188 protein-coding genes and 8 pseudogenes (1 of these 196 cut by a window edge) are annotated in these 230,686 nt (G+C 63.5%); 126 read left to right on the plus strand and 70 right to left on the minus strand.

All coding sequences use genetic code 11. The annotated features are described in order from the left end of the window. From FAZ69_RS15135 to FAZ69_RS15150, 4 genes are all read right to left on the minus strand, one after another. A partial coding sequence (locus tag FAZ69_RS15135) for an SDR family NAD(P)-dependent oxidoreductase (RefSeq protein ID WP_136895890.1) occupies positions 1-173 on the minus strand: 173 nt, incomplete at its 3' end. A 49-nt stretch (positions 174-222) separates the two neighbouring features. Further along, positions 223-963: an acetoacetate decarboxylase gene (locus FAZ69_RS15140; RefSeq protein ID WP_136895892.1), complete on the minus strand. Its 741-nt coding sequence runs from the start codon at positions 961-963 to the stop codon at positions 223-225. A gap of 534 nt (positions 964-1,497) precedes the next feature. After that, positions 1,498-1,725, minus strand: a complete 228-nt coding sequence (locus FAZ69_RS15145; protein WP_136895894.1) for a hypothetical protein — start codon at positions 1,723-1,725, stop codon at positions 1,498-1,500. A gap of 276 nt (positions 1,726-2,001) precedes the next feature. Further along, positions 2,002-2,982 (minus strand): beta-1,6-N-acetylglucosaminyltransferase, encoded by a 981-nt coding sequence (locus FAZ69_RS15150; protein WP_136895896.1) that lies wholly within the window; start codon positions 2,980-2,982, stop codon positions 2,002-2,004. A 177-nt stretch (positions 2,983-3,159) separates the two neighbouring features. On the opposite strand from FAZ69_RS15150, the pseudogene FAZ69_RS34570 reads away from it, so the two are divergent. From FAZ69_RS34570 to FAZ69_RS15185, 7 genes and pseudogenes are all read left to right on the plus strand, one after another. After that, positions 3,160-3,294 (plus strand): annotated as a pseudogene (locus FAZ69_RS34570) (IS4 family transposase); the annotation flags it as partial. Positions 3,295-3,544: 250 nt separating this feature from the next. Continuing rightward, the gene (locus tag FAZ69_RS15160; RefSeq protein WP_136895898.1) at positions 3,545-5,632 is read left to right on the plus strand and encodes a two-partner secretion domain-containing protein; all 2,088 of its coding nucleotides are present in this window, start codon (positions 3,545-3,547) and stop codon (positions 5,630-5,632) included. A 56-nt stretch (positions 5,633-5,688) separates the two neighbouring features. Beyond that, positions 5,689-7,506, plus strand: coding sequence for a ShlB/FhaC/HecB family hemolysin secretion/activation protein (locus FAZ69_RS15165; RefSeq protein WP_240702244.1), 1,818 nt, complete (start codon positions 5,689-5,691; stop codon positions 7,504-7,506). A 12-nt stretch (positions 7,507-7,518) separates the two neighbouring features. Then, the gene (locus FAZ69_RS15170; RefSeq protein WP_136895901.1) at positions 7,519-8,427 is read left to right on the plus strand and encodes a peptidylprolyl isomerase; all 909 of its coding nucleotides are present in this window, start codon (positions 7,519-7,521) and stop codon (positions 8,425-8,427) included. Positions 8,428-8,538: 111 nt separating this feature from the next. Further along, positions 8,539-19,344: a two-partner secretion domain-containing protein gene (locus FAZ69_RS15175; RefSeq protein ID WP_136895902.1), complete on the plus strand. Its 10,806-nt coding sequence runs from the start codon at positions 8,539-8,541 to the stop codon at positions 19,342-19,344. A 5-nt stretch (positions 19,345-19,349) separates the two neighbouring features. Beyond that, on the plus strand, positions 19,350-19,562 hold the full coding sequence (locus tag FAZ69_RS15180) for a hypothetical protein (protein WP_240702246.1): 213 nt from the start codon (positions 19,350-19,352) through the stop codon (positions 19,560-19,562). Positions 19,563-19,898: 336 nt separating this feature from the next. Further along, positions 19,899-20,939 carry a hypothetical protein gene (locus FAZ69_RS15185; protein ID WP_136895904.1) on the plus strand — a complete coding sequence of 347 codons (1,041 nt, stop codon included), beginning with the start codon at positions 19,899-19,901 and terminating at the stop codon, positions 20,937-20,939. Positions 20,940-21,399: 460 nt separating this feature from the next. Here FAZ69_RS15185 and FAZ69_RS15195 read toward each other — a convergent pair. Continuing rightward, a pseudogene (locus tag FAZ69_RS15195) lies at positions 21,400-21,879 on the minus strand (L-lactate permease); the annotation flags it as partial. A 493-nt stretch (positions 21,880-22,372) separates the two neighbouring features. Here FAZ69_RS15195 and FAZ69_RS15200 point away from each other — a divergent pair. Next, complete coding sequence (locus tag FAZ69_RS15200) at positions 22,373-23,101, plus strand: OmpW/AlkL family protein (RefSeq protein WP_136895906.1); 729 nt, start codon at positions 22,373-22,375, stop codon at positions 23,099-23,101. Positions 23,102-23,168: 67 nt separating this feature from the next. Here FAZ69_RS15200 and FAZ69_RS33270 read toward each other — a convergent pair whose 3' ends face one another. Next, positions 23,169-23,807 carry a TetR/AcrR family transcriptional regulator gene (locus FAZ69_RS33270; RefSeq protein ID WP_169708656.1) on the minus strand — a complete coding sequence of 213 codons (639 nt, stop codon included), beginning with the start codon at positions 23,805-23,807 and terminating at the stop codon, positions 23,169-23,171. Between the two features lie 205 nt (positions 23,808-24,012). On the opposite strand from FAZ69_RS33270, the gene FAZ69_RS15210 reads away from it, so the two are divergent. The 5 genes and pseudogenes from FAZ69_RS15210 to FAZ69_RS33905 form a co-directional block, all read left to right on the plus strand. Beyond that, a complete protein-coding gene (locus tag FAZ69_RS15210) occupies positions 24,013-25,596 on the plus strand; it encodes an aldehyde dehydrogenase family protein (protein ID WP_169708657.1) in 1,584 nt (527 codons plus the stop codon). A gap of 43 nt (positions 25,597-25,639) precedes the next feature. Next, positions 25,640-26,950 carry an oxygenase MpaB family protein gene (locus tag FAZ69_RS15215; protein WP_240702248.1) on the plus strand — a complete coding sequence of 437 codons (1,311 nt, stop codon included), beginning with the start codon at positions 25,640-25,642 and terminating at the stop codon, positions 26,948-26,950. Between the two features lie 86 nt (positions 26,951-27,036). Continuing rightward, complete coding sequence (locus FAZ69_RS15220; protein WP_136895909.1) at positions 27,037-28,149, plus strand: NAD(P)/FAD-dependent oxidoreductase; 1,113 nt, start codon at positions 27,037-27,039, stop codon at positions 28,147-28,149. Positions 28,150-28,232: 83 nt separating this feature from the next. Continuing rightward, positions 28,233-28,495 (plus strand): annotated as a pseudogene (locus FAZ69_RS15225) (transposase); the annotation flags it as partial. Beyond that, positions 28,496-28,750, plus strand: a pseudogene (locus FAZ69_RS33905) (transposase); the annotation flags it as partial. Between the two features lie 186 nt (positions 28,751-28,936). Here the strand turns inward: FAZ69_RS33905 and FAZ69_RS15230 are convergent. The 4 genes and pseudogenes from FAZ69_RS15230 to FAZ69_RS15245 form a co-directional block, all read right to left on the minus strand. After that, positions 28,937-29,068, minus strand: a pseudogene (locus tag FAZ69_RS15230) (L-lactate permease); the annotation flags it as partial. Between the two features lie 25 nt (positions 29,069-29,093). Further along, positions 29,094-30,539, minus strand: coding sequence for a LutB/LldF family L-lactate oxidation iron-sulfur protein (locus FAZ69_RS15235; RefSeq protein WP_136895910.1), 1,446 nt, complete (start codon positions 30,537-30,539; stop codon positions 29,094-29,096). Continuing rightward, positions 30,536-31,243 (minus strand): LutC/YkgG family protein, encoded by a 708-nt coding sequence (locus FAZ69_RS15240; RefSeq protein WP_136895911.1) that lies wholly within the window; start codon positions 31,241-31,243, stop codon positions 30,536-30,538. The genes FAZ69_RS15235 and FAZ69_RS15240 overlap by 4 nt, the downstream gene beginning before the upstream one ends. Next, positions 31,240-32,040, minus strand: coding sequence for a (Fe-S)-binding protein (locus FAZ69_RS15245; RefSeq protein ID WP_169708658.1), 801 nt, complete (start codon positions 32,038-32,040; stop codon positions 31,240-31,242). Before FAZ69_RS15245 ends, FAZ69_RS15240 begins: the two co-directional genes overlap by 4 nt. Positions 32,041-32,179: 139 nt before the next feature. Between FAZ69_RS15245 and FAZ69_RS15250 the strand changes: the two genes are divergently transcribed. Further along, positions 32,180-32,902 (plus strand): FadR/GntR family transcriptional regulator, encoded by a 723-nt coding sequence (locus tag FAZ69_RS15250; RefSeq protein ID WP_136895913.1) that lies wholly within the window; start codon positions 32,180-32,182, stop codon positions 32,900-32,902. A 3-nt stretch (positions 32,903-32,905) separates the two neighbouring features. On the opposite strand, the gene FAZ69_RS15255 is transcribed toward FAZ69_RS15250, so the two are convergent. Next, the gene (locus tag FAZ69_RS15255) at positions 32,906-34,423 is read right to left on the minus strand and encodes a peptide MFS transporter (RefSeq protein ID WP_136895914.1); all 1,518 of its coding nucleotides are present in this window, start codon (positions 34,421-34,423) and stop codon (positions 32,906-32,908) included. Between the two features lie 759 nt (positions 34,424-35,182). On the opposite strand from FAZ69_RS15255, the gene FAZ69_RS15260 reads away from it, so the two are divergent. Together FAZ69_RS15260 and FAZ69_RS15265 are read left to right on the plus strand one after the other, a co-directional pair. Continuing rightward, positions 35,183-35,755, plus strand: coding sequence for a cupin domain-containing protein (locus tag FAZ69_RS15260; RefSeq protein ID WP_136895915.1), 573 nt, complete (start codon positions 35,183-35,185; stop codon positions 35,753-35,755). A 395-nt stretch (positions 35,756-36,150) separates the two neighbouring features. Further along, entirely contained in the window at positions 36,151-37,584 is a 1,434-nt protein-coding gene (locus FAZ69_RS15265) for an OprD family outer membrane porin (protein ID WP_136895916.1), read from the plus strand. On the opposite strand, the gene FAZ69_RS15270 is transcribed toward FAZ69_RS15265, so the two are convergent. The 4 genes from FAZ69_RS15270 to FAZ69_RS15285 all read right to left on the minus strand — a co-directional run bounded on the left by FAZ69_RS15270 (position 37,585) and on the right by FAZ69_RS15285 (position 41,743). Beyond that, on the minus strand, positions 37,585-39,306 hold the full coding sequence (locus FAZ69_RS15270) for an FAD-dependent oxidoreductase (RefSeq protein WP_136895917.1): 1,722 nt from the start codon (positions 39,304-39,306) through the stop codon (positions 37,585-37,587). It abuts the gene before it with no gap. Between the two features lie 113 nt (positions 39,307-39,419). Continuing rightward, positions 39,420-40,415: a DedA family protein/thiosulfate sulfurtransferase GlpE gene (locus FAZ69_RS15275; RefSeq protein ID WP_136895918.1), complete on the minus strand. Its 996-nt coding sequence runs from the start codon at positions 40,413-40,415 to the stop codon at positions 39,420-39,422. 291 nt (positions 40,416-40,706) lie between these two features. Then, positions 40,707-40,952 carry a hypothetical protein gene (locus FAZ69_RS15280; protein ID WP_136895919.1) on the minus strand — a complete coding sequence of 82 codons (246 nt, stop codon included), beginning with the start codon at positions 40,950-40,952 and terminating at the stop codon, positions 40,707-40,709. Positions 40,953-41,173: 221 nt separating this feature from the next. Next, on the minus strand, positions 41,174-41,743 hold the full coding sequence (locus FAZ69_RS15285) for a TetR/AcrR family transcriptional regulator (protein WP_136895920.1): 570 nt from the start codon (positions 41,741-41,743) through the stop codon (positions 41,174-41,176). Positions 41,744-42,428: 685 nt separating this feature from the next. Between FAZ69_RS15285 and FAZ69_RS15290 the strand changes: the two genes are divergently transcribed. The 6 genes from FAZ69_RS15290 to FAZ69_RS15315 all read left to right on the plus strand — a co-directional run bounded on the left by FAZ69_RS15290 (position 42,429) and on the right by FAZ69_RS15315 (position 51,004). Continuing rightward, complete coding sequence (locus tag FAZ69_RS15290; protein ID WP_136895921.1) at positions 42,429-43,556, plus strand: porin; 1,128 nt, start codon at positions 42,429-42,431, stop codon at positions 43,554-43,556. 10 nt (positions 43,557-43,566) lie between these two features. Then, on the plus strand, positions 43,567-44,004 hold the full coding sequence (locus FAZ69_RS15295; protein WP_206171206.1) for a type 2 periplasmic-binding domain-containing protein: 438 nt from the start codon (positions 43,567-43,569) through the stop codon (positions 44,002-44,004). A gap of 17 nt (positions 44,005-44,021) precedes the next feature. Then, positions 44,022-47,237 (plus strand): bifunctional diguanylate cyclase/phosphodiesterase, encoded by a 3,216-nt coding sequence (locus FAZ69_RS15300; RefSeq protein ID WP_136895922.1) that lies wholly within the window; start codon positions 44,022-44,024, stop codon positions 47,235-47,237. A 39-nt stretch (positions 47,238-47,276) separates the two neighbouring features. Next, positions 47,277-48,074 (plus strand): hypothetical protein, encoded by a 798-nt coding sequence (locus tag FAZ69_RS15305; protein WP_136895923.1) that lies wholly within the window; start codon positions 47,277-47,279, stop codon positions 48,072-48,074. A 14-nt stretch (positions 48,075-48,088) separates the two neighbouring features. Beyond that, positions 48,089-48,949 (plus strand): hypothetical protein, encoded by an 861-nt coding sequence (locus FAZ69_RS15310; protein WP_136895924.1) that lies wholly within the window; start codon positions 48,089-48,091, stop codon positions 48,947-48,949. Positions 48,950-49,333: 384 nt separating this feature from the next. Continuing rightward, positions 49,334-51,004 carry an alkaline phosphatase family protein gene (locus tag FAZ69_RS15315; RefSeq protein WP_240702250.1) on the plus strand — a complete coding sequence of 557 codons (1,671 nt, stop codon included), beginning with the start codon at positions 49,334-49,336 and terminating at the stop codon, positions 51,002-51,004. Positions 51,005-51,203: 199 nt separating this feature from the next. Here the strand turns inward: FAZ69_RS15315 and FAZ69_RS15320 are convergent, their stop codons facing one another. Both FAZ69_RS15320 and FAZ69_RS15325 read right to left on the minus strand, forming a co-directional pair. After that, on the minus strand, positions 51,204-51,749 hold the full coding sequence (locus FAZ69_RS15320; RefSeq protein WP_136895926.1) for an ureidoglycolate lyase: 546 nt from the start codon (positions 51,747-51,749) through the stop codon (positions 51,204-51,206). Positions 51,750-51,780: 31 nt separating this feature from the next. Next, positions 51,781-52,725 (minus strand): LysR family transcriptional regulator, encoded by a 945-nt coding sequence (locus FAZ69_RS15325; protein ID WP_136895927.1) that lies wholly within the window; start codon positions 52,723-52,725, stop codon positions 51,781-51,783. 212 nt (positions 52,726-52,937) lie between these two features. On the opposite strand from FAZ69_RS15325, the gene FAZ69_RS15330 reads away from it, so the two are divergent. From FAZ69_RS15330 to FAZ69_RS15360, 7 genes are all read left to right on the plus strand, one after another. Continuing rightward, complete coding sequence (locus FAZ69_RS15330; RefSeq protein ID WP_136895928.1) at positions 52,938-53,621, plus strand: DUF2848 domain-containing protein; 684 nt, start codon at positions 52,938-52,940, stop codon at positions 53,619-53,621. A gap of 5 nt (positions 53,622-53,626) precedes the next feature. Then, positions 53,627-54,982 (plus strand): amidase, encoded by a 1,356-nt coding sequence (locus FAZ69_RS15335; protein WP_136895929.1) that lies wholly within the window; start codon positions 53,627-53,629, stop codon positions 54,980-54,982. A gap of 168 nt (positions 54,983-55,150) precedes the next feature. After that, a complete protein-coding gene (locus FAZ69_RS15340) occupies positions 55,151-56,257 on the plus strand; it encodes a branched-chain amino acid ABC transporter substrate-binding protein (RefSeq protein ID WP_240702291.1) in 1,107 nt (368 codons plus the stop codon). A 214-nt stretch (positions 56,258-56,471) separates the two neighbouring features. Continuing rightward, complete coding sequence (locus FAZ69_RS15345) at positions 56,472-58,184, plus strand: thiamine pyrophosphate-dependent enzyme (RefSeq protein ID WP_136895930.1); 1,713 nt, start codon at positions 56,472-56,474, stop codon at positions 58,182-58,184. Between the two features lie 120 nt (positions 58,185-58,304). Beyond that, the gene (locus FAZ69_RS15350) at positions 58,305-58,982 is read left to right on the plus strand and encodes a heavy metal response regulator transcription factor (protein ID WP_136895931.1); all 678 of its coding nucleotides are present in this window, start codon (positions 58,305-58,307) and stop codon (positions 58,980-58,982) included. Further along, positions 58,982-60,397 (plus strand): heavy metal sensor histidine kinase, encoded by a 1,416-nt coding sequence (locus FAZ69_RS15355; protein ID WP_136895932.1) that lies wholly within the window; start codon positions 58,982-58,984, stop codon positions 60,395-60,397. The genes FAZ69_RS15350 and FAZ69_RS15355 overlap by 1 nt, the downstream gene beginning before the upstream one ends. A 103-nt stretch (positions 60,398-60,500) precedes the next feature. Beyond that, entirely contained in the window at positions 60,501-60,695 is a 195-nt protein-coding gene (locus FAZ69_RS15360; protein WP_136895933.1) for a hypothetical protein, read from the plus strand. Here FAZ69_RS15360 and FAZ69_RS15365 read toward each other — a convergent pair. The 3 genes from FAZ69_RS15365 to FAZ69_RS15375 form a co-directional block, all read right to left on the minus strand. Beyond that, positions 60,652-62,148: an efflux transporter outer membrane subunit gene (locus tag FAZ69_RS15365; protein ID WP_136895934.1), complete on the minus strand. Its 1,497-nt coding sequence runs from the start codon at positions 62,146-62,148 to the stop codon at positions 60,652-60,654. The two genes, FAZ69_RS15360 and FAZ69_RS15365, sit on opposite strands and share 44 nt — an antisense overlap. Positions 62,149-62,169: 21 nt before the next feature. Next, positions 62,170-63,321, minus strand: a complete 1,152-nt coding sequence (locus FAZ69_RS15370; RefSeq protein WP_240702292.1) for an efflux RND transporter periplasmic adaptor subunit — start codon at positions 63,319-63,321, stop codon at positions 62,170-62,172. Between the two features lie 64 nt (positions 63,322-63,385). Further along, on the minus strand, positions 63,386-66,589 hold the full coding sequence (locus tag FAZ69_RS15375; protein WP_136895936.1) for an efflux RND transporter permease subunit: 3,204 nt from the start codon (positions 66,587-66,589) through the stop codon (positions 63,386-63,388). 251 nt (positions 66,590-66,840) lie between these two features. On the opposite strand from FAZ69_RS15375, the gene FAZ69_RS15380 reads away from it, so the two are divergent. Further along, positions 66,841-67,167, plus strand: coding sequence for a DUF4148 domain-containing protein (locus FAZ69_RS15380; protein ID WP_136895937.1), 327 nt, complete (start codon positions 66,841-66,843; stop codon positions 67,165-67,167). Positions 67,168-67,297: 130 nt separating this feature from the next. Here the strand turns inward: FAZ69_RS15380 and FAZ69_RS15385 are convergent, their stop codons facing one another. The 8 genes from FAZ69_RS15385 to FAZ69_RS15420 all read right to left on the minus strand — a co-directional run bounded on the left by FAZ69_RS15385 (position 67,298) and on the right by FAZ69_RS15420 (position 75,283). Then, on the minus strand, positions 67,298-67,924 hold the full coding sequence (locus tag FAZ69_RS15385; RefSeq protein ID WP_136895938.1) for a hypothetical protein: 627 nt from the start codon (positions 67,922-67,924) through the stop codon (positions 67,298-67,300). Beyond that, positions 67,921-69,156: a trans-sulfuration enzyme family protein gene (locus FAZ69_RS15390; RefSeq protein WP_169708660.1), complete on the minus strand. Its 1,236-nt coding sequence runs from the start codon at positions 69,154-69,156 to the stop codon at positions 67,921-67,923. The genes FAZ69_RS15385 and FAZ69_RS15390 overlap by 4 nt, the downstream gene beginning before the upstream one ends. Before the next feature lie 2 nt (positions 69,157-69,158). Further along, complete coding sequence (locus tag FAZ69_RS15395) at positions 69,159-70,574, minus strand: aldehyde dehydrogenase family protein (RefSeq protein WP_136895939.1); 1,416 nt, start codon at positions 70,572-70,574, stop codon at positions 69,159-69,161. Next, positions 70,571-71,629 (minus strand): homoserine dehydrogenase, encoded by a 1,059-nt coding sequence (locus FAZ69_RS15400; RefSeq protein WP_136895940.1) that lies wholly within the window; start codon positions 71,627-71,629, stop codon positions 70,571-70,573. The genes FAZ69_RS15395 and FAZ69_RS15400 overlap by 4 nt, the downstream gene beginning before the upstream one ends. Positions 71,630-71,745: 116 nt before the next feature. Next, on the minus strand, positions 71,746-72,219 hold the full coding sequence (locus FAZ69_RS15405; protein ID WP_136895941.1) for an Lrp/AsnC family transcriptional regulator: 474 nt from the start codon (positions 72,217-72,219) through the stop codon (positions 71,746-71,748). Positions 72,220-72,263: 44 nt separating this feature from the next. Next, a complete protein-coding gene (locus FAZ69_RS15410; RefSeq protein ID WP_136895942.1) occupies positions 72,264-73,139 on the minus strand; it encodes a PhzF family phenazine biosynthesis protein in 876 nt (291 codons plus the stop codon). 156 nt (positions 73,140-73,295) lie between these two features. Further along, complete coding sequence (locus FAZ69_RS15415; protein WP_136896319.1) at positions 73,296-74,018, minus strand: transporter substrate-binding domain-containing protein; 723 nt, start codon at positions 74,016-74,018, stop codon at positions 73,296-73,298. 92 nt (positions 74,019-74,110) lie between these two features. After that, positions 74,111-75,283 (minus strand): pyridoxal phosphate-dependent aminotransferase, encoded by a 1,173-nt coding sequence (locus FAZ69_RS15420; protein WP_136895943.1) that lies wholly within the window; start codon positions 75,281-75,283, stop codon positions 74,111-74,113. Between the two features lie 157 nt (positions 75,284-75,440). On the opposite strand from FAZ69_RS15420, the gene FAZ69_RS15425 reads away from it, so the two are divergent. The 3 genes from FAZ69_RS15425 to FAZ69_RS15435 all read left to right on the plus strand — a co-directional run bounded on the left by FAZ69_RS15425 (position 75,441) and on the right by FAZ69_RS15435 (position 78,924). Beyond that, positions 75,441-76,874: an aminotransferase-like domain-containing protein gene (locus FAZ69_RS15425; RefSeq protein WP_136895944.1), complete on the plus strand. Its 1,434-nt coding sequence runs from the start codon at positions 75,441-75,443 to the stop codon at positions 76,872-76,874. A gap of 107 nt (positions 76,875-76,981) precedes the next feature. Beyond that, positions 76,982-77,689, plus strand: a complete 708-nt coding sequence (locus FAZ69_RS15430; RefSeq protein WP_136895945.1) for a hypothetical protein — start codon at positions 76,982-76,984, stop codon at positions 77,687-77,689. Between the two features lie 71 nt (positions 77,690-77,760). Continuing rightward, the gene (locus tag FAZ69_RS15435; RefSeq protein ID WP_136895946.1) at positions 77,761-78,924 is read left to right on the plus strand and encodes an SET domain-containing protein; all 1,164 of its coding nucleotides are present in this window, start codon (positions 77,761-77,763) and stop codon (positions 78,922-78,924) included. 207 nt (positions 78,925-79,131) lie between these two features. Here FAZ69_RS15435 and FAZ69_RS15440 read toward each other — a convergent pair whose 3' ends face one another. Together FAZ69_RS15440 and FAZ69_RS15445 are read right to left on the minus strand one after the other, a co-directional pair. Continuing rightward, positions 79,132-79,425: a DUF1330 domain-containing protein gene (locus FAZ69_RS15440; protein WP_136895947.1), complete on the minus strand. Its 294-nt coding sequence runs from the start codon at positions 79,423-79,425 to the stop codon at positions 79,132-79,134. A gap of 145 nt (positions 79,426-79,570) precedes the next feature. Next, positions 79,571-80,704, minus strand: a complete 1,134-nt coding sequence (locus FAZ69_RS15445) for an MBL fold metallo-hydrolase (protein ID WP_136895948.1) — start codon at positions 80,702-80,704, stop codon at positions 79,571-79,573. An 83-nt stretch (positions 80,705-80,787) separates the two neighbouring features. Here FAZ69_RS15445 and FAZ69_RS15450 point away from each other — a divergent pair, with 83 nt between their 5' ends. Further along, positions 80,788-81,402 carry a TetR/AcrR family transcriptional regulator gene (locus tag FAZ69_RS15450; RefSeq protein WP_136895949.1) on the plus strand — a complete coding sequence of 205 codons (615 nt, stop codon included), beginning with the start codon at positions 80,788-80,790 and terminating at the stop codon, positions 81,400-81,402. Between the two features lie 24 nt (positions 81,403-81,426). On the opposite strand, the pseudogene FAZ69_RS15455 reads toward FAZ69_RS15450, so the two are convergent. The 7 genes and pseudogenes from FAZ69_RS15455 to FAZ69_RS15485 form a co-directional block, all read right to left on the minus strand. Then, a pseudogene (locus tag FAZ69_RS15455) lies at positions 81,427-82,461 on the minus strand (alpha/beta fold hydrolase). A gap of 127 nt (positions 82,462-82,588) precedes the next feature. Further along, a complete protein-coding gene (locus FAZ69_RS15460) occupies positions 82,589-83,242 on the minus strand; it encodes a glutathione S-transferase family protein (RefSeq protein ID WP_136895950.1) in 654 nt (217 codons plus the stop codon). Between the two features lie 119 nt (positions 83,243-83,361). Next, complete coding sequence (locus FAZ69_RS15465) at positions 83,362-84,057, minus strand: alkylmercury lyase family protein (protein ID WP_136895951.1); 696 nt, start codon at positions 84,055-84,057, stop codon at positions 83,362-83,364. After that, a complete protein-coding gene (locus FAZ69_RS15470) occupies positions 84,054-85,079 on the minus strand; it encodes a threonine ammonia-lyase (protein ID WP_136895952.1) in 1,026 nt (341 codons plus the stop codon). Before FAZ69_RS15470 ends, FAZ69_RS15465 begins: the two co-directional genes overlap by 4 nt. A gap of 47 nt (positions 85,080-85,126) precedes the next feature. After that, positions 85,127-85,411, minus strand: a complete 285-nt coding sequence (locus FAZ69_RS15475) for a DUF3303 domain-containing protein (protein WP_136895953.1) — start codon at positions 85,409-85,411, stop codon at positions 85,127-85,129. Between the two features lie 145 nt (positions 85,412-85,556). Beyond that, positions 85,557-85,985 (minus strand): lytic transglycosylase domain-containing protein, encoded by a 429-nt coding sequence (locus FAZ69_RS33275; protein ID WP_169708661.1) that lies wholly within the window; start codon positions 85,983-85,985, stop codon positions 85,557-85,559. A gap of 472 nt (positions 85,986-86,457) precedes the next feature. Next, entirely contained in the window at positions 86,458-87,624 is a 1,167-nt protein-coding gene (locus tag FAZ69_RS15485) for a phytanoyl-CoA dioxygenase family protein (RefSeq protein WP_136895955.1), read from the minus strand. 93 nt (positions 87,625-87,717) lie between these two features. Between FAZ69_RS15485 and FAZ69_RS15490 the strand changes: the two genes are divergently transcribed. Next, positions 87,718-88,758, plus strand: a complete 1,041-nt coding sequence (locus tag FAZ69_RS15490; protein ID WP_136895956.1) for a LacI family DNA-binding transcriptional regulator — start codon at positions 87,718-87,720, stop codon at positions 88,756-88,758. Between the two features lie 112 nt (positions 88,759-88,870). Here the strand turns inward: FAZ69_RS15490 and FAZ69_RS15495 are convergent, their stop codons facing one another. After that, on the minus strand, positions 88,871-89,251 hold the full coding sequence (locus FAZ69_RS15495; RefSeq protein ID WP_136895957.1) for a hypothetical protein: 381 nt from the start codon (positions 89,249-89,251) through the stop codon (positions 88,871-88,873). Between the two features lie 218 nt (positions 89,252-89,469). Here FAZ69_RS15495 and FAZ69_RS15500 point away from each other — a divergent pair, with 218 nt between their 5' ends. The 6 genes from FAZ69_RS15500 to FAZ69_RS15525 all read left to right on the plus strand — a co-directional run bounded on the left by FAZ69_RS15500 (position 89,470) and on the right by FAZ69_RS15525 (position 95,474). Further along, a complete protein-coding gene (locus tag FAZ69_RS15500) occupies positions 89,470-89,907 on the plus strand; it encodes a MarR family winged helix-turn-helix transcriptional regulator (protein WP_136895958.1) in 438 nt (145 codons plus the stop codon). Between the two features lie 70 nt (positions 89,908-89,977). Beyond that, on the plus strand, positions 89,978-91,540 hold the full coding sequence (locus FAZ69_RS15505) for a DHA2 family efflux MFS transporter permease subunit (RefSeq protein WP_136895959.1): 1,563 nt from the start codon (positions 89,978-89,980) through the stop codon (positions 91,538-91,540). Positions 91,541-91,626: 86 nt separating this feature from the next. Next, on the plus strand, positions 91,627-92,064 hold the full coding sequence (locus FAZ69_RS15510; protein ID WP_136895960.1) for a MarR family winged helix-turn-helix transcriptional regulator: 438 nt from the start codon (positions 91,627-91,629) through the stop codon (positions 92,062-92,064). Positions 92,065-92,124: 60 nt separating this feature from the next. Further along, a complete protein-coding gene (locus FAZ69_RS15515) occupies positions 92,125-93,651 on the plus strand; it encodes an efflux transporter outer membrane subunit (RefSeq protein ID WP_136895961.1) in 1,527 nt (508 codons plus the stop codon). 80 nt (positions 93,652-93,731) lie between these two features. Next, complete coding sequence (locus FAZ69_RS15520; RefSeq protein WP_136895962.1) at positions 93,732-95,033, plus strand: HlyD family secretion protein; 1,302 nt, start codon at positions 93,732-93,734, stop codon at positions 95,031-95,033. 144 nt (positions 95,034-95,177) lie between these two features. Beyond that, positions 95,178-95,474 carry a hypothetical protein gene (locus FAZ69_RS15525; RefSeq protein ID WP_136895963.1) on the plus strand — a complete coding sequence of 99 codons (297 nt, stop codon included), beginning with the start codon at positions 95,178-95,180 and terminating at the stop codon, positions 95,472-95,474. Positions 95,475-95,736: 262 nt separating this feature from the next. Here FAZ69_RS15525 and FAZ69_RS15530 read toward each other — a convergent pair whose 3' ends face one another. Next, complete coding sequence (locus FAZ69_RS15530) at positions 95,737-96,033, minus strand: hypothetical protein (RefSeq protein WP_136895964.1); 297 nt, start codon at positions 96,031-96,033, stop codon at positions 95,737-95,739. A gap of 212 nt (positions 96,034-96,245) precedes the next feature. Next, positions 96,246-97,166, minus strand: coding sequence for a LysR family transcriptional regulator (locus FAZ69_RS15535; protein ID WP_136896320.1), 921 nt, complete (start codon positions 97,164-97,166; stop codon positions 96,246-96,248). Between the two features lie 175 nt (positions 97,167-97,341). Here FAZ69_RS15535 and FAZ69_RS15540 point away from each other — a divergent pair, with 175 nt between their 5' ends. From FAZ69_RS15540 to FAZ69_RS15570, 7 genes are all read left to right on the plus strand, one after another. Next, entirely contained in the window at positions 97,342-98,097 is a 756-nt protein-coding gene (locus FAZ69_RS15540; protein ID WP_136895965.1) for an SDR family oxidoreductase, read from the plus strand. A 71-nt stretch (positions 98,098-98,168) separates the two neighbouring features. After that, the gene (locus tag FAZ69_RS15545; protein WP_240702252.1) at positions 98,169-98,807 is read left to right on the plus strand and encodes a glutathione S-transferase family protein; all 639 of its coding nucleotides are present in this window, start codon (positions 98,169-98,171) and stop codon (positions 98,805-98,807) included. 11 nt (positions 98,808-98,818) lie between these two features. Then, positions 98,819-99,184: a nuclear transport factor 2 family protein gene (locus FAZ69_RS15550; protein WP_136895966.1), complete on the plus strand. Its 366-nt coding sequence runs from the start codon at positions 98,819-98,821 to the stop codon at positions 99,182-99,184. A 77-nt stretch (positions 99,185-99,261) separates the two neighbouring features. Beyond that, positions 99,262-99,861, plus strand: coding sequence for an NAD(P)H:quinone oxidoreductase (wrbA, locus tag FAZ69_RS15555; protein WP_136895967.1), 600 nt, complete (start codon positions 99,262-99,264; stop codon positions 99,859-99,861). Positions 99,862-99,957: 96 nt separating this feature from the next. After that, positions 99,958-100,518: a cytochrome b gene (locus FAZ69_RS15560; RefSeq protein ID WP_136895968.1), complete on the plus strand. Its 561-nt coding sequence runs from the start codon at positions 99,958-99,960 to the stop codon at positions 100,516-100,518. 8 nt (positions 100,519-100,526) lie between these two features. Further along, the gene (locus tag FAZ69_RS15565; protein ID WP_136895969.1) at positions 100,527-101,087 is read left to right on the plus strand and encodes a YceI family protein; all 561 of its coding nucleotides are present in this window, start codon (positions 100,527-100,529) and stop codon (positions 101,085-101,087) included. Positions 101,088-101,154: 67 nt separating this feature from the next. After that, a complete protein-coding gene (locus tag FAZ69_RS15570) occupies positions 101,155-101,733 on the plus strand; it encodes a YceI family protein (protein ID WP_136895970.1) in 579 nt (192 codons plus the stop codon). 88 nt (positions 101,734-101,821) lie between these two features. Here the strand turns inward: FAZ69_RS15570 and FAZ69_RS15575 are convergent, their stop codons facing one another. Then, a complete protein-coding gene (locus FAZ69_RS15575) occupies positions 101,822-102,739 on the minus strand; it encodes a LysR family transcriptional regulator (RefSeq protein WP_136895971.1) in 918 nt (305 codons plus the stop codon). A 113-nt stretch (positions 102,740-102,852) separates the two neighbouring features. Here FAZ69_RS15575 and FAZ69_RS15580 point away from each other — a divergent pair, with 113 nt between their 5' ends. The 28 genes from FAZ69_RS15580 to FAZ69_RS15715 all read left to right on the plus strand — a co-directional run bounded on the left by FAZ69_RS15580 (position 102,853) and on the right by FAZ69_RS15715 (position 137,207). Continuing rightward, positions 102,853-103,935: a tartrate dehydrogenase gene (locus FAZ69_RS15580; RefSeq protein ID WP_136895972.1), complete on the plus strand. Its 1,083-nt coding sequence runs from the start codon at positions 102,853-102,855 to the stop codon at positions 103,933-103,935. Positions 103,936-104,018: 83 nt separating this feature from the next. Then, positions 104,019-105,329, plus strand: coding sequence for an MFS transporter (locus tag FAZ69_RS15585; RefSeq protein ID WP_136895973.1), 1,311 nt, complete (start codon positions 104,019-104,021; stop codon positions 105,327-105,329). Positions 105,330-105,490: 161 nt separating this feature from the next. Beyond that, the gene (locus FAZ69_RS15590; RefSeq protein WP_136895974.1) at positions 105,491-106,723 is read left to right on the plus strand and encodes an MFS transporter; all 1,233 of its coding nucleotides are present in this window, start codon (positions 105,491-105,493) and stop codon (positions 106,721-106,723) included. A 275-nt stretch (positions 106,724-106,998) separates the two neighbouring features. Then, complete coding sequence (locus FAZ69_RS15595; protein ID WP_136895975.1) at positions 106,999-107,283, plus strand: hypothetical protein; 285 nt, start codon at positions 106,999-107,001, stop codon at positions 107,281-107,283. Positions 107,284-107,322: 39 nt separating this feature from the next. Continuing rightward, a complete protein-coding gene (tssB, locus tag FAZ69_RS15600; protein WP_136895976.1) occupies positions 107,323-107,859 on the plus strand; it encodes a type VI secretion system contractile sheath small subunit in 537 nt (178 codons plus the stop codon). Between the two features lie 51 nt (positions 107,860-107,910). Continuing rightward, positions 107,911-109,407: a type VI secretion system contractile sheath large subunit gene (gene tssC, locus FAZ69_RS15605; RefSeq protein ID WP_136895977.1), complete on the plus strand. Its 1,497-nt coding sequence runs from the start codon at positions 107,911-107,913 to the stop codon at positions 109,405-109,407. A gap of 67 nt (positions 109,408-109,474) precedes the next feature. Continuing rightward, the gene (locus tag FAZ69_RS15610) at positions 109,475-109,966 is read left to right on the plus strand and encodes an Hcp family type VI secretion system effector (RefSeq protein WP_136895978.1); all 492 of its coding nucleotides are present in this window, start codon (positions 109,475-109,477) and stop codon (positions 109,964-109,966) included. Positions 109,967-109,998: 32 nt separating this feature from the next. Beyond that, positions 109,999-110,484 carry a type VI secretion system baseplate subunit TssE gene (gene tssE / locus FAZ69_RS15615; protein ID WP_240702253.1) on the plus strand — a complete coding sequence of 162 codons (486 nt, stop codon included), beginning with the start codon at positions 109,999-110,001 and terminating at the stop codon, positions 110,482-110,484. A 1-nt stretch (position 110,485) separates the two neighbouring features. After that, entirely contained in the window at positions 110,486-112,246 is a 1,761-nt protein-coding gene (tssF, locus tag FAZ69_RS15620) for a type VI secretion system baseplate subunit TssF (protein WP_136895979.1), read from the plus strand. Further along, a complete protein-coding gene (gene tssG, locus FAZ69_RS15625) occupies positions 112,243-113,298 on the plus strand; it encodes a type VI secretion system baseplate subunit TssG (RefSeq protein ID WP_369407747.1) in 1,056 nt (351 codons plus the stop codon). The genes tssF and tssG overlap by 4 nt, the downstream gene beginning before the upstream one ends. 24 nt (positions 113,299-113,322) lie before the next feature. Then, complete coding sequence (gene tssH, locus FAZ69_RS15630) at positions 113,323-116,025, plus strand: type VI secretion system ATPase TssH (RefSeq protein ID WP_136895981.1); 2,703 nt, start codon at positions 113,323-113,325, stop codon at positions 116,023-116,025. Position 116,026: 1 nt separating this feature from the next. Beyond that, the gene (locus tag FAZ69_RS15635; RefSeq protein ID WP_136895982.1) at positions 116,027-117,928 is read left to right on the plus strand and encodes a type VI secretion system Vgr family protein; all 1,902 of its coding nucleotides are present in this window, start codon (positions 116,027-116,029) and stop codon (positions 117,926-117,928) included. 8 nt (positions 117,929-117,936) lie between these two features. Further along, positions 117,937-118,674: a toxin-antitoxin system YwqK family antitoxin gene (locus FAZ69_RS15640; protein WP_136895983.1), complete on the plus strand. Its 738-nt coding sequence runs from the start codon at positions 117,937-117,939 to the stop codon at positions 118,672-118,674. Next, complete coding sequence (locus FAZ69_RS15645; protein ID WP_136895984.1) at positions 118,659-119,063, plus strand: DUF4280 domain-containing protein; 405 nt, start codon at positions 118,659-118,661, stop codon at positions 119,061-119,063. The genes FAZ69_RS15640 and FAZ69_RS15645 overlap by 16 nt, the downstream gene beginning before the upstream one ends. 12 nt (positions 119,064-119,075) lie before the next feature. After that, the gene (locus FAZ69_RS15650) at positions 119,076-119,345 is read left to right on the plus strand and encodes a hypothetical protein (protein WP_136895985.1); all 270 of its coding nucleotides are present in this window, start codon (positions 119,076-119,078) and stop codon (positions 119,343-119,345) included. Positions 119,346-119,359: 14 nt separating this feature from the next. Beyond that, positions 119,360-120,328, plus strand: a complete 969-nt coding sequence (locus tag FAZ69_RS15655; protein WP_136896323.1) for a substrate-binding periplasmic protein — start codon at positions 119,360-119,362, stop codon at positions 120,326-120,328. Between the two features lie 23 nt (positions 120,329-120,351). Further along, on the plus strand, positions 120,352-121,626 hold the full coding sequence (locus FAZ69_RS15660) for a dicarboxylate/amino acid:cation symporter (RefSeq protein ID WP_136895986.1): 1,275 nt from the start codon (positions 120,352-120,354) through the stop codon (positions 121,624-121,626). A gap of 9 nt (positions 121,627-121,635) precedes the next feature. After that, a complete protein-coding gene (gene cuyB, locus FAZ69_RS15665; protein WP_136895987.1) occupies positions 121,636-122,346 on the plus strand; it encodes a cysteate racemase in 711 nt (236 codons plus the stop codon). Continuing rightward, on the plus strand, positions 122,343-123,761 hold the full coding sequence (locus tag FAZ69_RS15670; protein WP_136895988.1) for a dicarboxylate/amino acid:cation symporter: 1,419 nt from the start codon (positions 122,343-122,345) through the stop codon (positions 123,759-123,761). The genes cuyB and FAZ69_RS15670 overlap by 4 nt, the downstream gene beginning before the upstream one ends. Continuing rightward, complete coding sequence (locus FAZ69_RS15675) at positions 123,758-124,315, plus strand: hypothetical protein (RefSeq protein ID WP_369407748.1); 558 nt, start codon at positions 123,758-123,760, stop codon at positions 124,313-124,315. The genes FAZ69_RS15670 and FAZ69_RS15675 overlap by 4 nt, the downstream gene beginning before the upstream one ends. A 102-nt stretch (positions 124,316-124,417) precedes the next feature. Next, complete coding sequence (tssK, locus tag FAZ69_RS15680; protein ID WP_136895989.1) at positions 124,418-125,749, plus strand: type VI secretion system baseplate subunit TssK; 1,332 nt, start codon at positions 124,418-124,420, stop codon at positions 125,747-125,749. A gap of 24 nt (positions 125,750-125,773) precedes the next feature. Further along, positions 125,774-126,526, plus strand: coding sequence for a DotU family type IV/VI secretion system protein (locus FAZ69_RS15685; protein WP_136895990.1), 753 nt, complete (start codon positions 125,774-125,776; stop codon positions 126,524-126,526). 37 nt (positions 126,527-126,563) lie between these two features. Further along, a complete protein-coding gene (locus FAZ69_RS15690; protein WP_136895991.1) occupies positions 126,564-130,787 on the plus strand; it encodes a type VI secretion system protein in 4,224 nt (1,407 codons plus the stop codon). Then, on the plus strand, positions 130,784-131,920 hold the full coding sequence (tssA, locus tag FAZ69_RS15695) for a type VI secretion system protein TssA (RefSeq protein WP_136895992.1): 1,137 nt from the start codon (positions 130,784-130,786) through the stop codon (positions 131,918-131,920). The genes FAZ69_RS15690 and tssA overlap by 4 nt, the downstream gene beginning before the upstream one ends. An 88-nt stretch (positions 131,921-132,008) precedes the next feature. Then, positions 132,009-133,799 carry a hypothetical protein gene (locus FAZ69_RS15700; RefSeq protein WP_136895993.1) on the plus strand — a complete coding sequence of 597 codons (1,791 nt, stop codon included), beginning with the start codon at positions 132,009-132,011 and terminating at the stop codon, positions 133,797-133,799. Between the two features lie 48 nt (positions 133,800-133,847). Next, positions 133,848-135,095, plus strand: a complete 1,248-nt coding sequence (locus tag FAZ69_RS15705; protein ID WP_136895994.1) for a M35 family metallo-endopeptidase — start codon at positions 133,848-133,850, stop codon at positions 135,093-135,095. Positions 135,096-135,246: 151 nt separating this feature from the next. Beyond that, on the plus strand, positions 135,247-136,488 hold the full coding sequence (locus tag FAZ69_RS15710; protein ID WP_136895995.1) for an IQM protein middle domain-containing protein: 1,242 nt from the start codon (positions 135,247-135,249) through the stop codon (positions 136,486-136,488). A 110-nt stretch (positions 136,489-136,598) separates the two neighbouring features. Then, entirely contained in the window at positions 136,599-137,207 is a 609-nt protein-coding gene (locus FAZ69_RS15715; RefSeq protein WP_136895996.1) for a hypothetical protein, read from the plus strand. Positions 137,208-137,280: 73 nt separating this feature from the next. Here the strand turns inward: FAZ69_RS15715 and FAZ69_RS15720 are convergent, their stop codons facing one another. After that, entirely contained in the window at positions 137,281-137,502 is a 222-nt protein-coding gene (locus FAZ69_RS15720; protein ID WP_136895997.1) for a hypothetical protein, read from the minus strand. Here FAZ69_RS15720 and FAZ69_RS15725 point away from each other — a divergent pair. Continuing rightward, entirely contained in the window at positions 137,501-138,649 is a 1,149-nt protein-coding gene (locus FAZ69_RS15725) for a M35 family metalloendopeptidase (protein WP_136895998.1), read from the plus strand. The two genes, FAZ69_RS15720 and FAZ69_RS15725, sit on opposite strands and share 2 nt — an antisense overlap. A 177-nt stretch (positions 138,650-138,826) precedes the next feature. Here FAZ69_RS15725 and FAZ69_RS15730 read toward each other — a convergent pair whose 3' ends face one another. Beyond that, positions 138,827-140,131 (minus strand): M35 family metalloendopeptidase, encoded by a 1,305-nt coding sequence (locus FAZ69_RS15730; protein WP_136895999.1) that lies wholly within the window; start codon positions 140,129-140,131, stop codon positions 138,827-138,829. 749 nt (positions 140,132-140,880) lie between these two features. Next, positions 140,881-141,177, minus strand: a pseudogene (locus tag FAZ69_RS33280) (sensor histidine kinase); the annotation flags it as partial. A 319-nt stretch (positions 141,178-141,496) separates the two neighbouring features. On the opposite strand from FAZ69_RS33280, the gene FAZ69_RS15745 reads away from it, so the two are divergent. Next, positions 141,497-142,891 carry a carbon-nitrogen hydrolase family protein gene (locus tag FAZ69_RS15745; RefSeq protein ID WP_136896001.1) on the plus strand — a complete coding sequence of 465 codons (1,395 nt, stop codon included), beginning with the start codon at positions 141,497-141,499 and terminating at the stop codon, positions 142,889-142,891. A gap of 239 nt (positions 142,892-143,130) precedes the next feature. Here the strand turns inward: FAZ69_RS15745 and FAZ69_RS15750 are convergent, their stop codons facing one another. Further along, entirely contained in the window at positions 143,131-145,089 is a 1,959-nt protein-coding gene (locus tag FAZ69_RS15750; RefSeq protein ID WP_439654771.1) for a sensor histidine kinase, read from the minus strand. A 62-nt stretch (positions 145,090-145,151) separates the two neighbouring features. Then, positions 145,152-145,838: a LuxR C-terminal-related transcriptional regulator gene (locus FAZ69_RS15755; RefSeq protein ID WP_136896002.1), complete on the minus strand. Its 687-nt coding sequence runs from the start codon at positions 145,836-145,838 to the stop codon at positions 145,152-145,154. Between the two features lie 405 nt (positions 145,839-146,243). Between FAZ69_RS15755 and FAZ69_RS33910 the strand changes: the two genes are divergently transcribed. Next, positions 146,244-146,549, plus strand: a complete 306-nt coding sequence (locus tag FAZ69_RS33910) for a helix-turn-helix domain-containing protein (protein WP_136896003.1) — start codon at positions 146,244-146,246, stop codon at positions 146,547-146,549. Here FAZ69_RS33910 and FAZ69_RS15765 read toward each other — a convergent pair. Continuing rightward, positions 146,546-147,232, minus strand: a complete 687-nt coding sequence (locus FAZ69_RS15765) for a LuxR C-terminal-related transcriptional regulator (RefSeq protein ID WP_136896004.1) — start codon at positions 147,230-147,232, stop codon at positions 146,546-146,548. The two genes, FAZ69_RS33910 and FAZ69_RS15765, sit on opposite strands and share 4 nt — an antisense overlap. Positions 147,233-147,797: 565 nt before the next feature. Between FAZ69_RS15765 and FAZ69_RS15770 the strand changes: the two genes are divergently transcribed. Beyond that, positions 147,798-149,732, plus strand: a complete 1,935-nt coding sequence (locus FAZ69_RS15770; RefSeq protein WP_136896005.1) for a sensor histidine kinase — start codon at positions 147,798-147,800, stop codon at positions 149,730-149,732. A 30-nt stretch (positions 149,733-149,762) separates the two neighbouring features. Here FAZ69_RS15770 and FAZ69_RS15775 read toward each other — a convergent pair whose 3' ends face one another. Next, positions 149,763-150,299, minus strand: coding sequence for a hypothetical protein (locus FAZ69_RS15775; RefSeq protein ID WP_136896006.1), 537 nt, complete (start codon positions 150,297-150,299; stop codon positions 149,763-149,765). Positions 150,300-150,543: 244 nt separating this feature from the next. Between FAZ69_RS15775 and FAZ69_RS15780 the strand changes: the two genes are divergently transcribed. From FAZ69_RS15780 to FAZ69_RS15825, 10 genes are all read left to right on the plus strand, one after another. Continuing rightward, positions 150,544-154,704: a beta strand repeat-containing protein gene (locus tag FAZ69_RS15780; RefSeq protein WP_136896007.1), complete on the plus strand. Its 4,161-nt coding sequence runs from the start codon at positions 150,544-150,546 to the stop codon at positions 154,702-154,704. Further along, on the plus strand, positions 154,674-156,428 hold the full coding sequence (locus tag FAZ69_RS15785; protein ID WP_136896008.1) for a ShlB/FhaC/HecB family hemolysin secretion/activation protein: 1,755 nt from the start codon (positions 154,674-154,676) through the stop codon (positions 156,426-156,428). Before FAZ69_RS15780 ends, FAZ69_RS15785 begins: the two co-directional genes overlap by 31 nt. An 11-nt stretch (positions 156,429-156,439) precedes the next feature. Then, on the plus strand, positions 156,440-157,108 hold the full coding sequence (locus tag FAZ69_RS15790; protein WP_169708663.1) for a FecR family protein: 669 nt from the start codon (positions 156,440-156,442) through the stop codon (positions 157,106-157,108). Between the two features lie 5 nt (positions 157,109-157,113). After that, positions 157,114-159,357, plus strand: a complete 2,244-nt coding sequence (locus FAZ69_RS15795; RefSeq protein WP_136896010.1) for a SulP family inorganic anion transporter — start codon at positions 157,114-157,116, stop codon at positions 159,355-159,357. An 8-nt stretch (positions 159,358-159,365) separates the two neighbouring features. After that, the gene (locus tag FAZ69_RS15800) at positions 159,366-161,597 is read left to right on the plus strand and encodes a CHASE2 domain-containing protein (RefSeq protein ID WP_136896011.1); all 2,232 of its coding nucleotides are present in this window, start codon (positions 159,366-159,368) and stop codon (positions 161,595-161,597) included. 23 nt (positions 161,598-161,620) lie between these two features. Further along, positions 161,621-162,388: a 3',5'-cyclic-nucleotide phosphodiesterase gene (locus tag FAZ69_RS15805; protein ID WP_136896326.1), complete on the plus strand. Its 768-nt coding sequence runs from the start codon at positions 161,621-161,623 to the stop codon at positions 162,386-162,388. 212 nt (positions 162,389-162,600) lie between these two features. Then, positions 162,601-163,476 carry an alpha/beta hydrolase family protein gene (locus FAZ69_RS15810; RefSeq protein ID WP_136896327.1) on the plus strand — a complete coding sequence of 292 codons (876 nt, stop codon included), beginning with the start codon at positions 162,601-162,603 and terminating at the stop codon, positions 163,474-163,476. A 220-nt stretch (positions 163,477-163,696) separates the two neighbouring features. Continuing rightward, a complete protein-coding gene (locus FAZ69_RS15815; protein WP_136896012.1) occupies positions 163,697-165,040 on the plus strand; it encodes an MFS transporter in 1,344 nt (447 codons plus the stop codon). A 184-nt stretch (positions 165,041-165,224) separates the two neighbouring features. Next, on the plus strand, positions 165,225-166,301 hold the full coding sequence (locus tag FAZ69_RS15820; protein WP_240702255.1) for a lactonase family protein: 1,077 nt from the start codon (positions 165,225-165,227) through the stop codon (positions 166,299-166,301). A gap of 24 nt (positions 166,302-166,325) precedes the next feature. Further along, positions 166,326-167,882 (plus strand): methyl-accepting chemotaxis protein, encoded by a 1,557-nt coding sequence (locus tag FAZ69_RS15825; protein ID WP_136896013.1) that lies wholly within the window; start codon positions 166,326-166,328, stop codon positions 167,880-167,882. Between the two features lie 60 nt (positions 167,883-167,942). On the opposite strand, the gene FAZ69_RS15830 is transcribed toward FAZ69_RS15825, so the two are convergent. The 5 genes from FAZ69_RS15830 to FAZ69_RS15850 all read right to left on the minus strand — a co-directional run bounded on the left by FAZ69_RS15830 (position 167,943) and on the right by FAZ69_RS15850 (position 171,928). Continuing rightward, on the minus strand, positions 167,943-168,209 hold the full coding sequence (locus tag FAZ69_RS15830) for a hypothetical protein (RefSeq protein ID WP_136896014.1): 267 nt from the start codon (positions 168,207-168,209) through the stop codon (positions 167,943-167,945). An 83-nt stretch (positions 168,210-168,292) separates the two neighbouring features. After that, positions 168,293-169,555, minus strand: a complete 1,263-nt coding sequence (locus tag FAZ69_RS15835; RefSeq protein WP_136896015.1) for a hypothetical protein — start codon at positions 169,553-169,555, stop codon at positions 168,293-168,295. A 255-nt stretch (positions 169,556-169,810) separates the two neighbouring features. Next, positions 169,811-170,116, minus strand: coding sequence for a panthothenate synthetase (locus FAZ69_RS15840; RefSeq protein WP_136896016.1), 306 nt, complete (start codon positions 170,114-170,116; stop codon positions 169,811-169,813). Between the two features lie 175 nt (positions 170,117-170,291). Next, positions 170,292-171,560, minus strand: coding sequence for an RNA polymerase sigma factor (locus FAZ69_RS15845; protein WP_136896017.1), 1,269 nt, complete (start codon positions 171,558-171,560; stop codon positions 170,292-170,294). Continuing rightward, positions 171,557-171,928, minus strand: coding sequence for a YciI family protein (locus tag FAZ69_RS15850; RefSeq protein WP_136896018.1), 372 nt, complete (start codon positions 171,926-171,928; stop codon positions 171,557-171,559). Before FAZ69_RS15850 ends, FAZ69_RS15845 begins: the two co-directional genes overlap by 4 nt. 420 nt (positions 171,929-172,348) lie before the next feature. Between FAZ69_RS15850 and FAZ69_RS15855 the strand changes: the two genes are divergently transcribed. Then, a complete protein-coding gene (locus FAZ69_RS15855; RefSeq protein WP_136896019.1) occupies positions 172,349-176,590 on the plus strand; it encodes a bifunctional nitrate reductase/sulfite reductase flavoprotein subunit alpha in 4,242 nt (1,413 codons plus the stop codon). 454 nt (positions 176,591-177,044) lie between these two features. Continuing rightward, positions 177,045-179,054: an Ig-like domain-containing protein gene (locus tag FAZ69_RS15860; RefSeq protein ID WP_136896020.1), complete on the plus strand. Its 2,010-nt coding sequence runs from the start codon at positions 177,045-177,047 to the stop codon at positions 179,052-179,054. A 199-nt stretch (positions 179,055-179,253) separates the two neighbouring features. On the opposite strand, the gene FAZ69_RS15865 is transcribed toward FAZ69_RS15860, so the two are convergent. Then, positions 179,254-179,982, minus strand: a complete 729-nt coding sequence (locus tag FAZ69_RS15865; RefSeq protein ID WP_136896021.1) for a cytochrome c biogenesis CcdA family protein — start codon at positions 179,980-179,982, stop codon at positions 179,254-179,256. Then, positions 179,982-180,368, minus strand: a complete 387-nt coding sequence (locus FAZ69_RS15870; RefSeq protein WP_136896022.1) for a thioredoxin family protein — start codon at positions 180,366-180,368, stop codon at positions 179,982-179,984. The genes FAZ69_RS15865 and FAZ69_RS15870 overlap by 1 nt, the downstream gene beginning before the upstream one ends. 137 nt (positions 180,369-180,505) lie before the next feature. On the opposite strand from FAZ69_RS15870, the gene FAZ69_RS15875 reads away from it, so the two are divergent. Together FAZ69_RS15875 and FAZ69_RS15880 are read left to right on the plus strand one after the other, a co-directional pair. Next, positions 180,506-181,138: a J domain-containing protein gene (locus tag FAZ69_RS15875; protein ID WP_136896023.1), complete on the plus strand. Its 633-nt coding sequence runs from the start codon at positions 180,506-180,508 to the stop codon at positions 181,136-181,138. Positions 181,139-181,306: 168 nt separating this feature from the next. Next, positions 181,307-182,485 carry a GGDEF domain-containing protein gene (locus tag FAZ69_RS15880; RefSeq protein WP_136896024.1) on the plus strand — a complete coding sequence of 393 codons (1,179 nt, stop codon included), beginning with the start codon at positions 181,307-181,309 and terminating at the stop codon, positions 182,483-182,485. Here the strand turns inward: FAZ69_RS15880 and FAZ69_RS15885 are convergent. After that, a complete protein-coding gene (locus tag FAZ69_RS15885; RefSeq protein ID WP_240702256.1) occupies positions 182,482-183,921 on the minus strand; it encodes an aminotransferase-like domain-containing protein in 1,440 nt (479 codons plus the stop codon). The two genes, FAZ69_RS15880 and FAZ69_RS15885, sit on opposite strands and share 4 nt — an antisense overlap. Before the next feature lie 481 nt (positions 183,922-184,402). Between FAZ69_RS15885 and FAZ69_RS15890 the strand changes: the two genes are divergently transcribed. The 9 genes from FAZ69_RS15890 (at position 184,403) to yfcF (ending at position 192,868) form a co-directional block, all read left to right on the plus strand. Beyond that, entirely contained in the window at positions 184,403-185,764 is a 1,362-nt protein-coding gene (locus tag FAZ69_RS15890; protein WP_136896026.1) for a KamA family radical SAM protein, read from the plus strand. A gap of 4 nt (positions 185,765-185,768) precedes the next feature. Next, entirely contained in the window at positions 185,769-186,842 is a 1,074-nt protein-coding gene (locus tag FAZ69_RS15895) for an Ldh family oxidoreductase (RefSeq protein WP_136896027.1), read from the plus strand. Next, the gene (locus FAZ69_RS15900) at positions 186,839-187,741 is read left to right on the plus strand and encodes a branched-chain amino acid aminotransferase (protein ID WP_136896028.1); all 903 of its coding nucleotides are present in this window, start codon (positions 186,839-186,841) and stop codon (positions 187,739-187,741) included. The genes FAZ69_RS15895 and FAZ69_RS15900 overlap by 4 nt, the downstream gene beginning before the upstream one ends. Beyond that, positions 187,734-188,498 (plus strand): TauD/TfdA family dioxygenase, encoded by a 765-nt coding sequence (locus FAZ69_RS15905; protein ID WP_136896029.1) that lies wholly within the window; start codon positions 187,734-187,736, stop codon positions 188,496-188,498. Before FAZ69_RS15900 ends, FAZ69_RS15905 begins: the two co-directional genes overlap by 8 nt. An 11-nt stretch (positions 188,499-188,509) precedes the next feature. Beyond that, positions 188,510-189,445, plus strand: coding sequence for a diiron oxygenase (locus FAZ69_RS15910; RefSeq protein WP_136896030.1), 936 nt, complete (start codon positions 188,510-188,512; stop codon positions 189,443-189,445). 47 nt (positions 189,446-189,492) lie between these two features. Then, positions 189,493-190,338, plus strand: a complete 846-nt coding sequence (locus FAZ69_RS15915) for an N-acyl homoserine lactonase family protein (RefSeq protein ID WP_136896031.1) — start codon at positions 189,493-189,495, stop codon at positions 190,336-190,338. A gap of 1 nt (position 190,339) precedes the next feature. Then, positions 190,340-190,882, plus strand: a complete 543-nt coding sequence (locus FAZ69_RS15920; protein WP_136896032.1) for a cupin domain-containing protein — start codon at positions 190,340-190,342, stop codon at positions 190,880-190,882. Then, positions 190,879-192,135, plus strand: coding sequence for an MFS transporter (locus FAZ69_RS15925; protein WP_136896033.1), 1,257 nt, complete (start codon positions 190,879-190,881; stop codon positions 192,133-192,135). Before FAZ69_RS15920 ends, FAZ69_RS15925 begins: the two co-directional genes overlap by 4 nt. Before the next feature lie 97 nt (positions 192,136-192,232). Continuing rightward, the gene (gene yfcF, locus FAZ69_RS15930; RefSeq protein ID WP_136896034.1) at positions 192,233-192,868 is read left to right on the plus strand and encodes a glutathione transferase; all 636 of its coding nucleotides are present in this window, start codon (positions 192,233-192,235) and stop codon (positions 192,866-192,868) included. A 13-nt stretch (positions 192,869-192,881) separates the two neighbouring features. On the opposite strand, the gene FAZ69_RS15935 is transcribed toward yfcF, so the two are convergent. Next, positions 192,882-193,262 (minus strand): hypothetical protein, encoded by a 381-nt coding sequence (locus FAZ69_RS15935; protein ID WP_136896035.1) that lies wholly within the window; start codon positions 193,260-193,262, stop codon positions 192,882-192,884. A gap of 485 nt (positions 193,263-193,747) precedes the next feature. Here FAZ69_RS15935 and FAZ69_RS15940 point away from each other — a divergent pair, with 485 nt between their 5' ends. Next, the gene (locus FAZ69_RS15940; protein ID WP_136896036.1) at positions 193,748-194,017 is read left to right on the plus strand and encodes a hypothetical protein; all 270 of its coding nucleotides are present in this window, start codon (positions 193,748-193,750) and stop codon (positions 194,015-194,017) included. A gap of 41 nt (positions 194,018-194,058) precedes the next feature. Here the strand turns inward: FAZ69_RS15940 and FAZ69_RS15945 are convergent, their stop codons facing one another. After that, positions 194,059-195,633, minus strand: coding sequence for a diguanylate cyclase domain-containing protein (locus FAZ69_RS15945; RefSeq protein WP_136896037.1), 1,575 nt, complete (start codon positions 195,631-195,633; stop codon positions 194,059-194,061). 112 nt (positions 195,634-195,745) lie between these two features. Further along, complete coding sequence (locus FAZ69_RS15950) at positions 195,746-196,435, minus strand: HD domain-containing protein (protein WP_136896038.1); 690 nt, start codon at positions 196,433-196,435, stop codon at positions 195,746-195,748. Positions 196,436-196,692: 257 nt separating this feature from the next. Between FAZ69_RS15950 and FAZ69_RS15955 the strand changes: the two genes are divergently transcribed. Continuing rightward, complete coding sequence (locus FAZ69_RS15955) at positions 196,693-197,673, plus strand: GlxA family transcriptional regulator (RefSeq protein WP_136896039.1); 981 nt, start codon at positions 196,693-196,695, stop codon at positions 197,671-197,673. Positions 197,674-197,683: 10 nt separating this feature from the next. Here FAZ69_RS15955 and FAZ69_RS33915 read toward each other — a convergent pair whose 3' ends face one another. Continuing rightward, positions 197,684-198,046, minus strand: coding sequence for a hypothetical protein (locus tag FAZ69_RS33915; RefSeq protein ID WP_240702257.1), 363 nt, complete (start codon positions 198,044-198,046; stop codon positions 197,684-197,686). A gap of 383 nt (positions 198,047-198,429) precedes the next feature. Between FAZ69_RS33915 and FAZ69_RS15965 the strand changes: the two genes are divergently transcribed. Next, positions 198,430-198,756, plus strand: a complete 327-nt coding sequence (locus tag FAZ69_RS15965; protein WP_206171208.1) for a hypothetical protein — start codon at positions 198,430-198,432, stop codon at positions 198,754-198,756. Here FAZ69_RS15965 and FAZ69_RS34575 read toward each other — a convergent pair. Continuing rightward, complete coding sequence (locus tag FAZ69_RS34575) at positions 198,675-199,028, minus strand: hypothetical protein (RefSeq protein ID WP_439654773.1); 354 nt, start codon at positions 199,026-199,028, stop codon at positions 198,675-198,677. The two genes, FAZ69_RS15965 and FAZ69_RS34575, sit on opposite strands and share 82 nt — an antisense overlap. Positions 199,029-199,334: 306 nt before the next feature. Here FAZ69_RS34575 and FAZ69_RS15975 point away from each other — a divergent pair, with 306 nt between their 5' ends. Continuing rightward, the gene (locus tag FAZ69_RS15975) at positions 199,335-199,667 is read left to right on the plus strand and encodes a hypothetical protein (protein WP_136896040.1); all 333 of its coding nucleotides are present in this window, start codon (positions 199,335-199,337) and stop codon (positions 199,665-199,667) included. A gap of 439 nt (positions 199,668-200,106) precedes the next feature. Here FAZ69_RS15975 and FAZ69_RS15980 read toward each other — a convergent pair whose 3' ends face one another. Beyond that, complete coding sequence (locus tag FAZ69_RS15980; protein WP_136896041.1) at positions 200,107-200,352, minus strand: hypothetical protein; 246 nt, start codon at positions 200,350-200,352, stop codon at positions 200,107-200,109. A gap of 370 nt (positions 200,353-200,722) precedes the next feature. On the opposite strand from FAZ69_RS15980, the gene FAZ69_RS15985 reads away from it, so the two are divergent. Continuing rightward, entirely contained in the window at positions 200,723-201,526 is an 804-nt protein-coding gene (locus FAZ69_RS15985; RefSeq protein WP_136896042.1) for a response regulator transcription factor, read from the plus strand. Here the strand turns inward: FAZ69_RS15985 and FAZ69_RS15990 are convergent. The 3 genes from FAZ69_RS15990 to FAZ69_RS16000 form a co-directional block, all read right to left on the minus strand. Then, positions 201,437-202,318: a patatin-like phospholipase family protein gene (locus FAZ69_RS15990; protein ID WP_136896043.1), complete on the minus strand. Its 882-nt coding sequence runs from the start codon at positions 202,316-202,318 to the stop codon at positions 201,437-201,439. The genes FAZ69_RS15985 and FAZ69_RS15990 overlap by 90 nt on opposite strands. Before the next feature lie 150 nt (positions 202,319-202,468). Then, on the minus strand, positions 202,469-203,653 hold the full coding sequence (locus tag FAZ69_RS15995; RefSeq protein WP_136896044.1) for an alkane 1-monooxygenase: 1,185 nt from the start codon (positions 203,651-203,653) through the stop codon (positions 202,469-202,471). Continuing rightward, positions 203,654-204,751 (minus strand): 2Fe-2S iron-sulfur cluster binding domain-containing protein, encoded by a 1,098-nt coding sequence (locus FAZ69_RS16000; protein ID WP_169708665.1) that lies wholly within the window; start codon positions 204,749-204,751, stop codon positions 203,654-203,656. Between the two features lie 364 nt (positions 204,752-205,115). On the opposite strand from FAZ69_RS16000, the gene FAZ69_RS16005 reads away from it, so the two are divergent. The 14 genes and pseudogenes from FAZ69_RS16005 to FAZ69_RS16070 all read left to right on the plus strand — a co-directional run. Continuing rightward, the gene (locus FAZ69_RS16005) at positions 205,116-205,397 is read left to right on the plus strand and encodes a MoaD/ThiS family protein (protein ID WP_136896046.1); all 282 of its coding nucleotides are present in this window, start codon (positions 205,116-205,118) and stop codon (positions 205,395-205,397) included. Then, positions 205,306-206,556, plus strand: coding sequence for a molybdopterin-synthase adenylyltransferase MoeB (gene moeB, locus FAZ69_RS16010; RefSeq protein WP_206171209.1), 1,251 nt, complete (start codon positions 205,306-205,308; stop codon positions 206,554-206,556). Before FAZ69_RS16005 ends, moeB begins: the two co-directional genes overlap by 92 nt. Continuing rightward, entirely contained in the window at positions 206,544-209,729 is a 3,186-nt protein-coding gene (locus FAZ69_RS16015) for an aminotransferase class III-fold pyridoxal phosphate-dependent enzyme (RefSeq protein WP_136896047.1), read from the plus strand. The genes moeB and FAZ69_RS16015 overlap by 13 nt, the downstream gene beginning before the upstream one ends. Beyond that, on the plus strand, positions 209,726-210,472 hold the full coding sequence (locus FAZ69_RS16020) for a hypothetical protein (RefSeq protein WP_136896048.1): 747 nt from the start codon (positions 209,726-209,728) through the stop codon (positions 210,470-210,472). Before FAZ69_RS16015 ends, FAZ69_RS16020 begins: the two co-directional genes overlap by 4 nt. A gap of 17 nt (positions 210,473-210,489) precedes the next feature. Then, complete coding sequence (locus tag FAZ69_RS16025) at positions 210,490-210,840, plus strand: hypothetical protein (RefSeq protein ID WP_136896049.1); 351 nt, start codon at positions 210,490-210,492, stop codon at positions 210,838-210,840. Further along, positions 210,837-212,123, plus strand: coding sequence for an APC family permease (locus FAZ69_RS16030; protein ID WP_169708666.1), 1,287 nt, complete (start codon positions 210,837-210,839; stop codon positions 212,121-212,123). The genes FAZ69_RS16025 and FAZ69_RS16030 overlap by 4 nt, the downstream gene beginning before the upstream one ends. Further along, positions 212,120-213,058, plus strand: a complete 939-nt coding sequence (locus FAZ69_RS16035; protein WP_136896051.1) for a ferritin-like domain-containing protein — start codon at positions 212,120-212,122, stop codon at positions 213,056-213,058. Before FAZ69_RS16030 ends, FAZ69_RS16035 begins: the two co-directional genes overlap by 4 nt. A 17-nt stretch (positions 213,059-213,075) precedes the next feature. After that, positions 213,076-214,119, plus strand: a complete 1,044-nt coding sequence (locus FAZ69_RS16040) for an alkane 1-monooxygenase (protein ID WP_136896052.1) — start codon at positions 213,076-213,078, stop codon at positions 214,117-214,119. Beyond that, complete coding sequence (locus FAZ69_RS16045) at positions 214,116-214,991, plus strand: metal-dependent hydrolase (protein WP_169708667.1); 876 nt, start codon at positions 214,116-214,118, stop codon at positions 214,989-214,991. The genes FAZ69_RS16040 and FAZ69_RS16045 overlap by 4 nt, the downstream gene beginning before the upstream one ends. Positions 214,992-215,028: 37 nt before the next feature. Next, complete coding sequence (locus FAZ69_RS16050) at positions 215,029-215,649, plus strand: TetR/AcrR family transcriptional regulator (protein WP_136896054.1); 621 nt, start codon at positions 215,029-215,031, stop codon at positions 215,647-215,649. A 177-nt stretch (positions 215,650-215,826) separates the two neighbouring features. Continuing rightward, positions 215,827-216,993, plus strand: a complete 1,167-nt coding sequence (locus tag FAZ69_RS16055; RefSeq protein ID WP_136896055.1) for an HlyD family secretion protein — start codon at positions 215,827-215,829, stop codon at positions 216,991-216,993. Positions 216,994-217,003: 10 nt separating this feature from the next. Further along, positions 217,004-218,614 (plus strand): DHA2 family efflux MFS transporter permease subunit, encoded by a 1,611-nt coding sequence (locus FAZ69_RS16060; RefSeq protein WP_136896056.1) that lies wholly within the window; start codon positions 217,004-217,006, stop codon positions 218,612-218,614. Between the two features lie 78 nt (positions 218,615-218,692). Beyond that, on the plus strand, positions 218,693-220,168 hold the full coding sequence (locus tag FAZ69_RS16065) for an efflux transporter outer membrane subunit (protein ID WP_136896057.1): 1,476 nt from the start codon (positions 218,693-218,695) through the stop codon (positions 220,166-220,168). A 78-nt stretch (positions 220,169-220,246) separates the two neighbouring features. Further along, positions 220,247-220,648: pseudogene (locus FAZ69_RS16070) on the plus strand (TetR/AcrR family transcriptional regulator); the annotation flags it as partial. A gap of 40 nt (positions 220,649-220,688) precedes the next feature. Here the strand turns inward: FAZ69_RS16070 and FAZ69_RS16075 are convergent. Both FAZ69_RS16075 and FAZ69_RS16080 read right to left on the minus strand, forming a co-directional pair. Beyond that, positions 220,689-222,095, minus strand: coding sequence for a sensor histidine kinase (locus tag FAZ69_RS16075; RefSeq protein WP_136896059.1), 1,407 nt, complete (start codon positions 222,093-222,095; stop codon positions 220,689-220,691). Then, positions 222,082-222,747 (minus strand): response regulator transcription factor, encoded by a 666-nt coding sequence (locus tag FAZ69_RS16080; RefSeq protein WP_136896060.1) that lies wholly within the window; start codon positions 222,745-222,747, stop codon positions 222,082-222,084. Before FAZ69_RS16080 ends, FAZ69_RS16075 begins: the two co-directional genes overlap by 14 nt. A gap of 142 nt (positions 222,748-222,889) precedes the next feature. Between FAZ69_RS16080 and FAZ69_RS16085 the strand changes: the two genes are divergently transcribed. The 3 genes from FAZ69_RS16085 (at position 222,890) to FAZ69_RS34355 (ending at position 226,910) form a co-directional block, all read left to right on the plus strand. After that, positions 222,890-223,933, plus strand: a complete 1,044-nt coding sequence (locus FAZ69_RS16085; RefSeq protein WP_136896061.1) for an ABC transporter substrate-binding protein — start codon at positions 222,890-222,892, stop codon at positions 223,931-223,933. A 78-nt stretch (positions 223,934-224,011) separates the two neighbouring features. Then, entirely contained in the window at positions 224,012-225,271 is a 1,260-nt protein-coding gene (locus tag FAZ69_RS16090) for an MFS transporter (RefSeq protein ID WP_136896330.1), read from the plus strand. Between the two features lie 31 nt (positions 225,272-225,302). Next, positions 225,303-226,910 carry a methyl-accepting chemotaxis protein gene (locus FAZ69_RS34355; RefSeq protein WP_304571717.1) on the plus strand — a complete coding sequence of 536 codons (1,608 nt, stop codon included), beginning with the start codon at positions 225,303-225,305 and terminating at the stop codon, positions 226,908-226,910. Here FAZ69_RS34355 and FAZ69_RS16100 read toward each other — a convergent pair. From FAZ69_RS16100 to FAZ69_RS16110, 3 genes are all read right to left on the minus strand, one after another. Next, on the minus strand, positions 226,889-228,292 hold the full coding sequence (locus FAZ69_RS16100) for a GntP family permease (RefSeq protein ID WP_136896063.1): 1,404 nt from the start codon (positions 228,290-228,292) through the stop codon (positions 226,889-226,891). The genes FAZ69_RS34355 and FAZ69_RS16100 overlap by 22 nt on opposite strands. 129 nt (positions 228,293-228,421) lie before the next feature. Then, positions 228,422-229,969: a sensor domain-containing diguanylate cyclase gene (locus FAZ69_RS16105; protein WP_240702258.1), complete on the minus strand. Its 1,548-nt coding sequence runs from the start codon at positions 229,967-229,969 to the stop codon at positions 228,422-228,424. Between the two features lie 168 nt (positions 229,970-230,137). Continuing rightward, on the minus strand, positions 230,138-230,374 hold the full coding sequence (locus tag FAZ69_RS16110) for a hypothetical protein (protein ID WP_136896064.1): 237 nt from the start codon (positions 230,372-230,374) through the stop codon (positions 230,138-230,140). A gap of 119 nt (positions 230,375-230,493) precedes the next feature. Here FAZ69_RS16110 and FAZ69_RS16115 point away from each other — a divergent pair, with 119 nt between their 5' ends. Next, positions 230,494-230,686, plus strand: partial view of a hypothetical protein gene (locus tag FAZ69_RS16115; RefSeq protein ID WP_240702260.1) — the 5' portion only. The gene runs 83 nt beyond the window's last position; only the first 193 of its 276 coding nucleotides appear in the window; it begins with the start codon at positions 230,494-230,496; the stop codon falls past the right edge of the window.

Consider the following 230,686-nt stretch of genomic DNA (forward strand, 5'->3'; position numbering starts at 1 on the left):
ATGGCCTTGCCGCCGGCCTGCTTGATCTCGTCGGCCACCGCCTGCGCGCCCGCGAGGTTCAAGTCGGCGATCGCCACCGCGGCGCCCGCCTTCGAGAGCGTGAATGCGATTTCCTTGCCGATGCCGCTTGCGGCGCCGGTTACGACTGCTGTTTTGCCGTTGAGTGTCGTCATGATTGGTTGTCCTGGATGATGAGTGTGTCTGGGTTTGGCTTGATCTGGCTTAGCGGTCGAGGTAGTCGTGCACGACGGTGCCGAGGCCGAGCGTCAGGTCGGCGATGATGTGGCGCGCTTCGACGATTTCGAGCACGGGCAAGTCCGCCACGGGGGCGAGCGCATGCGGCTCGAGCTCCAGCGATGCCGGGCCGGTCCAGGCGCCCTTCATCTTGATGTCTTCCATGTAGTAGCGCACGAGCTCGCACACGCGCGGCGTGCCGTCGACGTGGGGAATGATCTTCAGCAGATAGTTCGGCCCGGCAAGGCGCTGCTTCTGCTGCTCGATATCGAGCTCTTTGTGCTTGTAGCCCATCGTGCCGGTGGCGACGCGCACCGAACCGTAGTTCAGCGTGCCGAGCAGGTGGTCCGTATTGACCTCGAGCTTCGGCGAAGCGAGCTTCTTCGGGAAGCCCCACAGCTCGCGGCCGCCGGCGATCGGCGGATGGTCGTCGAGATACATCGCGAGCGTGTAGCTGCCCGGCTTGCCTTCGTACGCGACCGGAATCACCTGGCCGCTTTCGGTGTAGTCGCCGAAGCCGGTCGAATCGGCCATGCGGATGAATTCGTAGTGAACGTACGGATCGGTGACTTGAAGCGGCTCGGGGACGATCTCGCGCAGAAGGTCGAGATCGGTGCGGTAGGTGATGATGAGGAATTCGCGGTCGTAGAACTTGTACGGGCCCATCGGGAACGCCGGGCTCGTGAGCGGCATGGCAAAGGCTTTCGATCGCACGCGGTCGGGACTCATAGGTACTCCTTCAGGAAGCGTTGAGCGGGAAAGACGTGGCGATATCCTATATGGAGGTCGTGTCTTTCGCGAGACGGCAGTGAGGAACAGATTGTTGCGATTTCTGCCCGGAATCGTCCAGCATAACGAGATGATTCCGTCTCATTTTCAAGCCTATGCGAAGAATCTGAGACGAGAATTAGCGCTGCTGCATTCGGCGTATCGACGCAGTGCAGCAACACGTATGGGAGAGTGACACAACCGCCGTTTTGATGCGTCGAAGTTGGGGGGAGCGAAGGTGCGATGCCGCGCCACGGCAAAGGTGAGGTTATTCGGGAGGGGGCGCCGGATGCCGAAACAAGGTGGGCTCGAACGCGCGGAAATTGTCCCCTGCGAGAAGCCGGTACACGCAAAAGTCCCTTTTTTTCAGGGGCTAAACGATTTGGATCGAAGCCCATCGGTGAGCGGCGAGCGCACCGCGCCTCACCGTCGGAGCGGGCGCACCCTCGCAAGGGTGAGCGTTTTCGGGAGCCTGGATTCTAGCAAGCGAGCCGGTCAGCCCGCGTAGATGCTCAGGTCGAAGTCCCCATGTGCCTCGGCCGTGCATTCCCGGCTGCCCTGGGGCGGCGGGTCTTGCGGGGCGGAAGGCGGCTCGGGTTCGCTATCCTCGGCTGCCAGCGCCGCCAGCTCGGCGGCCTGCCGGGCGGCGCGCAGCGCGGTGCATCGCTGGGCGCGCCGGATATCGGAGAGTGTGCGAACCAGACGGAGCGTCTTTTTCGACATGGCCTTCCCCTTTCGTTGCAGCGGTAACTTGACAAAGCACTTTAAGTTTACTTCGAGGGCGGCTGATAGATAACGAGATTCGTGGGAATGGCAACAGTTTGGGCGAGATTTTTTTGGGGGGCGTTGGCGGGGCGGGGAAGGCGGGTCGATCCGGCGACCTGGCAGTGTGCGGGGATGATTCGAGTCAGAGAATGCGGCGGGCACTTGTAGTCCCAAATATTGATCTTCGACAGTCTGGGATATCAGCAGGTAAGCAACAAGCATTCGCAAAAAATGCTACGAAAAACCAAGAACTCCATGATCTGCACGAAGTTTCACGTCAATCATATCCAGAATCGCGTCGCAAATATCGATGTCGAATTTTCTTGCAAATAAAATATTTCCTGATTCGGCTGCTGTTGCCAAGTCTTGGATATTACTCTTTGTCAACACTTCGGGCCCCGAGCTGTTCTTCGACCAGTTGGCGTACGTAATACAGGGCTTCGTTGCAATCGATGCGTCATCTTTCATGATGGCATTCACAATCGAGCCAAAAAAGATTTCATCTGGAACGTGGGTGTGCTTGTGAAATTCCAGATATTCGGGATGTTCTTGGCAGTACCTGGAGATCTTTGTTATCGTGGGGTGAGTCAATGCGAACCATTGCGTTCCTCCAACCAAATCGATTCGAGGTTTCGCTCTCGGTTTTGAAACCGCTTTTGCGATAGCGTAGATCTCGGGAAGCGGGGGGCGAACCTTGATGAGTTTTTTTACTACGGAAAAAAGAAGCAGTGGGTTGTAGAATTGCTTCGATCCAATATAGGGGATCCTTACGTAATCGCCGCGATTTTTGGAAAGGGTGAAGCGGTAGTATTCTGTTCTCTGTTTGAAATCGTTTGGCCATTTGATGTGGATCGGAGTGCGCTCGATGAAATCGATGTTGATGTTCTCCTCAAGAAAGCGATTTATATAAGCGTTCGAGACGATCGGGTAGTCCTGTCCGCTCAGTAATATAGTATGCCCGACGTGCCCGGAAAGGAGGACCTGCCTAATGCAGTTCAACGTCGTCTGCACCAAGCTGAAATCTCCCCATGCGCATCTTACCGCTGGCTCTACGAGTCGTACGTTTTTCATGTGACGCAGGTCTTTGAATTCTTCAATTGGACGATTCTTGTCTATGTGGACAAAGAATTTAGACTCGCCATCGCATAAGATTCTAATAAGCCTGTCAAGCTGATTTTGATTGCGGTGAGCCAGGATGACATAGTTCTTATGCATAATGATCCTCCTCCTTGAGCGATTGAAATTTTCGAGGGGAATGCTGATGATAAGACGTAGTGGATAACCCCCCGATATATTATGACTGCGACATTTGCATTTCAATATGGTTTTTACAGAACGGCGCAACCTGAGATCAGGGCCTCAGCTTGCCTTTGGCCTCGCGGGGGCTAACGCATCGGCTTATATCGGGCACGCTGGGAAATCGAAATCTTGCTCAACGTGCTGAAGAACGGTTGCCGCGTAGAGGCGCTGCCGTTGAGCGCGATCGAGCGGCTCGAGCGCCCCTTGGCGCTGTTCTTGGTGGCGGCTTCGGCGCGAAAGCCATCTGGCTTGGACTTGCAGGCATTACACGCCGGCGATAGTGCCGAGGAATTATGTGTAAGCCGATGGGCTGTAGGTAGTTAGAAAGTAATTGGAAAGGAAAAAATCCCCGTAAAAACCCTAAAGAATCCGCCCCAGCGGTCGAAAACGTCATAACAAAGCGCGGGTGCATAGGCATTCGCCCAAGACCAACAAGACCAATCGAGAACCACGGCGCAACCGGCGCCAGGCAGAACCAATGACAAACCGGTATCGAGGGCGGCGTCCATACAGCGGGGTATGGGGCGCTGCGAAGCTTATTGCTGTTTCGTTCGCGGCCTTGCCCATGGCGGCCTCTGCCGCCGGCATCGTCACCGACGGCGCAACGTCCACCACCGTCACCACGGCCGCCAACGGCCGGCAAACCGTCACTATCGCGCCGGCTGTCGGAGGCGTATCGCAGAACACCTATAGCTCGTTCAGCGTCGGCGCGGCAGGAGCGACGCTGGTCAACACCGGCATCAACGCCCGGACCATCGTCAATCAGGTCACCAGCACCAATCCGAGCCTGATCGAAGGGCAGCTCAGCGTGACCGGCCCGACGGCGAATGTCGTGCTCGCCAATCCGAACGGCATTACCGTGAACGGCGGCTCGTTTCTCAACATCGGCCACCTCGCTTTGTCTACCGGCCAGGTCAGCTTCAACGACGTGCAGGTCGGCAGCGTCACCCAGCGCAACGTCGTGCTCGATACGAGCACGGGCACGATCGTCGTGGGTCCGCAGGGGCTCTCGGGCGCGCTCGTCGGCATCGACCTGATCGCCAAGACCATTCTCGTCAACGGTCCGGTGACCAACACCTTCACGTCGTCCACGGCCTATGTGCGCGCCGTGGCGGGGACCGAGACGGCGACGCTCGACACCGGCCTCTCGCCGACCGACAACGCCAACGATTGGCTCACCGTCCAGGCGCCGTCGACGCTCGCCACGGCGAGCTCGTTCGCCGTCGACATCACCGCGGCCGGCAGCCTCACGAGCGGCAAGGTCCAGCTGATCGTGACGGACCGCGGCCCGGGCGTGAGAAGCGCCGGCCCGCTGAATGCGACACTCGGCGATTTCACGCTGACCTCGAACGGCAGCGTGCAGATCTCGGATGCGGCGATCTCGGTGGCGGGGAGCGCCACCCTGCAAGCACAGGATGCGATCACCTTCACCGGCAGCAGCCTGATCGCGAACGGCGAAGTGAAGCTGACGGGCGTGGGCATCACGCTGCAGCCCGACAGCAGCCAGACGGGCTCGGTCGTGTCGTCGTCGGGCTCGGGCGTGGTGCTGACGAGCACCGGCGACATCACCAACATCGGCTCGCTCGTGCAGGGTCAGACGCGGGCCACGAGCGACACGGCGTCGCTTGGCGCCGTCACGCTCAACGCGACGGGCAGCGTGCTGAACCAGTCGCTGCCGAGCACAGGGCTGGGCATCCTCTACGGCGTCAACGACGACGTCTCGGTGACCGCCGGCGGCAGCGTGACCAACGAGAACGCGCGCATTCTCTCGAACCAGAACGTCTCGGTCGTGGCGGGCGGCGACATGAACAACATCGTCGATCACACGAGCGGCGTCGACAACGGCGCGAGGACGAGCTATTCGAACACCGGCTGGAGCCTGCTGTTCTTCACGCATCGCTACGACGGCTTCGCGATCGACTACGGCGAGCTCGCCGATCCGAGCAAGCTGTCGTACATCACCGCCGATTCGGGCAGCGTGACGATCCGCGGCAACAATGTCGCGAACGTGGGCGGCTCGATTCTTTCGAACGGCGGCAGCATCGCGATCACTGCGAGCAACGCGCTCCTCAACCAGGCGGTCTTCACGGGCCAGGCGCACTTCGACCAGACCTGCTTCTTCCTCTGCCGCTCGAGCGCGTCGAGCACCGTGCAGGCCTACGGCGGCGCGATCGAAGCCAACGCGAACATCGCGCTCAAGGCGGGCACGCAGATCTCGAACATCGGCGGCGAGGTGCTCGCGCTCGGCTCGCTGACGCTCGATGCGCCGAAGACGCTCGCGAAGGCCGTGCTCGGCTACAGCGCGGTCAATCGCAACAACGACCTCAAGGCGTGGTTCGGCAGCAGCTGGTCGGCGATCTACGCGACCGATACGGGCGGCATCTTCTCGGCCGGCACGGGGCAGGTGGCGCTGACGGGCGAGGCCGACATCGACGGCGGCGCGTACAACGCGCCCGGCGGCGTGAATGCCGCGCTCGGCGTGGTGACGATCAGCAAGCCGTACACGCAGCCGGTGACGATCGGCGCGCACAACCACCTCGGGCTTGTTTCATGGTTCGGTCTGTGAAGGGGGCTGTGAAGCGGCCTATGAAGGGGCCTCTGAAGGGGCCTCTGAGTCGCCGCATGCCCCGCGTGGCGAAATGCGCGCTCGCGCTCCTGGCCGGCGCGGCGGCGGCGCGCGCCTATGCGCAGACGCCGCCCGGCGGCCCTCCGCCCGGCGCGGCCGGGCTACCGCCGGGCGGGTCGTCGCTGCGGCCCGAGCAGGACCCGGGGCAACGGCTTCTGCAGGAGCAGCGCGACCAGCAGCGCAACCAGCAGCTGCAGCAGGCGCCCGCGCAGATCGCCGTGCCGGAGCAGCCCCCATTGCCGAACCTGCCGGAAGGCGCGGACGTCGAGACGCTGCCCGACGTCGAGCCGACGTTCAAGATCGAGCACGTCGACTTCGCCGGTCTCATTGGCAACAGCGTGCTCAAACCGCGCGAACTCGATGCAATCACGCAGCCCTTCATCGGCAAGCATCTCGGCCGCAACCGCATCAACCTGCTGCTCAGGCGCCTGACCGAGGCGTTCATCGCGCGCGGCTACATCACGACGCGCGCTTACCTGGGTCCGCAGAATCTGTCGTCCGGCACGCTGAAGATCAACATCGTGGCGGGCCGCGTCGCCGCCTTCACGCTGAACGGCAAGCCGCTGCGGCCGCGCGATCCGGACTCGAAGCCGTTCGAAACCTACGGCGGCGGCCTGCTGACCGACAACGGCACCGCCTGGGCATTCGGCGAAAGCCAGGGCGACGTGCTGCGCCTGCCGGACCTCGAGCAGGGCGTCGAGCAGATCAACCGCCTGCGGCGCAATCAGGCCGAAATCCAGATCATGCCGGGGCAGGCGCCGGGCGATTCGGTCGTCGCGATCGCGAACCACTACGGCGACCGCTTCTACTACGACCTCGGCGTCGACAACTACGGCAGCTCGCAGACCGGCACGCTGCGCTATCGCGCCGACGTCGAAGCGGACAACCTGATCGGCCTGCAGGAATCGCTGTCGCTCAACTACGTGGGCTCCCAGGACACCAACGCGCTCGTGTTCTCGGCGGCGGTGCCGTTCGGCTACCAGACCGTGAGCTACACGACGTCGATCTCCGAATACCAGCAGACGATCGGCGACACCGCCTTGCTCGAAGGGCGCACCTTCAGCCAGATGCTCGGCTGGAACGACGTGCTCACGCGCTCGCACAGCGGCAACGTGAGCCTCGACGTGACGCTGAACAAGATGCGCATCGAGCGCAGCGTCAACGGTTTTTATCTGTCGCCGCAGGACTTGACGGTGCTGCGCGTCGGCGTGAACGGGCTGTATCGCTACGTGATGCACGATCAGGCCGCGGCGGCGACCTGGGACGTCGGCATCTCGCAGGGCCTGCCGTGGCTCGCGGCGAGCCACGATGCCTCCGGCATCGGCAATAGCGACGCCCACGCGCAATTCACGAAGGCCGACGCGAGCGGCACGCTGCAGTTCGCGCTCGGCACGCTCGCCAAGACCGCGTGGACCTATCGCGGCACGCTGCGCGGCCAGTTCAGCCCGGTCGCGATGTTCGGCAACGAGCAGATCTTCCTCGGCGGCATGGACTCCGTGCGCGGCTTCACCGAAGGCGGCATCAGCGGCGACAGCGGCCTCTATCTGCGCAATGAAGCTGCTTGGGAAAACGCGCCCGCATGGCATGACGCGCGCCTCGAGCCGTACGTGTTCGTCGACGGCGGCAAGGCGCACCTGGTCGCGCAAGGCGGCTGGCCGACGCTGATGGGCGCGGGCGTCGGCACGCGCCTGCAATGGCGCATCGGCAAACAAACGATGTCGAGCGAGGTGCTGCTCGGGCAGGCCCTGATTCAACCGGCCGCGCTCGGCAAGAAAGCCACCGTAGTGCTCGCCACGCTCAACTGGTCCGAATAAAGGAGAACCAAGATGAACGATCGACTGAACCCGTCTCTGACTAAAGTCGCCGTGCGCGCGAATGCGCTGTGTCTCGCGCTGGCGGCGGCGTTGATGCCTGCTGCTCACGCGGCGAATGCGCCTTCGAAGAGCGAGAAGGCTGCGGCTGCGCAGAGCGCATCGGCGGCGCTGCCCGCCAACGCCGTCGCGCGCGTGAACAACGTGACGATCACGCAGGACGAGCTCGATCAGGCCGTGCGCGCGAGCAACGCGCCGGACACGCCCGCCTTGCGCACCGCGCTGAAGAATCAGCTGATCGCGCGCGAGCTGTTCCGCCAGGCCGCGGCCAAGGCGCACTACGACACGCGAGCGCAAGTGGTCGCCGCCGTCGAGCAGGCGAAGACGATTGCGATGACGCAGGCCTACCTACGCGACCAGGTGAAGCCCGCACCCGTCACCGATGCCGACGTGAAGGCGAAGTACGACGCGATCGTCGCCACGCTTGGCGAGAACGAGTACAAGCCGAGCGTGATTGTCGTGAAGGACGCCGACACCGCCAACAAGGTTCTCGACCAGCTGAAGAAGGGCGCCGACTTCGCGCAGCTCGCGAAGCAGTACAGCCAGGGGCCTGACGCCGCGCAAGGCGGCGCGCTGAACTGGATCTCGTTCAAGACGCCGATCCAGCCGGGCAACACGCAGAACTGGCCGCAGCCGCTCGCCGAGGCGCTCGTGCAGCTGCCGCAAGGAGCGGTGTCGAGCGCGCCGGTGCAGGTGGGGGATGCGTACTGGATTCTGCGTGTGGACCAGAAGCGCCCGACGCAAGTGCCGCAGTTCGATCAGGCGAAGGACGCGCTGCGCAAGCAGCTTGAGCAGATCGCGCTGGAGAAGGCGACGGCGCAGGTGGTGACCGATCTCGTGAAGAACGCGCAGATCCAGCAGTAACGCAGCACGACGCAAAACAAGCAGCAAGACCAGCCGCAGCGAGCGGCTGGCTGACCGGCGAGCGATCGCACAAAACGTAGCGAATAAGAAAGCAGCACGATCGAGAACGATATGAAGCCATCAACGCGGGGTAGTTTGCGGCAACTCGAGCACGCACAAACGGCGCGCGAGGATGCATTGGATGAGGCGCTGGAGCAGGCGCGCGAGGCGGATCATGCTGCGTCGCGTTTGATTGCTCCTGTAAGCGCACAGCCACGCGCTTACCGCTGGTGGCAACGCACGATCAGCGCGCTGGTCGCGATGGCGCTCTTCGTCGGCCCGATCACCGTGACGGTCGAGCAGGGCCGCCAGGCCGCCGGCATCCTCGCCGCAGGCAGCCAGCGCCTCGATGACGACGCCTGGCAAGTCATTCAGGACCTCGCGTCGCTGCCGTCGTTGCGTTTGCGCTTCGCGATGCAAGCGGCGCAGGCCGCCCCGATTACCGACCCCACCGCGCCGATCTCCTTCCAGCCCAAGATCACGCAAAGCACGGGCGCCAACGGCGGCGTGCCGGTGGTGAACATCACCGCGCCGAACAGCGCGGGCATTTCGCTCAACCAATATCAGAGCTTCAACGTCGACCCGGTCGGCCTGATCCTGAACAACAGCCTGATCTCGGGCACCACGCTCACGGGCGGCAACGTCGCGGCCAACGCGAACCTGAACGGGCGCACGGCGAGCGTGATCGTCAACCAGGTCACCTCGACCGGCACCGCGTTCGCGAGCCTCTTGAACGGCCCGCTCGAAGTGTTCGGCTCACCGGCGACGGTGATCATCGCCAACCCGAACGGCATCATCACGCAGGGCGCGGGTTTCACCAACACGATCGGTGTGACGCTCACGACGGGCGTGCCGCAGTTCCTGACAGGCGTCGGGGGCACGGCGACGAGCTTCGCGAACGCGCAAGCGCTCGGCTACAGCGTGACGGGCGGGCACATCCAGATCGAGGGCAACGCGGGGGTGAACGGCCCGGGCTCGGGGATCGAAGGGACGGTGGGCACGATCGACCTGATCGGCGAGACGATCGGGATCAATGCGCCGCTGTACGCGGGCAACCGCATCAACGTGATCGCGGGGCGGCAGTTCGTGACGCCGCAAGCGGTCGACAGCAACGGCACGACGACCTACGCGACCTCAACCAACGGCGCGACCAACACGGCTGCGGCGATCAACGCGAACAACGGCTACGCGATCGATGCGACCGCCTACGGCGCGATGACGGCGGGCCAGATCCAGGTGATCGGCACGGCGGCGGGCATGGGGGTGCGCACCGACGCGCAGCTGGCGGCGAATGCGGGGGACCTGTCGCTGTCGGCCAACGGCGACGTGCAGATGGCGGGCAGCATCGCGCAGAAGCAGGTGAACGTGCAGTCGAGCGGCAACGTGATCTTGACCGGCTCGCACGTGGGGATCGGCGGCTACACGATCAACGCCAACGGGGACGTGACCTCGGCGGGTACGTTGCAGTCGGGCGGCGACGTGAGCCTCACCGCAGGCGGCAATATCACGACCAGCGGCAACGTGAACCTGGACGGGAACCTGACGCTCTCCTCCGGGCAGACCACCACGATCTCGGCGCAGACGACCGCCAAGCAAACGGTGACGGTGACAGCGGGACAGGCCATCGCGGTCACAGGGTCGCTCGCGAGCGGCACGGCGCTGACAGCGAACGCACAAGGCGCGTTCAGCGCGGCGGGCTCGGTGCTGATCGGCACGGACGCGACGATCCACGGCGGCAGCATCGACGTGGCAGGCGTGCTGATCGCGCAGAACAACGGGACACTGAACGCGCAAGGCGACCTCACCGGCAGCGGCTCGATTGCGATCGGGCAGAGCGGCACGCTGACCACCGGCAATGACGTGTCGCTGACGGGCAAGCTGCTCGCCAACGGTCTGACCGTGACGGCAGGCAACAGCGCCACGTTCGCCCAGGTGCAGGCGGGCGGGGCGTTCGGCGTCGTCGCGAACGGCGCCTCAGGTGGCACAACCGGTGCGGGCGACGTCACGTTCAATGGCAATGCGGCGGTGGTCGGCGCAACGACCGTGCAGGCCGCACGCGATGTGATCGTGAATGGGACGCTGGCGGGCGGTGCGCAGGTCGGGCTCACCGCGTCGCGCAACGTGATGGTGAATGCGGGCGGCACGCTGCAGTCGGTGGGGGATATGTCAGCCACCGCCACCACTGGCAGCGTCACCTCGACGGGCACGATCAGCAGCGGCGGGGTGCTCGCGGCGCAGGCGGGGCAGGATGTGTCGCTCGGGGGCACGACGAGCGCGACGGGCGACACCACGCTCACCGCAGGCCACGACGTGACGATCGGCGGCTCGCTCGCGGGCAAGGGCAATGTGACGTTGAGCGCCGGCAACTCGGCGACGCTGAACAACGTCCAGGCCAGCGCGACGCTCTCCGTGACGACCCAAGGCACGGCTGGCGGCGGCGACATCACGGTGAACGGCCTGGTCGCCTCGCTGACGAGCGGCACGCTGAACGCCGCGCAGAACGTGACCGTGAACGGCACGCTGCAGACGGCCTCGACGCTGGGCATCACGGCGGGGGCGAACACGTCTGTGGCGGGCACGGTGCAGTCGAACGGCGACCTCACGTTCACCAATCACAGCGGCGCGCTGACCAGCACGGGCAACATCACGTCCGGCGGGAATCTCACGGCCAACGTGCAGTCGCTCGATCTGGGCGCGTCAAGCAGCACCTCCGCACTCGGCGACATCACGCTCACCGCTGGCCAGAACCTCCAGATGGATGGCAGCGTGGTCGGCCAGGGCAACGGCACGCTGAACGCTGGCGGCACGATCACGGGCGCCGCGAGCGCGGCGTTCGGTGCGGCCGCGAACCTCACCTCGGGCGGCGACACGAACCTGACCGGCTCGCTGCGTGCGGCGACGATTCAGACCAGCGCGAGCGGCAACGCAACCTTCCACAACGTGCAGGCGGCGTCCACGCTCTCGCTGAACGCCCAGAACACGCTGAACGTGACGGGGGCGGTGGCGGGCGGCTCGACGGTCGCGCTCAACGCGGGACAGGACATCGCTATCAGCGGCTCGCTGCAGTCGACGAGCGACACCAACCTGACGGCGCTATTCGGCAGCGTGGGTCTGGCAAACCTAGCCTCCATCGCCAGCAGCGGCGCGCTGAACGTGCTGGCGGGCACCGACATCAACCTGGGCGGCACGACCACCGTCGCGCTCGACACGCAGCTGAACGCCGCCCGCGACGTGAACGTGACGGGCGCGATCAGCGGCCAGGGCAATGGTCTGCTGACCTCCGGCCGCGACATCGGCGGGGCGGGCTCGATCAGCTTCACGCAGGCGGCGACGCTTGCAGCGGGCCGCAACATCGTCCAAGGCGGCCTGATCCAGGGCAGCACGGTGCAGGTGACGGCGGCGAACGATGCGACGGTGAACAACGTCGAGTCGGCGACGACGATCGCGCTCACGTCGGGCAAGTCAGGCACGGGCAGCCTCACGGTGACCGGCGGCGCGGCGTCCACCGGCGCGATCACGGCGAGCTCGGCGGGCGACGTGACGATCACGGGCACGGGAAAACTGGCAAGCGGCACGACGGCCACCGTGACGGCGGCCAACACCCTCAACGTGGCCGGGGCGATCGAATCGAACGGCGACGCGGTGCTCACCGCTCAGCAAGGCAGCCTGAACGCGACGGGCGGGATCAACAGCGGCGGCAAGCTGACCGTGACGACGGGGCTGGACCTGTCGCTGGGCACGAGCACGAGCGCGGTGGGGGACGTCACGCTGACGGCGGGCCGTGATGCGGTGCTCAACGGCACGCTGGTGGGGCAGGCGAACGGCACCGTGAGCGCGGGGCAGGACATCGACGGCCCGGGCACGCAAGGGTTCACCGACGCCGCGCTGTACACCGCCGCGCGCGACATCACGCTCACGGGTTCCCTCTCGGGCGGCACCACGGTGACGCTGACCGGCCAGCGCAACGTGATGGCGAGCGGCACCGTGTTGTCCGTGGGCGACCTCAATGTGACAGCGACGACCGGCAGCGCGGCGCTGACCGGCACCACGACCGCCAACGGCGCGCTGAACGTCACCTCCGGCTTGGACACGCAGTTGGGCGGGACGATCAACGCGACGAAGCCGGTCACGGCGAACGCAGGCCGCAACCTCCTGCTGAGCGGCGCGCTCGCCGGCCAGGCGGGCGGCACGCTCACGGCCACGCAGGACATCAGCGGCGCGGGCTCGGCGGCGTTCGCGCAAGCGGTGAGCGTGAGCGCGGGGCACGACGTGGCGCTGACGGGCTCGCTGCAGGGCTCGGCGGTTACCGTGACGGGCCAGAACAACGCGGGACTGGGCAGCGCGCAGGCGACGGGCGGCGACCTGAGCGTGACCGCCAAGGGCACCGCGGGTGGCGGCAACATCGCGTTCGGCAGCACGGCGACGGCCTCCGGCAACCTGACGCTGACCGCGGCGAACACCGTCAACGCGGCGGGCGCGCTCAACGCGGGCGGCACGACGAAGATCACCGCGCCGGGCAGCGTGACGCTCGCGAGCGTGAACTCGACGGGCGACCTGACGATCACGGCGGGCGCGGGGCTCGCGGCGAGCGGCAGCGTGACGACCAACGGCAACCTGCTGGCGACGGCGGGCAACGACCTGTCGCTGGGCGCGGCGCTCGCGAGCGGTACCGTGAACCTGCAGGCCAAGGGGCTGAACGGCGCGGGCGACGTCGGCGTGACGGGCACGCTCGGCTCGGGGGGCGCGACGAGCGTCACCGCGGCGCGCGACGCGAGCGTGGGCGGCGACGTCTCGAGCGGCGACGCGGTGACGATCACGGCGGCGCGCAACCTCACCGTCGGCGGCAATGTCGGCACGGGCGCGGATACGGTGCTGACCGCAACGGCGGGCAACCTGAGCGTGACGGGCACGACGACGGGCACCGGCAATCTGAATGCGACGGCCGGCGGCACGCTGGCCTTGGGCGGCGAACTGGTCAACGGCGACACGACGCTGACCTCGACCGGCACGGCGACGCTGACGGGCGCGTTCTACGGCCTGGGCGCGGCCACCGTCAACGCCGGCGCGATCGCGGGCGGCGGGGCGCTCACGTTCGGCAAGGACATCAATCTCACGGCCAGCACGGGCGGCATTACGCTGGGCGCGATTCAGGGCGCGGGACAGCTGCTCGCCACGTCGAGCGGCGACATGGCGTTTGGCGCGAGCACCGCGGTCGGCAACGTCACCGCGACCTCGAAAAACGGCAGCGTGACGTTCAACGGTCAATTGCAGACGGGCGGCAACGCGCAGATCCAGGCGGCCACGAATGCGACAGTGACAGGCGGGATCGCGTCGATGGGGACGGTGAACGTCACGGGCACGAACGGGAACGTGACGGTGGCGGGGGTGTCGTCGAACGGCGATGCGACGCTGACGGCGGGCCAGACGCTGACGCTCTCCGGCACGAGCACGGTGGCGGGCCAGCTCGCGCTCACGGGCGGCAACGTGACGCTGAGCGGCAAGGCGAGCGGCTCGAAGAACGTCACGGTGACGGCGCACAACACGCTCGACGCGAGCCAGGCGATGCTGGTGTCGACGCAGGATACGAAGCTCTCGGGCGCGAACGTGACGCTTGGGAATCTGGTGGTGGGCGGTGCGTTGACGGCGAAGGCGACAAATCAATTGTCGATCGCGTCGGGCAGCGCGGTGGATGTGGTTGGCGCAGCGACGCTCACCGGACAAAGCAGCTTCACCAACGCAGGGCAGGTGCTCGCAGGCGGGCCGCTGAACGTGTCGGCGGGGAACCTGACGAACGCCGCGAACGCGTCGCTGGCCTCGACCGGCGCGACGACCATCACCGCGACGAACTTCACGAACGCGGGGATCGTGAACGGCGCGACGACGACCGTCAACGTGACGGGCGGGCTGACCAATAGCGGCTCGCTGCTGGGGCTGAACGCGCTGACGATCACGACGGGCACGCTGAACAACCAGAACGGGCTGATCTTCGCGGGGGATCCGAATACCCAGAACTCACCGACGACAGGGGACCTGTCGCTGACGATCACCGGCGGCGGCAACGCGTTCAATAACGCCAGCGGTCAGTTGCTTGCGCAACGCAATCTCACGCTCGGGGCCAACAACGCGACGTTCGATCCATCGCAAGGGACGATCAGCCAGGGCGGGCAGCTGTCGATCACGGCCGGTTCGATCAACGTGGCAGGGACCTGGAACTACGGCGGGCAGAGCGTTTCGATCTGGGGCATCAACGGGATCACGAACACCGGGAAGATGACAGGCACGGCGCCGCTGACGATCACGGCCGGCGGCCAGTTTGCGAACTATGGACAGGTGATCGGCCAGGACGTGACGGTCAACGGCTCACTGTACAACGTTGCCAACGCGGTGATGCATGCGGACAACGCACTGACGCTGAACGGCGATGTGACCAACCGCGGCACGGTGGAGTCGGGCAATACGCTGACGGTGAACGGCGGGAATTACGACAACCAGGGCGCGCTGACGCAGACGCAAGGCAACGCGACGTTCAATCTGGGCGGCACGCTGCAGAACACCGGCGGGTCGATCTTTGCGGGCAACAACGTCACCATCAATGCGGGTGCGGTGGTGAACGATCAGACCGCGCCGACTGGCAGTACCACGACGACGGTGGTCAATGATCCCAATGTGCTGTGGTCGTCGGTGGTGGGTACAGAGAATTGGGGGATTACGTATTGGGTCTCGGGAGATACGGGCCACGACGCAAATACACAAGTGACAACTACCGCAACGCTCGGCGATCTCCTGTCGCCAACGGGGCTGTCGAATGCCACGCAGAAAGTGGTCCTGGATCCCTTCAGCCTCATCTTCAGTTCGTCCGCGGTTTTTTGTTCCTCTCTTACCGTTACCTGCCCAGATTCGGTCTTCCCGGCTCTTTCCGCCCCGGTATCCGGGTCGGGCTCCGTCAGGTTCGGCGAGTTCTCCGTACAGATTGGCGAAGTCCCGGACAGCGGCTCTCCGATATATGGCCTTGTTTGGCTGCCGGAGACCAGCCCTATGGGGGGCGAATGGAATTCGGCGACGCTTGCGTTGCCGACCGTCTATGAGACGAGAACGACCCAGCAACTGGGAACGGCTGGCGTGATCTCCGCAGGGGGCTCAATCTCGCTGACAGCAAACTCGCTGTCGAATCAGGGCGGGCAAATTGCGGCACAAGGCAATGTGTCGCTCAACATCCAGTCATTGAGCAATGGCGCGGTGGCTCCGACACTGACATCGGGGGTAACGGATTGGGTCGATCCGGGACAGTTTTCGGCGTTGTTGAGTGAGATCGAATCGCTCTGGGGCAATTCGGGAATAGAAGAGTACTGCCCCGGCAGCTGCTCTTCGACGACCATTTCGCCGGTCTCGTTTCAGCTCTCATCCGGCTCGGCGGGGACATCGACTTCCTCGCTCACCTGGTCTTCGCCAACCGGCATGGTCGCCGCGGGCAACAACCTGACGGTGAGCGGCGGCAATCTCGTCAATGGCGGCTTGCTCTACGCGGGCAATGACGTCGCGGTCAATGCCGCGAGCCTGACCAACCAGGGCGGCAACCAGCAGAACTTCTCGTCGCAAGTGGGCTGCGCGTCCGGCGTGCCGGACTCCGCTTGCGACAACCGTGTCGGCGCGCCGCGCGGCAACAACCCGACGACCACCACGTTCAGCTACAGCGAGAACGACGCGACCATCTACGCAGGCCACGATCTCGTCGTCGCCGCGGGCCAGGTCAACAACACCTTCGGCAACCTGCTGGCGGGTCACGACATCGTGATCGGCGGTGTGGGCACGACGGCAACGTCGACAACGCCCGCGCAAAGCCTGAACAACACGTCGGGCAACATCGTCGCGGGCAACAACATCACGCTGAACGTTTCGGGGGCGATCACCAACACCTTGCCGCCGCCGGTGCCGGTCCATCAGAACTACGGCACCAATGAGCAATACAGCGGCTGCATGACCGCAGGCGGCTACAAGGAGAGCTACTGCGAAGGCTACGTCGACCAGCAATCGGGCAGCTCGTCGGTGATTAGCGCCGGCAACAACTTGCAGATCAACGCGGGCAGCCTGACCAACATCGGCAGCCTGATCGCGGCAGGCACGAGCGCGACGATCAACGTCGCAGGCCCGGTCGTGAACGAGGCGCAGACGCTGAACGCGTATTGGCACTCGCACTGGGTGCAAGAGACCGGCGACTTCAGTCCGGACAAGCGCCACGATATTTGGGCCTGCGGCTCGGTGGCAGAGTGCACGGCGCTATACGGCAGTGCGTACACGAACGTAGGCGGCTCAATCGACCCGCCCACGCCGGTAGGCAACATCGCCGCGACGATCCAGGCGCCGAATCTGACGATCACGTCCAACGGGCAAATCCAGAACGTCGGCAACATCCTCGGCACGTCGGTGACGCTCACGGGGCAGCGGCTGATCAACGGCATCACCACGGCGAACACGTACACGCCGCGCGTGAACGCGCCCTCGCAGGTGATCTCGCTGAGCCCGGTGGACTTGCCGGGGCTGAACCTGTCGCTGCCGAGCGCGTCGACCGGCTCGGTGCCGACGGCGGTGGCGGGGACGGCGTCCTATGTGGAGCAGTCGCTGGGAAGCTCGTCGCTCCTGGGCCCGCAGCAACTCATCAGCGCATTGCCGTCAAACCTGCAGCCGAGCTCGACGCTGTTCTACTACAACCCGCAGGAAGAGGACTTGCTGTTGCAGCAGGCCGCGCTGAAGCAGACGGGGCAGTCGAGCTTCGTGAGCGGGCTGAGCTACGACAGCACGAACGGCTTGTCGGTGACGGATCAAGAGAAGGCGATCCTGTACCAGAACGCGATCAACTACGCGAAGCAGAACAACCTGCAACTGGGCGATGCGCTGTCGCAAACGCAGATCACTGCGCTGACGCAGCCGATGCTGTGGTACGTCGAGCAGACGGTGCCCGACCCGAGCTGCAAGGCGGTGGGCACGATGACGTGTCCGACGATCACCGCACTGATGCCGCAGGTGTACCTGCCGCAGAACGGGAGCGCGCTGTCGGCAGGCGGGAATATCGAAGGCACCAACGTCACGCTGAACTTCGACCAGAACGGCCAGGGCAGCATCCTCAACACGGGGACGATCACCGCGTCGAACACGCTGACGGTGAATACGCAGTCGCTGACGAACGAGGCGAATCAGGTCGACGTCGGCAACATCTGGAGCAAGGTCAAGGGCGGCTACGTCGATACGACGGGCACGCAGGTTCAGCCGGGCGGATTCATGAGCGCGGCGAACATGGATCTGAACGTGCAGACGCTGCAGCAGATCGGCGGGGCGCTGCAGCAGCTCAATGCGGATGGTACGGTCAATCAGGCCGGCACGCAGCAGATGCTGGCGGCATTGCAGCAGCAGTTGGGCGCGAATTTCACGCAGACCAGCGTCAGCGACAATCTGCACACGAGCTTTACCGCAGAGGGGGGATTTGGTGTTGGCCAGTTGGCCTCGATGATCGCAGCGGTGGCGCTATCCGCGATGGGCATGCCGGTGCTTGGCGCCATGTTGGCCGCCACGATGAACGAACTAGTTAGCGGTCAGGGACTTAACCTCGGCAGCATCATCGAGGCGGGAGTGGTGGCGTATGCGACCGAAGGCCTTGATTCCGGACTGGGGTTGAACGATCTGCAGCTTTCCAACGTGGGCAGTGACATCGCCGCAGGGACGGCGAGTGCAAGTGAAATTGCGCAGGGTGCAGTAGAGGTCGTCGGCCAGAGCGCGGTATCGGCGGCGGTCAATACTGTGGCGTACGGAGGCAGCTTCGGGCAGGCCTTCGAATCGGGCCTCGCCAGCAACCTTGCGGCGGCGGGCGCTGGCGCGATCGGCGAGGCAAATAGCGAAGGGTTCTTTACTAATACGTTTGGAGACTTTTCCACGATTGCGTACGCTGCAGCTCACGCAGCGTTGGGGTGTGCTGCTGGTGCGGCTGAGGGAACGGGGTGTGCAGGTGGGGCCATTGGCGGGGCGGTGTCGGCCGCAGCGACGCCGTATATCGGTGCTGCGGTTGTAGGGAATGACGGTGCAGCGTCGCCTGCACAAGGCGCGACAATTACTGCGCTCTCTACGTTGCTTGGCGGGGCGGTAGCTGGTGCGCTCGGGCAGAACGTGCAGGGCGCTGCCACGGCGGCCGATAACGAAGCGCAAAACAACTGCAACCTGCACGAGTGCTGGCAGAAGGTGGTGGACACGTGGAACAGCGGCGTCAGCACAGCGAACAACGCGTTCAATCAGATTGCATTCCATTTGCCGGACAATGTTGTGTCGGCGACGAACGCTGGGCTGTCTGTACCGGCGACGGACTCGGCGACGAACCTTGACTTGCTGAAGGGGATTGGCAACGTTGGGTTGAACTTGGCGACGTTCTCCTTGCCGGGGTCGCCGGACTACATTCCGTACTTCCAGTACAGCAACTCTGTGGTGGGAGGGATTGGCGAGATGTATGGCCTGGGCGGGGCCAGTGCACTCGCATCGGGCTGGTTGGCGAGCAGCAAAGTCGCCACAAACAGCAGCGTTGGCTTCGATACGTCCAACCTTGAGAGCAAACTGAACGGATATTTGCTTGACGCGGCACATCCGCAGAACCAGACGAAAGCAAACTGGTTTAGCCAAGCCCTTGGCTTTGATCAGAGCAACTGGCAGGATCTTGCATCGCAGTTGCGTTTTGATCCTGCCACCGCGGTAGCGACGAAGACTACCCAATACGGGCAAACCTATGAGCAGGTCCTCCCGATCACGGGCGCGAACGGAAAGACGATCAACACGACGTTTGTGTTCATGAAGGACAACTCGGGTACCGTTCGGTTTGTGACGGGAATTCCTACGAAAAAGTGAAAGCGATGAAAGAGAACGATGTGTTTTCGCTGTCGAAACCAGTCGAGGCCACGGTGATCGGCGAACACGACGTCGTCGTGTTGCCGGTAGGAACGGTCGTCTCGGTTGTGCTCGTATTCGGCGATCCCAGCGCACCCGTTGCCTATGAAGTGGAGACGTTTTTAGAAGACAGCGGTAGATATGCGCTTGCGACGGTGGAGGCTATTGACATTCAGTGACCTGTTGCCACAAACACGGCGCAGGAACCGCGAATTCACTAAGTGATCCTGATGTGGAGAGGACATTTGAGCGAATCGTAGAAAATCTTGAGGCCTTTGCGCGAACGGCGGCAGGATAGGCTTGCGCCGGTTATTGCCCAGACAGCAGGAGAGACACGATCCACTTCTTTTCAAGCTGACACGCCGATGAGTCAAAAACCGCATCTAGGCAAAAATCTGCGCGGCGGGGCCGCGTCTAGGCGTTCGTCAGCGGCAAAGCCGCACCGCGTCTAGCGTTGCGGGCCGTTGCGAACGTGGGGCGTGTCGGATGCTGGGTACGGGGCCATTGGCGGGGCGGTGAGCTCCGCGTTCACTTCACTGATTCCAGATTCTACCGATAGCAACGGCAATCCAACTTCGTGGTCGCCAGAGCAGGTTGCAGCACTGACTGCCACATCTATGATGTTAGGTGGGACCGCAGCGGGTTTACTGGGACAAAATGCCGAGGCCGGGGCGACAGCGGCTGAAAACGAGACGCTTAACAACCGAATGCTGCATCCGCAGGAACAGCCGCTTGCGCAACAACTGGCGGCAGCGGCTAACGCAAAGGGTATTACGAACCTGGATGGATCGCCCGTCACGGCGGCCAACGTTTCAAACCAGCTTGCGCAGATGGGCTATAGCCAGAACGGCACTTCGCAAAGTGGCGCCGCGGCAACGGTAGAAGGGGCTATACCTCCGAATGACGGCACCACTTGGGCAAAGGCCGGGGTTGACGCTAGTACAGGGCAAACAATCTGGACGCAAGTGACGGGTGCGCCGAATCCGGCGTTGCAATCGTTCATTATTCAGACTACGAACGGCGCGGATGTGCCCTCTTTTGCAAACACCTATACGGCATCTCCAAGCGGGGCGCTGTCAAATACAGGTTCGCAGGGTATTTCGATAGGATCGACGGCGGGTTCGATCTGCCCGAATGGAAACTGTGGTGTAGCGAACGGTTCGGTTACGCTTCCTTCGCAGCAACAAGTCGCCGATGGCGTTGGCAATGTCTCAAATCAGCTTGGCGTTGTGAGCGCGACGGCCGCAGCGGTTGCCGCTGCTAATGGCGGAAATCCTGCGATTGCCGAGCCTGCCGCGACGTTCTCCGTCGGAACGGCAGTCGCGTCATACGCACTTGGTGGGGTTCAGCAGTTACTTAGTCCAAACGTTGGGCAATACGCTACAGAAAGCGGCCCCATTGGCCTGCTAACCTACTATGCGGGGGATCGATATCCATTCTTTGCTCCGCTGATCACCCAAGTTGGGAATATGCTGCCGGATTCGAAAAGTGTCAGCGATTTTGAGAATTTGATCACCTCCAAATGGAACAGCCTTTTAGGCAGGAAGCGCCAATGAAAATCCGCATCATTGAAAATGGAAACATATCCAGACCGGTTCGGACTATGTTGGTGGTCGTCGGTGCGCTCATGATCATATTGCCAACAAAATATATGGAGGCTTCGTGGTTGTGGGTCGCCCTATTGCTATGCGGCTTGGTATTAATGGCAATAGGGGGATTTGCATCGCGCGCACATACACTCGGACTAAAGCCGTTCGACAATTCGTACAAGAAAGCTCGGAAAACATATGAGACCAATGACAAGGAGGACAATCCAAAGTCTTGAAGGCATGTAGGGTTTCGACGTCCTGCTGGGATGTGTAGACGGGGCCATTGGCGGAGCGGCCAGTGCGGCGTTCTCGCCGGACCTTCTGAAAGCGATCGATCCGACGGGTGCTGATCTAAGTCCGGGGCAGCAGGCCGCGATAGCGGGCTTCGCAATGTTGATTTGCACGGAGTTCTGGCCCACCCTGCACAGTAATTCGCCACGAATGCAAACGCCAGCACCAGTCCAATCGACAGCACAGGCTTGAGCAATTCCATCAGCGTCTCGCCGAACGTGCTCAACGCATCGCGCGGCTTCATCCTCAACATCACAGCTGAAATCAGCGCCGTCAGCAAAATCGCCGTGCCGACGGCTGATATGAGATCGAGCTTGAATACCGCGTCGATTGCCTTCGGCGTCCCGACGATCGGTGCCGTCTTGACCACCAGTTGATCCGGTCCGAGCACCTTGAACTTCATCACCGTCCACGCAAGCACGCCGTCGGCGGCGAACAGCGCCTTCAACGGCGGCACGCTCCACACGGTGACGATCGTGGTGAGAATGCCGAACGGCGCCCACGCGCGCGCGGTCTGCATCAGCGTATAGGGCGAGGCGTGGCGGCTCGAGACCGCTCCACCGTTTGCAGCGCCCGCAGCGCCGCCGAAACCGCTGAAACCCGACAACGAGACCCCAATTTGCGCGGATCAGGACGGCGTTGGCTGCGTGCGATCGCGAGTTGGTGGAGGTGAGGGATGGGTGCTCACGCGATCTGGCAAAGCAGCGGGAAGCGGCTGAGCGCCCAAAGGAGCGGCTGTCGGCGCCTGAAAAGCGCGCCCTGCTAGAGATCGACCGCGAGCGAAGTACCGCAACGAAGCTGCAGGAGGAGTTGGGCAATGCCGCGCGTCGAGCGGACCGGAAGGACGGCGACCAGCCACGACTACACCTCACTGCACGCAGATCCTCCCCTTTCTTGGGCAGCAACGGAATCCATGTCCATTGGGATATCTCCTTACGTCGTCAATTTTCAAAATGGAAAATTTTCAAAGTAATATACTTTCCATATGGAAAATTCGCTGTTTTGACTCTGCTCGTCCGAGGCATTGCTAACGCATGGGCCGCTCAAAGCCGCAAACGAAGTGACGTCAGCTGTACCCGCAGTGTGAACACAAATAGGAGAGGGAGACAATGCAGAACTGGTGGAAAATAGTTGCTGTTCTGGGGCTTGCTTCGGCTGCATCCGGGGTGGCAAAGGCGCAAAGCGCGGGTAGCAACATCATTGGGCTGGGCTGGGTGGAGTTACAGCCAATCAATGGCGGCAGCACACCTCAAGTCATGACTAGCCTCGATGGCGCCCCAACGCACCAGGAAGCTCCCGGAACCATAGTAAAGCCAAAACGTGGCGGGACTTTGGCTATCAATTTCGAGCATTACTTCACCGATCACATCAGCCTATACGTCCTGGGCGGAATTCCAGGACACCTCAAGGTGGAAGGGAGTGCAATGCTCGCTCGATACGGCGAGGTAGGAGGGGCCCGAGTAATCTCGCCTCAAGTAAATCTACGCTACCATTTTTGTGAGCCCCAGACGAAGTTCAGGCCATTCGTTGGATTGGGTGTGAACTACACCACGTTCTACAATGAGCAGATCACTAACAATAGATACGTGGCGGACTCGCTCGGGCCGGGGGGATCAGCTAGCATCAAAGCCTCTTCGTCATGGAATCCTGTATTCGAAGTGGGCGCAGATTATTTGATAAGCAAAAGCTGGTCAATTGGTTTGGCTGTCGGCTACATGCCTGTTAAAACGACATTTACCACGCACGGCAGTACGGCGGCGGGCGATCAAATCGTTACCCAGTCAAAGCTGGATCTTAATCCCCTAACAGCCACCCTGACAGTCAAATATTCGTTTTAATCAAAAAAAGCAGGCCAATCGCCGTTGGGTGCAATATGACCGTGGCGAGGTGAACGGCTCCTGCGCGTTAGGAGCCTTTCTTGCTCATGAAGAGGAAGTCACAAGCCAACGCGAAAATCTGTTCAACATGCTCAGCAGCAAACGGATCAATCCGGGTCATCAACTGGTACTCAGGCGCCAAGGCGAACGCTGTTGTGATCAACCCAAGAAGGGCGTAATAGAGTTGCCCAGGCGCACCCGCACGTACGACGCCCGCATCTTGGGCTTGTCGAATCAGCGTCGTCAACAGCTCATAGTAAGCTTGTACATGCGTTTTCAGTAACCAACGCATTCGTGCATTGTCTGAGCGCCCCTCCATTGTCATGATTCGATGAAACTCCGGATGAGAGGCGGCGAACTGGACAAAATCACGGATCATCAGGCGCAACACTGTGCCAGGGTCAACGCCATCCAAGCCTTCGAGCCGCCGGCGAAAGCGACTGTCCATATCCTCAAAAATGGCCGATATGGCTTCTTTCCACAGAGTCTCCTTGTTCTTGAAGTGGTAGATGACCAACTGGTGCTGAACTTCCGCACGCTCTGCAATTTGTCGTAAAGACGCGCCGTCGAAACCAACGACCGAGAAAATCTCCTGCGCCGCGGCGATGATTCGTGACCGTGCGCGTTCTTGCTCTGCCTCAACAGGCAGCACTGCATTTTTCACCATTGGTCCTCTTTGAACACGGAAATCCCCTCTTCGCTCGCAGAGGGGGGAGAGGTCAATGCCTCCCCGGCACCCCGAGCAGGGTACGTCGAAAATTCCTCCCACCTTAGCATCATAGCCAATCGTGGTCAGGAGCAGTACATGCGGGTTCCTACGACGGGAGGAAGGAAGAATATCCATCTTGACTTTCCAAATGGAAAGTATCAGCATGCAAGTGCTTTCAGTTTGGAAATGTCGGATGCGGGTGGCGAATGAAGCGACTTGGAACATCAATAATCTCAGGATGGAAGGAATCATGAGCACTAATGCGCTGGACTTCGTGGGCGATGCTGCCAAGGCGTTCATCGAGATGCCGGCCGCGCTGTTCATCGATGGCAGATGGTCACATGACGCGGCTGCTCATGTCTTGCCGATCATCGACCCTGCGTCGGGCCAGGAAATTGGCCAGATTCAGGAGGCCGATGGGGACGCGGTGGCCGCAGCGGTGGTAGCGGCCAGGCGGGCATTCGAAGGAACGTGGCGCAGGATCGGGCCAGCAGCGCGTGAGCGGCTTTTGCACTCGCTGGCGGATGAAATCGAGCGGGACGCGGAAACCCTCGCGGATCTGCTCACGGCGGACATGGGCGCGCCTCGCACGGCAGCGCGCAACTTCGAAGTGGTGAAGACGATTGAGGTGTTCCGCTATTTCGCTGGATTCCCGACCAAGATCGGCGGCCGTACGATTGATATCGGGCCCGAAATGGGCGGTGGCGAGTTCTTTACCTACACCACGGCCGAGCCGGTCGGCGTCGTAGGCGCGATCATCCCTTGGAATGCGCCGCTGATGATCACCGCCTGGAAGCTGGCGCCGGCGCTGGCCGCCGGATGCACGGTGGTCGTGAAGCCCTCGGAGGATGCCTCGCTAGCCGTGCTGCGCCTGGCCGAGTTGGTGCGTCGCGCCGGCTTCCCTGATGGCGTCCTGAACGTGCTGTCCGGACGCGGCGAGACGACTGGCGAAGCCCTCCTGCGCAACCCGGGTATCGACAAATTCGCATTCACCGGCTCGACGGCCGTCGGACGTCGCGTGCATGAATACGCAGTGGAGCGCTCCGTGCGTGTGGGGCTGGAGCTCGGCGGCAAGTCGCCGGTGATTGTCTTGCCGGGCACTAATCTTGAGAGCGCGGTTTCAGGGATTGCCATGGGGGCTTTCGCCAATGCCGGGCAGATCTGTGTCTCGGGAAGCCGTGTGTTCGTGCATCGCTCTCTAGAAGACGAGTTGCAACAGCGGCTCGCCTCGTTTGCATCTTCATTGAAGCTTGGCCATGGCTTTGATCCGCAGACGCAGATCGGACCGATTGTCTCAAGTCGCCAATTGGCGCGGGTGCAGAGTTATGCGGCCACAGGGGCGAAACAAGGACGTGTGCTTGCGGGAGGAAGCTCCCCCAGGCGTGAAGGCTTCTTTTTCGAGCCTACGGTCATAGGGGATCTGCCGACCGATTCCCCGTTGCTTCACGAGGAAATCTTTGGTCCGGTTATCACGTTGGAATCCTACGAGGATGCGGAGGAAGTGGTGGCCAGGACCAACGCAATGAGCCACGGTCTAGCGGCCTATGTCTGGGGCCGGGACCACGACCGGATCCAATCACTTGCTGCGCGCCTGCGCGTGGGAACCGTCTTTGTTAACACGCCGGGATTTCCGCCTGCTGCCGTGCCTACCGGGGGCTTCCGCGAGTCCGGCGTAGGACGCGACCTGGGCGCAGAGGGGCTTGCGGGCTATCTAGAAACCAAGGCCGTCATCGCGCGCATCGGATAGGTGGCCGCACGAATCATATGTTGGAGGGTTTATGGAGACGATAGTGAACAGCCACAAGTCCGATGATGCGAAGCAGCAAATCGGCAAAAAACAGCTCACCGAATTGATCCTGCATCTGCACGAGAATCGCGCTGTGCCGCCGGCCTGCGCAAACTACGACGAGGTCGTCAAGGGCAAGAAAGCCGCGTTGCAGGCGAAGATGTTCGGAAAATTCCTGGGCTATACCCCGAAACCGCGTCCGGATATTGGCCGCCGCATCGAAATGTCCATGTGGATGGGAGATCCCCTATGCGACGCGGCATTGCTCAAGATGGCTGATCGCGGAGAGAACCCTCACGCTGTCATCGAGGCCATCATCTCCAGGGGTATCTCGGCTGTCCCCAACCCCTCGGAAGAACTGCGGCAAATTTGGCAACAGATCAGCATTCCTCCCGATTGGGTGGATTGGGAGCGGATCGAGCGTGGTGCTCGGCTCTATCGGCGCTATGGGGTCCAGGGCTTCACGTTTCAGGGCATCGGCACGCTCGATACCTACCGCTTCGACTCCATTGCCAAGACGTTGATGTCCACTGGTCAATACACCGACGACACAGCGTTCAACCGCTTTCTCCTCACGTGCAATTTCTGGATGGAAGTGTCCGAGCCCGGAGGAATGCGTCTTTTTGCACCGGGCTGGCAGGTTGCGGTGCGCGTGCGGCTGCTGCACACCCTGATTCGGCGTGCCGTAATTGCTAGCGGAAAATGGGATGTGGAGAAACTCGGCATGCCGATCAACCAGGCTGGGCTGCATGGTGCACCGATCGTCAGTTCGATCATGCTCAGCCAGTATCTGAAGATCCTCGGTTACCGCCCCACGGATCAGGAGATCTCGGACGTCACGCACCTGTGGCGCTACATCGCATACATCATGGGCTGCACCACCGAGTTCTTTCCGGATTCCGTCGAGGAAGGCATTCAGGTGCTGTTTGATGCCTTCAATGCGGAGTACCAGACAGAGAGTCAAGAGTCTATCCGTCTTTGCCAGTCCTTCATCGCCGCTTTCAAGCCGCGGCCGGACTCCGGCCGCCGGCAGCGCCTGAAGGACTGGTGGCATTACAAGAGCATCGTCGGCCAGAGCTTGCTCTTCGTCACGCCCGACACCATCAGGGTGGCGCGACTGCCAAAGCCGTTATTTTGGGGCGTGCTATTCCTGCTGCTGCATTTCCCGCGCAACCTCTTGCAGGAGACGCTGCGCCACAAGTTGCCTTGGTACGCAGATCGCCTGGATGAGAAGAAACGCAATGAGCGCAGGTCGTGGCTAAACAAATTCCTCAAGGCCGCGGACCTGGAGTATCGGCCGAAGCCGAAGTACTGACTCAGCGCCTTCGCTGCGCTTAGTCGTCGCGCCCCGACAGGGGGAAACAACTGCAACACGCATCACTGAACGGAGCATCTGTGGGAATGAATATCGCAAGCAAGACCAAGCGGGTCACGATCGTGGGCGGCGGGTATGCTGGCTCCGCCTTAGCACGTGCGCTCGACGGTGTAGCGGAAGTGCAGCTCATCGAGCCGCGGGAGCACTTCATCCACAATGTGGCCGCCATTCGCGCTATCGTGGATCCGACGCTGCTGGACAGGATTGCGCTTCCGTACGACCGCTTGCTGCGGCGTGGCATCGTCCGCCGTGCCTTCGCCGTTTCTGTGTCCGAAAACGGCGTCGAGCTGACCGACGGAAGCAGCATCGAGAGCGACATTGTGGTGGTGGCGACGGGATCGCGCTATGCGCGTCCCTTCAAGCCGCATGAGCCAGAAACCTCGGCCTTCGTCAACGACAGCCGCAGCGCGCATGAAGCGGTCAAAGCGGCTTCGCGGATCGCCATCATCGGCGGCGGCCCTGTCGGCGTCGAACTGGCCGGCGAGATAGCGAATCGCTATCCGCGGACCACCATCACCTTAGTCACGGCGTTGCCTTCTTTACTGGATGGCTTTTCGCCGCGCTTGTCGGAGGCGCTGGTCAAACAGATGCAGGACAGAGGTGTCGTCTTGCGGCTATCCACCAAGATCCGCAATCTTACGGACACGCTGGCGCCGTTTGTGGGCTCCTTGGAAACGAACGGCGCGCCAGTCGAGGCCGATCTCGTTTTCCCCGTCATTGGGGCTAAGCCGGTGAACGACCTCCTGCGTGCCTTGGCCGGTGCGCAGATAGACGATACGGGGCGCGTCAAGGTCGATGCCTGGCTGAGGCCGGCAGGGGCCTCGCGCATCTTCGCACTAGGTGACGCCGCCGCTACGGGCGATCCAATGACGATCGTCGGCTTGAGCCGACAAGTCCCTTGGCTGGCCAGGACGATCAAGGGGCTGTTCCAGGGCAAAAGGCTCGAAGATGCACCGGCATATGCACCTTGGAAGACAGGCGTCATCATCGTACCGTTCAGTCCGACGGGCGGCGCCAGCGTCCTGCCGTTGACGCGCAAGGGCGTAGTGTTCGGGCAGCGGACGACGGCCGCATTGAAGGGGAAGCATCTGTTCATCCCGCGATATCGCAAAGAGTTCGGTCTGAACACGAAGGGGTGACGGAATCCGGGGCTGAGCTTCCCCTGAAATTTCGCCTTCCAGCAGGCCGTGTATAAACTCGACCCAAAGGAAGGAAAGAAGAAATGTTCAAGGTACCGCACCAGGTGTACACGGCGGAGTTTAGGGAAGCAGCCGTGCAACGAGTCAAGGACGGACAAGGCGTGAGCGCCGTGGCCCGCGAACTAGGCATGCCGATGCAGACTGCGCAACTGGCTCAAGGCGCCTGAAGCCGGCAAGCTGAACGGCCCGGGGGGCGAAGGTCGTCACGGCGGAACAGATGGAGCTCTCTCGCCTGCGAGCGGAGAACAAGCGCTTGCAGATGGAGCTGGAAATCGCAAAAAAAGCCCAATTTACCTCTATTGCCTTCGGACGACGCTGCCGCGAAGCGGGCGTGCAGCCCTCGATGGGTACCGCAGGAGACTGCTTCGATAACGCGATGTGTGAATCGTTCTTCGGCACGCTCGAAGCGGAGTTGCTAACGCGCGAGCACTTCGACACCCATGAGCAGGCCAGGCGCCGCCTCTTCTGGTTTCTGGAGAGCTGGTACAACGTACGCCGCCTGCATAGCAGCCTGGGCTACCGTTCACCGCTCGAATTCGAGGACCTGAACCCGGCAAACCAGACCGTGTCGCCTTGCGGGTTGCCCGCCGGCGGGCAGCGTCATGGTCGTGAGAGGCGACGGCGACCCGCCGCCCGCCCGTGGACAACCCGCAGCTCAACGCTCAATGGAGGCTAAATCACATTCAATCTCTGACTGCAAATCTGTCCGTCGAAACGGGTCAAGTTCAACCGCGAAGCTTCCGCCGGTAACGAGCGCGGCGGGCCACGTCTCCTTCACGCCGCGCGTGCCGTCCATCATGAACACGAGCCAGAACGGCACGGCTAGCGAAAGCAGCGGCAACTGGCGTCCGGCCATCGCGACGGAGCCGTCGAGGCAGGACTGCCTATTCAGCCTGCCCGCGCTCGCGCAGCAAGTCGGCAAGGCTGCGTCGGGCGGGCGCGAGCGGCGTCCGATACCGTGTCCACCCCATCTGCCGCGAGGGCGTCAGCGCGCGCAAGCGCGTCGCGATCCAGCGAAACACTCGATACGCACGCGGATGGGCAAACGCCCCGCTCCAGAATCGCCAGATCAAATGTTCGCCGCGGCTGAACTTCGCCCCTTGTCCGCGCAGCGGATGCTCGACCGCTTCATGCGGATTCCGGTTCGCCTCGGTCCGCAGCCGAATCAACAGCTCCGGTATCGGGATCCGCACCGGACACACCTCGCCGCACGCGCCACATAAGCTCGACGCAGTCGGCAAGTCCGCAGTTGTCTCAAGCCCAAGCAAATGCGGCGAAATAATCTTCCCGATCGGCCCAGGATAAGTCGTGCCATAAGCGTGTCCGCCGATGCGCGCATAAACCGGGCAGTGATTCATGCAAGCACCGCAGCGAATGCATTGCAGCGTCGAACGCAATTGCTCATCCGCATACGCTTGCGTGCGCCCGTTATCGAGCAGCACGAGATGAACCTCGCGCGGCCCATCGAGCTCACCTCCACGCCGCGGCGCTGAAATCAGATTGAAGTAAGTCGTAATCGCCTGCCCCGTGGCCGAGCGCGTCAACAAGCTCGCAAGCGGCACGATGTGCTCGAGCTTTGCCACCACCTTCTCGATGCCCATGATCGCGATGTGCACGGCCGGCACGCTCGTCGCGAGGCGTCCGTTGCCTTCGTTCTCCACGAGCCAAAGCGTGCCGGTATCGGCCGCCGCGAAGTTCACGCCGGACAAACCAATGTCCGCATCGATGAACGTCTGCCGCAGCGCGCGCCGACCGGTCTGGATCAGCTCGTCGACGTCTTCCGTATAGCGTGTATCGGGAATGCGCTGCTCGAACAGCTCGCCGATATCGCCCTTCGTCTTGTGAAGCGCGGGCATCACGATATGCACGGGCTTCTCACCGGCAAGCTGGATGATGTACTCGCCCATGTCTGCCTCGACGCACTCGATGCCGCGTTCACCGAGATAGTGGTTGAGCTCGATCTCCTCGCTCGCCATCGATTTGCCTTTGACGATGCGCTTCGCGCCGTGGGATTTCGCGATGCGTTCGATGGTTGCGTTGGCTTCGTCCGCGGTCTCGGCCCAATGCACGTATACGCCGTTGGCGGTCAGTTTTTCTTCGAGTTGCGCGAGCAAATCGGGCAGCCGCGATAGCGCGTGCTGGCGCACCGCTTCACCGAGGTCGCGAAGCTGAGCGAGTTCGTCGGCATCGGGAAACTGGATCGCGCGCTTGCTCTGCAGGAAGTTCATCGCGCCGCGCATGCTTTGGCGCAGCTTCGGATCGTCGAGCGCCGAGCGGGCACGTGTCTTGAAGTCTTCCGTGGGCACGAAGTGAAGCGGGCTCGTGTTCATTGGGACACTCCTGTGTGATCGCCGGTGACGATCACGACCCACAACTCGCGCGGCCCATGTGCGCCGTAGGCGAGCGTCTGCTGGATATCGCTGGTCTTCGAGGGGCCGGAGACCAGCACGAGGTTGGTCGGCATGCCGTCGCGCCAGCGCTCGGCCTTGGCGGCGGAGTGCAAGTCCGGATGAAGCGTGTGCGCGTACACGAGCGCGATATGCAGCGGCGGCACCAGCGACACGCTGCGCGGCGTGCCGGTATCCGGCTCGAGGATCAGCGTGCCCGTCGAGGCAATGCCGGAGCGTGCGACGGTGAAGCCGGCATCGAATGTTTCAAAGAGCTCGGTCTTCCAGTTCTCGATCGGCTGCGCGAAGGGGCGCGGTTCGACCGATGGCGGCAGCGCGTGCGCAAGCGCGGCGCCTTCCGAAAGCGAAGCGTCGACAAGCACGCGCCGCGCGCCCTTTGCCGCCAGCCGTTGCGCGACTTGCGCGGGCCACGACGCAGCATCGGTGCACCAGACGTCAGCATGCAATGCCGCAAGCGCGGCCTGCATCGATTCGACGAGCTGTTGCGCGGACATCGGCGCCGCGCTTCGCTGGCGTTCGTAGTGCGTGTCGATCCGCGTATCGATTTCGCTCGTATTCGACGTTTCAGCGGGCGCGGCTGCGCGCAGCCGTCCCAGGATGCGTTCGCGTGAGGAAAGCGTACTCATGCCGATCCTCCCGCATCGCCGGCCTTGCCGCCGGTGCGCCGCCAGAGGAACGACGCGAGGTGCTCGACGGGCAGCGGCGCACCTTGCTTCGCGGCGGCGTGGCCGATGTTCAGCAGGCACCCGCAATCGGCCGAAACCAGCCGAACGCAGCCGGCCGCGGTGGCCGAGGCGAGCTTGTCCTGCACCATCGCGCCGGAAATATCGGGGTGCTTGAGCGCGAACGCGCCTCCGAATCCGCAGCATTCCGATTCGCGCTCGTGCTCGATGCGAGTGACGCCCGGCAGCGCGTCGATGAGTTCGACGCCATGCGCACGCGTTCCCATTTCCCTGCGCGCCGAGCATGACGTATGCAGGACGATGCGCTCCGGCGCGAGTTCGCTGGAGCACTCCGCCGAGTACTGCACATGAAGCACACGCAGCAGAAACTCTCCAAGCTCATAGACGCGTTCGGCCAACTCGCGCGCCTTCGCCTCTGCTATCGGCTCATGCTCGAACAGCTTCGGCCAGTGATGCCGCATCATGCCCGCGCACGACCCCGACGGCACGACGACCGGCCAGGGCTCGCCAAACAGATCGAGCTGCGCGCGCGCAACGGCGCGCGCCTGCTCGGGATTGCCGCTGCTGTACGCGGGCTGGCCGCAGCAGCTCTGCTCGCGCGGGAAGTGGACGGTCAGGCCTTCGCGTTCGAGGAGGCGCACCGCATCGAGTCCCGCTTGCGGGACGAACAGATCCACCAGACAGGTGCCGAATAAATAGACGTGCGCCGGGCGCACGCCGGGATAGTGCCGTTCGCTCAAGTCTCGCTCCCTGATATCTCGCGCTGCCTTCCGCCGCGGTGTTCGCGTGTTCCGGCGCATAATTCCCGGTTACGCGCGCGGGTTCAAATTGGTTGGACCAGTTTTGCTGGATACGAGCAAGGGAAAGGGAGACACAACGATGAAAGCGGCAACAAGGACATCGGTGCGAGACGCCGCGCGCGGACGCGTCGAAGGCATCATGCGCCAGATGGAGACCGCGCTGATCGACGGCACGTGGCGCGCCGGGACGCGCCTGCCGGCCGAGCGCATGCTGGCGGAACAGTATGGCGTCTCGCGCAACACGATACGCGAGACGATCCAACGGCTCGCAGCGCGCGGCCTGGTGCAGAGCCGCCGGGGTGCGGGCGTGTTCGTCACCGATCAGCTGCGCACAGGCATCGCGTCGCCTTGGGGGCAACTGGTCGCGGATCACCCCGCGCTGCGCGAAGACATTCTGGAGTTCCGCCGCGTGCTCGAGGGGGCGACGGCCTACTTCGCGGCACTGCGCGCCGATGTGGAAGACCGCAAGCGGATTCGCGCGCTGCTGAGCGAGCTGGAGCGCTCGCATGCCACCGATGACAAAACCGGGGAGGCGCGCGCCGACGCCCGGCTTCACGAAGCGATCGCACAGGCGTCGCACAACGCGATGTTTCTGCACTTGCACACGAGCGTGATCGGCATGCTGCGCGAGCACATCACGGTGAACGGCACGGGCTTGCGGGAACAGGACGCGAACGCGTCGGAGCAGTTGCTGATGCAGCACCGCACGGTGTGCGCGGCGATTTGCGCGCGTCAGCCGGAGGAGGCGCGCACGGCGATGCAGTCACACATCGACTTCGTGCGCAGCCGGATCGAGCCTTGAGATTTACGCCTGCTTGGCCGCGAGTGCTTCCTCGCTGCCCGCATCGCGCTGGCCATTGGCGCTCTGATGATGCTGGCGCGAAAGCTTGCCCATGAACGGCAGCAGCAGGAACGCGAGCAGTGCGCCGCCGGCCGCGAGCCAGCCGAGGCCCATGAAGAGCTTCGTGTACATCGGCAGCGATTGCAGCGGGCTGAGGTCGTTCGACGGCATTTGCGCAAAGTTCGCGACGACGCTGCCGAGATACTGCGACACCCCCGTCGCGACGAAGTACGCGCCCATCATGAAGCCGCTCATGCGCGTCGGCACGTAGCGCGCGATCATCGCGAGACCGAGGCCGCTCACGAGCAGCTCGCCGAGCGAGTACAGGCCGTAGCCCCACACCATGAACCACGACGACACACGGCCGTCCACTGCATAGCGTCCGCTGATCGCGTAGACGAAGAAGCCGGCCGCGACGACGACGAAGCCCATCGCGAACTTGCCCGCCACGGGAATGTCGTTGCCGGCCTTCGCGAGGCGCGTGTAGAGCAGCGCGAGGAACGGGCTCAGCATCATGATCCAGATCGGGTTCAGCGCCTGGAACTGCGCGGCGCTCCACGAGAACAGGTGCACGCCAAGCACCGAGAACACCGGATCGACGTTGCGCAGCGCGAACAGCGTGAGCGACGTCGACATCTGCTGATAGAAGATGAAGAAGAGAATCGACTGCAGCGTCAGCACGAGCGCGGCGATGAGGCCGGCGCGCTCGGAGCTTTCGCATTTGACGAGCATGTAGCCGAAGATCGCGAGGATCGCGACGCCCGCCGCATAGACGCAGGCGACGGCCACGGCCTTGTGCTGCAGCACGAACATCGTGGCGAGGCCGAGCGCGATGCCGCCCACGACGATCGCGGCGACGCGTCCCCAGCGGATCGGCTCATCGTCCGGCACGGAGCCGACGCTCGCGAGCGTGCGGCGCATCAGCAGGAAATTGAGCACGCCGAGCAGCATGCCGCCGCAGCAGACGGCGAAGGCCGCGTGCCAGCCCCAGTGGTCCTTGATCCAGGGCGTGGCAAGCATCGACACGGTCGAGCCGATGTTGACCGCCATGTAGTAGATCGTGAAGGCGCTGTCGATGCGCGCGTCGTCGCCTTCATAGATGCGGCGCACGAGGTTGGCCGCGTTCGCCTTGAAGAGGCCGTTGCCCACGACGATCACGCCAAGCGAGGCGTACATGAACGTGAGGCCGTCGTTGTGCATCGACAGCATCAGGTAGCCGCCGCACAGCACCAGTGCGCCGAACACCATCGTGCGGCGCGCGCCGAGGACCTTGTCGCCGATCCAGCCGCCGATCGAGGGCGCTGCGTAGACGAGCGCGGTGAAGGCGCCCCACGTGAGGTTGGCGTGGCTGTCGGTGAAGCCGAGCTTGTCGATCATGAACAGGACAAGCAGGGCTGCCATTCCGTAGAACCCGAAGCGTTCCCACATCTCGATCAGGAAGACCGTGGTAAACGAGCGGGTCTGCGATAGCGATTGATTCATCGTGGACCTCTTTTTGCAAACGTTTGCTGCGGCAGATGCGCGGAATTGCGCATGGCTGGCCGGCGCTGGGAAAAGGTTCGTCCGCCTGTGCCGGGGCTGCTGCTCGCAGACGGCCGGGTTTCGATGCGTGCGTTCGCATCGATCACATATGAGACAAGCGACCGGCATCCGCGAGAATTAAGTCGCGCGATATCGGGCTGGCCGGGATTGCGCAGGCCTTGAGCCAAGCGGACGCCATGATAACGGACCATGAACGCGGATTTCGGCGCGCGGCGAAACGTCTCTAAGAGACCGGGGCCGGATTCAGGTATGCGGGCGGGGGGATGAAGAGTGCTGTCATTTCGAAGTTCTTGCGACCGCCCGTATAGGGCGTGCTAGGGAAAACCGTCACGCAGGATCGCTGCGCCTGGCTGCTTTGCGAAGGCAAATCGTAATGTTGTGACGATTTGCAGAACGGCGGAAATTCTCCGGACGAAAGCGGTTCGCGTCACTACGGGAATTCACTGACATCCGCGGTAAATACGCAGTAAGCAAGGCCGGCGTGATTGTTTACCGGGGCCTTGCGCATCGGCGCCGATATCTTGGTATCGTCGAGTTGCCCGTTTTGAACACGTTGGCTCTACGCCGTGAGGTTCGCCTCTGGCAAGATAGAGCCTCGGCTCTAATTTGTGCGTCCCATTCGCCTGGGCTAGTGCCACCACACGCATTCAAAAAACCAAGCAGTTTCCAATATTTCTGACTGGCGAACTTCGGACTTGTATGGCTTCTATTCATGATCACGCCCACTCGCCTTCGGAGTTGGGCGGCAAAATTCGTGCGCTCAGGCAGCGGCTCAAGCGCACGCTCGACGAAACCGCCAGCGCGGCCGGCATTTCGAAGCCGTTCCTGTCGCAGGTCGAGCGCGGGCTGGCGTCGCCCTCGCTGACGTCGCTGAAGGGCATTGCCGGCGCGCTCGGCGTGACGATGCAGTATTTCGTCGAGACGCCGAGCGAGGAGCGCTCGGTGTGCCGCGCGGATCAATTGAAGTTTTTCAGCTTTGCCGATTCGACGAATCTCTTCGCGCGGCTCACGAACTCCACGGGCGGGCGCCAGCTGGAGAGCATCCTCGTGCGCCTGCCACCCGGCCAGCGGCGCTCGGAGGTCACGACGCACGCGGGCGAGGAGTTTCTCTACGTGGTCTCCGGGCAGATGGTGCTGACGCTCGAAGGCAAGGCGTTCGAGCTGCACGCGGGCGATAGCGCGCACTATGAGTCCACGGTTCCGCATGCCTGGGTGAACACGGGCAACAGCGAAGCGGCGGTGGTCTGGGTGGGGACGCCGAGGCTGTTCTAGCCCGCTCCGCCTGAGTCGATCCAAGTCATGGCCTGGGTCGCTCGTAGGCGAATTATTTAGGGATACTAAGGCGATATAAAAATCAAAATAGACCGCCGAGATAGGAAATGAGACCGTAGCGTCAGAACGCGGCGAGCGCAAATCGGCGCGCATCGTCTTCAGTCAAGCCACGCCGGCCGGTTGCGTTTAAGTGCGGCCGATAGCGCGTCGCCTGTAATTCAAGCAGACGACGGCCGAGGCATCAGGCCTCGCCCAATTCACAGTCGCGGTTCACAACGTCACGGCCTAGTTCGTGCCGAGGGAGACGTTCGTCCTCGAAAAACGTGGACGCGGGATACATCCGCTGGTTTTGCCTCAAGCGGACGAATGTTGACTTCAACAATAAAGAGACTCGGATGAGAAAGCAGAGATCGATTTTGTCGGCGTCAAATAGGGTGTTGATCTTGGGCGCAGTGGCACTGGCCGCCACGAGCGGCGCGCACGCCCAAAACACACCCGATGCCGGTACGCCCGATTCGCGCGTCGACGTCGAAGCGTCGCAGGCGGCACTGCCGCCCGTCACGCCGTCGAGCCAGGCGAAAAGCAAGGGGCTGATCGCCGGCAGTCACCTGAATTTCGAATTCCGCAACTATTCGGACTACCTGCACATGCCCGGTTCGAGCGATTCCGACTCGGTCAACCGGCATGCCTGGGTGCAGGGCGTCATGGCGAATTTCGAATCGGGCTATACGCAAGGGCTCATCGGCCTGGGCTTCGACGCGTCTCTGTACGCCGCGTTCAAGCTCGACGGCGGCAAGGGCGCGGGCAATATGGCGCACGTCGCGAAGGGCGGCGGCGGTTACGATCAGCTCGCCTGGGCCTATCCCGGCATCTACGACGTCAAGGCGCGCATCTCCGAGACAGTCGTCAAGTACGGTCTGCAGATCCTCCACGACAACCCGTTCTTCGAACCGCACGACAATCGCGCGCTGCCGCCGACCTTCCTCGGCACCTCGATCGTCAGCAACGAGTTCAAGAACCTCACGCTGCAGGCGGGCAGCTTCACGAAGGTCGATGCGCGCGGGCGGACTTCCCTCACCGACATGACGACCGCCTACGGCGGCACCCCGTTCAAGCGCCTGAGCTATATCGGCGGCTCCTGGGACTACTCGGATAGCGGCTCGGTGTCGCTGTTCGCGAACCAGGCCGACGATGTCTGGCGCCAATACTATGCGTCGGTGCAGCAGAGCATCGGCAGCGTCGATACGATCAAGTGGACCGGCTTCGGCAACGTCTATTCGACGCACAGCTCCGGCGCCGCGACGCAGGGGCATATCGGCAACAACGCCTATAGCCTGTCGCTGTCGGCGCAGCATGGTCCGCATGGCATCCTCGTCGGCTATCAGCAGATTCTCGGCGATCAGTTCTTCGACTACGTCAACGAGACCAGCGGCATCTATCTCGTGAACTCGCTGGACGTCGATTACAACGCGCCGCACGAAAAATCATTGCAGCTGCGCTATACGTTCGACGGCAAGTACGCGGGCCTGCCCGGCTTCAAGACGATGCTGTGGGGCGCGACCGGCTGGGGCGCGGATGCGTCGGCGGTCGCGAACCGGTACGGGGCGAACGGCCCGGGGTTCACCGATATCTATTGGCGCAACGGTCAGCCCGTGCACGGCCGCCATCACGAGTTCGGCATCGTTCCGTCGTACACGCTGCAAAGCGGCCGCTTCAAGAGCTCGAAGGTCACGCTGGTCGCCATGTGGCACCAAGGGTCGGCGTATTACTCAGACAGTAGCAACTACGAGTACCGATTGGTCGTGACCGTGCCCGTGAAAGTGTTCTGATCAGCAGCTTTCCACCGGCTCTCCGGCGTGCGCGGCCAGCATCTTGTGAATCTGCGCGACTACCGCCGCGCCTTCGCCTACCGCGGCGGCGACCCGCTTGGTCGAGCCCGCGCGCGCATCGCCGATTGCGAACACGCCCTCGACACTCGTCGTGAGGCTCGAGCTCAGCGCCGCGCCGGGCGCGTTGCCCGGTTCGTCCGAGCCGGTCAGCACGAAGCCCTTGGGGTCGAGCCCGACGCTGCAGGTGCTCAGCCAATCGGTGTTCGGGTCGGCGCCGGTGAAGAGGAACAGGTGCCGCACGTTGAAGCGTGTCGTGCCGTCCGCGAGCGGCGCCTTCAGCACGACCGAGCCCAGCCCGCCTTCGTCACCCTCGAGACTCTCGATTTCCGTTTCCCGATGCACGGTTACGTTCGGCAGCGCGTCGATCCGGTCGATCAGATAGCGCGACATCGTTGCCTCGAACCCGCTGCGGCGGATCAGCACGTGCACGTGCTTCGCATGCGTCGCGAGATAGACGATCGCCTGTCCCGCCGAGTTGCCGCCGCCCACCAGCACGACTTCGGCGTGCCTGCACAGGCGCGCTTCGACGGGCGAAGCCCAGTAATAGACCCCGCGTCCGTCGAACTTGTCGAGCCCGTGGATGTTCGGGCGCCGGTAGACCGCACCACTCGCGATCACCACCGAGCGCGCCGAGATCGAGCCGCCGCAGCCCGTATCGAGCCGGTAGGGCCGCTCGCCGCAATGGAGCGCGGTAATCTTCACGGGAATCGCGACGTGCGCGCCGAACTTCTGCGCCTGGACGAATGCGCGCCCTGCGAGCGCTTGCCCGGAGATGCCGGTCGGGAAGCCGAGATAGTTCTCGATGCGTGCGCTGGCGCCTGCCTGGCCGCCCGGCGCGCGGGAATCGCAGACGATCACCGACAGCCCTTCGGAGGCCGCATACACCGCAGTCGCGAGTCCGGCCGGCCCGGCGCCGACAATCGCGACGTCGTAGACGCACGAATCGTCGAGATCCGGCAGCAGGCCGAGCGTCGAGGCGAGCAGCCCTTCGCTCGGACGGCGCAGCACGGTGCCGTCGGGGCACATCACGAGCGGCAGGTCGTCGGGCTCGGCGGAGAAGTTTTCGACGAGCGCGCGCGCGTCGTTGTCGACGCCCATGTCGAGCACCGTGTGGGGATGACCGTTGCGCGAGAGGAAACCTTGAAGCGCGACGAGCCGTGTTTCGTTGCTGCGCCCGATCAGCACCGGGCCGCCCGCGCCTTGCTCGATCAGCGCGACGCGCCGCAGGATCAGCGCGCGCATGATCCGCTCGCCCAGATCGGCTTCGGCGATGATCAGCGCGCGCAGCTGGTCGGGCGGCACGAGGATCGCATCGACGGGGCCGACCGCCACGCCGTCGACGAGCGAATGCCGCCCCGACAGCTGGCCGACCTCGGCCATGAAATGGCCCGCATGGTGCTCGACGATCAAATGCTCGTGGCCGAGGCCGTCGCGCCGCAGGACGCGCACGGCGCCGCTCAGCATCACGAACATCCCCGGACCGGGCTGCCCGACCTGGAACAGCAGCTTGCCCGATTCCCAGTGCTGCTCGGTGCCGAAGCGCCGGACCCGCTCGATCTCCTCCGGCGTGAGCTGCGGGAACATCTGATGGGCGCGCGGGTGCAGCGACGAGAACGGGGCGTCGACTACCGGTTGACCTTCGACATCGCTTGCTGCTGGCATTCGGGACACTCCTGGGGGAAAAGGGGGGGCGGGCGGCGCCCGGGATGCAATCGTCGCGGCGGACGTCCCGGACCCGCTGGCCCGGGCGCCGCGCCACGCCGCGCCGCGAGAGGCTAGACGGCTTTGGGCTCGGGATGCGCGCCTGCGTCCGGCGCCAGCGCGGCGGCGCCGGGCAGCGGCGACAGCGGGCGGCCCGCGTCGCGCCACGCATCGATGCCGCCGAGCAGCGGCACCACGTCGGCGAATCCGGCCTCGCTCAGTTGCTTGGCCATCCAGGCGGCCGACACCTCGTTAGGACACGAGCAGTAAATGACGAGTTTCTGCTCGGGAGCGTAGGACTTGATGATGTGGTCGAGCTGGCGCTCGTCGGCGAACACGGCGCCCGGAATCACGTAGGGGTCGAGCAGGCGCTTCTCGTCCGAGCGGATATCGAACACGACCGGCGACACGTCACTGCGCATCAGCTCGTACAGCTCGTCGACCTTGATCCGCGCGGCGGCGAGCTTCTTGATGAGCGCGCGGCGGCGCGTCCAGCGGTAGGCCGCGTAAAGCGCGAGCAGCACGGCGGCGACCAGGGCCGCGGCCTTGCCGAGCCGGTTGATGCCCGCGAACAGCATGTCGATCTGCTGCGAAAAGACCGCGCCGACCATGAGCCCGATGCCGGCCCACAGCGCGGCGCCGAGCCCGTCGTACAGGAGGAACATGCGATAGGGCGTGTTCATTGCGCCGGCCATCGGAATGGAGACGATCGACAGCCCCGGCACGAACTTGGCCACCGAGAGCACGCGCACGCCCCAGCGGCCGAAGAAGCGCTCGGTTTTCTTCACGCAGGTATCGCGCGACAGCGAAAGCTTGCAAATGGTTTTCAGTGTGTTGCCGCCGTACATGCGACCGGCGAGGAACCACGCGCTGTCGCCGATGAGGGTGGCAAAGACCGAAAGAACCAGCACCGGCGCGAGCTGGGCGCCGACGGAGACGGGATGGAGCGCGGCCATGGCTCCGAACAGGACGAGCGTGGGCAGCGCGGGAACAGGCAAACCCAGCGATGCCGCCAGCACGTTGGCAAAGACGAGCGCCGGGCCATAGCGCACGACTAGGTCATGTAGCATCGGCTTACTTCCTTCGGCCTTTGGAAGGTCGGTGACGCGGTTGGAATGCGGATGGAAAACTCGAGGATTATCCCGCATTTCGATGAACGGCGACGGCGGGCCGCGCATTGCCCATGCTCGCCTGGCTATCTTTTAGTTTATTCAATGAATTCGCGTTCGGCGCAGCGCAACGCATCGGCCGAAACGGAAAGAACATGCGGATCGCCGCAGCGGCGGCGCCGCATGCGGGAGCGGCGCTCCGGTTGGCCGGGACGCCAGCATGGGGATGGTGAACTTCGAGGTTCGGCCGCCTCAGCGCGCGTGATGCTCGCCTGGTAGCTCGGCCCCGTGTGCGCGGATGGCGGCGATCAGCTCGGCGGGCGTGATTTCGTAGCGCACTTCCCGATGGATGCCGGGCTTGCGCTCATCGATATCGATCAACAGTATGCCTTTCCCGTCGGCGGTCGCCTCGAGCCGCAGCGAACGGACTTCGCGCGTGTTCGCATCATCGAATTCGGTGAGCAGGGTCATTGCTCCGGATGAGCCGTTAGTGCGCATCGAACGTGTCCTCGAGTCGTTGTTGGAGGTGATTGTACCGACTGAGTGTAACGCGATCTCGAATTTTGGCTGCGCCCTTTTATTAGCGCACCATCAGCCTCGCGCGACGGGAGGCGTCGCGTGAGGCCCACGGCCATGCGCGTTTCGCGGGACGGCGCTCCCGCATGTTCTCACCATTGAGGCGAGCCGCACTCCGAACTGCGGCCCGCTCCAATGGTGTGTCAAGCGATTTGTAAGTGTTCGCTTTCCACCAGGCCGGCCGCCATCTCCCACGCTTCGAGCGCGGCGTCCAGGCGGCCGTTGATCTGGGCAGAGATGGTCGCGCCGTCGAGCAGCGCCACGCAGCGCCGCGCGATTTTCTCGGCGTTCTCGGCTTCCACGGCGCCGCCGAGAATTCCTGCGAGCGTGCGGATAAATCCCTCTTTTTGGGCGGCGGCGGCGGTCAGAATTTCATTTTCCTCGGCATGGAATTCGGCGGCGGCATTGATGAACATGCAACCGGTGAAAGCATCCGAATTGATCCACGTGTGATGCCAGAGGAAAACCGCATGCAGCTTTTCCAAGGTATCGGAATGCGGCGCGACCGCCGAGGCGATATCGGCGGCGCGCGCCGCGCTTTGCGTATTCAGCACTTCGACGACGAGCTTGCTCTTCGACGGGAAGTACTTATACATCGTCATCTTCGCCACTTGGGACTCAGCAATAATGCGATCGATGCCCACGGCATGATAGCCATATTGCGCAAACAACCGGGTGGCGGTTTCGACTAGGGCTTTCTTTTTCTCGCTCATACTGGATTCCAAGAGTTAGGTGCGAAGTGCCGCGTTTCGCGTGAGGATCGGCGCACTGGGTGCAAATCTGAAACGATCGGGTGGATTAAAAGCCCCTATGAAATAAAAGGCTTCCGCTTGCCTGGAAAATTCATGCAAGGCGCGTCGCAACCCGAGTTTTGTCATTCAAATCCAATCGAGCGGCAAAATCAAGCATTTGTTTTTCCTACCTAAATCGTTAATCTCTTCATCGACTGTTTTATTGGGTGATATGACTTGCGATAATGAGCCGGCTTATCGAGTGGCTGGATGCGTTATCGCTGCTATCTTTTGTAATCGACGATGTTGGCCAACTGAAATAGTCGGTCTATTTGAGCGTCGATCGAATTTCCAGTTTTTGGTTGTGATAGTCGGCATTGGGCGTTAATTAAATAAATTGAATGCCTTTGTTTTGACTAACTGATCGCCGGCATCGTGTCGCGCGAGCGTCGCTGCGCGACCGCTCCGGGGCGGCGGCCTGTCCCTACCAAAAAATAGGCAAATCCTGACAAGCGAATCCGGTGCAGAGGCCGCCGGGCGCAGCCGTTTACATGGCTAGCAAAGCAAGACGCAGCCAGGCACGCGTTCTCGCACGCGGCGCGGTGGAGTTTTCCTCTCGCTGGTGGCCCGTCAAGACAGACAAATACAGCATCCCATCACTATTCCAATGCGCAGGTTGATCCACCCCGGCAGCAAGAGCAGACGGCGCATCCTGGAGATCGTCGTGCTCGCGCTTGCGATGGCCGCTGCCGCGAGCAGCGCGCGCGCGGACGACCCGCTTTCGATGTTCACGCTGAGCGGTTTCGGCACGCTCGGCGCCGCGCATTCGAGCCTCGATACCGCGGACTTCACGAGCTCGGCGTTCCAGCCTGCCGGCGCCGGCCATACGCGCAATTGGGACTTTGCAGGCGAGAGCAAAGTCGGCCTGCAGCTGAGCGCGCAATTCACGAGCAAGCTGACGGCGCTCGTGCAGGTGGTGTCGCATTACAACTACGACAACTCGTACACGCCGACGGTCGAATGGGCCAACCTGAACTATGCGTTCACGCCCGACTTCAACGTGCGCGTGGGGCGCATCGAGTTGCCCACGTTCCTGAATTCGGATTACCGCGAGGTCGGCTACGCCAACCCGTGGGTGCGCGTGCCGCCCGAGCTCTACAACCTCCAGCCGATCACCAACAGCGACGGCGTCGATGCCTCGTACCGGCTGCATCTCGGGAGCGTCACCGACACGCTGCACTTGATCTATGGCAGCACGTCGCAGCACGTCAATCCGGGGGCGCTCAAGGTCAAGGGCACCGACATCACCGGCGTGTTCGGCACGCTCGAGTATCGCGACCTGACCGCGCATTTCGGCTACCTCCACGCTTACGTATCCATGCCGTTCGCGAGCCGCGAGCCGGCGGAGGTCTATACCTTCGGGGTCAACTACGACGCGGGCAAATGGTTCGTGCAAGGCGAGCTGGCGCGCATGATCGCCGAGGGCTCCACGCCCGGCTACCTGGCGGGCTACGTGACAGCGGGCCTTCGCGCAGGCAAGTTCACGCCTTACGCGACGTACTCGCAGGAACACTCGCTCGATCATCCGACCGTGGTGTCGAACTTCAACCTCGGACAAAAGAACGTGTCGGCCGGCGTGCGTTGGGATTTCGCCAGGAATCTCGACATGAAGGTGCAATTCGAGCACATCTGGACACCGTCGAACTCTGTGGGGCTCTTCATCAACGAGCAGCAGAATTTCCAGTTCGGCAGCAGCGCGAATGTGTTCAGCGCAACCCTCGATTTCGTCTTCTGAGGGGGCGCGCGTGAACCGCATCAAACGAATCATTCGCCCGGTGCTGCTCGCCTCGTTGCTCTGGACGTGCGCGGCGGCGTGCCACGCGCAGCTCGTCGTGATCGTGTCGGCGAAGAATCCGCTCGCGTCGCTCGGCGAGAGCGATGTCGCCGACCTCTACCTCGGCCGCACGAGCCAGCTGCCCGGCGGCGCCCAGGCCGTGCCGATCGATCAGGCGGAGGACGACGCGCAGCGTATCGATTTCTACCGGCTCGTCACCGGCAAGTCGCAAGCGCAATTGCGCGCCTACTGGTCGAAGCTGATCTTCACGGGACGCGGCACGCCGCCTCGCAGCGTGGCTGACGCGCAAGCCGTCAAGAAGCTGGTGTCGGGCTCGCCCAATGCGATCGGCTACATCGACAAGAGCGAACTCGACTCGACCGTCAAGGCGGTACTCACGCTGCACTAACCACGGTAGCCGACGGTATGGACATCGACAGGTCAATTCAGAACGCCGCGAGCGCGGGCCCTGCCCGCAGCCTGTTGTACCGGGCTGCGCGGCTGGTGCCGGCGCGCCTGCTCGAAACCTATGTCGTCTTCGCGTTCTTCGCGCTGCTGCTGTTGCTGTTCACATGGTTGTCGGTCGCTTATGTGATCGGCGTCGAGTACCGCGAGACGATGCGTGCGGCCGTCGATTCCAGCCGCGAGATCGCCGATACCTACGAAGCGCAGGCCGTGCGCAATCTCGTGTTCATCGACCAGACGCTGAAGACGGTGGCGTTTGCCTATGTCGCGAAGGGCGGTCTCGCGCTGGAAGCGCTGCAGGGCAAGAACCTGCTGCCTCCGGCCATCGTGTTTCGCGTGGCGATCTTCGACAGCCACGGCCTGGTGACGGCCAGCACGCGCAGGGATTCGCCCGCGAGCGTCTCTGACCAGACGTTCTTCACCGCGCAGTTCGCGAGCGACGGCGACGCGCTGTTCGTCGGCCCCGTGATGCGCGATGCGGTGTCGGGCGCGCCGGAGATCACCTTCAGCCGGCGGCTTGTCGACGGCGCCGGCCGGTTCGCGGGCGTGGCGACGCTCGCGGTCGATCCGTCGTATTTCACGAGCGGCTACGACGTCGCGCGCTTGGGCAAGATGGGTTTCGTCGGCCTGCTCGGCACCGATGGCGTGATGCGTGCGCAGCAGGTCGGCGACCACGTGTCGTGGGGCGCGTCGGTCCCCGTGCCGCGCGCCGACCGCATGCCGGACGCGCCCCAGGTGCATCCCTGGGACAGCGGCGTCGCGCGCTTCAGCAACGTGCGGCCGCTACATGGTTTTCCGCTGATGGTGATCGCCGGGCTGTCGGCGGACGAAGCGCTCTCGCGCTATCGCAGCGACCGGCTTTTCTACATGCTGGCGACGGCGGCCGGCAGCGTGCTGCTGCTCGTGCTGACGGCGATCCTCAGCTTGAAGAGCCGCGAGCTCGTGCTGAGCCGCGCGCGGGCGCGCCGGGTGCAGCAAACCTTCTATGCCGCGTCGGAGGGCAGTCTCGACGCGTTTTTCGTCTGGGAGTGCGTGCATTCGGTCGGCAATCGTCATTCCGCGATCGTCGGCTTCCTGTTGCGCGACATCAGCCGCCGCGGCGCGGAGCTCGTCGGCAAGCCGCGCGAGGCGCTGATCGGCGGATCGCTCGACCGCGTGTTTCCCGATACCGACTACTACTCGACGATGCGCGAGTTCGTGCGCGTGTTCGAAAGCGGCGTCGTCGAAGAGCGCGAATGGCTGCACTGGCCGGCGGAGGGCGCCGCGGTGTGGCTGCATCGGCAGGTGGTGCGCGTCGACGACGGCGTGGTCGCGATCGTGCGTGATATCACCGCGCGCAAGCGGGCCGAGGTGCAGCGCGTGGAGCAGAACCGCATCCTCGAAATGATCGCGGCGCGGCAGCCGCTCGACGAGGTGCTGAAGTCCCTGATGAACCTGCTCGAGTCGCAATTCGCGGACTGCGCCTGGGCCGTTCTGCTGCGCGACAACGACGGCCTGCACGTGCGCGTCGGCGCTGCGCCGAGCTTGCCGGCGGCGTTCAGGCAGACGGTGCACGGCACGGTGATCGGCCCGGACATGCCGCCGTACGGGCTCGCGATTTTCACGCGCCAGCCGGTCTCGGCTTCACAGGCCCCGGCGGACGAAAGCTACGCGGCGGCGATGGCGGCGGCGGGCATGCTGGAGTTCCGCACATGCCGATCCGTGCCGATTCTCTCGGACAGCGGCGACACGCTGGGTGCGCTGACGATCTTCATGCGCGAGAGCCGCGAGATCGATGCGATCGAAGCGCAGATGATCGCGATGGCCACGCGCATCGCGGGCATCGCGATCGAGCGCATGCGCGCCGAGGAGCGCATCCGCCACATGGCGACGCACGATGCGCTGACCGGGCTGCCGAACCGCACGCTGCTCGGCGACCGCTTGAGCCTGATGCTGCGGCATGCGCGGCGTTATCGCCATGCCGTGATCGTGGTGTTCGTCGACCTCGACAACTTCAAGCTGATCAACGACAGCCTCGGGCACCGCGCCGGCGACGAGCTGCTCAAGACCGTCGCCACGCGCATGCGCTCATGCGTGCGCCATACGGATACGGTGGTGCGGCTGGGCGGCGACGAGTTCGTGCTGGTGCTCGTCGACGAATCGCTGGAAGGGGGCGAAGCGCGCATGGTCGTCGAGCGCCTGCGCGAAGCGGTGCTGGAGCCCGTCGAGCTGGCGGGCCAGGAATACCAGGTGAGCTGCAGCATGGGGCTCGCGCGCTATCCGGCCGATGGCGAGGACGCGGAAACGCTGCTGATGAACGCCGATGCGGCGATGTATCGCGCGAAGGAGCTGGGGCGCAACAACTGTCAGTCGTACACGTCGGAGATGAACGCCAAGGTGCGCGATCGCCTGCGGCGGCAGAAGCAGCTGGGCGAAGCGCTCGCGAACGGCGAGTTCCGCGTCGTGTACCAGCCGCAGGTCGATACGCGCAGCGACACGATCCTCGGCGTCGAGGCGCTGCTGCGCTGGGATCATCCCGTCGACGGCCCGATCCCGCCGATGACCTTCATTCCGCTCGCGGAGGAGACGGGATTGATCGTGCCGATCGGCGAGTGGGTCTTGCGCACGGCGTGCTTTCAAGGCAAAGCGTGGCAGGATGCCGGCTTGCCGGCGGTGACGATGTCGGTGAACGTGTCGGCGCGACAGTTCCTGCATGACGAATGGGTGTCGACGGTGGCGCGCGCGCTGAGCGACAGCGGCCTCGAGGCGCGCCATCTCGAACTCGAGCTGACCGAGAGCCTGATCATGCAGGATCTCGATGGCTGCATCGAGACGATGAAGAAGCTGAAGGAGATGGGCGTACAGCTTTCCATCGACGACTTCGGCACGGGGTATTCGAGCCTTAGCGCGCTCAAGCATTTGCCGATCGTGCGCTTGAAGATCGACAAATCGTTCGTGCGGGAGCTGCCGCAAGGCGAGGACGACCGGGCGATCGTCATGGCGGTGATTTCGATGAGCCGAAGGCTGAATCTGAACGTGATTGCGGAGGGTGTCGAGACGCAGGAGCAGGTGGATTTTCTGCGCGAGAGCGATTGCCACGAGATCCAGGGGTATTACTTCAGCAGGCCGGTGGCGCCGGGGGATATCGAGGTGATGTTGAGAGAGCGGGGGGAGGTCGGGGCATTGCGGGCTGTATAAGAAACGTGTCTCTCACGCATCGGGCGAGTTGACGTATCCTTGCTCGAAATTCGAATAGATGTGGTGACGATGCGTGTACCCCCTTCCAAACCAGGGCGCGACAATGTAAAGGTCGACGGGCAGGACCCTTCTCAGGCGTCGAAGCCCGCAGATCCCGGCGAGATAGCCAAAGAAGGCAGGCAGATCTCAGGCCCCTTGAGCGATTTGACTCTGCGGGCACCCCCTTCGCCGGGCAAACAGAAGGCCGCCGATGATGGCGCAACACCGCTATCGCCGCCGCCGCTCAAACCGACACGGACGGCCTCTGATATTGAGTTCAGTTCGAACTTGCTCGAGCTGTCTGCTCTGGCTCGGGAATCCGGCGGCTCCCGAAGCGCGGAAGAAAGCGTTTCCGGCAAGGGCGCCGGTCGGGGGGCGCAGGCGGCTCGGGTGGTCGCCCGTTGGGCATTGCGCAACGGCCCCCGGGATGTTTTCAGCGGGAGGCTGCTGACGCTTCTGTCGTCGAAGGATCTCAACGACCTCGTGGGCGACGCTATCGGCATCGAGGATGAGGGGCAAAGGGCGGACGCGCTGGCCAGACTGGGAGCTGGGATGGAGGACCTGAGCGCACCTGAGCACGAGTCTCTGCGCGACCGCCTCGTTGACGCGGCTATCGGGATCAACGACGAAGGGGCCAAAGCGGTCGCGCTGGCCGGAGTGGGATCGGGGATCGCATACCTGAGCGCGCCTCAGCAAAGGCGCCTCGTTGACGCGGTTGTCAGTATGGAGCCTGGCGGAGGGATGGCGATTGCGCTGGCGTCAATCGGATTGGGCATGGGGCGGGCGAAGCGCACCTGAGACTGGGAGCCTGAATGGCACAATTGAGCGAGCATGACCGGGCGCGCATCGTAGATGCGGCTACCGGTATTGACAATGAAGGGTGCAAGGCGATCGCGCTGGCCGGACTGGGAGCCGGGACCGCACACCTGAACGAGGCTCAGCGCAAGCGCCTCGTTGACGCGGCCCTCGGTATCGACGACGAAGAGAAGAAGGCGGTCGCGCTGTCCGGACTGGGGGCCGGGGTGGCACACCTGAGCGCGCGTGAACGCGAGTGCTGCGTCGATGCGGCTATCGGCATCGAACATGAAGGGTACAGGGCAGTCGCGCTGTCCGGACTGGGAGCCGCGATGGCGCGCTTGAGCGCATCTGAACGCGAGCGCATCGTTGACGCGGCTACCGGCATGAACAATGAATGGGCCAAGGCGATCGCGGTGGCAGGACTGGGAGCCGGGATGGCGCACCTGAGTGCGCGTGAGCGCGGGCGGCTCGTTGACGCGGCTGCCTGCGTCAAAGATGAATGGGCGAAGGCGGATGCGCTGGCCGGCCTGGGGGCCGCGATGGCACACCTGACCGAACCTCAGCGCGGGTGGCTCGTCGAGGCGGTCATCGGTATCGGCGATGAAGAGAAGAAGGCGGTCGCGCTGTCTGGCCTCGGAGCCGGGATGGCATACCTGAGCGAGCCTCAGCGGGACCGTCTCGTCGATGCGGCTACCGGTATCAACAACGAAACCTGCGCGGCAGTTGCGCTGTCCGCACTGCTAGCCGGGGCGTCTCACCTGACCGACGCCCAGCGCGAGCGCGTCGCTGCCGGATTCGCCGGCTTCGGAGACGATGAGAAGATGCGCGCGTTGGCGGCAGCGGTGGAAGGGTTCACCGCAATGCCAAGTGCTTGAAATCGATAAAACGTTTTGTGCCGTCGAAACATCTTTTCTACGCCGCCGTGCACGCGCGGAAAGACTACTGGCAGGAGTAGCCCAACCGCGGACGGTCACATGACCGTCACGTCAGGCGCGCATCCTAACGCCCGCGCTACAACAAACAACCGGCCTCCACCAGTCAAGCGAACCACGCTTGCACTGGGTCCTAGACGAAGGATTGGGTCGAGTCGGTTGCTCATACCAAATTCGTCCGACCTGTCGTGGTTGGAAATATCCCATTGATGCACCCCTGCATCTTCATCGTGTGTCCATACCCGCGCCCGATGAAAGAGAGCGCTGTTCTCTTCGCGTGGCGCGACGTTTGGCATTTCCCCGCAATGCCCGTCAACGAGGTAAATAATGATGAAAGAAACTCGAGATACACAAAAGTGGCACCGTGCCAGTGCGATCTTCGGTGCCGTGGCGCTTGCTTTCGCAGGCTTGCATGCGATGCCGGCGCAGGCGCGCGACAAGGACGACGTGAAGCACGTATTGCTCATCAGCTTCGACGGTTTGCATGAGCAGGACGTCGCCCGCTGCATCGGCGGCAACACCTGCCCCAACCTCGCGCTGCTCGCGAAATCGGGCGTGACCTACACGAACGCCCACACGCCCCACCTGTCGGATTCGTTCCCGGGCCTTGCCGCGCTCGTGACGGGCGGCTCGCCGAAGAGCGCGGGCCTCTTCTATGACGTGTCATATGACCGGACGCTCTACGCCCCGCTCGATTCGAACTGCACGGGCACGCAGGGATGGAATGTCGTGTTCGACGAAACGGTCGGGATCGATGGCAAGGGCGGCGGTCCGCTGATCCACCTGGACGGCGGCGGCGCGTTCAATCCGGATGCGATTCCGTATGCGAAGGTCAACGGCGTCTGCACGCCGGTCTACCCGCACAACTACATCAAGACGAACACGGTGTTCGAAGTCGTCAAGCAAAACATTCCGGGTTCGCGCACCGCATGGGCGGACAAGCACGCGTGGGGCTATGACTGGGTCAACGGGCCGTCCGGCACGGGCGTCGACGATCTGGCGCGCACCGAAATCAACTCGATCGACGCCAAGACGGGCACCGCCTATACCGACACCTACACGCACACCGAGGTGTTCGACAACATCCACGTGCAGGCGCTGATCAACGAGATCGACGGCCTGGACTCGACGGGCAAGACGAGCGCGCCGGTGCCGACGGTGTTCGGCACGAACTTCCAGACGCTCAGCGTCGCGCAGAAGTCGCCGGTGGCGAAGCAGGGCGGGTATCTCGATGCGGACTTCACGCCGGGAACGCAGGTCGCCGCCGCGATCGCGTATCTCGACGGCGCGCTCGGGCGTGTCGTGTCGGAGCTGAAGCAGCGCAACCTCTATTCGTCGACGCTCATCATCGTGACGGCCAAGCACGGCCAGTCGCCGACCGACCATACGAAGCTCGTCAAGAACGGCGATACGCTGACGAAGCTGCTCGAGGCCGGCAACTATCTGGACTCGAGCGGCAACTTCGGCCAGAACAACACGACGACGGGCAACCTGAACGACGGTTCGGGCCTCTCCGGCACGGGCTTCGTGCAGACCGACGACGTCGGCCTCATCTGGCTGCGCGATCAGAGCCAGAAGGATGCCGTGGTGAAGACGCTGCAGGCCAACCTCGGCTGCACCGCGCCGGGCATCTGCGCGGACGGCCCGCAAGCGTACATCCTGCATGGCGACCGCCTCTCCGACTGGTTCGGCAATCCGTCGAACGGCCGCACACCCGACATCATCGTGCAGCCGAACCCCGGCGTGATCTACACGTCGAGCACGGGCAAGGATGAAGAGCACGGCGGCAATGCGCCCGACGACAATCATCTGGGTCTCGTCGTGTCGTTCCCCGGCATCCACCACGGCGGCCGCACGGAAGACAAATACGTGTTCACGACCCAGGTCGCGCCGACGATACTGCGTGCGCTCGACCTCGATCCGGACCTGCTGCATTCGGTTCGGGCGGAAGGCACGCGGGCGCTGCCGGGGCTTGGCATCGAGCGCGAGCGTGATTGATGGTGGCTTGAGTTAGCTTGACGATGTACCCCGGCGTGCGCGATGCGGCAGGTGTTGCGCACGCCGGGCGCTTGTAGCGGCAAGAAGGCATGCAAGATGACGGCCCGGTGCCAGGCCGGCAGCCTCTACCATCCCGTTTCCCTTCCTGTTCTCTCGCGTCCGGCCGGACGCGTCGCTGCTGCGCCTTCTCTTGATCTGGCTATGGCAATGTCGATCTTTCAAGCCGGTGCGTTTCGATCGCTTGAATGACACTTTCGCATGCGGGCGCGCCTGTTTTCAGATGGATCAACAGATCATAGGTCGTCGATGGACGGGTCAGCATGAGACACGTCGCGTCGCGTTCGGCAACTCGAGTCGCGTGCCATGTTTTGGGCCGCATGCAAAGACCCTTGCCGACAGGAATCTCGAACGCGCGCAAGGAGTTCAGGTCCGGCATGCCGTTTTCCGCCGAGGTCGCGACGACTTGGATGACAGGCCCCGTCAGCGGCACGATGGCCTGCTGCGTCATACGATGCATCTCCAGCGACGTGATCCCGTCGTCGCGATTGCGGTAGGTGACCCAGAGGATTTCCGTCTCGCCCGCTGTGCCGGTGTCGAACAGATGCTCTCGCCAGAAGTCCGATTCAGGGCTGACAAATGATGGCGCGTCGCCGCCCGTGCAGACGGGCTTGCCGAGCATCCAGCCATAAGGTTCACAGCGGTGCGCTTCGAGCGGCTCTATCGGAATGGAAAGGGCGGTCGGCATGTCGGGACGCTTGTGTTGATGATGTGATCGGTCAGGCGCGCGGGATCGCGTCGTCCGTTGGCGGAAACAACGCGAACTCAGGCCCGTGTTCGAGGCTGAAGTCGAGCACGACGTTCAGCGCGAGCCGTGTGATGGACTCGCAAAGCAGGCTGTCGGGCGTGCGCCGAAATGCGGCGACAAGCGGCAATGCGGGCACACGATGCGTCACTTGCAGCAGGTGCAATTGACCGGCCGCGAGCTCGCGCATGACGAACGCCGGTGGCAGCACGGCAATGCCGAATCCGTCGACAACGAGCCGGATGATCGCGGCCACCGACGACACGCAATTGATCTGCACCTGCATATCCCCACTGGCAGCGAACAACCCGGCCAGAAATTCGTGCGGCGGCGAATGGCGCGCAAAGCTGATGACCGGATAGGCCGCCAGTTCGGCTTCCGTCAATGCCTGCGCGGACAGATTGAGCGCCGGGCTTGCCATCCATCGCATCGGAAGACTGCCGAGCGGGACATTCGTCATGTCCGCGCCGGTAACGTTCGTTGTTTGAAACGACACATCGATATGGCCGCTCGCCAGCTGAGCGGAAAGATTGGCGGACGTGTCGCTGGTCAATTCGATCACGAGATTCGGATACTCCTCCCTGATCCGCTTGAGGAGATCCGGCAGCCAAGTGTGAACGATCGATTCGATTGCGCCCAGGCGCAGCAATCCCGAAACCTTCGAGCGATCGCCGACGCTCGCGAGCATCGCCTGATTCAGCTTCAGCATCTGTTCGGCGAAGGGCAAGGCTTTCGTGCCGTCCTGCGTGAGCGTCGCTTCCTTGGGGCCGCGCTCGAATAGCCGCACGCCGAGTTCCTGCTCCAGCGCCGAAATGCGGCTCGAAATGGCCGCTTGTGTCGCGTGCAGCCGCTCGGCTGTCAGTCGAAAGCTGCGCAGCCGCGCCAGCCAGACAAACGTTTCCAGAAATCGCAGATTCATTCACAACCCGGACGAGGCAAGCAGGACTAGCTCAGTGTAGCGCTGCGTCCAGCGGCACGTGACAAGAAAATCTTTGCCCGCACCACAACTTTAATTTGTTGGACACGCGCACCGGGCGCGCCAAAACTTCGCAACGAAAGCCGACGATGAAAAGTGCGCTTGGAAGCGCAAACCGGAGCCGGCGAACTGGCTGTTAAACAAAGGATGTTGCGATGAAGAAATTGTCATGCGAAATCGAAGGCGGGCCGCCGGTGGAAGTGAGCGCGAGCCGGCTCGTGATTGCAGGCTGGGCGGGACGGGACCATGCAGAGGTCGAGCATCATATTCGCGAACTGGAAGCGATTGGCGTGCGCAGGCCGTCGAACGTGCCGTGCTTCTACGAGGTCGCGCCGGCCTTGCTGACGACGTTGGGCGGCATCGAGGTGGTCGGCGGGCATTCGTCGGGCGAAGTCGAAGCCGTGCTGATACAAACGGAAGCGGATGGCTTGCTGGTCGGCATCGGTTCCGATCATACGGACCGGAAGGTCGAAGGTTACGACGTTGCCGTATCGAAGCAGATGTGCGCGAAGCCGCTCGGCAAAACACTCTGGCGTTATGCGGACGTGGCCGCGCATTGGGATGCGTTGATCGCGCGTTGCTGGCGCTTCGATTCGAGCGGCGAGCGCATTCTCTATCAAGAAGGTTCGCTCGACCGGCTGATGCACCCGGAGTCTTTGATCTCGCGGGCGTTCGGCGCAACTTCGATGCTTCCGGAAACCGTGTTGTTTTGCGGCACGCAGCCCGTCCTTGGCGCGCTGACGCCCGCCAGTGCCTACGAAGTGGAACTGCATGATCCCGTACTCGCACGCAGCCTCTGGCATCGCTATTCGGTCGATGCGCTCGCGCATACGGAGTGACCGCGATGCGCACCATCCGTCAATCAAGCAAGGCGCTTGCGACGCGGGACGTATCGGCGGGCGAACTGCTCGACGCGAGCCTTGCGGCCATCGATGCCGACCTTGCGCGGGGAGATTCGACCTATACGCATGTCGATCGCTCGGCAGCGCGCGACGCTGCCTCCAGCAGCGACGCATTTCGGGAGCGGGGTTACGTTCCTTCGGCGCTGGCTGGCGTACCCGTTTCCGTGAAGGACCTGTTCGACGTCAAGGGTCAGGTAACGACGGCGGGCGCGCGGATCCTTTGCGACGCCGCGCCTGCCGTGCGCGACGCGGCCGCCGTTGCGCGTTTGCGCGAGGCGGGAGCCGTGTTCGTCGGCCGGACGAACATGAGCGAGTTCGCGTTCTCCGGCCTCGGGCTGAATCCGCACTACGGAACGCCGCTGAATCCCGCTGACCTTACGCGTCTGGCGGGGGGATCGAGTTCCGGCGCAGCGACGTCTGTCGCGCTCGGACACGTGGCTGCCGCGCTTGGCACCGATACGGGCGGCTCGATCCGCATCCCCGCCGCGTTCTGCGGGCTGGTTGGATTCAAGCCGACCGCGCGGCGCGTGCCGCTCGACGGCATCGTGCCGCTGTCGACGTCCTTCGATTCAATCGGGCCTATTGCGCGAAGTGTCGACTGCTGCGTACTCGTCGATAGCGCTGTTTCGGGGCAATCGCTGGAAACGGCGCCACGCGCGCTCGCGGGACTTCGCCTCGGCGTCACCTCGGACTATGTATCGGGCGAACTGGACGAGACGGTGAGCACTGCGTTCAACCGCGCGATCGGCATGCTGAGCCGCGCAGGCGTGTTGATCGAACGCTTTGCGTTTCCCGAGCTTCACGAGGTTGCCGGCCGCTTTCCGCTCGCGGGCATCACCGCGGCGCAGGCCTGGGCGTGGCATCGCGAGCACGTCGCGCGCAATGCCGATGCGTACGACCCGCGAGTGCTCAAGCGGCTGCGCGTCGGGGAAGGGCGCAGCGCCGCCGACTATATCGACCTGCTTGCCGCGCGCGAGCGCTTCGTGCGCGATGCACGAACCCGTCTCGCGAGGTTCGATGCCTGGTTGATGCCGACCGTCGCGATCGTGGCGCCCGCCATTGCGAACGTCGAAAACGACGATGAGGCATTTTTCTCGATCAATGCAAAGGTGCTGCGTAACGCAAGCATCGTGAACTTCATGGATGGTTGCGCGCTGACGCTGCCGTGCCATCGGGAAGGCGAACTACCAGTCGGTTTGTCGATCTGCGGGCCGGCGCTCGCGGATGCGTCGATTCTCGCGATAGCGCGTAGCGTCGAAGCATTGCTGCGGACTGGCGCGTCCGTCGTGCCGGCATAAGGTTTGTTTATCGGCAGCAAAAAGAATTTGTCGTTGGACGCGCAATTACGGCGAACGAATACTGGTTTTCAGGCGCAATGAAATCGACAGCGCGCCTTTTGGACATTCATAACCGAAGTGAGGCAGCCCGTGAATCATACATTTCGCTCCGTGGCCAGCGTCGTTGCGCTGGCCGCTATCCAGGCGTCCGTGCACGCCGCCGACGCCAATCCCGCCGTTGTGCTGATCGGCCACGCGGCGCCGCTCACCGGCCAGCTCGCCAATATGGGCAAGGACAGCGAAAACGCCGCGCAGCTCGCCGTCGACGAAATCAACAGTCAGAATCCCGTGATCGGCGGCAAGCCGGTGCGTCTGCAACTGGACTCGCAAGACGATGCCGCCGACCCGCGCACGGGAACCCAGGTTGCGCAGAAGCTGGTGGACGATGGCGTGGTGGCCGTGGTCGGCGATATCAATTCCGGCGTATCGATTCCTGCATCGCGCATCTATAGCGAAGCTCAGGTGGTGCAGATTTCCCAGGGCTCGACGAATCCCGCGTACACGCAGCAGGGCTACAAGACGACGTTTCGCGTGGTGGCGACGGATGCATTGCAGGGACCGGCGCTCGCGCGCTACGCGCTCAACGCGCTGCACGCGAAACGTATTGCCGTGATCGACGATTCGACGGCTTATGGTCAGGGGCTTGCCGACGAGTTCGTGAAAGCGGCGAAGGCGAACGGTGGCACGATCGTCGCGCGCGAGGCGACCAACGACAAGGCCACCGACTTCCGTGCCATTTTGACGAAGATTAAGGGGTTGCAGCCGGACGTCATCATGTACGGCGGTTCCGATGCAACGGCCGGTCCGTTGGCCAAGCAGGCGGCGAATCTCGGCGTGACGGCAAGCGTGCTTGGCGGTGACGGCGCATGCACGGACAAGATGGTGAGCCTTGCCGGCGACGCGATCGGCAACGTCGTGTGCTCCGAAGCCGGCCTGGCGCTCTCGCGGATGCCGAAGGGGCAGGAGTTCGAGCGGCGCTACACCGCGCGATACAAAGTGCCCATCGATGCCTACGCGCCGTTTGCCTACGATGCCGTCTACGTGATCTACGATGCGATGAAGCGCGCCAATTCGACGGAGCGGGCCAAGGTTCTGGCTGCGATGCCCAGCACGCAGTATGCCGGTGTGATCGGAAGAATCGCCTTCGATCCGCACGGTGACCTGAAGGACGCGGCCATCACGATTTACCAGTTCAAGGACAAGAAGAAAACGGTGATGGACGTGATTCGAATGTGAGGCCGAGTTTCCGCCAGCGCCTGCATTACGAATTTGTAATGCAGCCGTCCCCCTTCCGATAAGTCACGCCTCATAGACTTGCTCTGCAACTGGGGATGACCAGCGCAACGAGGCCAGCCTGAACGGCCCCGTTCCGACAACAGCACTTCCAGCATCCCGCGCCTACCCGCCCCAGTGCTTCTCTCTCTCCATCCCCCATCTTTCGGAGACTCACATGGGCAAGCAAGTTGCGGAAGTCATTGTCGAAGTTCTCGAACAAGCGGGCGTAAAGCGCTGCTACGGCATCGTCGGCGACACGTTGAATCTGTTTGCCGAGAATCTGGAGCGCAGTTCCATCGAATGGGTCAGCGTCCGCCACGAGGAAGCCGGGGCCTTTGCGGCAGGCACGGAAGCGCTCTACACGAACAACCTGACGGCCTGTGCGGGCAGTTGCGGCCCAGGCAGCCTGCACTTCATCAACGGGCTGTACGAAGCCAATCGCAACCGCTCTCCTGTCGTCCTGATCGCGAGTCAGGTGACGATGAGCGAAATGGGCTTTGAATTCATCCAGGAGGTGGACTTCAAGTCGGTCTTCAAAGAGTGTTCAGTGTTCTGCGAAATGATCCTGACGCCCGAGCAGGCCAGGAAAAAGACGGTGATGGCGTGCCAGGCCGCATTGGCCAAGCGGGGCGTCGCGGTGCTGATCGTGCCGGTCGACGTGTCCCACGGCGAGCTGAAAGAAGATTTCCCGTATCGCGTTCACCATAGCCGCCCGACCATCCGGCCGAGCGACGCGGAGATCGAAGAGATCGCGCAAATCCTCAACGCCGGCAAGAAGATCGCCATTTATGCAGGGTCCGGCTGCGAGGGAGCGCTCGAAGACATCATCGCGGTAGCCGACCGCCTCAAGGCGCCCGTCGCCCACACGTCTCGCGCAAAGTGCTTTCTCGAGCCGAACAATCCGCACAACATCGGCATGACGGGCATCCTGGGGAACGAAGCCGGCTACAACGCCGTGCTCGAATGCGACACGCTGCTGTTGCTGGGCGCCGATTTCGCGTGGCGTCAGTTCTATCCCGACTCGGCCAGGATCGTACAGATCGACATCGATCCCACGCATCTGGGGCGGCGCCATCACGTTACGCTGGGCGCCGTCGGCGACATTCAATCTACGCTGCAGGCGTTGCTGCCGCACCTGCAAGACAAGGACGACGCGTCGTTCCAGGAGAAATACGTCAAGCGTTATGCAGAGACCATGATGTCGACAAGAAAGCAGCTCGCACCGGGACACAACGACAGCATCCCCGGCTCGTATCTGACGTCGCTGATCAACCAATACGCCGCCGACGACGCGCTCTTTTGCGGTGACGACGGCACGCCGATCGTATGGGCGCTTCGGCTGATGGAGGTCAACGGCAAACGCCAGATCTTCGGCAGCCTTCTGCACGGGACCATGGCGACCGCCCTGCCAAGCGCGATCGGTTTGCAAAAGGCCGCTCCCGATCGCCAGGTCGTCGCCATGTGCGGAGACGGCGGCATTTCGATGCTGTTCGGCGAACTGCTCACCACGATGCAGGAAGACTTGCCGATCAAGATCGTCGTATTCAATAACGGCAAGCTGGGCTTTGTGGAAATCGAGCAGAAGTCCGAGGGCATGCTGGACACGTTCACGCACCTGAAGAACCCGGACTTCGGCAAGGTGGCCGCGGCAATCGGCCTTTGGGGGAAGACGGTGCGGCACGCCTCCGAGCTTCCGGCGGCCGTGGAGGAGTGGCTGTCCCAACCCGGCCCGGCGCTGCTCGATGTCGCCGTCAATCCGCTGGAGCTGGTCAAGCCGCCGTTCTTCGAGGCGAAGCCCGTGATCGGCATGGCGCTGTATTCCGTTCGCGCGGTGCTCAACGGCCGCGGCGCGGATGTGCTGGAAATGGTGCGCGAAAACTTCCTTTGAGTGCGTGCAATTCGACTGCGGAAAGCAAGCGTCGCGCCGATGCTCTCTCGACGTTGGAGGCTGCTTTCCGCTCCAGCCATTAGAATCGCTTTATCGATCCAACCGCTGGCGGAGCATCAGATGCGCATCCTGGTCATCGAGGACGAGCCAAAGACGGGCGCGTACCTGAAGAAGGGCCTTGAAGAGTCGGGCTATCACGTCGACGTGGCGGCCGACGGCGCCGAAGGCCTGATCCTCGCGCAAGAGGAGAACTACGACGTCATCGTCCTCGACGTCATGCTGCCGACGATGGACGGCTGGGCCGTTCTCAAGACGTTGCGCGCCACGCGTCAGACGCCGGTGCTGTTCCTGACCGCCCGCGACGATGTCGCCGATCGCGTGCACGGTCTCGAGCTCGGCGCCGACGACTATCTCGTCAAGCCGTTTGCCTTCGTCGAATTGCTCGCCCGCGTGCGCACGCTCGCGCGGCGCGGCCCGCCGCGCGAAAGCGAGCTCCTGAAAGCCGGCGACCTCGAGATCGACGTGATCCGGCGGCGCGTGCGCCGCGGCGCCGCGCGCATCGATCTCACGCCGCGCGAGTTCGCGCTGCTGCAACTGCTCGTGCGCCGCCAGGGCGAGGTGTTGAGCCGCACGCAGATCGCCTCCTATGTCTGGGACATGAATTTCGACAGCGACACCAACGTGGTCGAGGTCGCGATCCGCCGCCTGCGCGCGAAAATCGACGACGATTTCCCGGTCAAGCTGATTCAGACAGTGCGAGGCGTCGGCTACGTGATCGAAGCCAAAGAGGCCGATTGATGGCTTCACGCTCGCTGACCACGACGCTCGCGCTGGCCTTCGCCGGCACGACGCTGGCCGTGTTCGCGCTCGTCGGCAGTGTGCTGTACTTCGCGCTCGACCGTCAGGTCAAGCAGCAGGACGATCTCGACATCGTGCTGATCGCGCGCCATACACGGCGGCTCGAGCAAGAGCTCGGCTCGCTCGACGACGTGCGCCATCATGCCGACCGCCTGACGAGCCAGGTGCTCGGCAACGCCGCGCTTTCGATGGAGATCCGCGATGCCGGCGAGCAGGTGCTCGCCGATCACAACACCGCGAGCATCGCCGATCCCGGCGTGCCTTTGCCCGCGCTGTCGCGGCGCGTCGGCGCCACGCAGCGGATCACGCAAAGCGACATCGCGGAGTGGCATACGGCGAAGGGCGTGCCGGTGCGCGGTCTGGCCGCCGACGCCGTGCTGCGCGACGGCACGCCGGTCACGACGATCATTGCGCGCAACATGACGGACCGCTGGCTCCTGCTCGACTACTATCGCGACCGCCTGTACTGGGTGGGGCTCGCCGGCATGCTGCTCGCATTCCTGATGAGCTGGATGCTCGTGCGCGAATCGCTGCGGCCGCTGCGGGAGATCGCGCGCAAGGCGGGGACGGTCACCGTCGACAGGCTCAGCACGCGCATCGAAGCGGATGACGTGCCGAGCGAGCTCGCCGCGCTCGTCGCCTCGCTGAACCGGATGCTCGGCCGCCTGCACGACGGCTTTCAGCGCCTGTCGCAATACACGGCGGATCTCGCGCACGACATGCGCACGCCGCTCGGCAATCTGCGCGGCGCGACCGAAGTCGCGCTCGCGCGGCCGCGTTCGGCCGACGAATATCAGGCGACGCTCGCGTCGAACCTCGAAGAGTGCGACCGCATCTCGCGCATGATCGAGAGCGTGCTGTTTCTCGCGCGCGCCGAGCATCCGCAGTTTGTCGCGCGGCTCGGCGATCTCGACGTCGCGAAGGAGCTTGCGCATATCGCCGACTATTTCGAGGGCCTGGCCGACGACGCCGGCGTGCATCTGCGCGTGACCGGCAACGCGCAACTGCGCGCCGATGCGGAGCTGTTCCGGCGCGCGGTCAGCAACCTGCTGGCGAACGCGCTGCGCTACACGACGCGCGGCGGCGACATCACGCTGGCGGCCGAGGAAGCGCCGGACGCGGTGCGCGTGACCGTCGCCAATCAGGGCACGCCGATCGCGCCCGAACTGCTCGAGCGGATTTTCGACCGCTTCTATCGCGTCGACCCGTCGCGCAAGCGCGAATCGAATAACGCGGGCTCGACTGGCCTCGGGCTCGCGATCGTGCGCACCATCATGGATCTGCACGGCGGCCGCGCGCATGCCGAAAGCGATGCTGCGAGCACGCGGTTTATTTTGACGTTTCCTCGGGAGTGAGCCTGACCGGGTGATTGCGCAGTATCGATTCATGCTATAAAGCAGCCCTCTTTATTAAGGAGGGTTGAGTGATGGAGACGTATCAGAGCGTTGGGGCTCACTCATGAGGTGGCTCGCCGACAGATTCGCGCTCGTCGCGACGGCAATCGTTGCGGCTGGATTCGCGTGGGCCGTGCTCCACTACGCAGGGCAGTGGTACTTCTCGGCGGGCCTCGTGCTTGCCATCGTGTTGTTGTTCGTCGAGAACCACCGGCTCAAGAAGCGCTTGCGCGAGCTTGGCCAGAAGCCGCGTGGCTAGCGAGTCCTTCCCATCCCCCGCCCAGCGCCTTCAACAGCGCGACGCTCGCGTCGATGCGGCGCGCCTCGATCTGATCGGAGGTCCGCTCGTTGGCGAGCGCGGTCGTCTGCGAGGTGACCACGTCGAGATAGCTGACAGCGCCGGCCTGGTAGCGGTTCATCGTGAGCTGCAGCGCCTGCTGCGCGGCGGCGGTGGCGCGCTGCTGCGTGTCGGCCTCGCTCGCGAGCGTTTGCAGCGCCGACAACTCATCCTCAACCTGCTGGAACGCGACGAGCACGGTCTGGCGATAGTCGGCGACCGTGGCGTCGTATTGGGCCGTTGCGCCCTTGAGCGTCGCGTCGCGGCGGCCGCCGTCGAACAGCGTGCCCGCGAGCTGCGAGCCTATCGACCAGAACAGGCTCGGCGCAGTGAGCCACGGCCCGAAGAATGTGCTTTCGAGGCCGGCCGTCGCCGATAGCGTCAAGTCCGGATAGAACGCCGCGTGTGCCTCGCCGATCTGTGCATTGGCGGCGGCCACGCGCCGCTCGGCCGCGGCGATGTCCGGGCGCCGTTCGAGCAGTTGCGACGGCACGCCGGCGGGAATCTGCGGCAAGGCGGCGGCCGTGGTCGTGGTTGCATCGGGCGGCAGTGTGAACGACGACGCCGGCACGCCGATCAGCGTCGCGATCGCGTGCTGAAGCTTCGCGCGCTCGACGTCGAGATCGGTGTCCTGCGTGCGAGTGCTTTCCAGCTGCGTCTTCGCTTCGGCGACCGCCGATGCATCGATCCCGCCCGCCGCGAATTCCTGCTGCACGATCTCGAGCGACGCTGCATAGGCGGCGACGGTGTCGTCGAGCAGCTTCTTCTGGATGTCGAGCGAGCGCAGGTCGAAGTAGTCGGTCGCGAGGTCGCTCGCCATCGACAGGCGCACGGATTGCAGGTCCGCCTCGCTCGCTTGCGCGGTGTCGCGCGCGTTGACGGCTGCGTCCTTGACGCGTCCGAACAGATCCGGCTCCCAGCTCGCGGCGACGCCCACCGAATAGTCGGGCACGGTCTGGCCCGCAAGCGAATGCCCGAGCACGTTCTGCGAGAGGCGCGTGCGCGATTGCGCGATGCCCGCGGTCACCGTCGGCGCGTAGCCGGCACGCTGATAATCGACCATCGCGCGCGCGGCTTGCAGTTGCGCGACGGCTTTTTTCACCGACTGGTTCGATACGTCGATGCGCGCTTCGAGGCGGTTCAGCCCGGGATCGTCGAACAGCGTCCACCACGGCCCGCGCGGCTTGGCGTCGGCAGGCGCGGCAACCGACCAGCCCGCCGACGCTTGCGGCGCGTTCGCGTAGTGATCGGGCACGGCGACCTCGGGCTTGCTATAGGGCGGCAGCGTCGAACAGGCCGTCAACGCGCAGGCGACGCCGATGACGGTTGCCATGCGGGTGAGAGGACCAGGCAAGGTCAGCGAACGGGGTTTCATCACATCTCCTTCCAGCGATGCTCAGCTTTGCTTGGCGGCTGCAACGCGCACCGCCTCGCCCTCGACGATGGCATCGCCCGGATTGTCGACGACGCGATCGCCTTCGCTCACGCCGTCCGCGACTTCGACATACGTGCCGAAATCGCGGCCAATCGTGACTTGCTTGAGCCGCACCTTGCCGTCGCTGCCGACCACGGCCACTGTCACGCCGTCGGGGCGGAACAGCAACGCGCTCACAGGCAGGTCGAGCGCGGGACGCGTTGTTTGCAGCGCGAGATGCGCTTGCGCGTAGGCCCCGGGCATCAGCGCGCCGTCGCGGTTGTCGACGTCGATCTCGACGCGCAGCGTCCGGCTGACGGGATCGATCGCGTCGGCGCTGCGCGCGACCGTGGCCGGGAAGCGGCGGCCCGGGTATTGCTGGGTCGTCAGATAGACCTGGGTGCCCGCCGTGACGTAGGCCGAGTCGTCCTGCGGCACGTTCACGAAGATCCGCAGCTTGTCGGTCTGCTCGATATGGAACAGCTCGCCCGGATTGCCCGCGAGGCCGGGTGATCCGCCCGCGGTGACGAGCGCGCCGACATCGACGTTGCGCGTCGTGATGACGCCGTCGAACGGCGCGGTCACCTTCTCGTACGACACCAGCTCGGTGAGCCGCGCGACGTTCGCCTGCGCGGCCTCGAGCGCGGCGCGCTTCGCTTGCATGTCGCTCGTCTTGGTCTCGGCGTCCTGCTGCGAGACGGACTGCGTTTGCAGCATCGTCTGCCAGCGCTTCGCGGTGCTCGCCGCGTAGTCGTAGTTCGCCTGCGCGGCGGCTTCGTCGGCGCGCGCCTGCTTGAGCTGCGCGTCGAGCTCGGGCGTTTCGATGTCGGCGAGCGTCTGGCCGGTTTTCACTTTCGCGCCGATGTCCGTGTACCAGTGCTGGATATAGCCGCTCGTGCGCGCGTAGATCGAGGCGTCGGCGTAGGGCATCACGGAGCCGGGCAGCAGCAGTTCCTGCGAGCCCGGGGCACGGCGAGGCGCGACGACTGCCACGATCGGCTCGCGCTGCGCGTCGGCCTGCTTCGTGAGCGCGGTGCTTGCCGCGAGGCGCGGCACGATGCCGATCGCGAGCAAGGCCGCGGCAATCGAGGCGAGGGCCATAGGCAACCGCATCTGCAGCATCATCTTCAGCATCGGGCGGCGGCGCGATGGCGTATCGGGCGTGTTCATGTCGAGTCCTTCAAGAGCTTTCGATTGACTAAGCGTGTTCGTTGGCCGTTTCGACGGCGGCCGCGCGTGCGCGGCGTTTCGCGAGCCACGCATGCACGAGGCCGAACACCACCGGCACGAACAGCAGCGTGGAGACCGTGCCGAGCGCGAGCCCGCCGATCACCGCGCGTCCGAGCGGCGCGTTCTGCTGGCCGCCGTCGCCGAGACCGAGCGCCATCGGCAGCATGCCGATCAGCATCGCGAGCGCGGTCATCAGCACCGGACGGAAGCGGCTGAAGCCCGCTTCGAGCGCGGCGGCGAGCGGCTCGACGCCGTCGGCCAGCATCTCGCGCGCGGTGTTGACGACGAGAATGCTGTTCGCCGTCGCGATGCCGATGCAGAGGATCGTGCCCGTGAGCGCCGGCACGGAGAGCGTCGTATGCGTGGAGAACAGCATCCACGCGATGCCCGCGAGCGAGCCGGGCAGGCCGCAGATGATGATGAGCGGATCGATCCACGACTGGAAATTCACGACCATCAGCAGATAGACGAGCGCGACGGCGAACACGAGCCCGGCGCCAAGCCCTGCGAACGACTGGTTCATCGATTGCACCTGGCCGCGGATCACGATCGACGAGCCGGGCGGCAGTTGCGCGCGGGCCGCATCGACGAGGCGCGTCACGTCCGACGCCACGCCGCCGAGATCGCGCCCTTGCGCCGACGCGAAGATATCGAGTACGGGCTGCACGTTGTAGTGCGAGACGACCGCCTGCTGCGAGCTGCGCGACATCGTGCCGAGCGTGCCGAGCTGATTCTGCGGAACGTTTTGCGGATCGTTCGAGGACGGGTTCGTCGTCACCGGAATGTTCGCGAGCGTCTGCAGCGAGTGGATGTCGTACTGCGGCACTTCGGCCATGAGCGGATAGCTCACGCCGTTCTTCGGATCGAGCCAGAAGTTCGGCGTCGTCTGCGAGCTGCCGGACAGCGCGATCAGGAGGTTCTGCGCGACGTCGTGCTGCGTGAGCCCCGCCTGCATCGCCTTGGTGCGATCGACGTCGACATCGATGGCCGGTTCGTCCCCCGGCTGCTGGATGCGCGCATCGACAAGGCCGCGCACGCCGCGCAACTGCGAGAGCAGGCGATTCGCGACGGCGCGATTGGCCGCGAGCTTGTTGCCGACGATCTGGACGTCGATCGGCGCGGGCAGCCCGAAGTTCAGAATCTGGCTCACGATGTCGGCGGGCAGGAACGCGAACGTCACGCCCGGAAACGACGCGTTCAGAACGTTGCGCAGCCTGGCGACGTATTCGGCGCTCGGGTGATGACCGGGCTTGAGCGTGATGAGGATATCGGCGTCTTCGGGGCCGATGGGCGCGGACGAGTCGTAGGTGAGGTTGATGCCGCTCACCGGCACGCCGATGTTGTCGAGCACGGCGGCCTGCTCGGACTTGGGGATGACGGTGCGGATCTTCGCTTCGACTTCGTCGGTGATGCGCGCGGTTTGCTCGATGCGGGTGCCGGTCGGCGCGCGCAGATGCAGGCGGATCTCGCCGGTATCGACCGCAGGAAAGAAGTCGCGGCCGGTGAATGGAATCAGCGCGAGCGACGCGAGGCACAGCGCCAGATAGACCGGAATGAAGCGGCGGCGGCCGGCGATCGCGCGTTGCAGCGCGGCGCGGTAGCGATTGCGCAGCGCTTCGAAGCGCTGCTCGAACGACGCCTGGAAGCGCACGAGCGCGCCGAATCGCCCGGCGGCCGCCTGCCCGTGCCGCGACGGCGCGCGCATCAGGTACATCGCGAGCGTCGGAATCAGCGTGCGCGAGAAGAAGTACGACGCGCACATCGCGAACACCACGGCCTCCGCCATCGGCACGAACAGATAGCGCGCGACGCCCGTGAGCAGGAACATCGGCACGAACACGATGCAGATCGCGAGCGTCGAGACGAAGGTCGGCGCCGCGATCTCGCCTGATCCGTTGAGGATCGCGTCGTGCAGCGGCGCGCCGTTTTCGAGGTGATGCGTGATGTTCTCGATCGCGACGGTCGCGTCGTCGACGAGTATCCCGACCGCCAGCGCGAGGCCGCCGAGCGTCATGATGTTGATCGTCTGTCCGAGCGCGGCGAGCGCGATCAGCGAGGTCAGCACCGAGAGCGGAATCGAGATCGCGATGATCAGCGTCGCGCGCCAGCTGCCGAGAAAGAGCAGGATCATCGCGGCCGTCAGGCACGCGGCGATCAGCGCTTCGCGCACGACGCCCGAGATCGCCGACTTCACGAACACCGATTGATCGGACAGCGGCGTGATCTTCAGCGCCTTCGGCAGGCCCGCGGCGATCTTCGGCAGCATCGCCTTGACCTGCTGGATGATCGTCAGCGTCGAGGCGCTGCCGGTCTTCTCGACTTGCAGCAGCGCGGCGCGCTTGCCGTCGCTGCGCACGATGTTCGTCTGCGGCGCGTAGCCGTCGATTACGTGAGCGACGTCGCGCACATAGATCACGGTTCCGTTCACGGTCTTGACCGGCAGATTGTTGAGCGCCTCGACCGTGCGCGTGCTGCCGTTCATCTCGACGTTGTACTCGCGCGTGCCGATCTTCGCGGTGCCGCCCGGAAGAATCAGGTTTTGCGCGTTGACCGCGTTGACGACGTCGATGGGAGCCAGGCCCTTCGCCTGCAGCGCGCGCGGATCGAGCTGGACCATGATCTGGCGGATCTTGCCGCCGTAAGGCAGCGGCACCGCGGCGCCCTGCACGGTCGCGAGCTGCGTGCGGATGAAGCTGTTGCCGAGGTCGTAGAGCGTCTGCTCCGGCAGCGTGTCGCTCGAAAGGCCGAGCTGCAGCACCGGCACGGTCGACGCGTTGTACGTGATGATGTTGGGCGGCAACGTGCCGGGCGGCAGGATGCGCAGGATCGAGGCGGAGTTCGACGCGGCTTCGGCGATCGCGCGGTTGATGTCGGCGCCGGGGTGAAAGAAGATCTTGACCACCGATACGCCGTTCAGCGATTGCGATTCGATGTGCTCGATGTCGTCGACGTCGGACGTGAGCGCGCGCTCGTAGTTCGACGTGATGCGGTTGGCCATGTCTTCCGCCGAGAAACCGTTGTACGTCCATACGATGCTGACGACCGGAATGTCGATGTTCGGAAAGATGTCCGTCGGCGTGCGCATGATGGCGATCGGCCCGAGGATGAACAGCAGGACGGCGAGAACGATGAAGGTATAGGGCCGCCGCAGGGCCAGTCTGACGATCCACATGATGATTCCTTGGCGCGAGGCTTCACATGGAGGGAAGTTTGACTGGCAGGCATTTACCCCGCTCTGACGCGGAAATTACAAGTCCGTTATCTGTCGGCAGCCGGGGAGATAACGAGCTTGTAATGCGAAGGTCAGTATCGGGACAGGGGTCGCTGCCGAGAATGAAGGCAACTCTTCATCGACGCCGATGGAGAGGCCCGAGGCCTCGTTCATGGTGAATGCGGCCGCTATGCTCTCGAAGGGGAACCATCATGAAAGCACTGATCAAAGCCGTACTGATTGCCTGCGCGCTGAGCGCGCCCGCATTCGCGTTCGCCCAAGCCGCCAACGGGCCGGTGACTCGCGCCGAAGTGAAAGCCGATCTCGTCCGGGCCGAGCAGGCCGGCTATCGTCCGGCAAGCAACGAAAACAATTATCCGGCCGACATTCAGGCTGCCGAAGCGAAGATCGCGGCGCAAGGGCAGACGCCCGAAGCGGCGTCGGTCGGCGGCGTGCCGATGACGGGCGCTTCGCAGGCCGGCGCGCCGCTTGCACCGGTCGCGATGAACGACGCGCAATCGGTCTATGCGCACCATTGAGCGCGTGTCATTCGCGCCGCCCATTCAGGTAGCGCCATTCGAAGCCTTGCGGACCCCCGTGCACTCTACCGGCCGATGTTTCCGGAAAGTGCGCGGGGATACCGCCGCTTTTTTTCGGCCATTCGGGCGATCAGAAGTAAAACGGCTTTACGTTCTTCAACCCCGCGAGCTCGCGAATCCTGTTGAACGACGTTTCGACTGCCGACCGGCATCCCGGCGCATCGTCAAGACGCACCGGATCGAAATGCACGGTATCGATTCCCGGTGGGATGGCAAAGGGGCGCTCCATGCCCTCGGATTCCGTCACGAGCGCGGTGCCCGCGATGTCGGCAAGCGCCATGAAGAGAAATGGCGTGACGCCCTCCAGCAACTGGTCAAGGAGAGTGCGGACTGCCGTGGGCAGCATTTTCAGCATCGGCAGCTCGTACGCTCCGGGCCACCAGGTGCGTTCCTGATCGGCCCATGGACCAACGCCTATCACACCGGCCATCTCGATCGACCTGTCCGGAGCAAGGTATGCGTACCCCCGATACGTGCCGTGGTCGTCGGTCTTCGGGATTGCAAGAAGGCCGCGCTCCCGTTCTTCGATACGCTGCATCGGCACGTCGGCAGGTCTGAGCTTCAGCAGGGTCTGAGCGACTCCCACCGGTAGCGGATTATTGCGCCACCTTCGACGATCGGCGGGTTCGCTGGCGATTCGGCAAATCCACTTCGGACCACCGGACAGCGGGATGCGCGCTCTTTCCGCTGCAGTCATGCGAACGTCTCGTCGAGCGCCGCCTTGAGATCCGCGATCAGGTCGGCCGGGTCTTCCAGGCCGATCGAGAAGCGCAGGTGACCATATTTCCGGAACGCGTCCGGGTAGCACTCCGATCCGCCTCGCCCATCCTTGCCGACGTGCACGATCAGGGACTCGTCGTGGCCGAGCGATACCGCCGAGGTGATGAGGCGCAGGTTGGCCACGAAGCGATTCTGCACCGCAGGTTCGCCTTTGACGGCAAAAGCCATGACGGCGCCATACCCCATGCCGCCGAATTGGCGCGACGCAAGCTCATGCTGCGGATGGGAAGGCAGGCCTGGGAATGCCACGTAGGCGACTCGCGGATCGTTGTCGAGGAATTCCGCGACCTTCCGTGCCGAGGACATGTGCCTCGGCAAACGCAGCGGCAGGGTCACGGAGCCTCGCATGATGAGCCACGCATTGAAAGGCGAGATCGAACCGCCCACATCGACGAGTGCGTCGCCTTTCAGCCGGTGGATCAGCTCCGCGCGCCCGATGACGGCTCCGCCCATCGCATCGCCGTGCCCGTTGATGTACTTCGTCAGTGAATGAGCGACGAAATCCGCGCCGTGTTCGAGGCCTCGAAACATCGGCGGGGGCGTGAACGTCGCATCGATCGACAGCATGGCGCCGGCACCGTGCGCGATTCCTGCAAGCGCTTCGACATCGGCCACCTTCGTGGTCGGATTGGCAATCGTCTCGGCATGGATCAGTTTCGTGTTCGGGCGCACGGCTTCCCGTACTGCATCGAGATCGCCGATGTCCACGAACGTCGCTTCGATACCGTAGCGCTCCGGGAGCAGTTCGCTGAAAAGACGCCAAACGGCTTCGTACGTGACATCGCTAACGACGACATGATCGCCACTTTTCAGAAACGTGAAAAATATCGAATGCAGCGCGGCAACGCCGGTTGCGAAAACGACGGCTTCCTCACCACGCTCCATCGCCGCAAGCTTGCGCTCGAGACAAAGCTGGTTGTGGCCCAGGTTACGCGTGTACAACAGCGTTTGGGACAGCGTTTGAGAATCCGACCAGTTGAGTGAAGACGGGTCATCGGGCAATTGGTACGAGTTTGCCATGACGATCGGCGTGCGGATTGCGCCCGTCGTGGCGTCGATGAGATTCCCGGCATGCACTGCCTGACTGTCGAACGAGAGGCTCGCCGGCTGTTTCTTATCGGGCCGCTGCTGAATGTTTACGGTTGCCATATTTATTGATCCCTCTTCCTGATACAGACAACTTTGGGTTGAGTCATCTCCTCGTACGCGAACCGAACACCTTCGCGGCCAAGGCTTCCGTACTTGAATCCCCCGAACGGCATGGCGTCGAACCGGTAGTCCGACGAGTCGTTGATCATGACCCCGCCGGCTTCGAGCTTGTCGGCCGCCTTGAGAGCGGCATGCAGGTCATGCGTGAAGATGCCGGCATGGAGGCTGTACTCGGGGCTGTTGGCGAGTGAAAGCGCCTCATCCAGTGTCTCGATCCGTTGAAGAACGACAACCGGGCTGAAGATCTCCTGCTTCCACAGATCGCATTCGAAGCTGACGTCCTCGAGCACGGCCGGAGCGTAGACCGAACCTTCCTGAGTATTGCCGCACAGCAGTCTGGCGCCCTGGCTGATCGCCGCATCCACCACGCCTTTCGTTCGCGCGGCTGACTGCGCCGTGATCATCGGCCCGACGTCGGTGTCCGGCAACGCAGGGTTGCCCACCTTCAGCGCTTTGGTGCCGGCAACGAAACGCTCCTTGAACGCTTCGTAGACGGACGACTGGATCAGAATGCGCTGCGTGCCGATGCAGTTCTGGCCCGCGGCCCAGAATGCTCCGGACACGCACGATTCCACGGCGTCCTCGAGGTCGCAGTCACCCAGGACGATGACGGGCGCGTTGCCTCCCAGATCCATCGCAAGCTTTTTCAGGCCTGCGGACCGGGCTATTTTTTCTCCGGTTGCGAATCCGCCAGTGAAGGAAACCATTCTCACGTCCCGGGACGAGACGAGGGCTTCGCCGAGCGCTGCGCCGCCCGTCGCGATCGATACGACGTTCGACGGCATGCCAGCCGCCACGAGATAGTTGACGAGCTTGATAGCCGAAAGAGGCGCGAGCTCGGACGGCTTGAGGACCACGGCATTGCCTCCGGCGATCGCCGGTCCGAGCTTGTGCGCAACGAGGTTGAGCGGATCGTTGTAGGGCGTGATGGCGACGATGACGCCGAGAGGTTCCCGAGTGAACCATCCCTGCCGGTTTTCCGATCCGGCGTACGCATCGAACGGCACGACTTCACCGCTGTTCCGGCGCGCCTCATCGGCGGACAGCTTGAGCGTGTTCACGCAGCGCAGCACTTCCTTCTTGGCCTGCTTGATGGTCTTGCCGGCTTCCGCGACGATGAGATCGGCAAACGCGTCCCTATCGCGCTCCACCAGCGATGCGCAGGTCTCGAGCACGCGAGCCCGCTCATGACGGGATAGGCTGCGGCACACGCGGGCGCCGTCCTTCGCGGTCTGAATCAGCATCTGTGCGCCTTCCGGCGGAATGTTCACGACGGTGCCCACTTCGGCGCCATCGAAGGGGTTGGTCACCGGGATGAAGGCGGACGATGGGTCAATGGGGAATGCAGGCATATTCATTTCGAAGCGCCTCCCGCAGTTTTTTTCTTGTGGATGCTGATGATGTCGGAGAGCAGCGCGTAGGCAGTCTCGACGCGTCCGGCGCCCGGTCCCTGCACGGTTACGTCTCCCAGGACCTTCGTCTTGAACGTGATCGCGTTCACGGCGCTCCCGACGCCGGCCAGTGAGTTCTCCAGAGGGAGAAGCTTCGGCTTCACGGATGCTTGAACGGTTCCGTCAGGCGCTTTGATGGCGCTTCCGATCAGCTTCCAGCGCGCATTTGCAGCCGCGGCATCCTGAAGGGCTTGAGCGGTCAGGCCGCCAATTCCTTCGCACGCCACATCCCACGGCCTGAGCTGCGCTCCGAGCAGCTCGTTGGCCAGGATGGTGACCTTCAAGCCGACATCGTGACCCTCGATATCCGCGGTCGGATCTGCTTCCGCATAGCCGAGCGTTTGAGCCTTCTTTACGGCTTCGCCAAAGCTGAGACCATCCGACTCCATGCTCGACAGTACGAAATTCGAAGTGCCGTTGAGAATGCCTTCGAATCCGATCAGATCGGATCCGGCAAGCGACTCCTTGGCGAATCTGATGACTGGTGTGCCGCTCATCACCGTACCTTCGAATTCAAAGAACGCTCCGTTTTCCTCGGCGGCGCGCTTCAGGGATTTGGCATGAAACGCCACCGGCCCCTTGTTCGTCGTCACCACGCTTATGCCGCTGTCCAGGGCGAGGCGGCAATAGGACGAGGCGGGCTCTCCGTCCCGGGGATTGGTAAACGTCGCCTCCGCTACGATGTCCGCGCCGCAAGTCCGGATGACCTGCTCGGTTTCCTGCGCTGCCTTGCCGCCGGGCAGCTTCTCGAACGCACCCTTATCCCGCGGGAGATTGCGCAATGCGTCCAGGTCGATGCCGCCGGGGGATACGACGGAACCGAGATGCAGATCGCTGACGCCCACGATCTTCAAACGGAAACCCAGCTCGCGCTCCCAATGCCAGTTTTTCTCCGCCGCCAGCTCGGCAAGCGCGCGATTGACGCCGCCGAAGCCAATCAGCGCTACCTTGTATTCGCTCACGTCACCATCCTTCATTTGATGAACACGGGAAGGATGGTAATCAACGGGACTGTCACATTACATCGGGCAAACTGCTCGAAATATCGAGCGTTTTGCCAGGGCGGCTTGCATGTTGCTCAGGGGCAGGCTGCCTGATGCCCGCGCGGCGAGGAATCTTTCGAACGAGTCAGAACGAACGACGTGACGGTATTGAGAACGCCCGGCAGCGCAGCAATCTCTTCCCAGAGCTTGTGGATGTGATCGGAAGTCGCGGCTTCGATGTGCAAGACGATATCGAGCTCGCCGCTCATCACGTCGCACGCGACAACTTCCGGAACCGAGCGCACATGGACCAGCACATCGATCCCTCGCATCCGGTCCTTCCGGTAGACGAACATGAGCGCTCTGATGGGCTCCGATTCAGGCGCAGCATGGCCGGACTTGATGGTGTACCCGCGAATGTAGCCGTCGCGCTCCAGCCTCTCGATCCGGAGCCTCACGGCGTTGCGCGACAGATTGACGGACGCAGCAATGTCGTTGTGCGACAGGCGCGCGTTCTCAGTCAGTTGCGCAAGAATTTTTTCGTCGACCTTGTCGAGCACACGCTTCATATTTCAAGCTGCCTATTCATTAAACGCCCGATTCGGCCAAGCCGCTAGAGCGCAAGCGAGCCTTCCACGCAGGTGACGCAAGCACCGCCGACGCGTACCTTTCCGCTCGCATCCACGCTCACCTTGACGCGTCCATCTCGGCCGACACAGCGTCCTTGCGCAGCCACGTAGTCTATTCCGCCGGGCGGCAACAGGCCGCGTTCCCACTGGAAGGCGGCCACGCTGCCGTTGCCGCTTCCGCAGACAGGATCCTCCTCGACTCCGCAGGACGGAGCGAAGGCGCGCACTTCGATTGCCGCATCCCCTTGCTCGCGCTTACCGAATACGGTCAGGCCCGTGACACCGAGGCGGCGCTCGAACTCCGCCAACTTCGCGAAGTCCGGCCGCAGATCGAGTACGGAAGCCGCATCGTTCATTTGCACGACAACCCAAATGGCGCCGACGTTCACGATGGCCGGCGCGGTCTCGATGTCCGCTTTGCATCCGAGGATACGCTCCAGATCGGCGATCTCCGCCGTGTGCAGCGGCTCCATCTTCGCGGGCGGCAGGCCGAAGGTCAACTGGCGGTTTCCGCCTTGCTCGTCGACCGTCAATTCAACGAGGCCGATGCCGCATTGCTGAATCAATCGACCGCTCCGGCGAGGCGTGACGCGCCCGGCTTCCAGGATGGCGTGAGCACTGCCCAGTGTCGGATGTCCGGCAAAGGGAAGCTCGCTGCGCGGCGTGAAAATCCGCAAACGATAGTCGGCCTCGGCCGTCGTGGGCGGAAGGACAAATGTCGTTTCGGAAAGGTTGGTCCAGCTCGCGATCGCTTGCATCGCGCCGGTGGACAGGCCCTCCGCGTCCAGCACCACGGCCACCGGATTGCCCAGAAGCGGCCGGGAGGTGAAGACGTCGACTACCTTATAGGATCGTTTCATATGGGCCTCTATTGAGTTGGCATGCGGCGCAGCCAGTGCGTTTGCGCCGATGCTTCACCATGAAAAACACCCCAAAGGCTGGATCGGCGTCCAACTTTTGGGGTGCCGCTCGGATCGGCCGGTTGCCGTTACTGCAGTCCGCCGAAGCGGAGAATGCTATTTTTCGCCTGCGGCCACGCTGTCGATCTCCGTCTCCGTGAGACCGTACTTAGCCATGCGGGCACGGTGGTCGGACGAACCGAGGTACTTGCGGAGTTGCTCATTCACCGCCTGCAGAAGGCCGTGATTGCTCTTATTGAACGAGAAGGCGCCGACAGGTGCTTTCCCTTCCTTGCTCATTTTGTGTGCAACCGCTTCCAGCTCCTCGTTGGCGCCGGCAAGGGCGCGGCTCCCGATCGCGGTGCTCGCGTATGCGTCGATCTTTCCTGTGAGCAGCGCGGCGACTGCGGCGGGCTGGTCTTTGAACACCGCGATCTGGCTATCGCTCACGCCCGCCGACTTTGCGGCGTCGAGCTGAACCGTCCCGGCAACGATCCCAAGCCGCGCCTCGCTCCGCGCGGCCACTGCCTCGTAGCTCGCCAGCGCTTTCGGGTTGCCGCCTTGAAGCAGGAATCCATCGCCCAGCGCCCAGACCGGCGCACTGAATGCAACGCGCTCTGCGCGCTCAGCCGTCACGAAAATTGGCACGTTCATGTCCCAGCGGCCCTCTTGCACGCCAGGCAGAAGTTCTTCGAACGAGGTCAAATGATGTTCGATGGAGGACACACCGATCGCTCGAAGCACCACATCGGCCAATTCGATGTCGGAGCCCGTCACGGAATGATCACGGTCAGTCCAGTAGAAAGGCGGTTCTTCGAGATATGCAATTGTTACTTTCATGGCTGTACTCAACTTGAGTGACTGGGGCTGGATCATGATGCGGCGTCATTCCGGCCGCGGGTCGCAATACCTGAGATCGCGGTGTCGAGTCGTCACGCGGCAGCGGCGTCCAGGGCCGCCGAAAGAGCGGACAATGCGGGTCCGAGGCGTGCAGGCGGCAGATAGCCAAAGCCAAGGCGGAATACGCAATCGCTTTCGCCAAACCACGTTCCGGACGCCAACTGCAAGTCATGACCAGGCAGCAGATTCCAGAAGCGCGAGACGGCAACATCGTCGAATGCATCGGAACGCAGGCGCAGGCAGCACAACGCGCCGGCATCCGGCCGCACCCACTCGATACGTTTGTGCTCGCCCTCGCACCAATTCGCCAGTTCATCGAGGGCGCGGGCGAGCAACCGGCGCCGGGGTGCGAGCACGCTTTCCCTGTTGCGCAGAAGCGCTGTGGCGAGCGTCTCGTCGAGCACCGAACCCGAGATCACGATGTTCATCTTGGCGATGGTCAGACGCGACCGAAGGCCGGCGTCCTCCACCGTGAGCCAGCCCGTGCGCAAGCCCGGCGCGCCGAGCGCCTTCGATACCGACGCGCCGGTGACGATATGCGAGTCGAGCCCCGCGAAACTGCCGGCCACGGCGCCGTCGCCATAGGCGGCCTCTCGATAGGTCTCGTCGATGAAAAGTATCGCTTCCGGAGAATGCCTCTTCATCAAGACGAGGAGCTTCTCGATATCCGCGCGGGACGTCTGAACGCCGCTTGGATTTTGTGGCGTTGCAAGACTGACCAGCTTGGTTTTCGAAGACAGGCTCGCCTCGATCCGGTCCAGGTCCAGCCGATAGCCGTTCTCGAACGATAACTTGACCTCGCGGACACTGACGCCGGCTCCAAGCAGACAATCGCGGCTCGGCGGAAAGCAGGGTGTCGCGAGGACAGCCTCGTCGCCGGGGCGGCAGACTTCGAGAGCGAGAAGAAAGAGCCCGAGCGCGGTGCCTTGTGTCGTGATGATCTGCTCTGCCGGAACGTTGCAGGCGTCGGCAATCGCCTCACGAAGCGCGACCGCACCGGCGGATCTGCCATAGCCGAGCTTCAGGTCGCGGATACCCTCGAGACCGTCGAGATCCAGGATCTCGCCTACCGTCAAGTCTTGGGAGGTGCTCTCCGCCAGGTTGAACGGCCGATTCACGTCGAGGAGTGAAATGATCTCGTTGTAGGGAAATCTCCCGCTCCACTCCTGGGAATCCGTGCGAAGGGCGTTGCTGAGGCCGGACATCTGGGCTCCTGCGAATGTGATCGGAACCCATGCATCGTAGCGCCCGCGGGCGGACCATAACAGTCACAATTTTGTGCCGATTCGACCATCACAATTTCGCTTGGCGAGCCGCGGGCGCCGGATCGATAATCGTGAATTCCTCCGCATGAGCGCCTCCATGGACACGCACACTTCGTACCGTTACGAGCAGTTGGCCGAGCTCATCGTCGGCATGATCGACAACGGCGCGCTCACGGCGGGCGCGCGGCTGCCATCCGTGCGCACCGTCAGCGAGCAGCACCGCATCAGCATCTCCACGGCGCTGCAGGCGTACCGTCTGCTCGAAGATCGCGGCGTCCTCGTCGCGCGGCCGCAGTCGGGCTTTTACGTCGCGGCCGCGCCTCGCGGCGCGCTCGCGTTGCCGTCGACCTCTCGCCCGCGCACGAAGGCGTCGACGGTGTCGATCAGCGGAGCCGTCGCGGCGCTGCTCGAGCACGCGTCGAACTCGGCGCTCGTGCCGCTCGGCTGCGCCGTGCCCGACTCGGAGCTGCTGCAATCGAAGCGGCTCGACCTCGCGCTCGCGCGTGCCGCACGTCAACACGGGACGCGCTACAACGTCTATTGCGCACCGAACGGCGAGCCGCGCCTGCGCCGCGAAATCGCGAAGAGGGCGATGCGCGTCGGGCATGCGCTGTCGCCCGACGACGTGCTCGTCACGTGCGGCTGCACCGAGGCGCTGACGCTTGCGCTGAGCGCCGTCGCCAAGCGTGGCGATACGATCGCGATCGAATCGCCCACGTACTTCGGATTCCTGCATGCGATCGAAATGCTCGGCCTGAAGGCATTCGAGCTGCCGACCCACCCGACGCACGGCATCGACGTCGATGCGCTCGCACGCTTGCTCGATACGGAGCCGGTGGCGGCCTGCGTGCTGTCGTCGAGTTTCAACAATCCGCTCGGCTCGGCGATGGCCGAAGCCGGCAAGCGGGCGCTTCTCGCGCTGCTCGCGCGGCATGCCGTGCCGCTGATCGAAGACGACGTCTACGGCGACATCCACTTCGGTCGCGAGCGGCCAAAGCCGTTCATCGCGCTCGACGGCGGCGCCAATACGATCTACTGCAGCTCGTTCTCGAAAAGCCTTGCACCCGGATACCGGGTCGGCTGGATTGCAGCGGGCGCCTACGCGCAGCAGGTGATGGAACGCAAGCTCGCGTTCAGTCTCTGCGGCCCCGTGTTGCCTCAAATCGCGCTCGCGGATTTTTTGGAGAGCGGCGCTTACGATACGCACTTGCGCGGCATCCGCCGCATCTTCGAAGAGAACCTCGCGCGCATGACGCGTGCGATCGAGGCAAGCTTCCCAGCGGATACGAAAGTGAGCCAGCCGGCAGGCGGCTTTGTGCTCTGGCTCGAACTGCCGAGGCGCTTCGATTCGCGCGCGCTCTTCGACGAGGCGCTCGAGCAAGGCATTTGCTTCGCGCCCGGCGACGTTTTCTCCGCGAGCCGGCGCTTTCGCAATTGCCTGCGCTTGAGCGCCGGGCATGTCTGGGACGATCGCATCGAAGACGGCGTCCGCCGCCTGGGCAGGCTCGCAAAGACGCAGCTTGCGCGCTGAGAGCACGCCGGCTTCTCCTCGACACCGCCGGCGTGCGAACCAAACGCTCTCCATTCGTCTGCAAATAAACTATTCTTAAGACGCTCGGCCGTTGCTCGGGAGCAAATATGACCGATCCGTCGGAGTACATTGCGCAGCATCTGCGTAACTTTTCTGCGTCGTCTTCGGACCATCCGGCGAGTGGCGTCCTGAATCCCTACGCGCTGCTCTTGCCGATCGTTCTCTTCGTCGTGCTGGTTTGCATCGCCGCGTTCGAGGACCGCTGGGCCATGTTCAGGCTCGCTCCACCGATGAGCTTCCGCAGGCGCTTGTTCGTGTGGTGGTCGTGCGCGTGGCGGCAGTTTCTGGCGAGCATTCCCCTCGCGGTCATAGGCGGGGTGGCTTTCCTGTATCTGGTTCATCGGTTGGCCGTGCCGCTGGGCCATCTCTCGGGGAACATGCTGCAACATGCCACGGGAATGTTCACGGCCATGCTGTCGCTCGTTGTGACAGCGATGCCGCTCATCGTGGCGCCTCTGATCTGCACGATGCTGAGCCTGCCTGTTTACGGGTACATGGTGCGAAAGGGGCTGGCTTCGCATGCACTGGCTGTGCCGGCGCGATTCGGCTTGTGGCGCGCGACCCGGCTCGGCGTCACTACGTTGGCCTGGTCCGGCGTCGGGACGCTCTTTATCGCCGATTTGACCGCCACGCTTCCGCATCGTGTCGCCGAGGGGCTGCGCCTGCTGTTCTTCGTCGTCTGGGGCATGTACATCGTATTGCCGCGGCAGATCCGCAGGGCCGAGCGCCTCAGGCAGGTGCTTTCGGCGAAGTAACGTCCCCGGTTGGCACGCCTGCCTTCGCAAAACAATACACGTCGTCGTAGCGCACCCCAGGCGATCGCGGCATGCGTCTTAGCATGGCTTGTCCGATCGCCCATTCGACCGTTATGCGCCCTATCGTCTCCCCGGTGTCGCGCGAGCACACCCGTTACTCCCCGGCCGACGCCGCCGGTCTGATCGCCGCCGTGGCGGCGTACGACTCGGCCGGCGAACAGTTGCATGCGCTCGAAGCCCATATTTCCCGATGCTTCGAAGCCGTCGAAGACATCGGCGCCGACAAGCCGAGAAAGGATGCATTCTGGTCGATCGCCAGGAAGATTCTCGAGCAAAGCAGGCAGTTGATGTCGGCGGAAAGCAGAGCGGTGCTTCACGCCGAGCAGGCAGCCGGGACATCCCCCCAGTTCTGGAACGGCAGCTGGCCATGGGCGGAGAAGATGCGAAGCGAGATCGGTCCGCGTCCACCCTTGACACTGGCGTGCCTGACTCTGCCGGCGCGTGCCCATCACGAGCTTCGCCTGTTCAATCTTGCGCTTGCCACCGTCAACCACGTCCTATGGGACGAGGCTCCGCGCGCGTTTTCGTTTCCCATGCGGCGCTATGCTGCCGAGCTGGACGGAGCGTATCCGTTCCGCTGGCCGGACGGGTCAGCGGCCATTGTCGAGGTCGGCCCGAATCCCGCTCTCGATCGGGCCGTGTTGACGCGCATCCGGCCATACGTCGATCCAACGCTGCCGAAGGCCGATCGCGAATGCTTGTATCGGGAGAACTTCTATTGCCGGCGAATGAATGAAGACGATTTGCTCCAGCCGGGGGAGCGCGCCCTGATCGGCCAGTGGGGCGCGTTTGCCAGGCGTCGAATTCCGGAGGGCGTTTGCCTCGGCGTGTATGGCGGTACGCTGCTGGACCACGAGAGCACGATCATGCTCGCGGATCGGCGCCACCTTGCGAACGTGTCCTCGGCTGACGGTCCGGATTACTTCGTGAACGGCGAGAACATCACGTCACTGATGAACACCCGGTTTACATTCGACGCGCAAGGGCACATCGCCGCTCAATCCACCGGGCCGTACAACGTGCGCGCACAGGCGTTCGAGGCGTCAACGGCCGGTGGAATCCCGCTTTCGCTTATCGCCTTTTTTTCATCGCAAGACATCGAGCAGGATGCCGAGCTCCGCTGGAATTACGGACACGACGAAACGGCGCTGGTCAGGAATGGGCTGCGTGGCTGAGACCGGATGGCCCACAAGGAAGTCTTCGATACCAACGACTACGCGTCATGCTTACCGTAGTGTTTGGTAACGAGTTCGACGATATCCCTCGGGCCCCTAAAGGGAAGCCGCCCTCGTGCTTGACTCTCCTTGAGAAACCCGGGGGGAGGCGCTGTGGGCCTCCATCGCGGTCTTCACATGCGGTAGAGCGTTTGCTGGTCCGTCAGCCTATTCGACGCCGCGAACGATGCGGACATCGCGCTCGACGCCGTCGCCCAGGGCTTCAAGCGCTTTCTTGTAGGCGTCGCTTGTGTATGCGGCAACGGCGTGCTCGTAGGTCGGAAACTCGATCACGACCGTGCGTTCCTTCAAGCCTTGTTCATGCGCTTCCTCGGCCACGGCGCGCACGAGGAACTTGCCTCCGGCGGCCTCCACGGCGGGCATCGCGAGTTGCGCATACGCTGCGAGCTTCGATGGGTCCTTCGTCGCGCGGTATGTGTTTACCCAGTATCCCTTGCTCATTTGAATTTCCTTGGTTAACGACGGAAGCCGTATGTTCGCACGTTTGACCAATGAGATTGGGGATGGGGCCGCTGTGCGTTTGCGTTCGCGACGTATGATCGGATCTCCAAGCCGATCATGTGCGAGCCATTCATGCCATCGGCGGCTAGCCCTGGGAATTCGCAGTTCCGGCATTTCGGCAGTAGCGCCCACGCCGCCGCGCCGATGATGTCTCCACGCTCTCGACAACCTCGCGCCACCACCGCTCGCCGCGATGCGGAGCGGCCAGGTCCAGGCGCTCGCCCATGCGCGGCGTCGAAAGCGCGATGCCGCGCGCGGCGGCGAGACCCGTCACCCGTTCGAACGGCTCCTGCCAGCGATGCATGGCCAGATCGAACGTGCCGTTGTGAATCGGCACGAGCCAATCGCCCCGCAGATCGACATGCGCCTGCACGGTGTGCTCGGGCTGCATGTGGACGTAGGGCCATTGCGCGTCGTAGGCGCCGGTTTCGAGCAGCGTCACGTCGAACGGGCCGAGGCGCTCGCCGATGGTCTTGAAGCCGTCGAAGTAGCCGGTGTCGCCGCTGAAGAACACGCGCAAATCGCCGTCGACGATCACCCACGATGCCCACAGCGTGCTGTTGCCGTCGAACAGGCTGCGCCCGGAAAAATGCTGCGAGGGCGTTGCCGTGAACGACAACCCGTCGATCTGCGTGCCTTGCCACCAGTCGAACTGGCGCACCTTCGCGGCATCGACGCCCCATTCGATCAGCCGGTCGCCGACGCCCAGCGGCGTCAGGAACACGCCCGCCGTTTCGGCGAGGGCGAGCACCGTGTCGCGATCGAGATGGTCGTAGTGGTCGTGGGACAGGATCACGCCGCGCAGCGGCGGCAGGTCGGCGAGCGCGATGGGCGGGGCATGGAAGCGCTTCGGGCCGACGCGCCGGAACGGCGAGGCGCGTTCGGCGAACACCGGATCGGTCAGCCAGAACTGGCCGCGCAGCTTGAGCAGCATGGTCGAATGCCCCAGGCGGTACAGGCTGCGGTCTGGCGCGGCGTCGAGCTGCTCGCGGGTGAGCGCGTCGATGGGCAGCGCGCCTGCCGGAGCGGTGCCGCGCGGCTTGTTGAACAGTACGTTCCAGGCGATCCGCAAGGTCTTGCCGAAGCTCTCGGCCGGACGCGGCGCGACGTTGCGAAAGCGTTCGCCGTCGTGCTGCGGCGACGAGCCGGACAGCTCGCGTCCGCGTTTCGCGGCGGTGAGACCCAGAACACGGCTGATGGAATCGGGGAGCGATGGCATAGGACGGAATCGAGATGAAAAGTACACCGAGCAGTGTAGTTTGTTTCTCGAGAAAGTAAACTGCCGGGTGTAAAATTTTGCGAATGGAAACGAGCACCATCCCTCAACGCCTGACCGATCGCAAGCGCGTCGCCATTGTCGATGCGGCTATCGAGGAATTCCTCGCGGCCGGGTTCGACGCGACCAGCATGGACCGCATCGCTGCCCGCGCGAATGTCTCCAAGCGCACGGTCTACAACCATTTTCCCGGCAAGGAAGCGCTGTTCGCCGCAATCCTGACGCAGCTTTGGGACGCCTGCCAAACGGGCAATGCACCCCTCTATCGCGCCGACGAACCGTTGCGCGCGCAACTGCTCGAACTGCTGATGCGCAAGCTGCGGTTCTTGAACGACGAAGCGTTTCTCGCGCTTGCGCGTGTCGCGATCTCGACGGGCATTCGTTCACCGGAACGGGCGCGCGAGATGGCGGCGCGGCTGGGCGAGCGCGAGGAGGACTTGACGGTGTGGATACGCGCGGCGGCGGCCGACAAGCGTCTCACGACATCGGACCCGGTGTTCGCCGCGCTGCAGTTGCAAGGGATCGTGAAGGCGTTTGCCTTCTGGCCGCAGGTGACGATGGGGCAGCCTCCGCTTAGCAAGAGCGAGCAGAAGAAAGTGGCCGAGGCTGCCGCGGATATGTTTCTGGCGCGATATGCGTGAGCGGCCTGCGGCCGCGACGCGCGCTCAGTAACTCGCCACTTCGATCACCGCATCTGCAAACGCCTTGGGCGCTTCCTGCGGCAGATTGTGGCCGATTCCACCGCTGATGGTCCGGTGCGCGTATTTGCCGGAGAACTTCTTCGCATACGCTTGCGGCTCGGGATGAGGCGCGCCGTTCGCGTCGCCTTCGAGGGTGATCGTCGGCACGGCGATCACCGGTGCTGCGGCGAGACGCTTTTCCAGCGCGTCGTATTGCGGTTCTCCATCCGCCAGGCCCAGCCGCCAGCGGTAGTTGTGGATCACGACCGCAACGTGGTCCGGGTTCTGGAAAGCCGCCGCCGATCTCTCGAAGGTCGCATCGTCGAAGTTCCATTTCGGCGACGCGAGCTGCCAGATGAGCTTCGCGAAGTCGTGCCGGTTGGCTTCATAGCCGAGCTTGCCGCGCTCGGTCGCGAAGTAGAACTGATACCACCACGCGAACTCCGCCTTCGGCGGCAGGGGCGCCTGGTTGCCCGCCTGGCTGCCGATCAGGTAGCCGCTCACCGAGACCAGCGCCTTGCAGCGCTCCGGCCACAGCGCCGCGATGATATTGGCCGTGCGCGCGCCCCAGTCGAAAGCGCCGAAGATCGCCTGCTGGATCTTCAGCGCATCCATCAGCGCGATGATGTCGACGGCGACGACCGACTGCTGGCCGTTGCGGGCCATATCGCTCGAAAGAAACCGCGTCGTTCCGTAGCCGCGCAGGTACGGAACGATCACGCGATAGCCCGCCGATGCGAGCCGGGGCGCGACGTCGACGAAGCTGTGGATGTCATAAGGCCAGCCATGCAGCAGGATCACGACGGGGCCGTTGCTCGGGCCGGCTTCGGCATAGCCGACGTTCAGCAGGCCGGCATCGATCTGCTTGATCTCCGCGAAGGATGCATTCGACGTTGTTGCGTTCGAGCCTTAAGCGGACTGCGCGTGCGCGAGTCGGCTCAAGAGCAGCTCCATTGAGCCGAGGCCGACGGCCGCCGTTCCAAGAAAGCGCCGCCGGCGGGGATTGATCTCGTTCGGCATCGTTGAATCTCCTCTTCAGGTTTCAAGATGTCATTGGACCGCGCGAACGTATCGCGCTTGTGTCGGCTACTCCGTGGCGCTGCAATGTTTTGTATCCGGGTCGGGGCCGGATACATTGGGATACAAATCACACCCAAGGCTGCACGAGTCCTTCGGTCTTCATCGCCCGCATGACAGCCGGCCGCGCCAGCACGCGTTGCAGATATTCTCCAAGCAGTGCGCGCTCGCGCGCCGGCTTCGACATGCCCCGCGTCCATCGGCACAGCATCAGCGCGTACGGATCCAGCACCGTGTATTGTCCGCCGAGCAGCCAAGGGCCCTCGGTCGATTGCAGCTGGCTTTCCAATTGATCCAGCAAGACGGAGATCTTCGTCTCGGCATGCGCCTTGACCTGTGCCGCGCCGGAAACGTTGCCTTCATCCACCCACCGTTCCGGATAGAAGTAGGCGATCAACGCACTCTGGAGTGTATTGCCAAGCCACATGAGCCATTTGTAGAACTCGGCGCGCGCGGGCGTTCCCAATGAAGGGGCAAGGCCGTGCTCCGGATGCGTGTCCGCAAGATGCAGGCAAATGGCGGCGGTCTCGTACAGCACCAAATCGCCATCGATCAGTACCGGAATGAGTCCGTTCGGATTGAGCTTGAGATAGTTCGGGGATTTGTGCTGGTTTCCTGTTCGGTCCACCAGCGCCAACTCGAACGGCTTACCTATTTCTTCGAGCAGGATATGAGGCGCCATGCTCGCGTTACTGGGGTAGTAAAAGAGCTTTTTCGTTGTCATCTTGCTGAGCGTTGCTGGTGTTCGTGCACGCGTTTGAGGGAGGGAGGGTTCAGTGCGGCGAGGCCCGCCGCCATCCGCGGTAGCCAATTTGCCGTCGCGTATTGTCGCCGAAGCGGGCGCTAATAGCGTTCTGTCGACGTGTCCAGCTGCCAAAAATCGCTCGACAAGCCAGTCGCTCGAAATATCTCCATGGCTTGAGAGGGCGTCCATTTCTCCCAATCTGGGCCAGCATGGTGCGAGTACCAGCGCGTTGCCAATTCCGCCAATTGTGCAATCGGCATGATTTCGCCTCGCGGCAGCTGATGCCGTTTCGTCCATTCCGTAATGTCGTCGGGGGATCGAAATGGAAGCAGGCGAGAGCAGAAATAGTGGACGTTATCCCAGGCCTTGCGAGGCGGCTCCGGGAAATGGACGAAAAGATTCGTCTCCGTCGGGACGCCGTCCACGACATTCACCTGGACCGGTTCCGCCTCCCCTCCCAGCCGCGCATGCACGGTCAGCCTGCCCTTCACGAGCGCGGCGATACCGAGGGCGCACCACATGCACGGCGCCCACCATCCTGTCTTGCCGGCCTGCACCCACGTATGGGTAGGCGAAGTCGAGAACGGATGCATCACCCACACCTCGGGCCGGCCCGGATGCAGCACGACGCCATGAGACGCCTGGAGGCGCAGGAGTCCACGCTCCACGTCGTCGACGCTTGCCGTTAGTTTTTGCGCCAGCTGTTCGTTGGTTGGAGCGTGACCTTCGTTCATGAATGTCACGATGACATGGTGGTGCAAAAGGGAGTCGAACGGTTTCAGGTCCTGGGTCATGGCGGCAATCCCTCCGAGAGGATCGAAGCGAAGATGTCGAGATCGATGCTCCCGCCGCTTAGCACCGCGACTACGCGCTGTCCGGCAAAGAACGGGTGGCTGGCGGCCGCGAACGCCGCTGCACCGGCGCCTTCGACCATGAGGTGATTGTGCTTCGCCAACTGACGAACAGACTGAGCCGTTGCCGCGAGAGACGAAACGACCACGCCGTCCACCATCGCATCGAGGAAGGGCCAATTGGAATCTAGCACCGTTGAGACGCCGATGCTCGTGACGAAGGAATTCGGATCAACCGGCACTTCGACCGGACCTCCCGCCGACATCGCCGAGAACAACGGTGTCGCCGCTTCGGTCTCGCACGCGTAGACTCGCGCGCGAGAGCGCCACAACGAGCACGCGAGAGCGATGCCCGTCACGAGTCCGCCTCCCCCGAACGGCACCAGGATCGCGTCGACATCCGCTTGGTCTTCGACGATCTCCTGCCCGATGGTTGCATTGCCAACGATGACGTCGCGGCCCGAGCACGGGTGAACGAACGTTCCGCTTTCGTCCGCAGGGGGACGGCCGCACAGGATGGCCCACCACGTGTCGAGATCGGTTTCGATAACTTGAGCGCCCAATTCCCGAAGTGCCGCAACCTTGCTTTTCGCGGCGGCCGGTGTGACGTACACCCTCACGTCGACCTTGCGCGCCCGTGCGGAATGCGCCAACCCGAGAGCGAAATTTCCGGTGCTTGCCGTGTAGACGCCCTTTGCGAGTTGCTCCGGCGAGAGGTTGGAGATCGCGTTCAGCGCGCAGCGTATCTTGAACGAACCGCGCGGCTGCAAGTTCTCCGGTTTGAGCAGTATCGAACGATCGCCGGATTGCACCTCGCAGGATAGAAGCGGTGTGTGGACAATTTCCTTTCCGAGCGCGCGTGATGCGTGCTCGATTGCCTCACGCGTAACGTCTGACAGATAGTCCGCTCCGGTTCCCCGGCAAACCAGCGCTTTACGAGGATGATGCAGGATGTCCGGCAACATGATCCGGCCTCGGCTCGATCAGCGGCATGACCAGCTTGCCGTTGCACCTACTTGAGCGACGCTTGATAAGCCGCCAGCGCTGCGCCCAGTTCCTCGTCGTTCAACGCGGGGGTCGTGGTGAACGAAAGCAGATCGCCCCATTGAATCAGCCACGCGGCGAGTCCGTTTGCGTCCGCCGCTTCGGCGATCGCGACGCCGCCGATCTCGCCGATCGCGTGCCAGCGCCCCAGCAGCGTGACATTTTCGGGCGGAAGTCCGCCGGTTTTCATGAAGCGCTCAATTGCCGACAGTTGTATCGACGGCTGCCCTTTCCATTGAACAATGAACTTCATGTCGCACCTCCACACGATCGCAGATAGAGCGCCAGACCATCAGGCGCTCAAATCATCTTAGGCGAGCGTGTTCCTTGGCATCGGCCAGAATTCAGCCTTTGCAAGGCATCCGTCATGTCATCTCTGCTGCTCGGCCGGAATATGGTCAGGTCGCCAAGCCCGATTGCTGCGCAGCCTGCATCACTTTCGTCACGTAGGTCGGGTCACCGGTGCCGGCGGGCGTCGAGTTCAGGTTGTTGAGGTCGACGCCGTTCGGGCCGGAGTTGTACGCGCGCAGCGCGGCCTCCATGTTGCCGCCGAACTGGGACGAGAGCGACTTCATATATTTCGCGCCAGCCATGATGTTGTCGGCCGGGTTCGACATGTCGCCGCCGCCGTATTGCTGGAACTCGTTGGGGCCGAGCTGCATCAGGCCGCCGCCAGGCGTGTTCGCGATGCCCTTGGACTCCTGCCAGATCTGGCCCGCGAGGATGCCGGGAGGAACGCCGGTGGCTTGCGAGGCCGCCGCGATCTGATCCTTGTACTGGCTCGCAACTTGTGAGGGCGTCATGTCGCCGCCGGAGGACGGTTGCATCGTTGTTCCAGAGGTCGAATCCGCCGAGGGCGTGCCCGTGCTCGGAGTGCCTGCGCTCGGAGTGCCTGTGCTCGGGGTGCCTGTGCTCGGCGTGCTCGCGGCCGGACTCGGCGCGCCCCCGCCACCGCCCCCGCCGCTGACCGGGCTACCGCCTCCGCCTGATCCAGGGTCGTTCGAACTTTGCTTCATTTGACTCAAAATCTGCTGCAACTCTTCGAGAATGGTCTCGATAAGCTGCTGAAATTGACTGTTGTTCGTGCTGCCTGTTCCGCCAAGTTCGGTCATATTGGGCGATGTGAGCCCCGAAACCGCCGTCGTGGACATGTTTCTTCTCCGTGTCAGGATAACGTTCGTGTCGAGCAAACTTCAAAATCGGTCACAGCACGACTGACTATATTTCGGAGCGGCGAGGCGGGCGGGGGCGATACGAAGATTTCGGCGGATTGGCGAAGCGGTCAGATGCGGTCGGCGATCATCGCGTCGTCCGGCGCCAGTCGTAGTCCCGTAGCGCGTTTGCCAGTTTGCCGGCCGGCCACGCTTCGTCCAGCGCCCGGCGCACGATCGCCTGCTGGCTTTGGGGCGCAAGTCCACCCAGCGGCGGGTCGCGGTCGAGGTTGGTCGGGAACGGATACCCCTCGGCGCATGACGCGATGACCGCATCGATCTCGGCTGTGCTCATCCGGTGGGCGGCACGGGCTTCGCGCAAGACGGGATACACCGCCTCGCACATCCGCCGGCGGTCGAGCGTTTCCATGGCCCGTCCGTACGCCGACGAAATCTGCAGCAGGTTGGCCATGCGCTGGACGTCCGCCGTGCGATTGGCCCCTGCGGCATGGAACAGCGCCGGGTTGAAGAACAGTGCGTCGCCCTTCATCAGCGGCAACTGCACGAAGTGCGCTTCGAAATACTCGCGGAAATCCGCGCGCCGCCAGGCGAGGTAGCCCTCGGCGTAACGTTGCGAATACGGCAGCAGCTTGGTCGGCCCGCTCTCGACGGGCATGTCGCTGTGAGCGACGGCGCCTTGCAGGGTCAGGAAGGCGGACATCCGATGCACGTGCGCCGGATAGCGCTCCGCTTCTTCGACTGTCTGGAAGCCGAGGTGGTAGTCGCGATGCGCTTGCTGCGCTTCGCCGCCGGGCCTGACGACATTGACCTGCGACGTCATCTGGTAACACGGGCCGAGCCAGGCGTGTGCCGCGGCTGCCAGCATCGGATTGGCGAAGTAGCGGGCGAATACTGCCGGAGCTTGCAGGCAGAGTTTTTCTTGCGCGTTCCAGATGCGGTCGTTCGCGCCTGCCTTTGCGAAGTGATCGCCTCCGCTCGCGCCGGCAGCGCGTTCGCTGCGAATGATGGATTCGAACACGGCGGTGGTTTCATCGACCGGTTCGACGTCGGCAAAGGCTCGTTGGAGCACCAGCACGCCCGCGCCGTCGCAAAGCACGCTTGCCCATTCCGCTTGAAGCGCAGCACGGCGCGCAGTGTCGTTCACGATGTCGCCAAGCTCGCGGCAGTCGTACAGGGGAATTCGCTGCTGAACGTCCGCCGCAAATCGCAGGGGCGTCCCGGCATCGCATTCCACCCATTTCGAAAACGCATCCAGCGAGCAATCGCGCTCGGTGTACCAGTTCCCGGTCGTCATGTCTCTCTCCAATTTCGATCAAGCATAGCGCCTGGGAGCGAAGACGAACTATCATGAAACCATCAAAAACACATCAATACCGAGGCGTTGAAAATGGCTCGCCGGTTTCTTATCAAGGAGATAGCGCTTCAAGCGGGTGTCGGACTGGCGACGGTCGACCGCGTGCTCAACGGACGCGCCCACGTTCGCGAGCACACGCGCAAACGCGTCGAGCAGGCCATCAAGGAGCTCGAGAAGCAGGAGCAGCAACTGGCGACCGCCGGGCGCAAGCTCATCATCGATGTGGTGGTCGAGGCGCCCTCGAGATTCGCCGATGAAATCCGCGATGCGCTCGAGGCGGAATTGCCGGGGCTGCATCCCGCGGTGTTTCGGCCGCGCTTCCTCATGCGGGAAACGATGACGACGGAAGAGGCCGTCGAGACGCTCGAGGCGATTGGACGTCGCGGCAGCCACGGGGTGTTTCTCAAGGCGCGCGACGTTCCCGAAATCGCCGACGCCATTGGCGAGCTGCAGCGGCGCGGCATCCCGGTGGTGACGACCTTTACGGATATTCCGCTGTCCGGCCGCATCGCCTATGCGGGGCTCGACAATCGCGTTGCGGGAGCGACTGCCGCCTACCTTATTGGGCAATGGCTGGGGCGCAGATCCGGCAATGTCCTGATCACGATGAGCGACGAACGGTTCCGCGGCGAAGAGGAGCGGGAAATCAGCTTCCGCCGTGCGCTGCGCACACGCTTTCCACGGCTCGCGCTGACCGATGCCAGCGGCGGACACGGCCTCGATGAACCCACCGAAAAGCGCGTGCTCAGGGTGCTGGCTCAGGATGTCAAGATCGCTGCGGTCTATTCGATGGGAGGCGGGAACCCGGCCATCCTGAGGGCCTTGAAGACGAAGCAGCAGTCGCCGGCATGCTTCATCGGACACGATCTCGACAGGGACAACGTGAGTTTGCTGCGTGAAGGCAAGGTCCAGGCGATTCTGCACCACGAGCTGCGGCAGGACATGCGTTCGGCCTGCCAGCACGTGATGCATTTTCACAAGCTGCTGCCCGCGGCGGCGGTGTCGCCCTCATCGTCGGTCGTCGTGGTGACGCCGGAGAACATTCCCGACCATATCGCAAGCCGGTTTCGCTGAGCGCTCTCCAGCATGATCCAGCATGAAAAAAGGGGCGAGCCCGAAGACTCGCCCTCAACGGCGCATTCAGCGTTGTGACTGGCGCGCTGATGTGCGCCGAAGACCGATGACGTTATTGCGTCTTCACAGCCGCATCGGTCTTGGCGTCGGCCTTCACCGGGGCCGTGGCGGCGTCGGTCTTGGCTTTGTCCGCGCTCGCTTCGGTGCCTTGCGTCTTCTTGCTCAGCTTGTGCGCATGAGTCTTCTGGGCATGCACGGCGGACTTCTTCTTGGCATGGACTTCGGCGTTCGCCTTGTCGGTTGCGGTGCCGGCTTCGTCGGTCGCCACGGCTGTCTTCGTTGCACCGTTTTGCACTTCGGCGCTGGCCTTCAGGTTTGCCTGGCCGGCTTGGGTCGGGGTCGTTGCCGCGGTCGACGGCGCAGGTGCGGCGGTCTGTGCGAAAGCCGTCGAAACGAGCAGGGCGGAAGCGAGAGCAGCGAAGATCGTCTTCATGTGTGACTCCTTTTTCAGGGCGGCTGAGAAAGTTCAGCGCTGCCGGTTTAACGGGAGCCGGACGACAGGTGTTGACGCCGATCTGGTGACAAATCGTAAGCGGTGTGAGCAAATCAGACCGCCGCGCAGGACAGCGCGCGCTTCGCTCCCCCATTAAAAATTTTTTGCATATATCTGCATTGTCAGATATAGTTCGCGTCAGACAATGGAGGCGATCAATGAGCTACCTGGTCAACGACGATTTCGAGCGAACCAAGAACCTTGTCTTCGCGCTCAGCAAAGCCCGCAATCTGGTGGCGGCGGAGCTGGAGGCTGGGCTCAACGATGTCGGCATCAATGTGCAGCAACTCGGCGTTCTGGTGGCGCTGGCGCGCGGCAACGCGAGCACTCCGGCCGAGCTGTCGAAGCTGCTCGGCGTCAATCCGGGCCGGATGACCCGCGTGCTGGACGAGATGGAACGCAGCGCCCTGGTGCAGCGATCGCGCAACGGCAACGACCGGCGCGTGGTCGACGTCGCGCTGACGCCCGAGGGGCGGCGGACCGCGGCGCTAAGCGGACAAATCGTCTCCACGGTGCGGATTCGGCGGCTCTCGCGCTTCACGACGTCCGAATTCGACGTCTTGAGCGCGCTGCTTTGCAAACTGCTCGACGCCTGACGCGGCATTTTTTTACCCGAATATCAGACATGTCAGATATCTGCCGGATCATCGATATAAAGGACGCAGCATGAATCCCTCGACCAGCCCGGGCGCACCCAAGCCCTTGACCGGTTTCAAGTTCGCACTCGGCACGTTCGCCGTGGCGCTCGCCACCTTCATGAACGTGCTGGATTCGTCGATCGCCAACGTCGCGATCCCGACGCTCTCCGGCAACCTCGGCGTCTCGATCGACGAAGGGACCTGGGTCATCACGCTGTTCGCCGCGGCCAACGCGGTGTCGATTCCGCTGACGGGGTGGCTCACGCAGCGGGTGGGGCAAGTGAAGCTGTTCATCGCGGCGATCCTGCTGTTCGTGGTGTCGTCGGCGGCGTGCGGGCTGGCGCCGAACCTGCCGGTGCTGCTCATCGCCCGGATCGTGCAAGGGGCGGTGGCCGGTCCGCTGACGCCGCTGTCGCAGGCATTGCTGCTTTCCAGCTTTCCGCGGCACAAGAGCTCGAGCGCGCTCGCGCTGTGGGCGATGACCGCGACGGTCGGGCCGATCGCGGGCCCGGCGCTGGGCGGCTGGATCACCGACAACTACAGCTGGTCGTGGATCTTCTACATCAACGTGCCGGTGGGCCTGTTCGCCGCCGGGGTGACCTGGGTGCTCTACCGCGACCGCGAAACGCCCGCGCGCAAGCTGCCCATCGACAAGGTGGGCCTGATCTCGCTGGTCGCCTGGGTGGCGACGCTGCAGATCATGCTCGACAAAGGCAAGGACCTCGACTGGTTCAATTCGCCGACGATCTGGGTGCTGACCATCGTGGCGGCGGTCAGCTTCGTGTTCTTTCTGATCTGGGAGCTCAATGAGGCCAAGCCGATCGTCGACTTGCGGCTGTTTTCCGGGCGCAATTTCTTCGGCGGCACGGTGGCGATTTCGGTGGGGTACGCGATCTTCTTCGCGAATCTCGTGCTTCTGCCGCAGTGGATCCAGGGTTTCCTCGGCTATCGCGCAGTGGATGCGGGCTTCGTGACCGCGCCGCTCGGGATCTTCGCGGTGCTGCTCGCGCCGGTGCTGGGCAAGTTCATGCCGCGCTGGGACATGCGGGTGCTCGCCACGCTGGCTTTCGTCGGCTTTGCCGGCGTGTTCTTCATGCGCTCGCTCTACACGACGGACGTCGACGCCTATACGCTGGTGCTGCCGACCCTGCTGCAGGGGATTCCCACGGCGCTCTTTCTGACGCCGCTCACGGCGATCATCCTGTCGGGGCTGCCGCCCGAGAAGATTCCGGCGGCGGCGGGCTTGTCCAACTTCGTGCGCGTGTTCGCGGGCGCGGTGGGCACGTCGCTCTTCACCAACGCCTGGAACGACCGGACGATCCTCCACCATGCGCGGCTCGCCGAGCAGACGAGCGTCGACAACCCGGCTTATGTCGGCGGCATCGGCCACTTGCAGACGGCGCTGAACGCCGGCGCGCCCAAGGCGACGGCCTTCTTCGAACAGGCGCTCAACGCGCAGGCGACGATGCTGGGCCTGAATGACATCTTCTGGATCTCGGCCGTGATCTTCATCGTCATCGTCCCGCTGATCTGGATCACCAAGCCGGGCAAGGGCGCTGCAGCAGGCGCCGCGGCTGCGGGCGGCCACTGACCCGGTGGCAAGCGAAAGCAGGAGCTTCCTCTTGACGAAATCTGACATTGCAGATATTGTTTCGATCAACATCATAGGAACGCGCCATGAACCACTACACGCCCAAGAACTTCATGCTTACGCAGACCGTCGGATTCGCGCTCGTCAAGGCGCGCAACCTGATCGTCGCGGAAATGGACGCGGCGCTCAAGGACCTCGACATCACCAGCCAGCAGATGGGCATCCTGCTTTCGCTGAGGCAGGGCTCGGCCACCACGCCGTTCGAGCTGTCGAAGCTGCTGGGGATCGACACGGGGCTGATGACGCGGATGCTGGACAAGCTGGAAGCCAAGGACTTGCTGGAGCGCTCACGCGATGCGGAGGATCGCCGCGTGGTGAATCTGACGTTGACGGAAAAGGGCGTGGAGGTGGCGGCGCAGATTCCGGAAATCGCGCCGGATGTCCTGAACGCCCGGCTGCGGAAATTCACCAAGGCTGAGTTTGAGGAACTGAACCGGCTGCTTCGCAAGTTCAGCGGCGATTGATCGAACGTTGCGGCCTTGCCGGCCGCACTTTTTTCACCCATTAATCTGACAGGTCAGAAAATGAATGCGCAGACTTCGAAATCCGGCACCCGCACCCGTGCGTTGAAACTGGGGGTGTCGGCGATCTTCGCGGCCGTGCTGTCGGCATGTGCGAACTATGCGGGCATCCACAGTGACAAGCAGATCGCGAAGCCGCAGCAGTACGAGACGGCCAAGAGCCTGCCGGCCGAGCAGGGCCGCTGGCCCGCTGCCGACTGGGCCGACCAGTTCGGCGACGCGCAATTGAAGGCGCTGATCGCCGAAGCGCTCAAGGGCAGCCCGACGCTCGAGCAGGCGCGTGCGCGCGTGGCCCAGGCGCAGGCTTATAGCGAGACCGCGAAGGCGAGCACGATGCCGCGCGTCGATGCGGACTACTCGTTGACGCGCCAGCAGTACAGCAGCAGCGCGCTGGTCCCGCCGCCGTATGGCGGTTCCTGGCAGACCGAGAACAAAGGCCTGCTGACCGCTTCGTACGATCTCGACCTGTGGGGCAAGAACCGTGAAGCGCTGAAGGCGGCTGTGTCGGATGAGGAAGCGAGCAAGGCCGACGAGGAAGCCGTCAAGCTCACACTGGACACCGCGATCGCACGCACCTACAACCAGCTCGCCCGCCTCTACGTGCTGCGCGACATCGCGCAACAGGAAGTCGCGCGCCGCGAGCAGATCGATCGCGTGACGGCCGGCCGCATTGCGACGGGACTCGATACGGAAGTGGAGCGCAAGACCGCGCAGGCGGATCTGGCGACGAGCCGCGCCGCTGTCACCGCGCTCGACGGCAGCATCCTGACCACGCGCTACCAGCTGGCTGCGCTGCTCGGCGCGGGCCCGGATCGCGGTCTTTCGATCGAGCGGCCGCAGCTTGGCGTCGGCGACGACGTGCGCCTGCCCGGCAACCTGCCCGCCGATCTGGTGAGCCGCCGCCCGGACATCGTCGCCGCCCGCTGGCGCGTCGACGCGATCACGCACGAAGTGAAGGAAGCGAAGGCCGAGTTCTATCCGGACATCAACCTGAGCGCCGCGATCGGCTTCGACGCGTTCGGCTTCGGACGCTTCCTGACCGCCGCGAGCCGGACGGCCTCGGCGGGTCCGGCGATCCATCTGCCCATCTTCGACGCGGGCGAGCTGCGCGCGCAATTGAAGGGCCGCTACGCGGAGTTCGACTACGCGGTGGCGACCTACAACCAGACGCTGGTCGGCGCGTTGAGCGACGTCGCCACGCAGCTCGCGCAGATCCGCTCGAGCGACGCGCAGCTCGTCGATGCGCAAGCCGCGCAGCAGGCCGCGCAGGGCGCCGACCAGCTCGCGATCACGCAGTACAAGGCGGGCCTCACGAACCAGTTGACCGTGCTCAATGCCGATGTCACGGCGCTGAACGCCGATGAAGCCGTCGCCAACCTGAAGATGAACCGCCGCGACCAGCAGATTGCGCTCGCATCGGCGCTGGGCGGCGGCTATGTCGATACCTCGGCGGATGCGATCCGCAGCGCGGATGCTTCCGCGTCGAGCAACCAAGGCAAACCTTCCAACCCCACCGTCGCCGCACGTTGAACGGCACGTTCGCGAACCGATTACGGCTGGCCTGGAGTAAGCGCTGAAGCGCTAACTCTGGCCGACACAGGAGAATAGAAATGAGCGAAACCATCACGTCCGGCCGCGAGACGGCGGACCACATCGACGAAAACGGCAACACCGGCGGCGCGCAAGCCGCTCCGTCACGCAATAACGCGAATGCCGCGCCCCCGGGCCGCCGCAAGCTGTTGCTCTCGCTGCTCGGCGCTGCCGTGGGGATCGCGAGCGCGGCCTACGGCACCTACTACTTCACGGATGGCCGCTACCACGAGACGACCGACGACGCCTACGTGAGCGGCAACCTCGTGCAACTGACGCCGCAAGTCACGGGCACCGTGGTCGCCGTCAACGCCGACGACACGCAGATCGTGAAGGCGGGTGAACCGGTCGTGACGCTCGACCCGGCGGACGCGCGCATCGCGCTGTCGAACGCCGAGGCGTCGCTGGGCCAGACCGTGCGCCGCGTGAGCAGCCTGTACGTGAACAACGACTTCTATGCGGCGAACGTGGCGCAACGCGAGTCGGACCTCGCGCGCGCCAACGACGACCTGCGCCGCCGCCAGGCGGTCGCGAACACGGGCGCCGTTTCCGCCGAAGACATCGCTCACGCGCGCGATGCGGTCAATGCCGCGCAGGCCGCGCTCGATGCCGCTCGCCAGCAGGGCGAAGCGAATCACGCGCTGACCGACCGCACGACCGTCGAGCAGCATCCGGACGTGCAGGCCGCCGCGTCGAAGGTGCGCGACGCCTATCTCGCGTATGCGCGCAATACGTTGCCGGCGCCGGTGACGGGCTATGTGGCGCAGCGCCAGGTTCAGGTCGGCCAGCGCGTGTCGCCGGGCACGCCGCTGATGGCGATCGTGCCGCTCGACGGCGTGTGGGTCGACGCGAATTTCAAGGAAGTGCAGCTCAAGCGCATGCGCATCGGTCAGCCGGTTACGTTGACGGCGGATGTGTATGGATCGAGCGTCAAGTATCACGGGCGGATCGAGGGCTTCTCGGCGGGTACGGGCGCCGCGTTTGCGACGCTGCCTGCGCAGAATGCGACGGGGAACTGGATCAAGATCGTGCAGCGGTTGCCGGTGCGGATTCTGCTCGACCAGCGGGAGTTGGAGGCGCATCCGCTGCGGATCGGGTTGTCGATGGATATCGATGCCGATACGCACGACGAATCCGGCACGCAGCTTGGGGCGGCGCAGAATACGCAGTACCACACCGATGTGTTTGAGCGCTATGGCGAGCAGGCCGATGCGGAGATCGAGAAGATCATCGAGCAGAATGAGATGGCTTCGCGGGCGGTGGCGGGGAAGGCGGGGGTGAAGAGTGTGGCGGCGCGGGATCGCGCGAGTCATGCGGGTTGAGGGTTGGACGGCGGGCGGCTTCTCCGAGAGTCGCGCGGATGAGGGCGCTTCGCATGCGAAAGATGGTGAGGGTGCGCCGCGGTTGGTGTCGAGTCAGCGTCGTGTTTCGGTGGGCAAACCGGGAAATGACACTTCGAGGGAAGGATGAACATCATCGATCATGAGCCGCATATGTGGTTTCTGGCAGAAGAGAACGGAACGCTATATCTTGACGCCGCATGCTCACATGGCGCGGTTGGATACAACTTCCTGATCGAGCTGTCCTCCCAAGAGTTAGCGGAATATCACAGTCAGGGACACGACTATCTGAATCGGCTTGCCGAGGACATACACAATTCCGCTCCAGCGTTGGTTAATAGCTTTTCAAAATATAAAGGCCGGAAACTCGCACCTGAACTGTCGGAGAGGTTCAACGTCGCCCTTCGGAATTGGCGAGGTTAGCCTCTTGCCCGCATGTGAACAGTGACATAGCGAGCTTTCTGCTCAACAGGGGGTAGTCTGAACGAATAAGGCTGCGTTCGGGGTATCTAAAGTGTCCGAGGTAAATCGGCAAACACCGTAACTGTTTGGCATTACCGGTCCATAACGAGCCTCGCGCCCAGACCGAGTAGAACGGTTACCAGCGCGAATGGGCACCGAACGGGTGCGCTAGGAATTGATTGGAAAAAGTGCCCGCTCCCCGAGGGAATCGAAAAAGGCGACTTCATCCTCCCCAAAAGTCACGATGCGTTGCGCCTTCGGATTTGTAGCAATCCACTTCCGCTGGAGGACACTTTTCTCCGCCCGTGAGGGCATAGACCAACTCTCCATCAGGCGTGATTTGGTGCCCTGCGCTCGGTTCCGGCAATGAGAACGAGTTGACTACCTCGCCGGTCGCCTTTTGGACTTCTAGCGTCGTTCCTGGCAGTTTTCGCGACAGAACCTCTTGGCTAATGAAAGAGCTGTGTTGGGTGCCGCTAACTTTTCCCTGTTTCTTTGGACTGGACTTGGCTTTCTTCATGTGTTCGAGGCCATTTGGAGCTGCATTTGATGGCGTTGAAAGAGTGCCGAAAGTGCATTGAGTTCCGCGAGAAAGGTGGCCGGAAACGCCCTCGCGGGTGAGCAGGCTGGTGTCCAGCGATCGGATGCGGAGAGAGGGACATGGGCGTGAGTTGGCTGGGTTCCGTCGAAAGCATACTCGGCTGCCGTGATGGCCAGATAGCTTCCAACCCATCAACATGTTTCCGCGCGCCACTCCGCTGTGGCGAGTTTGGCGATGAAGAAATCCGCCAACGCACTAACCTTCGCCGGCCGCGCACGTGCAGTCGGCGTGACGAAATACAACCCCCCTTCAGGCAACCGCCAATCCGTCAAAATCGGTTCAAGCTGTTTATCCGCGAAATACTGCGTAGCGACAAACTCCGGAAGCTCCGTAACAGCAAGCCCCGCGAGAAGCGTAGGCAATAACGCTTCCACGCACGTTCCCCGCAACGCCCCGGTCGGCGTAATCGTGCATTCCTCGCCGCCTTTATGAATAAAACGCCAAACATCGCGCCTATTCCTATTGGCGTAAGTAAGACACTGATGCGCGCCAAGATCATGCGGATGCTGCGGACGGCCATAGCGCGACAGATACGTTGGCGACGCCACAACAAACCTGCGCACGGGCGCAATGAGACGTGCGGTGAGCGACGAGTCCTCCAGGATGGCGATACGAAGGGCCGCATCAAACCCATCGCCGATCAGATCGGCATGCGCATCCGAGAGATGCAGATCCACGGAAATGTCCGGATAGGTCCGGAAGAATTCGGGCAGCAGCGGGGCGACCCAGCGAGTGCCGAAGGAAAGCGGCGCAGCGAGCTTGACCAGGCCGCGAGGCCGGCTCGAGGTCTCGCGCGCGAAATCCTCTGCGTCCTCGGCGTCGGTGTAGATTTTCGCCGCTCGCTCGGCAAGCATGTGCCCGTAGTCCGTAAGCGCAAGCCGTCGTGAGGTGCGGTTGAAAAGCCGTCCCCCCAGCCGCTCTTCAAGGCGGGTGACAGCTCGCGAAACCGTAGCCACGGAAACACCCATCGCCGCTGCCGCACCAGCAAACGAGCCCTCTTCGGCCACCTTCGCGAACATCGCGAATCCTTCAAAATCCGGTAATTTTGACATCGACATTTTTGCAACGATGGTTTGCATTCGTTTCTATTTCAAAAAATAGCACGAGGCCATAAATTTGTCTCGTCGCAGCTTTGCATGGGGCCGGAGCAAGTGCTGAAGCACTTACGCCAGCCGACAGCTAAAGCGCTAACTCCAGGCAACCACAGCATGGGACGGGAGATAGATCATGGTCCGCAAACTAGAAGGAAAGATAGCCGTTGTCACCGGAGGCACGACTGGTATCGGTCTCGCCACCGCCAAGCGCTTTGTGTCGGAGGGCGCGCGGGTCTTCGTGACCGGCCGCCGTCAAGCCGAGCTCGAAATCGCCGTTGCGGCGATCGGGCCGAGGGCGATCGGCGTGCAGGCCGATTCCGCCAATCTCAGCGATCTCAACCGGCTCTATGAGCGCGTAAAGAAAGAGGCAGGCCGCATCGACGTGCTGTTCGTCAATGCCGGCGGCGGCACGATGCTGCCCTTGGGGGCGATCACCGAAGAGCAGTACGACGACACGTTCGGCCGCAATGTGAAGGGCGTGGTCTTCACGGTGCAGAAGGCCTTGCCGCTCCTGGTCGACGGCGCCTCGGTGATCCTCACCGCGTCCAATGTCAGCATCAAAGGCACGCCGGCGTTCAGCGTCTATAGCGCGTCGAAGGCCGCGGTGCGCAACTTTGCCCGGAGCTGGACGCTCGACCTGAAGTCTCGCGGGATCCGCGTGAACGTCATCAGCCCAGGCCCGATCAAGACGCCAGGCCTTGTCGATCTGGCCGGCCCCGATGCCGCGCAGCAGCAGAGCATGCTCGACTACATGGCGTCGACCATTCCGCTCGGGCGCATAGGCGATCCCGACGAAGTCGCGGGCGCCGCCGTTTTCCTCGCCTCCTCCGATTCGAGCTTCGTCGCCGGCACCGAGCTCTTCGTCGATGGCGGACAAGCTCAGATTTGACGTACAGGCCTCTCGATTCCAGCAGCCATTCATGCGCCGCCACGGGCGGTCAAACCACGAAGGACATTCTCATGAGCACCATGCTCGAAGTTCACGCATTCGCCACGGCCAACAGCGTCAAAGTCCCCATCGCACTGGAAGAGATGGGACTCGACTATCGGCTCGTTCCCGTCAACCTGCGTCAGGGCGAGCAGAAGACTGAAGCCTTCAAGGCAATGAACCCCAACGCGAAGGTTCCGGTTCTTGTCGACCGCTCCGCTCCCGGCGGCGGCGATGTGGTGCTCGGCGAGTCCGCCGCGATTCTGGTCCACCTTGCGGAGAAGACCGGACAGCTTCTTCCGAAGGATGGCCCGCAGCGCGGCAAGGTCTTCGAGCAGCTTTTCTTCCACGCGTCAGGCCTCAGCCCGGCGTTCGGGCAGGCTTTCGTGGCCGGGATCCAATCGCCGCCGCAACCCGAGGCAAAAGCGCGTGCGCTGGCGGAGGTGGAGCGGACGCTGGGCGTGCTCGATCACATTCTCGAGCATCAGCCGTATGTCGCGGGCGACGAGTACAGCATCGCGGACATCGCGCATTTCGGGTGGGTGTGGCGTCACAAGGCGATCGGCGTGACCCTTGAAAACTTTCCGTTCGTCGCGCGTTGGCATGAAGAGATCTCGACGCGCCCCGCTGTTATTACCGCGATCGCTAAAACGATGGCGCTTGCTCAATAAGGAGAATGGTCATGAACGACCGTATCCATGAGCTGCTCTATCGCAACCTCCAGGAAGTCTTTGGCGAAGGCGACGCAACGCGCCGTCGCGCGGCCATCGAGGAACTCTATACCGAGGACTGCGTGCTCTATGCGCCGCCGGGTACCGCCACCGGGCGCGATGCGCTCGACAAATTCGCCGGCGATCTCCGCGCGACGCACCCGCATTTCGCTTATGCGCCGCATGGCAAAGCTCAGGCCCTGCACAATGCCGGCCGCCTTGCCTGGGGATCCGGCCCGCGCGGCGAGGCGCCCGACTATACGGGCGTGGATGTGATCATCGTTCGCGACGGGAAGATTGCAGCGCTCTATGTCTTCCTCGATTCCATGCCGTCCTAGCCGCGTGGTCATGCTCGTACGATCCCACGCAGTTTCTCACCGCGGCATCGCCGCATAGATGGAGATAGGAGTTCGAAATGTCGAAAGTTCTAGTGCTGTATTACTCCTCGTATGGCCATGTCGAAGCGCTTGCGGATGCCGTCGCCGAGGGTGCGCGCTCGACGGGCGCCACGGTCGACGTCAAGCGGGTGCCGGAAACCGCGCCGGAGGAAGTGGCCAAGGCCGCTTACTTCAAGCTCGACCAGCAAGCGCCGGTTGCAACGGTCGCCGAGCTCGCCGGCTACGACGCCATCGTCGTCGGCACGCCAACCCGTTTCGGCCGCGTCTCCTCTCAGATGGCGGCGTTTCTGGATCAGGCCGGCGGCCTGTGGATGAGCGGCGCGCTGAACGGCAAGGTCGGCGGCGCCTTCACGTCGTCGGCCAGCCAGCACGGCGGCCAGGAAACGACGCTGTTTTCGATCATCACCAACCTGCTGCACTTCGGCATGACCATCGTCGGCCTGCCGTACAGCCACCAGGGGCAGATGACGCTGGACGAGATCGTCGGCGGCGCGCCCTATGGCGCCACGACCATCGCCGGCGGACAAGGTCAGCGCCAGCCGAGCGCCATCGAGCTTGCCGGCGCGCGCCATCAAGGCGAGCTGATCGCCAAGACGGCAAACAAGCTGTTCGGCTGATCGTCGTTCGCACCGTCTACGCACGAACGGGACGGCCAGGCGGATTCACGCCCGGCCGGCGCCGTTCCCCACTTTTCGCCTGATCGAGGAACTGTGATGGCTTCGAATTCTCTGCCGGCGGCGCCGGCCGGCTATACGCGGACCGCGGTCGCGCTGCACTGGCTGATCGCGCTGCTGATCGTCTGCGGCTTCGCGCTCGGCTGGGTGATGACCGACATCCCCGGCTTCACGCCGGCGAAGCTCAAGTACTTCTCGTGGCACAAGTGGATCGGCGTGACCGTGTTCGCGCTTGCGATCGTGCGCGTGCTGTGGCGCGCGACCCACGTGCCGCCGGCGCTGCCGGCCGGCATGCCGGCTCTGCAGCGGATCGCCGCGCATGGCGTGCACATGCTGCTGTACGTGCTGATGCTCGCGATTCCGCTGACCGGCTACCTGTACAGCTCGGCGTCGAACATCCCGGTCGTGTACCTGGGCATCGTGCCGCTGCCGCGCCTGATCGATCCCGATCCGGCGCTCAAGGAGATCTTCAAGACGCTTCACGTCTCCTTGAATTACCTCCTGCTTGCGCTCGTCGCGATGCACGTGCTCGCGGCGCTCAAGCATCAACTGCTGGACCGTGACGGCCTGCTGTCGCGGATGCTCCCCTTTGCCAAATGAAGGATCTCATGAACATGTCTTTCTCCCGCTCCATGGCGGCTGCGTTCGCCGTGGTTTCGCTGGCCGCGTCGGGCGCGGCGCTCGCTGATGCCGATCTCGCGAAGAGCAAGGTGTCCGCGATCTCGAAGCAGATGAACGTGCCGACCGAGGGCGTGTTCAAGAAATTCTCCGCGCAGATCACGTTCGATCCGTCGAAGGCGGCGCAAGGCAGTGCGCAGGTGTCGATCGACGTCGCGAGCTTCGATCTCGGCGACAAGATGTACAACGACCAGGTCGCGGGCAAGGACTGGTTCGACGCGAAAGCCTATCCGCAGGCGACCTTCGTATCGACGGCGATCGCGCCGGCCGGCGGCAACAAGTACAACGTGACGGGCAAGCTGACGATCAAGGGCAAGACCGAGACGCTGACCGTGCCGGTCACCGTCACGCAGGCCGGCGCGACGCAGACGTTCGACGGCGTGCTGCCGATCAAGCGCTCGGCGTTCGACGTCGGCACGGGCGAATGGAAGGACACGTCGATCGTCGCCGACGACGTGCAGATCAAGTTTCATATCGTTGCCACGAACTAAGCGGGGCGGCGTTGCATCACCGATACCGCGCACGGGCGCGGCAACTTAACGTTTCAAGGAGATTGATTTGAAGAAGCATCTGATGATTGCGGCGGGCGCGCTCGCCGCCTCGCTTTCGTTCTCGGCATTCGCCGACACGGCGACGTACCAGTTCGATCCGAACCACACGTACCCGAGCTTCGAGGCCGATCACTTCGGCGGCCTGTCGGTCTGGCGTGGCAAGTTCGACAAGTCGAGCGGCACGGTGACGCTCGATCGCGCGGCGAAGACGGGCACGGTCGACGTGACGACCGACCTCGCATCGGTCAGCACCGGCAACACCAAGCTCGACGAACACCTGCAGTCCGCCGAGTTCTTCGACGCGTCGAAGTACCCGGCAGCGACCTACAAGGGCACGATCAAGTTCGAAGGCGACAAGCCGGCCGAGGTTGTCGGCAACCTGACGCTGCACGGCGTGACCAAGCCGCTGACGCTGAAGATCGATTCGTTCAAGTGCATGCCGCATCCGATGCTCAAGCGCGAAGTGTGCGGTGTCGACGCGATCGGCGAATTCGATCGTGCCGACTTCGGCGTCGACTACGGCAAGACGTATGGCTTCAACATGAAAACCAAGCTGCTCATCACGGCCGAAGCGATCAAGCAGTAAGCCGTCGTGCCGGCACGGGGCGTGCGATCCGTGCGCCGTGAACCGCCGCGTTTTCCCTTTCGGGCGCGGCGGTTTTTTGTTGCCGGCATCACCCTCTCCGGTTTCCCAGCTCCCCCGCCAAGAACTCCACGAACGCCCGAATCCGTGTCGACATCTGATGCCTTTGCAGATACACGGCGAAGATATCGGCGTTCGGCGTCTCATACTCGGGCAGCACGGGCACGAGCCTTCCATCCGCCAAATACTCCGCGATATCCCACTCCGCGCGCATCAGGATGCCGTGCCCTTCGAGCGCCCACTTGACCGCGATCTCCCCATCGTTGGTCGTCAGATTGCCGTTTATCCTCACAGCCTCGGTCTTGCGCGAAGCCCCGCGCCCCGACGTCAGCCGCCAAACCCCATAAGCCTCATCCCCTTGCCGAATTCCGATGCAGTTGTGCCTCGCGAGCTCATGCGGCGTGGAGGGCATCCCGTGCTTGCCGACATAGGCCGGCGCGGCACAGAGCAACCGTCGATTCGAAGCCAGCCTCCGAGCCACCACCCGCGTATCCGGAGGCTCCCCGAACCGGATGCACACATCGAACGTATCGTCGGTCAGCGGCGGCGGCGCGACAGAAAGCTGAAGCTGTACCGCCACCTGAGGATACTTCGCCACGAACCTGGAAATCGCCGGCCCGACATGACTACGCCCGAATCCCAGCGTCGCATTGACCCGCAGCAACCCCTTCGGACTCTTCTTCGCGCTCCCGAGCAGCTCCGCGAGCTCATCGATCTCATCGAGAATCCGCCGTGCCCGCTCGAGGTATAGCTCCCCCTCCGGCGTCAGCATCATCCGCCGCGTCGTCCGGTTCACGAGCGGCACCCCGGCCCGCTGCTCCATCTGCGTGAGCCGCTTGCTGACCGCCGCCGCCGTCAGCCCCAGCTCGCGCGCCGCGGCGCTCAGGCTCCCAGCTGCGGAAAGCGTCGAAAAGAATGCCAAATCAGCAGGTTGAACGGCATCCGCCATGTTTCCCACTTGTGAATGAAAGTTAAAGGCGCTTTGAGTCTAGCACCGGTTGCAACGCTCCACGTTGGGTACAGTGCCTTCACGCTCATTCCTCTTAAAGACACGGAGACACCATGAAGACCTATCGCATCGCGACCATTCCCGGCGACGGCATCGGCAAGGAGGTCGTGCCGGCCGGCAAGCAGGTGCTGGAAGCGCTCGCACGCGCCGCCAGCACCTTCACGTTCGAATTCGAGGATTTCGACTGGGGCGCGGACTACTACCGCGAGCACGGCGTGATGATGCCCGCCGACGGTCTCGACGCCATCCGCGACAAGGACGCCATCCTGTTCGGCTCCGCCGGCGACCCCGACGTGCCCGACCACATCACGCTGTGGGGCCTGCGCCTGAAAATCTGCCAGGGTCTCGACCAGTACGCGAACGTGCGCCCCACGCGCATCCTCCCCGGCATCGACGCGCCGCTGAAGCGCTGCAAGCCCGAAGACCTGAACTGGGTGATCGTCCGCGAGAACTCCGAAGGCGAATACTCGGGCGTGGGCGGCCGCGTGCATCAGGGCCATCCGCTCGAAGCGGCGACCGACGTGTCGATCCTCACGCGCGCCGGCGTCGAGCGCATCATCCGCTTCGCGTTCCGTCTCGCGCAGTCGCGTCCGCGCAAGCTGCTGACGGTCATCACGAAGAGCAACGCCCAGCGTCACGCGATGGTGATGTGGGATGAAATCGCGCTGCAGGTTTCGAAGGAGTTTCCGGACGTCAAGTGGGACAAGGAGCTCGTCGACGCCGCCACGGCCCGCATGGTCAATCGTCCGGCTTCGCTCGACACGATCGTCGCCACCAATCTGCACGCCGACATCCTGAGCGATCTCGCCGCCGCGCTCGCGGGCAGTCTCGGCATCGCGCCGACCGGCAACATCGACCCGGAGCGCCGCTATCCGTCGATGTTCGAGCCGATCCACGGCTCGGCCTTCGACATCATGGGCAAGGGGCTCGCCAATCCGATCGGCACGTTCTGGTCGGTCGTCATGCTGCTCGAACATCTCGGCGAGCCGGAAGCGGCCAAGCGCGTCATGCAGGCGATCGAAACGGTCACCGCGGATACGTCGCTCCATACCGGCGACCTCGGCGGCAAGGCGACCACCGCGCAAGTGACAGCCGCGGTCTGCGCGCTCGTCGAGCGGGCCGCCGTCGCTGCCTGAGTGCGGAACGGCACGCGCAAGGCGACACACACCAACAACAGCCGCGCGTGCTTCTTATCGCTTGACCTCCAAGGAGGAGACACATGCATCCAGATCTCGAGTCACGGGTGTCCCGTAAGCTCATGTGGCGCATCATCCCGTTCGTGATGCTGCTGTACTTCGTCAGCTTCCTCGACCGTGTCAATGTCGGCTTCGCCGCGATGACGATGAACAAGGCGATCGGGCTTTCCGCCACCGCCTTCGGGCTCGGCGGCGGACTGTTCTTCATCGGCTACTTCCTGTTCGAGGTGCCGTCCAATCTGATCCTGCATCGCGTGGGCGCGCGGATCTGGATCGCGCGGGTGATGATCACGTGGGGAATCGTGTCGGCGATATCGGCGTTCGCGAGCGGTCCCGCGAGCTTCTATGTCCTGCGCTTTCTGCTTGGCGTCGCGGAAGCGGGCTTCTTTCCCGGCATCATTCTTTACCTGAGCCTGTGGTTCCCCACGCGGCAGCGCGCCGTCGCGGCGGCGTGGTTCATGGCCGCCGCGCCTCTCTCGACGGCCATCGGCTCGCCGGTCTCGGGCGCCATCATGCAGCTGCCGCCGATGTTCGGGCTCGCGGATTGGCAGTTGCTCTACATCATCGAAGCCGTTCCGGCGATCGTTCTCGGTTTCTTCGTGCTCAAGCTTTTGATCGATACGCCCGCTAAAGCGCACTGGCTGCATGACGACGAGAAGGCCTGGCTCGTCGGCAAGCTCGCCGAGGAAGCGAGCGAGAAGCGCGCGCATGCGGGGCACACGGGCGCGGCGTTGAGCGCGCTGCGCGATCCGCGCGTGCTGGCGCTTGCGCTGATCTACTTCGGCACGTCGGCGGGGCTTTATACGCTCGGCATCTGGGCGCCGCTGATCATCAAGCAGTTCGGTTTCAGCGCGCTCGAGACGGGCCTGCTCACGGGCGTGCCGAGCGTTCTGGCCGTCGTGGCGATGGTGCTGTGGGCGCGGCATTCCGACCGGACGCAGGAACGAACGTGGCATGTCGTCCTGCCGTGCCTGCTCGCATGCGCGGGCTTCGTCTTCGCGGGCGAGGCGGGCAGCGCCTTCGCGATCGTCGCGGCGCTGGTGCTCGCCAACGTCGGCATCAGCGCCGCCAAGGCGCCGCTGTGGGCGATGCCGAGCTCGTTCCTCTCCGGCGCGGGGGCGGCGGCGGGCATCGCGATGATCAACTCGCTCGGCAATCTCGGCGGCTTCGTGGGGCCGTTCGCGATCGGCTGGCTCAAGAGCGTGACTGGCGGTTATGCGGCGGGCTTGTATGTCGTCGCCGGGACGCTCGCGCTTTCCGCGGCCGTTACGTTGCTGCTGGGACGGAAGTCGGCGAACGAGCAGGGCAAGCCGCTCGTGCGTCCTCATCATTGAGCACAGATCAGACCCAGCAGCAGTAGCAAGCAGCACCTTCCATCCTGATCTCATCGAAACTCCTGAGCCGGCGCATCGCGCTGGCAGCGGCCGATTTGAAGGCGTATCTTTAGCGGCTCGATCCGCAAAACGTCGATGTGAACCAGAAGGGGAAAGCTGCGGTGCGTATCAGTTACCAGGCGTTTTTCGGCTCGCTGTTCTTTTCGCGGCTCGCCGACCAGATCCTGCTGTTCCTCGTGCCGCTTGTCGTATTTCAGACGACGCACCAGGCGACGTGGTCCGGCGCGGCCTTCTTTGTCGAGGCGCTGCCGCGGTATCTGGTGTTTCCCTTTGCCGGCGTGCTATCGGATCGCACTTCGCCCGTGAAGCTCCTGCGCGCCAGCCAGCGCTTTCGCGCGATCGCTTGCCTGGCGGGTGTCGCAGGTTATCTCCTGGTTGGCGGCATCGCCTGGCTCGTCGCCCTTTCCGCAGTCTGCGGCGTACTGACGAGCGTGGGCTTCGTCGCGCGCGAAGTGATCCTGCCGCAAGTGTTCCAGCAGCATCGCTTCGAGAAGGTGCTGTCGTACTCCCAACTCGCGGATCAATTGGGCGTGGTGCTCGGCCCGGTCGTGGCAGCCGCGTTGCTGGGCTGGTGGAACTGGCAATGGACCGTCGCGTTCGCCGCCATCCTTTTCCTTATCGCCGACGGCGCCACACTGCTCTGGCAGCGCACCGGAAATATCCGGCTATTCCCGGCGCAGGAGACCGCACCCGCCCAATGGATGCTGCCGATCCGCATCGCGCTTTCTCACGTGGCCCGGCTGCCGGGACTGAAACGCCTGGTGATGCTCGCGGCGGCGGAGAACCTCGTCATCGGCGTGACGCTGGCGACGTCGGCTGCGATGGTCACCGGCGTTCACCACGAGCCGGGCCGTTTCTATGCGGCGCTCCAGGTGAGCGGCGCGATCGCGACGGTCGTCATCCTGCTAGTGATTGCGCGGACCTCGATTCCACGCAAGATGCTCGGCGGCATGGCCTTCACGGCCATCTTCGCGGGCGGGCTGATGGCGGGAATCAGCCCGTCGATCTGGGGCTACGCCGCGGGATTCCTGCTGATCGTCGGCTTCGACAAGATGTTCAACGTGTTCATCCGCAGCGCGCGGCAGGCCATCATTCCCGCGCACGACTACGGCAAGACGGTTGGCGTCATGGTGATGCTCAACAACCTGACTCAGCCGCTCGCGGGCCTGCTCGTCGGCCTGTTCTCCGGTCATGGCCGCATCGGCTTGGTCGTGACGTCCATTTCCCTCGCCATGGGCTTGCTCGGGGCGGCGACCGCCTACGCCGGCATGCAGGCCGCTCGCAGAAACGAGCTGACGGCGCCTTCCCTGCGCGCACCCCGAGATTCGCGGTGACGCGCGATTGCAACGCCGGCTGTAACCGACCTCGACCGACTTTACGTTTTGTAAGCTACGCGTCAGGCGATGGCCCGCAAACGCGCCCCGTCAACCACCGTGTGAATCACGTCGATATCCAAGCTGTCGGGCAACCCAGGTCGATGTAGTCCTTTTGTGCGACAGATGAGATCGGCCCCCGTCGATATACTCCGCCCAATTCTGAAAAGAACGGTACACGGGGAAAAATGCGCCACTTGCGTTGCACGGGGAAACGGCTGCCGATTTGCTTGGGCATGGCCGTCGCCGTTCATAAAACTTCTGAAAGTCGTCGGTTGGCGGACCATGCGTCAATCCAGAAAGCGACTGCAACTGACGGCAAGCGGCTGACGGCGATCAGCCTCGCCGCGACGGCTGCGCTCGCCGTGACGACATTCGCATTCACACGAGCCCGGATGGCCATGCCGGAAGGGCAGCTCACCACGAACCCCATCATCAGCTGTGATCCAACGGTCATAAGCGGGGTGTCGTTGCAATCCCCATTCTCTTTCTCGGTGCTCGCGGCGACTCGCCGCGAGTGAAGGATTGTCCACACGTACGAGTTTTTCTCGGAGGGGTTCATGTCAGATAGTTTGCAGGGTTGGGTTGGGCGCAATCGGCCGCCGCGTGTTCAGATCACCTATGACGTCGAGCTGGGGGACGCCATTGAAAAGCGTGAATTGCCGATGGTGGTGGGTCTGATGGCCGATCTGTCGGGTCAACCGGCTGAGCCGTTGCCCAAGCTCAAGGAGCGCCGTTTCGTCGAAATCGATCGGGACAACTTCGACGAAATCATGGGCAAGATCGCACCACGCCTCGACCTGAGCGTGCCGGACACGATGAAGGGTGAAGGCAATCTCAAGGTCGAGTTGAATTTCAGCCAGTTCTCGGACTTCCATCCGGACAGCCTCGTGCTCCAGGTGCCGCGCCTCGCGAAGCTCGTGGAAGCACGCCAGCAATTGCGGGACCTGCTCGCGAAGCTCGACGGCAACGACGAACTCGATTCGATACTCGAGCGCATCGTCCTCGATGCCGAGGAGCTGAAGAAGGTTCATACCCAGGCGAACGCGAGCGACGCGCCGGCTGCGCAGGCGGCCGACGACACGCCGTCGGCCTGACGGAAACAATCTCCGCGTCGCTGACGCAACGAACTCCCAAGGGTGAACCAGATGGAAACGAATTCCGCCGTCGAAGGCGCAGCAGCCGGGACGACCACGCAGCAAGGCGAACTGAGCCTGCTCGACCGTATCGTTCAGGAAGGCAACATGGCCGTCGAGCCTTCGCAGGGCGTCTACGCAAAGAAGCTGATTGGTCAGCTCGCATCGCAGATTCTCGACGAAGGCATGCGCACGAGCCCGGACAAGAGCGTCGTGGACATGATCCACGAGCGTGTCGCCGAAATCGACCGCCTGTTGACCGACCAGATGAACGCGATCATGCACGACTCCGCATTCCAGGCGCTCGAAGCGTCGTGGAGCGGTATGCACGACATGGTGTACGGCACCGAGACGGGCACCAACCTCAAGCTGCGGTTGCTCAACGTCTCGAAGAAGGATCTGCTCAAGGATCTCGAGTCGGCTGTCGACCACGATATGAGCGTGCTGTTCAAGAAGGTTTACGAAGAAGAGTACGGCACGTTCGGCGGCCATCCGTATTCGCTGCTGATCGGCGACTACTCGTTCGGCCGTCATCCGCAGGATATTGCGCTGCTGGAGCGCATCTCCCGCGTGGCCGCGGCAGCCCACGCGCCGTTCGTCGCGGCAGCCGCGCCGAGCCTCTTCGACATCAAGTCGTATACCGACCTGGGCGTCACGCGCGATCTGTCGAAAATCTTCGAAAGCGCTGAACTCACGACCTGGCGCAGCTTCCGGGAGTCCGAAGATTCCCGTTATGTCTCGCTGGTCCTGCCGAGCTACGCCGCGCGCCTGCCGTATGGCGCCAAGACCAAACCCATCGAGTCGTTCAATTTCGAAGAGGACGTCGACGGCACCGACCACGGCAAATATCTGTGGGCGAATTCGGCTTATCAGCTCGGTCTGCGCATCACCGACGCCTTCGCGAACTACAGCTGGGCGACCGCGATTCGCGGCGTGGAAGGCGGCGGCAAGGTGGACGGTATCGCCGCGCACGCATACAAGACCAGCGAGGGCGATGTCGCCCTCAAGTGTCCGACGGAAGTGACGATCACGGATCGCCGCGAGAAGGAATTGAGCGATCTGGGCTTTATCGCGCTCGTGAATTCCAAGGGTTCGAATTACGCCGCGTTCTTCGGCGGCCAGACGGTGAACAAGCCGGCGCTCTACAACAAGGATGCCGCCAACGCCAATGCGCAACTGTCGGCGCGCCTGCCGTTCGTGCTGGCGGCGTCGCGCTTCGCGCATTACATCAAGGTCATCATGCGCGACAAGGTGGGCAGTTTTCAGACCCGCACCGATATCGAGAACTACCTGAACAACTGGATCGCCGACTACGTGCTGATCAATCCCTCGGCATCGCAGGCGCAAAAGGCCCGCTTTCCGCTGGGCGAAGCCCGGGTGGACGTTACCGAGGTGCCGGGCAAGCCGGGCGCCTATCGTGCGACGTGTTTCCTGAAGCCGCACTTCCAGATGGAAGAGCTGACAGCCTCGATCCGTCTGGTGGCCGATCTTCCGGAAGCCGCAGCCTGATGTGTGATGTGCGGCCTCGCGCCGCACATCGTTCCGTACCCCATAAATTTTCATATCAAGGTCAGTCATGGATACCATCATTCTGCAAATCAAGGACATCAAGGGCAACTCGTTGATCGACGGCTTCGCCAACGGCATCCAGCTCATGTCGTTTTCTCACGGCGTGTCGATGCCGATGGGCCGCGACACGTCGAACACGGAGCGCACGCTGGGGCGTCCTTCGTTTTCCGAAGTGCAGGTCAGCAAGATCACGGACCAGTCGACGCCGGCGCTCTACAGCGCCTGCGCGGCAGGCACCAAGCTCGGCGACGCCACGATCTCGATCGGCCGTAACGAAGCCGGCAAGTTCATGCTGCAGATGAAGTACGTGCTCGCCAATGCGATGATCGCCAATGTGAGCACGAGCGGCGGCGGTTCGGACATGATGGATTCGCTGTCGATCAATTTCTCGCAGATCACGTCGCAATACACGCAGCAGAAGACGGACTCGACGAAGAAGGGCACCGCTTCGTTCGGTTGGGATCTGTCGACCAATAAGGCGGCGACGCCCAAGGGCTGACGCAACGTCACCCGTGCCGCGGCGGGCGGCGCATGAGCCGCCCGCCGATCTGCCTTTACGACATGTCCACCATGACCCATCGCTATCCGGTTCCACTGTTCGAGCGTCTGGTGAACGATGCCGACGCCTCGCTGCTGGGAGAGGATTCGCTTCGTCAATCGATCGCGCGCGAGCTGATGCGTCTGCTCAACACGCGCTCGCATCTGACGATGGAGGCGTTCGCGCACAGCGATGGGACGGTGACCGATTACGGCGTGCCGGACTTTTCAGAGCGCTCGCTGCGCTCGGGCGAGGATCGCGATGCGATTGCCGCCGCCGTCAGCCGCGCGATAGCGCTCTTCGAGCCGCGCCTCGTCAACGTAAGCGTTTCGTTTTCGCTCCCGCCGGGGCGTGAGCCGTATCCGGTGCTGACGATCGCCGGGCGCCTCAATGCGGGCCCATCGGTCGAGCACATGTCGTTCGAGCTCGAGACGGTCAGCCGCGATGCCGTCGATGTGCGCTGGACGGAGCTTGCGTGACATGGCGCCCGACGACATCCTGCAATACTACAAGCGCGAGCTCTCCTACCTGCGAACCCAGGGTGCGCTGTTCGCGCAACGCTATCCGAAGATCGCGGCAAGGCTCGCGCTGCACGGCACCGAGTCGCTCGATCCGCATACCGAGCGTTTGATCGAGGCGACGGCGTTTCTCGCCGCGCGCGTGCATCGCGATCTCGATCAGACCTTCCCTCAGATCGCGGGCGCCTTGCTCGACAACGTTTGTCCTTCGCTGGTGCAGGCCGTTCCCTCCATGACGGTCGCGCAGTTCGAACTCGATTCGTCCCAGGGCAAAGTGACGGCAGGGTTTCGCGTGCCGCGCCACACGGGCCTCTCCGCCCGCACGGAAGGCGGTGACGCGTGCCGCTTTCGCACGGCATGGGACACGGTGCTTTGGCCGTTGAAGATCACGCATGCGGGATTCGGCGAAGATGCGACGCTGCGCCTGACGCTCGAATGTGAGCCGGGGGTCGACTTCTCCGAGCTGGAACTGACGCAGTTGCGCTTCCATGTGTGCGGCGACTGGATGGTCACGATGCCGCTTTACGAACTGCTCGTGTCGTCGGTTACGGGTGTTTCCGTGCACGCCGCACAGAGGCCGGTCGTGAGGCTGGGGCCGGCCGCGTTGCGCGAGGTCGGCTACGCGGAGGAGGACAGCGTGTTGCCGCAGCCGCCGCATGCGCATCCCGCTTACGGGCTGATGCAGGAATACTTCGCTTTTCCGCGCAAGTTTCATTTCTTCGATCTGGTTTTGCCGCCGGGATCGTGCGGCACAGGGCGAACCTGCGAAATCGTGCTGCAGCTCGACCGCATGCCGCGCGGGCTCGGCATGCTCGGCGCCCGGCATTTCCGGCTCGGATGCGTGCCCATCGTCAATCTGTTCGCGCAGACCAGCGAGCCGATCGTGGTCGACCGGCGCAATTACGAATATCTGCTGATCGCCGATCAGAAGCGGCAGGCCATCACCGAGATCCACTCGATCGTATCGGTGACTGCATCCGATCCCGTCACGGATCGTGCGGCGAGTGTGCCGTGCTTCACGGCTGCCGATCGTTTCGATCGGGAGGATGCCGGCAATGCGGCGATGTTCTGGTCGGCGCGCCGTGAGCACAGCCTGCGCGGCAACGTGCCGGGTGTGGACACCTGGATCAGTTTTATCGATGGCGACACGGCCAGCCGGTCCGATACGCCCGTGGCGTACGTCAACGCGCTCTGCACCAACCGGCGGCTCGCCGAGCAAGTGCCCGTGGGCGCGCGCATGCTGGTCGAGCGGGTATCGCAGAACGTACGCGTGCGCTGCCTCTATGAACCGACAGCGCAGCGCAATCCGCCACTCGAGAGCGAAACGCTGTGGCGTCTCGTGTCGCTGCTGACGCGCAACTATCACTCGCTCGTGAGCGGGGCGACGGGGAAACGCGAACTACAGGAGATGTTGCGTCTGTTCGCAATGGACGGCACGCGGGAGCAGGAGCAGATTCGCGGCATCGTCAGCGTCGGTGCGCGCAGCGTCGCGGCGCACGTGGGCAGAGAGGCATGGCGCGGATACTGCGGCGGCACCGAGGTCAGCGTCGAGTTCGACGCCGACGCGTTCGTCGGGGGATCGCCGTTGCTGATGGGCGCGGTACTGGCGCGCTTCTTCGCCATGTACACGTCGGTCAATTCATTTGTGCGGCTGGTGGTGCGCCGGGGAGACGAGACATGGAAGCGATGGGAGCCGATGACCGGTTGCCAGCAGTTGCTTTGATCGAACGGCTTCTTGCGCAGCCCCACGGTTTCGACCTGTTCCAGGCCATCCATCTGCTCGAGTGCGCGCAGCAGTGGGCGACGGGGCTCGGTCGCGGGGACGGCTCGAATGAGGCCGTGCGTTTGCGGGGCTTCGTCTCGCTGGCGTTTCAGGCAAGCGACATTCACGCGGTGCGCCGCCATGCGTTGGGCGACGAACGCACGGCGCGCGAGACCTACACGGTGAGCACGCCCGTGATGACGCTGGCAGGCAGCGGCGGGCCGTTGCCGCTCGCTTTCACCGAGATGTTGCTGGAACGGCGCGCGGCCCGTGAGCCGGCGATGGCCGATCTGCTCGACATCTTCAATCACCGCTTTTTGTCGTTCTTCTATCGCAGCCGCCAGAAGCACGCGCTGGGGCTGAGCGCGCGTGCGCCCGACGACGCGCCGCTCGCGGCGAGCCTCGATGCGCTCGGCAATCTCGGCTTGCGCGATGGCAAGCGCGGACCGGACGGTGCGCGTCTGTGGCTGCGGCATGCGGGACTCAGCGGCAACGGCTCGCGCTCGATGACCGGACTGCTCGCGCTGTTGTCGGACCGCCTCGGCGTGCGCGTGCGAGGCACGCAGTTCGTCGGCGGCTGGCGTGACATCGACGCGCGGGACAGCCTGCGTCTGGGACGGTCGGATACGGGCCAGCGCGCGTTGCGGCCCGGCGGCCTTGCCGTTCTCGGCCGACGGAGCTGGGACCAGGCCGCCGGCGTGCGCATCGAGTTTCTCGGGCTGTCCGAGGACCAGTTCGCCGCGCTGCTCCCGGGCGGCGCGGCGCACAGGCTGGCAGCGTGGCTCGTGCGGTGCCACCTGCAACAGGATTTCGACGTGCAGTTCGTCCTCCACCCCTCAGCGCGGCGCGAAGCCTGCGCAGTGGGCGCGCCGGGCTTGCGGCTGGGCTGGACTTCGTGGCTCGCGGCGTCGCGAGACGGGGGCGGGGCGTCCTCGTCGAAGCCCGTTCCCGTGAAGTTCGCGATGCGCGAGGGCGAAGCCCGCGCCGCACACACCGCGTGGCGGCCATCATAAAGATCAATACCGGTCAATACGAATATGGACATCGATATCCGCACGCTGCTGAGCCGTCTGAACCCGGCATGCAAGCACGCAATGGAACAGGCCGCGCAGCTGTGCGTGCGGCAGACGCACTACAACGTGGACGTCGAGCATCTGCTGCTGCAGCTGCTCGAATCGAACGCGCCCGATCTGCGCGTGATTCTCGAACGCTTCAACATCTCGGCCGCCGACGTGACCGAGTCGCTGCAAAACGCGGTCGATCAGTTCAAGCGCGGCAATGGCAGAACGCCCGCGCTGTCGCCGAATTTCTCGCCGCTGTTCCAGGAGGCATGGCTGCTCAGCTCGATGCTGCTCGCCGAGCAGCAGATCCGCTCGGGCACGATCGTGCTTGCGCTGCTCGAACTGGATAGCATGCGCGGGCTGCTCCTCGACTCGGCGCCTGCCCTGCTGAAGATTCCGCGCGCCGCGCTGCGGGATGCGTTGCCGGCACTGGCGGCGAACTCGTCCGAAGACGGCGGCCGGGCAGCGCCGCAAACCACGGTCCCGGGTGCCGCAACCGTGCCGGCGGGCGGCCTGTCTCAAGCGATGCCGACCATGACCGCGGCGAGCGGCGGCCGTTCTTCCGCGCTCGCGCAATATACGGTGGACATGACCGCGCTCGCGCGCGAAGGCGCGAGCGATCCGATCTGCGGGCGCGATGCGGAGATCCGTCAGTTGATCGACGTGCTGCTGCGGCGCCGTCAGAACAACCCGATCCTGACAGGCGAGGCGGGTGTCGGCAAAACCGCGGTCGTCGAAGGTTTCGCGCAGCGCGTGGTGTCGGGCGAGGTGCCGCCGGCGCTCGCCAATGTCTCGGTGCGTTCGCTCGATCTTGCGTTGCTCCAGGCGGGCGCCGGGGTCAAGGGCGAATTCGAGAACCGGCTGAAATCGGTGATTGCGGAGGTCAAGGCGTCGCCTGTCCCCGTGATTCTTTTCATCGACGAGGCCCATCAGCTGATCGGCGCGGGCGGCAGCGAAGGTCAGGGCGACGCGGCGAATCTGCTCAAGCCCGCGCTTGCGCGCGGCGAGCTGCGCACGATCGCCGCCACGACCTGGGCCGAATACAAGAAGTATGTCGAGCGCGATCCCGCCCTCGCGCGCCGCTTCCAGGTCGTGAAGGTCGAAGAGCCTAGCGAGGCTGTCGCCGTTGAAATGCTGCGCGGCATGGTCCAGAAGCTCGAAGCGCATCACGGCGTGGAGATTCTCGACGAGGCGGTGCGCGATGCCGTGAAGCTGTCGCATCGCTACATCTCGGGCAGGCAGCTGCCGGACAAGGCCGTCAGCCTGCTCGATACGGCATGCGCGCGCGTGGCGCTCGGCCAGAACGGCGTGCCGGAAGAGATCGAGGCGCTGGGCCGCGCGCTCGACTCGGCGGAAAACCAGTTGCGCATCCTGCGTCACGAGGCGGCCACGGGCGCCGAGCGCGGGGATGCCATCGCGGCGCTCGTCCGTCAGCTCGACGAACAGCGTGCGCAGCGCACGCGCCTGAACGAGAAGCTGATCACCGAGAAGCGCGTCGTCGGCGAAATTCTGGCGTGGCGGCGCAAGATCGCACGCACGCTGACCGAGCCGCAGGCAGCCGGCGACGAAGAAGACAGCGAGTCGCTGGCTGCCAATCTGCGACGCCTCGAGAAGGGCCTGGAAGCCGTGCGCAGCGATGAGCCGATGGTGCCGGTGTGTGTCGATTCCACCGTGGTCGCCAAGGTGGTTTCGGGCTGGACGGGGATTCCGGTCGGCGACATGCTGGCCGATGAACTCCACACGGTGCTTTACCTGCACGAAAAGCTCGCGGCGCGCGTGGTCGGCCAGGACGAGGCGCTCGAGGCGATCGCGCGGCGCGTGCGCACGTTTCGCGCGGATCTCGGCGAGCCGGGCAAGCCCGTCGGCGTCTTCCTGCTGGTCGGCCCGAGCGGCGTAGGCAAGACCGAGACGGCCGCCGCGCTGGCCGACATGCTGTACGGCGGCGAGCGCAACATGATTACCGTGAACATGTCCGAATTCCAGGAGGCGCACAGCGTCTCCGGCCTGAAGGGGGCGCCCCCGGGCTACGTCGGCTATGGCCGGGGCGGCGTGCTGACGGAAGCCGTGCGGCGGCGTCCGTACAGCGTCGTGCTGCTGGATGAAATGGAGAAAGCTCATCCCGATGTGCTCGAGCTGTTCTTCCAGGTGTTCGACAAGGGCGTGATGGAGGACGGCGAAGGCATCTCGATCGACTTCAGGAACACGCTGATCCTGCTGACCTCGAACGCCGCGCAGGACGTCATCACGGAAGCATGCCAGGGCGGCCGCCGCCCGCCTCCCGGCGAGCTGATCGAGCGGCTGCGGCCCGCGTTGCTCAAACAATTCAGCCCGGCGTTTCTTGGCCGCATGGTGCTGGTGCCTTACTACCACCTCGGCGACGCGCAGATCACGGCGATCGTGAACCTGAAGCTCGGGCGGCTTGCCGAGCGCTTCGAGCGCAACCATCATGCGCAACTGACGTGGGACGACCGGTTCGCGCAGATCATCGCCGAGCGCTGCAAGGAAGTGGACAGCGGTGCGCGCAACGTCGATCACATCCTCACGCAATACGTGCTGCCCGAACTGGCGCGCGAAGTGCTCGAACGCATGTCGATGGCGAAGCCGTTCGGCGGGGTGCGCCTCGAATTCGCGCAGGACGGCAGCGTCTCTTTCCGTTTCGCGGCGCGCGAGGAGACCTGACGTGCAAGCCGCAAACGCGACCCAGGCGGGCTGCCTGCTTTCGATCAGCACGCCGTTCGGCAAGGACGTCCTGCTGCTCGACGGCCTGGGCGGACGCGAAGCGATTTCAGCGCCGTTTCACTTCGATCTGCGCATGCGCTCGTCGAACCTCGCGCTCGATGCGCAGGCGATCGTCGGCAAGAGCGCGACCGTGACGCTGCAGGTGCCGTCGGGCCCGAAGCGCTATATCCACGGCATCGTCACCCGCTTTGCACAGATCGGCGCCGATGCACGGCACGGCTTCTATACCGCTGAACTCGCACCGCGGCTGTGGCTGCTCGGGCTCGGGAGCGACCGGGCGATCTATCAGAACCTGAGTGCGCTCGACATCATCGAACAGGTGCTGCAGAAGTTCGGCGTCGCGATCGAGCTACGCGTGAAAGGCACGTACGCAGTGCGCGAATACTGCGTGCAATACGATGAAAGCGCGTTGCAGTTCATCTCGCGGCTGATGGAGGAAGAGGGCATCTTCTACTTCTTCATGTTCGCCGACGGCGCGCACACGATGGTGCTCGGCGACAGCACCGCCGCGCACAAGCCGGGCAAGACCGACTCGCACCTCTGGTACTCCAGCGACTCGGTCGCGCATCGGCAGGCCGACCGGATCGAAGCCTTCGAGATGACGACGGGACTCGTGGAAGCCGAGCAGATCGTCGCCGACTACGACTACACGAAGGCCGCGCTCCTGACGGCCAATTCGGCGGCCGGCAGCGGGCCGGCGAGCGGGACGCGCTATACCTTTCCCGGCCGCTATGCGACGGCCGCGGACGGCACGCGCACGGCGAAGCTGCGGCTCGCGGCGCATCAACTGGGGCAGCGCACGGGGCGCGCCGAGAGCGGAATCTGCACGCTCACCGCCGGCGCGAGCTTCACGCTGGGCGGTCACGCGAACCCTGCATTCAACGTGTCGTACGTGATCTGCGCGGTGTCGCACAGCGCCTCGAACGATCGATATGCCAACGGCTTCGACGTCATCCCGGCTTCGGTCGCATTCCGTCCGCCGCTCGTGACGCCCAAGCCGATGGTCGCCGGGACTCACACAGCGGTCGTCACCGGTTCGTCGGGGGAAGAGATCTGGACCGATGCGTATGGCCGCATCAAGCTGAAGTTCCACTGGGACCGTTCGGCCGGCGCCAACGAAAACAGTTCTTGCTGGGTGCGCGTTGCGCAGGCCGCGGCGGGCAACGGGTGGGGGCACCTGGTTCTGCCGCGGGTGGGACAGGAGGTGGTCGTGAGCTACGTCGACGGCGATCCCGACCGGCCGCTCGTGACCGGCAGCGTCTACAACCGCCAGGGCACGTTGCCCGTCGGCCTGCCTGCGTCGCAGACCCAAAGCGTGATGCGCTCGCGTTCGTCGAAAGGGGGCACCGCCGGCAACGAAATCCGGATGGACGACAAGCTCAATAGCGAGGAACTGTATTTTCACGCGCAGAAAGACCTGAATATCGCCGTCGAAAACGCGCTGTCCACGACGGTGATGGCGGGCGCGGAAACGCATGTCGTGCAAAAGGGCGATCGCAGCGTCGACGTGCAGAAAGGCAACGAGACGCACAAGGTGAAAGGCACGCGCTCGGTCGATGTGACCGGCGACGAGACCCACACGAATCACGCAGCGTTTACGCGAAAAGTCAGCGGCAACTACACGCTGAAGGTGAGCGGCAATCTCGTCATCGATGTGACCGGTTCGATCAGCATCAAGGCAGGCACGTCGATCCAGAACCAGGCGGGCACGACGCTCGCCAACAAGGCCGGTACGGCGCTCAGCAACGAGGCGTTGCAAGTGGAAAGCAAGGCCTCGGCGATGCAGACGATCGACGGCGGCACGATGCTCGCGCTCAAGGGCGCGCTCGTCAAGCTCAACTGAGGCGCGAGATGAGCCCATTGCCGCCCACCGCCGAACCTGCTGCGTCCGTCGCTGCGCCCGGCGCGTCCGCGCACGCGACGCTCATGGAGACGCGCGATGCAACGGGGCGGCTGGTGAGCCGCATGCCGATGCTCGATGGCGTTCCGCACGGGCAGGTGGTCATGTACGGAGCGCTCGCCGTACCCGTGCTGGAGGCGCACTACGAGCATGGTGCGTTGTCGGGCCTGGTGCGCACCTTCGACACGACAGGCGCGCTTCTTCAGGAGGCCGCGTACGTGGCGGGGCAACTTCACGGCACGACGACGACCTGGCAGGACGGCCGCGTCGCTTCACGCCAGCACTACGCGCATGGCGTGCTGCACGGGACCGCCGTGTTTTATGCGCCGTCGGGACTGGTGAGCGCGCGGCTTGCCTACGAGGCCGGCAAGCTCACAGGCGAAGCATTGCATCTGCACGAGGGGACAGTCGTTCGACGTGCTTCGTACAGCAAAGGCGTCCTCGAAGGCGAGACGCGCGACTACGCGAGCGACGGCACGCTCGTGCAGGCGTCCCCCTACAAGGGCGGCCTGCTGCACGGCACGGTGCGGCGCTACGGCGCCGATGGCCGCGTGAACGAAGAGCGGGCCTATGCGAACGGCAAGCCGCTTGGCGAGGCCCGCAAAGTGGCCGCGCCCGCGCCGCAGGATGGCGCGGCGACAGGCGGGCAGCGCCTCGCCAAGCAGCTTGAAAAATGGGTGAAGGGCTGACCGTGAGCTTTCTGATAACGACCGGAGCGACCATGCAATGCAGTTTCGGCGCCGCGCCCGCCGTGTTGAACGTGCTGCCTGTCAACCGCGTGCTCGCGGGTGCGCCTGCCGCAACGATCATGGATCACTTGCCGATGGTCAACGTGGCGCCGTTCGGCGTCTGTTCGTGCGCGGCGAATCCGATGGTGGCGGCGGCGACGGCGGCGGCGCTGGGCGTGCTGACGCCGATGCCTTGCGTGCCGATGACGATGGCGCCGTGGCTGCCGGGCTCGCCGACGGTCCTGATCGGTGCAATGCCGGCCTTGCAGAACGCGTCGAAGCTGATGTGCGCATGGGGCGGCGTCATCTCGATCCTTGCGCCGGCGCAGTTCACGACCCTGGTTCCCTGAGGAAAACACGCCATGCAATACGTTTTTTCGATGACCGCGCGCATGGTGACCATCGTACTGGTTTGTGCGATGGCGCTATGCGTGCTTCTGTTCCTGCTGGGGATCGAGATCGGCGTGCGTTACGTGGCGCCGGCGAAAGCGCCTGCAACGGCGTCGGCGTCGCAGGCGGTGCCGGTCTCGCAAGGCGGGACGGCAACCGATGCCGCCGGCGAAGGCCCATCGCATTCCGAAAGCGACCAGGCCGGCACAGCATCCACAGCAGCGGCTTCCTCCACCAATTGAACGTGCCTACTGACATGCTCTTCGCGTTTTCAACTCTTGTCTCTGCGCTCCAACTGTACTGCCGCGCTACGCATCCCGCGCACGCGTTGCGCGGCGCGTGGCGCAGGCTGACCGTGACGATCGGCGGAGCGGTCATCATGCTTGCAGGCGTGCCGGCGCTCGCGTCGGGCTCGGCTGCGGCGAGCGCGCCCATCGCAAGCGCGCCGGTGGCCACTTCGACGGGCCTCATGCTCATGCCCGACGGCCGGCTCCTCGCGCCCGAGTTCGCCCGCATCGTGAGCCGGGGCGAGCTTGTCGTCGCGGTGCTGGGTGTCGATCAGCCGCCGTTCTTCGAAGAGCACAACGGTCAGCTGAGCGGCGTCGACATCGATATCGCCAAGGAAATCGCGGCAAAGCTCGGCGTCAAGGTGAGCTTCAACCGCGACGCGAAGACCTACGACGGCGTCGTGAATCTGCTCGCGAGCGGTCAGGCCGATCTGGCGATCAGCAAGCTCTCGCGAACGCTGTCGCGGGCTCAGGTGATCGGCTTCAGCACGCCTTATATCCGGCTGCATCGCGCGCTGCTGCTGAACCGCGTGAAGTTCGCGATGCTCGCGCACGGCCGCGCCGTGCCCGACGTCGTCCGTACCTACGACGGCACGCTCGGGGTGGTCAGGAATTCGTCGTATGCCACCTACGTTGCGAGTAATTTCCCGCAGGCGAAGGTGCTGGCCTATCCGAGTTGGGAGGCCTTGCTCAAGGCGCTCGATGCGGGCGAAGTCACGGCTGCCTATCGCGATGAATTCGAAGTCAAGCACGTGCTCAAGCGTGACCCGACCGCTTCGCTGCGGCTGCGCGTCGTGACCCTGGAAGACCTCGACGACGCGATCGCGATCGGCGCGAACGTCAATGCGCCGACATTGCTCGCATTCGTCAACCAGTTTCTCGCCGAACGCGGCAAAAAGATCGACGTGACGGACTTGCTGCAGGCCTCAAACAACTAATCGGACCGATCGGGAAAGCAACAATGAATTCCAGCAGGATATATGCGTACGCCGTGAACCCTTGGGTGGTGATCGGCAGTCTCGCGCTCGGGGGCGCATTCGGCCTGGCGCTGCCGGAGATGGCTCGGAGATTGGCCGTGGTCGGCGACGTCTACGTCAATTTGCTGAAGATGACGACGCTGCCGTTCATGGTCTCGGCCGTGATCTTCAGCCTGCAGCGCCTGTTCCGCGAAGGCGGCACGGCGCGGCTGATGCTGCGCGTCGTCACGGTGTTTCTCGGTGCGTCGGCAACGGTCGCGGTCGTCGGCGCGCTGGTGCTGCTCGTGTTGCGCCCGGGCGTCAACCTGCCGAGCTCGACGATGCAAACCTTCGGGCTGATGGTCGGCAGCGATTCGGCATCGAACGAAGTGGTCATGCATCTCTACGGCACGGACCCGGTCGAGAAAGGGGTGAGCTTCGCCGAAGTGCTGACCAGTCTCGTGCCCACGAACATCTTCGCCGCGCTCGCCAACGGCGAGGCGCTGAAGGCGCTCGTATTCGCCCTGCTGTTCGGGCTCGCGGTCGGCCGGGTGCCGCAGCGGATTTCCGTCGGCCTGAGCCAGGCGCTCGAAACGATCTATCACGCCTGCCAGAAGCTGATGCACTGGCTCAGCTATCCATTGCCGCTGATCCTGTTCTGCATGAGCGCGGCGCAACTCGGCAAATCGGGCATGGGGCCGTTGCACGCGATGCTGCAGTTCGTCATTGCGTTCTTCATCGCCGCCGTCGTGCTGCTGTCGCTGTCGGCCACCGTCATCTGGAAACGTTCGGGCCGGCCGCTCGGCACGACGCTCGCCGCGCTGCGCGCGCCTTTCGCGCTTGCGCTCGCGACGCGCAACAGCGCCGCGTGCATGCCGAGCATGATCGAAAGCATGGTCGAGCGGCTGGGCTTCCCGCGCGCCGGGGTCGAGCTGATGGTGCCGCTGACCGTGTCGTTGCTGCGCATCGGCCCGATGGTCTACTACGTCTGCGCCACGGTCTTCATTGCCCAGCTGTATGGCCATCCGCTCGGTGTCGTCGAGGTCTGCACGGTGTTGTTCGCGTCGGTGCTCGCCGGATTCGCGTCGGCAGGCATGACAGGTCTCGTCACGGTTTCGCTGATCGGCATGACCTGCGTCTATCTGAGCCTGCCCTTCGAGGCCGCGTTCATCCTGTTCCTCGCGGTCGATCCGCTGTGCGACATGTTGCGCACGCTGATTCTCGTCATCGGCAACACGGCGGCCGTGTCGGTGATCTGTCCGCGTCCGCTCGAAATCTAGGAGAACGGCATGGCACTGATCGGCATTCTGGGCGGCATGGGACCGCTCGCGACCGTCGATTTCATGGAGCGGGTCATCCAGCTCACGAGCACGGCGGGGGCGCTGCGCGACCAGCAGCATCTGCCGCTGCTCGTGGCCAATCTGCCGCATATCCCCGATCGCTCGGAGGCGATGCGCGGGGGGGGCGAAGATCCGCTGCCGGCGCTGCTCGACGGTATCGACATGCTCAACCGCAACGGTGTCGAACTGATCGCCGTGCCGTGCAATTCGGCGCACTGCTGGTACGACGCGATGCGTGCACGCAGCGGCGCGCCCATTCTGCATATCGCCGAAATCTGCGTTGACGCGATGCCGCCGGGCACGCGCCATGCCGCCGTGCTCGCGACGGACGGCACGCTGCATTCGGGGCTTTACCAGCGCATCCTCGCGGGGCGCGACATCGTACCCGTGGTGCCGGACGAAGGCACCCAGCGGAATCTCGACGCTTGCATCCATGCCGTGAAGGCCGGCGATCTCGTCCGGTCCGCGGAATATCTCTCGGCCGCACTGCACGATCTCGAAGCGCGCGGCGCCGAGGCGGCGCTCATGGGCTGCACGGAGATTCCGCTGGCGGCGCGGCACCTGAAGGCGCCGGTCATGACGCTCGTGGACAGCACGCTCGAACTGGCGCGCGCTACGGTGTCATACGGTCTTGCCCGTGGCTGGAACGTGCGCCGATGAAGGCACTGAAGCGTCTTTCGAACAGCACCCTCGGGCTGCTCCTGTTCCTCGGGCTGGGCATCGCCGCCGGCACGCTGGTGCGGCCGGCGGGTGTGCCCGCCTACGTCGTGGGACAGATCTACCTTGCCCTCGTCAATATGGCCGCCGTCCCGCTGCTCGTCGTGGCGATGTTCTTCGGGCTGCGGCAACTGCTGGCGCTGGCGCACCCCGAACTGCGCATCGGCTCGATGCTGTCATTGGCGCTCGCGCTGGTCGCGCTGTGCGCGGTGTGCGGCGCGCTGGTAGGTTTCGCCGCGGCTCCGGGCGCCCATCTTTCGGACGGCGCGCGCGCCCAGCTGGGACAGGTCGTGCTGCGGAGCGCGAGCGATGCGGAAGACCTGCGCATGTCGTTGCTCGGGTCGTCGGGGCCAGCCCGCGCGCTGTCCGCGATCTCGTTGCGCGACGTCGCGCCCGACAACTTCTATCGCGTGCTCGCCGACGGCCGCGCGCTCGGCATTCTGACCTGCACGATCCTGTTCGGCATGGCATTCGCCGCCCTGTCCAGCGCGCAAAGCGGTGTGCTGAACAGTGTGTTCGAAAGCATCTACCGGACGTTCGAGACGATCATCGAACATGCGAATCTGCTGTTGCCGGTACTCGTGTTCGGCAGCGCCGCGCATGTGGCGGGGCAGACGAGCGGGGCGACGCTCGGCGCGATGAGCGGATTTCTGCTGTGGTTCGTGCTCTGCGCATTGCTTCTGTCCTGCGGTGCGATGGCGGCCATCGCGGCACGCGCGGGCGTGCCGCTCGCGCGCGTGATGGCCATGCTGAAGGCGCCCATGCTCGTCGGCCTGACATCGGGCAGCGCGACGGCGCCGATTCCGCACACGATCGAGGCCATGAGCACACGGCTCGGATTCAGCCGCGGCGTGGCGGAACTGGTGGTGCCGTTCGGCGCGGTGTTCGTGCGCGCCGGCTCCGCGCTCTATTTCGCGCTTGCGACGGTGTTCGTGGCGAATCTCTATGGCCGGCCGCTGGGCGCCGGCGACTTCGCCATGGTCGTTGCGGCATCGACGTTCGCGGCATTCGTGTCGGCGGGGCAGAGCGGTGTGGCGGGTGTCGGCTACGCGGGCATCGTGCTCTCGAGCCTGCAGCTGCCCGTCGAAGCGGCCGGCGTGCTGTTCGTGGCCGTCGAGCTGATCTGCGAAGGACCGCGCAATCTGCTCAGTCTGCTCTCGGTCTGCATGGTGGCGGCGCTCGTTTCGGCGGGGCTGCCCTCCGAGCGCGCGCCGGCGACGGATGTGCAGACCGCGCCGCGGCCGGACGCGGTGTTCCGTTTTGTGTTCAACCGCATGCAGCTTGCCCTGGCGACGGGGTGCGTCGTGACGGTTGGGTTGCTGATCGTAATGATGGGCATTGGAGTAGGCGCCAAATGACGAATGGGACGAACTGCCGGCACGCATCGACGCGGGCGGACGGCGCACCGGTCAGGGTCCGCGCGGTCATGACGGACATCGCGCGCAAGCTCGCGGCGTGGTGCTTGACCGCATGTATCGCAGCGGCCCTCGCGGGATGTGCGATGCCTTCGGTCTTGAGCTTCAAGGGTGACAAGGTGAAGTGGGACGCGTTGACCTTCAGCGCCAGCGACGACCTGAACAACAACAGCCCCGTCGCCGTCGACATCGTGTTCGTCACCGACGAAGCGATGCTTGCGCGAATCGCGGAGCTGCCGGCGTCGAAATGGTTTGCCGGACGCGCCGATCTGGTCAGCACGTTTCCGAAGAGTCTGCGCTACCGGAGCTGGGAATTCGTGCCCGGCACGCATCTCACCGTTTCCGGCGACACCTTCGATCGTCCGCGCGTGGCAGCGGCCTTCATCTTTGCCAACTATGCCGGTCCCGGCGCATACCGCGTGCGGATCGAACAATTCAGCGGCCGGCTTGCCGTGCAGCTCGACGACAACACGTTTTCCGTTTCGGCCGTGAAATGAACCTGAACCTATGTCAGCGCTTTATCGATCCCAGCGATTCCGCGGCGGCGCGCGAGCGCGCTGCGTTGCCGCGCGCGTCCTCTTCTCTGCGGAGCAGCAGCCATGAGTGAAGGCGTCCAACCGGTCGTCGACCGGGTCGAATGGTTCGAGGGCATGCTGCTCGCCCCGCAGCATTTCCAGTTGATGAATGCGCGCGTCGATTCGCTCGTGGCATGGCAGACGCTGGCTGCCGCGCCGTTCAGCTGGGGCGTGCGCCGTCTGGTCTTCGACCAGGGGCTGCTGCCGGCCGGCGTGCTGCGCGTGCTGGCGCTCGACGCGATCATGCCCGACGGCACGGCCGTATCGTATTCGGCGGAGTCGAGCCAGCACGGACGGCTCGAGCTGTCGCTCGAGCCGTTTGCCGAGCAACTGGCGAACGGGCCGATCGATTTCTATCTGACGCTCCCCGTCGCCGCATCGGTGCGTCACGACGGCGAGATACGCCGTTTCCGTTCGACGGCCGGCGTGCCGGTCGCCGACGAAGTGTCGCAGGCGCCGCCTGCCGATATCCCGCGCCTCATTCCCGACCTTGCGCTCGCATCGGGCGGACTGCCGTCGGCGATGTATGTCTCGCTGCGGCTCGGCTCGGTGTATCGGGACAACGAGGTGGTGCGGCTGGGCGAGCGCTTGCCGCCTCTGCTCGAAATCGCCCGCGACAACCCGCTATGGACCACCGTTTCCGCGCTGCTCGGGCAATTGCGCGGCAAGGCGGCATTCGTGGCAAGACAGACCGCGATTCCGTCGTCGAAAACCGAAGACCGGCTCACGCAGCTCGAACTGAAGGACCGGTTGCGCAGCCTGCTGACCGCGCTGCCGCTTGCCGAAGCGGTACTGCGGACCCCGCACCTGCATCCTCTCGCGCTGTACCTGGCGCTCGCCTCGCTAAGCGGCTCGCTGAGCATGCTGATGCCGGCCGGCCTTGCGCCCGTGCCGCCCGACTATGACCACGCCGATCCCCTCGCCGTATTCACGCCGCTGCTGCGGGCATTGCGCGATGCGATCTCCGAGGTGAGCGAAGGCTACCGCGAGCGCAAATTCGAATTCCGCCACGGCGCGTTCGAGATCGCCTTGCAGCCGGAGTGGGTGGGCGAGCGGCTGGTGGTCGGGCTGCGCGGTCAGTCCGACCGCGACCTGCGGGCGTGGATGGATGGCGCGACCGTGGGTTCGCAATCGGTCTATCCGTCGCTGCGCAGCCGTCGAGTGCTCGGGGCGCAGCGGCGCGTCGTCGATCACGCGGAGGAGCTGGGCCTGCGCTCCGGGTCCGGCTATCTGCTGTTCGAGATCGAGGCGGATGCCGTGCTCGTGCGCGCCAGTGAAACGCTCGTCATCGGCAATCTGAACGAGAGTGCGAGCGTGCAGCGGCCGCAGGAAATGCTGCTGTTCGTGAAAGGTTGAACGTCAAGGAAAAACAGGCCGAACATGGCACGCAACGCATTTGAACTTGAAGAGAACGACATCGTCATGGTGCAGTTTCGCCTCTTTGTCGATGAACTGATGCGAGCGCAACGGCGCTTTTCGGAGGAGCCCGACGCGACGCCGGAACTCGCGGCCCAGCGGGTCAGCCGCCACCTGCTGAATCTGCTGGAAATCCAGACCTTGCAGTCCCGGCGTGACAGCACGCGTTTCGATATCGAGAACCTCGCCGACGCACGCTATCTGAAGGCCGTGCTCGCCGACGAACTGCTGCTCAACACGCCGTGGATCGGCCGCGAATGCTGGACGGCCTGTCTGCTCGAATCGGCACTGTATCGAACGAATGACGCCGGCGACCTCGTGTTCCGCAAGATCGAGCAGCTTCTGTCGGATCGCGAGCCGTCGCGCCGCGACATCGCGCGGCTTTTTCTCTTCGCGCTTGCGATGGGTTTTCAGGGGCGTTTTCGCGGCGCGAACGCGAGCGCGCAGTTGCGCAGCTACCGCGAGGAGCTCTACGAATTCGTCTATCAACGGCGAGCCGACCTGGGCGGGCGCGACCGTCTGCTGGCCGAAGCCGCCTACGTCAATACGATCTCGCACATCGCGCCGCGCAAGCTGCCTGCCGTGAGCCGCTGGACCATGATGGCCCTGCTCGCGGCCGTCGCGCTGCTCGCTGTTTCGGAGCTCCTGTGGCTTTGGCAGTCGTGGCCGGTGCGCCAGGCGCTTCACGGCGACAGCGTGGAAAGGGTGAGCTCATGAGCCCGATGCGCACATTGAAACCCGCTGGAGTTCGCGCATGCTGACGAGCGACCTGTTCCTGCTCTCGCTGGCCGTTCTCATCGTCGTCGTCTGCACGGTGCTGGGCGTCGTCGTGTATTTCGCCGCGCACGGCGCGCAGAACAAGGCGGCGGGCGATCGCAAGATCGTCCGGATGCGCGCCGATTCGTTGCGCAACGCGTTTCGCCAGGCCGTGGAGCTGGTCGAGGGCAATATCGCGTCGCGGGCCGAGCGCTACAACGTGCCGTGGATTCTCGTGCTGAACGAAGGCGACGACCCGCGTCCGCTGCCGATCGCGCAGTCCGGCGTGGCGAGCGTGATGAGCTCGGAGGCAGCCGCGCCGGCCGCGACTCAGGGCATTGCATGGCAGTTCTTCGATCGCGGCATCGTGATCGACATCAAGGCGTCCTACCTGGGCTCACCCGACGAAGACACCGGTGAAAAGCCCTGGGACGAATTCCTGAGCCTGTGCCGCAACTATCGGCCGCAGCGGCCGTTCGATTCCGTAGTGGTGACGGTCCCCGCTGCGATGCTGCTGGCTGAAGACACCGATGCGAGACTCGAGCTCGTGCGGCACGCGAAGCTCGCGCATCGGCGCCTGTGGCTCGCGCAGAACCGCTTCGCCATGCGCTTCGCCCTGTACGTCGTCGTGACAGGGTGCGAATCGCTGGCCGGCTTCCCGTCGTTTGCGCGGGCCTTGCCCGAGCCGCTGCGCGCCAGCATGCTCGGTTGGTCTTCGCCGTACGACCTGTCGGTGACCTACCAGGCGAACTGGGTCGAAACCGCGATGACGAGCATCGAACGCGCCGTGTCCGATGCGAGCGCCGAGCTTTTCACGCTCGATACAGGCCATCTCGACGCACGCGAAATTCTCTTGCTGCCCGCACGCATCGACGCCATCCGGTCACAGTTGCAGCTCTACGTCGACGAACTGCTGCGGCCGAGTGCGTACCATGAACCGTTTTTCTTCCGGGGCATTTACCTGACGGGCGATACCGGCGAAATCGGCGGCGCGGGCGTCGACGAGAACATGCCGGCCGGCGTTGCCGCGATGGAGGCAGGCTCCGATCCCTATGGCCGCGGCGCGGAGCCCTATCTGGCCGGCGGGGCAGAGGAGGGTGCGGATCCCGCCGATCCGGAAACCGCTGCGCACCCGGCGCCGGGCGAAGCCGCTCGCCCGCGCGAGGGCGGCTCGCTGGTCGGCGACCTGATGCTGCAGCCGGCCTTCCTGCGCGACCTGTTCGAAAAGAAGATCTTCCTCGAATATGGTCTGACCCGGCCGTCGCGCTCGCAGCATCTCGCGCGGCCGCTCGTCAATCGCACGCTGCACTGGGGCACGCTCACGCTGCTCGGCGGCTGGGGCATCGGGCTCGCCGTCGCAACGGTGCAGTTGAACCATCGCCATGCCGCGCTCGTGGCAGCCCTCGATGACCTGCAAAAGAACGCGCAGGAACGTGCTTTAGCCGAGCGCGGCGGCCAGCAGCTGCCCGCCGACTGGTATCGAAGCAAGGCGCTTGCGCTGATCGGCGTGAACGACCGGCTGCATGCCGGCATGGACTGGACGATCTTCATGCCCGGCTCGTGGAACGTCGTCGACGATCTCGACGAGCGCGTCCGGCAGCGCTTCGAGCGCGAATTCGGCGAGATCGTCGTGACGGCGCTCGAGCGCGAGATGCTCGAACGCGTCGGAACGCTCACGGGTATCGCACGCGATCCGGGCACCGGCCAACTGATCGTCGGCGACGATTGCGCGACGCCCGCGGCGGCGAGTGCCGATGCGCGCGGCGCGGATACGCTTGCCGTCGAGGATGCGCCTGCGATGCGCGCGCTGCAGCGTTATGTCGGCGAGGTCGATAGGCTGGACGCGGCGCTGCAGGCCATGCAGCGGCTGCAGCGGCCATCGGCGGACAATGCCGATGCCCTTCGCCTCGCCGTGCGCTATGCATTCGGTGCGGAGCTGCAGGGCAACCTCGCGGGGAGTCTGCCGTACTTCTATCGCGATCCGAACCGTAGCGACGCATACGCCGCCGACGGCGCGGGCGGCGTCAATCTTCCCATCGTTCAGCAGGCGTTGCGCTGCACGTTCGACAAGGGCGCACAGCAGCTCGACGAGGCGATCTTCGCGGGCAATCCGCTGTTGAATGCCGAGCGCGCGGTCGTGAGCCATCTCGGCGATCTGTCGGTGAACGACAACAAAGCGGCGGACTTTACCCAGCTTACCGGCGACTACCGCGCAATCGCGGCCGGCATCGGCGCGCAGCAGGATCTGCTGGCTTCGGGCAAGGGCGGATGGATGAGGCGGACACAGTTCGTTCCCGGCTCGGCCTACGACCGCACGTTAGCGCGCGCGGCGCAGAGCCGCCTGCTCGGCCCCGACCTCGTTGCGCGGGTGCAGGCGCGCTCCGGCAATGCCTACCAGGCGTTCAAGAGCGAGCTGGCGTTGCACTTCGGAGGCGCCGATGCAGGCATCGTGTGGGTCGACAAGGAGGCGCGCTACGCGATCTCGCCGGCGCGGCTCGCACTGCGCGACGGTCTGTTGAGGCTGCTGGGCCAGCCGTTCATGGTCGCGCCGCGCGACCTCCCGTTGCCGTCGATACCTGAAGGCTCGACCATTGCGTGGGACCTGCCCCAGCTCGATCAGGCCCTGGCCTTGGGCGAGGCGCGCAAGCGCTTTCTGGCGGAAGGCCTGAACGCGTTTCCCGACACGCTGCGTCCCGTCGTGGAACAGGCGCTCGATGTGCAGTTCGCCCGTCTCATGTTCGATCAGGTGGTGGCGGCGGCTGCCGTGCCGCCGGTGCAAGGCGGGCCGGACGACGCGGCGTTCGATGCCGCGCGCAGCCGTCTCGTGAAGATACGCGCGGCGCTGGCCGACATGGACGCGGCGGCGCAGGCCGCGGATCTCGACGCGTTGCTGTCGCGCGATGCCATGGAGCACCTGCGCCTCGTCGACGATGCGCTGATGCATGCCGAGCTGTATGCGACCAGGCCGGCAGGCGCCATGTCGAGCGGCGGCGCCAATGCGTCCGTGCTCGCCGCATTCGGGATCGCCGACTCGGCGCAGCTGGGCATCTATCTCGACCAGCAGGCGGCACGGGCCGCGACGCTCGGCAAACAGGCGACGGTCTATCTCTCTGCGCTCGGCGCGGCCGATGCGGCATCTCCGCTGGCGCAGCGCTGGCAGGCGATCGAACTCGACCTGGGGCGCTACCAGCTCAAGAATCCGAACAGCAGTCTGCTGATGCTGGAGCAGTTCGTGCAGACGGTGGCGGGCGATGCCCGTGGCGGCGACTGTATCGGGCGGTTCCCGCCGCGGCCGTCCGCCGGGGGCGCGGGCGATTATTTCACCACGGTGCACATGCGTCTGTACGACGGCCTGCTCGCGCGTTGCGGCCAGAGCTATAACGCCGAACTGCGCCAGCAATGGGACGCTTTCGCGTCGGCGTTCAACCAGTCCGTCGCGGGGCGCCAGCCGTTCGGTGTTTCCGCGCGGCTCACAGGTCGAGCCGGTGCGGGAAATGCGGGCAGCGCGGAAACCATATCGGCGGACTTCGCCGAACTCGGGCAGACGCTGCGGCAATACGAGCGCGCTGCCCGAATCTTGCAGCAGGCGCGCAACGTTGCCGCCGAGCGGGGCGTCGGCGGCAGCGCGGCCGTGCGTCAATTCGCCGACCGGTTCGACCCGGTGGCTGCGCTTCTCGCGCCGCTGTATCCGGCAAACGACGGGGCGCCGACGGGCTATGACGTGCGCGTCGATTTCCGCGCGAACCGGACGGGCGAGATCGCGGCCAATCAGGTGATCGACTGGACGCTCAAAGTCGGCGCGCAAAGCGTATCGATGAGCGACGCATCGAGCACGCTGCACTGGGAGTACGGCATGCCCGTCACGCTGGTGCTGCGCTTCGCGAAGGACTCCCCGGTTACGGCGCTCAACGACCCGGGGCAGCGTGCGTTCTCGACCGATGGCCGCACCTTGACGTGGCAATTCGCCGACCCGTGGTCGCTCTTTTCGTTCGTCTCGCAGCAGCGCGTTGCCGACGCGTCCGCGCGCGAACGCGCGCCGGGACCGCTGCTCAAGTTCGATTTCCCGCTGGGCACGGTGAACGCCGCGGATCTCGCGCTGCTGCCGAAACAGGCGCACGGCCAGGTGTTCGTCAGGCTCACGTTGAGCGCGCCCGGCAGCAAGACGCCACTGCCCTGGCCCGGCAGCTTCCCGACATCCGCTCCCGAATGGAATGCACTATGAGCACACCGTATTCGCTGGATACCCAGCCGGACTTCACCGTCGACGCTGAGAGCTATCTCGCGGCATTGCCCGATGGCGACGGCGCGGGTGAGTCGCTGCGCGGCGATGCGCTTTACGCGCGGATCCGCGCGGCGCGGCACGAGGACGATGCCTCGCTGCCGATGGGCGATTGGGAACGCCCGCTTGCAAGAGCGGACTGGAAGACCGTCGCTGCGCTGAGCGGCGACGCGCTGCAAACGCGAAGCAAGGATTTTCAGCTTGCCGCGTGGCTGTGCGAGGCGTGGACGCATTTGCATCATGTCGACGGTTTCGTGGCCGGTGTCGAGGTGATGACGGGACTCGTCGAGCGCTATTGGGAAACAGCCTGGCCGCAACTCGAGGACGGCGACGCCGAAGTGCGGGCAGCGCCGTTCGCGTGGTTCGCCAGGAACAGCGCACAGGTGCTGTCGCTGCATGTGCCGCTGATGCAGATCGATGTGCCCGACGACCTGCCCGCGCTCAATCTCGAAGCGTTCCAGCGGCTTGCCGCGGCGCCCGCCGGCGACGGCGACGGCGGCGGCGCGGTGACTCGCGAGCTGATCGATCTGCACGTGATGCGCGGCGACAACCTCGCCGCACTGGCTCGATTGCAAGAGCGCGCGGGCGCTGCAAGGGAAGCCTGGGAGCGGATGTCCCAGCTCGTCGATATTCGGCTCGGTGACTATGCGCCGAGTTTCAACGGCGTCGCGGAAGTGCTGACGCGGCTTTCGCGGGCGGCCACCAGCCTGATCGGCGGGCGGGCGGTGCATGTGCCGCCGGCGGTCGAGGCGCGGGACGAGGCGCATGGCGAGGAGGTGTCTGGCGAAGACGCGCAGGCAGCGTATGTGCCGATGCAGCCGCATTCGGCCTCGCACACGACTGCAGGGACGCTCCCGCACAGCATCGTCGACCTGATCACCGATCGCTCGCATGCCTACCGGCTGCTCGCCGACGTTACGCGTTATCTACGGCGTCAGGAGCCGCACAGCCCGACCTCGTATCTGCTCGAACGGGCGATTTCGTGGGAAAGCATGAGTCCGGCGGACTTGATGCGCGACATCGTGCAACCGGATGGCAGTGTCGAGCGCTATTTCCTGATGCTGGGGCTCGAGTGACGGCAGTGTGTGCGAGACGCGGCCGTGACGCCGTTGCGGGCCAGGTCTCCTGTTTTCCAATCTGCACAACTCTCTTGTTGGAGATGTCATGTTTCTTGAACCCATCGTAGCGAAGCGGGCGGCCAGGCTGATGATGCGCGACGCTGTCGAATCCGTGTCGAAAGAGCATACGGGGCTCACCAAACACTTTTTGTCCAACAAGGCGAAGACGTTCATCGCAAAGTGGAGCACGGAAAGCAAGGTCAGCATGGGAACCGGCGTGGCTGTCGCGGTCAGCGTGACCGTTGCCGGCGCCTTGACGGGCGGCATCGCGATTCCTGTGCTGATCGGGCTCGCGGCGGGCACCTACGCGCTCAGGAACGCCATCGAATTGATCGGTGCGGATCATCGGCGTGCGAACCGCAACTGGCTGAAGCGGTTCCCCAGTGCGACGCCGAAGCTGGAGTCCGAGGTGGGCGTCTTCCTGACCGTGGAAGCCAGCGATGCGCTGCGACGGGCGGTCGATCACTTCCGCATGATGAAAACGATCGACCAGGAAGTCAAAGATGCAGCCGGCTCCGATTTCTGGAACTGCGAAGAAGCGATCAACTACGCCAAGGCGGTGTCGAGGTTTATCCATCACAGCGACAAGGTACGCAACTACACGCTGCCTGTGCTCGACCTGCTGATCTTCTATCTCGATTCGTACGCGAAGCTCACCGAGAACTGGGCTCTGTTGGAGCCGAACATCAGCGCGGCCTTGCAGCTCTGGTTCGAGCAGCACAGCCATGCAAGCTGTTGCCCCGGCGGCGGCGACAAGGACGTGTGCTATGCGCCGCCCGCTGCCGATCCCAATGGCGGCATGCCCGCAAAGCGGCACGCCGAGGCGACCTCTATGTTGCAGGCGGGCTTCGAACCCGCTTCCCCGCCGTCGGACATACCGGGCGCCGTGAAGATCGGCGAATTGCTCGAAGGCATGAAGGCAGCTCGCGACAAGATCGTCGCGGGCATGCACGCGTCCGATAGCGCCACCTGGAACTACAGCGCGGAACGCCTTGTCATGACGACCCGCGCCAGGTCAGGAGCGCCTGTCGCCGACCACGGGCACAAACGACGTCTGGACGCGTTGCTCGACGCCGTGTGGCGGCAGGTGGACCGCCCCGGCTATTTTGCGCGGGCCACACGGCGCGCCGGGCATTGGTATACGCGGACGACGAGTAGCGAGAAAGTCGGAGCGGCGATCGGCGAAGCGCTGGCTGTCGGCTCGATCTTTTTGCCGTTCATCGGCGAGGCCAACGAACTGACCAAGCTGGGGCAGAGCGCCATCTCGGGCAGCACGACCGCCGCGGTGCTGATTGGCGACAAGGTGGGGCTCAATCTGCTGAAGGGCGCGGACGGTACCGCCATCAAGTGCAGCCTGATCGATCAAAAGCTCGTCGAGTGGCACGCGACGGCCGAAATCCGGGCGGCCGGCTCGGGTGTGGAAAAACTGATGTCCAAGCTGATGCTGCATTTCAAGAAAGCCGCGGAAGCCGTGAAGGCGCTCGACGAATCGTCGCGCTTCATCTCGTCGTGCAACGACGCCATGGCCCTGTCCACCAAGGTTGCGGAAATCGTGTCCCAGATGGAGAAAGTGAGTCGCTATGCGGGGCCATGTATCGGCATTGCCGATGTGCTGTGCAAGCACTGCCATGACTGGTCGGCAGTGGAGTGGGAGATGTGGCGGGATATGGAATACAGCGTCCTCGATTGGCTGCGCGACGATGCCGCGCATGAGCACTGCCGGGTTGGCCGCACGAAGTGCTACGGCGCGAAACATCACTACGCGGGGGGGAATTTCCTTGGGCGCGGCGGCACGTGGGTGCATATCACGAACGATCCGCATAATCCGATCACTTAACGGAAGAGACTTGCTCGCGGATGGTTGATCTTGGTGAGGAGTGGATAAATGGCCTTTAAGAGCGGCGCAGAACGATTCGATGAAGCACTCGGCACATTGTTGTCCTTGGGTGCGAAGAACGGGGAGGAGATTTACAAAGGTTATAAAGGCGTACTGGAGTGGCTTGGTCAACAAGCCAATCCTGTTGCCGCAAAAGGTGTCGCCGGGAGCCAGATCTCCGTTGGTGGTGTCTTCTCCGATGATCATCCGATGGCAAAGGAGATAAGAAGAACGCTGCGTGCGCTGTTGCTTCTTCTTGTTACGCGCTATGGATTGACGCAGAGTGAGTTGAAAGCGATTAAGAGGAAATACGATGGGAGCAGATCTCCTGCTCAGCTCAATGAGATAGTTTCCAGTATAAAAGAAAAGAGTTCGAGAATCAGGAATCTGTCTGTTCTCATCGATAGCAAGGTTTATCGTCATGCGGGCGAGCTGGGCATGCCGGATGTGGCTCAAGTTCTCCGTGCTGGACGTGATTCGGGAAGTCGCGTTCTGGGGGAGGCTTATGCGTACATGAATTCCGCTTCGGACGATAAAAATTTCTATTCCCCTTGGTTTGGTGACTGGGACGCGAAAGGAAAGAACGGGGAGTACGGGGGGAAGATGTATAGAGAGGTTGTAAAAGATAAACTTAAAAAGGTTCTGGATGCCTATCTTAGCAAGTCCTTGAGTTTCACTGCCGAAAAGTATGGAAGTTTGAATGCGAATGTTTATGCCACGGCTGTTCCGCAGTCCTACGAGGATTTTATTGGAAGGAATTATATTGAAGTGGATTTAGGTCGGCATTTCTTTACGTCTACTAGTTCGCATAGTAGTGAAATTGTGCGTGATGACGCTTTGTTCGCCGATGTTTTGGAGCGACTTTTTAGGCTGAACGGTGAAGAGGAGGCTATTGAATCGGCTTATCGCAAGGCAGTAATGGATGGCGATTTTCACTGGGCGGATAAAGAAGGACCTGCCAGGTTAGCTTATGACCGTGATGCGCGTCTTCGTGACGTGCAGGAGCGAAAGGACAGAAATAAGGAGCGCCTGCCTCGTGACCCGCCGGGAAGGCCGAAAAGGATCTCTGTTACCGGTGTAATTCTTCATGAAGCTACGCACCAAGTAGTCAAGACGACGGATGTGAAGATATCGGGTGAAGCGATGTATGGTCCAAACTACTGCCGTTGGCTTTCAAAAAATCATCCAGATCAGGCTCTCCTGAACGCCGATAGTTATCGGCTCTTTTGTGAAGAATTCTTGCTGCCCCGGTACTGAAAAACGTTAAAAATTGACCAGTGGGGCTGCTCACTGTTCACTTTGATTCGGTGGGCGATTTGGCTTGCGACAGCTTGGCGGCTACGCGCCAAGTCTAAATGAATTCCCGTGAATTCTGGCTGCCACTCGTTTTTAATTTTTGAGGTATTCCATGGCAATAATCCCAACTAAAGCCGACTTTGTGTCGGCCACGGATTTGAAGTTTGTCATCTCGGGGCGGCGAGTGGAGGACAGGATTTTGAATAATATAGACTCGCTTCTTGACCTGTTTCATGGTCTGGAATCCGAGTCGGATGCTGGCGTCAAGAAAGCTGCCAGAATAAATGTATTGGGCAGGCTATATTTCGCGACTGATAGATGGCTGAAAATAGCGGACCAGGGAAGCAATCCGACAGTCAATCCGCGTCGCCGGCCTGCTGTATTCGCTCTCTACAAATTGATCGTGGATAGAATAAAGAGCGACGCAGGTGTAAATGAAAGCGTCATGCCATCGTGGCTGGTGAAGACTTTCGGCAAGGATATGGTGGAGCACGGGGTCCATGTGGATCTGGTGACAGATTCTGCCCGCTATCTTTCCGAGCAGGAAAGGGAAAAATATAAAATAGTTTTCAAGGGAGGGCTCGCATACCAGCAAAAGTGGTGGGAAGACAGCGCGGCGTTGATATTGGCCGATACGGAAATCCGCAATCATAATGATGTCGTGAACAAGGTGATTTCGAATTTATTCGGCGGATATGTGGTTAGCATGTCGGGTGATTTTTATAGCGGCCCGCATGTGCCAGCCGCGGAGAAAAGCAATAATGGCCGGTATCATTCCTCTTATTTCTCGGGAGGGAGCGTGCTGTGCGCGGGGGAGATTCGCATAAGAAATGGAGTGGTAACTCACATTAACGACAAGAGCGGGCACTATAGGCCTGACAGTTCAAATCTGGCGCGTGCCGTGGAGGCGCTTGAAACTCAAGGCGTTAATATAAAAAATATTTTGGTAAAGGCGTTAGGCTACGGTGAAATGATGGCAGAAAGATATTTGGAGAAAATCAATGAGCGGCTGGATGTGTATCGTACGATTTCGCATCATGCAAGCTCGGCGCCGTCCGCTATATCGAGGTTTGAGCATGGAGTGGTGATGAATCGAATTTCTCACGATGTGCGAAAGGAGGCTTTCGAGATTCTGAAGGCTCACTGGATAAACAACGGAGCCAAGCCGCCTAGGCCAGGGCATGGATTTCAGGCAAGGATGGATTGCTACGTATGCAAGGATTATAGCGTTTACTGGCTTAAGATGAACGAGCTCAAGACGGCGGCCGGAGGGCGGATAGAAAATATCGTCGTGCCTGAAATAGCTTCGCTTCTGGGAACGGGGCCTGGGTTTATAACACGGCCACGACGCTGACATGGCATGTTTTTTTTCAATGATGGTAACGCGCTCGGGTTGTTGCGAGGGAAACCATTGATGCTGTACATGCACGGATCAATTCTTCAAATCTAATACGAGGTTCTTACATGCCAGTACGGAAATTGCGCTTCGAATACGCAGTCGCCGAAACAGTAGAAGATCAAGGGCGTAATCTTACTCTCGCACTTAACCTTGGGTTGAATGCCTTCACACATATGCTGTTCTGCTATCTGCTGCGGGAGTACCGCAGCAGGCCGACCAAAACCAAAGCCATCTTCATTTGGAACCGCTGTTTGAAACATCTTGCGGGGTGGTCCGGCATCGGTACAAGTGACCTGGGGTTGATCGAGATGGATCTCGGAGTTGATGAGTGCGAAGGCGGCGCGGAAGGAAGAAACATCATCACTACCCTAAAAGCCACCATCGCCTTGATCGAGCACTCGCGTGAGTTAGCGGTGAAAACGAACCGCATCAGCCGGTTTTTGACCTCTGCTTCGCGCGTGCCTAATAACACCATCTTTGATGCATTCGAAACTGCCATGCTGAAACGGATAGGCGATTCGCCGTGGCTAGATATCGAAAACTGGGCGCATTTCGGCCAAGACAGAACCGGGGACGCGCGGCCCAAATACCTCAGACTGTTTCCAAAGTTGCGAGCGGATCTCAAAGCGGCCGGTTTTATCAAGGTAGAGTTGGCCGTAGCAACAGTCCGCTAGTTACCCTCGCGTTTCGTGTAGAGGCATAGCGCGGGCCACTCAACCGTACTCGCGCTGTCCGTATCTGGCCGCGCTATTCCAGTCCGAGAGGCACGAGATAACGCGTCATGTTTTCCCGGTGCGGCTTGAGCCGATTGTTCAGCAGCGAATCGATTTCCGCGACGCGTTCGTTGGTTCGTGTCCCAGATGAAGAACGTGAGCCGCTACGCAGGGCCTGCCATTGGCATCGTCGATCTGCTGTGCGGTTACTACTATGCCTGGTCAACAAAGCTTTCACATTGAAGTTGTCTTTCATGAAGTATCCTCATATTGAAAAGGCAGTGGAAGAGATTACGAGGAATAGATTCTTGGAAAATACACTCTCTCCGTCATTGCTGACGGATGAGGTGGGAAGTTCGTTGAGTAAGAAAACCAAGGCTCAGGTCGCGGAGATCAACAATTCATTGAATTTCGTCTTCCCGCCCTCCATGCCGCGGCCTTTCAATGCAGACGCTATTGTCAGGGCAAGATGTGCTGCAATCCTCATATCCAAAACGATCGATAGAAGGCTTCCGCCGCGTCTGCCACACGGAAGTGCCGCATACAACCCGGAAAGCTGGGATGGAAATCTACTTGAGGGGTATGTCGTAGCGCATCTGAACGCGGCTAGCCTTCCCAGCGGTGCGGCCGGCGCCTACCTGGCCGCAAGTTTTTGGGCTTTTGCCACAGCGGAGGAAAGGGCGCAAGCCATGGCGGCGCGAGCGGAAGCAATCGAACTTTGCGCATTTGGTGTAGTGGCAGCCAACCATGCGGCGCGCGCAATGATTGCCGGGCATGCCAGAAATAATCTGGACATATATTCGGATTTGATGCTGCTATGGTTTGGATCCACGCCCGGAGCCGCAGAAGAGGTGAAGCGAAAGCTACGCCTCACCCTGGCCGGTCTCAGAACGGAATATATCTGTTTTTGTTATGGTGGAGACAACATCAGACAGGGAACCAAGTATAAAGAGAAGGGGTTTGGTCAATCAGGCGTTGCCGCGGTGGTAAGTACGCATAATAAATGGGCCGACGTTGCCGCCTCAAATAGAAATCGGATTCTATTTGGGAAGAATTTCTTTAGCTCTAAATTAACGAAGATTTCGCTGGAAGAAGAAGACATCAAGGGCATGCTGAAAGACAGCTTGGAGATGCGGATATCGCGCGGTGGCGCCGTACTGCATGAGGCGACTCACTTATACGCACGGACCGGAGATGTTTTAATGAGCGATGCGGTATATCTGGCGGCCGGTTTCGCGCTTCCTTCGATATCCGGGAAGGATCGGGTTGTAGCCTACGGGCCGAAATACTGCCGCGCTCTCGCGAAGACGGATCCGAGGTCATCTCTCGATAACGCCGATACCTATCGCCTGTTTTGTGAGCATGCAAAATATTGTCGGCAGCAAGGGGCCAGCAGGATATAAGTCGTATCGGCGGACACAGTGCTTCAGCGAGTGTGGACTAAAAGAGCCTGGAAAATCAGTTCTTTAGGCAACGCTTCCTGTCAGGAAAAACAAGACAGAAAGTTAACGCCAAGCCGGAAAAGTTAACAGACCAAAAACTTAATTTCGCAACGGCTTCCAAGGAATTCTGTTATTTCTTCAGGTTGTTTGGAGCGATTTGGTTAGCAAGAATTCCTCACAAAAGAGCCGATAGTTATCAGCATTCGTGATAGCCAATTGTGGGGCTTTTCTTGCAAGCCAGTAACACTTGTCTGCCCCATACATGACCTCCCCCCCTGCTGAGCTATACACTACCTCCTCCTCCCCCTCCCCCCTCATCAACACCGATACATCTGTTGTATCGACTATCTGGTGTGTGGCTTCGTGAACAATTACACCTGCAACAGATATTTTCCGCTCGCGTTCAGCCCAGGGAGGCAGAGGCAGGAGCATCCAATTCTCGTGCATCTCCGTTTCCAGCTTAATTATATCAGGGTCCGCCTTCGCCTTTGCCTTCGCCTCTTTGAATTTTCTGCGTTCTTCAGAATAACTGCTATAATAGCCGTTCATTTCCCGACAAATAATATTCAGAAACTTCGAATTCTTCTCCGCTTTTATCTTCAAATGGCGATCGAAATAGGCGGCATACTCCTTTGCATCATAAAACAATTGATCGCTATGCGAATCGGTGCCTGGAAAAAAATACTCAGCAAGATTAACTTTAATATAATTCTGCTTACAAAACTCCTCGTAGCTCTGTTGCGCAGCTGTAGCAATGACGTCACCCATCCTGCGCGTAAAAGTAAACATCATGCGCTTTGTCGCGTAGGCACCCATAACCTTTCTAATATTATCTTCAACAGTCTCTCTATTTTTCTTTCCATTGAAAGTTGCATCAAAGTCGCCGAACCATCTCGTATAAAGAAGTTTCTCTCTCGAAGGGGACTTCATGTACGCATGAGCCTCCCGCAGCATTTGGTTGCCGGAATTGCGACCATCCTCGAGAGTCTGACGAGTATGCGGAAAGCCTATCCCTCCCGCGTATTCATAAACCGCGGGACTGATTTCAACAGGTTCGATGGAAGTTAATCGAGGGCTCCGGCTTGCTTCTTTTATTTCAGAATTGATTTTAATTAGCTGATGAGGATACCTAGCTCCATCGTATATCCCCTTCAATGCCGTTACGCCGTCACGACTCAAATTATGGCACGTAATCTTCAGAAGCAGCAGCGCACGCAGTGATCTTCTTATTTCTACCGCCAATAAACTTTTATCAGAAAAAAAACCGCCAACGGAGATCTGACTTCCAACGGTGTTTTTTGCAACAACGGGGTTTGCCTGCTTGCTCAGCCAAACCAGCACGCCCTTGTAACCGTTATAGAACTCAAATCCCCGCGTCGCACCCAGAGACAATAAAGTCTCGAGTGCTTCATCGAATCGTTCAGTCCCACTCTTGAAGGCCATTTCTCTACCCTTCACAAGAATAAACAATCTGCGAGCAAGTCTTTTTCATTGTTAGACTCGATGCGTCACAACTATCAAGCAAGACTGGCAGGATGTCGGAAAACTTCCACTGCTCGTTTGCGCGGGAAGATGAAACGTTGAGACAGAGCCTTCGAGAATGTGGGTGTCGGCGCGTAAGCGAGCGCCGTGTGCCGATACAGATTCGGTTGTCGCACCCCGCGCAATGCGTTTAGCGCATTTTTCCCCGACGAGTCTTTTTTTTCGGAATCGGGTCGAGTATACCGACCCGGAGCGCTGGCATCTGTCGCACAAATGCGCTACATCAAGCGTCCTGTAACACTACAAGACGTTTCTAGTCGCCACCCCAAAGACATCTATCGGGGTAATCGTCCGAATCATGCAAATTCTGGCGGTTTATACGGAAAATAACCAATACATCAATGACCTGCACGACTTGCCATCGTGCGATGTTAGCTGAGCCACAAACCCTTGCTGTAGGCGGCTCCGCGCACTGCTAACGCCAGATTTTGCACCGAAAGTACGAATACCCCTTGCGTCACGACCATTGCCCGGAATTCCTTCGAGTAGTTCTTGGACCCAAGCCGTCGACCCGCTGCCTTCGTTTCCATCGTTCTAATTCCCACTTGATTTGGTGGGAATTAGGTTGCCGATGTTTGCTAGTCGGCGCCAGTGGATGCGTTCCAAGACGAGGCTCGATGGAAGCACTCCGGCGGCTTGCCCATGGGATCCTAGGCGACCTGTGGCGTGCGCTCCAACGGCAGCCAGAGCGTGAAGCGCGTAGACACCCAGTCCACCGTGCCGTCGACGGCGCGGGCCCGGCGTTGCTGGTTATATAGTCCGTGTCCTTTGCCGGCCGCCAGGGCGCCCTGCACGTCGAAGCCTTGACCGTTGTCCTCGATGATGACCCGCACGCCGTCTGCTTGCGCAGCGGTGCCGATGCGGATCTTGCTGGCGCGCGTGTGCTTCAGGATGTTGGCGATGCTTTCCTGCACGATGCGCAGGATGTGCAGCGCGCTGGAAATATCATCGGCGGCATGTGGGGCAGCAGGGTTGTGCTTACCGTATTGACGCGCCGTAATCTGAAGGACGAGCCAGGTTAGAAGAGGCGAGCGATGTAGCGCGTTTGTGCTACAGATCGGCGCTGTCCACACGACTATAGTTTCGATAATTTCAAAAAAATGCACGGAAAAAATGAAGCACTCGCAGTGCATGGTCGGAAAGCGGTGGTTGATCAGCTGTTGAAGAGCAATAAATTGAACTCATAAAAACGCCTGCAGGGGCTGGTTGCGCTGATCCGGACTGCCGCCACAGCCGGTTGTCTCCCTGATTGCATCAGAAAAGAACATGCCCGCAAAGAAACTGATTGTTTGCATATGGTCGGTGCCCACTCAACACTCACAGACGGTACCGCTCAATGTGCGAATGCACGGTCTCAAGAAAGCGGTACATTACGCCAATAGTCTGATTGACGCGAGCGGGAGGTCGGACGGGATCTCGCCTAAGGGGGTATTTGTTGCGCCGGAGTATCTGTTTGCCCGGCCTGCTGCAACACCCAACCACACCGTGGGCATGACGCGGCACATTGAGGAATCCGATCAAGATGATCTGTTTCGAGAGATGATTGCCTTGAGCCGGGAGGTGCGTGATCTCCTGATCATTCCCGGGACCGTGGCGTGGCGCAGGCCGTTCGGGCGCATTGAAGAAAGCGTTGACGCAGTCAGACAGAATGCTGGCTTGCTCTTTGGCGGTGATTTGAGGCAACCGGTGTCTGGGCCGCTGTATGGTGTCGTCCCAGCCATGTCCTCAGGCAACAAGCTTGCTAAGCTTGGATCGGTAGGGTTAGTGGACGCAGACGAATTCAGGGCCGAGAATACGGCATATGTCTTGTTGAACGGCACATTGCTATTCAAGTACAACAAGCGCAGTGATTTTCACGAGGTACTGACGCCGACTGGGGGGACCATCCATGTTCCCGGCATACTGGACGGCCGCTTCGAGGTTCGAACTAACGAGGCAGTACCGCGGACCATTCAGTTCGGCCTCGAAATCTGTCTTGACCATAGCTACGGGACTTTACGCAGGGCTACGCAGAGGGGAAGGGTCGATGTCCATATCATCACCTCGGCAGCGACAACACTCATTCCGTCCCACGTTGCGGTGAAGCACAATGGCTATCTGGTGCATGCCTGTTCCAATCAATGGCAGTCGGAAGTCCGTCTCGAAGGCTGGAGCGTCCCGCACTTCAACGAGTCCGGCAGTGCACCGCTCCGACTTTATGACCTGACGCTGAATTCACTAGGGAGTGAGCCGCAGGCAGAGCCGGCTCCACTGCCGTTACCGCCGATGTCGTTGCCGCCATCACCGGCAACGTTGTTCCCGCCATCACCGGCAATGTTTTTCCCGCTATCACCGGCGATGTTGTTCCCGCCACCACTGCCGATGTCTTTCACGCCATCGCTGCTGATGTCGCTTCTGTCGTGGCCGGTGACGTCGTTCCTGCCGTTACCGGCGACGTCGTTGCCGCCATCACCGGCGACGTCGTTCCCGCTATCACCGCCACTGACGGTACCGCCACAACCACAACCAGCATTGCGGTCGGTTGCGTTTCCCGTACCGATGAACGCCAACACAAGAGTGATACGAACGACAACTAGCAAAAGAGCGGAACCAATGAGGCCTAACAACGGAGCGATACCAACGGCGTTTTACAACGGGCCCAAAGGCACTGTTAAAAAATGATCCTTGAGGTGGGAAACATGAGTTTCCCGTGACTATTCACCTTTCAGCGGGTCGTGTATGAAGTCGACCCAAAATGCGGATTTCGCTGGCGTGCGTGTGATGCAGGATGTGCAGCGCGCTGGAAGGGGCGAGCCATAATGGAAGATGCCCACAATAACCAGCAACGCCAAGGAAACAACGAATACCGCGTTGGCGAGCAGCGGCACGGGGCGAATATTCGTTGCTGCGTTCGTGCTTGCCTATGATTCGCAGGCGTTGCGCTCCAGCGGCAGCCAGAGCATGAAGCGCGTCCCAGCCGCTCCGGAGTGCCAGGAAACCTTACCGCCCACGGCCTGGGCGCGGCGCCGCTGGTTGGAGAGGCCGCGTCCCGCCGTAGTCCCCAAGACGCTTTCGACATCGAACCCCTGACCGTTGTCTTCGACGGTCACCTGAACGCCTTCCCGCTCGACCGCCGTGCTCACCCGGACTTCGCTGGCCTGGGTGTGGTGCAGGATGTTGGCGATGCTCTCCTGCACGATGCGCAGGATGTGCAGCGCGCTGGACGGATCGAGCCAGGTCAGGGTGGGCAACTCCCGCACTTCCCACGACAACCTGATGCCGGTTCCCTCCAGCCGCGGTTCCAGCCGGAAACGCAGCGTGGCCAGCAACAGCAGCAGGTCCGCCTCGACCGGCTCCATGGAATCGATGGTCAGCTTCAGGTCGTCGAGGCAATGCTTGAGGATCTGCGAGACCCTGATGTCGCTCGCTTCACCACGCTCGACGGAGCGAATCGCGCTGATCAGCGACGAACCGAGTCCGTCGTGCATGTCCTGCATCAGGCGCTGGCGCTCGTTGCTGATGGTCTGCCGCCGCTCCGCCTCGCGCAGCTGCTGGTGGCTGAGTTCGAGTTCGGCTTCGCGCGTCCGCAGGCGTTGTGCGAGGCTTGCGTTGACCTGCTCGACCTCTTCGATGGCGTTGACGTAGCGCCGGTACATCAGGATGGCGAACGTGCCGAACGTGGCGGCATTGGTATAGGCCCCGAGGAACCAGCCCTCCAGACTGATGACGTTGTTGTACAGCATCCAGTCGGAGATGCCGAGGAGCACGCACAGGGCCGCGCCGCCCGCGATCAGCCGCGCCTCGCTGGAGCGGCGCCACGCGCTGAGGAGGCCCACCACGCCGACTGCCGCGGCCATCAGCAAGGCAACGGCATAGATCGCAGGAACGATGACGGGCACGCTCGGCAGCACCGGCAATACCGCCACGAAAGGCAGCGTCAAGACGGTGAGCAGCACGGTGATGCTCACGACGGCGATGGTCAGCCCTTTCAGCGGACGGCCGTGCAGCAGGCGCAGGAAGAAATGCCCGACCGCGATCAGCCAGAAGAGCGAGTTGATCGTCAGCCAGGCAAACCAGTCGCTGGTGACCGGCAAGCTGACGTAGTAGTGCAGATGCGCGACAAAGGCGGTGGCGGCGAGACTGAAAAACAGCAGATAGCCGGTTTCTTGGCGGCGCCTGAACCACACGAACAACGCGAAGATGCCCACCGCCAGAAACGCGGCGCCGACCGTCGCCGGCAGCTCCCGCTGCAGCCACTGGCGCATGTAGTAGCTGCCGCGCAGTGCGTCGCCGGACCCCAGCCAAAAAGAGGAAAGGGCCACCTGGGTGTCGGATGTGTGTTCCAGGCGGATGAGAATCTCGGCCGGCCGTGAGTCGCCGGCGCTGCTGTCCACTACCGTCCATAGCGGCGTGAACAGGCTGTTCCACAGCGGGCCTTGTTCCTGCTCCCGATCCACGAGCCGGCCGTCGACATACACCGCAACGGTGCCGTCGGTTTTCAGGCGTGCGCTGTACAGCACCAATGGTCCGGAGGCCAGGCGCAATCCGCGCGTGGACAACCTGATCCACGTGACGCGGATAGGGCCGGCAGCGTGAGCGGCGAGGTTCGCATTGGCCGGACGCGGCGCGGCATCGGGCAAGGCGGAGGGGAGCGTCACGTGGCGCCATGAATCCGGCAGGATGTGGCTGTCCAGCACGTGTGGCGGGGCATTGAAATCCGGCGCATCGGTCACCTGCCAGTCGGCCTGGGTGAGATGCACGGCTGTCTCGACCGGCCGCGTGCGGCCCGCTTTCATGTACCAGACACCCACGGCAACCAGCAGGGCCACGGAAAACAGCAATAGCCCGGCGGCAAGGAGACGGGCAGGACGGCGGCTCACTCAACTGTTCTCCCGAAAGTCGCCGATCTTGCGTAAGCGGCGCGGCACATACCCGGCATTTCCTAATCTGCCAACAGTCCCAGTGTCCTGGCTTCGTAAATGGCTTCCGCCTTCGATGTGACCTTCAGCTTGCTGTAGATGCGCCGTACGAAGGTCTTCACGGTGAAGGGCGACAGGTGCATGAGCGTTGCGATTTCCTGGGCCTTGAAGCCCTTGGTAATCAAGCTCAGCACTTCCTTCTCGCGGGCGGACAGCAGGGGCGCGGACGCTGCTTCCGGGTTGCCGCTTTCGGCGCCGGCTTGCCGGAGACGGGCGAGTATCTGCCGCGCGATGATCGGGCTGATCGGACTGCCGCCGTTTGCGACGCTGCGGATTTCGTCCACGATCCGCGCGGGCGAGCTGTCCTTCAACAGATAGCCGGCCGCGCCGGCTTCGATCGAACGCATCACGTGCGTTTCGTCGGTGAAACTGGTGCTGACCATGATGTTGCAAGCGGTCCATCGCCGGATGGCGGCGTGGATCACATCGATACCCGAGCCGTCGGGCAATCCCAGGTCGACCAGCAGCACATCCGACGGCGGACCCTCCAGCATCGCCAGTCCTTCGGCGCGGGTGCTGGCCACACCGGTCAGCTGCATGTCCGGTGCGCCGTGCACAGCCTGACTCAATGCATCGGCGAGGCCGGCGTCGTCCTCGACGATGGCGACGTGGATGGACCGCGCCTCCGGGTCAGTGGGCGCGGATTTCATGGCGGCTACATGCTGGGAATGCATGATCAGGTTCTCGAGGGCAAACGGAGTGGGTGCGATGACGCGTCGTCATCCCGATCTATGAGGGATGACGACTGCTTCCGTCACGGTTCCGTGCCGCTACGCGTTGGCAAGCCGATTTGTGGTGCGGCTATGATTTGCACGCGGCGAGAAAGAGAGCATGGCGTTCAAGCGCCGCGGCCCGGACGGTTGCATCGTCCGTTGCCGGCTCCAGTCCTCGCTATCGATACCGGTGAGTGTCGACGCCATCCCCCGACGCGTCGATGGGGCGAGTATAGGGTGAGCCCTTTTTTGAAAATTGACTGAGCGTCTCAGTTTTTGAAATTCCTTTTAAGAATTCTCTTGACTACCCACGCTTTAATAGTATGACAAAAGCCTCGGCCGATGACTGGACGATCGACCTCGAATGCGTCCACGAACATTTCAGCACGTGCGGCGAAACACAGGGACGCCAGATACTCGCCTGGCGCGACCGTCTTTCCAGTTTTCCGACGTACCGGTCTCGCGCGCGCAGGCCAGTACGTGTTTCATGCCGTCGTGAAAGCGGTGGTCGAGATTGCCTATGACCTGGGTTTCAACAGCGCGTCGGACTTCAATCATGCATTCCGGCGCGCATACGGCATGTCACCGTTGGATTTCCGGGCGCTGACGGTGGGGGGCCGTTGCGATAAGCGGCCGGAGCGGGGCTAGCCGGACAACAGTCCCCGTGCCCTGGCTTCATAAATGGCTTCCGCCTTCGATTTGACCTTCAGCTTGCTGTAGATGCGCCGTACGTAGGTCCTCACGGTGAAAGGGGATAGTTGCATCAGCGTTGCGATTTCCTGGGCCTTGAAGCCCTTGGTAATCAAGTCCAGCACTTCCTTCTCGCGGGCGGACAGCAGGGGCGCGGACGCTGCTTCCGGTCTGCCGCTTTCGGTGCTGCCTTGCCGGAGGCGGGCGAGTATCTGCCGCGCGATGATCGGGCTGATCGGACTGCCGCCGTTTGCGACACTGCGGATTTCGTCGACGATCCGCGCGGGCGAGCTGTCCTTCAACAGATAGCCGGCCGCGCCGGCTTCGATCGAACGCATCACGTGCTTTTCGTCCCCGAAATTGGTGCTGACCAAGATGTTGCAAGCGGTCCATTGCCGGGCCGCGGCGTAGATCACATCGATACCCGAGCCGTCGGGCAACCCCAGATCGACCAGCAGCACATCCGACGGTGGGCGATCCAGCAGCGCAAGCCCTTCGGCGCGCGTCACGGCGGCGCCGGTCAGACGCATGTCGGCCGTCGTCCGCAGCACTTCCCCCAACGCATTGAGAAAGCCGGGGTCGCCCTCGACGATCGCGACGTGAATGGCGGACGGTTCTTGGTCGGTGTTGTCGGCTTCCATATGAGCGAGATTCTACGAGCGATCGGCGCATGGCCGATGTAGCCCGTTTGTGCGACAGACGGATGCGTTTCGCGTCAATACACTCGGCTCCAATATAAGAAAAACGCTACGGGGAAAAGTGGTGCCGCGCGCATGGCACGGCCGGGAAACGGCTATGCCATGCGCGCGAGGCGTGGCCTTCCGATGTTCAAAAAATTCTGAAAATTTTCGGTTGGGGGCCATGGGCTCATCCGGATATCCGCAGCACCCGGCGGCAAGACGGCTGACGGCGGCGGCTACGGAGTGGACGCCAATGGCGCGTCGCTCGGCACGTTGAGCTCCAGCCGCGCAACGCGCGCGGCGCACATCGCTTTTCCAGCATCGGGCCGATTTTATGGGTGCGGGCCGAATTCATCTGTAGCACAAACGTGCTACATCGGGCTTGGCCCGGCCGCTCGTACAATTTCGGCCATATGCACCCCATGAACACCGGTCCGGAACCGCTCTCCATCCACGTCGAGGACGGTCCTGGCTTCATCGATGCGTCGAACCGGATCGTTCGAGCCGGCCCAGGCAAGGGGGCGGCTTGAGATATCGCCCCACGCCGCTCGTCGCCAACGCGGTGTTCGTCTTGTCCCTGGCGTTGCTGTTCATGGTGGGCATCTTCTATTCGCAAGCCGGCTCTGAACCGCCGCCGGCCGCCAGCCTGCATCTGACACAAGCCGACTGGCAGGTCGACGATGCGCCAGGTTTCAGCGAGCCGCCGCCCACGCTGGACAGCGCGTCCCTGCCGGATACATGGCAGCGTGTCGCGCTGCCCCTGGCCCGGTCCATCGCTCTGGCGCGCCAGGCCGGTAGTGCAAAAGCGGCGTCCAAGGCCAGCCGCATCACCTGGCTCAGGCTGTCCGTGCACGGATTGCCGACACGTTCCGCCCGCCTGGCGCTATATGGCGTACGCATCAAGACGGACGGCACCATCGCGGTCTATGTCGACGGCCAGCTCGTGTATCAGGCGCAGGAACAAGGTCCGCTCTGGAACAGCACCCGCACGCCGCTGTGGGTCGTGCTGCACCGGCATGCCGGCGACGCGCCGGTGAGCGAGATCCTCATCCGCCTCGAGCACTCGCAGGCAACCCAGGTGGCCGTGTCCTCACTGTGGCTCGGCCCCGTTGAGGCGCTGAAGGGACGCTACCACGCGCGCCAATGGCTGCAGCAGCAACTGCCTGCGGTACTCAGCGCGGCGTTTCTGGCAGTCGGCGTGTTTGCGCTGTTCGTGTGGTTCCAGCGCCGCCACGAAACGGCCTACCTGCTGTTCTTCAACCTCGCGGTCACCTCATTCCTGCGGAGCTTGCACTTCTATGTGGATTTGCCCGTCGCCAACGACTGGTTCGCCTGGCTCACGGTCAACTCGCTGCTGTGGCTGGTCATCGTCGTGCACTTCTTCCTGTGTCAATTGCATGGCCGCCCGCTCACCTGGTTCACGCGCGCGCTGGTCGGCGTGACCGTCCTGATCGGCGTGCTGACGCTGCCGGTGCTGGCGGTGGTGCCGAACACGCCCAAGGTCACCCCGCTGATCTATCCGATCGCCGCGCTGATGGGCGCGAGCGTCGGCGTGGCGGGGGGCGTCAATGCCTGGCGCCGTTCGAACGAAGGCGTGCTGGTGTCGGTCGGCGTCGGTGTCAGCGCCTTGCTGGGCGTGTCCGACTGGCTGCTGCAGAACAACTTCGTCAGCCCGGAAGGCTTTTATTTCGGGGCCTACACCAACGCCATCACGTTCGGCATTTTCAGCACCCTGATGTACCGGCGCTACGTCAGCGCCATCGTCGAAGTCGAGCGCGCCAACGTGAATCTTGCGCAACGCCTGAAAGAACGGGAAACCGAACTCGAGCTCAGCCATCGGCGGCTTCGCGAAGCGGAGCGGCAGCAAACGATCAGCAATGAACGTCAGCGCCTGATGCAGGACATGCACGACGGTCTCGGCGCGTCGCTGATCAGCGCGATCCGCTCGGCGGAGCGGGGGGCGTTGAGCGACGCCGACGTTTCGCACGTTCTCAAGAGCTGCCTCGACGACCTGAAGCTGACCATCGATTCGATGGAGCCGGTCGAGGCCGACTTGCTGCTGTTGCTGGCCACGCTGCGCTTCCGGCTGGAACCGCGCCTGGACGGCACGGGCATCGTCCTGAGCTGGGAGGTGCAAAAACTGCCGACCCTGACGTGGCTCGACCCTTCGAGCGCGCTGCAGATCCTGCGCATCGTGCAGGAGAGCATCGCCAACATCCTGCATCACACGCGCGCCAATCAGATCCGGGTGGGCACGGCGGCGCAAGCGGACGGCGTGCTGGTCATCGTGGAGGACAACGGGCAGGGCTTCGACGTAGAGCGTGCGCTGGCCGCCGGCAAAGGACGCGGCCTCTCCAACCAGCAGCGCCGGGCTCAGGCTATCGACGGCGCCGTCGCCTGGGTATCGGGACCGGAGGGAACGCGCTTCACGCTCTGGCTGCCGTTGAGGCGCGTGCCGTGAGCCGCCTGGGGTGTTCGCCTTGCGGCGGAGCTAGTGCTCGTCGCCGATCGCCTGCCGCCGCTCCGCTTCGCGAGGCTGCTGGCGGCTGAGTTCGAGCTCGGCTTCGCGCGCTTTCAGGCGTTGCGCGAGGCTTGCATTGCGCTGCTCGACCTCTTCGATGGCGTTGACGTGGCGTTGGTACATCAGGATGCCGAACATGCCGAACATGGCGGCGTTGGTATAGGCGCCCAGGAACCACCCTTCCAGACTGATGACGTTGTAGCGCAGCATCCAGTCGGATACGCCCAGGAGCGCGCATACCCCCACGCCGGCGGCAATCAGCTGGGCATCGCGCGAGCGGCGCCATACGCCGAACATGCTCGTCAGGCTGACGACCGCGCCCATCAGCACGGCAACGGCATAGAGCAGCGGAACGAGGAGGGGCACGCTCGACAGCAGCGGCAACGCCGCCACGATGGGCAATGTCAACGCGGTGATCAGAACCGGGGCTCCGGCTACGCCGATGGTCAGCCCTGCGAGCGTGCCGACGTCTGTCCGGCCAGCGTGTTCGTTATCTCGAGTTTTCATTCGGATGGCGACGCGGAGGGAAGGAGGGCTGGACCGGTGTATGCGGGTTGCATACGAACATCATTTTAAGTGCAGAGGGGGGCGGCCGATGTAGCACGTTTGTGCTACAGAAAGCGCGACATTGCATCCCTATACTCGGGCCGATTCCGAAAATCAAAGTCCACGGGGAAACAATGCACCACGCCGATCGCACGGCTGGAAGACGGCTGCCGCTCGACTCGAGTCCGGCTTCCTAGGCCGTTACATGGCACAAGCTATTCGCTATCCCAGACAGAAGACGATTGCGCTGGCTGTCGCGGCAGCGCTCGCGGCGGCGGGTTCGCTCGCGACCTGCCCGGCGGCCCGGGGCGCGCCTGCTGGCGGTCAAATCTCGGCCGGCTCGGGTGCGATCAATGCCGCGGCGAATTCCGCCGGCGGCACCAGCACGGTGATTCAGCAGAGCAGCAACCGGCTCGCGATCAACTGGAATAGCTTCGACATCGGCACGAAGGATCGCGTGACGTTCGTCCAGCCGAGCAGCAGCGCCATCGCCTTGAACCGCGTGACGACCCAGAGCGCGACGCAGATCCTCGGCACGCTGAACGCGAACGGGCAGGTGTTCATCCTGAACCCGAACGGCGTGCTGTTCGGCAAATCGGCGCAGGTCAACGTCGGCGGGCTGCTGGCGACGACGCTGAGCCTCTCCGACAGCGACTTCCTCGCGGGCAACTATCGCTTCACCGATAGCGGCGGCACCGGCAGCATCGTCAACGAAGGGCAGATCACGGCGAACGGCGGCTATATCGCGTTCATCGCGCCGCACGTCTCGAACCAGGGCACCCTCGTGGCCGACCAGGGCACCGTCGAGCTGGCGGCGGGCGCCGCCGCTACCGTGACGCTCGCCGGTAATCAGCTCGTCTCGCTGACGGTCGACCAGGGCACGCTCGACGCGCTCGCCGAAAACGGCGACCTGATCCGCGCCGACGGCGGTGTCGTGATCCTGACGAGCAAGGGCCGCGACGCCGTGCTGTCCGGCGTCGTCAACAACACGGGCGAAATCCGCGCACGCACGGCGGCCAACGTCGGCGGCACGATCAAGCTGCTGGCGGACGGCGGCACGGCGCTTGCCGGCGGCACGCTCGATGCCTCCGCGCCGAACGGCGGCAACGGCGGCACGATCGAAACCTCGGGGCAGGCGTTTGAACTGCAGTCCGGCGCGACGATCACGACCCGCGCCGCGAGCGGCAAGACCGGCACCTGGCTCGTCGATCCGTCGGACATCACGGTGGCGTCATCGGGCGGCAGCATGACGGGCGCCACGCTGGCCTCGCAACTCGCGAGCACGAACGTCCAATTGCAGACGAGCACGGGCACCGGCGGCAACGGCGACATCACGATCAGCGACAACGTCGCATGGAGCTCGGGCAACACGCTCACGCTGACCGCCGATCGCAACATCGACATCACCGGGACGCTCAATGCCGGCACGACCGGCTCGCTGGTGGCCAATGCAACGGGCAATGTCGCGCTGGCAGGGGCGTTCACGGGGCTGGCGCTCACTGCGGCGAGCACGACCGGCAACATCACGCTTTCCGCGCCGATCACGCTCGCTTCGACGAGCGGCGCGCTGACGCTGTCGGCGGCCGGCACGATCACGCCCGATCAGAACGCGTCGATCACGACGGGCACGTTCGATCTCACGGGTGGCCAGTGGGTTCAGGTCGGCAGCGGTTCCGTCGCGAGCTTGAGCGCGACGAACTTCGAAGTGACGGGCGGCTCGTTCCTGCGCGCGCTCTCCGGCAGCGGAACCACGGCCGATCCCTATCTGATCGGCGACGCCTATGGCCTGCAGGGCATCGGCACGTCCACGGCGCTGCTCGCGGACGCGTACAAGCTCGCCAATTCGATCGATGCGAGCGGCACGTCGAGCTGGAACAGCGGCGCCGGCTTCGCGCCGATCGGCAGCAGCGCCAGCACGGCGTTCACGGGCACGTTCGACGGCAACGGCAAGACCATCAGCGGCCTGTCCATCACGCTGCCCAGCACCGAGGACGTCGGCCTGTTCGGCTTCATCAAGGACGGCTCGGTGTCGAACCTCTCGCTGACGAGCTTCACGGTCGAAGGCTCGCGCTTCGTCGGCGCGCTGGCCGGCATCAACGAGGGCGGAACGATCTCCGGCGTCTCCGTCAACACCGGCACGGTGACGGGCACCTCCAACACCTTGGCGGACACGAGCGCCATTACCAACGTCGGCGGCCTGGCCGGAGAAAACCTCGACGACGGGGCGACGATCGCGACGATCGCCAACTCGAGCGCCGGCCTGGGCGTGACGGTGACGGCGAGTGACGGCGGCGGCTCGCTCACGCTGGGGCAGGTCGGCGGGCTCGTCGGCTTGAACGTGAGCGGGTCGATCACGAGCTCGTGGTCGGCCGCCTCCGTCACGGGCGACCGGTTCGTCGGCGGGCTGGCCGGCCGGAACGACGGCACGGTCTCGGAATCGTTCGCGAGCGGGGCGGTGACCTCGGTCTGGGGCTACGTCGGCGGCCTGGTTGGCCTGAACACGGGCACGATCGCGGACAGCTACGCGCTCGGCTCGGTGACGAGCCCGTTCGCGACCGCCGGCCTCGTCGGCCAAAACATGGGCACGATCACGGCCAGCTACTCGGCCGGCCTCGTGCAAGGCGGGACCGGCACGGCGGGCGGCCTCGTCGCGGTCGGCGTCGGCACCGTCACCAACAGCTACTGGAACATCGACACGAGCGGCCAGAGCACGAGCAACGGCGGCACCGGCCTCACGAACGCGCAGATGCTGACGAGCACGGCGGCGAGCTTTTCCGGCTTCGATTTCAGCAGCGTCTGGAGCTTCATTTCCGGCACTTCGTACCCGTATCTCACGTCGATCTTCACCAGCACGCCGACGGTGTTTTCGGGCACCTACACGGATGCGTCGGGGACCGTGAAATCCGGCTCGACCCTCGACTTCGCCGCGAACGATGCATTGATCGGCCGCGTCGCGACCGGCGCGAACGGCTTCTACTACCTGATGCTGCCCTCGACGAGCTTCAGCGGCACGACGGCCGTGGACGTCTTCTCGCAGAGCGGCAGCGGCGCCACGTTCGGCGCCGCCGAGACCTCGGGCGCCAGCGTGGCGATGAACCTCAAGGACAACGTCGTCACGCTGGGCGGGACGAGCGTGAGCCTCGGCGACATCGCGGCGGCGCTCGGCAACCCGTTCTCGGGCGGGACCGTTTCGGAGGTGGCCTTGCTGTTGCCGTCCTCCGTCCTGAGCAATCTGCAATCGAACGCGCTGTCGACGGCAAGCGGCGTCTCGCTCGTGTTCGGCACGGGCACGACCCTCGGCTTGAGCGGCGACACGACGATCTCGGCCGCCTCGATGACCCTCGGTTCCGTGAGCGGCAGCGGCTCGACGCTGACGTTGCAGACCTCGGGCGGCGACATCACGCAAAGCGGCGCGTTCACGCTCGGTGCGCTCGGCATCGCGAGCGCGGGCAACGTGACGCTCGACGGCGCCAATCAGATCGGCACGGTGGCCGCCAGCGTCACCGGCGCGTTCAGCCTCGACAATGCGGCGAGCCTTGCCGTCGGCCAGGTCGGATCGACGGCGGGCATCACGGCGGGCGGTGCGGTGACGTTGTCCGTCGCCGGTTACACCCTGACGCTCGATCAAGGCATCACGTCATCGGCCAGCGGCGATGCGGTCGTGCTCGCGAGCGCCGGCTTCACGAACCTCGCCGGTTCCGGCGCGATTACCGCGAGCAACGGGCGCTGGCTCGTTTCATCGAGCAGCCCCGACGCCGACACATTCGGCGGGCTGCAAAGCGGCAACGATGCGCTCTGGGCGCAAAGCTACAGCGTCGGCTCGACTGTCGCGGCGAGCGGCAACCGCTACCTCTTCTCGACCGGTCAAGTGATTCTCGTGAACGCGGTCGCCAATCAGAAGAGGGTCGGCCAAACCGCGCAGGAAAGCGCGACCCTGTCGTTGAAGTACGCCGGCTCGAACTACGGCAATGCCTTTACCGATGCCAATGTGCCGGCGGGCGTGTCGATCAGCGTCTTCAGCAACGGCGATGCGGCGAGCGCGACGCGCGCGAACGGCGACGACGGCGTGGGCCGCTATCGCATCCGCTTCACCGCTTCGGGCGCGCCCGGGGGCTACACGGTGGCCGACGGCATCGTGGCGGACTTGACCGTCACCGGCTCGACTTCATCCCCGGTCGTCGACCAGGTCCAGGCGATCGCGAGCAGCGACGCCGACAGCGGCAGCTCCAGCGACAGCACGCTGCGAAGAAAAGAAGCCTCGACCGTCGCCGCGACGTTCGCTTCAGCCCAGACGACGCTCGTCGCCAATAACCGTCATTCCTCGGCGCTCCCGGCATGGCCGGTGGCCGCGGCGTGCGCACCGTAAGCGTGACCGCGATGATCGCCGCCGGCCTCATGAATTCACGCCGTTCCGCTCGATTGACCGTGTTCGCCGGCCTCGGCGCCGCGCTCGCTTGCGCGATGCCCGACGCCTCGGCGCAGTTGTCCACGCCCGTGCCCGATGCCGGCAGCACGCTGCGCAATCAATTGCAGAGCCTGCCGCCGCCGGCGCTGCCCTCATCGAACGCCGAGATCCACATCGAGCCGACCGCCGCGCCCAAGCCGTCGACATCGACGCTGCGCTTCGCCGTCAAGGGCTTCCAGATCGACGGCAATACGAAGTTCAGCAACGCGGCATTGATGCCGCTGCTCGCACCGGCGCTCGGCGAGCAGCGCACGCTGGGCGATCTCGACGAAGCGGCCACGCGCGTCACCGACTTCTATCGCGCGCACGGCTATCTCGTGGCGCGCGCCTACGTGCCCGCGCAGGACATTCGCGACGGCATCGTCGGCATCGCCGTCGTCGAAGGCCGCTATGGCAAGGTCGAGATCCACAACGCGTCGCATGTCCGCGATGCCGTCCTGCAGCGCTACGTCAGCCCGGCGCACCTGGGCGAGGTCGTCGACGAGCGGCGCCTCGACCGTACGGCGCTCCTGATACAGGACATGACGGGCACGAGCGCCGTCACCGGCAACCTGAGCGCGGGCGAAGCGCCGGGCACGTCCGACCTCGCAATCGACGTGCCGCCGGTGCGCTCGCTCACGGCGAGCCTGCAGGGCGACAACTACGGCATCCGGCCGACGGGGCGCGACCGCGTCGGCGCTTCGCTGCAATGGCTGAGCCCGCTCGGCTTCGGCGACCGGCTCGATGCGCACGCGTTGACGTCGATCACCGGGCAGACGCTGGGCCAGCTCGGCTATAGCGCGCCGCTCGGCAGCGACGGCCTGCGCACGGGCATCACGCTCACCGAATCGACGTACCGGCTCGGCGCCGATTTCTCGTCGCTCGATGCCTACGGTCACGCCACGGTGCTCTCGTGGACGACGAGCTACCCGCTGATCCGCTCGCGCGCCTTCAACCTCAACGTGGAAGGCGGGTTCGACCGCAAGAGCCTGACCGATCACGAGGACGCCAGCGCGGACGAGAAGTTCGACAACGTCTATGGCGCCGGCATCAACGGCAACGTGCTCGCCGGCAAGACGCTCGCCAGCTACGCGCTGCGCGTCGAGGCGGGCGACGTGCATTTCGAGTCGGCCGATGCGCTCGCCACGGACCAGTCGTCGGCGCAATCCGCAGGGCATTACCGCAAGTACACGTATTCGTTCGCGCTCTATCAGGCCGTCACGCCGAAGCTGCAGCTCTACCTCGCGCTCTCCGGACAGCAGGCGTCGAAGAATCTCGTCTCGTCGGAGAAGTTCTCGCTGGGCGGCCCGTACGGCGTGCGCGCGTATCCGACCGGCGAAGCGCCGGGCGACGAGGGCTATCTCGCGACGGCGGAGGCGCGCTGGGCCGTCGCGCAATCGCTGTTGCCGGGGCAGCTCGGCGTCTATGGATTCGTCGACACCGGTTTCGTGCGCGACAACGTCTATCCGTTCACGACCGATTCCAATCATCGGCGGCTGTCCGGCGCGGGGATCGGCGTGACGCTCGCGAACGCGCCGAGCTACGAGGTGCGCCTCGTCTACGCGCACAAGCTCGGCAACGCGGCGGCGGTGGCGGACACCGACCACGCGGGCCGCGTGTGGCTCCAACTGACCAAGGCATTTTGATGGGGCGGCCGATGCATCCATTCTTCCGTCTCTGTGCGCGGCTCGCGGTCCTGGCCGCCGTCGTCGCCGCCGTCGCCGTCGCCGCGCCTGCCGCGTACGCAGCCGACCCGGCCGGCACGGTGGCCTACACAGCCGGCGTCGTGGCGATCGAAGCGGCGGGGGGCGCAAAGCGTTTTGCCGTGGCCGGCTCCGCGGTCGAAAGCGGCGACACGGTCCAGACCATGAAAAACGCCGAAGCGGTGCTGCTGATGTCCGATCACCAGCGCATCTACCTGAAGGGCGACACCGTCTATCGGATCGACGACTACCGGTTCGCCGAACAGGATCCGCAGCGCAACGTCAGCGTTTCGTCGCTGCTCAAGGGCGGGCTGCGCGTGATCTCGGGGCTGATCGGCAAGCAGGGCAACCCCGATGCGTACCAATTGAAGACGCAGACCGCGACGATCGGCATTCGCGGCACCGAGTGGTCGGTGCTCGAATGCGGGATCGAATGTCCGAGCGGCGAGTCAGGCGAGCACCTGCGCGTCTATCACGGCACGATCGACGTTCGCAACGAAGTCGACCATCTGGAACTATCCGAGGGCTACGGCACGATCATCCGCTCGCCGCACGGGACGTTCGGCACCATGCCGGCGACCAGCGTCAAGCCCGTCGTCCCGTCTCCCGCCGCCTGCAGGTAAATCCCATGAGCGACAAGATCCTTTCTCTGAAAACGTCCGCCAGCGGCACCTCCGCGACCGGCGACGGAACCCGCGCCCACGCCGGCACGCCGCTGACGGCCAACATCGTCGCCGGCCTGCTGTCCGGCTTCGTCTCGCTGTGCTATTCGATCGCCTACGGGTCGCTGATCTTCAGCGGCAGCCTCGCGCATTTCGTGAACGTCGGCATCCTGGTCACGCTCGTCAGCGGCGGCATCATCGCGCTCGTCATCGCGGTGAAGAGCTCGCTGCCGTTCTCGATCGGCGGGCCCGACAGCAATGCGGTCGCGGTCCTCGTCGGTCTCGCGGGCAGCGTGGCGGCCGGCGCGACCGCCGCGGGCCTGCCGCCGAACGGCGTCCTCGTCACCGTGCTCGCCGCGATCGCGGTCAGCTCGATCGTGACCGGGGCGCTGCTCTATCTGGTGGGGGTCTCGCGCCGCAGCTCGATGATCCAGTTCCTGCCGTTTCCGGTCGTGGGCGGATTTCTCGGCGGCTCGGGCTATCTGCTGTTGTCCGGCGCGATGCGTACGCTGACCGGGCACAGTCTCGGCTGGTCAGCGCTGGCCGCGCTGCCCGATCTGCCCTGGCTCGCGTGGCTGCCGGCGCTCGTGGTGTGCGGCACGCTGATCGCCGCGCAAGGCCGCGTCAAACCCTATGTGCTGACGCCGCTCGGCCTCGGCGCGGGCGTGGCCGTGTTCTTCGCGGGGATGTTCGCGATGGGGCAGCCGGCCGAGCAGTGGCGTGCGGCGGGCCTGCTTTTCGACCGCGAATCGCTGTCGTCATTGCAGTTGCCGGTCATGCTGCCGCGCCACGAGATCGACTGGGCCCTGATCGCCGCGCACTTGCCCGAGTGCCTTGCGGTGGCGGCGGTATCCGCCTTGACGATCCTGCTCAACGCGAGCGGGGCCAGTGTCGCGACGGGGTTCGACGCCGACTTCAACCAGGAGATGCGCGCGGCGGGTCTCGCCAACCTGCTCGCGGGCGTGACGGGCGGCGTCGTCGGCTATCAATCGATGACCCGCACGCTGCTGAACCGCCGCGCCGGCGCCACGGCCCGCCTGAGCGGCGTCGTCGCGGGGCTCGGCTGCTTCGCCGTCCTCGGGCTCGTGCCGGGCTTGATCGCGTGGCTGCCGAAGCCGGTGCTCGTCGGACTGCAGCTCTATCTCTCCTGGGGAATTCTGCGCGAGTGGCTCGTCGCCTCCTATCGCAAGCTGGGTCTCGCCGACTATCTGCTGGTCGTGCTGATCGTCGCCGTCATCGCCGTCGAGGGGGTCGTTGCGGGGATCGCGCTCGGCATCGCCGCGGCCTGCGCACTGTTCGTCTTCAACTACAGCCGCATCAGTGCGATCTCGCGCGAGTTCGATGCGCACACGTGCCATTCGAACGTCGAGCGCTCGATCGAGGATACGCAGCGGCTTCGCGAGCATGGCGACGCCGTGGTCGGCGTGCGCCTGCAAGGTTTCCTGTTCTTCGGCACGTCGAACCTCGTGCTGCGCCGGCTCGGCAAGCGGCTCGGCGATACCGCCGGCAGGCATCCGCGCTATGTGATGCTCGATTTCCGGCAGGTGAGCGGTCTCGACGTCTCGACTTCGGCGACCTTCCTCAGGCTCAAGCAGCGCTGCGCGGCCAGCGGCGACACGCTCGTCCTCACGGCGCTGCCGCCGCGGGCGCAGGAGATGCTCGCGCGTGCCGGCGTGCTGACGGCGGACGTCAGGACCTTCGGCGATCTCGACACCGGCCTCGAATGGGTCGAGGACATGATGATCGGGCGGCCGGATTGCCCGCCGGCGCAGGCCGTGTCGCCCGGCCTGGCGGCAGTCCGGCCGCACTTCACCGAGGCGGCTCTGGAGCAGCTCGAGCGCTGCATGCAAGTGCGCTGGCTCGCGCAAGGCGAGCCGCTGTTCGCGCGCGGCGATGCCGGCGACGCGGTGTACTTCGTCGAAGCGGGGCGCGTGACCGTTTCGCTGCCGCTCGCGGACGGCAAATCCATGCGGCTGCGCTCGTTCGGCGCGGGCACGGTGGTCGGCGAAATGGCGCTCTATACGCAGCAGGCGCGCAGCGCCGACGTGCGGGCGGATGAGCTGACCGTCGTGCGGCGTCTCTCGTTCGACGCACTCCAACAACTCGAATCGACGGACGCCGATACCGCGCGGCAATTTCACCGCTTCGTCGTGAAGGTCCTGGCCTCGCGGCTTGCCGTCGCGAACGAAGCCGTGCGGGCCGCTCAATGAGCGCAGCGATGAAACGCAATCTTCTGCGCTGGATCGCCGGCGTCGCCGTGCTGGCCGTTCTGCTCGGCCACGTCGCCGGCTGCTACCGGCTGCTCGCCGTCGACGTGCTCGACAACCTCATCTACGACGCGCGGCTGCGGCTGACGATGCCGCGCACGCCCGACGACCGGATCGTGATCGTCGACATCGACGAACGGAGCCTGGCCGAAGTCGGCCGCTGGCCATGGGGGCGGGACCGGATGGCGATGCTCGTCGACCGGCTCTTCGCGGCCGGCGCCAAGGTGGTCGGCTTCGACATCGTGATGGCGGAGCCCGACGGCAGCTCGGGGCTGGCTTCGCTCGACCGGCTCGCTGCCGGCGCGTTGCGCGACGACGCCAGGTATGCCGCGGTCCTGGCCGGCCTGCGCGGCCAGCTCGATTTCGATGCGCGGTTTGCCGCGACGCTGCTGGGCCGCCCGGTCGTGCTCGGCTACTACATGAACGGCCGCGGCGAAGCGCATGGCGCGCTGCCTGCTCCGGTCCTGCCCGCGATCGAGTTCGCCGGGCATCGCGGCGGCCTGAGGGAGGCGGAGGGCTACGGCGGGAATCTGCAGATCTTTCAGCGCGCCGCGGCCGGCGCGGGCTTCTTCAATCCGGTGGTCGACTTCGACGGCAACGTGCGGCGCGTGCCCTTGCTCATCCAGCACGGCGACGCGGCGTACGAATCGCTGTCGCTTGCCGTCGTGCGGCGCATGTTCGGCAATCCTGCTGTCGTGGCGGGCTTCGGCGAACGCGGCGAGAACGGCGATGACCCGCTCGAAACGCTCGAACTGAAGGGGCTGAACGGGCGGAATGGGCCGAATGGCGCCCTGCGGATTCCGGTGGACGAGCGTGGCGCCGCGCTCGTTCCGTATCGCGGCCGCGACCACAGTTTTCCGTATGTGTCGGCGGCCGACGTGCTCGCAGGCCGCGTGCCGCATGCCCAGCTCGCGAATCGCGTGGTGCTGGTCGGCACCACTGCGCCGGGCTTGCTCGACATGCGCTCGACGCCCGTCGGCAGCGTCTACCCGGGCGTCGAGATTCACGCCAATCTCGTGAGCGGCATGCTCGACGGCACGATCAAGCACGAGCTCGGCTATGCCGACGCGATCCAGGTGGTGGCGATGGCCGTCATCAGTCTGCTGATGATTTTCGTGCTGCCGTGGCAGGCGCCGCTGCGCGCGACGGCAGGCAGCTGCGCCTTGCTCGCGCTCGCCTTGGCCGGCGACTTCGCGCTATGGCGCTACGGCAACGCGGTATTGCCGGTCGCCGCGGCCGTCGTGCTGATCGCGGCGCTGTTCGTGCTCAACATGTCGCTCGGCTTCTTCGTCGAATCGCGCCATCGGCGCCAGTTCGCCAGCCTGTTCGGCCAGTACGTGCCGCCCGAGCTGGTCGAGGAGATGAGCCGCGAGCCGAATCGCTACAGCATGAACGGGCGGCGCGCCGAGCTGACGGTGCTGTTCAGCGACGTGCGGGGCTTCACGACGATCGCCGAATCGCTCGAGCCGGAGGAGCTCGCGCGCTGGATGAACGAGTACCTCGGCGCGATGACGGCGGTGATCCGCGCGCAGCGCGGCACGCTCGACAAATACATCGGCGACGCGATCATGGCCTTCTGGGGGGCGCCAGTCGCGGACCCGGGGCACGCGCAGCATGCCGTGCTCGCCGCGCTGCGGATGCGCGAGGCGCTGGCGCCGCTCAATGCCGCGCTCGCGCTACGCGGCAAGCCGGCGATTCGCATCGGCATCGGCATCAACACGGGGCCGATGACCGTCGGCGACATGGGCTCTGACGTGCGCCGCGCCTATACGGTGATGGGCGACGCGGTCAATCTCGGGGCGCGGCTCGAGGGCGTCTCGAAGCACTATGGCGTCGATATCGTGGCGGGCGAAACGACACGGGAGCACACTGAAGGCATTGTCTGGCGGGAGCTCGATCGCGTGCGCGTCAAGGGCAAGCGCGAAGCGGTGGCGATCTACGAGCCGATCGCCGAGGCGGACAAGATGTCCGCCGCCGAGGCTGCCGAGCTCGAGCGTTGGCAAGAGGCTCTGCGGCGCTATCGGAGCGAAGACTGGGCCGCCGCCGAAGTATTGCTGCATGCGCTCTCGGCCACTGCGCCCGAACGCCGTCTTTACGCGCTCTATCTCGAGCGTCTCGCGACGATGCGCGAGCGGATGAGCGTCGAGGCGTGGGACGGCGTCCACGAATTCGACACCAAGTGAATGGAATGCAACGCGCCCCGATGATGAAACTGACCGTGCTCGGCTGCAGTGGAGGAATAGGCGGCGACGCGCATCGCACGACGGCGCTGCTCGTCGACGACGATGTCCTCATCGACGCGGGCACCGGCGTCGCCGATCTCGACATCGATGCGCTTGCCCGCATCGATCACATGTTCGTCACGCATGCGCACATCGACCACATCGCCTGCCTGCCGCTGATGCTCGACACGGTGGGCGCGCGGCGCGCGAAACCGCTCGTCGTGCATTGCACGGTGGCGACGGAGGCGATCCTGCGCGCCCACCTGTTCAATGGCCTGCTGTGGCCCGACTTCACGCGCATCCCTTCTCCGAACCGGCCATTCCTGTGCTTCGCCCCGCTCGAGGAGGGCGACTCGTGCGCGATCGGCGAGCGGATCTTCACAGCGCTGCCGGCGGAGCACGGCGTGCCGGCGGTCGGCTATCGCGTTGCGACGCCTCGCGGCAGTTTCGTGTTCGGCGGCGATTCGACCACATGCCCGGCATTCTGGGATGCGGTCGCGCGGATCCCCGATCTGCGCTATCTGATCGTCGAAGCGGCGTTTCCCGATTCGCAGCGCGAGCTCGCGATCCGTTCGGAGCATCTGTGCCCGGCCTTGCTGGCCGCGCAACTGCCGGTGCACGCCGGCGCGTTCCAGTTGCTGATCTCGCACGTGAAGCCGGGCTACGCCGACGAGACGATGCGCGATCTGCAGCGCGTGGCCGCACGCCATGCGCCGGTGATGCTGGCAAGAGGGGACGTTTACCGGATCTGACCAGAGCCCGCCACACGGCACGCGCAAGCGCTACGATCGAGAGCCTTGATTGACCCTCGGGAATTCCGGATTTCTTCAGCATGTCTAGCGCCGTTTCTCCAGGCAACGTGAATAGCGCAGTCCCGGATATCCGCGCCGTCGAGCTCCAGATGCAGCCTCTCCTCGACTCCGGACGCTTCGAGGAGGCCGAGGCGATCGTGCGGAGGATGGAGATGCGCAACCGTCCGTCGCGATCTGCCGCGTACCGCGCGGCGAGCGCGCTGCTCGTGCTGCTGCTCGCCGGCTCGCTGGCGGGATGCGCCGCGCTCGACCCGGACGCGCATGCCGACGCCCTGGCGCAGCCCGCTCATCTGCAGCGCGAAACCGTCGATACCGGCCGTTTCGTGCTGACCGCCTTCTCGCACATTTCGCAGCCCGGCAAGCCGCTGCGCGTCTACATCGAAGGCGACGGCCTCGCGTGGCTGTCGCGCACCGAACCCTCGCTCGACCCGACACCGCGTCAAGCCGCCGGCCTCGCGCTCGCCGCGCAAGACCCCGCGCCCAACGTCGTGTATCTGGCCCGCCCCTGCCAGTTCACGCCGATGGCGATGAATCCGCGCTGCGGCATTCCGTACTGGACCGGCAAGCGTTTCGCGCCGGACGTGATCGCGTCGATGAACGACGCCGTCAACCACTTTGCCGCGCTGACGCCCGGGCAACCCGTCGAGCTGGTCGGCTATTCAGGCGGCGGCGCCGTCGCGGTGCTGATCGCGGCGCGGCGCACCGACGTCGCTTCGATTCGAACGGTAGCCGGCAACCTCGACGACGAATTCGTCAATCGGCTGCACGGCGTGTCGCCGATGCCGGAGTCGGAAAACGCGATCGACTTTGCGAGCCGTGTCGCAGCCATTCCCCAGATTCATTTCAGCGGCGCCGACGATGAGACTGTTCCGCCCTCGGTCGCGCAGCGCTTCATCGAAGCAGCGGGCAAACAGTGCGCGCGAGCGCTGACGGTTCCCGGCATGTCGCACGACGGTGACTGGAGCCGTCGCTGGCCGGCGTTGCTGAGCGTTGCGCCGGCGTGCGCGATCCCGGCATCGGGACAGTAGTCTTCGGTGCGGCGTCGAAAGTGCGTTGACAGACAACTCGCTTCGTGTTTCTATGTTGTCTTACAAGTGGGGCGGGCGGACTTCGGCCCGCCGCCCTCGCCGCAGTGCCGATCGACCGCTGCGGGCTTGGAGTAAGTGCTGAAGCACTAACTCCAAGCAACCACAGCATGGGGCCGGAGTAAGTGCTGAAGCACTAACTCCGGCCGACACAGGAGACACGATGGAAATCACCCGCGCCGCCGCCGGCGTCAGCCAACGCACGAGAGTCCGATACGGCATCCTGCTGATGATCTTCATCGTCTCGACGCTCAACTACGCGGACCGCGCCACGCTATCGGTGACCGGCACGGCGATGCGCAAGGAGTTCGGCATCGACGCGGTCCAGATGGGCTACATCTTCTCCGCGTTCAGCTGGGCCTATGTGCTCTCGCAGTTGCCGAGCGGCTGGCTGCTCGACCGCTTCGGCGCGCGCCGCGTCTACGCCGCAAGCATCTTCTTCTGGTCGCTCTTCACGCTGATGCAGGGCTACGTCGGCATCCTGGGCCCAGCGGCGGCGATCGCCGCGCTGTTCGCGCTGCGTTTCGCGGTGGGCATCGCCGAGGCGCCGGCGTTCCCGGCCAACGGCAAGATCGTCGCGAGCTGGTTTCCGGCCGCCGAGCGCGGCACGGCGTCGGCCATCTTCAACTCGGCCCAGTATTGCGCGGCGGCGGTCTTCACGCCGCTGATGGCGTGGCTCACGCACGCGCTCGGCTGGCGGCACGTCTATCTCGCGATGGGCCTCGCGGGTTTCCTGCTCGTGGCGGTGTGGCTCAAGCAGATGCGCAGCCCGGCCGAGCACCCCCGCATCAACCAGGCCGAGCTCGACTACATCGAAGAGGGCGGCGGCGTGGCGCAGGCGCGGCGCCGCACGGCCGGCACCGGCATGAGCGGCGGCGGCGCGGCGAGCCTAGGGCTGATGCGGCAGCTGCTGACCAACCGGATGCTGATCGGCGTCTATCTCGGCCAGTACTGCCTCAACGTGCTGACCTACTTTTTCCTGACGTGGTTTCCGCTCTACCTCGTGCAGGAGCGCGGCATGACGATCCTGCAGGCGGGGCTCGCGGCCTCGGTGCCGGCGATCTGCGGCTTCGTCGGCGGCATGCTCGGCGGGCTCGTCTCCGATGTCCTCATCAAGCGCGGGCATTCGCTCACGGTCGCGCGCAAGGTGCCGATCATCAGCGGGATGCTGCTCTCGGTCTGCATGATCGGCTGCAACTACGTGAACGCCAACTGGCTCGTGGTCGGTCTGATGGCGCTCGCCTTCTTCGGCAAGGGGCTCGGCGCGCTCGGCTGGGCGGTGGTGTCCGATACCGCGCCGCCCGAGGCGGTCGGCCTGTCGGGCGCCATCTTCAACCTGTTCGGCAATACGGCCGGCATCGTCACGCCGATCGTCATCGGCTACCTCGTGAACGCCACCCATTCGTTCAACGGCGCGCTCGTCTTCGTGGGCGCCAACGCGCTCCTCAACGTATTCGCCTATCTGGTGATCGTGAAGGAGATCAAGCGCGTCGAGTTGCGCGCTTGAAGCTCCGCGGCGGCAAGGCAAGGTGTTGTAAGACAATTTTAAGTAATTGTTAAAGTTACCTTGCGGCGCTGCCGTAAACAGAGTGAACCCGCCCGACCCTGGATGGGCGGCCCACCGCGTCATAGAAACCATCGGCCAAGGTCCCTCGCAGCTTGCTGCCGGACCGGCGGCAGGAGACTCTTTCGTGCGTTCCCTCGTCAAGTGGACTTCCGCTGTTGCGGCAACCCTGGGTTTCGTGACTGGCGCCGCCCACGCCGCAACCATCGTCTATGTCTCGAATGCGGACAGCCGGACCATCTCGGTCATGAAGCTGGACGAGGACACCGGCAAGCTCTCGTCGATCGAGGACGTGCCGGTGACAGGCACGGTCATGCCGCTCACGGTCAGCCCCGACCGCAAATATCTGTTCGCCTCGCTGCGCTCGAAGCCCTATTCGGTCGCGAGCTTCCGCATCGAAGGCGATGGCCGGCTGACGCCGGTCGCCACGTCGCCGCTGCCCGAGAGCATGGCCAACCTGTCAACCGACCAGACCGGGCATTTCCTCTTCGCCGCGTCGTACGGCGGCAACCTGATCAGCGAAAGCCGCATCGCGCCGGACGGCGTCGTCGCGCCGGCCAATCTCGTCATTCCGACCAAGCCGAAGGCGCACGCGATCAAGACCGATCCGTCGAACCGGTGGCTCTTCGCGACCAACCTCGGCGGCGACATCGTCATGCAGTGCCGCTTCGACGCGAAGACCGGCGCGATCACGCCAAACGACCCGCCGACGCTCGACTTCCCCAGCAAGGCCGGGCCGCGGCACTTCGTGTTCCATCCGAACGGGCGCGTCGTCTACGTCGTCGACGAGCTCGACGGCAAGCTCGAAATGGCGGCGTTCGATCCGGAGCGCGGCACGCTCGCGATCCGCCAGACGGTTTCCGTGGTGCCGGCCGGCTTTTCCGGCACGCCCTGGGCCGCCGACATTCACACCACGCCCGACGGCCGCTTTCTCTATGCTTCCGAGCGCACGTCGAGCACCTTGCTCGCCTATCGGATCGACGGGCCGGACGGCCGCTTGAGCACGCTCGGCGAATACGCGACCGAGAAGCAGCCGCGCGCCTTTGCGATCGATTCGCCGGGACGCTACCTGCTGTCGGCGGGGCAGCTGTCGAATGCGGTCAGCGTCCACCGCATCGATCCGCAGACCGGCCAGCTCACGCGGCTCGGTTCGACCCTCGTCGGCAAGAACCCGTCGTGGGTCGAGATCGTCGACGTCAAATAATCCATTCCCGTCCGGAAGCGCACCATGAAAAACGTAGGCATACGCACGGGGCTGCTCGTCATCCTCGCGGTCTTTGCGGTGATGATCGTCGTCGGCGGCGTGGCGGGCATCGTTTCGCTGCACACCTCGAACCAGTCGACGACGCGCGTCCATGCGATCTCGGCGCAATGCATCCTGCTCAACGACGCGTACAAGGACATGCAGCGCTCGCGCGCCGGCCTCGGGCGCGCCTACAGTTCGGCGCGTGAGCATCCGGGCTCGCCGCCGGACAGCAAAGCGCTCGACAGCGCGCAGGGCAAGCTCAAGACCTCGATGGCGGAGTTCCAGGCCTTTACCGAAGCGCCGCGCTTCGAGGGGCGCGATGAAGCGCTGCAGGAGACCATCGCGCAGGCGGCCCGCACGCACATGCAGGTCGTGCAGCACGCCATCGATCTCTTGCGCGCCAACGATCCGGCCGGCTACGTGGCGCTCAACGACAAGGACGTGACGGACACCGGCGTTGCCTATTCGGCGGCGCTGGAGCGCTTCCAGAAGCAGGCGAACGAACTGGCGCAGGCCGAGACGGATCTCGGCAACGCGCGCTACGAACTGATTCTCAAGCTGGTGGTGCTCGGCGTGCTGCTCGCGCTCGCCTTGACCGTCGCGGTGCATTTCGCGCTGCGGCGGCTTGTCGTGACGCCGCTGACCGAGGCGGCGAGCCTCCTCAACAAAGTCGCGGACGGCGACCTGACCATCGCCATCGCGAGCGCCGGCAACAACGAAGTGGGCCGGCTGCTCGCCGCGATCGCGCGCATGAAGGAAGGGCTCACGGGCACGATGCGGCGGGTGCTCGACAGCTCCGGTTCGGTGAACATCAGCGCGCACGAAATCGCCGTGGGGAACATGGACCTGTCGTCGCGTACCGAGGAGCAATCGGCGGCATTGGAAGAGACGTCGGCCAGCATGAAAGAGCTGACCGAGACAGTCACGCTCAACGCCCAGAACGCCCGCCAGGCCAGCTCGCTCGCCGGCGACGCGGCGGAAATCGCGATGAAGAGCGGCGACGTGGTGCGCGGCGTGGTCTCGACGATGAACGACATCAGCAGCAGCTCGGCGCGGATGGCCGACATCATCGGCACGATCGACGGCATCGCGTTCCAGACCAACATCCTCGCGCTGAACGCGGCCGTCGAGGCGGCGCGGGCCGGCGAGCAGGGGCGCGGCTTCGCCGTGGTCGCCGGCGAGGTGCGCGCGCTCGCGCAGCGCAGCGCGAGCGCGGCGCGCGAGATCAAGACCTTGATCGACGACTCGATCACCAAGGTCCAGTCGGGCAATTCGCTGGTGGCGCAAGCCGGTTCGTCGATCGACGAAACCGTCGAGGCGGTGCGGCGCGTGGCCGGCATCGTGCAGGAGATCTCGGCGGAATCGGAGGAGCAGGCGACCGGGATCGTGCAGATCGGCCAGGCTGTCGCGCAGATGGAGCAGGTGACGCAGCAGAATGCGGCGCTCGTCGAGCAGGCCGCGGCGGCGGCCGGATCGCTCGAAGAGCAGGCGCGTCAGCTCGAGGCGGTGGTGGCGTCGTTCAGGTTGGCGAGGGTTTGAACGCGTTAGGCCATGACGGGTTGCTGAATACGCGCTGGCTATAATCGCGACAACGCATCATCATGCGGCCAGCATTCCCGTCAATTTCGGCATCGTGGCCACGATGCCCAGTTGCTGGGCTTCTCGACTCGCGATTTGCAGCGCGCTCCACCTCGCTGCGTCGCGCGTCAGCAGCCAATCACTCGATCGCACGATCCATTGCACGTGATGCGTGACCCAGCGGCAGCTCTGAGCCTGCGTGCATGCCGAGAGCTGCCGCGCGTATCGATTGGCTCGTTCGTGGTCCGCCATCATCAGGCTCGTTTCGGCGGCGGCCACCGCCTTCATGCGCTGGACGCGCGTTTCGGCAAAGACCGATGATCTGCTGGCGGCATTCCTTCGGTAGGGAGGTCACTCATCGCTATCAGGTTCTATAGATATTTGTGAATCTTCGTATCTTCGAAAAATTTGGCGATTATTTTGTTGACGGCGTTTATATTTGGCGTTGGCTTAAACCCAGCAGAAGCGAGCCGCTTATTATGGGAATCCGACTTGTCAAAGTGCATCTTCAGATCCACGCACATCAATTTGCGCTTCACCCGTATCAATTCCCGCTGCCCTGGCGCGGACGAAAATGCGGGATGATTTTCCCATGGTATGAATGCGCGGGACCATCGATGATACAGCGTGACTTGATCCGTGACTGCCTGGTCTCTAGTGGGAGTGAGCAACTCCTTAGCCTCCACCATTAATCTCTCCATCAGCCCGGGCGGAGCATCGGGCCGAGAATCGTAAAATTGAAAGTGATCCAGCAGAGAAAATTGATTGACGTTTTCCGGCCTGCTTCTTTTCACGTGCACGTCGCTGGCAGTCAGCGCACCAAGATGCCCGACCAACCGGTTCAAAAATGATTTGAAGCGATCCCAGTTATTTGTCCAACCTTCTCGTATCTCAAACCCGATCTTGTTATCGCCGTAGATATCTCGAAGCCCCACGAAATTGTATTTTTGAGGGCCGCCCATTTGTCCCGCACTCAGTGGCTTGTCGAGCGTCACATTGAAATCAAGCATGCCAGCGACGTCATTCGGCGTATTGGGAGAATTACCCACCACCCGACTCGTGAAATTTTCGTTTTGATTGGCAGCATCCTTCATTGCAGCGTAATCGTTCAATAGTGTAAACAAGGAGGCAATATATCCATTCCAAGCCTGTTTGTCGGTGCCCGGTTTATCGAAAACCACGTGAACGTGAAAACCAACCACCTGTGCGCGTCGATCGGTATCCGCCAGCCAAGCGCGAGCCACATCGAGTTGCGCCGAAAAAAGCTGATCTACCGTGATGCCTCCTGTGGGCGTCGCATTGACTTCCCATGTTCGCGGGTCCGCCTCCTCTTTCAGGGCTGGCTGTAAATAGACAGGCGCATCCGCACGCCGAACAAAGTTGCTCCATCGAAGCGCCCCGGTTCCCCATGTCCCACTCGTTAATCGTGCGCTGATTACCTTGGATCGAGCCTCGAAATTGAGCGCTTCCCACTCACTCCGCGTTAATGAGATCGCGGCGAGCAACGCCTCACCAGGCTCATACCAATTCAGGACTTTGAGCGTCGTGCCTTCGAGTTCCCAGCCAAAAGTGATGGGGGCGCCCCATTGCGTGCTTGGCATATCAGCTCCGTTTTTTCTTTTGCGCAGACGCATGATGCTGCCTCCGCAGAGGTATTTCAACCGCCTGCTAATGCAGGCCGACGCCATACGGTGTAGCGACAGTCGGATCGACGCCACATAAACGGCCGTAGTTAAAGTCAAGCGATCGCTCGCCCACGCTGATGCTGTTGCTTCGCGGGATTTTCAGGAGGGTGAAGTTGACCCGCCAAAACGGACACCTATTCTCTTTGTGAGGAGGTGCCGAAATGAGCAAGCATCGTACGCTGTCTCCGCGGCATGCAGCGCCCGCTATTTCCACTTCGACCCGAGCCTCTCCAACCCGGCTTTCTGCAGGTCTTCCGGTACCATCACGACGCGAAACTCGCAGTCGGCGTTGAATTTGAGAAACCACGGCTCAGCAAACGCGGGAATCTGCGACGGCTCATCGAGGTTGATGACGAGGATGGCCCCGCGTGCTCCGCTTTGCTCCGTAAAATAGGCGGCTTCCGGTTTCGTCTCTTCAAGTATCTTCGCCATCACTTCCCCGATGGTGCCGTCGCGTACAAAAGCATTGAATGGCTCGTGGGGAATTCGTATGTTGAGAAGCATGCGCATGGTCGTTCTCCTTGCCTTGGGGCCTTGAAAGAACTCTTCAAGTCTTCAAGCATAGGAGATCCCCGATGCTCATTTAGTGGCCTCGGCAACACTCCCTGCGTATTGGTGCGCAACGGTACTGAGCATCGGAAACCAGTGAATCGACGCGGAGCGGCCAACAAGCGCAAGGCGCCATCTAGCCACTCGCCGAGGACAGCTCCATGCGCTTTCGCTGCAGGAACCGGCGCACGGCCGGATCGGGCTCCAGGCCAATCGCGAGATCGTACGCGCCGAGCGCTTCGGCCGTCGCGCCAGCACGTGCGAGCAGATCGGCGCGCACGGCCCAGTACGGCTGATAGTCGGCCAGCCGCGGATCGTCCGCATACGGCGCGAGCGCGTCGAGTGCCGCCTGCGGGCCGTCCCGTTCCGCCAGCGCGATCGCGCGGTTCACCGCGACCACCGGCGACGCCGCGATCGCGAAGAGCGCATCGTAGAGCCGCACGATCTCGTCCCAGTTCGGGCGATGCGTCCGGCAGCGGTGCACGTGCGCAGACTGCAGCGCGGCCTCGAGCTGAAAGCGTCCGATTGTGTTGAATGCGCTCGCGCGCCGCAGCAGTGCGTTGGCTGCATCGATCATCGGCGCGTTCCAGGTCGCCGGATCCTGATTCGAGAGCGGCACGTAGTCGCCGGCCGCATCGCGTCGCGCATCGCGCCTCGCCTGCGCATACAGCATCAGCGCGAGCAGACCAAGCGTCTCTGGCTCCTCGGGCAGCAGCTCGACGAGCAGTTGCGCAAGAAACAGCGCCTCGCCGGCGAGATCGCGCCGCACGGTATCGCCGCCGGCCGGGTCAGTCCACCCTTGCGCATACGCCGCGTAGACCGCTTCCAGCACCGAAGCGAGACGGCCGGGCAACTCCTCGCGCTCGGGCACGCTGAACGGAATGCCCGCGTCGCGGATCTTGTTCTTCGCCCGCACGAGGCGCTTGCTCATCGCGGCGGGCGACATCAGGAACGCGGACGCGATCGTCTTCGCTTCGAGCCCCAGCACCACCTGCAGCATCAGCGGCGTGCGAATCGCAGCCTCGAGCGCGGGGTGCGTGCACGCGAACAGCAGCGCAAGACGCCGGTCGGGCAACGCGCCGGCTTCACGCTCGTCGATTTCGTCGGCGAGGATCGCGAGCTGGTTCGCCACTTCAGCGCCGACCCAGCGATGGCGCGCGCCGTCGATTGCCCGGCGGCGCGCAACCGTCATCAGCCACGCTTCGGGATTCGCGGGGCAGCCGCGCTGCGGCCAGTCCGCGAGCGCGGCCGCGAACGCGTCGGCCAGCGCGTCCTCGGCCGCGGCAACGTCGCGCGTGCGCATCGCCAGCAGCGCGACGAGCTTGCCGTAGCTGCGGCGAGCGACCGCCTCGGCAATCGAATGCGCGGCGCCGTCAGCGTCACGATCGCCGCCGGACAGACTCATGGAGCCGATGGCGCATCGTAGGGGGCGGTCCAGACCGGGCGCACTTCCATGATGCCGTGCCCCGCGCCGGGACAACGCGACGCCCACGCGATCGCCGCGTCCAGGTTGGGCACGTCGATCAGGAAGTAGCCGGCGAGTTGCTCCTTCGAATCGGAATACGGTCCGTCGAGCACCTGCGGCTTGCCGTCGACGAGCCGCACCGTGGTGGCCGTGTTCGTGTGCTGCAGCCGGTTGCCGCCCACCAGCGCCTCCGCCTTTGTCAACGCTTCCGAGTACGCCTGATACGCGGCGACGCCTTGCTGCCGCTCGCTGTCGCTCATCTGGTTCCAGCGGTTTTCTTGCGAATAGATCATCAACAGGTATTGCATATGAGCCTCCGTCATGGGGTCGAGGCGGACGAATGACATCGGGCCGCCATCACAATGTCGCGCGGGCCGCATGCCGATGGACAGGATGCGGCGAAAAAAATTTCGGCGATATGCAGGCACAGCGCGCACGCATTGGGTGCTGCGTCGCACCATGCGCGTGCCGCCTTGCATTGAAATGCATCGTTAAAAGACGGGCCGAGCCCTCAGGAAATACGCCCAATCCCCGTTGATTCCCGCGCCCAGCCCCGAATCGCCAAGACTGGCGCGGAATTTGCATTTCGCAACCCGTCAGGACCAACGCTGGTCCGGACAGTGGAATTGCGGAACCCGTGTTGGGGAAAGTAGTACAGGGCAACGGCGTCCTCAAATCCGGTCATCAGACCGGGTTTGAAGGACGCTTTTTTATTTTCTGAAGAGCGAATGACCGGCAAGACCGTCGATACCGTTTGCCCGTACTGTGGCGTTGGCTGCGGGATGACCCTGCACGTCGAGAACAATCAGGTCGTCAAGATCTCGGGGAACGCGGAGCATCCGTCCAACTTCGGGCGGCTCTGCACCAAGGGTTCGTCGGCGCATGTCGCGCTGCGCAAGTCGGGGCGCCTCGAGAATGCGTTCGTCCGTCACGCCCGCGATCAGGATCCCGTTCCGGCGCCGATGGCCGAGGCGCTCGACGACACCGCGCGCCGCCTGCGCGCGATCCTCGACGCGCACGGCCCGGACGCGCTCTCGTTCTACGTCTCGGGCCAGATGTCGATCGAGGCGCAGTACCTCGTCAACAAGCTCGCCAAGGGCTATGTCGGCACCAACAACATCGAGTCGAACTCGCGGCTGTGCATGGCGAGCGCCGGCAGCGGCTACAAGCTCTCGCTCGGCGCCGACGGGCCGCCCGGCTCCTATCAGGACTTCGACCGCGCCAACCTGTTCTTCGTGATCGGCGCCAACATGGCCGACTGCCATCCGATCCTGTTCCTGCGCATGATGGATCGCGTGAAAGCAGGGGCGAAGCTGATCGTCGTGGACCCGCGCCGCAACGCGACCGCCGAGAAAGCGGATCTCTTCATGCAGATCCGGCCGGGCACCGATCTCGCGCTCCTCAACGGCCTCTTGCATCTGCTGCACAAGAACGGCCACACCGACGCCGCGTTCATCGCCGAGCACACGGAAGGCTGGGACGAGATGCCGGGCTTCCTCGACGACTACTCGCCGGAGAAGGTCGCCGAGATCACCGGCATCGCCGAGGCCGACATCCGCCAGGCGGCGCAATGGATCGGCGAGGCGCGCGAATGGATGAGCTGCTGGACCATGGGCCTCAACCAGAGCACGCACGGCACCTGGAACACGAACGCGATCTGCAATCTCCATCTCGCCACCGGCAAGATCTGCCGCCCCGGCAGCGGCCCGTTCTCGCTGACCGGGCAGCCCAACGCGATGGGCGGCCGCGAGATGGGCTACATGGGGCCGGGCTTGCCCGGCCAGCGCTCGGTGCTCGTCGACGAAGACCGCGCGTTCGTCGAGGACGTGTGGGGTGTCGAGCGCGGCACGCTCAAGACCTCGCTGGGCAAAGGCACTGTCGATATGTTCTCGCGCATGGCCGCGGGCGAGATCAAGGCGTGCTGGATCATCTGCACCAATCCGGCGGCGACCGTCGCGAACCGGCAGACCGTCACGGCCGCGCTGCGCGCCGCCGAGCTCGTGATCGCGCAAGACGCGTTCCTCGACACCGAGACCAACCGCTACGCCGACGTGCTCCTGCCGGGCGCGCTCTGGGCCGAGGCCGAGGGCGTCATGATCAACTCCGAGCGCAACATGACGCTGATGCAAAAGGCGATCGACCCGCCCGGCGAAGCGATGCCCGACTGGCAGATCATTGCGAGCGTCGCTTGCAAGATGGGCTTTGCCGATGGGTTCAGCTATGCGTCGGCGGAAGAGGTGTTCGAGGAGATCGCGCGCTTCTCGAACCCGAAGACCGGCTACGACCTGCGCGGCGCGAGTCACCGCAAGCTGCGCGAGACGCCCCTGCAATGGCCTTGCGCGCCGGATGGCGCGAGCGACCGCAACCCGATCCGCTACCTGAACGACGGTGTGAGCCAGACGCTCAAGGAACGCCCGGACGGCAGCCGGCCGCGCCTCGTCTTCGCGACGCCGCACGGCAAGGGCGTGTTCTTCGCGCGCCCGCACGTCGAGCCTGCCGAGATGCCCGACGAGACGTTTCCCGTCGTCCTCAACACGGGCCGGCTCCAGCATCAGTGGCACACGATGACGAAGACCGGCAAGGTCGCGATGCTCAACAAGCTCAATCCGGGGCCGTTCGTCGAGATCCATCCCGAGGACGCCGCGGCGCTCGGCATCGCGGACAAGGGCCGCGTCGAGATCCGCTCGCGTCGCGGACGCGCGCTCTTGCCGGCGCGCGTGACCGACCGCGTGCGTCCCGGCAACTGCTTCGCGCCGATGCACTGGAACGACGTGTTCGGCGACGACCTGTGCATCAACGCGGTCACGAGCGATGCCATCGATCCGGTCTCGCAGCAGCCCGAGCTCAAGTTTTGCGCGGTGGCGTTGAGCCCGGTTGCAGCCGACGAAGCCCCGTCGCTCGCCCAGGACGACGCGCCGGCCGCCGCTCGCGCGGAACGATCTCATGCGGAGGCTGTGCAACCAGCCGCCAACGCCGCCGAAGCCACTCATACGCATACGCCCCAGGAACTCGACATGTCCCGTATCGATGCGCTTGCCGCGCTTGTCAATGTCAGCGAAGTCGCTGCGCCGCAGTTGAGCGACGCGGAACGTGTCTACCTGGCCGGTTTCGTCAGCGGGCTGCGCTCGTCGAAAGGCGCCGAGGGGGCGGGCGTGCCCGTGCTGCCGCTGAGCGCGCCGTTTCCCGCCGCCACCCGGGCCTGGCTCGACGGGCTGCTCGCGGGCCTGTTCAGCCGCAGCGGCGGCGCGCCGAGTGCGCCTGCGCTGGCAGCGCCGGCCGCCGTCTCCGCCTCCGCCGTCGTGGAAGAGCACTCGCCCGGCGTGCGGATCGCGCACACGCGTCCGAAGGTCGTGCTGCTGTGGGCGTCGCAAACGGGGAATGTCGAATCGCTGGTCGAGCGCTATGCCACGCAGTTGATGCAATCGGGCTTCGAGATCCGGGCCACGTGCATGGCCGATTTCGCTGTCGCCGGTCTCGAGAAAGCGCACTACGTGCTGCTCATGACGAGCACCTTCGGCGACGGTGACCCGCCCGACAACGGCCAGGATTTCTGGGCCGCGCTGAAGGCCGAGAGCGCTCCGCGTCTCGCCGCGCTGCGCTACGCGGTGCTCGCGTTCGGCGACCGCAACTACGATCAGTTCTGCGGGCACGGCCGCAATCTCGACGCGCGCTTCGCGGAGCTTGGCGCAGTTCGCCTGATGGAGCGCGTGGATTGCGACAGCGAGTTCCAGCCGGCCGCCGACGCGTGGCTCGAGCAGATCGTCGCGCGCATCAAGGAAGCCGACGCGGCGCTGCACGCCGTGCCCGCCGAAGGGGCCATCCCCGAGGTGCTGCCCGGCTGCGCGGCCACGAAAACGCGGCCGGCGCCGTCGCGGCTTATCCAGAACGTGCGGCTGAACAAGGCGGGGGCGTCGAAGGATACGCGCTCGTTCTCACTGTCGACGGGCTCGACGGGCGATGGCGGCCTCGAATACGAAGCCGGCGATGCGCTGGGCGTATGGCCGACCAACTGCCCCGAGCTCGTCGACGAAATGCTGAGCTTGACCGCGCTCAAGGCCGACTCGCCGGTCAGCGTGCAGGGGCTCGGCGACATGCGGCTCGCCGACGCGTTGAGCAAGCACTTCGAGATTGCGCGCCCGAGCCCCGAGGCGCTGGCGTTCATCGCATCGCGCGCGCAAGGCGGGGCGCTCAAGGATCTGCTGGCTGAGGAGCGCAAGGCCGATCTCAGGCAATGGTTGTGGGGACAACAATTGACCGACGTGCTGCACGAGTTTCCGGTCACGCTCACGGCGCCGGAGCTGATCGGCATGCTCAAGCGCCTGCAGCCGCGCCTCTATTCGATTTCGTCGAGCCCCAAGGTGCATGCGGGCGAGGTGCATCTCACGGTGGCGGCGGTGCGCTACAACAACGGACGCCGCGAACGCAAAGGCGTGTCGTCGACCTTTCTCGCGGATCGCGCCGAGGAAGCGAACGTGCCCGTGTTCGTGCAGAAGACCACGCATTTCCGTCCGCCGCGCAGCGGCGATGCGCCGATGATCATGGTCGGCCCCGGCACGGGCGTCGCGCCCTTCAGGAGCTTTCTGCACGAGCGGCGCGCACGCGGCGACCGCGGGCGTAACTGGCTCTTTTTCGGCGAGCAGCATGCGGCCACCGACTTTTACTATCGCGACGAGCTGGAGGAGATGCACAAAGGCGGCTTGCTGAGCCGTCTCGACGTCGCGTTTTCGCGCGATCAGCAAGAGAAGGTCTACGTGCAGGACCGCATGCGCGAGAACGGCGGTGAGATGTGGGCATGGCTGCAGGAGGGCGCCTGCTTCTATGTATGCGGAGACGCGAGCCGGATGGCGAAGGACGTCGATGCGGCGTTGCGCTCGGTGGTGGCGCAGCACGGCGGGATGACGGAGGACAAAGCTGCGGAGTACGTATCGCAGCTTGCGAAGGACAAGCGCTATGTTCGCGATGTTTATTGACTGGCGCTCAATCTGCTAAAGCGGCGAAGAATTCGCTAAAACAGCAAAGGCGACGATGAATTTGCTAAAGCCTAACTGACCTCATTTTCAGGAATTCCTGACCCAGTTCTCGCTAGGCCCGAATAGGCTTTGCAACGTACACTTCAAACCTGCGTCAAGCGATATCGCGCGCTTGCCAAAAGCGCATGACGATATTGCCGTCCGCTTAGAGCAGTTCCTTTCTCTCGACCTCTGGAGCGCCCTGGTTCCAGAGATCTTCCCGCGTCATGCGTTGCGTGGCGCGTCTTTTTGGTGTTTTCCGCAAACGATTGCCAAACCAACGAGGTGTCGCAAAAGCGACGCCCCGTTTGCTATTTGCCCTTGTCACGCGGCATGGAAATTTTTTGTAAGGGCGTCGCAACCGGATAGCCGCCATCGCGCACTCACGGCTACCGGGTCCTCGAGATAAAACGACATGCGCGAAATCGCAAGCAGAAAGAGCCACGTAAAAACCATCGCGACGCTCGCGGCCGCCGCCGTGTTGTCGCTGTCGATTCTTGCCGCTTGCGGGGGCGGTGGAGGCGGATCGTCGTCGTCTTCTTCATCAGGCACGACGTCCACGACGACCGGCGCGGCGGCGACCACCTTGACCGGCACCGTTGCCGTGGGCAGCGCGCTCGCCGGCGCCACGGTCACCGTGACTGGCGCGAACGGCGTCAGCGTGACCACCACGACCGATGCGTCGGGCAACTATTCGGTGTCGATCGCAGGCCTCACCGCGCCGTTCGTCATCGTCGCGACCGACCCCACGGGCGCGCATTCGGCGCTGGTTTCCGTCGTCGCATCGCTGCCCTCGAATTCGAGCGCGCCCGTCGTCGCCAACGTCACGACGCTGACCTCGGCCGTCGCCGCCTTGCTGACCTCGAGCGGCAACCCGCTTGAACTGGTCTCGAGCACCAAGCTGTCGGCGCTCGTCACGACGTCCACGGTGCAAGGCGCCGTCTCCAAGCTGAACACGCTGATCGCGCCGATTCTCAGCGCCAACGGGATTTCGAGCAGCGCGTTCGATCCGATCGGCGGCGCGTTCGCTGCGAACCAGACCGGCGCCGATGCCGTGATCGATGCCGTCACGCTGACCACCGACGCCTCGGGCGGCTGCCAGCTCGTCTCGTCGGCGAACTCCGGCAATGGCGTCTCGCTGAGCAGCAACACCAACGTCAACACCATCACACCGCTCTCGGCGCCGCCTGTCGCGGTGTCGGTGTTCGCGACGCTGACGACCGAGCTCTCGCAATGCCTGGCCGGCACGTCGAGCGCCTGCTCGCAAGCGATCGATGCGAGCTATCTCGACAATGGCTTCACGAGCTTCACTGCCGCGCATACCGCTTTGGCCTCCACCGGCGTGACCGTTGGCCTGCCGCAGCCGCTGCAGTTCTTCACGACGAGCGGCGGCACGCAGAAAGCGCTCGTCATCGTGCCGTACAAGACGTCGAGCGGCGGGCGCGGCTTCGAGCTGACGACCGTGCAGCAGCTTTCGAGCGGAAGCTGGGACATCATCGGCAACCAGCAGCCGTTCAACGTGACGATCACGTCGTTCCTCGCGCGCCGGCAATTCGTCGATTCGACCGATCAGCCGTTCAGCCGCTTCGAATCGGGCATTGCGATCCGCATTCCGGCGGGCGCGGCGGGTACGCCGAACCCGGCCAGTCTCGCCGCCGCATCGGTGACGGGTCCCGGCATCAACGGCACCGTTTTCCTCGTGCCGCGCAACGGCACAGGCAACGACTTGCTCGCGCTCACGAGCACGGCGCAGAGCTCGGCGCCCACCGGCAACGCGACCACGAGCTCGAACACGAACCTCTACCGCTGGTCGTGGCAGTCCATGCTTGGCGCGAGCTCCACCTTCGTGCCGGGCACGAGCAACCTCGGCTTCTATACGCCTTCGCCGATCGACGTGTCGACGGTGTCGCCGTTCGCGACCTACACGGTGACGTTTTTCGATTCCACGGGCACGCAGATCGGCAGCGCGTTCTCCGTCGTCAATCCGACGGTGGCGTTCCCGTCGTCGTCGGGCTTCTTTACGCCGTGGCCGTCGCTGACCCCGGACACGATCGCCAACGTGCTGACGCCGGGCGGCTCGGAATCCGGCGCGCAGGCGACGGCCGATCTGGCGTGGTCGACGGTGTTCGGCGGCTTTGCCGTCAATTTCGGGCCACTTGTCACGAAGGCGCAGGTCCTCGGCGTGCCGGGCACGGCGGCATCGTCCACGGCGGCGGTCGAAGGGTGGGTCAAGGCGCCGGCGTCGTTCTCGTCGACCGGCCAGTATTCGGCGACGGTCACGGCCGGCGTCGACCAGAGCGGCACGCAGGAGTGCACGTCATCGTGCTCGTTCCCGGCGTTGCAGAGCGGCGGCTCGCGCAGTGTCGAGCTTTACTGGCCCGCGGGCGTGGCGTCGTTCTACGACATCTGGACTGTCCGCGACTGACGGGGGCGCGCCGCTGGACGGCGCGACGACGAGCGAGGCGGCTCTGTGTCAACGGGATGACGCCAAGCCGCCTCGCGCCGACTTATCCCCAGTTTTTGTGAGCAAGGCTGTGAATAACTTGAGCACATGCCGCCCAAGTGCTTGAGCGGCAAGCATTCTTTACCGAGGGTGCGGGTCTGGGCAGGCGCGCGCGAGGCGCTCAGATGGAAGTCGTCAGCGAAGTCAGCCAATCGGGGCTCACCGCGAGCAGCGCCGCTTCGACCTGACGGTCGAGCCCCGTAGCGATCAACACACCGGACGCGACGAACAGCGCCCCGAGCACGATCCGCCCCGTCGCCCCTGTCGCGCCGATGCCGCCGCGAAACCTCGCGAGCGCCGCGTGTGAAAACGTTCCCAGCAGCATCAGCGGCAGCGCCGCGCCCACGCCGAAGCACACCATCAGCGCCGCGATGTTGCCTAGGTGCTGGCCTTGAGCCGCGAGCGTCGTCGCCGCGCCGAGCGTCGGGCCGACGCAGGGCGCCCACACCGCGCCGAGCAGCAGGCCGATCCCGAACTGGCCGAGCACGGTCTCGCCTTTCAGCTTCGCAAGCCAGGTTTGCGCGTGCTCGGCGAGCGGCGACACTCCGCGCGAGAAACGCGCCTGCAAGCGGTGTGAAAGCATGACAGCGCCGAACACGATGAGGAGCACGGCCGCGGCTTTGCGCAGCACGTCGTTGTCGAGGCCGAGCGAGGCGCCGGCCGCGGCCAGGAAAATGCCGATCGCGGCAAACGACAGGCCGAGCCCCGCCGCCAGCGCGAGCGGCCCGAGGCGATGCGCGGCCAGCGCCGACGCCATCAGGATCGGAATCAGCGGCAGCACGCACGGCGAGAGCGTCGACAGCGCGCCCGCGAGCAGGCCGAGGCCGTACGTGCTCCACGTGAAAGCCATCACAGCGCCTTTTCGAGCGTGCTCTTGATCGCCGGCTCGCTCGTCTCGCCGGTCGATCGGGCCACCTCGTGGCCGTTCTTGAAGACGACGAACGTCGATTGCTGGGTGACGTTGAGTGAGCGCTTGAGCGCCGCCTCTTTGTCGTAGTCGGCTTCGAAGAGCGTCACCTCCTTGAGCGCGGGCGAGGCGGTGAGCCGGTCCACGATCGGCTGTTGGATCTTGCAGGTCGGGCACCACGTCGCATGGAAATACACGACGACGGGCTTGCCCTCGGACTTCAATCGATCAAATGCGCGCTGGTCGAATGGGCGTTCGCCGGCGGACGCGATCCCGAAGGCGAGCAGCAGGCACGCGCCTGCGAAAAATTTGCCGATGCGGTTGATCATCGTTGTTCTCCAGACGGATTGGGCGGAGCCGGTTGCCCCTGTTACTGATACGCGCCCGGCGCCGGTTCGGATGCGGCGCGGCGCTGCCATGCGTGCGTGCTACGATGGCCCGGCATGAAACTCGGATCGGGCAATCGATGGCGACGCTATATGACAGGCTGGGTGTGCGCGAGGACGCCACCGTTGACGAAATCAAGGCCGCATACCGCAAGGCCGTGATGAAGTGGCATCCGGACCGCAACGCCGGCCGCGAGGAGCAGGCTCGCGCGGCGTTCCTGGAGATCAAGGAGGCTTACACGATCCTGTCGGACCCGCTGCAGCGCAAGGTCTACGACGCCGTGTACGCGGACGAGATGCGGCGCTTCAAGGACCAGCAGGAACAGGAGAGGCGCGCGAAGGCGGAGCGCGAGCGCAAGGCGCAGGCCGCCGCCGAGGCCAGCTACGCGGCGCTCGTGAAAACGGCGATGCGCTTCGCCGACGACGGGCACAACCGGGACGTCCTGTTCGGCGTGCTGCTCGGCCGCGATTGCGACGCGCCGCTCGCGGCGCGTATTGCCGACAGCGTGTGGGCCCTGCACGAATCGCGCAAGGCGCCGCCGCCTTCACCCGAGCCCGCGAAGGCCGCCGCCGCGCAAGCGCCCGAGGCGCCCAAGGCAGCCGCTGCGCCCAACGAGCCGCAACCTTCGAAAGACGAAGCGCCTGCTGCGGAGGAGCGCTCGTCCGGTGTGTTCCATTCGCTCTGGCATAGCTTCTTCGGGCTGCGCTCGTAGCGGGGCGACGGGCGGGCACGCCGCCGAACGCCTGGTCCAGCGGGGCAAATTTGGTTGCGGCCGCAACAAATTGACGTAAATGGCGTCAAGAGCAGGCGCGCGCGGCCGTTAACCTTCTCGTACACAGACAGACGTTGCGGCGTTTCAGCGGCCCCCTCTCGCGCGCCTATGCTATTCAGCCCGATCAGCATTCTTGCCGTTACCGTTCTCTCCGGCCTCATGAGCATGGCGGTCCTCGGCTCGCTGCGGGCCGCCGCGATTCCCGGGCTGACGTACTGGATCAGCGCCAACGCCCTTTCGATCGTCGCCTTCGTGCTGTTCGCCATGCAGGGGCATGCGCCGCGCGGCCTGACGATACTTTGCGCGAACGGTTTGCTCGCGTTTGCCATGCTGCGCGTGCTCAACGGATGCCGCCTGTTCTTCGGGCGCCGCCGCGAGCAGTGGCAGGAGTACGCCGCGCTCGCCGCCATGGTGTTCGCGATCGCGTACTGGACCTACGTCACGCCCCGCATCGATATCCGCATTGCCGCGGTATCGGCTTTTCATGCCTACGTCTACTTCGCGATCGGCTGGCTGGCGCTCCGGGCGAGCATGCCGCAGCGGCCGAAGTATCCGTACCGGTTCATGACTGTGGTCTCGTTTCTCGGCGGCGTGGGCCATGCGGCGCGCGGCTTCACTTATGCGCTCGGGCTCGTTCATCAGCAGACGCTCCTCGAATCGACGCCGGTCAATGTCGCGTTTCTCGGCATCGGCATCCTGCTGCTGCCGTGCCTGTCGATCGGCGTGGTGATGCTGGCGCACGACCGCATGGCGGAACGGCTCGAGCGCCTGGCGAACGTCGACGAGCTGACCGGCGCCTTGTCGCGCCGCGAGTTTCTCGCCCAGGGGCAGGCGATGGCGAAAGCGTCGCGCGGTGCGGCGAAGCGGCTTTTCATGGCGATCGTCGACATCGATCACTTCAAGTCCATCAACGACGCGCACGGCCACGCGAGCGGCGATCTCGTGCTTGCGCACTTCGGCTCGGTCGTGGCCGGCAACCTGCGGGCGAGCGATATCTTCGGCCGCCTCGGCGGTGAGGAGTTTGCGGTGTTTTTCCCGGCGGAGGAGGGCAACGAAGCCGCCGCGATGATCGACCGGCTGCGCATTTGCGTGGCGGCGTCGCGCTGCAGGGTGGCGGACGCGGAGCTGTCGTGCACGTTCAGCGCCGGCATCGACGAATACCGCGCCGGCGAGCCGCTCGCGGAGCTGATGGCGCGTGCGGATCAGGCGCTCTATGCCGCGAAGAGCCGGGGGCGCAATCGGGTCGCGGCGGCGTGGCCGATGGATCGGGAGGCGGAGAGTGCCTAGGGATGGTGTTCGATCAAGGTGCCGTTGCCTCCGATCTCCCGGGTCAACCGCGCCAGTGTTTTCAGCGCCGCGTCAATCTGCGCATCGAACGGCCTGCCGGCGCTGAGCCGCAGGCAATTGCTGAACTTGCTGGTGTTCGAAAAAATCGAACCCGGGCAAATTCGGATACCTTCGCGTAACGCGTTTTCGAACAGCGTATCGGTGCTCAGTTCGTCGGGCAGACTTATCCAGAGCAATAACCCCGCTTCGGGCCGGGTCACAACGGTCCCGGCGGGGAAATAGCGAAGGATCGCATCGACAAACTGCGTGCGCTGCTGCGTGAGGAGCGCGTTCAGGCGTCGCATATGCCGGTTGAATGCGCCGCCGGCCATGAAGTCGGCGGCCGCCAGCTGCGCCATTTCCTCGCGATGACGCGACACCGCGTACATCAGCATTTCGATTTTCTTGTGCCATTTCCCGCCGATCAGCCAGCCGACTCGCAACCCCGGCGAAAGCGACTTATTGAGCGAGTTGCAATAGATCACATTGCCCGTCTTATCCCACGCCTTGAGCGGCCGCGCATTCGCGGGACTCGGCAAAAATGCACCGTAAGTATCGTCTTCGATTATCGTCATATTATGCTTATCGCATAATTCGACCATTTTGATTTTCAGCGTATCGGGCATCACGCTGCCGAGCGGATTTTGCACTGACGGCATGCAGACCACCGCCTGAATGCTGCCCATGTGATTAATCGCAAATTCGAGCGCATCCACCGACATGCCGGTTTGCGGATCGGTCGGAATTTCGATCGCTTTCAAACCGAGTGATTCGATGATTTGCAATATCCCGAAGTAGCTCGGCGATTCGATCGCGACGATGTCGCCTGGCCCCGTGACCGCGCGCAGCGCGAGCGACAGCGCTTCGCTGCAGCCGTGCGTGACGAGCACCGCGTCGGCGTCGACATGCAGTCCACGTGTCACAGAGGACCGCGCGATCGCTTCCTTGAGCTTACGCACGCCGTCGGACTGCGGGGCGGATTCGTACATGCTCGGCTTCGCGCGCAGGATGCGCAGCAGGGTGTCGCGCAACGCGGCACCCGGATAAAGCGCGGGCGCGCAGACCGCGCCGGCCAGATCGACCTTGGGTGGACGCTGGAGACCGCGCGCGAGCGTGACCGAGATCCGTTCGTGGACGCCAACGTAATCGGCCGGATCGATCCGTTGCTCGGTTCCGTCCGCTTCAATTTCGCGTTTTTCCTTGAAGCGTGTAATCGCGCGCTTCGGATCGCGAATGAAATAACCGGTTCGCGGCTTTGCCTCGACATAACCGTGCTTTTCGAGCACGCGGCACGCTTCCACCGCCGTTGAAATCGAGACGCGATGCAGCGCCGTCAATTCCCTCAACGACGGCATTCTTTCCCCTTCCGACAGAGAACCGCTTTCGATGGCCTTCATATAGTGCTCTGCGAGTAAGCGATATTTTTGGGGCATCTTCTCTGCCGAAAAGCCAATATAGATTCGGCAAATTATACCGGAACAGTAATTCTGAATCGGGCGCTATGCTGTATGAACTGCAGCATTTTTGTGCCTATCTAGTTGCAAGAAAATCCGCGACGATGACGATGCGTTTGAAAAACATAGAAACCGGCGGAAACAGGCTTCGCGATATCGACGCAGTTTCGTTGTAAGGCGCATGCAATGTCTGTTCGTGAGGGGGCGATGGTCCGCCGGATGCGCCGGCGCACGCTCGTTGCCGCTACGTCAGCACCGCGGGGTGTGCCGGTTGCCGATCCTCGTTTCATCCGGTTCAAACGTCGGTTGGGCCGATTGTCCAATGAACATATGCGCGCCAGCTGTCGGAAGGCGGTGATCTTCACGACGAAAATCTCATCATTCTAATGATTAGGATGTCGAATAGTATTCGTAAGGGGTGACTGTGAACGCTGAAAAATTCAAAGCCTATAACGCCAGATCGATTGCGAATTCTCCGTATTGGCCGAAGATCCCCGACGACGTAAAAGATGCGCTCGGAACGGTTTCTCGGGTGTTGCCATTCAGGACCAACGAATACGTATTGCGCGAGCTGATCGATTGGGATCGCGTGCCTGACGACCCCGTGTTTCGCCTGACGTTCCCGCATCCCGACATGCTGCCGCCGGAGGACCATCGCCGATTGCGCGAGTTGCTGTCGGACCCGTCGAACGACGCTGCCAGTGCGAACTATATCGACATGCTGCGTCACCGGATGAACCCTCACCCGGCTGGACAGATGACGCACAACGTGCCGACGCTCGACGGCCGCCCGCTGCCGGGGCTGCAGCACAAGTACCGCGAGACCGTGTTGTTTTTCCCTGCGGCTGGGCAGACGTGCCACGCATATTGCACGTTCTGTTTCCGCTGGCCGCAGTTTATCGGCGCGGAAGACATGAAGTTCAACGCGCGCGAGTCGGATGAACTGAGCCTGTATCTCACCCGCCACCCGGAAGTCACTGACGTGCTGGTTACCGGCGGCGATCCGATGGTGATGAATGCCGACTCGCTGACCGGCTATATCGAGCCGCTGCTGAAGATCCCGCATCTGCAGAACATCCGGATCGGCACTAAGTCGGTGTCGTACTGGCCGCAACGGTTCGTGACCGACAAGGACGCCGATGCGGTGATGCGCCTGTTCGAGCGGGTTGTTGCGCATGGCAAGAACCTGTCGATCATGGCGCACTACAACCATCCGGCGGAGTTGCGCCCGGCGCTCGCGCAGCAGGCGGTGAAGCGGATCACGAGCACTGGCGCGACGGTGCGGATGCAGTCGCCGATCGTGCGTCACATCAACGATTCGGCCGGCTCGTGGCAGGAACTGTGGACCACCGGCGTGCGCCTTGGCGCGATCCCTTATTACATGTTTATCGAACGCGATACCGGTCCGCAGCGCTATTTCGAGCTGCCGCTCGTCGAGGCCTACGAGATTTTCAAGGCCGCGTACCAACGCGTATCGGGCCTGTCGCGCACGGTGCGCGGTCCGTCGATGAGCACGCTGTACGGCAAGGTGCTGGTCGACGGCGTCGCGACGATCGCGAATGAAAAGGTGTTCGTGCTGCAGTTCCTGCAGGCGCGCGATTCCGACTGGGTCCGCAAGCCATTCTTTGCGAAATTCGACCCGGAAGCAGTGTGGTTCGACGACCTGCAGCCGGCCTTCGGCGCGCCCGCGTTTTTCTTCCAGCACAAGGGCGAGCCCGCATCGCGAAAACCGATCTATCTGCACCGCGAAAGCCAGTCCGAACAGCCTCTCACTCTTGCGAGCTAATGCAATGACGAACCTGATTCAGGCAGAACTGCTTCACCAGCTCTGCGACACGGCGGCGCGCCAGCGCGGCCTGAGCGAACAGCACGCGGCATGGTTCGCTCAGGGGCTGATCCGCACGTCGCTGATGGGCATCGATACGCACGGCGTGCGCCTCTTGCCGCTGTATCTGCGAGAGCTCGACGAGGGCCGCAGCAATCCGCGTCCGAACCTGCAGGCCGTGCGGCAATTTCACGGCACCGCGCTTATCGATGCGGATGCGGCGCTGGGCGTTGTCGCAGGCACGCATGCAGCGCAACTCGCCGGCGACCTCGCGCGCACACACGGGGTTGGCGTGGTTGCGGTGGCGAATTCGAATCACTTCGGTGCGGCGTCGGTGTACGGCGAGCAGATCGCGTCGCAGGGGCTGGTCGGCCTCGTCACGACCAGCGCCGCCGCCCGGATGGCGCCGTTCAACGCGAAGCGCGCGATGTTCGGGACCAACCCGATCTGCTTCGCCGCGCCGGCGCGCGGCGGCGATCTGTACCTGCTGGACATGGCGACGAGCCAGATCTCGTACTCGCAGGTCAAGCATTTTCGCCGCAACGGCCTCGCGTTGCCGGCCGGCTGGGCGCTCGACGGCGACGGGCAGCCGGTCACCGATCCCGCGCGGGTTGAATCGCTCGCGACGCTGGGCGGCTACAAAGGCCAGGGTCTCGCGATGATGGTGCAGATCCTTAGTTGTCTGCTGACATCGATGCCGTTCGATCACCAGCTGCCGCATCTGGATGCCGAACCGTACGACCGCGGACGCCAGATCGGCCACTGCTTGATCGCGATCGATCCGGAGCGCTTCACTTCGCTCGATGAATTCACTGCTGGCGTGTCGGCGCTGATGCAGACGATCCGCGAGACACCGGCTGTTGACGGCGAGCTCGTGCAAGTGGCCGGCGACCCGCAGAAAGCATCGATCGCCCGTCGCACGCAACACGGCATTCCGCTGAATGACGACGAACTGCGCGGTTTGTCCGCGGAAGCGCAGCGTCTCGGCCTCACTCACATCTTTTCGCGCGGCGAAGCGCTGCATAAGGAGCTTGCATGACCACCCCGATCGTTCCCTTCGACCAGCGCGAAGGACATATCTGGCTCGACGGCGCGTTCGTCGAATGGAAGAGCGCGAAGATTCATGTTCTCACGCACGGGCTCCACTACGCGAGCTGCGTATACGAAGGCGAGCGCGTGTATTCCGGCCGGGTATTCCGTTTGCGCGATCATACGGACCGGCTGTACCGCTCGGCCGCGATGCTCGATTTCGCGTTGCCGTACACGAAGGACGAGCTCGAGGCGGCGACGGCGAAGCTGATTGAGATGAACGGCATTGTCGACGGTTATGTGCGGCCTGTCGCGTGGCGCGGCTCCGAGCAGATCTCGACGTCGGCGCGAGCGAGCCGCATCCATGTCGCGCTCGCATGCTGGAGCTGGCCGAGCTACTTCGATCCGGAAGCGAAGAAGCGCGGCATCACGCTCGAAACCGCGGCGTGGCGCCGCCCGCCGCCATCGTCCAGTCCGTTCGCGGCGAAGGCGTCGAGCCACTACATGATCGCGACGCTTTGCAAGCATCGCGCGGAAGACAACGGTTTCCAGGACGCGCTGATGCTCGACTGGCGGGGCCGGATCGCCGAGGCGACCAGCGCGAACATCTTCTTCGCGCGCGACAGCGAGCTGCATACGCCGGCGCCGGACTGCTTCCTCGACGGCATCACGCGGCAGACCGTCATCGAGCTTGCGCGCGAGCGCAATCTGACGGTGATCGAACGCGCGATCCTGCCGGACGAGCTGGGCACGTTCAGCGAGTGTTTCGTGACCGGGACTGCCGCCGAAGTCTGCCCTGTCAGTCGGATCGACCAGCATGCGTTCACGCCTTCGGCGCTGACGTTCGACCTGATGTCCGCGTATGCGGACCTGGTTCGTCAACCAGCAGGAGCGGCTATCCATGCATAGCACGCTCGATATCGGCATCGCCGAGGTTGCCCCGCAGCTCGATGCGGCACGCGACGAACTGCACAGGCAAGGCTGGACCGTGCTGCTGCCGCAGGCGCTCGAACCCGGCGTGCGGGCGACGCTCGCGCAGTTCGGCGCGATAGTGCCGCAATACAACGGCCAGGACACCTGGGAGGTGAAGGCCAAACCCGGCTTCGAAAAAGTGCCGTATTCGCAGAGCCGAAACGGCATCGGCCCGCATACCGAGGTGCCGGTCGGCGCGCCGCCGCCGCGCTATCTGGCGCTGCACTGCCATCGCCAGGCGCGGTGCGGGCAAGGGCATACGCGCCTCGCGGACGGCGTCGCGTTCTGCAGCTCGCTCGACCCGGAACTGCAGAGGTTCGTCCGCGAGACGCCGGTGACGTTCGCCGCGACGCTGGCGCCGGGCGCCACGCCGCGGCAGACACTGACCGTGCCGATCATGGGCAGCGACGGCGGCCGGCCGGTCTTCCGCTTCAGCTACAACCAGTTTTTGTATGGCGACGTAAATCCGTCGGAAGCCGCACTCGACGATGCGTCCGCGCGCCCCGACGCCAACGCGCCGCTCGTGCGCCTTGCGACGCTGGCGGCCGCGTACTTCGAATCGCACGCGGTGCCCGTGCTGATCCCGGACGGCCATCTGCTGATCTGGGACAACCACCGGCTGATTCACTCGCGCAGCGCGTTCTCGGACCCCGAGCGCCACTTGACGCGCTACTGGCTGCAAACCGCTCATTGAGGGACTCTGGGATGACGAATGCAAACAAGGCGCTGATTGCGCAACTGAACAACGCATGGCCGCGTCGCGCGACCGTCTGCGACATGGCGAAATTCCGCGTCGAAGGCGAGTTCGACGCGAGCCGTCCGGATTATCCGGTCGCGCTCGTGCCGTTCTTCGAGCACGACGCGATCCAGCGGCTCGACGACCCGGTGAAGCATGCGATCCTCACTTGGGGCTGGATCGGCTACAACCGCCGCACGGTCGCCGCGGAAGATCATGTGGTGAATCCGGCGCTGAACTATCTGGCGAGCGAAATCCTGCCGGGCGACGATTGGGTGTTTACCGAGTCGATCCGGCAGACGCTGATCGACGAGCACTATCACACGCTGATGCACCTGGGCGCGATTCAGCGCACGCGCCGCCAGCGGCAGATCGACATTGACATGGACCTGCCGATGTCGGTCACCTATCGCGAACTCGAGGCGCTGAAGGCGACGCTGGTCGAGCCGTGGGAGAAGCAGCTTGCCGCCGTCGCATTCGCGACGGTCGCGGAGATCAGCGTCAACGCGTTTCTCGACATCCTCGCCGACGACGAGACGATTCAGCCGCAAAACCGCAGCGTCGCGCAATTGCACAATCGCGACGAATATGCGCACAGCAAGACGCTCGGCGAAATCAGCAAGGTGGTGTTTCACCGGCTGAACCCGAAGCAGAAAGCGTTTTTTGTCGCGACGCTGCCGTTCGCCCTGCGTGCGTTCGTCGCGCAGGATTTCTCGATGTGGGAGGCGATCCTGCAGCAGCTGAAGGTGCCGAACGGGGTCGACATCATCTGCGATTGCCGCCAGCCCGGCCGCGAAAGCGCGTTGACGCGCGACTACAGCGGCTTGCACCGGCTTGCCGACGAGCTCGGCATTCTCGGCGAGCTCAATTTCGAATTTGCCGGCGCCGCGCAGCCTGCGCATTGACCGCGCATTGGCCGCTGCATCGCTCAACTCTCTTTCGGAGCAGGATCATGACGGACCTGACGACACCGTATTACGAGGTGTACGCGCTTCGTATCGGCAGCAACGCGCAACGGACCGCGCGTGAAAGCTTCTTCTTCGACGCATGCTGCGGTCCGCCCGATGCGTCGATGCCGCTCGACTATTTCTTTTGGGTGATTCGCGATGCCGCGCGGACGGTGATTGTTGACACGGCGTTTCCGGTGTCGACCGGCTTGCGCCGCGACCGGCAGATGATGCGCTCGGCCGGCGACGCACTCGCCGGTCTTGGCATCGATCCTGCCACGGTGCGCGACGTGATCGTTACGCACCTGCACTGGGACCACGCGGGCAATCTCGACCTGTTCCCGAATGCGCGCGTGCACGTGCAGGGGGCCGAGCTGCGCTTCTGTACCGGCGCGGAGATGCGTCACCTGCCGTTGCGCAAGATCTACGAGCGCGACGACGTGATGCAGGCCGTGAGCATCCTGTACGACGGCCGGCTCGTCGTGCATGAAGGTACGGCCGAGTTCGCGCCGGGCATCGAGATGTGCCTGGTCGGCGGCCATACGCCGGGCAGCCAGGTCGTGCGCGTCGCCACGCGCCGCGGGCACGTCGTGCTGGCTGCCGATGCTGCGCATCTGTGGGCGAACGTGCGCGGCCGCCGCGCATTTCCGATCCTGCACGATCTGTCGAAAGTGCTGGACGCATTCGAGACGATCGACGCGCTAGCCGATGGTCCGGACCACGTGATTCCCGGACACGATCCGCTGGTCGCGACGACGTTCCCGCGTTTCGGCGACGATCCGCATACGTTCTGCCTGCACGAGGACCCGCTGCCCGATCGCGCGAGCCGGCCGGCGGGGAGGGATCGCTGAGATGGCCGATACCGTTATTCATGGCCGGCTGTTCGACTATCGCCGGTACCGCAGCCATTTTGCCGATGCCGCGCCGCGCGCGGTCGCGTGGTCGTGGCCGGAGATTGCCGCAGGGCTCGCGTCGTCGCAGCATGGCGAGCGGGGCACCTTCACGTTGTCGGCCGACGGCGCGGCAGCCGGCTGCGAAATCCTGCCGGGCCTCGCGGTCAACGTGCAAGTCGTGCAGGCCGGCGCATCGACGCGGCCGCACGCGCATGCATGGTGGCATCTGTTCGTCGTGCAGTCCGGCAGCGGCACCGCGTATCTGGGCGCGCAGCGCGATCCGGTGCGGCTCGCCGCGCGCGATCTGCTGCTGGTGCCGGCGTGGTGCGAGCACGCGTTCCAGTGCGATGCGGATGCCGCGCTGATCCTGTTCAGCGCGAGCAATCTGCCGCAGCAAACCGCGCTCGGCAACCAGAAGTCCCACGAACCGGCTGACGAACGGCCCGACGAGATGGTCGCGCCAGTCATCGAACAACCCCTACAGACAGGACCCCATTCATGAGCTCGATGAATCATCCGCCAGTCGACCTCTCGCAGGATCGCGGCGACCGGTATCGCTGGATCGTGCTCGGCGTCGCCGCGCTTGCGCAAACGGCGGCGTCGATCACTGCGCAAGGCATCTACACGCTGATCCCGTCACTGCAGACCGCGTTCCATCTGTCCGAGGCCACCAGCGCGCTGGCGGTGTCCGCGCTGAACGGCGGCCAGGTGGTGACGATGCTGATGCTCGGCTGGCTCATCGACCGTTTCGGCGAACGGTATGTGGTGGCGTTCACGATGGTGATGATGGGCGCCGCGGCGCTGGCCGGCTCGGTGGTGTCGACGAGTTTTGCCGTACTGCTGCTGTTCTTCGTGCTGGTTGGGACGTCGTATGCGTCGGTGCAGCCGGGCGGCACGCGGGCTATCGTCCGCTGGTTTCCGCCCAGCGAGCGCGGAATGGCAACCGGTGTGCGGCAGGCGGGTCTGCCGCTCGGCACTGCGGTCGCCGCGATGATGCTGCCGCTGATCGCGGCGACCTATAGCTGGCGTGCCGCGCTGGCCATGCAGGGCGCGATCGGCATCGCCGGCGGCATCCTATTCGGATTGCTGCATCGCGACGAGCGGAACATTGCGGGCGCGCCCTCCGCCGCGCCGCCGAACCTGCTGAAGGCCGTCAAGCTGGTGGCCGGCTATTCGGCGCTCTGGCCCGTGATGCTGGCCGGCGCGGTGATGGTCACGTTCCAGTACACGTTCGCGACGCATGCGATCCCGTTCGTCGCCACGCGTTTCCACTACTCGGTGGTCGCTGCCGCGCTGCTGTTCTCGGTATCGCAGTGGCTCGGCATCGTCGGGCGTGTGGGGCTCGCGTGGGTCAGCGACCGCTTCTGGCCGAATCGCCGCGTGCGTTCGCTCGGGTTCAGCATGGCCGTCTGCATCGCGGCGACGATGTCGCTGCTGGCGCTGCCGGCCGGCACGTCGAACGCCGCGCTGACTGCGATCTTCTGCGTGGTCGGTCTGTTCGGCGTCGGCTGGTATCCGCTGTATCTGCTGCAGATCGCCGAGATGGCGCCGAAGACCGTGGTCGCATCGACGATCAGCTTTTCGATGACGCTGAACATGGTCGCGATCTGCATCATGCCGCCGATTTTCGGCGTGATCGTCGACCGCTTCGACTACGGCACGGCGTGGAGCACGCTCGCGCTGCTGGTGCTCGCCGGCATCGCGGTCCTGTGGCGAGGCGCGGCGCAGGCCGAAAGGGCGCGCGCGAACAGTTGAACCGGCGCGGGGCGCAAACGTGTTGCCGACGCGCGCGAACGGCCTGTGCTGCGTCGGATATGAAAGCTTTTGTTCCAGTCAACCGGAAAGGAAAATCATGACCCTGAATTCGATCTATCTGTATGTCGGCGCAGACTACGTCAGCGCGTTCGCCATGTCCGCGTTCGTCGCGCTGAAGGAGAAAGGCCTCGACTTCGAGATCCGCACCGTCGACCTGAAGAACAAACAGCAGCATGGTTCGGCGTATCGCGAGATTTCGCTGACGCGCCGCGTGCCGACACTGATGCATGGCGACTTTACGTTGTCTGAGTCGTCGGCGATCGCCGAGTATCTCGACGAGGTGTATCCGGCACCGAATTACGCGACCGTGCTGCCCGCCGACCGCGAAGCGCGCGCGCGTGCACGCCAGTTGCAGGCATGGATTCGCAGCGATTTCATGCCGCTGAAAAGCGAGCGGCCGGCCGACCGGATCTATTTTCCGGAGCCGGTGAAGCCGTTGTCGGACGCGGCACAGCTGGCGTGTGAGAAGCTGCTGTCGGCAGCGGATCAACTGATCCGCGATGACCGCTACGGCGTATTCGGCGATTGGTGCATCGCGGATACCGATTTCGCGTTGATGCTAAACCGGCTGGTTGCGTGCGGCGATGCGGTGCCGCTGAAGGTGGCGCGCTACGTCGAGCGCCAATGGTCGCGGCCGAGTGTGCAGCAGTGGGTCAATCAGACGCGGGACTAAGGACCAGGGCGCGTTAGCGGGCCTTTTGCGGCGTCGCGCTGGTGCGATCAGGCATCGCGCGATGCGTAATCCACGCGCGCACCCGCTTCAGGACGCTTGGGACGGCAATCTGCTCGATATGAATGGCGGCCACGCCGGTCGATGCGCCGGATACGGTTGCATAGCAGGACTGCTCGACCACGTATGAATCGCCTTCGTTCAATCTCAATCGGTTAATCGGCGCGGCTTCGCCGAGCCAGTCGAGCGCAGGGTCGACGAACGACAGTTGCACGGCCCCATCGGTGGCAACTAGCCGGGTATTGCGAGGCAGCGAAATGGTGAGCGTTTGGTGGGAGTGCAGTCTGATTGTCGACGATGTCGAACCTCGTTGAGCGGCTGAATCGCGCGTATCCATGTTTTTCTCCGTGATGACGGGGGATACCCACCCCGTGCGGAGAAGGGTAGCGTTCGCATGCCGGCGGAAACAGCAGCAAACCATGGCTTTTTTTTGCAATACAGAGCCGGGTGGCGACGAATCCTGCATGTATCGGGCTGTTTAACGCGCAATGGCGGCGCATATGACAAATTGTTGACGGTGCTGCACGTTTGTCGGTTTTTTCCTGCTGCGCCGCCTATATTTATTGACGCAGCGCCATCTGCTTAGCGTTCGCGGACTCACAAAGTCCTCATCGGCGGATTTCCGAGCGCCGCTTGCGCACGCGTCCGCCAGTGCTAATCCGCCATTCGGCATTAGCGGTGCTGCATGCGCGTTCATGAGTCGAGGCCCGGTTTCAGCGTCCCGCTCTGGCGCCCTCCATTACAAACGAGAACATCCAATTTCCCTGGCCGTCGCACGCCACGTCGACGAGGGGCGTGCGCGTCTATGAAAGGAGTCTGAAAATGAAATCACGCTTTGTATGGCCTTTGAGCGCGGCTTTGCTGCTGGCCGCGGCAGGCGCCGTGAGCGCCGCGGAGACGCAGCCGCAGCCGCAGGATCAGCAGCAGTCGCAGGGACAGGCGACCATGATGCAGAACGCGGATACGTCGGCACAGACCGGCTCGGACACGTCCTTTGGCGGCGTCGGCGATACGCGCAGCGCCTCGGGCGGCGTCAAGTCCCGCGGATGCACCCCGAAGTCGCAATGCGATATCTTCTTCGGCGGCGAATGAGCACCGGCGTTGCTAGGGCCTGTTATTAGCGCGAACAGGCCCTAAGCGAGCCGGTCGCAGTCGAGCGGTTCGATAGCGTTGCCCCGGCACGGCGCCGATTCCCCATGGAAACGGAACCGCCCTTTACCCGCCGTCTTGGCGTCATAGAGGGCGGCGTCGGCGCGCCGCATCAGCCGCTGGAAGGTGTCGCCGTGAACGGCGAACGCAATGCCGATGCTCGTGCCGATGCCGACCGTCTCGCCCGTCGACAGGAAGTACGGCTCCGATAGCCGCTGTATCAGGCGCGCGGCAAGCGCTTCGCTCGCCGCCGGCCTCGCGTCCTCGGCAACGACGGCGAATTCGTCGCCGCCAAGCCGCGCTACGAGCTCCCCGCTGCGCAGCATCGCCCGCAGGCGGCCCGCCACGGCCGCCAGCACTTCGTCGCCCGCGTGGTGGCCGAGGGTGTCGTTGACCTGCTTGAAGCCGTCGAGGTCCAGGTACATCACCGCGAGCGGCGGCTCCTGCCGGTTCGCGGCGCGCGACAGCAGCAACAGATCGAGCCGGTCGCTCAGCTCGCGGCGGTTCGGCAGGCCCGTGAGCGGATCGTGCCGCGCGAGGTGCAGGATCTTCGCCTCGGTCCGGCGGCGCTCGGTCACGTCCTCGATGATGATGACGGCGCTGCCGTCGGGCACCGGGTTGCGCGTCATCTCGAGCTCGCGGCCGTCGTCGAGCGAGAGGCCGAGCGGTGCGCGCTCCTCCGCGAGCCACGCCGTGCAGCGCTCGACGAGCTGCGCCCTCAACGTCTCGCCGAACTTGTCCAGGCTCACGTGCCCGATGAACTCGGGCAGCGGCACGTTGAGCCTCAGCATCTCGACGGTCGTGCCGAACAGCTCGGCGGTCCGCCGGTTGGCGATCACGACCTTCCCGGCATCGTCGATGGTGCAGAGCCCGTGCGGCATATGCGTGAGGGCGGCATCGAAGCGGCCCGCGAGCTCGGCGTGCTTTTGCTCCGCCGTCATGAGCGCGACGAAGCCGTCGTAGTGCCGCCTCACGACCGCGGCCATCCCGCCGATGTAGAGAAAGAGCGGTGGCACGAGGATCCAGGCCGAGCTGCGCGGCGCGAGCAGGGCGCCCACGCCGATCGGCAGCGCGCCGAGGCAGATCTGGGTAACGGCAAGACGCGGCAGGGCCGCGTTGCGCGAGGCGATGCCCCCCAGGATGCCCGCCGTGACCATTGTCGCGAGCGAGGCCATCTCGGCATCGGGCGACATCACGCAACCCATCGTGCCCGCGCCGAGCGCAAGGCAGTAGAGCAGCGAGACCGGCGCGTAGCGCGCGGCCCAGGGCTCGGGGGGGACCGGCTCGACGCGGTTGTGCGCGACGTAGCTGCCGATGATGGCGAGCCGCGTGGCGAACAGCGCGAGATCGACGGCGAGCCACATCGCGGCCCAGGGCTGGTGCAGGCGCAGGAGCGCGATGAGCGCGACGAACGAGCCGGCGGTGCCCGACATCCAGAGCGAGCGTGTGTTCCCGAACAGCGTCGATAGCAGCGACGCGCGAATGGGCGCGCTGACGCCGCTGCTGCCCGACTGCGGCGTCGCGAGTATCCGATCGAGAAGGGACAGCCTGCCTGGCATCGTTGGCCCGCATCGTGAGAGCTGCTTTGGCGCCGGCTCCGGGTTGCAGCACGCCCAATGCGTATACGGCGGAAAGGGTCACTCCATTGATAGGGGGAAACGATGAGTGATTTCACCCCTGATCGCGACATCCGCATCCGGCGCCGTGCGCATGTCCGCGATTATCGTCCCACTTGGAGCCGAGAATGATCTCGCAGAAGTTCAGCCGCTTGTAGGCCGGGTCGCGCAGCGCGAGCACGTCGGCCTTCACGTTGCCGAACGTCGTCTCGGGCTTGTGGATGGTGCCGCCTGCGAAGGCGTCGATGATGTCGTTCTTGAACGTCTCCACGCGCGGATGCGCGGCGACGACCTGGGTGCGCTGCGATTCCGTGAATTCATCGTAGGCGAGGCCGAGCACGTCCATTTCGACGCCCGCCGTGACGAGCGCGACTACCGGCTTCATGTGCTTCGGAATGCCCGGCGTCGTGTGCAGGGCGATCGACGCCCACACCTGCTCGATGTCGTATCCGTTCACGCCGTGCTGCTCGAGAAAGTCGCGCGCCGCGTTCGCGCCGTCGACTTCGAAACGTTCGGTCTTGCTGCTATAGGCCTCGACGAGCCCGACGTCATGAAACATCGCGCCGATATAGAGCAGCTCGGGATCGTACTTGAGCCCCTGCCGCTCGCCGGTCAGCGCGCCGAACAGGAACACGCGGCGCGAGTGGTGATAGAGGAGGTCGGGCTCGGTGTCGCGAACGAACTCGGTTGCCGCGCGAGCCATTGCGCTGTCGGGGATCTTGATGCCGGCGATTGTGGTGCTCATGGTGCGAAGTCCTCGGGGATGACGGAGCCCCTGCGGTCGGCGCGCGTTTGATATGCTGCTCGACCAGATGCTCCTGCGTTGTCGGTGCAGTCGAGTATTGGCGAACCGCCGGCGGCCGACAACGCAAGACGACCTTTGAAGACTGCCAAGCGCACGGCGTTTGCTGCCGCTGCCGCTGCCGATCGGGCATCCGGGGGGCATCCCCGCCGCTTCCGATTCCGCTTGTAGCGGAACGCGTGATTCGAGGCTCCGCAACCATGAAATCAGTGGCGATTGCAATTTTTCCCGGCGTGCAGGCGCTCGACGTCGCCGGCCCGATCGATGTCCTTTCGGAAGCCAATGGTTTTCTCGCGCCCGGCGATCATTACGTGGTGACGCTGCTGGCGGCGTCGCTGTCCGCGCTGCGTGCTTCGAACGGCATGACGCTCGTGCCCGATGCGACGTTCGAAGCGACGCAGGACGAGCGCGCGCGGCCTTTCGATCTGGCGCTCGTGGCGGGCGGACCGGCGCTGCCGGACGCACCGCCCGATCCGCTGCTGACGGAATGGCTTAGAGGCGTGGCGTCGCGCTGCGAGCGCTATGGGTCGATCTGCACGGGAGCGTTCGCGCTGGGCCACGCGGGGCTGCTGAACGAACGCCGCGTGACGACGCATTGGCAGCATGCCCAGCAGCTTGCGGACCGGTTTCCGCGTGCGCGCGTCGACTTCGACAGCATCTATCTGCGCGACGAGCGGCTCATGACGTCCGCGGGCGTGACGGCCGGCATCGATCTTTCGCTCGCGCTCGTCGCTGAGGACCACGGCGCGCGCACGGCGCTCGCGGTGGCCAAGCGTCTCGTGGTCTTCGCTCAGCGGCAGGGCGGGCAGTCGCAGTTCAGTCCGTACCTGACGGCGCCTGCCGACGATGCCTCGCCGATCGCCAAAGTGCAGGCGCATGTGATGGCGAACATCCGCGACAAGTTCACGGTTCGCCAGCTCGCCGGCGTGGCGGGCATGAGCGCACGTAATTTCGCCCGTGTTTTCGTGCAGGAAACGAACGTGACGCCGCATGCGTTCGTCGAGCGCGCACGGCTCGACGCGGCGCGGCAGATGCTCGAGAGCGGCGATGCGCCGCTGAAGGTGGTCGCATGGGAAAGCGGCTTTGGCATCGCCGACCGGATGCGGGCCGTGTTCGCGAAGCGCCTTGGCGTCACGCCGCTGCAGTATCGCGAACGGTTCCGGTGCAAGCCGTCGAGCTAGGCCCGATCGGCTACACGTTGGGTGCAAGCGCCGAGGGCGTGGGCGTCGCTGACTGCGGGAACGACGCATCGCGCGCGAAGAATCCGCCCGCGCCGGCCGGCCGGCAATCGATTCGCGCCGCTTGCTCGACGGCGAACGTGGCGTGCCCGGGGTACGAGACGAATTGGCGGCTCACATGAGCCGGCGCGGCAACCTGTACGTCGATCAAAGGTGTCGTCGTCATGGCGAGGGCCACGCCCTTCGACTCGGGCAGCAGTCCGGCAAAGGCCGCGATGCCGGTTCCGCATGCGGCGGTCAACGCGACAGCGCCGACGGCCAGGAGCGCACGAATACGAGTCGACTTCGATTTCGCCGCGTTCGATGAATGGTGCATGGCGTCCTCCTATCCGGTGCTTCGGTGCGACTCACTATAGCGTCGGCATGAATCTGAAATGCGCCTCCGGGCGTCACACTTGTAAGCAAATATCTGAAGCCGGATTCGTACCCGACGGCAGCAGGGTATGCGCTTTACACCGCCGATCGCCCCAACGCTCAAGAGCCGACGCGTGCCGGGATCCCGGAGAGACATGCATCGCCGGCAAATGCGTCGCGCGTTACACGAGCGACACGTCTCGTTACATCCGCACACATGGATAACACGCCTGCCCGTTATCGTTTGCTTCAAGCGCCGCCGCGCGCAGCATGCGCGCTGGTCGCGAGACGCCGGGAATCACGGCCAAAAGCAACGTTGAACCCTGAGAGAACGATATGAGCAGAATGCAACGGTCACATCGCGCATCGGAACTGGCGCAGTGCGATGCGCGCTACGAGCTGGACCTGGCGCGCGGCGCTTCGCATCTGGCGAGCACGCTGTCTTACGCAACGCTCGAATCGGCGATCGCGGAGACGGTCGGCGAATTCTTGAACCTGCACGGCGGCGAGCACCTGCCGGTGTTTCTCGAGCTGCTTGCGCGGCGCTTGTCGGAGCGCAAGAAGCCTGAAGCGGCGTCTGCGCTTCGATTTCATATGAACTGCGGAAGGCCGCCCACGGCGGACGAGCTGCGCACGCTTTGGGCTTCTGTCGGCGCGGCGATGAGTGCGTGAATTGCCGCCTCGGTCTGCTCGATCGAGCGCGCCGCGGCCGGCCTCTTGTTCTTGCCGTTCGCCGCGGGCGGATAGACGCGCCAGCTCCCGTCCCCATGCCGGAAGAAAAACAATGCGCGCACGCCCGCTGGCGTGCGCGCTTCGACGCATACGTAGCGCGCGCCGTCGAAACGGCTGCGGCCGAACGCCGTGACGCGCACCGGCGCTGCCGGCTCTGGAGCGAGCCATTTCTCGACTTGGCCGCGCAGGGAATCCTCGCTTGGGGTCTTCATGTTTTGCTCCATTCGCCGGGTCGCGCTAGGCGGGTCGAGATGGCGGCCAGCTTCGGCCGTTCCCCTCCATAACGCGCTAGCGGAAAGCGGTGTTGACGCGCGCTTTGTGAGTTCTGCGCGAGTTCTGAAACGGAATGTTTCCCGATCCGGCGCCGCAAGCGAAATTGCGCCGACCCAGCAGTTACATGTGACACCGTTGGATACACAAAAACACACCTGTCTCGGGCCGTCTCGATAAAGTTCGCGTCAAGAGGGCGCGTTGCTCTCGCCGCTGGCCCAATCCCAACTATCACGAGAAAACCAATCATGGTCACCACACGAAGCCGCTGGATTGCGATTGCATTGATTGCGGGCGCCGGTATCGGGACATCGTCCGTGGCGCTTGCGCACGTCGATATCGGCGTGGACATCGGCGTGCCCGGCGTGGTGTATGCGCCGGCTCCGGTTTACGAAGCGCCGCCGCCCGTCATCTACGCGCCGCAGCCGGCGGTCGTGGTGGCGCCGGGCTGGTATGACGACCGCTACTACGACGGGCATCGCTACTGGGAACGCCGCGAATGGGAGGAGCACCATGACCACGGCTGGCATCACGGCTGGCGCCACGACCACGGCTGGCATCACGGCGATGACGACGACTGACATTGACGTCGTCGATCGTTTTTGACCTGCGTTTGTCCGGCATCGTGTGTGATTGAGCGCGGCATCCCGTTTGGCTATCCTCGGCTTCCGCCAAGGCCAAATGACGCGCGACTCCTTTCACGATGCCAAACCGGCGACTGTTTTTCCCATGCGTCGTGCTGGATTCCGTTAATCTAGACACGAAACTCACTGCCTAATTGGCTACAAGATCCCGCCGCAGTTCACGTAGGCAACTCGGCACGCTTGATCGTGCCCATGGGCAGCGCCATCGTGCCTGATCTGTTGCGACTCAGGATGCGATCCCCTTGCCCGCACACGACTGTTGCTCGGCTTTCACTCGTGTCCCTGCACACTGCCTACGGTTTAGCAGCGTGGGGCACGAGAAAACGAGACGCAATAGTGGTCGATGTGCGAAGGTGGCAATAAATTCCAGGCAAAGTCAAATATAAAAAATCCAAACTCTTTTGGAATCGTTTCCGGCCGCAAAGGCGCGCACCGCAACAGCGGCGTATCCGTTGACGGCGCCTCGATTTCGTGTGGATAATGCCGCTCCCGCTTCGAACAGGCTGTTATAACGAATCGGCGAGAGAGGTGCGTCGAGCGTTCCGGGTTCATCCAGTCCAGTCTCCATGCCGGAGTTCAGATAGGTGAAGCGGGATTCGCCGCGCTTGACCGTGGTGAACAATAAAAGACCATCATGTCCATTTCACGCCAGGCGTTGTTTGGCAAGCTGGGCGTTTCGCTCTGCCGGGCGACGCGCGGCGTGGCAACATCGTCGCGGGCGTGCGCGAGATCTCAGGGCTCGTCGCGGCGGCCCGCATTGCCGGCCAGGACAGCCAGTCGATCCTCTACGAGCCCGAGTTGCGCACGTGGCGCTGTCGCGCGGCGCTTACCCAGGGCTGCCGGATCTTCCCTCACCGAAAAAGGTACGCCGATGCGTACGGGGTTTTCAGATTGCGGCATTTCTCATCTCGGCCGGGCCCGTTGCGCAGATTCTTGAACATCCGGTCGCGCGGATGTTTTGAAAGTCATCCTTAATGTAGAAATATAGATATATGGACAATTTCAAAATGGCGCAGGCAATTGAGGATTTGGTAAGTATTACCAGCAAGGCCCATCTTGCGCAGTGGGTGGATAAGCATATCAACGCAATGTGCCGGCCGAGCAGCGTATTGATGGCTGTTTGCAAAAGAAAACCCGTGTTTTCCTTGACACCTCAGTTCGTTTCCGACACCTTCCCGCAGACCCTGCTGCAGATATTCAACCTGAAGGACGCTGTTCATTCGGTGCCGTTGCTGAGGGACTGGAAACGTAACGATGTGCCGACGATCAAGGTCGCGCTGACCGACGATGCGGACCAGGATTCCCTGTGGAAAATTATCTTCAAGAAGCACGGATTCGGGAAGGTCGTGGTCGCGGTCAGCTGCGATATTCACGGGGAGCAGTTCAGCTATTTTTGCATCACGGACCCGAAAATTCAGTGTGATCAGGAAGAAGGTTTTTCCAAAAGCATGATAGTGATTGCCAGGATGCTCGGGAATATATTATTCCAACTGGAATCGAAATCGACGCGGGCAGAGCGCCAGCAGTACATGAGCCTGCTGACGCCGAGAGAACAGGAAATCTTGAAGTGGATCGGAATCGGAAAGACAAATTACGAAATATCTAAAATCCTGGGTGTCGCCGTTCCCACCATTAAAAATCATGTGCAGAAAATCCTGATCAAGCTGCAGGTCAGTAACCGCACGCAGGCCATATATAAAATCAACTCAAACCTGAACCTCGGGGGCATGGCGGAAGGCGGTGTAAATATCCCGGCTCCAGCAAACATTTTTCTGCGCACCGACCAGGCGAGCTAGATCCTTGAGCATCAGCCAGCGCGGATTTCCCTGCGGATAGCAGTTCAGGTAGTACTTGTTCTCTTTCTGTCCGGAGCGCCACGGGGTCGAGACGAGCACCTGGTTATTTGTCGCGCCGATTTTCTTGAGGGTAGGTAAATATTGCCTGGTGTATACCGGGTCGAAGTAGGGCACGTTGGCCCGGGCGCCGCCATAGAGCATCGGCACGTTGGCCGACATCGCGATGACGTGTTTGATTGGCGCCTGGCGCAGCGGTTGCAGCTCCGGCGTGCAGCGATCGTTGTTGCTGAGCACCAGAAGCGGGGCGTCCTTCGATTTTGCCAGGTAGATATGGATGTTTTCTGGAAAGGCCGAGAAGGGCTGGTTCACGAAATCGCCGAAAATATATTCCAGGGAGGCGATCAAGGGGGTGATGGAATTGAAGGCCGGGCGCCCGACCAGCATTTTCGAGACCGATCTCAGGCCGGAGAACAGACCCGAGTGATGTTGATCGCGGAAAACTCGCTCCGCGTCGGGCTGGCATAGCGCGTCGATGCCTACGGAATTTTGCTCGGTCATGAATGCGATATAGCCGAACAACGCATAAACCGCGCCGGAAAATGCATGGATTTCGTTGAACGAAAACAGCCTGTCCAGGCCGATTTTGTTCAGGACGATGTACTGCCGCGTGAAGCTGGGGCCTGTGCTGTCGAGCAGCAGGGTGGAATTCTCGGGGCTGTGAGTCGAAAAATACTCGGCAATGTTTTCGCCGATCCGGCGCTCCAGCTTGATCAAATCCGATGGGATTTTCATATGGTCCAGAAGGGGTGTTGCGGGAGTGGTGAAGATATTCCCGGATATATTGGCCGATTCTTCCGATGAACACACAGCAATAGAATTGGGGTTTACGAGAATTCAAGGTTCGCGCGGCGAGCGAGCCTGTTCTTATTCGTAAACGCGCAGTCAGAATTTGAGGAACAGCGGGTGACGGCTCACCAGATTCGCCTGCTTCGCCAGCATTCTTTCGCCGGGCGTCGCTGATCGAGCGTCCCATTCGATTAGTTGCTTGACCGCGAACCGATGCCACCACACGGGAATCATGGCGACGACGATGGTCGCGATATAGCCGTAGTGCAGTTGCAAGGGGGTTTCGTGCGAGTGCAACTGCCAGTATTTTTTCTGGGCATTGGCGTGATGGTCGGCATGCCGCGCCAGGTTCAACAGGGCGTTGGAGGCGAACCGGCGGTTGCAGTCCCAACTGTGCCGAGGCATGACCGGCGTTCCCGGCACGCGTACCACGCCGTAGTGCTCGATATAGTTGACGACTTCGAAGATGAACTTCGCGGAGACCGCGATGACCAGGTAGATCAGCACGCCCGTGACGCCGGCCGCGGCATAGGCGAACAGCGCATATGCCAGGGACATCAAGAGGCCCGTCAGTACGCGGTTGCGCCAGCCGAAGGCCGAGTATCCCTTGACGCGCAGGCGCGCCACTTCGAGATTCCAGGACTCTTTGTATTGCCCCAGGCTCGAGCGGACGAAAAAGCGATACACCGATTCGCCTCTGCGCGCGGTGGCGGAATCGGCCGCGGTGCCGACATGGACGTGATGCGCGTAGACGTGGGAGATCGAAAACTGCGCATCGCCGGACATGGCCAGCAGCCAACGGCCCATGATCACCGCAACCCTGTTGTTCGTGCGATGAACCAATTCATGCGCATAGAGATGGTTGGACGAGAGCACGTAGCCCACCGCGAACGTGCCGGCCAGCGCACCGCGCAGGCCGGCCTCCGCCTTGATCCGCACGATGTCGACACCGATCGCGTCGTGCACCGCCTTGCCGAAACCGAGAAAATCCACCGGTGACACCAGCCAGAACAGCGAGAAAAAATAGAGGCTGATGATTGGAATATATAGGTAGACCCAGCTATCCAATATCCAGAGATGCTTATAGCTGGGGACTTCCGTATCGGGAGGAGTGCCCACGTCGATGACGATGTTGAGGAGCGTAATCGCGACCGGAATCAGAAGTGCCCATTTAGGCGCAAACAGCAGCACCGATGTGGCGGCCGGTACGATAAGGCAGGTCAGGGGCGCGTGTTTCAAATATTTGAACATAATGCTCTCAATAAAATTCTGCAGCGGCAATCAGGCAACTTGCTTCTCATATTTGTCAAATGAAATATGCTCGGGTCTCGCTCCGAATGTGCGCAAAACTTCCAGCGATGTCTCGACCATAACGGAAGGGCCGCACAATAGAATTCGCCACATATCGAGAGGTTGCTGAAACGCGGCGTTATGCCTCTTGGATTCATCGAGAATCTTTTCAAGGTGGTGCGCGATATAACCCCGTCGCCCTTCCCATGTGCTTTCCTGCGGTTCTCGGTCCAGGACCGGGCAGCTGTATAAGGGGAATTTCGCCGAGCCGGCCAGGTCGGCGACCTCGTTCAGGCCGTAGATCTCCGAGCGGTCGCGTGCGCCATACACGAGTACCACCGGATTCCTCTTGTTATGCGATTGGTGGCGATGAGTCAGGATGCCGTTGATGGCGCCCATCCCGCTTCCGCCGGCGATGCACAGCAAGGGCGGCGGTTCGATCGGGCTTTCGCTTGCGCGCAATTCGCCGAACTGGCCAAAGGGCGCTTCCACCTGAACCTGTTTGCCGATGTGCTGCGGATCGGTCAACCACGAGGACAGCATGCCGCCGGGATAGCGTGTGATGTCGAAGACCATCAGTGTTGTATCGTTGCCGCTATTGACGAGCGAATAGCACCGGGGCGTGCCGGCCTGCCCGGCCGGAATGAGCTTGGCGAACTGTCCCGGCGCCCATTGCAATCTCGTTTCAAGCTGCAGGGCCACGCGGAAAATGCGCGGGGTCATTTGCTGTATGGAATGCAGCGTCGCCATGTGCGAGGGGAGCTGCTTGACATTGGGATCCGTCAAGCCGCGCCACTCTATCCGCATGTCGGATTCGACCTTGAGCTGACAGGCGAGATACGCCCCCGCGCGGATTTCCTCTTCGGAAAAAACATATTCTCTTTCGATCAGAGATTTCGGCTTTCCTTCCTTGACCACGATTTGGCAGGTTTTGCAAGCCCCTACCCTGCAATTGTACGGCGCGAAGAAGCCGCGCTTTTGCACGGCCTCCAGGAGATTTTCGCCCGAATCTATTTTTATAGAGATGTCGGCGGGGTCAATTGCAACGTGACATTGCGTTGCCGTCTTTTTTCGAAGCCAATGAAACATCCAAACCTCGCAATGTAGGGATTCGGTCACCCGCGGCACATGAGCGCGCGCCGACAGATTTCTCAGGATCGCGATGCTAAGCCCAAAAAATGCCCGCCTCATATAGTTCTTTCAGCTCAGGTCCATGGGCGACGACCTTGGGTTCAGTCCATGGTGCGAGTGATAAGTGACTATGGATGATCCTCGGGTAATCGATAACAATCTGCGAAAAATCAGTGACTAATTTTTCGGAAAGAAATGTCAGGTAGCGGCATTTCGAAAACGTCAGTCTCTGGACATGAGGGCGGTGCGGGATATTTCGGCCGCAGCACGCCGAATCCGTCGCTTCACAACGTGTGAATAGTTCGATCTATAGGAGTTTCTGATGGCAACCGTTTATGTGTCGCTTCCGGTTCCGCTGCGTAAATTTTCAAAAGGTGTCGCAAAAATAGAAGTGAATGCGGACACGGCGCTGAATGCGATATTGCAATTGAATAAGCTGGACGCGTCGATGTCGGAGCGTCTTTTGGACGAAAGTCAAAAAGCGCCGAAGAAATTCGTCAAGATTTATCTCGATGGAAAAGATCTGGCCAAGCAAGGCGGGCTGGGTGCGGAAGTGCGGGCGGGAAATACGATCGAAATCGTTACCGCATTCGCAGGGGGCTGAAATGAGCGGATATGAGCAGCGCGTAGCCTATCTGCGGGAAACCATCAAGGAAATTTCGCCGGAGGACGCATTGCGCATGGTCGAAGAGCAAAAGGCTTTGCTCATCGACGTGCGTGACGGCGACGAAATCAAGCAAGGCATGCCGGAGCCCGCGCAGCACCTGTCGCGCAGCTTCCTGGAAATGCGCATACACGATGTGTGCAGCGAAAAAGAGCGTCCCATAGCGATCCTGTGCGCCGGGGGATTGCGCTCCCTGTTCGCCGCCGAAAGCCTGAAGAACCTCGGCTATGCCAACGTGTACAGCGTGATGGGCGGCTACAAGCGATGGAAAGAGGCGTCTCTGAGGTCGAAGATCCCGGCGCAGCTGAACGAACGCGATAAGGAGCGCTACGCGCGCCACCTGCTGATCCCCGAGGTCGGGGAGAGCGGGCAGCTCAAGCTGATTCAAAGCAAGGTATTGCTGTTGGGCGCCGGCGGGCTGGGGTCGCCTGTTGCCATGTACCTGGCCGCCGCGGGGGTGGGAACGATCGGCATCGTCGATGCAGATATCGTCGAGAGCAGCAATCTGCAGCGCCAGATACTGCATGGCGAAGACACGCTGGGCATGCTCAAGGTCGAGTCCGCCGCCGGCGCGATTCGCCGATTGAACTCGGCGGTCAAGGTGCAGCCGCATCCGGTCTATCTGGACGAGTCGAACGTGCTGGACATCCTGAGCGAATACGACCTCGTCGTCGACGGCACCGACAACTTCAAGACTCGCTACCTGATCAACGACGCCTGCGTCAAGCTCGGCATTCCCAACGTGCACGGGGCCGTCTATCGCTTCGAAGGCTATGTCACGACCTTCACGACCAGCAGCTCGGCGCCCTGTTATCGCTGCATCTATCCGGAGCCGCCTCCCGCCGAAATGGCGCCGTCCTGCGCGGAAGCAGGCGTGCTCGGGATCCTGCCTGGGGTCATCGGGCTGCTGCAGGCGGTCGAAGCCATCAAAGTCCTGCTGGGCATCGGCAGCAACCTGGCCGGAAAAATATTGAAGTACGACGCGCTGCACCACGACTTTTCCGTGCTCGAGGTGGAGAAAGAAGAGCAATGCCTGTGCGCCAAGCACCCGGATGAGATCGAGATCATGCCGATCGAACCGCAGGTTTGCGCGGTGTAGTTGGAAATACGCTTAACAATCCAAATCGTCCGGATGTCGATGATGACACTCAAAAGCCTGCTGGTGCTGATTCACGTGTTTTCGATGCTCTCGTGGCTCGGCGCCATGTATTTCAACTTGACGCTGTTGTTCCCGATGTATCGATCCCGCCCGCAGGCGGTGTACGCCGAGTTGATGCAGGAGCAGGGCGCCCGCGCCGCCCCGTTGCTGTATCTGTTGATATTCGCGACCGCATTGTCAGGCGTGGCGCTGGCGCTGGTCGATCACACGCCGCTCAACTCGGCTTTCGTCATTGGGGAGGCTGCCTGCTGGGTAGTGATGCTGGCCTGTCACCTGTATGGAAGCCTGTCGGTCTGGCCGCGCGTTTTCCTGGCGTTGAGCAAAGAGAAAGGCCGGCTCTTCTTCATCTACAAGATATCGATGTTCACCAGTGCCGCAGCGGGAACCGCGGCCGTGGCGCTCGCTTACCTAAAAAATACGGGAATCCAATGATGTACGCCGACGAGTGTTATCTCAACCCGGAGCGCGATTTTCTTCTTCGGCATGCACGTTTCAACAAGACGATTGTGAAGGCGGACGGCGTCTTCGTCTATGACGAAAAGGGGAACAAGTATCTCGACTTTCTCGCGCAATACGGCGCGGTACCGTTTGGCCACAACCCGTCGGATATCTGGGACGCGCTGAGAAACCAGGGCGACGTGCCGTCGATGGTGCAGCCGTTCTATAGCCGCGGCGCCAGGGATCTGGCGAAGGCGCTGGTGTTGCTGGAGCCGGATTTCAACTTCAGCTATGCAGTATTCACCAACAGCGGTGCGGAATCGGTCGAAGCGGCGCTCAAGATGGCGCGCGCCGCGACGGGGCGAAAGAAGGTCGTCAGCCTGAATCTGGGGTTTCACGGAAAGACTTCCGGGGCCCTGACGATCACCGGCAATCCTTTGTACAGCGAACCCTTCCTGATCAATACAGAGGACAGCATCAAGGTCGAGCCCGAGGACTTCGAGGCGCTCGACCGGGTATTCGCCGACGATGAGATCGCAGCCTTCGTCCTGGAAACCGTCATGGGCGAAGGCGGGATGCGGCCTTTGAGCGTCGAATATGTGCAGAGGGTTCATGACCTCTGCAAGACGCACAAGGCCATGATGATCGTCGACGAAGTGCAAACCGGAATGGGGCGGCTCGGCGAGTTCTTCTCGATCAAGAAATTCCCGGGTGTGAAGCCGGACATTCTTTGTCTCGCCAAGGCGCTCGGCGGCGGGTTGGTGCCCATCGGCGCGGTGCTGTGCACGAAAGCGGCCTGGTCCGAGGAATTCGGCATGTTTCACAGCTCCACGTTCGCCAACAATCATGTCGCCTGCACGGCCGCATTGGCCAGCATCGAAAGATTGCGTAAAGACGACGGCGCATTGATGCGTCACGTCAACGAGGTCTCGGCATATCTTGGCGAACAGCTGGATGCGCTCACGCAGAAATATGCGGACATCTTCTGCGACCACCAAGGCACCGGGCTGATGCACAGCCTGCGCCTGCATCCGTTCGACGGCGAAGAAAGCTATTTTCTGGCGCACGCGAGCGTGCAGGGCTACATCGTGCCGCTGATTTGCGGCTATCTGGTGAATGTCTGCAAGATCATCGTTGCGCCGCTGTTCAATCGGCAGGATTTGCTGCGCATCGAGCCGTCGCTGACCGTCGAGAAATGCCATATCGATCGATTGATTGCCGCGCTCGATCAATGCGCGCATTTGATCCGGCACAAGAATTTCTCGTCGCTCTTTTCCTATCTGATCGACCGCCACCCGGACGAGGTGTCGTATTCGGAAAAGCACGCCTCGAACTTCACGGTCGTCAAGGAAGAATCCGATGCGGACGCAACCGAAAAGAAATTGGGCAGCTTCGCCTTCCTGATTCATCCGACGTCGATCGACGATCTCGTCAATATCATGCCGCGCTCCATCATCGATCTGGAGGAGCCGCACAAAAGCGAGTTTCAGGCTTGGATGCAGAGCTGGTTCGCCAAGCGCTACGACCCGGCGCCGGTGTTTCATGCGAAAAAGATCCGTTCCAAGCTCGGCGGCTACGTCGAGGGCTGGCTGATCGCCTGCCCGTTGCCGCCGGAGCGCATGATGCGCCTCAGCAAGCCGCATCGCCAGAGATTACTGTCGTGCTACATCGACTGTGCGAAATCCCTGGGGGTGGATATCGTCGGCCTCGGCGCATTCACTTCCATCATTTCGCGCGGCGGAGTCGACGTGGCGGACGCCGGCATCCCGATCACGACAGGAAACAGCTTCACCGCGCTGGCCGGTGCCGAAAGCCTGCACAAGGCGTTGAACGCGACCGGCCAGAGCGATGCCGGTACGCGCATCGCGGTGATCGGCGCCGCCGGTTCGGTCGGACGCCTGTCTGCGCTTCACCTGGCGGAGCACTACAGCCAATTGATTCTGGTCGGCAATTCCGATAATCCGAAGGCGCTGGACGTGCTGAAGGATATCGCCGGCGAAATTTATGCTCGCGCCGTCGTGCAGATGCAGGGCAAAAACATGAGCGGGCTTGCGCATTACCTGCTTCACCATCTTGCCGATCCGTTCTCCGTGATCAACGCCTGCAATCGGATCCTGCTGGACGGCCGGCCCGATGAAGACCGCAATTTTTCGGAAATCAAGGCGATCGTCGAGAGCAATCTGCCGGGGCCGGCGCCGGTGGAAATATCCGTGGATATCCAGTCCGTGCTCGGCAAGGCCCAGGGCGTGCTTTCGGCGACCAGCCAGGGCAAGAGCTTCATCGAGCCGGCCTGGCTGCGCAAGAACTCGGTCGTGTGCGATGCCGCCCGGCCGCCCGACCTGAAGAGCAGCGTGCACCGGTCCCGTCCGGACGTATTGGTCTTCGAAGGAGGCGTCGTGAAGCTTAACGAAGCGTATCAATTCGGACGATCCAACATTCTCGGCTTCCAACCCGGGTTCAATCTGGCGTGCCTGTCGGAAACGATGATGCTGGCGATGAACGGCGCCGACCGGTCGTACAGCCTGGGAGCCCGTCCTTCATACGACCAGGCGCGCTGGATATACGAAAGCGCCTTGTCGCACGGCTTCTCGGATTGCATCGCGACGACGCAGGGTGAATTGTCCGTGGCCGAGGCGATCGACGGTTTGAGCAATCTTTCGAATCGAGCGCTATGAAAGCCTTTTCTTCAGCCTCCGTGCTGCCGGCCTTGAGGAAAATATATTTTTCGGATCACGCGGTGCGCCTGTATGTCGTGCTTTCCGCGGCGGCCATGTTCATGGCGCTGCAGAAATTGACCGCGCCGCACGCACTGTGGCTGTCACTCCTGGGCTGGCTGCTGTATTTGCCGGAGGAGTATTTCAGCCATGTCCTGATCTTCCACGGCGTGATTCCGAAAAACCCTACGCTTTACCGCTTGCTTTACCGCCTGCATCTCGGACATCACGACAAGCCTCGCCGGGTGGATTTGCTGTTCACCCCGCTCTGGTACACGCTGCCGGCTCTGTTGATAAACGCCGTGCTCTTTGTGCTGGTGACGCGGGATTGGTATCAGGCGGCCGCGATTTCGTCCGGCCTGATCGTCGGGTACTTGATGTTCGAGTGGTGGCATCTGCTCGTCCATTCGCCTCATATTCCAGGGCCCATTCTGCGCTACGTCAGGCTCCAGCACATGGGACATCATCACTGGAACGAGAAGCGCTGGTACACCATTTCGCCACCGGCAGTATTGCTGGATTGGACGTTTCGCACGAGCGGACCGGTGCAGCAGGCTCCGCGCAGTGCCAGTCCGATGACGGCCGGCCTGGCATCCGACGATCCGAGACTGCTCCGGGCGCGCGCTCACTTCAGCGGACGCTCGGATTGGAACGACGACGAGTCGGCCATCTGGCAGAGCCAGGAAAATCGCGGCGCCATGTGATTCAAGGAGTGAAGTCCATGCTTTCCGTATTGGAAAAATTCAAAATCGATGTCAATGCCAACGCCCAGATCCAGCGCATCGTCAAGGGCTGGAACACGGAAATTCTGCTGGAAGAAAAGGACGCGTCGGCGTCTTATTTCCTCGACGTCAAGGACGGGAAAATAGACAGCGTGCGCCAGTTCGAGAAGGGCAGCGACCCGGATCATCAGACGAAGATCGTCTGCGACCAGGAGATCATGCAAGGACTGTTCGAGGGCAGGGTGAACGCCATTCGAGCCAACAACGACGGCCTGCTGGAGATATACGGCGGCATGAGCGACCAGGTCAAGTTCGATGCGATCGCCATCATTCTATGGGGCATCTGTTGAAGCGCTTTTCCGAGCTGATCAGGCTGGTCGCGATTGCCATCGGCATGGCGGTTTCGATCACCTGCAATACCGTCCTGGCGTCGCTATTCGCCTATGTCGACATCCCGGCATTTTATGTGTCGCTCGTCGTCGCGGGCGTGGCGATGATCGTGATCGTGCTGTGCTTTGCCGAGCTGTCTTCCAAGTTCCCCGGCGCGATCGGGATCAGGGCCTTCACCAAGGCGGCTTTCGGCAACCGGTTTTCCCTGGCCGTGACGCTGTTTTACATCTGCATGGTCATGCTGATGGGAGGGCTGGAGATTTTCCTGTGTCACCTGCTCCTGCGGCAGCTGCTCCCGGGGACGTGGGCTATCGGGTTGCTTGTCTTCCTGCTCGCTTCGATCGTCGTCGTGAACCTGAGAGGCTATGAGTTGTCGATGCGCTTCCAGATCGTCATGGCATTGCTGGTGGTCTGCATGATGATCGGCTTGTCGATGATGGGCATGAACCCCGATGCGGTCTCGCAGCCCGCACGGAGTCATAGCGACTGGCTGCACAGCGTGCCCAGTGCGTTGTTTCTCTTTGTCGGGGTGGAATGGGCCGTGATGCACGTGACTCGGCACGACGCGTTCAAGCGAACCCTGCCCCAGGCGCTGGTCGTCTCGGTGCTGCTTACCGGCGCGCTATATGGCCTGCTCGGCTCGGCCCTGGGCTCGCAGTTTTCGATAGACCAGATCCCGCTGTTGAAATTGCCGCACCTGGAGTTGGCCAAGAAGACGCATGCCCAGTCCGCGATTCTCGTCGTGACCTTATTGAGCCTGTTTGCGATGTTGACCAACTTCAATGTCGGTCTTTCCGGTGCGGCGCGCATGCTTTACAGCCTGGCCCGCGAGGGCGAGATTCCGGTCTGGTTCGCCAAGCTGCAGGGCAAAAGTCTCGCTCCGCAAAACGCGATTCTTTTTATCAGCGCATCCGTGATCGCCGCGGTACCGATCATGGCCAGCGACGCGCTCAGCGGCTATATCAGTCTATTGCTCGGGCTTCATCTCTGTATCGTCTACGGTTTCGTGCTGGTCGCCTGGCTGCAATTGCGGAGAAAAAAGGATCGGCGAGGCATTCAGCTTCCCATATCCCGCTACGTCGTCACGCCCGTCTTCCTGCTGCTGGCGGTGATCGTCGTTGGCGCCTTCGTGGACGTAGGGAGCTCCGCCGTCAAATTGATCCTGCTGGCCGAAGGCCTCGTTATCTCCGCCATTTGCATTAATCCGTTCAGTCGTCCCATTTCTATCAAGACTCCCAAATGACCGATGTAATTGCAAGCAATTCCGAGCTGATCGAGACTCCCGCCGGCAGCGAGGTAATGGAGAAATTTATTGCCGACGGGTGGAATCCGGATCGCTTCGACATCCAGAGCTGGCTGGAGCGCACCCCCTGGCGCAATCTGAAGGGGACGAAGTACGGAATCGACCCGGACCAGGCGCGGACCCATTCGGCCGTGCGCGACGACCGTCTCGTGAATCAGATCTACAAGCTCGATATCGCCACCTTCCTGACCGCGGAACGCGTGTCCTACTTGGGCATTTCCAAGCTGGTCGGGCATTCGCCGGACGAAGCGTCGGCTGTTTTTCTCGCCACGCAGACGGTCGACGAGGCCCGGCATTACGAAATCTTCAGTCAGCGCCTCGCGGAGTTCGGCGTGTCGCCGCAACAGCGCGACCAGATGATGCAGGACGTGACGACGAAGGAAATGCGCAAGTTCTATGACCTGATCGCGGAGCAGGTGGACAAGGGGGACTTTGCTTCCGCGATGATGGCGCACAACATCGTGCTGGAGGGCATGGCCTATCCGATCTACCGCTACGAATCCGCGTATTGGTCGGCCTTCGATCCGTCGTTGACGCAGCTGATTCGCGGCGCGTTTGCCGACGAAGTGCACCACGTCAAATTCGGCGAAGCGATCATCAAGCGCTATACCAAGCTCGGAGACGAGTCGCGCAACCGGATGCTGCGTCTCGCGGGGGAGTTCCATCAACTGATGACCGACGTGTTCGAGGCGACCATCCAGCACTACATCCACTTGTACCAGCTGGTGGCGAACGAATACATGGATCTGATCGGCGGCATCGAGATTTTCCGTGGCAAGACCATGCGCGATGTGTCCGAGGTCGATCAGGTCAGGATCTTGCTGAGCGAAATCCAAATCGAGCATCAAACCCGCATGCAGCGGATAGGACTGTAACGGCTAGGAGCTCTTGCATGTCCCGATACATTGCCTTTTTTCTTCCGGCGCTCGTCAACTACGCGGTCTTCTGGTGGCTGCCGCACGCCGGCGGCAGAATCGATTTTGCCTATGCGACGCTGTTGTTTATCTTCGTGGCGATTCCGCTATTGGATCTGCTGCCGAATCCGATGATCGGGGAAGACAAGCGGCCCTCGTGGCACAGAGCGGTTGCGGAAAAGGTCATTCCCGTATTGAGCCTGCCGGTGCAGTTCGGGAACGTCTTTTTTTTCGCCTGGTATATCCACGGCAACGCCTTGGGCGTCCTGGATACGCTGATCGTGCTGCTGACGGCCGGAATCCTGTCGGCGCTTTACGGCCAAAACCCTGCGCACGAATTGATTCACCACCGCACTCGCTTCGAGCGAGTCGTCGGGATCGCGCTGTTCTCCACCAGCTTCTATACCGGGGCGAAACTGGCCCACTTGCACAGCCACCACGTGCTTGTCGCCACGCCGCAGGATCCGACCTCGGCAGGCTATGGCAAGACGCTCTATCAGTTCCTGCCTGGCGCGATTGCCGTGAATCTGTTCGGATGGTGGGGCGGCGACGAGGGAAAGAATGTGCGGCAGAGCCGGAAAATCGTTGTCGAGAATATCGGCGGATATCTGGCCAGCGCTTGCCTCGCGCTGCTCATTTTTTATGGCTTCGGCATCAAATCCCTGGTGTTCTTTGTTCTGCAATCGTTCTTGAGCATCCTGGTTCTGGAGATGATGAACTTCATCGGACACTACGGCCTTGAGCGGAAGTCGAGCGTTGCCGGCGAACGAGAGGTCATTTCGGAATGCCATGCCTGGGATTGCGACATGTGGTTCAGCAACCTGGTCCTGATCAACGTGCAGAAGCATTCCGATCATCATCTTCATCCGAACAAGGAGTACTCGGAACTGAATTGCACGAAGAACAGCCCGCGCCTGCCCTTGAGCTATCCCTTGCTCTTTCTGCTGACCTTGGTGCCGTCGCTGTGGCGCCATGTCATCCATCCGCATCTCGATGCCTATCGGGCGGTTCAGAATCCATGAACAAAACATACAGCCATACTCCGGTTCCGCTCGACTTTCCGGTGCCGGAATTCGATTTCGCCGGCTGCGATGCTCGGAGGTGGAACGGCGGGTCAGCCGTCAAGAGCCACTTCTGGAACACCTTCTCCAGCCTGCTGCCGAATATCGAGTTCTGCGCGATCGTGACGCTGCTGCCGATCGTCAAGCGCATCGACGACGCCAAGCTCAACATGGAGACTTCCCAGTTCTGCCGGCAGGAGGGCGAGCACGGCAATGCGCACTCGAGATTCAACGCGCAACGCCTGCACCCCGACTATCCGTTCTTGACACGGATGGAGTCGTGGGAGCGCTCGCTGTTCAAGCGCCTTTCGATATGGCTTCCCTTGAACTGGAATCTGGCCTTGTTCGTCGCGGTCGAGCACTGGACCGCCGCGTTTTCCCATTTCGGCCTGCAGCGGCCGGACGACTGGTTTTCGGAGTGCGACCCGACGATGTTCAGCTTGTGGGAATGGCATGCGGTCGAGGAGCTGGCGCATAAGTCGGTGTGCTTCGATATCTTTCGATATTTCGGGGGATCGTACTTTTCGCGCGTTGCCGGAATGGTGCTGTTGCTGGCGCTCATCATGCTGCCGGGCATATTCGCGAGAATGGCGTATCTCTTCTGGAAGGACGGGATTTTTTTCAAGCCGGCAACCTACAAGGGACTGTTCTCGTATTTGTTTTCCCGGACCGGCGTCCTGAGGACGACCTTCCTCGATTTCCTGGGATATTTCAGGCTCGGATACAACCCCTGGAATCTCGACAGCAGGCCTTTGATCTCGGCCTGGGAGAGCAGGAATCCGGTTGCGTCGTCCGTATCGGCCCCCCAGCCGGCCTCGTCGCCGGATAAATAGTTTGCCGTATATAGCACGGGTGTGCTAAATTTCTCGCATGAGTACATTGACCCGTAAAAGCGAAACCACCTTCGCCTTCATTGTCTCGGCGGCGCTCGAGATGGCGGCGGCCGAGGGTATCGGCAAATTGTCGTTGGGCGAAGTGGCGAAGCGCCTGGGAATCAGCAAGAGCGGCGTCTTCGCTCGGGTCGGTTCGCTCGAAGCGCTCCAGGAGGCGGTGCTCGACGAATCCGACCGCCGCTTTTTCGCCGAGGTGTTCCAGCCCGCCTTGGCGTTGCCGGCGGGTTTGCCGAGGCTGGATGCGATGGTGGCGGGATGGATAAAGCGGGCCGCCGACGCCGATTCGGCGGTCGCCTGCATCTATACGGCCGGCGCCTTCGAATTCGACGATCTCGACAGCCCATTGCGGGAGCGTTTGCAGGAGGGGGTCGTGCGCTCGCGCGCGGTCATGCGGCGTACCGTGCTGCAGGCGATGGAACTGGGGCATCTCAGGCCGGATACGGATCCCGAGCAGCTCGTATTCGAAATCTCCAGCCTGATCGTAGGCTTGATGCACGAGGTTCGCTTCATGCGCGATCCGAGCGCCGAGCAGCGCATGAGAGGCGCTTACGGTCGGCTCATCGCGACCTATAAGAGCTTGAGTTATCAAGGTAATTAAGCCCGTCCGGTTTCGCCGGGCGTTTTTTTGGTCACATTTAGCACACGTGTGCTAAATGTGGCGGTAGTAGGTCTTTACTCAGAGATTTCATCGGATCGGTAACGGTTGCCAGCCTCGTCGAGGCGCCCCGCAATACTCCCCGGCCTTGCCGGAATTACTCAATTTTTGGAGCGTCATATGTCAACTTCGCGCACGCAAACAGAGCCGGCGTTCACCCCTGCCGGCGTCGCGAGATCCCCGGCCGTCTCGCTTGTCGAGCCGTCCCAGCCCGAGCCGTCGGCCAAGGCGCCGCCCAACCGGCGCGTATTGATCATCGCAGCCCTCTTTGCGATGGCGGCCATCGGGGCCGGCGGCAGGATGTGGTGGAAGAGCCATTACTTCGTCGAAACGGACGATGCGTATGTGGCGGGCCATGTTCATCCTGTCTCGACCCGGATCGCCGGTGTCGTTTCCGCTGTGCTGATCAAGGACAACCAGACCGTTCGCAAGGGCGACGTGATCGCGGAGCTGGATCCGGCCGATCAGCGCGTGAAGGTGGAGCAGATCGAGGCGCAGATCGGCACGGCCGAGCAGCAAGTGATCCAGGCCGATGCCAGGATCGCGCAGGCGCGGGCGCAGGCCAACGGCGCGACGGCCCAGGTGGCGCAATCGGCTGCCGAGCTCCAGCGGGCCAGGCAGGACGCGGATCGCTACGGCCAGCTCTACAGCACGCAAATGAAGGCGGTCTCGAAGTCGGAATTCGATGCCGCGAACGCGAAGCTCGCAAGCGCCACGGCCGATCTCTCGGCGCGTCGTGACAGCGTGTCCGCGGCGCAGGCCCAGATCGGGGCGGAACAGGCGTCGCGCGACGTCATCAAGGCGCAGATCCAGGTCTTGAAAGCGCAGCTGAAGGAAGCGCAGCAGCAGCTCGCCTACAACCGCATTGTCGCGCCGGTCTCGGGACGCATCGGCAAGCGCACGATCGAAGTGGGCATGCGCGTGGAGCCGGGGCAGCAATTGGCGGCGATCGTCCAGGAGGACGTGTGGGTCGTCGCCAATTTCAAGGAAACGCAACTGGAGGGCCTGCGTTCGGGACAGCAAGTTGAGGTGAAGGTCGACACGATGCCGGACAAGCCGCTGATCGGCCGCATCGACAGTTTCGCTCCGGGGTCCGGCGCCCAATTCGCGCTGCTTCCGCCCGACAACGCGACCGGGAATTTCACCAAGATCGTGCAGCGCATTCCCGTCAAGATCGTCCTGCGTCCGGAAGACATAGCGGCGCTGGACGGGCGTCTGGTGCCGGGCATGTCCGCGTTGGCCGAAGTGAAGCTCAGCCAGCCGGAACACGCCAAGTCGGCAAGCTAGGAGCGGCGTCATGACGAATTCAGTGCAACTCCGGACCCCGGCCGCCGCCGCTGCGCCGCCGGCCGGCGGCGTTCGAATCGAGCCGCGCACGTGGGTCGCCGTCGCCGCCGTCATGTTGGGGGCGTTCATGGCCGTGCTCGATATCCAGATCACCAATTCCTCGCTGAAGGACATTCTCGGCACGCTGTCAGCCACGCAGGAAGAGGGGTCATGGATCTCGACCGCTTACCTGGTTGCTGAAATCGTCGTCATTCCGTTGACGGCCATGTTCCGCCGTGTGTTCGGAATGCGCGCCTACATCATGGGCACCACGGCCCTGTTCCTGCTGTTTTCCACGCTGTGCGGCGCGACCTGGAGCCTGCACAGCATGATCCTGTTCCGGATGCTGCAGGGTTTTGCAGGGGGCGCTCTGATTCCGATGGCGATGATGATGGTCATGGAGAAACTGCCGGCATCCAAGCGCTCGACCGGCCTGGCCATGTTCGGCTTGACCGCCACGCTGTCGCCGTCGCTGGGCCCCACTTTGGGCGGCTATATCAGCGACATTTACGGCTGGCCCGCGATCTTCTACATCAACTGGGCCCCGGGTCTGTTGCTGATCGCCGGCATTGCCTATGGCCTCGACCGCGAGCCCATCCAACTCAGGAAATTGCTGAGCGCCGACTGGATCGGCATCGGCTTCATGGCGGTGGGCCTGGGTTCCCTCACCGTATTTCTGGAAGAGGGCAATACCAACGACTGGCTCAATTCCTCGTTCATCGTCACGTTCGCGGGACTGGCTATCTTCGGCTTGTTGGGATGGGTCGTCACCAGCGCGGTGCGCAAGAACCCCTTCGTCAACCTGGGCCTCTACGGTCAGCGCAACTTTTTCGTCTCCGCCGTATTGTCGGCGGTGACGGGGATGGGGATGTACGGTTCAGCATTCCTGCTGCCGCTGTTCCTGGGGCAGATCGCCGGCTACACCCCGATGCAGATCGGGGAGGTCATCATGTGGGCCGGTGTGCCGCAGTTCATGATCATGCCGGTTGTCGCCAGGATCTCCTCGAAAGTCGACAACCGCATCTTGTGCTCCATCGGCCTTGCGTTGTTTGGTACCTCCTGTCTGATGAATTCGGGGATGGACGCGACCACCGGCTACGACCAGCTGTTCTATTCGCAGATCGTGCGCGCCGCCGGCCAGCCGTTCTTCATGGTGACGCTCGCCAATTTTGCGATGCAGGGCATCGCGCCGCGCGACGTGCCCTCCGCCTCCAGCCTGTTCAACATGATGCGGAACCTGGGCGGCTCGATCGGGATTGCGCTGTTGGCGACCGCGCTGACCAATCGCGAGCACTTCCATTCGGCCAGGCTGGGGGAAGCCATTTCGCTCTATTCGGGCGCCACGCAACTGCGGCTCGAGCAGTTGACCCGCGCGTTCGTCGCGCGCGGCGTCGATCCGGCGACCGCGGCCAACCAGGCGCTGCAGGCCATCGATATCGGGGTGCGCAGACAGGCCTACGTGATGGCCTACAACGACGGCTTTTTCGTCATCGGGCTGGCCCTGCTCGCGTGCATCGGCGTGATCTGGCTTGCCGACAGATTGACGGCGCCTTCGGAAGCCGGCGCGGAAGCGGGTCACTGATGATCCGTCAGTCGCTCGCATCTTCTTCTGCCTCGGGCGGACGTCCCTCATAACACTCTTGAAGCAACTCATACGGTGATGACGATACTGAAGCACACGATTTGCATTGCGCTCGCGGGCGCCCTCGGGCTGATGGCCGGCTGCACCACGGTAGGCCACGACTTTGTCGCGCCGCAGGGTGCGACCGCTCCGGCCTATCGTTATGCGGCGCAGAGCGGCGCGCCGTCGGCGGCGCGTCTGCCCGCAAACTGGTGGACGGTGTTCGGCGACGGCACGCTCGATGGCCTGGAGCAGCGTGCGCAGCAGGACAGCCCGAGCCTGAAGGCCAGCGCCATGCGCCTGGTTCAGGCGAAGGCGCAACTCGGCAATGCGAAAGCATCCCAGCTGCCTTCGCTCGACTTCGGCGCTTCCGCGGAGCGGCTGCGCGATTCGCGCACCACCCCGGTCGCGCAGGCGCTGGACGGCACCTTGATCAGCGGCAACCAGATCACACTGGGTCTGTCGATGTCGTACGAAGTCGATATCTGGGGGCGCGTGCGGCGTCTCGTCGAATCGGCCGATGCGCAACTGCAGGCCGCCGGATTGGACCACGACGAGGTCGCCCTGCTGCTTTCCACGCAGATTGCGAGCACGTACTGGCAACTGCGCGGCACGCTGGTCGAGGTGGCCATCCTGCGCGATGCCGTGGCGACTCGGCAGGAGTCGCGGAAATTGGTCGATGCCCGTTTCGAGCACGGCTTCACGAACGAGCTCGACGTGTCGCGCGCGACTGTCGAATTGGCCAATGCGCAGGCCGATTTGCGCGATATGGAGCGTCGGCGCAATCTGCTCGAAAACCGTCTGGCGACCTTGATCGGCGCCTCCCCGTCTCAGCCGTTGATCGCGGAACAGGCCGGTCCGCTGCCGGAGCCGCCATCGCTGCCGGTCGGCTTGCCCGCCCAGCTGTTGTCGCAGCGCCCCGATCTGGCGCGCAGCGTGGCCTTGCTTCGCTCGGCGAACGCGCAGGTGGGGGTGGCCGAAGCGGCCTTTTATCCATCGGTGCAACTGACGGGAAATTTCGGCTACGCCTCCACGACGTTGGCCCACTTGGTCGAAGGCAATTCGCGCCAATTCGAAATCGGGCCGCTCGCGCTGTCGTTGCCGATCTTCGACGGCGGACGCAATCGCGCCAATCTCGCCTTCTCCAAGGCGCGCTACGACGAGGCGCTGGCCGATTACCAGCAAGAACTGCTGACCGCGCTGCGGGAAGTCGAGGACGCGTTGTCCGACAGCGAGCAGCGTCAGCTGCAGGCCAAGGCGCAGGCGCCCGCGCAGCAGGCGGCGGCCCGCGCCTACCAGGTGGCCCTGGCCCGCTATCAAAAGGGGCTGTCGAGCTATCTGGACGTCACGGATGCCCAGCGCAGCGCGCTGGCGGAGGACCTTGCCGCGTCGCAGATCCATACGCAGCGTCTGCTGGCCAGCGTCGCCGTGGTGCGGGCTTTCGGCGGAGGCTGGCAGTCCGAGCCGGCGGGTACGGGCACGGCCGCGAGCGTTCAGCCCTTGGCCATGCGTTGATCGGAATCCGCTTTTGATGCCCTGGTGTGATCAGGCTCGGCTCGTCGATCGGATCGGCAAGCCGGGCAACGTGCCCACATGAAAAAACAGCGACTGACACGCGAGCAGAGCAGGGAGCAGACGCATCGACGTCTGCTCGACGCCGGGAAAGAGATTTTCGTGAAGAAGGGATTCGTCGGTGCGAGCATCGAAAGCATCGCGGAAGCGGCGGGTTATACACGCGGCGCGTTCTATTCGAATTTCTCCAGTAAATCGGAGCTGTTTCTCGAGTTGCTCAGGCGCGACCACGAAGCGATACAGGCCGGCTTGACGAGCGCCTTCGAAGGCGAGGCGTCCACGGAAATGACGGCGCATGAACTGTTGTTTCGCAATGGGCCGAGCCGGGAAAGCGAGAATTCCCTGCTGTGGATCGAGGCACGCTTGCTCGCGGCGCGCGATGCCCGCTTCCGCGAATGCTTCAACGCATTCCTGCGCGAACGTTCGAGAAGCTGACGGTGTGCATCGGGTTTCTTCGGCGCGATCAGCGATTGCCGCCGTCCTGTACCCGCGGAAACGCCAGCGTCACGGCAAACCCTCCCGCGCGAGGGAACGCAAAACCGACGCGCCCGCCGTGCGCCTTCATGACCTCCTGCACGATCGCGAGCCCCAGGCCCGAGCCCGTGCGGCGTTCCGTGCCGTCCGCGCCGAGCCGCTGGAACGGACGCAGCGCCGCCTCCCAGTGCTCGCGCGGAATGCCGGGACCGTTGTCGGTCACGGTCAGCGTCACGGCGTCGTCCGACGTCGCGACGCTGACGCCGATCTCGTCCGCCTTGCCGTGCAGCAGCGCGTTATGCAGCACGTTCGAGAGCGCTTCCTGCAGGCTGATCGGATCGCCGGCGATTGAGGCCTGCGGCGCATCGCTTTCGAAGGCCACTTGCACGTCGCGTTCGCCGGCGAGCGGGATGGTGCGGCCGAGCACTTCCTTGGCGAGGCCGACGAGCTCCACCGGCTGCAGCGGGACGGCTTCGGTGCGATGGGTCACCATCGCGTGGTTCAGCAACTGCCCGGTGAGCCGGCCGACGTCCGAGCACGTCGCGCGCAGCGCATCGAGACGCGCCGCATAGCGCGCGGGATCGGTCTCGCCGTTGAGCAGCTCGATCTGCGCGTCGAGCCGGGCGAGCGGCGTGCGCATCTGGTGTGCGGCGTCGGCGATGAAGCGCTGCATCGCCGTCATCCGCTCCGCGAGGCGGCGCAGCAGGCCGTTGATCGCGCCGATGATCGCGTCGATCTCGCTCGGCGTGCCGGCCGCGACGGGCCGCAGGTCGGCGGGGTCGCGCGCGGCGATGATCGTCTCGATCTGCGCGAGCGGGCGCAGGCCGTGCCGGATCGCGAGGCCGCTCGCGCCGATCGCGAGCACGCTCATCAGCAGGATCAGCGTCCATACCTTGAAGCTCATGTCGTTCGTCAACTGCTGCCGGGCGTGCGTCGTCTGCGCGACCGTCACCACGGCCCAGCCCGGCGTGCGCTCCTCCGGCATATAGCGCGCGATGGTCGCCATCCGGATGCGCTGCCGCTGATAGGCGCCGTTGGCGAACTCGGGCCCTTGCCGTCCGGCGGCGGCGCTCGCGGGGCTCTGAAGGTCTCCGGAGCCCGCCACCACGACGCCGCGCGAATCGACCACCTTGTAGTAGACGAGGTCGTAGCTCGACAGCGTCGAGAGCGCGGCCACCGGCGGATTGAGCGCGAGCACGCCGCCCTGCACGTAGAGGTTCTCCGCCACCTGGATGGCCGCGCCGGCGAGAAGCTGGTCGTAGGCGCGCTCGGAGGCGACGCCCGCGTAGTAGCGCGCGATCACCGCGAGCGCCGCCGCGCCCGACGCCACGACCAGCGCGATGAACAGCAGCGTGCGGCCGAACAGCGTCTTCGGAAACCAGTCAGAGCGTCGCAATCTGATACCCCATGCCGCGCGCGGTGCGAATCTCGACCGAGCTGCCCTGCAGCTTCTTGCGCACGCGCGTCACGTATTGCTCGACTGCGTTCGCGGTCGGCTCGTTGCCGAAGCTGAAGAGCTGGTTCAGCAGTTCCTCTTTCGAGAAGATGCGCTGCGGACGGCTCGCGAGGATTTCCAGCAGCGCGAACTCCTGGCGCGAGAGCGACAGCGGCTTGCCGTCGAGTTCGGCGAGCCGGCTGCTGCGGTCGATCGCGAGACCGCCGAGCTTGACGAGGTCGTTGGCGTGGCCGCTGTTGCGCCTCAGCAGCGCTTGCACGCGCGCCTCGAGCTCGCGGTAGTCGAACGGCTTGACGAGATAGTCGTCCGCGCCGAGCCCGAGGCCGCTCACGCGGTCGTCGATGGCCGAGCGCGCGGTGACGAGCAGCACCGGCGTCGTGCAGCCTGCGGCGCGCAGGTTGCGCAGGATCGCGAAGCCGTCCATCGCGGGCAGCATCACGTCGAGCACGACGAGATCGAAGCGTTCGACGCCAAGCAGGCTGTTCGCCGTCGCGCCGTCCGCTTCCAGGTCCACGGCGTGCCCGAGCCGCGCGAGGCGGCTTGCAATCGCCGCGCCGATTTCGGTGTCGTCCTCTACAACCAGAATGCGCATGATGCCGTTCCTGCCGATCTGTTCATCAGTTCGATTGCGGGTTTTCCCGGGGAGTCGATGTCAGCATTTTCTCAGACTCGCTCGATAACCTTGCGAAGCATGGACCATGCGGCGACGCATTAATAGCACAGGAGACCACGACATGCAGCAGGGGGAGGGCGGCGGACGCCATCGCGCGAAGCCTTCGCCGCGGCGCCGCGCGCTCATGGCGGCGGGCCTCGGTGCGGCGTTCGCGCCTGCTCTCGTGCGCTCGTCGAATCCGCGGACGGTGCGGATCTCGAAGGGCTACGGCCTGCTGTATTTGCCGCTGCTCGTGATGGAGAAGGAGCGGCTCTTCGAGCGGCATGCCGCCCGGCAGGGGCTGCGCGGCGTGAGCGTCGAGTGGGTGCTGCTCGATGGGGGCAATTCGGTCGACGATGCCGTGATGGCCGGCACGCTCGACTTCGCCGCCGCCGGCGCGCCCGGCTTCATCGAGCTGTGGGCGCGGGCGCGCGGCATTCCGAACGTCGAGGTGATCGGCATCAGCGGCCTGTCGACGACGTCGCTCTCGCTCAACACGAACCGGCCGCAGATTGCGTCGCTTGACGACTTCACCCCGTCCGACCGGATCGCGGTGCCGGGCATCCGCACCTCGCTGTCGGCGGTGGTCTTGCAGATGGTCGCGAGCAAGCTGCTCGGGCCGCAGCATTTCGCGCGCTTGGACTCGATCACCGTCAACCTGCCGCATCCGCAGGCGATGCAGGCGCTGATCCGGCGCGAGAGCGGCGTCACCGCGCACTTCACGTCGCCGCCGTTCTCGACGCTCGAGTTGCGGCAGCCGGGCATCCATCGGGTCGTCGATTCGATCGACGTCCTCGGTCCGCTGACGCTCGACGTCGTGTTCGCGCCGAAGCGGCGGGTCGACGCCGAGCCCGCGCTCGCGACGGCATTCATCGGCGCGCTGGACGAAGCCAACCGCCTGATTGCCCACGACCGGCAAGCTGCGGCGGCGATCTATGTCGCCTCGTCGAGCGTCGGCGTATCGCGCGACGACGTGATGCAAGTGCTCGCCGCGCCGGAAACGCGCTTCTCGGTGTGGCCCGAACTGCTGATGGACTACGTCGAATTTCTTTACATGGTCGGCACGATCAAGGCGAAGCCGCGCACCTGGAACGAGATGTTCGTGGCCATGCTCGGCAAACCGTAGACGACCGAAACCCCGGAGGAGTCTGTAGTGAACACCGCATCAACCCCTGAAACCCAATCCGCGGAAGAGCGGCACGTCATGTCGAAGATGGCGCGCCGCCTGCTGCCGATCCTCGTCGTGATGTTCCTGATCTCCTTCATCGACCGGCAGAACGTCGGGTTCGCGAAGCTGCAGATGGTGCATAGCCTGCATATGACCGAGGCCGCGTTCGGCCTCGCATCTTCGCTGTTCTTCATCGGCTATCTGCTGTTCGAAGTGCCGAGCACGCTCGCGCTGCATCGCTTCGGCGCGCGCGTGTGGCTCGCGCGCATCATGCTCACGTGGGGCGCGATCACGGTGCTGATGGGCTTCACGACCTCGATGCCGGTGTTCTGCGGCCTGCGCTTCGCGCTGGGCGTCGCCGAGGCCGGCTTCTATCCCGGCGTCATCTATTACCTGACGCTGTGGTTTCCGCAAAGCTATCGCGCGCGCGTGCTCGGCATCTTCACGCTCGGCAGCGCGCTCGCCAACATGCTCGGCTCGCTCGTCGGCGGCTGGCTGCTGAGCCTGAACGGCGTCTGGGGCCTCGCGGGCTGGCAGTGGGTGTTCATTGCGACGGGCATCCCCGCCGTGCTGGTCGCCGTCACGGTGTTCAAGCTGCTGCCGGCGTCGTACCAGGAGGCGCGCTTTTTGGGCGAGCGCGAGAAAGCGGTCGTCGCGGCCGCGCTCGAGCGCGAGAAGCCCGCGCACGCCGAGCACGCGCAGCCCTGGAAGGCGCTGCTCGATCCGCGCGTGATGCTGTTCGCCGCGACCTACATGCTGATGTCGACGTCGCTCTACGGCGTGACCTATTGGCTGCCGACGCTCGTCAAGTCGTTCGGCGTATCGAGCAGCACGAACGGCATGCTGAGCATGCTGCCCTGGGCGCTGTCGGTGTTGCTGCTGCTGTACCTGCCGGCGAAGCTGCGCCGCGCGAAGAGCATCCTGCGGGCGATCGCGATCGTCGCCGCGCTCGGTGCGCTGGGCTTCCTGCTGAGCCTTGTCCTGCCCTCGACGCCGCTGCGCTTCGTCGCGCTCGTGCTCGGCGGCGCGTGCATTCCGCTGCTGTATCCGTGCTTCTGGTCGATGCCGCCGCGCTACTTCACCGGTGCGCGCGCGGCGGCGAGCGTCGCGGCGATCAATTCGATCGGCAATCTCGGGGGCTTCTTCGGCCAGAACCTGATGCCGTTCGCCGGGAAGGTCACGGGAACCGCGTTCGGGCCCATGATCGTGCCGATCGTGTGTCTCGCGGTGCTCGCGCTGGGCGCCCTTGCCGCGTGGGCCCGTTCGGAACGCGCGATAGCGGCCGTGACGGCTTGAGGGAGCTTCGACCATGACGTTTCTGCGAAACATGAGGGTCGGCACGCAACTGGCGGCGGGGTTCGCGTTGATCGGCTTGCTGTTGCTCGGGCTGGGCGTGGGCTCGCTGGTCGAAGTCCGCGGCGAGAATGCGCACGTCTCGCAGTTGCGCGACAACTGGCTGGGCGGCATGCGAGCCAGTCTCGAGCTGAGGGACGCGCTGTCCAATCTTCGCTTGTCGGAGTATCGGCTCGCCGCGGCGTCATCGGTCGCCGATGCGCAAGCGGTCGACTCGCGCATGCCTCCGCGCATCGCAGCCTACGACCGCGCCAATGCCGACCTTCAAAGGTTCGTCTCCGAGCCTGAAGAGACCAGCGCGTATGGGGAAGTTCAAGCCTTGATGCCCCGCTACATGGAGCTCGATCAGCAGGTGCGGAGCCTGGCGACGCAGGGACACATGGATCAGGCGATGACGGTCCTGAAAGGCGGCTCCGGGCCCATTCGGGATGCCATCGACAAAGACATCCAGACGATCGCGAAATTCAACGAAAAGGGCGCGGCTCGGGAGGGCGCGGCGGCCGAGTCGGCGTATCGCGGCACGATCAGGTTGGTGATCGTATTGATCGTCGTGGCCGCGGCTTGCGCTGGCCTGTTGGCAACGCTGATTTCGCGATCGCTGATCAGGCAGCTCGGCGGCGAGCCGCGCGAAGCCGCCGAGATCGCCAATGCGGTCGCCAGTGGAAATTTGCGCGTTGCGGTGCCGCTCAGGCCGGGCGACGACAGCAGTCTGATGCATTCCCTCAGCGCCATGGAAGCGCAATTGATCGGGATGGTCCGGCATATACAGCGTTCGAGCGAGACCATCTCCGTCACCGCCGGCGAGATTGCCCAAGGCAACGCCGACCTCTCGCAGCGCACCGAGCAGCAGGCGGCTTCCCTCGAAGAAACCGCCTCGACCATGGAGCAGATCACGAGCACCGTCAGCCGGAATGCGGACAATGCAAAGCTCGCAAGCGGCCTGGCCGGCTCAGGCTCGGAGGTCGCGCAGCGCGGCGGCCGCGAGATCGGTCAGGTGGTTTCATCGATGCACCGCATCTCGGGCAACTCGACCCGGGTCACCGAGATCATCGGTGTGATAGAAGGCATCGCTTTCCAGACCAACATCCTTGCGCTGAATGCCGCGGTCGAAGCGGCACGCGCGGGAGAGCAGGGGAAGGGCTTCGCGGTTGTCGCGGGCGAAGTGCGCGCGCTCGCGCAGCGTTCCGCCGACGCGGCGAAAGAGATCAAGGAATTGATCACGGAATCGGTCAGCCAGATCGAGGCCGCGTCGGGACTGGTGGAAGACGCCGGGCGCACGATGACCGAGATCGTGACGTCGGCCGGAAGAACGACGAACATCATGAAGGAAATCGCTTCGGCCGCCGAAGAGCAAAGCACGGCCATTGCGCAGGTCAATATCGCCGTCACGCAGATGGATCAAGTCACGCAGCAAAACGCGGCATTGGTCGAGCAGGCTTCCGCGGCGGCTTTCTCGCTGGCCGAGCAAGCGGCTCAGTTGCGTGAGGCGGTGGCCGTCTTCAGTGTCGATGCGCGTGAATCTCCGCTGATCAGCCACGAGCGGTTGACTCATCCCTTCCCTCAAACCAGCCCAGTCGCGTAATAAACCGCGATCACGAAGAACACGGCCATCGTCTTGATGACCGTCACCGCGAAAATGTCGCGATACGACTCGCGGTGCGTGAGCCCGGTGACGGCGAGAAGCGTGATGACAGCGCCGTTGTGCGGCAGCGTATCCATCCCGCCGCTCGCCATCGCCACCACGCGATGCAGCACGTCGAGCGGAATCTGCGCGGCTTGCGCACCCTTGATGAAGAGATCCGACATCGCCGCGAGCGCGATGCTCATGCCGCCCGAGGCCGAGCCGGTGATGCCCGCGAGCGAGCTGACCGACACCGCGGCATTCACGAGCGGATTCGGAATGCTCTTGAGCGCGTCGCCGACCACGAGAAAGCCCGGCAACGCGGCGATCACGCCGCCGAAGCCATACTCCGACGCCGTATTCATCGCGGCCAGCAACGCGCCGGCGACCGCCGCCTTGGTGCCTGCCGCGAAGCGGTCCTGCACGCGCCCGAACGCCGTGACGACCACGAGCAGAATGCCGAGCAAGAGCGCCCCTTGCACGGCCCACACCGCAACCACCGATTTGATCGTCGCCGAAACGGGCGCGTGCACGCCGGGCAGCACGTCGGGCGTGACCGTATAGGTGCCCGTGCCGTACCAGGCCGGAATCCACTTCGTGAGCGCGAAGTTCGACACGCCGACGAGCACGAGCGGCGCGATCGCAAGCAGCGGATGCGGCAGCTCGGCCGCTTCCACGCGCTCGGGCTCGTTCACGAGCGACGTGCCGTAGCCCTCGCCCTTGGCGAGCGCGGCGCGGCGGCGCCAATCCAGATACGTGAGGCCGACCACGATGATGAACACCGAGCCGATCGTGCCGAGCCACGGCGCGGCCCATGCGGTCGTCTTGAAGAAGGTGGTCGGGATGATGTTCTGGATCTGCGGAGTGCCCGGCAGCGAATCCATCGTGAACGAGAACGCGCCGAGCGCGATGGCGCCCGGCATCAGCCGCTTCGGAATGTTGCTTTGCCGATAGAGCTCGGCGGCGAACGGGTAGACCGCGAACACGACGACAAAGAGCGACACGCCGCCATAGGTGAGCAGCGCGCACACCGCGACGATCACCGCGTTCGCGCGCGAGCGCCCGATATAGCGGATCGCGGCGGCGACGATGGACTCGGAAAAGCCGGACAGCTCGATGACCTTGCCGAACACCGCGCCGAGCAGGAACACCGGAAAATACAGCTTCACGAAGCCGACCATCTTCTCCATGAAGATGCCGGAGAACACGGGCGCGACGGCGGCGGGCTCGGTGAGCAGCACGGCTGCCAGTGCGGCGATCGGAGCGAACAGGATGACGCTGTAGCCGCGGTAGGCGGCGAACATCAGGAACGCGAGGGCGGCGAGGACGATGACAAAGGACATTGAGTCTCCTGTTTGTGAACAGCTATTGCCGGAGACCCGCATGCTACAAGCCTTTCAAGACACGTGCATTGATAAGACTGTGTCCGGGACGTCCAACACGTCCAGGAAAATTGAATCGCGAGGCCGCGGTCAAAACGCGGCCGAGGAAGGAAGACCGCTTTTTGTGGCAACTACCTGATTTCGTCCGTTCTTCTTTGCCTCGTATAGGGCTGTGTCGGCCGCTACGAGCAGCGATGTCGCTTCCTCTGCATCGTGAACAGGTGTCCGAACGTCTACTCCTGCGCTTAATGTGACAAACCCGGTCGGACTGCCGGTGTGCCTGATTTCCAGATCACGAACAGCTTGACGGATTTTGCCCGCGAGAGCGACCGCATCGTCCATTGCCATGCCTGGAAGCAAGACTGCGATTTCCTCTCCGCCGTAGCGCGCCGCGAGGTCGCCTGGCCGCCTGGCAGCATGCTCTTGAACGATGCGGCTAATCGCTCGCAAACACTCATCACCCGCAGCGTGGCCGTAGATATCGTTGTATTGCTTGAAGTAGTCGACGTCCATCATGATCAGCGCAAGCGAGCTTGCTTGTCTCGAAGCGCGGCTGTATTCGTTTTGCAGTGCGACATCGAATTGACGGCGGTTCGCCAATCCCGTCAGACCGTCCTGTGTTGCGAGTTGACCAAGGGCGAGATTGAGCTGTTCGAGAGAGTTGCGAGTTTTGATCAGTTCAGCCTCGGTTCTCGCCTTCAGTTCGATTTGCTTGACCAGGTTCCAGCCGAATAGTCCGACGACAGCGACAAGACAAATCACGCCTGTGGAGTGCCAAATGGTATCGCGCCACCAGTCTTGAAGAATCTCGTCCTTGGATAAAGCTGCTGCGACAAAAACCGGGAAGTTCGGAAGGTTGCGATAGCTGTTGAGTCGTGTGACCCCATCCTGGGCCGATTTGATAAAGGCTGTTCCGACCGGTCCGTGCGAGGTGTAGTGATAAAAAAGGGCCGTCCCTAGCATGCTTTTGCCGACCGTTTCCACGGCAAACGGCCGGCGAACCAGCATGACGCCGCTATTCAGGACCAGGGCAACCGCTCCGCTCTTTCCGATGTCGAGCGTGTTATAGAACCGCGAGAAAAAATCAATATCTATGGTTGCCAGCATGACGCCGCCAAAGCTTCCGTCCGGCTTGTCGATGCGCCTGGAAACAGGGATAACGCGCTTTCCGCTGGACCTGCTGACTACGGGTATTCCGATGTGAGGACCCAGGCCAGGATTGTTCTGATGAAAGATGAAATACTCACGATCCGCGTTGTTGAACTTATTCAACGGTGTTGACGTTGAACTGGCGATCCATTTTCCATGCTCGTCATAGACAAACAATCCATCCAGTTGTGCGAGCTCCTGGCGCCTCAGAATCATGACGCTGCGCAAGCGTGCCAATGCTTTCTCGCCCGTGCCGTCGACTCGCACGCGTTCCGCGATATCCACCAACGCGGTATCGGCCTCCTTGAAAGTGTCATCGGCCTGCTGAGTCATTGCCCGTGCCAGATTGGAACTGGCAACGTCCATTTCGCCTAACTCAAATGATCTTGCCTCCCAACTTCGCCAGCCATCCAGGACCACGAGAGAGAGGCACACGATCACCACAAAAGTGACAGCGCGCAAGATAATTGACGGCCGATTCAAACTCAAACTGCTCTCCTCGCCGGGCGCTTAATGAGCAAGGCGGTTATCCTTTTGAAAGGAGGTTCGGTTGGACTTCTCCTAAACGCTAACTATATCGGCTTTCCCGTGCAAATCTTGATATCAATCGATACCAGAGCATCCGAGTGTCCGAATTCGCGGGCGCTTTGCATGGGATCAGAGTAAGCGCTGAAGCGCCAACTCTGATCGGCAGGAATTGCCATGAAGCGTTTCTTTTGTCGCTGGCCTGCTGGTTGCCGCCAGTGCGGCGTGCTTGGTGCGGGAGGCATCCACGGCGTCCGCCGGGCCCGAAATCGGCAGCTCGCTCAACGATCCTTTCTTTATGCTGTCGCAGGATTTCACGGATTGCCCGGTGCCGAACAGGTGTTCATCCGCGTGACGGCTGCTCCACATGGGTCGCTGCCTTACAGACCGTTTCCGGCGAATCCAGCGAAATAACGAGCGGAGGCGTCATGTCCGCGTGGCATACTCCGCCGGATACATAATAAGTAAGAACGCCAAGGGGTGATTCGATGAAGCTCAAGCCATTTCTTACTGTCCGCTTCGGTGTCGCGTTGCGCGTCGCGACGGCCGCCGCGTTTGCGGCGGCGCTGGGCGGCTGCGGCGGCAGTGCGCCGCTCTTTACCGGCGACGGCCGGGCGACGACGCAAGTCCAATGTCCGGCCGCCGGTCCCTGGGAGACCTGCTTGCAGAATGCGCGCGGTA

The sequence above is a fragment of the Trinickia terrae genome (assembly GCF_005144415.1).
Lineage (GTDB): Bacteria > Pseudomonadota > Gammaproteobacteria > Burkholderiales > Burkholderiaceae > Trinickia_A > Trinickia_A terrae.

Bases quoted from the DNA above. Each gene is read 5' to 3' on its own strand.
- FAZ69_RS15710 (WP_136895995.1), top strand. From the start codon at position 135,247: ATGGCAATAATCCCAACTAAAGCCGACTTTGTGTCGGCCACGGATTTG.
- FAZ69_RS15785 (WP_136896008.1), top strand. From the start codon at position 154,674: ATGGCCGGTGGCCGCGGCGTGCGCACCGTAAGCGTGACCGCGATGATC.
- FAZ69_RS15560 (WP_136895968.1), top strand. From the start codon at position 99,958: ATGGCTTCGAATTCTCTGCCGGCGGCGCCGGCCGGCTATACGCGGACC.
- FAZ69_RS15585 (WP_136895973.1), top strand. From the start codon at position 104,019: ATGCATCCAGATCTCGAGTCACGGGTGTCCCGTAAGCTCATGTGGCGC.
- FAZ69_RS15210 (WP_169708657.1), top strand. From the start codon at position 24,013: ATGCAAGTGCTTTCAGTTTGGAAATGTCGGATGCGGGTGGCGAATGAA.
- FAZ69_RS33275 (WP_169708661.1), bottom strand. From the start codon at position 85,985: ATGCAACCGTCCTCCGGCGGCGACATGACGCCCTCACAAGTTGCGAGC.
- FAZ69_RS15270 (WP_136895917.1), bottom strand. From the start codon at position 39,306: ATGCCAGCAGCAAGCGATGTCGAAGGTCAACCGGTAGTCGACGCCCCG.
- FAZ69_RS15985 (WP_136896042.1), top strand. From the start codon at position 200,723: ATGGACAATTTCAAAATGGCGCAGGCAATTGAGGATTTGGTAAGTATT.
- FAZ69_RS15720 (WP_136895997.1), bottom strand. From the start codon at position 137,502: ATGAAAGACAACTTCAATGTGAAAGCTTTGTTGACCAGGCATAGTAGT.
- FAZ69_RS15840 (WP_136896016.1), bottom strand. From the start codon at position 170,116: ATGCGCATGCTTCTCAACATACGAATTCCCCACGAGCCATTCAATGCT.
- FAZ69_RS15380 (WP_136895937.1), top strand. From the start codon at position 66,841: ATGAAAGCACTGATCAAAGCCGTACTGATTGCCTGCGCGCTGAGCGCG.
- FAZ69_RS15675 (WP_369407748.1), top strand. From the start codon at position 123,758: ATGACGAATGGGACGAACTGCCGGCACGCATCGACGCGGGCGGACGGC.
- FAZ69_RS15250 (WP_136895913.1), top strand. From the start codon at position 32,180: ATGAAAGCGGCAACAAGGACATCGGTGCGAGACGCCGCGCGCGGACGC.
- moeB (WP_206171209.1), top strand. From the start codon at position 205,306: ATGGAAAAGATCTGGCCAAGCAAGGCGGGCTGGGTGCGGAAGTGCGGG.
- yfcF (WP_136896034.1), top strand. From the start codon at position 192,233: ATGACCCTGAATTCGATCTATCTGTATGTCGGCGCAGACTACGTCAGC.
- FAZ69_RS15595 (WP_136895975.1), top strand. From the start codon at position 106,999: ATGGCCGTCGCCGTTCATAAAACTTCTGAAAGTCGTCGGTTGGCGGAC.
- FAZ69_RS15875 (WP_136896023.1), top strand. From the start codon at position 180,506: ATGGCGACGCTATATGACAGGCTGGGTGTGCGCGAGGACGCCACCGTT.
- FAZ69_RS15800 (WP_136896011.1), top strand. From the start codon at position 159,366: ATGAAACGCAATCTTCTGCGCTGGATCGCCGGCGTCGCCGTGCTGGCC.
- FAZ69_RS15990 (WP_136896043.1), bottom strand. From the start codon at position 202,318: ATGAAAATCCCATCGGATTTGATCAAGCTGGAGCGCCGGATCGGCGAA.
- FAZ69_RS15580 (WP_136895972.1), top strand. From the start codon at position 102,853: ATGAAGACCTATCGCATCGCGACCATTCCCGGCGACGGCATCGGCAAG.
- FAZ69_RS15385 (WP_136895938.1), bottom strand. From the start codon at position 67,924: ATGACTGCAGCGGAAAGAGCGCGCATCCCGCTGTCCGGTGGTCCGAAG.
- FAZ69_RS33910 (WP_136896003.1), top strand. From the start codon at position 146,244: ATGACTGGACGATCGACCTCGAATGCGTCCACGAACATTTCAGCACGT.
- FAZ69_RS15360 (WP_136895933.1), top strand. From the start codon at position 60,501: ATGAGGTGGCTCGCCGACAGATTCGCGCTCGTCGCGACGGCAATCGTT.
- FAZ69_RS15545 (WP_240702252.1), top strand. From the start codon at position 98,169: ATGAGCACCATGCTCGAAGTTCACGCATTCGCCACGGCCAACAGCGTC.
- FAZ69_RS15925 (WP_136896033.1), top strand. From the start codon at position 190,879: ATGAGCTCGATGAATCATCCGCCAGTCGACCTCTCGCAGGATCGCGGC.
- FAZ69_RS15790 (WP_169708663.1), top strand. From the start codon at position 156,440: ATGCATCCATTCTTCCGTCTCTGTGCGCGGCTCGCGGTCCTGGCCGCC.
- FAZ69_RS15965 (WP_206171208.1), top strand. From the start codon at position 198,430: ATGCAACGGTCACATCGCGCATCGGAACTGGCGCAGTGCGATGCGCGC.
- FAZ69_RS15505 (WP_136895959.1), top strand. From the start codon at position 89,978: ATGAATCCCTCGACCAGCCCGGGCGCACCCAAGCCCTTGACCGGTTTC.
- FAZ69_RS15345 (WP_136895930.1), top strand. From the start codon at position 56,472: ATGGGCAAGCAAGTTGCGGAAGTCATTGTCGAAGTTCTCGAACAAGCG.
- FAZ69_RS15390 (WP_169708660.1), bottom strand. From the start codon at position 69,156: ATGGCAACCGTAAACATTCAGCAGCGGCCCGATAAGAAACAGCCGGCG.
- FAZ69_RS15640 (WP_136895983.1), top strand. From the start codon at position 117,937: ATGAGCCCATTGCCGCCCACCGCCGAACCTGCTGCGTCCGTCGCTGCG.
- FAZ69_RS34355 (WP_304571717.1), top strand. From the start codon at position 225,303: ATGAGGGTCGGCACGCAACTGGCGGCGGGGTTCGCGTTGATCGGCTTG.
- FAZ69_RS15565 (WP_136895969.1), top strand. From the start codon at position 100,527: ATGAACATGTCTTTCTCCCGCTCCATGGCGGCTGCGTTCGCCGTGGTT.
- FAZ69_RS15535 (WP_136896320.1), bottom strand. From the start codon at position 97,166: ATGTCAAAATTACCGGATTTTGAAGGATTCGCGATGTTCGCGAAGGTG.
- FAZ69_RS15655 (WP_136896323.1), top strand. From the start codon at position 119,360: ATGCTCTTCGCGTTTTCAACTCTTGTCTCTGCGCTCCAACTGTACTGC.
- FAZ69_RS15500 (WP_136895958.1), top strand. From the start codon at position 89,470: ATGAGCTACCTGGTCAACGACGATTTCGAGCGAACCAAGAACCTTGTC.
- FAZ69_RS16040 (WP_136896052.1), top strand. From the start codon at position 213,076: ATGTCCCGATACATTGCCTTTTTTCTTCCGGCGCTCGTCAACTACGCG.
- FAZ69_RS15540 (WP_136895965.1), top strand. From the start codon at position 97,342: ATGGTCCGCAAACTAGAAGGAAAGATAGCCGTTGTCACCGGAGGCACG.
- FAZ69_RS15575 (WP_136895971.1), bottom strand. From the start codon at position 102,739: ATGGCGGATGCCGTTCAACCTGCTGATTTGGCATTCTTTTCGACGCTT.
- FAZ69_RS16065 (WP_136896057.1), top strand. From the start codon at position 218,693: ATGACGATACTGAAGCACACGATTTGCATTGCGCTCGCGGGCGCCCTC.
- FAZ69_RS15280 (WP_136895919.1), bottom strand. From the start codon at position 40,952: ATGCGCACTAACGGCTCATCCGGAGCAATGACCCTGCTCACCGAATTC.
- FAZ69_RS15160 (WP_136895898.1), top strand. From the start codon at position 3,545: ATGACAAACCGGTATCGAGGGCGGCGTCCATACAGCGGGGTATGGGGC.
- FAZ69_RS15275 (WP_136895918.1), bottom strand. From the start codon at position 40,415: ATGCTACATGACCTAGTCGTGCGCTATGGCCCGGCGCTCGTCTTTGCC.
- FAZ69_RS15810 (WP_136896327.1), top strand. From the start codon at position 162,601: ATGCGCAACCGTCCGTCGCGATCTGCCGCGTACCGCGCGGCGAGCGCG.
- FAZ69_RS15830 (WP_136896014.1), bottom strand. From the start codon at position 168,209: ATGAAGGCGGTGGCCGCCGCCGAAACGAGCCTGATGATGGCGGACCAC.
- FAZ69_RS15465 (WP_136895951.1), bottom strand. From the start codon at position 84,057: ATGACCCAGGACCTGAAACCGTTCGACTCCCTTTTGCACCACCATGTC.
- FAZ69_RS15915 (WP_136896031.1), top strand. From the start codon at position 189,493: ATGACGGACCTGACGACACCGTATTACGAGGTGTACGCGCTTCGTATC.
- FAZ69_RS15355 (WP_136895932.1), top strand. From the start codon at position 58,982: ATGGCTTCACGCTCGCTGACCACGACGCTCGCGCTGGCCTTCGCCGGC.
- FAZ69_RS15850 (WP_136896018.1), bottom strand. From the start codon at position 171,928: ATGCAATACCTGTTGATGATCTATTCGCAAGAAAACCGCTGGAACCAG.
- FAZ69_RS15920 (WP_136896032.1), top strand. From the start codon at position 190,340: ATGGCCGATACCGTTATTCATGGCCGGCTGTTCGACTATCGCCGGTAC.
- FAZ69_RS15445 (WP_136895948.1), bottom strand. From the start codon at position 80,704: ATGCCATCGCTCCCCGATTCCATCAGCCGTGTTCTGGGTCTCACCGCC.
- FAZ69_RS16060 (WP_136896056.1), top strand. From the start codon at position 217,004: ATGACGAATTCAGTGCAACTCCGGACCCCGGCCGCCGCCGCTGCGCCG.
- tssA (WP_136895992.1), top strand. From the start codon at position 130,784: ATGAGCACACCGTATTCGCTGGATACCCAGCCGGACTTCACCGTCGAC.
- FAZ69_RS15805 (WP_136896326.1), top strand. From the start codon at position 161,621: ATGAAACTGACCGTGCTCGGCTGCAGTGGAGGAATAGGCGGCGACGCG.
- FAZ69_RS15940 (WP_136896036.1), top strand. From the start codon at position 193,748: ATGAAATCACGCTTTGTATGGCCTTTGAGCGCGGCTTTGCTGCTGGCC.
- FAZ69_RS15375 (WP_136895936.1), bottom strand. From the start codon at position 66,589: ATGTGGATCGTCAGACTGGCCCTGCGGCGGCCCTATACCTTCATCGTT.
- FAZ69_RS15395 (WP_136895939.1), bottom strand. From the start codon at position 70,574: ATGAATATGCCTGCATTCCCCATTGACCCATCGTCCGCCTTCATCCCG.
- FAZ69_RS15180 (WP_240702246.1), top strand. From the start codon at position 19,350: ATGAAAGAGAACGATGTGTTTTCGCTGTCGAAACCAGTCGAGGCCACG.
- FAZ69_RS15440 (WP_136895947.1), bottom strand. From the start codon at position 79,425: ATGAGCAAGGGATACTGGGTAAACACATACCGCGCGACGAAGGACCCA.
- FAZ69_RS15285 (WP_136895920.1), bottom strand. From the start codon at position 41,743: ATGAGCGAGAAAAAGAAAGCCCTAGTCGAAACCGCCACCCGGTTGTTT.
- FAZ69_RS33270 (WP_169708656.1), bottom strand. From the start codon at position 23,807: ATGGTGAAAAATGCAGTGCTGCCTGTTGAGGCAGAGCAAGAACGCGCA.
- FAZ69_RS15335 (WP_136895929.1), top strand. From the start codon at position 53,627: ATGCGCACCATCCGTCAATCAAGCAAGGCGCTTGCGACGCGGGACGTA.
- FAZ69_RS15795 (WP_136896010.1), top strand. From the start codon at position 157,114: ATGAGCGACAAGATCCTTTCTCTGAAAACGTCCGCCAGCGGCACCTCC.
- FAZ69_RS15865 (WP_136896021.1), bottom strand. From the start codon at position 179,982: ATGGCTTTCACGTGGAGCACGTACGGCCTCGGCCTGCTCGCGGGCGCG.
- FAZ69_RS15550 (WP_136895966.1), top strand. From the start codon at position 98,819: ATGAACGACCGTATCCATGAGCTGCTCTATCGCAACCTCCAGGAAGTC.
- FAZ69_RS16005 (WP_136896046.1), top strand. From the start codon at position 205,116: ATGGCAACCGTTTATGTGTCGCTTCCGGTTCCGCTGCGTAAATTTTCA.
- FAZ69_RS15520 (WP_136895962.1), top strand. From the start codon at position 93,732: ATGAGCGAAACCATCACGTCCGGCCGCGAGACGGCGGACCACATCGAC.
- FAZ69_RS16090 (WP_136896330.1), top strand. From the start codon at position 224,012: ATGTCGAAGATGGCGCGCCGCCTGCTGCCGATCCTCGTCGTGATGTTC.
- FAZ69_RS15255 (WP_136895914.1), bottom strand. From the start codon at position 34,423: ATGAATCAATCGCTATCGCAGACCCGCTCGTTTACCACGGTCTTCCTG.
- FAZ69_RS15955 (WP_136896039.1), top strand. From the start codon at position 196,693: ATGAAATCAGTGGCGATTGCAATTTTTCCCGGCGTGCAGGCGCTCGAC.
- FAZ69_RS15755 (WP_136896002.1), bottom strand. From the start codon at position 145,838: ATGAAATCCGCGCCCACTGACCCGGAGGCGCGGTCCATCCACGTCGCC.
- FAZ69_RS15775 (WP_136896006.1), bottom strand. From the start codon at position 150,299: ATGAAAACTCGAGATAACGAACACGCTGGCCGGACAGACGTCGGCACG.
- FAZ69_RS15715 (WP_136895996.1), top strand. From the start codon at position 136,599: ATGCCAGTACGGAAATTGCGCTTCGAATACGCAGTCGCCGAAACAGTA.
- FAZ69_RS16045 (WP_169708667.1), top strand. From the start codon at position 214,116: ATGAACAAAACATACAGCCATACTCCGGTTCCGCTCGACTTTCCGGTG.
- FAZ69_RS15365 (WP_136895934.1), bottom strand. From the start codon at position 62,148: ATGAAACCCCGTTCGCTGACCTTGCCTGGTCCTCTCACCCGCATGGCA.
- tssH (WP_136895981.1), top strand. From the start codon at position 113,323: ATGGACATCGATATCCGCACGCTGCTGAGCCGTCTGAACCCGGCATGC.
- FAZ69_RS15315 (WP_240702250.1), top strand. From the start codon at position 49,334: ATGATGAAAGAAACTCGAGATACACAAAAGTGGCACCGTGCCAGTGCG.
- FAZ69_RS15330 (WP_136895928.1), top strand. From the start codon at position 52,938: ATGAAGAAATTGTCATGCGAAATCGAAGGCGGGCCGCCGGTGGAAGTG.
- FAZ69_RS15835 (WP_136896015.1), bottom strand. From the start codon at position 169,555: ATGCGTCTGCGCAAAAGAAAAAACGGAGCTGATATGCCAAGCACGCAA.
- cuyB (WP_136895987.1), top strand. From the start codon at position 121,636: ATGGCACTGATCGGCATTCTGGGCGGCATGGGACCGCTCGCGACCGTC.
- FAZ69_RS16100 (WP_136896063.1), bottom strand. From the start codon at position 228,292: ATGTCCTTTGTCATCGTCCTCGCCGCCCTCGCGTTCCTGATGTTCGCC.
- FAZ69_RS15235 (WP_136895910.1), bottom strand. From the start codon at position 30,539: ATGAACACGAGCCCGCTTCACTTCGTGCCCACGGAAGACTTCAAGACA.
- FAZ69_RS16080 (WP_136896060.1), bottom strand. From the start codon at position 222,747: ATGCGCATTCTGGTTGTAGAGGACGACACCGAAATCGGCGCGGCGATT.
- FAZ69_RS15300 (WP_136895922.1), top strand. From the start codon at position 44,022: ATGGACATCGACAGGTCAATTCAGAACGCCGCGAGCGCGGGCCCTGCC.
- tssK (WP_136895989.1), top strand. From the start codon at position 124,418: ATGAGTGAAGGCGTCCAACCGGTCGTCGACCGGGTCGAATGGTTCGAG.
- FAZ69_RS15260 (WP_136895915.1), top strand. From the start codon at position 35,183: ATGGCTTCTATTCATGATCACGCCCACTCGCCTTCGGAGTTGGGCGGC.
- FAZ69_RS16000 (WP_169708665.1), bottom strand. From the start codon at position 204,751: ATGTTTCATTGGCTTCGAAAAAAGACGGCAACGCAATGTCACGTTGCA.
- FAZ69_RS15765 (WP_136896004.1), bottom strand. From the start codon at position 147,232: ATGGAAGCCGACAACACCGACCAAGAACCGTCCGCCATTCACGTCGCG.
- FAZ69_RS15435 (WP_136895946.1), top strand. From the start codon at position 77,761: ATGCGTCTTAGCATGGCTTGTCCGATCGCCCATTCGACCGTTATGCGC.
- FAZ69_RS15645 (WP_136895984.1), top strand. From the start codon at position 118,659: ATGGGTGAAGGGCTGACCGTGAGCTTTCTGATAACGACCGGAGCGACC.
- FAZ69_RS15170 (WP_136895901.1), top strand. From the start codon at position 7,519: ATGAACGATCGACTGAACCCGTCTCTGACTAAAGTCGCCGTGCGCGCG.
- tssE (WP_240702253.1), top strand. From the start codon at position 109,999: ATGAGCCGCCCGCCGATCTGCCTTTACGACATGTCCACCATGACCCAT.
- FAZ69_RS15140 (WP_136895892.1), bottom strand. From the start codon at position 963: ATGAGTCCCGACCGCGTGCGATCGAAAGCCTTTGCCATGCCGCTCACG.
- FAZ69_RS15460 (WP_136895950.1), bottom strand. From the start codon at position 83,242: ATGACAACGAAAAAGCTCTTTTACTACCCCAGTAACGCGAGCATGGCG.
- FAZ69_RS15470 (WP_136895952.1), bottom strand. From the start codon at position 85,079: ATGTTGCCGGACATCCTGCATCATCCTCGTAAAGCGCTGGTTTGCCGG.
- FAZ69_RS15165 (WP_240702244.1), top strand. From the start codon at position 5,689: ATGCCCCGCGTGGCGAAATGCGCGCTCGCGCTCCTGGCCGGCGCGGCG.
- FAZ69_RS15825 (WP_136896013.1), top strand. From the start codon at position 166,326: ATGAAAAACGTAGGCATACGCACGGGGCTGCTCGTCATCCTCGCGGTC.
- wrbA (WP_136895967.1), top strand. From the start codon at position 99,262: ATGTCGAAAGTTCTAGTGCTGTATTACTCCTCGTATGGCCATGTCGAA.
- FAZ69_RS15700 (WP_136895993.1), top strand. From the start codon at position 132,009: ATGTTTCTTGAACCCATCGTAGCGAAGCGGGCGGCCAGGCTGATGATG.
- FAZ69_RS15370 (WP_240702292.1), bottom strand. From the start codon at position 63,321: ATGCTGAAGATGATGCTGCAGATGCGGTTGCCTATGGCCCTCGCCTCG.
- FAZ69_RS15220 (WP_136895909.1), top strand. From the start codon at position 27,037: ATGAATATCGCAAGCAAGACCAAGCGGGTCACGATCGTGGGCGGCGGG.
- FAZ69_RS15910 (WP_136896030.1), top strand. From the start codon at position 188,510: ATGACGAATGCAAACAAGGCGCTGATTGCGCAACTGAACAACGCATGG.
- FAZ69_RS15325 (WP_136895927.1), bottom strand. From the start codon at position 52,725: ATGAATCTGCGATTTCTGGAAACGTTTGTCTGGCTGGCGCGGCTGCGC.
- FAZ69_RS15650 (WP_136895985.1), top strand. From the start codon at position 119,076: ATGCAATACGTTTTTTCGATGACCGCGCGCATGGTGACCATCGTACTG.
- FAZ69_RS16020 (WP_136896048.1), top strand. From the start codon at position 209,726: ATGAAAGCCTTTTCTTCAGCCTCCGTGCTGCCGGCCTTGAGGAAAATA.
- FAZ69_RS15265 (WP_136895916.1), top strand. From the start codon at position 36,151: ATGAGAAAGCAGAGATCGATTTTGTCGGCGTCAAATAGGGTGTTGATC.
- FAZ69_RS16055 (WP_136896055.1), top strand. From the start codon at position 215,827: ATGTCAACTTCGCGCACGCAAACAGAGCCGGCGTTCACCCCTGCCGGC.
- FAZ69_RS15860 (WP_136896020.1), top strand. From the start codon at position 177,045: ATGCGCGAAATCGCAAGCAGAAAGAGCCACGTAAAAACCATCGCGACG.
- FAZ69_RS15240 (WP_136895911.1), bottom strand. From the start codon at position 31,243: ATGAGTACGCTTTCCTCACGCGAACGCATCCTGGGACGGCTGCGCGCA.
- FAZ69_RS15705 (WP_136895994.1), top strand. From the start codon at position 133,848: ATGGCCTTTAAGAGCGGCGCAGAACGATTCGATGAAGCACTCGGCACA.
- FAZ69_RS15610 (WP_136895978.1), top strand. From the start codon at position 109,475: ATGGATACCATCATTCTGCAAATCAAGGACATCAAGGGCAACTCGTTG.
- tssC (WP_136895977.1), top strand. From the start codon at position 107,911: ATGGAAACGAATTCCGCCGTCGAAGGCGCAGCAGCCGGGACGACCACG.
- FAZ69_RS16085 (WP_136896061.1), top strand. From the start codon at position 222,890: ATGCAGCAGGGGGAGGGCGGCGGACGCCATCGCGCGAAGCCTTCGCCG.
- FAZ69_RS15350 (WP_136895931.1), top strand. From the start codon at position 58,305: ATGCGCATCCTGGTCATCGAGGACGAGCCAAAGACGGGCGCGTACCTG.
- FAZ69_RS15405 (WP_136895941.1), bottom strand. From the start codon at position 72,219: ATGAAGCGTGTGCTCGACAAGGTCGACGAAAAAATTCTTGCGCAACTG.
- FAZ69_RS15515 (WP_136895961.1), top strand. From the start codon at position 92,125: ATGAATGCGCAGACTTCGAAATCCGGCACCCGCACCCGTGCGTTGAAA.
- FAZ69_RS15780 (WP_136896007.1), top strand. From the start codon at position 150,544: ATGGCACAAGCTATTCGCTATCCCAGACAGAAGACGATTGCGCTGGCT.
- FAZ69_RS15415 (WP_136896319.1), bottom strand. From the start codon at position 74,018: ATGAAAGTAACAATTGCATATCTCGAAGAACCGCCTTTCTACTGGACT.
- FAZ69_RS15495 (WP_136895957.1), bottom strand. From the start codon at position 89,251: ATGAAGACGATCTTCGCTGCTCTCGCTTCCGCCCTGCTCGTTTCGACG.
- FAZ69_RS15450 (WP_136895949.1), top strand. From the start codon at position 80,788: ATGGAAACGAGCACCATCCCTCAACGCCTGACCGATCGCAAGCGCGTC.
- FAZ69_RS16050 (WP_136896054.1), top strand. From the start codon at position 215,029: ATGAGTACATTGACCCGTAAAAGCGAAACCACCTTCGCCTTCATTGTC.
- FAZ69_RS15420 (WP_136895943.1), bottom strand. From the start codon at position 75,283: ATGTCCGGCCTCAGCAACGCCCTTCGCACGGATTCCCAGGAGTGGAGC.
- FAZ69_RS15855 (WP_136896019.1), top strand. From the start codon at position 172,349: ATGACCGGCAAGACCGTCGATACCGTTTGCCCGTACTGTGGCGTTGGC.
- FAZ69_RS15660 (WP_136895986.1), top strand. From the start codon at position 120,352: ATGAATTCCAGCAGGATATATGCGTACGCCGTGAACCCTTGGGTGGTG.
- tssB (WP_136895976.1), top strand. From the start codon at position 107,323: ATGTCAGATAGTTTGCAGGGTTGGGTTGGGCGCAATCGGCCGCCGCGT.
- FAZ69_RS33915 (WP_240702257.1), bottom strand. From the start codon at position 198,046: ATGCACCATTCATCGAACGCGGCGAAATCGAAGTCGACTCGTATTCGT.
- FAZ69_RS15845 (WP_136896017.1), bottom strand. From the start codon at position 171,560: ATGAGTCTGTCCGGCGGCGATCGTGACGCTGACGGCGCCGCGCATTCG.
- FAZ69_RS15900 (WP_136896028.1), top strand. From the start codon at position 186,839: ATGACCACCCCGATCGTTCCCTTCGACCAGCGCGAAGGACATATCTGG.
- FAZ69_RS15475 (WP_136895953.1), bottom strand. From the start codon at position 85,411: ATGAAGTTCATTGTTCAATGGAAAGGGCAGCCGTCGATACAACTGTCG.
- FAZ69_RS15905 (WP_136896029.1), top strand. From the start codon at position 187,734: ATGCATAGCACGCTCGATATCGGCATCGCCGAGGTTGCCCCGCAGCTC.
- FAZ69_RS15745 (WP_136896001.1), top strand. From the start codon at position 141,497: ATGCCCGCAAAGAAACTGATTGTTTGCATATGGTCGGTGCCCACTCAA.
- FAZ69_RS15935 (WP_136896035.1), bottom strand. From the start codon at position 193,262: ATGGATACGCGCGATTCAGCCGCTCAACGAGGTTCGACATCGTCGACA.
- FAZ69_RS15320 (WP_136895926.1), bottom strand. From the start codon at position 51,749: ATGCCGACCGCCCTTTCCATTCCGATAGAGCCGCTCGAAGCGCACCGC.
- FAZ69_RS15670 (WP_136895988.1), top strand. From the start codon at position 122,343: ATGAAGGCACTGAAGCGTCTTTCGAACAGCACCCTCGGGCTGCTCCTG.
- FAZ69_RS16110 (WP_136896064.1), bottom strand. From the start codon at position 230,374: ATGTGGAGCAGCCGTCACGCGGATGAACACCTGTTCGGCACCGGGCAA.
- FAZ69_RS15310 (WP_136895924.1), top strand. From the start codon at position 48,089: ATGGCACAATTGAGCGAGCATGACCGGGCGCGCATCGTAGATGCGGCT.
- FAZ69_RS15895 (WP_136896027.1), top strand. From the start codon at position 185,769: ATGACGAACCTGATTCAGGCAGAACTGCTTCACCAGCTCTGCGACACG.
- FAZ69_RS15975 (WP_136896040.1), top strand. From the start codon at position 199,335: ATGGTCACCACACGAAGCCGCTGGATTGCGATTGCATTGATTGCGGGC.
- FAZ69_RS15425 (WP_136895944.1), top strand. From the start codon at position 75,441: ATGGACACGCACACTTCGTACCGTTACGAGCAGTTGGCCGAGCTCATC.
- FAZ69_RS15410 (WP_136895942.1), bottom strand. From the start codon at position 73,139: ATGAAACGATCCTATAAGGTAGTCGACGTCTTCACCTCCCGGCCGCTT.
- FAZ69_RS15685 (WP_136895990.1), top strand. From the start codon at position 125,774: ATGGCACGCAACGCATTTGAACTTGAAGAGAACGACATCGTCATGGTG.
- FAZ69_RS15530 (WP_136895964.1), bottom strand. From the start codon at position 96,033: ATGAAGAAAGCCAAGTCCAGTCCAAAGAAACAGGGAAAAGTTAGCGGC.
- FAZ69_RS15200 (WP_136895906.1), top strand. From the start codon at position 22,373: ATGCAGAACTGGTGGAAAATAGTTGCTGTTCTGGGGCTTGCTTCGGCT.
- FAZ69_RS16025 (WP_136896049.1), top strand. From the start codon at position 210,490: ATGCTTTCCGTATTGGAAAAATTCAAAATCGATGTCAATGCCAACGCC.
- FAZ69_RS34575 (WP_439654773.1), bottom strand. From the start codon at position 199,028: ATGAAGACCCCAAGCGAGGATTCCCTGCGCGGCCAAGTCGAGAAATGG.
- FAZ69_RS15175 (WP_136895902.1), top strand. From the start codon at position 8,539: ATGAAGCCATCAACGCGGGGTAGTTTGCGGCAACTCGAGCACGCACAA.
- FAZ69_RS15880 (WP_136896024.1), top strand. From the start codon at position 181,307: ATGCTATTCAGCCCGATCAGCATTCTTGCCGTTACCGTTCTCTCCGGC.
- FAZ69_RS15145 (WP_136895894.1), bottom strand. From the start codon at position 1,725: ATGTCGAAAAAGACGCTCCGTCTGGTTCGCACACTCTCCGATATCCGG.
- FAZ69_RS15870 (WP_136896022.1), bottom strand. From the start codon at position 180,368: ATGATCAACCGCATCGGCAAATTTTTCGCAGGCGCGTGCCTGCTGCTC.
- FAZ69_RS15150 (WP_136895896.1), bottom strand. From the start codon at position 2,982: ATGCATAAGAACTATGTCATCCTGGCTCACCGCAATCAAAATCAGCTT.
- FAZ69_RS15490 (WP_136895956.1), top strand. From the start codon at position 87,718: ATGGCTCGCCGGTTTCTTATCAAGGAGATAGCGCTTCAAGCGGGTGTC.
- FAZ69_RS15525 (WP_136895963.1), top strand. From the start codon at position 95,178: ATGAACATCATCGATCATGAGCCGCATATGTGGTTTCTGGCAGAAGAG.
- FAZ69_RS15430 (WP_136895945.1), top strand. From the start codon at position 76,982: ATGACCGATCCGTCGGAGTACATTGCGCAGCATCTGCGTAACTTTTCT.
- FAZ69_RS15510 (WP_136895960.1), top strand. From the start codon at position 91,627: ATGAACCACTACACGCCCAAGAACTTCATGCTTACGCAGACCGTCGGA.
- FAZ69_RS15290 (WP_136895921.1), top strand. From the start codon at position 42,429: ATGCGCAGGTTGATCCACCCCGGCAGCAAGAGCAGACGGCGCATCCTG.
- FAZ69_RS15730 (WP_136895999.1), bottom strand. From the start codon at position 140,131: ATGGCCTTCAAGAGTGGGACTGAACGATTCGATGAAGCACTCGAGACT.
- FAZ69_RS15815 (WP_136896012.1), top strand. From the start codon at position 163,697: ATGGAAATCACCCGCGCCGCCGCCGGCGTCAGCCAACGCACGAGAGTC.
- FAZ69_RS15950 (WP_136896038.1), bottom strand. From the start codon at position 196,435: ATGAGCACCACAATCGCCGGCATCAAGATCCCCGACAGCGCAATGGCT.
- FAZ69_RS15885 (WP_240702256.1), bottom strand. From the start codon at position 183,921: ATGAAGGCCATCGAAAGCGGTTCTCTGTCGGAAGGGGAAAGAATGCCG.
- FAZ69_RS15485 (WP_136895955.1), bottom strand. From the start codon at position 87,624: ATGACGACCGGGAACTGGTACACCGAGCGCGATTGCTCGCTGGATGCG.
- FAZ69_RS15690 (WP_136895991.1), top strand. From the start codon at position 126,564: ATGCTGACGAGCGACCTGTTCCTGCTCTCGCTGGCCGTTCTCATCGTC.
- FAZ69_RS16035 (WP_136896051.1), top strand. From the start codon at position 212,120: ATGACCGATGTAATTGCAAGCAATTCCGAGCTGATCGAGACTCCCGCC.
- FAZ69_RS15945 (WP_136896037.1), bottom strand. From the start codon at position 195,633: ATGCCAGGCAGGCTGTCCCTTCTCGATCGGATACTCGCGACGCCGCAG.
- tssF (WP_136895979.1), top strand. From the start codon at position 110,486: ATGGCGCCCGACGACATCCTGCAATACTACAAGCGCGAGCTCTCCTAC.
- FAZ69_RS15725 (WP_136895998.1), top strand. From the start codon at position 137,501: ATGAAGTATCCTCATATTGAAAAGGCAGTGGAAGAGATTACGAGGAAT.